Origin of the sequence: Nocardioides abyssi, assembly GCF_030412915.1 — a bacterium.
GTDB lineage: Bacteria > Actinomycetota > Actinomycetes > Propionibacteriales > Nocardioidaceae > Nocardioides > Nocardioides abyssi.
Window position 1 is genome coordinate 114,738 of the sequence record NZ_JAUHJR010000005.1, and the last position, 193,121, is coordinate 307,858.

Here is a 193,121-nt window from a genome sequence, read left to right on the forward strand (position 1 = left end):
CCGGTCGTCGCCCGCGCCCTGCTCGCCGGCGCCAGCGGCCAGATCCGCAACCAGGCCACGACCGGCGGGAACCTGCTGCAGCGCACCCGCTGCGTCTACTTCCAGGACGTCACCACCCCGTGCAACAAGCGCGAGCCGGGATCCGGCTGCAGCGCGGTCGGCGGCTACGGCCGCTACAACGCGATCCTCGGCGCCAGCGAGAGCTGCGTGACCACCCACCCCTCCGACCTGGCGGTGGCCCTGGCCGCCGTCGACGCGACCGTGGTCGTGCTCGGCCCGGACGGCGAGCGGCGGGTGCCGATGGGCGACTTCCACCGGCTGCCGGGCGACCGCCCGGAGCAGGACACGACGCTCGCGCACGGCGAGCTGGTCACGGCGGTCGAGCTGCCGGCGAGCGCGGCGGCGCGGCGGTCGACGTACCGCAAGGCGCGCGACCGGGCGTCGTACGCCTTCGCCCTCGTCTCGGTCGCCGCCGGCGTCGAGCTCGACGACGACGGGCGCGTCAGCGACGTGCGGATCGCGTGGGGCGGCGTCGCCCACAAGCCGTGGCGGGCGGAGGTGGCCGAGGCGGAGCTGCGCGGCCGGTTCGTCAGCGAGGAGTCGGTGCGGGCGGCGGCCGAGGCCGAGCTCGCAGCCGCGGTGACCGACGAGCAGACGGCGTACAAGGTGCCGATGGTCCGCAACCTGACCGCCCTCACCCTCACGAGCCTCGTGGAAGGAGCCGCCCGATGACCGCGAACGAGGTCACCCCCGACCCGCTCCGCTCGACCAGCTCGATCGGCACCAGCCTGCTGCGCCGCGACGGGGTCGAGAAGGTCACCGGCGACGCGACGTACGCCGTCGAGCACCCGGTCACCGGACCGGCCGGCGAGCCGCCGCTGCACGCCTGGCTGGTCACCTCGACCGTCGCTCGCGGCCGCGTGGTCGCCGTCGACCCGTCCGAGGCGCTCGCCCACCCCGGCGTCGTCTCGGTCATCGACCACACGAGCGCGCCGCGGCTGGCCGACACCAGCGACCGCGAACTGGCGATCCTGCAGGACGACGCGATCGACTTCCGCGGGCAGATCGTGGCGGTCGTGCTCGCCGAGACCTCCGAGGCCGCGCGCGAGGGGGCCACGCTGGTCGCGGTCGAGCAGGAGGCCACGGAGCACCGGTCGGCGTTCGACGAGGACGTCGAGACCTACGCACCGGAGTCGGTCAACGGCGGCTCGGAGACCGACACCCTCGACGGCGAGCCCGACGAGGCGCTGGCCCGCGCGCTGGTGACCGTCGACGCGACGTACTCCACCCCCCACGAGCACAACAACCCGATGGAGCCGCACGCCGCCACCGCGCTGTGGGACGGCGAGCGGCTGACCCTGCACGACTCCACCCAGGGCCCGCGCCCGGTGCGCGGGACGATCGGCCCGCTGCTGGGCCTCGAGGAGGAGCAGGTCCGGGTGCTGGCGCCGTACGTCGGCGGCGGCTTCGGCTCCAAGGGCCTCCCCCACGCGCCCGAGGCGGCGGTGGCGATGGCCGCGATGACGGTGCCGGGGCGGCCGGTGCGACTGGCGGTGACGCGGCAGCAGATGTTCGCGCTGACGGGCTACCGCACCCCCACCCGTTCCCGCGTCCGCTTCGGCGCCCACCCCGACGGCCGGCTCGAGGCGCTGCGCCACGACACGGTGAGCCAGAGCGCGCGGGTCAAGGAGTTCGCCGAGCAGGCGGCGGTGCCGGCACGAGTCATGTACGCCGCCCCGCACCGCGCCACCACCCACCGCCTCGCCGAGCTCGACGTGCCCGTCCCGTCGTGGATGCGCGCGCCGGGCGAGATGCCCGGCATGTTCGCCCACGAGGTCGCGATGGACGAGCTCGCGCTGCACACCGGCGTCGACCCGGTCGATCTGCGCGTGCGCAACGAGCCCGAGGTCGACCCCGACACGGGCAACCCCTGGGGCAACCGCCGCCTGGTGGAGTGCCTGCGCCGCGGGGCCGAGCGCTTCGGGTGGGCCGACCGGCCGGTCGAGCCGCGGGCCACCGTCGACGGCGAGTGGTGGGTCGGCACCGGCGTGGCCGCGTCGACGTACCCGATGCTCTGGATGCCCGGCAACGTCGCCCGCGTCCGCTCGCTCGAGGGCGGCCGCTACGGCGTGGCCATCGCCGCGACCGACATCGGCACGGGCGCGCGCACCGTGCTCACCCAGATCGCCGCCGACGCGCTGGGCTGCCCGGCCGAGGCGATCGAGATGGACATGGCCGACAGCGACCTGCCGTTCGGCTCGGTCGCCGGCGGCTCGTCGGGCACGACCTCCTGGGGCACCGCGATCGTCGCGGCGGCGCAGCAGTTCCGCGCCGACCACGGCGACTCCCCGGACCCGGGGGTGGAGACGACCGCGGCGTCGGGTCAGTACGCCGACATGGACGGTCACGCGCTGCACTCCTTCGGCGCGGTCTTCTGCGAGGCGCGGGTCCACCGGTACACCGGCGAGGTCCGGGTGCCGCGGATGCTCGGCGTCTACTCCGTCGGCCGCGTCGTCAACCCGCGGACCGCCCGCTCCCAGCTGCTCGGCGGCCTGGTCATGGGCCTGTCGGCGGCGCTGCACGAGGAGGGGTGGCGCGACCCGCGGACCGGGCACACCGTCACGCAGGACCTGGCGACGTACCACGTGGCGGCGCACGCCGACGTCCAGCAGCTCGACGCCGAGTGGCTCGACGACGTCGACGAGATCTCCACCCCGATGGGCTCGCGCGGCATCGGCGAGATCGGCATCGTCGGCACCGCGGCGGCGGTCGCCAACGCCACCTGGCACGCGACCGGCGTCCGGGTCCGTGGCCTGCCGCTGACCGCGGACCACTTCCTGGACTAGGCACGGCCTGGAGCAGGCAGCCTGGAGCAGGCACGGCTCGGAGGAGGACCAGCTCTCCTCCTCGAGGACAGCGCTCCGGCACCTCAGGTGGACGCGGAGGAGGGTCGTCGGGCGGCAGCGTTGCCGTCATGACGATCCTCCTCGCGGACCCGCGGGTCCGTGCCGTGCCGGTCATCGAGTCCGGCGAGCCGCTGGTCCGCCTCGGGGCCGACCTCTCCCCCGCCGGTGCCCTGGTCCGCCGGTCGCTGGCCGAGCGCCTGGTCCGCGCCGACGCCGCGCTGCCCGGCGGTCTCCGGCTGCGGGTGCTCGAGGGGCACCGCAGCGCTGCTGACCAGCAGACGATCATCACGTCGTACGCCGCGCAGCTGCGGGCCCTGCACCCCGACCTCGACGCGGCCGGCCTCGAACGGCTGACCAGCCGGTTCGTCGCGCCGCTGGACGTCGCCCCGCACGTCGCGGGGGCGGCGGTCGACCTGACCCTCGTCGACACGAGCACGGACCCGGCCGGGGTCGAGCTGGACCTCGGCACGCCGGTCGACGCGACGCCCGAGCAGAGCGGCGGCCGGTGCTTCACCGCCGCGCGCGACATCCCGGCGGCGGCCCGGGCCCGCCGCGACCTGCTCGCCGAGGTGCTGGGCGCCGAGGGGTTCGTGAACTACCCGACCGAGTGGTGGCACTGGAGCCACGGCGACCGCTACTGGGCGCTGGTGACCGGCGCGGGACACGCGCTGCACGGGCCGGTGCTCGAGGCGGTGGCGGCGTGAGCGCGACGTGCGCGAGCGTGCCGCTGGCGGGCGTCTCCTCCGGTCCGCTGCTGCAGGTCGACCTGGCCGCGGTCGGCGCGAACACCCGGCTCCTCGCCGACCGTGCCGCGGGCGACCTGATGGCGGTCGTCAAGGCCGACGGCTTCGGCCACGGCGCGGTCGACGTCGCTCGCACCGCGCTCGCGCACGGGGCGACCTGGCTCGGCGTCACGAGCCTCGCCGAGGCGCTGGCGCTGCGGGCGGCCGGGCTGCGGGCACCGGTGCTGAGCTGGCTCAACCCCGTCGACGCCGACTGGTCGGCCGCGGTGTCCTCCGGCGTCGACGTCGCCGTGCCCGGGCTCGAGCACCTCGCGGCCGTCGTCGCCGCGCCCGGGCGTGCCCGCGTGCACCTCCACGTCGACGCCGGCATGGCCCGCGACGGGGCGGCCCCCGCGACCTGGGCCGCCCTCTGCGCCGCGGCTCGCCGGTCCGAGCGGCAGGGCCGGGTCGAGGTGGTCGGCGTCATGGGCCACCTCGGCTGCGCCGACGACCCCGGCGACGCCTGCAACGAGCGCGGCCGCACCCGCTTCGCCTGGGCCCTGGAGACCGCGCGCGCCGCCGGCCTCCGCCCGCGGCACCGCCACCTCGCCGCGACCGCCGCCACCCTCACCGACCCGCGCTCCCACCACACGATGAGCCGCGTCGGCGCCGGCCTCGTCGGCATCGACCCGTCCGGCACCACCGCCCTGCGCGGCGCACTGACCCTCACCGCGCCGGCGGTCTCGGTGCGCCGCGTCCCCGCAGGCACGCCCGTCGGCTACGGCCACGACCACCGCACCGACCGTCCGACCCACCTGGCGCTCGTGCCGGTCGGGTACGCCGACGGGCTGCCCCGCGCCGCCTCCGGCCGTGCCGAGGTGCTCGTCGCCGGTCGCCGGCGCCCGCTGGTCGGCCGGGTCTCGATGGACCAGGTCGTCGTCGACCTCGGCGAACGGCCGGTCGACCTCGGCGCGACCGTCACCCTGCTCGGCCCCGGCGACGCCGGCGAGCCCACCGCCGCCGACTGGGCCGACTGGTCCGGCACCATCCCGCACGAGGTCGTCACCGGCCTCGGCGCGGCCACCCGCCTGCAGCGCCGCACCACCGGCGCGGCCCACCTGAGGAGCCTCGCGTGACCACCACCCCGCCCGCCACCCCGGTCCGCGTCGCCGTCATCGGCGGCGGACGCAGCTGCGAGCACGACGTGTCGCTGGCCTCGGCCGCCTCGGTCGCCGACGCGCTCGACCCGGCGGCGTACGACGTCGTGCGGCTGACCATCGCCCGCGACGGCTCCTGGTCCACCGACGACGGGCCCCGGCTCGACCTGGCCGGCGCCGTCGCGGTGCTGGCCGGCTGCGACGTGGTGCTCCCGGTCGTGCACGGCCCGCACGGCGAGGACGGTGAGCTGGCGGCGCTCTGCGAGCTGGCCGGCCGGCCCTACGTGGGGTCCGCGGTCGGCCCGGGCGCGGTCGCGATGGACAAGTGGGTCACCAAGCTGGTCGCCGAGGCGGTCGGCATCGCCACGGCCCCGGGCCGGCTCGTCACCGCCGCGACGGCCGGTGCGCTGGCCTGGACCGGCCCGGTCGTCGTCAAGCCGGTCGCGGCCGGTTCGAGCCTCGGCGTCAGCCTGGTCCGCTCGCCCGACGGGCTGGCGCCGGCGCTGGCCGAGGCGCTCGCGCTCGACGACCGGGTGCTCGTCGAGGAGGTCGTCGTCGGGCGCGAGGTCGACGTCGCGGTGCTGCGCCGGGCCGACGGCTCGGTCGTCGCGTCGCCGCCGCTGGAGATCGTGGTCGACGGGTTCTTCGACCACGCCGCGAAGTACGGCGGCAGTGCCGACTTCCAGGTCCCCGCAGCGCTCGACGAGGTCGACGCCAAGGCGCTCGAGGCGGCCGCGCTGGCGGCGTACGACGCCCTCGGCTGCGACGGCGTCGCCCGCGTCGACTTCTTCCTCACCGAGGCCGGGCTGGTGCTCAACGAGGTCAACACCGTGCCGGGGATGACCGAGCACTCGCAGGTGCCGCGGATGTTCGCGGCCGCCGGCCTGCCGTACGCCGCGTTGCTCGACGAGCTCGTGCGCGCCGCCCTCGCCGCGTGACCGGCCGCACCGCCGCCCGCATCGAGGGGATCGACCTCCTCCGCGGGCTGGCCGTGGGCCTGGTGGTCCTGCGGCACGCGTTCCCCGACGTCTTCCCCGGTGCGGGCGTGGTCGGCGTGGTGGTGTTCTTCGCGCTGTCCGGCCACCTGATCACCGGGCTGCTCGTCGACGAGGTGGGGCGGACGGGGCGCATCGACCTGCGCCGGTTCTACCTCCGCCGGGCGCGCCGGCTCGTGCCGCCGCTGCTCGTGCTCGTCGCCGGCGTGGTCCTCGTGACGCTCGCGCTCGACCCGATCGGCGACCGCGACCGGCTCGGCGACACCGTCCTGGTCGCGCTCACCTGGACCGCGGACCTCCCGCTGGGCGACCCCAGCGACGCGACCTTCCACCTGTGGACGCTGGCGCTGGAGGAGCAGTTCTACCTCGTCTGGCCCGCGCTGCTGCTGCTCGCGGTGCCGCGTCGTCGCACCGGCCTGCTCCTCGTGGCAGCCGCCGGCGCCTGCCTGCTCGCTTGCGTCGCCACCGTCGTGTGGCTGCGCGAGGACCCCGACCTCGCCTACGCGCTGCCGACCTCGTGGGCGGTCTGCTTCGTCGTCGGCGCGGCCTCGCGGCTCCACGCCGACCGGCTCCGGCTGCCGTCGTGGACGGTGCCGGCGGCCCTGGCGGGTCTCGGCGTCCTCGCCGTGGTTCCATTGCGCGGTCACGCGCTCACCTACCTGGCAGGAGGCCCGGCCATCGCGCTCCTCACGGCGGTCGTGCTGTCCTCGTGGCGGACCTGGTCGACCGTGGACTCCCCCGCCCTCCGGCCGCTCGTGCTGCTGGGGACGGTCTCCTACGCCGCGTACCTGTGGAACTACCCGCTCACCGTCTGGCTGCGCCCCCACACCGACCTCGCCGGCCCGCTCGCGGCGGTGCTGACCCTGCTGGCGGCCGCGCTGTCGTGGCGGTACGTCGAGGCGCCGCTCCAGCGACGCGACCGCGCCGCCCGCGCCCGCACGGCGGTGGCGGCATGACCACCGTCGGCACCCCGCCGCCGGCCTGGCAGCGCTGGGTGCCCGACGCCTCGGCCGCGGTCGCCGCCCTCGCCCTCGGTGTGCTCGAGGTCCGCAGCGTCCTGCCCGACGAGCACGCGGCGGCGTACGTCGTCGTCCTGGCCGTCGCCGCCGGAGTCGGCCTCTCCCGGGCGCTCCCGGCCGCGGCCCTCGGCGCGGCGTGGTTCGCCGGGGCCGTGCAGGTGACCGCCGGCGTGGGCGCGATGACGGTGGAGGTGCTCCTGGCGGTCGTGGCCTTCGGCTGCGCGCGCTGGGGCAGCGCGGTGACGGTGTGGCTCAGCGGCCTGTCGATGCCGCTCGGCGCGCTCATCGCGGTGCTGTGGCTCGACAGCAACCTGGTCTACCGCGCGCTCGACCTGATCGGGGTCCGGCTGCTGGCGCAGACGGCGTACCGCGGCGGGGACTGGCGGATCCCCGCCAGCCTGCTGATCTTCGCGCTGCTCGCGACGCCGTGGCTGCTCGGGCTCGCGCTGCGCTTCCTCGACCGCGCCCGGCGCTCGCGCGACTCCCAGGTCGTCGCCGAGGCCGAGCGGGACCAGGCCGAGGAGATCGCCCGGCTCCGCGAGGACCAGGCGCGGCTCGCCCGCGACGTGCACGACGTCGTCGGCCACTCGCTCGCGGTGATCCTGGCCCAGGCCGAGTCCGCGCAGTACCTCCCCGAGGCCGACACCGAGGCCCTCCGCCGGACCATGGCCAACATCGCCACCTCCGCCCGCACCTCGCTGCAGGACGTCCGCCAGGTGCTCAGCTCCCCCGACGGCCGGCCCGCGGCGAGCGGCCAGCACGGCGACCTCGACGCGCTCGTCGAGGGCGTCCGCGCCAGCGGCCACGAGGTCGTCTCCACCGAGGTCGGCGCGCCCCGACCGCTGCCGCCCGAGCTCGAGGTCGTCGCCTTCCGCGTGCTGCAGGAGATGCTCACCAACGCCATCCGCCACGGTCGCCGCGACGAGCCGGTGCTCGTCGAGCGGCACTGGGAGGGCGAGCTGCGGCTCGAGGTGCGCAACGTCGTCGGCGACCAGGCCGGCCCGGGTGCTCCCGACGGTGCACGCGACCTGGAGACGCGACCGCTGGCGTCCGTGGACCTCGCCGAGCTCCGGGCGCAGGCCACCGCCGGCCACGGGCTCGAGGGCATGCGTCGCCGCCTCGAGGCCGTCGGCGGCCGGCTCGACGTGCGGCGGCGCGAGGAGCCGGGCGGCGCCACCTTCACCGCGACCGCCTGGGTGCCGCTGAGGGCCGTGCGGTGACCGACGCCCCGGCAGGGCCGCCGACGGGCGAGGACATCCGCGTCCTCCTCGTCGACGACCAGGAGCTCTTCCGCGAGGGCGTGCGGGTCATCGTCGACGCCCAGGAGGGCATGCGCGTGGTCGGCGCCGCCGGCGACGGCCTCGAGGCCGTCCGGCTCGTCGACGAGCTCGAGCCCGACGTCGTGCTCATGGACATCCGGATGCCGGAGATGGACGGCGTCGAGGCCACCCGCCAGGTCTTCTCCCCCGCCCGGGTCGCCCGCCGCACCCGCCCCGTGCGGGTCGTCGTGCTGACCACGTTCAACCTCGATGACCGGGCGGCGACCGCGATCCGGCACGGTGCCAGCGGGTTCCTCCTCAAGGACACCACCCCGGTCATGCTCCGCGACGCGATCCGCACCGTGCACGCCGGCAACGCCGTCCTCGCCCCCACCGACCTCGCGACGCTCCTCGACGGCCAGTTCCGCGCGCGGGCGGCCGTCCCGGCGGCGTACTCCTCGCTGACGGAGAAGGAGCGCGAGGTCTTCGCGGCCGTCGCCCGCGGCCTGTCCAACACCGAGACGGCCGCACTCGTCCTCGCCGGCGAGTCGACGGTCAAGACCCACGTCGGCTCGATCCTGCGCAAGCTCGGCCTGCGCGACCGCGTGCAGATCGTCGTCTTCGCCCACGAGCACGGCCTCGTCGGCTGACCCCGGCCGGAGTCCTCGTCGACCGACTACCCGAAGTGGTCGCCGGGGCCGGCTGACCTGGGCCAACGTGTCTCCCGCGGCACTTCTGGTAGTCCGTCGACGGACGGGACCAACCGGCCACCCCGGCCCGCCGACCTGCGGAGACGTCGCCCGCGGGGTGCGTTGCTCCCGTCCGTCGACGGGTGCGCGCAGCTAGAAGCCGAGGCGCTGCGGGGCGGACTCGCGGCGGACGACGTCGCCCTTGGCCTGGGCGGAGGCCTTGAGCTCGGCCTGGAAGTCGACCATCCGCTGCTGGAGGGCGGGGTCGGTGGCGGCGAGGATCCGCACGGCGAGCAGGCCGGCGTTGCGGGCCCCGCCGACGGCGACGGTGGCGACGGGGACACCCGCGGGCATCTGCACGATGGAGAGCAGGGAGTCCATGCCGTCGAGGTACCGCAGCGGCACCGGCACGCCGATGACCGGCAGCGGGGTGACCGCGGCGAGCATGCCGGGCAGGTGGGCCGCTCCCCCGGCGCCGGCGATGATCACCGACAGGCCACGACCGGCGGCCTCCTTGCCGTAGGCGAGCATCTCCTCGGGCATCCGGTGGGCGGAGACGACGTCCGCTTCGTGGGCGATGCCGAACTCCGTGAGGGCCTCGGCGGCGGCCTGCATGGTGGGCCAGTCGGAGTCCGACCCCATGACGATCCCGACGCGGGGGGCCTCGGCTGCGGGGGTGGTCATGGTGCTCACTCGCTCTCGTTGCCGAGGTCGCCGCGGAACCAGGCGGCGGCGTGCCGCGCCCGCTCCAGGCAGTCCTCGAGGTCGTCTCCGTAGGCGTTGACGTGGCCGACCTTGCGGCCCGGTCGCAGCTCCTTGCCGTACAGGTGCACCCGCAGGTGCGGGTCGCGCGCCATCGCGTGCGGGAAGCCGTCGTACAACCGCCCCACCGAGGGGTTCGGCCCGCCGAGAATGTTGACCATCACCGTCCAGCGCGCGCGGGGCGCGGGCGAGCCGAGCGGGAGGTCCATGACCGCACGCAGGTGGTTCTCGAACTGGCTGGTGACCGCGCCGTCCTGGGTCCAGTGGCCGGTGTTGTGCGGGCGCATCGCGAGCTCGTTGACGAGCACCCGCCCGTCGGTGGTCTCGAAGAGCTCGACGGCCAGCACGCCGGTGACGCCGAGCTCGCCGGCGATCCGCAGCGCGACCTGCTGGGCCGACGCGGCCAGGTCGGGGTCGAGGTCGGGCGCCGGGGCGACGACCTCGTGGCAGATGCCGTCACGCTGGGTGCTGGCCACGACCGGGTACGCCGCCGCCTGACCGCTCGGCGAGCGCGCCACCAGCGCGGAGAGCTCCCGGCGGAAGTCGACCCGCTCCTCGGCGAGGATGCGCACGCCGGCCTCGCGGGCGGCCGCGAACGCCTCGGCGCAGGTGTCGCGCCAGTCGTCGCCGTCGACGAACCAGACGCCCTTGCCGTCGTACCCGCCGCGCGTGGTCTTCAGGACGCAGGGCAGCCCGAACGCCTCGACGTCGGCGGCCTCGGTGACGATCGCGTTGCGGGGGCACGGCACGCCGAGCTCGGCGAGCCGCTCGCGCATGACGCCCTTGTCCTGGGCATGGACGAGCGCGTCGGGGCCGGGCCGCACGGCGATCCCGTCGGCCTCGAGGGCGTGCAGGTGCTCGGTCGGCACGTGCTCGTGGTCGAAGGTGACGACCGAGCAGCCGGCGGTGACCTCGCGCAGCGTGGCGAGGTCACGGTGGTCACCGACGACCTGGTCGGGGATCACCTGGGCGGCCGAGACGCCCTCGGCCTCGGCGAGCAGCCGCAGCGGCAGGCCGAGCGCGATCGCGGGCTGGGCCATCATCCGGGCGAGCTGGCCACCGCCGACGACGGCCAACGTGGGAGCGAGCTCGGGCACGTCGGAACCCTAGAGCAGACCGGTCCGAGCCCCCGCGGGCGGTCGGGCCGGCGCCGGCCTGGCGGTCAGGCGGGCGGCTGGACCTCGAACCGCAGGCCCTTGCCGCGGATCGTCGTGATCAGGTGCGGGTGCCGGCTGTTGTCGCCGAGCTTGCGCCGCACCCAGCCGAGGTGGACGTCGATGGTCTTCGACGACGTCCAGAAGGTCGTGTGCCACACGTCGCGCATCAGCTCGTCGCGAGTCACGATCTCGCCGGCCCGGGAGATCAGGGCCATGACGAGGTCGAACTCCTTGCGGGACAGGACGATCTCCTCCTGACCACGCCACGCGCGGCGGCTGTCGGGATCGACACGGACGTCCTGCACCTCGAACACACCACCACCGTAGGCGGCGCCGCCGCCGGACCGGGGGGAAACGCCTGAACCGGCCAGTGACAACTTCCTGCCACCGGAGTCACCCGGACGGGTGAGACCGGTCTTAGTGTCTCCGGACGGCCAACGGCTCGACGATGCCGAACCCGCGCACGGGTCGGCCGGGCAGCCGACGGGTCTCGAACTGGTCCGACGGCAGCAGTTCGGCGGTCGTCGCGTCGATGATGATCCGGTTGCGCCGAGCGACGGCGGTCAGCCGCGCGGCCATGTTGACCGGCGGGCCGAAGACGTCGCCGAGGCGCATGACCACCGAGCCGGTGGCCAGCCCGACGCGGACGTCGGGCATCCGCTGGTCGCGGCCGATGACGTTGATGATCCCCTCGGCGGTGTCGTAGGCGCGGACGGGGTCGTCGTTGACGAAGAGCACCGAGTCGCCGATCGACTTGATGACCCGGCCGCGCTGGATGGCGACCACGTCGGCGCACCGCGACTCGAAGAGCTCGACGAGGTCGCCGATGCGCTCCTCCGTCAGCTGGTTGGACAACGCGGTGAACGACACGATGTCGGCGAAGCCCACCGACAGCGTCGTGGTGTGCAGGTCCTCCTCGTCGGCGCCGAGGGCCTCGATCCGGGCCACCGCCGCCGCGAGGTGCCGGCGCCACGCGTAGATGAGCAGCTCCTCGAAGGGCTGCCCGAAGTGCTCGAGGAACCGCCGCGCCGACCCCGCGCGGGTGCCGGTGGCGTCGGCGCCGAGCTCGAGCTCGTCGATGCGGTTGACCATCGCCGCGACCTCCCAGTCGGCGAGGCGCGCCATGTTCTGCCCCACCGCCCGGGTGATGTTGACGGCCAGGTCGAGGTCGAAGAGCCCGGCGCGGATGCCCTCGACGAGCGTCCCGAGCGCCCGCAGGTCCGAGGGCGTGTACGCCGCCTCGTCGCCGCTCTCGGGGAAGCCGAGCGCGCGCCACAGCCGCCGGGTCTCGTCGAGCCCGATGCCGGCCGCCACGGCGACCTCGTCAGCGCTGTAGACCGGGTCCTCGCCGAGGATGGTCCGGTGCAGCTCCTCCTCGGGCTCCGGTGTGCCGGGGGTCAGGTCAGGCACCTTCGTCCCGACGCTCCGAGCGCGGGTCGTGCAGGCGGTGCAGCATGTCGTTGAGCTGGCGCTGCACCTCCTCCACGCGCGGGATGTCGGGCAGCTTGACCTGCCCGTGGGTGCTGGCGTCGCTGATGACGAGGGTGCCGCAGCCGAGCATCCGGTCGGTGAGGTGCAGCTCGATCGCGACGTCGCTGATCCGCGAGAGCGGGATGTCGTGGCCGCGGCGGGTCAGCACGCCGGTGCGGGTGACGAGCCGGCGGTCGGTGAAGGTGTAGGTCGCGGTCGACCAGACCAGGAACGGCCACACGACGTACCGCACCAGCACGATCGCGGCGACGCCCCAGACGAACCACGTGACGTAGCGCTGGTCGGCGAGCACCTGGACGGCCACGGCGGCGGCGATCGTCAGGACCAGCACCAGCAGCGGCACCAGGAGCGCCTTGACGTGCGTGCGCGTGCTGACGACGACGGACTCCCCGTCGCTCAGCAGCTTCTGCGAGATGGCCACGGCCGGATCATGTCACCGATCAGGACGCGCCGTGCCCGTCCGCGGCCCGGACGTGGACGACGTCGCCGGCGCCCACGGCGACCTGGCGCTCCGGGCCGGCGACCACGAGGTGGCCCGAGGGGTCGATCGCGGTGGCCATGCCGGTCAGCACCGAGCCGTCGGGGAGGTCGACGCGCACCTCGCGCCCCACGGTGACGCAGGCGTCGGCGTACGACTCGGCCAGCCGCATGCCGGCCAGGTCGCCGCCGGCCTGCCACGCGTCGTACGACTCGCGCAGGGAGGCCAGCACGTCGACCAGGAGTGCGGTCCGGTCCGGCACCGCTCCCCCGTCGGCCTCGATGGCCAGCGACGTGGCGGTCGGGACGGGCAGCTCGTCGGCGCCGAGCCCCACGTTGATGCCGATCCCCACGACCGCACAGGGGCCCTGGTCGGTCTCGATCCGCTCGACGAGGATGCCGGCGACCTTGCGGTCGCCGATGAGCACGTCGTTGGGCCACTTCACGCCCGCACGGAAGCCGGCGGCCTTGAGCGCCTTGTCCACCGCGTAGCCCGCGAGCAGCGGGAGCCACGGCCAGCTGCGCGTCGGCGCCGTCGGGCGCAGCAGCACCGAGAAGGTCAGCGCCGAGCGCGGCGGTGTCTCCCAGGTCCGGTCGAGCCGGCCGCGCCCCGCGGTCTGGTGCTCGGTGACGACGACGAGGCCCTCCGGCGCACCGGCGCGGGCGCGCTCCACGACCAGGGCGTTGGTCGACGGCGCCTGCGCCACCACCTCGACCGAGACCCCCGGCACGAGGTCGGGGCTCAGGCCGGAGAGGACGGTCTCGTCAAGGGATGGGCGCTCGGCCGAGGTCGCGGTCACGGGCACTACATTGACCCACGCCCCAACCCAGACGCCAGCACCGACGCCGACGAGGAGACGTCCCGAACGTGAGCGCAGAGAGCACCGAACGTCCCGGACAGGGGACCGACGTCCCCGCGGACATCGACCTGCACACGACGGCCGGCAAGCTGGCCGACCTCGACCGCCGCCTGGAGGAGGCGGTGCACGCGGGCTCCGCCAAGGCCATCGAGAAGCAGCACGCCAAGGGCCGCCAGACCGCTCGCGAGCGCATCGAGATGCTCTTCGACGAGGGCTCGTTCGTCGAGCTCGACGAGCTGGCGCGGCACCGCAGCACGGCGTTCGGCCTGGAGAAGAACCGTCCCTACGGCGACGGCGTCATCACCGGCTACGGCACCATCGACGGCCGCCAGGTCTGCGTCTTCTCCCAGGACTTCACCGTCTTCGGCGGCTCGCTGGGCGAGGTCTACGGCGAGAAGATCACCAAGGTCATGGACCTCGCGATCAAGACCGGCTGCCCGATCATCGGCATCAACGAGGGCGCCGGCGCCCGCATCCAGGAGGGTGTGGTCTCGCTCGGCCTGTACGGCGAGATCTTCCGCCGCAACGTCCACGCCTCGGGCGTCATCCCGCAGATCTCGATGATCATGGGCAACTGCGCCGGCGGGCACGTCTACTCCCCCGCGGTCACCGACTTCACGATCATGGTCGACCAGACCTCGGCGATGTTCATCACCGGCCCCGACGTCATCAAGACCGTCACCGGCGAGGACGTCTCGATGGAGGACCTCGGCGGCGCGCGGACGCACAACACCAAGTCCGGCAACGCCCACTACATGGCCTCCGACGAGGAGGACGCGATCGAGTACGTCAAGGCGCTGCTCTCGTTCCTCCCGCAGAACAACCTCGACGAGCCCCCGGCGTACGACGAGGTCGCCGACCTCGAGGTCAACGACTCCGACCGGGCGCTCGACACGATCATCCCGGACTCGCCGAACCAGCCCTACGACATGCACGACGTCATCCGCGCCGTCGTGGACCCTGATGCTGACGGGGTGGGGGACTTCGTCGAGGTGATGGAGCTCTTCGCGCCGAACCTGATCATCGGCTACGGCCGGGTCGAGGGCCGCCCCGTCGGCGTCGTCGCCAACCAGCCGATGCAGTTCGCCGGCACCCTCGACATCGACGCCTCGGAGAAGGCCGCCCGCTTCGTGCGGACCTGCGACGCCTTCAACATCCCGGTGCTGACCTTCGTCGACGTCCCGGGCTTCCTCCCCGGCACCGACCAGGAGTGGAACGGCATCATCCGCCGCGGCGCGAAGCTGATCTACGCCTACGCCGAGGCCACCGTCCCGCTCGTCACCGTCATCACCCGCAAGGCCTACGGCGGCGCCTACGACGTCATGGGCTCCAAGCACCTCGGCGCCGACATCAACGTCGCCTGGCCGACCGCCCAGATCGCCGTCATGGGCGCGCAGGGCGCGGCCAACATCGTGCACCGCAAGACGCTCGCGCAGGTCGAGGCCGAGGGCGGCGACGTCGAGGCCAAGCGCGCCGAGCTGATCGACGAGTACGAGACCACGCTGGCCAACCCCTACATCGCCGCCGAGCGCGGGTACGTCGACGCGGTCATCCAGCCGCACGAGACCCGCTCCGAGGTCGTCCGGGCGCTGCGGCTGCTGCGCTCCAAGCGGGCGAGCCTGCCGCCGAAGAAGCACGGGAACATCCCGCTCTGATGGGCGCCGACGAGACCCCCGGCCAGCAGCCCGGCCAGCAGCCCGGGGAGACCGCTGCCGAGCAGGAGCCCGCCCGGCCCCTGCTGCGGGTGGTCAGCCCGCACGCCACGCCGGAGGAGGTCGCGGCCCTCGTGGCCGTCCTCTCCGCGATGGGCGGCGGTGAGGCACCGGCCCGTGCCCCGCGGCCGGAGTGGAGCGCCCCGCACCGCCTGGTGCGGCGCACGTTCCCGCACGGCCCGGGCGGCTGGCGGGCCAGCGCGCTGCCGCGCTGAGCCCGAGTTCCCCATTCGTCCACGGCGCCGGCGCACGTCGGCGAGAATCCTTGCGGGGAAGTTGAGGTTCGCGGTGCCACCCCTTGAGGTGGGGCTCGCAGACTCGGTGCAGAGACGACGACCGGGTCGGTGACCACCACGGCACCGCACCAATGATGGGACGACAGCGCGTGGACGCGAACAACATGGGGCAGCAGGACGGGACCTGGCTCGCAGCCGGCACCGCACCCGGGATCGACGACCCACGCTACGTGCGGATGCCCGACCCCTCGCTCGAGGCGTACGCCGACCAGTTCCTCGAGGCGGTCGACGAGCTGCCCACGATGCGCCCGACGGTCGGCTGCGTCATCCCGGCGTACAACGAGGCCGAGACGATCGCCGGCGTGCTGGACTCCCTCCTCCAGCAGACCCGGCTGCCCGACGTCATCCACCTCGTCGTCAACAACACCAGCGACGACTCGGTCGAGATCGCCAGCCACTACGCGGGACCGCACACGCGGATGACGCCGACCGGCGAGCAGACGACCGTCATCTACGTCCACGACATCGGCAAGAACCCGGACAAGAAGGTCGGCGCGCTCAACTACGGCTACTCCCTCGTCGAGCACATGGACTACCTGCTCGGCGTCGACGGCGACACCACCCCGGAGCCGGACGCGATCCAGCACCTGGTCGACGAGATCGCCAGCGACGACCGGATCGGCGGCATCTCCGCGGTCTACTCCATCGACGACTCCGCGCTCGACGGCTGGATGGCCAAGTTCCTCATCGCCGGCCAGCGCGCGCAGTTCTCGGCGTTCAACATGCAGAACCTGCTCAAGGGCCGCAACATGGCGGTCCTCGGCGGCCAGTTCTCGATCTTCTCCACCCAGGCGCTGCGCGACGTCATGCGCGACAGCCACCAGCGCACCCCCTGGATCAGCGACTCCGAGGTCGAGGACTCGCTGCTCTCGCTCCAGATCAAGTCCGCCGGCTACCTCACCAAGATCTCCGCCCGCGCCCGCGCCCACGTCGGCGGCATGACCACCCTCCGCTCGCTGGACGCCCAGCAGGTGAAGTGGAACTTCGGTGCCATCGACCTGATGTGGCCCGGCCAGCGCGGCGACACCAAGGGCCAGCCGTTCCACCCCAACCTCCGGCTGCGCTGGTTCGAGCACCTCTCGATGGTCATCAACATGACCACGCGCGTCATGTTCCTGGTGCTGCTGATCGGCTCGCTCACGATCGACGCGTTCGTCTTCCAGGCCTGGTGGCTCGTCCCGCCGCTGGCGGCGGTCTGGCTGAACTTCCGGGTGGCGCACTCGATGGAGTTCGCCAACAGACGCGACTACCTCTTCGTGCTGCTGATCTTCCCCGCCGAGCTCTACATGTTCATCCGGATGGGTCACTTCGTCCGGGCCTGGCTGAAGTTCTTCAGCAAGCAGCAGACCGACAACTGGGCCGCCCAGGCCAAGGCCGAGCGCGGCAAGGGCGTCGCGTGGATGTACCCGTTCCTCGCCCTCGGCGTCTTCTTCGTCGCCGCCTGGATCACCTGGCTCTACGTCCCGATCCAGACCACGTCGGACCTGCTCGAGGTCGGCTGGCCGATCCTCGGCGTCATCACCATCGCGCAGACCTTCTGGATGCTCATCAAGGCCTCCAAGCGCTACCGCGGCTTCAAGGCCTGAGCGCCGCCGTGAGCACCCCCTCGACCTCCACCCGCACCACTCCTCGGGAGACCACCACCATGCCCGCCACCCGCTCCCCGCGCCGGCTCCGCACGCTCACCGCGGCCCTCGCCCTCGTCCTCGCCGGCTCGCTGTCGAGCTGCTCGCTGGTCGACGGCCTCGGCGGCGACCCCGAGCCGGTCGAGGCGGAGAACCCGAGCGCCGCGGCCACCGAGGCGGCGTACGACTCGCAGTTCACCCGCGACGGCACCTTCCAGTCCCACGTCGACATCGACGGGATGGACTTCGTCTACACGCTGTGGCCGACCAAGTCGACGCCGCGGACCAACGAGTGGTACCCGAAGGGCAACAAGTTCTTCTCCTTCACCTTCCAGGTCTACGACCTCGACCGGGCGCTGCGCGACCCGTTCCGCACCAAGCGGAAGGCCTACCTCGGCAACATCAAGGTCACCTCGCGCACCATCACCTCCGACGGCAGCCCGACCCAGCGGCCCTACAAGCTGAACGCCGAGGCGTCCCGCGTCACCTTCGACCCCGAGGCCGTCACCCACCCCGTCCACGGCATGCTCATCACCTCGCCCAAGGGCTCCTTCGAGATCCGCAACCAGAAGATCGGCCCGATGTCCGACGACACCCGCGGCCTGGAGCTGACGTTCGTCGCCGAGGTCCACTTCGAGACCGCCCCCGGCTCCGGCAGGTTCGTCGCCAAGAAGGTCAAGCAGACCGTCCCCATCGCGATCTTCGAGTCCGAGACCCCCACCCAGGTCGCCGAGATCCCGATCAACGCCAACTGACCTCCCGCTGGTCGAGCAGCACCTCGCTGGTCGAGCAGCGAGCCCCGGCGAGCGTCGACGAGACCCCTGGCAGCCGATCCTCGGCCTGCGGGCCGTGGGTGGTCGCGGTGGAGGCAGCTATAGGGACGAGGTACGCCGTGGCTCGCGGCCGCTTCCCGGCTCACGCTGGCCGGTCTCGGCTGGTTGAGGAGGGCCGCCAGGCCCGTCTCGAAACCCGCCGAGAATCTCCTCGGATCGTTGTCCAAATAGTGGTCTGACCTGGGGAAACAGCCCCGCGACTGTCGGTGGTCACTTCTTGAGTAGACCCATGGCCAAGGACTCCCGACACAGTGCGCACCCGGCGTGCCGTGCGGTCGCGAAGTCCCGGAAGAGGGCGCGCTCGGCGTGCAGCTCACGCCTGTGGCAGATGTCCGACACCGAGGTTGCAGCCACTCTCCTCGAGGCCACCCGGCTGCGCACCCAGGTCGAGGCCCTCGAGCTCCGCCTCGCCGCCGAGGCCGACCGCCGACAGGTGGGTGACAAGGTCGGCGCGACCGACACCGCGTCGTGGTGGGGACACGAGACCCGCCAGGACCGGCCGGCCGCGAAGCGACGGATGCGGCTCGCGGAGTCGCTGGACCGCCACGCGCCTACGTCAGCGGCGCTGGCTGAGGGCGCGATCAGCGTCGACCACGCCCAAGTGATCACCGACTGCGTCGACAAGCTGCCCGACGACCTGCCTGACCCGACGATCCCGGAGCGAGCCGAGAAGCACCTCTTGAACGAGGCACTCGATCGCGACCCCAAGTCGCTCGCGATCCTGGCCAAGCACGTCCTGACCGTCGTCGCCCCTGAGATCGGCGAGGAGCGCAATGCCCGCGCGCTGGAGCGCGAGGAACGCGAAGCCCGCGCGAAGGCCTGGCTCACGATGTGTCCCGACGGCAAGGGCTCGGTGCGCGGCAAGTTCTCCATCCTGACCCTGCACGGCGAGATGCTCAAGAAGATGCTGCTCGCCTTCGCAGCACCCAAGCACCAAGCAGCCACCAAGACGGAGGACAGCGAGCCCGAGGTCGAGCGCCGCCCCTCGCCCGAGCGGATGGGCGACGCGTTCTGCGAGCTCCTCGAACGCCTCTCCGCCGACAAGCTCCCCCAGCTCGGCGGCCTCAACGCCTCCGTCGTCGTCCTCATCGACTACACCGACCTCCAGAGCGACACCGGCCGCGCCACCCTGGAGTCCGGCGAACCCAACTCCGCCTCCCTCGCCCGGCGGATGGCCTGCGAAGCCGCCCTCCTCCCCGCCGTCCTCGGCAGGAAGTCAGAGCTCCTCGACCTCGGCCGCACCGCCCGCCTGTTCTCCGGCGCCCAGCGCCGCGGGCTCGCGATCACGCAGCAGACCTGCACCGCTGTCGGGTGCGACTGGCCGGCCCACCTCTGCCACGCCCACCACGACGACAGCTGGCTCCGGGGCGGAAAGACCGACATGAGGAACGCACGTCTGCTCTGTCCCAGGCACCACGCCCGCATCCACGACCCCCGCTACGAGACCACGCACCATCCCGACGGCGGCGTCTCGTTCCACATGCGGACATAGGCCATCCGTGTTCTTGATCGAACGTTCGACCAAGAACGCGAACCACCCCCGCACCCGCGCAGGACGGCAACCACCGCCGGCCGGACGAGGATTGCAGCGCCCTGCGCACCTCACCGGGTCTCGTCGACGCTCGCCAGGGCTCGCTGCTCGACCAGCGGGTGCGATAGGTGGGTCAGGCGGTCTCGGCGAGGCGGTAGCCGACGCCGCGGACCGTGTCGATGAAGCGGGCGCTGGGGCCGTCGTCGCCGAGCTTGCGGCGGAGGTTGGCGATGTGGACCTCGACGGAGCGCTTGTCGGCTTCGTTGACGAAGTACGAGGTGACGTACTGCTGGCCGCGCATCGTCAGCACGAGGTCGGCCTTGCTGCGGACGCGGCGGCCGGTGCTGAGCAGCGAGGCGAGCAGGTCGAACTCCGTGCGGTTGAGGTCGACCGCACCCCCACCGACGGTGACGACGCGGCTCTCGTGGTTGAGGGCGAGGCCGTTGAACCGCACCCACGAACCGTCCGCGGACGGGCCGGCGGCCGACGGGGCGGCGTGGGCGCCACCTGGCTGCACGGGCGGCTGGTACGCCGGCTGCTGCGGCGCCTGCGGAGCGGGAGCCGGCGGAGCGTAGGGCTGCGCCGGCGGCGCCTGCGGGTACGCCGGCTGCTGGACGGGCTGCTGGGCCGGCGGCGGCTCGTAGGCGACCGGAGCCTGGTGCTGCGGCTCGTAGGGCTGCTGGTACGGCTGGGTCGGCGCAGGCGCCTGCGGCGCGGGCGGCTCGACCGGCTGCTGCACGGACGGCTGGTAGGTCGGCTGCGGCGGGGGCGACACCGGCTCGGGCTGCTGCGGCGGAGCGGGCTGGGCGGGCTCGTCGTTGCGGACGACCCGCAGCGGAGCGTTCTGGGTGAGGTCGCGGGCCGCGGCGGCGGCCCACGACTCCGGGGCCGGCTCGACGGGAGCAGCAGGGGCGGCGGGGGCGGCGTCGTCGGGAGCGGCGGCCTGCTCGCCCTCGGCCCAGCCGACGGGCTGCTCGGCACGCAGGCGGGGGCGGCGCAGCATCGAGTCGGCGCGCGCCCGCAGCTCGCGCGGGCGGAACGGCTTGACCAGGTAGTCGTCCGCCCCGGCCTCGAAGCCCTGCACGACGTCGATCTCGTCGGCGAGCGCGGTGATCATGATCAGGTAGGTGTTGCTGAACTCCCGGAGCCGCCGGGCGACGGCGAAGCCGTCCATGCCGGGCATGTTCACGTCGAGCGTGGTGATCAGCGGGTTGTGCGCGCGCACCGCCTCGACACCCGTCGGCCCGTCAGGGGCGACGACGGTCGTGAAGCCCGACTGGGTCAGCACGATGTCGATGAGGTCCCTGACGTCCGGGTCGTCCTCGATGATGACCGCGGTCCACGGATCCCCCTGCATGGACCGAACCCTAACAACGTCCGGCCCAGGTTCTGCGTCGTCGCCTGCGCGACGCGCGGTCAGGCACGACCGAGCAGCTCGAGGGCCCGCTGCGGCCAGAACTCCCCGGCCGGCGGACCGCCGTTGCACGGGCCGTCGCTCTCGCCGGGCGGCTTGATCCACAGGTAGGCGTCGAGCCCTGTGCCGTCGTCGACGTACCCCGGTCGCTGGCCCACCGACTGGCCCGACGGGTTGCACCACTCCTCGAGCGAGCCCACCCCGTTGCGGCCGCTGTCCACGACGTAGTGCGCACCGCCGACCAGGTCGCTGAGCCGCTCGGCCCACCGCACCTCGTCGACGTCGGTCTGGTAGTTCGAGACGTTGGTCGCGAAGCCGCGGACCTGCCCGACCCCGACCTCGCGCAGCAGCGCGGCCACCTTCTTGGCCGGGACCCAGCCCGAGTGCCCGCCGTCGACGTACGTCGTCACGCCGGCCTCCGCGAGGGCGTCGACGGCCCGCGACAGCAGGTCGACGCGCTCCGCCCGCCGGTCGCACTCGACCGCCGAGGCCAGGGCGTCCGGCTCGAGCACCACGACGGCCGCGTAGGTGGCGGCCGCGCCGGCGATCTCCTGCACCCACGGCACGTACGACGCGGCGTCGAGCCCGCCGCTGGAGTAGCCGCCCGTGCAGTCGCGGTCGGGGATGCCGTAGACCACCAGCACCGGCACGCGGCCGGCCTCGTCCGCAGCGGCCACGAGGGAGGCGACGTACCCGCCGACGGCGCCCGGCGGACGCTCCTCCGGCGTCAGCCAGATCCCCTGCGGGACCTCGGCCAGCTCCGCGAACGCCGCCGCCTCGTCGGTGCGGCCGTCGGCCTCGGCCTGCTGGGCGGCCTGCGCGGTGCGCGAGCGGGGGTCGACGTACTGCGGCTGCTCGGCGAACCGGTTGCGCTCCTGGGGCCCGAGCTCCCACGGGCCCAGGTGCTGGGCGCGCGCGACGAGGACGCCGGCGACCGCGAGGACCACCAGGACCGCCAGCGCGCCGAGCGCGACGGGAAGGACGCGGGAGCCGCGGGACGCGTCGTCAGGCACGCGGTCATTGTGCCGAGTGGTTGGTGCGCGATGCTGGGGCGGTGCCGACGTTCGTGCTCGCCTCCGCCTCCCCCGCCCGCCTCACGACCCTCCGCAACGCGGGTCTCGACCCGCAGGTCGTCGTCTCCGGCGTCGACGAGTCGCAGGTGGTCGGCGTGCCGCCGGCCGAGCTCGCGCTCCGCCTGGCCGAGCTCAAGCAAGACGCCGTGGTGGGCCGGCCCGAGGTGCCGGCCGACGCGCTGGTGCTGGGCTGCGACTCGGTGCTCGAGCTCGACGGCCAGGCGCTGGGCAAGCCGGCCGACGCCGAGGAGGCCGTGGCCCGGTGGCGGGCGATGCGGGGCCGCAGCGGCGTCCTGCGCACCGGTCACGCCCTGCACGACACCGCCAACGGCCGGACCGTCTCGGCGACGGCGTCGACCACCGTGCACTTCGCCGACGTGACCGACGAGGAGGTCGCGGCGTACGTCGCGACCGGCGAGCCGCTCCACGTCGCCGGCGCGTTCACGGTCGACGGCCTGGGCGGCTCGTTCGTGACCGGGATCGAGGGCGACCACCACAACGTGGTGGGCGTCAGCCTTCCGCTGCTCCGGTCCCTGGTGGCCGACCTCGGCCACTCGTGGACGGGTCTCTGGTCTCGCTGACCGGCCCGCCCGGCAGCGAGGTCCCGTCGGGGTCGGTGGTCTCGCCGAGGTGGTCGGGCTCCGGGGGCACCATCGGCTCGGCCGGGTCGTACATCTCGGTGAGGTGGATCGGCCGCCGGAAGATGAACCGGCGGAAGAGGTAGAAGCGCGAGATCAGGCCCAGCACCAGGCCGATGACGTTCGCCGAGACGTTGTCGGAGATCGGGTCGTCGAGCCCCAGCACCTCGCGGCTGATCGTCAGGCAGGCGATGGGGATCAGCATCGTCACCGCGTTGATCGCGATGAAGGCCGTGAGCCCGCCGTCGGCCTGCCGGGGCGGCCGGTCGCGGAAGGCCCAGGTGCGGCTCCCGCGGTAGCTGACGAACATGCCGATGGTGTTGGCGATGACGTAGGCCAGGATCGGCTGGTCGGGCAGCACCGCGTGCTCGCCGGTGTTGAAGCCGTGCACGAGCAGGTTGAAGATGACGAGCGCGACGACCGTGGCGAGACCGCCGACGGCGATGAACCGACCGGCCTCACCGAGGAAGCGCCGGTTCGACATGGGGCCAAGGCTAACGAACAGACCGCCCGGACCCCGCCTCGACGGGGTCCGGGCGCTGCGCGTGGCTATCCGGTGAAGAGGTTCGCGGCCTTGCGGAGCGTCTCGACGACGCCGTACGCCAGGGGCACGCCCACGAGCGCCCAGGCCGCTGCGATCCGTGCGGTCATGCGTGGCTCTCCTCTCGCTCGGGGCTGCCGGGTCGCGACGACGGCTCGTGGAACCGCTCCGCGACCGGGCGCACCAGCAGGTTGGCGACCAGGCCGACCGCGAGCAGCGCGACCATGGTGAACAGCGCGGGCCGGTAGTCGGCCGCGACCAGGTTGCCCGGCTCGCCACGGGCGTCGAGGAACCCGTTGACGATGAGCGGGCCCGCGACGCCGGCGGCCGACCACGCGGTCAGCAGCCGGCCGTGGATCGCGCCGACCTGGTAGGTGCCGAAGAGGTCGCGGAGGTACGCCGGGATCGTCGCGAAGCCGCCGCCGTAGAACGAGATGATCACGGCCGCGAACAGCACGAAGAGCACCGTCGAGCTCGGGCCGATCGTCGCCAGCAGGACGTAGCAGACCAGCCCGACGCCGAGGTAGACCATGTAGATCGGCTTGCGGCCGATCACGTCGGAGGTCGAGGACCACGCGAACCGGCCGCCCATGTTGGCGATGGAGAGCAGGCCGACGAAGCCACCAGCGGCAGCGGCGGCGACCGAGGACTCGCCGTTCTCGCGGAAGAAGTCCTGGATCATCGGTTGCGCCTGCTCGAGGATGCCGATGCCGGCGGTCACGTTGCAGAACAGCACGGTCCACAGCAGCCAGAACTGCGGCGTGCGGACGGCGTTGTTCGCCGACACGCTGGCCGTGGTCACCATCGACTTCGAGCGGACCGTCGAGGGGTCCCAGCCCTCGGGCTTCCACCCGTCCGGGGGCACCCGCACGGTGAACGCGCCGAACATCATGAAGACGAGGTAGACCGCGGCGAAGGTCAGGAACAGCATCATCACCGCGTCGCCGCTGGGCACCGACGAGGAGTCGCCCGAGTCGTAGCCGGAGTCGTAGAACGACATCAGCCGCCCCGAGAGCGGCGAGGCCACCAGGGCGCCACCGCCGAAGCCCATGATCGCCATGCCGGTGGCCAGGCCGGGCCGGTCGGGGAACCACTTGATCAGCGTCGAGACCGGCGAGATGTAACCGATGCCCAGGCCGATGCCGCCGATGCCGCCGTACCCGACGTAGACCAGCCAGAGCTGGTTGGTCGCGATGCCGAGCGCAGCGACCAGGAAGCCGGCCACCCAGAAGCACGCGGAGACGAACATCGCGGCGCGCGGGCCGTTGCGGTCCACCCAGGTGCCGAAGAGCGCCGCCGACAGGCCGAGCATGACGATCGCGACGGAGAAGATGACGCCGACGGCGGTCAGCGTGCTGTCGAAGTGCTCGACCAGCGCGCTCTTGTAGACGCTGGTCGCGTAGACCTGGCCGATGCACAGGTGCACCGCCAGGGCCGCGGGCGGCACCAGCCAGCGGCTGTAGCCGGGCCCGGCCACGGTGCGCTCACGCGCGAGGAACGACGGTACGGCCATGCACTCCACCTCCAGGGGGTCGGGGAGGCGGTACCCACATCGTGAGCGCGGTCACAGCCCTCAGGCGGTGGTCCCCGGCTCGAGCCTGCTCCCGGCCCCCAGCACGACGCCCTCGCCGACCACGCTGTGCCGCCCGACGATCGTGACCGCGTCAGGGTCGTCGTACGCCGCCGCGTCGGCCTCCCCGACGCGTGCGTCGGCCTGCACCTCGCACCGGGTGTCGACGATCGAGCGGTGCACGCTCGCCCCGCGGCGCACGACCGTGTCGGTGAAGACCACGCTGTCGACGACCCGCGCGCCCTCCTCGACGACCACGCCGGGGCCGAGCACGCTGCGGACGACCTCGCCGGCGACGTGGCAGCCGGGGCTGAGCATCGAGTCGGCGACGGTCGCGCCGTCGAGCACGCGGGCCGGCTGGCGCTGCGGCTGGCGGGTGAGGATCGTCCAGCCCGGCACGCCGAGCACGTCGCGGTCCTCGGTGAGCAGCTCGCGGTGGGCGGTGAGGTAGAGGTGCGGCTGCCCGAGGTCGCGCCAGTAGCCGGGCATCCGGTGGGCCACGACCTTGCCGCGCTCGACGAGCCGCGGCAGCAGGTGGTCGCCGAAGTCGCCCAGGCCGGTGTCACCCGGCTCGCTGTCGGCGGACAGCTCGCGGTGCAGCTCGCCGAGCACCTCAACCAGCGCCGCCGGGTCGTAGACGAAGACCTCGGTCGCGACGGTCCCGGTGGTCGGCTCCTCCGGCTTGTAGTCGACCCGCGTCACCCGGCCGTCGTCGTCGTGCTCGACGGTCGCGTGGTCGGAGGCGTCCTCGACCGGTACCTCGGTGGTCACCACGGTGCACTCCGCGCCGTGCTCGTGGTGGGTGACGATCGCGTCGCGGTAGTCGAAGCGGTAGACGTGGTCGGCGCTCATCACGAGCACCACCTCGGGGTCGAAGGACTGGATGTCGTCGCGGATGCGGAAGAGCAGGTCGGCGTTGCCCTTCGCGAAGCCGTCCTCGTCGAGGGTGCCGGTCCCCTCCTGCGGCATCAGCAGGCGCAGCCCGCCGACGTTGCGGTCGAGGTCCCATGGCCGCCCGTTGGCGACCTGCTCCTCCAGCGTCGAGCCCTGGAACTGCACCGAGAGCCACACGTCGGTGCAGCCGGAGTGGGTGAGGTTGGACAGCGGGAAGTCGAGCAGCTGGTAGACCCCGGCGAACGGCAGCGCGGGCTTGGCGCGCTCGCGCGTCAGCACGTCCATGCGCCCTCCGGAGCCTCCGGCCTGGACGATGGCGAGCACGCGGTGGGCGACCATGCCGGTCATCGTGACAGGCGGGTCCACATCGCGGCAGGGGCCTGGCCGGGGCCTCACTCGACGGGCAGGCCCAGCCCCCGGGCGATGAGCATCCGCTGGACCTCGGAGGTCCCCTCGCCGATCTCGAGCACCTTGGCGTCGCGGTAGAAGCGCGCGACGGGGTACTCCTCCATGAAGCCGTAGCCGCCGAAGACCTGCGTCGCGATCCGCGTGGCGGTCACGGCCGACTCGGTGGAGTAGAGCTTGGCGACGGCCGCGGCCTGCTTGAAGTCGCGGTACGGCGCGCCGGCGTCCTTCATGGCGGCCGCGCGGTAGGTGAGCATCCGGCTCGCGTGGAGCATCACCTCGAGGTCGGCGACCTGGAAGGCCACGCCCTGCTTGCGGCCGATCGGCCCGCCGAACGTCTGCCGCTCGCCCGCGTAGGCGACCGCCATGTCGAGGCACGCCTGGATGCAGCCCACCGACAGCGCGGAGATCGCGACCCGGCCGTCGTCGAGCGTGGCGAGGAACTGGGCGTAGCCGCGACCCCGGTCGCCGAGCAGGTGGTCGGCCGGCACCCGGGCGTCCTCGAACGACAGCGGGTGGGTGTCCGAGGCGTGCCAGCCGAGCTTGTCGTAGGCCTTCTCGGCGGTGAACCCGGGCGTGCCGGCCGGCACCATGATCGCGGAGATCTCCGGGCGGCCGTCCTCGCGCGTGCCGGTGCGGGCCGTGACGGTCACCAGCGAGGTGATCGAGGAGCCGGAGTTGGTGATGAACTGCTTCGAGCCGTTGACGACCCACTCGTCGCCCACCAGCTCCGCCTTCGTCCGCGTCGCGCCGGCGTCCGAGCCCGCGCCGGGCTCGGTCAGGCCGAAGCCGGCGAGCTGCTCGCCCGCGACCAGCGCCGGCAGCCACCGCTGCTTCTGCTCGTCGGTGCCGTAGGTCAGGATCGGGTTGATCCCGAGGCCGACGCCGGCCTGGAGGGTGATGCCCATCGACTGGTCGACGCGCCCGATCTCCTCGATCGCCACGCAGAGGCTCGTGAAGTCGCCGTCGTCCCCGGCGCCGCCGTACTCCTCCGGCGCGGTGAGGCCGAAGAGGCCCAGCGCGCCCATCTTGCCGACCACGTCGACCGGGAAGTGGTGGTCGCGGTCCCACTGCGCCGCGTGCGGCGCGATCTCGGCCTCCGCGAACTCGCGGACGCTGCGGCGGAACTCCTCGTGCTCGCGGGACAGCTCGAACGTCATGCCCGGCATGCTAGCCGCGGAGGTTAACGGTTGTTAACCACCTGGGGCGACGAGACAGTGCCGGGACGAGGGCGGGACCACCACGACCGGCCGGTCCCATCCCGTGGGCGAGACCACAGGCCGGTGCCCGTCGGAGGGCGGTAGCCTGCCCGCCGGGTCGCCCGACCCCGTCCCACCCGCGTCCTCACAGAGCCAGGAGTGCCCCACGGTGCCGGAGAGCAAGCCCCTCACGAAGGTCCTGATCGCCAACCGCGGCGAGATCGCGGTGCGGGTCATCCGCGCCTGCAAGGACGCGGGCATCGGCAGCGTCGCCGTATACGCCGAGCCCGACCGCGACGCCATGCACGTCCGGATCGCCGACGAGGCGCACTCCCTCGGCGGCGCGACGCCGGCGGACTCCTACCTCGACATCGCCAAGATCATCGCCGTCGCGGAGAAGTCGGGCGCCGACTCGGTCCACCCCGGCTACGGCTTCCTGGCCGAGAACGCCGAGTTCGCCCAGGCCGTCATCGACGCCGGGCTGACCTGGATCGGTCCCCCGCCGGCCGCCATCGAGGCGCTGGGCGACAAGGCCAAGGCCAAGCACATCGCCGACAAGGCGAACGCGCCGCTGGCCCCCGGCACCAAGGACCCGGTCAAGGACGCCGACGAGGTCGTGGCGTTCGCCGAGGAGCACGGCCTGCCGGTCGCCATCAAGGCGGTCTTCGGCGGTGGCGGCCGCGGCCTGAAGGTCGCCCGCACCATCGAGGAGATCCCCGACGCCTACGAGTCGGCCGTCCGCGAGGCCGTCACGGCTTTCGGCCGCGGCGAGTGCCTGGTGGAGAAGTTCCTCGACAAGCCGCGCCACGTCGAGACCCAGTGCCTGGCCGACCAGCACGGCAACGTCGTGGTGGTCTCCACTCGCGACTGCTCGCTGCAGCGCCGCAACCAGAAGCTCGTCGAGGAGGCCCCGGCGCCGTTCCTCTCCGAGGAGCAGCTCTCCGAGCTCTACGAGTCCTCCAAGCGGATCCTCAAGGAGGCCGGCTACTACGGCGCCGGCACGTGCGAGTTCCTCGTGGCCCAGGACGGCACCATCTCCTTCCTCGAGGTCAACACCCGCCTCCAGGTCGAGCACTGCGTCTCCGAGGAGGTCACCGGCATCGACCTGGTCCGCGAGATGTTCCGCATCGCGGCCGGCGAGGAGCTGGGGTACGACGACCCAGAGATCCGCGGCCACTCCATCGAGTTCCGCATCAACGCCGAGGACGGCGGCCGCAACTTCATGCCGGCCCCGGGCACCCTGTCGGCGTGGAGCCCGCCGAGCGGCCCGGGCGTGCGCCTCGACGGTGGCTACGAGAACGGCGAGACCATCCCCGGCTCGTTCGACTCCCTCATCGCGAAGCTGATCGTCACCGGCCGCGACCGGACCCAGGCGCTGGAGCGCTCGCGCCGCGCGCTGGACGAGTTCGTCGTCGACGGCATGCCGACGGTCATCCCGTTCCACCGCGCAGTCGTCTCCGACCCGGCGTACGTCGGCGCCTCGACCCCGTCGGGCGAGGGCTCCTTCGACGTCTACACGCAGTGGATCGAGACCGAGTTCGACAACCAGATCGAGCCCTACGCCGGCGACGTCGCCGAGGCCGATGAGGCCGAGGAGCGCCAGAGCGTCGTCGTCGAGGTCGGCGGCAAGCGGCTCGAGGTTGTCCTGCCCGCCGGGCTGGGCGGCATCGCCGCCGGCGCCGGTGCGGGCGGCGGCGCGAAGAAGCCCAAGCGCAAGAAGGGCGGCGGCTCGGGTGCCGCGGCCAGCGGCGACGCCGTCACCAGCCCGATGCAGGGCACGGTCGTCAAGGTCGTCGTCGAGGAGGGCCAGGAGGTCGCCGAGGGTGACACCGTCGTGGTCATCGAGGCGATGAAGATGGAGCAGCCGCTCAAGGCGCACAAGGCCGGCACCGTCACCGGCCTGCAGGCCGAGGTCGGCGCCACCGTCACCAACGGCGCCGTCATCTGCGAGTTGAAGGACTGACCGCCCGGTCCCCCGCGGGCCGGAGATCTTGCGCTTCGCGGGGGTGGTGACATCCCAAGTAAACCTGGGAACCTCACGCTTCGCGGCTGATGCATCGGCCGCGAAGCGTGAACATCCCAAGTGAACCTGGGATGTTCCCGACCGGCCCGGCAGGAAATCCTCCGGCCCGGCGAACCGATCCGGCCCGAGGAGCGTCAGAGCCGGCATGAGGATCAAGCACACAGCAGCACGACGGACCGCGACGGCACTCCTGGGTGGGGTGACGGCGACGGTGGTGGCCCTGACGACGGCGGTGCCCGCGGGCGCCGCTGTCGGGGTCATGACCGACCCGGCCGGGGACGCGAAGACGTCGTTCAAGAGCGGGGACGTCACCAAGGTCCGCGTCAAGCACGGCCCCAAGGCCCTGCGGCTCGCGGTCACCCACGCCGCCGAAAGCGGCCTGGCCGACGTCTACCGGTTCAACGTCGACACCGACCCGAAGGCCAAGGGCCCGGAGTGGGTGATCGGCACCGGCATCGAGGTCGAGCAGTGGCGCGTCTTCCGCGCCGACGGCTGGCGGGGCGTCGACGGCGGGCCGGTGTGCACCGGCGGCAACGACATCGACTGGGACGCCGAGCGGATGCGGCTGGTCGTGCCCCGCGGCTGCCTCGGGTCGCCCGAGCGGGTGCGGGTCAACCTGGTCACGTCCAACGACTACCCGGGCACGCCCGTCGACCACGCGCCCGGCAAGCGCACGTACGGCGCCTGGGTGACCACCGGCTGAGCATCGTCGGGTGCTGGCTAGCGTGGCGGGTGTGATCCACCCGCCCGCTGCCGACCCCGTCCTGCTGCGCGAGCCGCGGCACCGCGTGAGCCCGCGCGCGCGGCTGATGTGGCAGGTGACGGCGCTGGTCGAGGGTGCCGTGACCATCGGCGTGCTGCTGCTGGTGGCGCTGGCCGTCGACGCGGTCGAGGTGCGGTGGTGGATGATCGCGGTCGCGGTCGCCGCGGTGCTCGGCTGGGTCGCGGTCGTGCCGCAGTGGCGCTACGCCGTGCACCGCTGGGAGGTCACCGCGACGGCGGTCCGCACCCAGACCGGGTGGTGGGCGCGCGAGCAGCGGATCGCCCCGCTCTCGCGGATCCAGACCGTGGACCGCGCCGAGGGTGCCGTCGCCCGGCTCTTCGGGCTGGCCACGGTCACGGTCACCACCGCCTCGGCCGCGGGTGCCCTCGAGATCGACGGGCTGGACCGCCGCCTCGCCGACGACCTGGTCGCCGAGCTCACCGCGCGGGCCGACGCGGTCGAGGGCGACGCCACGTGACCCAGCCCCCCGACGGACGCCCGGAGCCCGGACCGGTCGTGGAGGGCCCCGGCGACTGGCAGCGGCTCGACCCCCGGATGCTCCTGGTCCACCCCGTCCAGGAGACGGTCCGGCTGTTGCCGGTGCTGCTCGGCGTGCTCGTGGCGGGTACGGCGTCGGGCGCGCGCGGCTGGCAGCTGCTCGGCCTGCTGGTGCCCGTCGTGCTCGGCCTGCTGCGCTACGTCACCACCAGCTACCGGGTGGGCGGCGGCCGGGTCGAGCTGCGCCGCGGGCTGCTGGAGCGGCACGTGCTCTCGACGCCGGTCGACCGGGTGCGCACCGTCGACCTCACCGCCTCGCCCGTGCACCGGCTGCTCGGGCTGACGACCGTCCGCGTCGGCACCGGCACCGCCTCGACCGACGAGGACGAGCGGCTCGACCTCGACGGGCTGCCCGCCGAGGTCGCCCGGCGGCTGCGCGAGGAGCTGCTCCGCGCGGCCCGGGCGGCCCGGCCGGCCGACCCGGAGCACGCCGGGGCCGACGACCCGTTCGCCACCGGCACGCCCGCACCGCCCGCTCCCCCGGTGGTCGCCTTCGACCCGGCCTGGGCCCGGTTCGCGCCGCTCACCTCGACCGGCCTGGTCGTCGTAGCGGGCCTCCTCGGCGGCACCGTGCAGCTGCTCGACGCGCTCGGCGGGTTGCGTCGCCTCGACGCCGGGTCGTGGGCCGACCGGGTCGCGGGCGTGCCGGTGCTGGTCGCCGGCGCCGGCCTGCTCCTCGCGCTGGCGGTGGCCTCGTCGGTGCTGGCGGTCAGCGGCTACCTGGTCGCCAACTGGGGGTTCACCCTCGGCCACGCCGACCGCGCCTGGCACCTGCGCCGCGGGCTGCTCACCACCCGCGAGACCAGCATCGACGACGCCCGCCTGGCCGGGGTCACCCTCGGCGAGCCCTTGGGCCTGCGGCTGGCCGGGGGCGGCCGGCTCGCGGCGATCGTCACCGGCCTCGGCGACGGCCAGGAGTCCTCGTCGGTGCTGGTGCCCCCGGCTCCCCGGGCCGTGGTCGGCTCGGCCGCGCGGGCCGTGCTCGGCGTCGCCGCGCCCGTCGACGTACCCCTCGTCCGGCACGGCCGCGCCGCCACCCGCCGCCGCTGGACCCGCGCGCTGCTGCCGGCGCTGCTGGTCACCGCCGCCTGCCTGCTGCTCGCCACCCGCTCGGCGTGGTGGCTCGGGCCCGCGGTGGTCGCGCCGCTGGCGGCCGCCGCGCTGGCGGCGGACCGGGCGCGGGCGCTGGGCCACGCGCTGACCGACGGGTACGTCGTCACCCGCTCCGGCAGCCTCTACCGCCGCCGCCACGTGCTCGCCGTCGGCGCGGTCATCGGCTGGAACGTCCGCTCCACGTGGTTCCAGCGGCGCGCCGGCCTGGTCACGCTCGTCGCCACCACCGCCGGCGGCCGCCAGTCGGTCGCGGTGCCCGACGTGCCCGAGGCCGCCGCGCTAGCGCTCGCCGCCCGGGCGACCCCTGCCCTGGTCGAGCCGTTCCTCGACCGCTCCCCCAACCGCTCTCCAGACCGCACACCCGGGCCGACCGGCACGGCAACCGCCGGGCGTCCCTAGCGCCGCACCTCGCAGCGCACCGCCCGTTCGGCGCGCAGGCAGCGGTCCCAGCCGGCCCCGCCGTCCACGCGGTCCCAGCCGGCCCCGCCGTCGAGCAGGTCGGCGAAGGCGCTGCCCTCGACCTCGTCCCCGGCCTCGATGCCGACGAGAGTGGAAACCAGCCCGTCGCAGGTGACTGGTGGCTCGTCGGCCGCGACGGCACCCGGGACGGCCGGGACCAGCAGGGCGAGGGCGGTGCCCAGGAACGTGGCCAGGACGGTGCCGAGGACGGCGGCGCGCGCGGGGGCCAGGGAGGTCTTGACGCCCGGTACGACGCGCGGGACCGGTCCGGTTCGCCCTACCGACCGGTACGTCTCGCGGGTGGCGCCCGTCACCGCGCGCAGCGCCGCGGACCCCTAGCCTGTCCGCCATGTTCTCCAAGGTGCTGGTGGCCAACCGCGGCGAGATCGCGGTCCGGGCGTTCCGGGCGGCGTACGAGGTCGGCGCGAGGACGGTGGCGGTCTTCCCCTACGAGGACCGCTGGTCCGAGCACCGGCTCAAGGCCGACGAGGCCTACGAGATCGGCGAGCGCGGCCACCCGGTCCGCGCCTACCTCGACCCCGAGGCGATCGTGGCGACGGCGCTCCGCGCCGGCGCGGACGCGGTCTACCCCGGCTACGGGTTCCTGTCGGAGAACCCCGCCCTCGCCGAGGCGTGCGCCGAGGCCGGCATCACCTTCGTCGGGCCCTCGTCGGAGGTCCTGGAGCTGACCGGCAACAAGGCCCGCGCCATCGCGGCGGCGAAGGCGGCCGGCGTGCCGACGCTGGCCAGCGTCGAGCCCTCCACCGACGTCGACGCCCTGGTGGCCTCGGCCGCGGACATGCCCTACCCGCTCTTCGTCAAGGCGGTCGCCGGCGGCGGCGGCCGCGGCATGCGCAAGGTCGACGAGGCGGGACCGGACGCCCAGCACCTGCGCGAGGCCGTCGAGACCTGCATGCGCGAGGCCGAGGCGGCCTTCGGCGACCCGACGGTCTTCATCGAGCAGGCCGTCGTCGACCCCCGCCACATCGAGGTGCAGGTCCTCGCCGACGGCGAGGGCAACGTCATCCACCTCTTCGAGCGCGACTGCTCGGTGCAGCGGCGACACCAGAAGGTCGTGGAGATCGCGCCGGCGCCCAACCTCGACCCGGAACTGCGCGACCGGATGTGCGCGGACGCGGTGCGCTTCGCCCGCGAGATCGGCTACCGCAACGCAGGCACGGTCGAGTTCCTGCTCGACCCGGCCGGCAACTACGTCTTCATCGAGATGAACCCGCGCATCCAGGTCGAGCACACCGTGACCGAGGAGGTCACTGACGTCGACCTGGTGCAGTCCCAGCTGCGGATCGCCTCCGGCGAGACGCTGGCCGACCTCGGCCTGAGCCAGGACGGCATCGTGCTGCGCGGGGCCGCGCTGCAGTGCCGGATCACCACCGAGGACCCCGCCAACGGGTTCCGTCCCGACACGGGCGTCATCACGACGTACCGCTCCCCCGGCGGCGGCGGCATCCGCCTCGACGGCGGCACGGTCTACACCGGCGCCGAGGTCTCCGCGCACTTCGACTCGATGCTCGCCAAGCTCACCTGCCGCGGGCGGACCTTCGACAAGGCCGTGGAGAAGGCGCGCCGCGCGGTCGCGGAGTTCCGCATCCGCGGCGTCTCGACGAACATCCCCTTCCTCCAGGCCGTGCTCGACGACCCGGACTTCGCCTCCGGCAACGTCACGACGTCGTTCATCGAGACCCACCCGCAGCTGCTGCGCGCCCGCGGCAGCGGCGACCGCGGCAGCAAGCTGCTCGGTTACCTCGCCGACGTCACGGTCAACCAGCCGCACGGCGAGGCGAAGGTCTCCGTCGACCCGGCCACCAAGCTGCCCGGCACCAACCTCGAGGTCCCTGCGCCCGACGGCACCCGCCAGCTGCTGCTGCAGGTCGGGCCCGAGGAGTTCGCGCGCCGGCTGCGCGAGCAGGACCGGGTCGCGGTGACCGACACGACCTTCCGCGACGCCCACCAGTCGCTGCTCGCCACCCGCGTGCGCACCCGCGACCTGCTCACGGTCGCCCCCCACGTGGCCCGCACGACGCCCGAGCTGTGGTCGCTGGAGGCGTGGGGCGGCGCGACGTACGACGTGGCGCTGCGCTTCCTCGGTGAGGACCCGTGGGAGCGGCTGGCCCAGCTGCGCCAGGCCGTGCCGAACATCTGCCTGCAGATGCTGCTGCGCGGGCGCAACACGGTCGGCTACACGCCGTACCCCACCGCCGTCACCGACGCCTTCGTCGAGGAGGCGGCCGCGACCGGCATCGACGTCTTCCGCATCTTCGACGCGCTCAACGACGTCGAGCAGATGCGCCCGGCGATCGAGGCGGTCCGCGCGACCGGGACCACCGTCGCCGAGGTGGCGCTGTGCTACACCGGCGACCTCTCCGACCCCGACGAGCAGCTCTACACGCTCGACTACTACCTGCGGCTCGCCGAGCGCATCGTCGACGCCGGCGCGCACGTGCTGGCGATCAAGGACATGGCCGGCCTGCTGCGGGCGCCAGCCGCGCGGACGCTGGTGACCGCCCTGCGCGAGCGGTTCGACCTGCCGGTGCACCTGCACACCCACGACACGACCGGCGGCCAGCTCGCGACGCTCGTCGCGGCGATCGAGGCCGGGGTCGACGCCGTCGACGCCGCGACCTCCTCGATGGCCGGCACCACCTCCCAGCCCCCGCTCTCCGCGCTCGTGGCCGCGACCGACCACTCCCCGCGCGAGACCGGCCTGTCGCTCGCGGCGGTCAACGCGCTCGAGCCCTACTGGGAGGCGACGCGGCGGGTCTACGCGCCGTTCGAGTCCGGACTGGCCGCGCCGACCGGGCGGGTCTACCGCCACGAGATCCCCGGTGGCCAGCTCTCCAACCTGCGCCAGCAGGCGATCGCGCTTGGCCTCGGCGAGAAGTTCGAGCAGGTCGAGGACATGTACGCCGCCGCGAACGACATCCTCGGCAACGTCCCCAAGGTCACCCCGTCGTCGAAGGTGATCGGCGACCTCGCGCTCTCGCTCGTCGGCCTCGGCGCCGACCCGGCGGAGTTCGCGGCCGACCCGCGCCGCTTCGACGTGCCGGACTCGGTCATCGGCTTCCTCAACGGCGAGCTCGGCGACCCGCCGGGCGGCTGGCCCGAGCCGTTCCGGACCAAGGCGCTCGAGGGCCGGTCGTGGCAGGCGCCCGACCAGGACCTCACCGACGACCAGCGCGCGGACCTCGCGGCGTCCGGCCCGCGCCGCCAGCGGGCGCTCAACGAGCTGCTCTTCCCCGGCCCGACCAAGGACTTCAACGAGCAGCGGGCGCGCTACGGCGACCTGTCGGTGGTGCCGACCGTGGAGTACCTCTACGGCCTGCGCACCGGCGTCGAGCACCAGGTCGACCTCGCCGAGGGCATCCGGCTGATCGTGGGCCTGCAGGCGATCGGCGAGCCGGACGAGCGCGGCTTCCGCACGGTCATGGCGACCATCAACGGCCAGCTGCGCCCGGTCTCGGTGCGCGACCGGTCGGTCTCCTCCGACGTCGCCACCGCCGAGAAGGCCGACACCTCCCGGGCCGGCCACGTCGCCGCGCCGTTCGGCGGGGTCGTCACCGTCGTCGTCGCCGAGGGCGACCAGGTCGCCGCGGGTGACACGGTCGCGACGATCGAGGCGATGAAGATGGAGGCCTCGATCACCGCGCCGGTCGCCGGTCGGGTCGAGCGGGTCGCGCTCGGCGGCACCCAGGCCGTCGAGGGTGGCGACCTGGTGCTCGTGCTGGCGGACTGACCGGTGCCGTCGGCGGGTCGGCGGGTGGCCGTGCACGAGGGCCACCCGGCCGTCGCCGGCGTCGTCACCGCGGTCGTCGGCTTCAGCAGCTCCTTCGTCGTCGTCCTCGCCGGTCTCGCCGCCGTCGGCGCGACCTCGGCCCAGGCGGCCTCGGGCCTGGTGGCGCTCTGCGTCGCCCAGGCGCTCGGCATGCTCTGGCTGGGCCTGCGCCACCGCTCGCCCCTGAGCCTGGCCTGGTCGACCCCCGGCGCGGCGCTGCTCGTGTCCACCGGTGCGGTCGAGGGCGGCTGGCCGGCCGCGGTCGGCGCCTTCGTCGTGACGGCGCTGCTCATCGGGCTGACCGGGCTGGTGCCGTGGCTCGGGGACCTCGTCGGGCGGATCCCCGCCTCGCTCGCCCGCGCCATGCTCGCCGGCGTCCTGCTGCCGCTGTGCCTGGCACCGGTCACCGGCCTCGCCGCTTCCCCTGCCCTCGTCGGCCCGGTCGTGCTGACGTGGGTCGTCGGGCTGCTGCTCTTCCCGCGCTGGGCGGTGCCGGCGTCGCTAGTGGTCGCGCTGGTCGTCGTGCTGGTCGAGGCGCGCTCCGACGTCGACGTGGACCGGCTCCTGCCCACGCTGGCCTGGACGACCCCGTCGTGGACGCTGCCCGCCCTGGTCTCCATCGCGCTGCCGCTGTACGTCGTCACGATGGCCTCCCAGAACGTCCCCGGCGTCGCCGTCATGGCCAGCCACGGGTACGCCGTCCCCTGGCGCGAGACCATGACCGTCACCGGCCTCGGGACCCTCCTCGCCGCGCCGCTCGGCGGCCACGCGGTCAACCTCGCCGCGATCACGGCCGCCATGGCCGCCGGCCCGATGGCCGGCGCCGACCGAGCCCGCCGCTGGATCGCCAGCACCTCGGCTGCGGTGACCTACCTGGTGCTGGCGGCCCTCGCCTCGGCGCTGACCGCCGTCGTCGTGGCCGCGCCCGGCGACGTCGTCCAGGCCGCCGCCGGCCTCGCGCTCGTCGGCACCCTCGCCTCCTCGCTCGCCGGTGCCCTCGCCGAGGAGGACGGCCGCGAGGCAGCCGCCGTCTGCTTCCTCGTCGCCGCCTCCGGCGTCACCGTCCTCGGCGTCGGCTCCGCCTTCTGGGCGTTGGTCGCCGGCCTCGCCCTGCGTCCGCTCCTCGCCGCCCGCCGCTGACCCGCTCGGGTGGTTGAGGAGGTTGCGCTGGCAACCGTCTCGAGACCCGCCGGGACTCCGACCGCTCGACGGGCAGGTTTCGAGACAGGCGCTGCGCGCCTTCCTCAACCCCCCGGAGCGACGCTGCGCGCCTTCCTCAACCCCCCGGAGCGACGCTGCGCGCCTTCCTCAACCAGCCGTGGGGGCGAAGGTCGGCGGCGGGAGCGGGTCGCGGAGCGACTCGTAGCCGTGGGCGACCTCGACGAGCGTCGCCTCGCTGCCGGCGGTCCCCCAGAACGACACGGCCACGGGCAGCCCGTCGACGACCTCGGTCGGCACGGTCAGCAGCGGGTAGCCCGCCATCGCCGGCACCCCCGAGCACGACCCGACCAGCTCCTCGGGTCCCGGCAGCCGGATCCGGTGCGCGCGGTCGTAGGACGGCGTGACCAGCACGTCGAGGTCGTGCTCGCGCAGCACCCGGTCGATGCCGCCCTCGCGGGTGGCGGCGACGCAGCGGGCGCGCGCGGCGGCGTACTCCTCGCTGTCGGTGCCGGGCACCTCCAGCGCCTGCTCGAGCAGCCCCTGCCCGAAGTGCTCGAGCTCGACCGCGGCGTGCTCGCGGTTGAAGGCCACGACGTCCTCGAGGGTGCGGGGGCCGTCGCCCGGGCGGCGGGAGAGGTACGCCGCCAGGCCGGTGCGCAGCTCGGCGAGGAGCACGAGCAGCTCGTCCTCCCAGATCGTGTCCGGCAGGTCGGGGAGGTCGGTGCCGTCCACGACGACCGCGCCGGCGGCCGAGAGGGCGGCGACCGCGCGCTCGGCGGCGGCGTCGGCGGCCTCGGAGAAGCCCCAGTAGGGTCCGCGCGGCACGCCCACCCGCTTGCCGGCCAGCCGCCCGTCGACGGCGTGCGCGGCGAGGTCGGCCCCGCCGCCGGCGAGCACCGTCAGCAGCGCGGCGGCGTCGCGGACGGTCGCCGCCATCGGGCCGGGGGTGTCCTGCGAGGCCGAGATCGGCACGACGCCGTCGGTCGGCACCAGGCCGACGGTCGGCTTGAGCCCCACGCAGCCGTTGTACGCCGCGGGGCAGGTGATCGACCCGTCGGTCTCGGTGCCGACGGCGTACGCCGCCAGGCCGGCCGCCACCGCGGCGCCGCTCCCGGAGCTCGACCCGCCCGCGGACCGGTCCAGCGCGTAGGGGTTGCGGGTCAGCCCGCCGTGGGCGCTCCAGCCGGAGGTCGAGGCCAGGTCGCGGATGTTGGCCCACTCCGAGAGGTTGGTCTTGCCGAGCACCACCATGCCGGCCTCGCGCAGCCGGCGCACGAGCGGCGCGTCGGCCGCGGGGTGGGGCTGACCGGCCAGCGCGAGCGAGCCAGCTGTCGTCGGGAGGTCGGCGGTGTCGACGTTGTCCTTGACCAGCACCGCGCGGCCGTGGAGCGGGCCGCGCACCCGCCCGGCCGCGGCCTCGGCGTCGAGCTCACGGGCCCGGTCGAGCGCGCCGGGGTGCAGGGTGCAGATCGAGCCGATCAGCGGGTCGACCGTGGCGATCCGGTCGAGCAGCCGCTCGACCTCGGAGGTGGACGTCTCGGGAGGCACGGGCGGCATCCTCCCCCGAGGCCTGCGCCCGTCCGCCCAGGGGCCCGTCCACTCGGGGCCTGCCCGCTCAGAGGCCCACCCGCTCAGGAGCCGCCGACGCCGAAGGTGAGGTAGGTCGAGCGCAGGGCGAGCGCCGAGCGGAACGCGTCGCCGCTGACCGTCGCGGACCCGCGCGAGCCGACGAGCCGCAGCGTGCGGACGCGGCCGCCCCACTGGCCGTTGCCGTCGCGGGAGACGACGACGATCCGCTGCAGGTCGCCGATGCCGGGCCAGGCGCGCTCGAGGCGGGTGTCGTCGAGCGTGACCGTCCAGCGGTGCACGGGGTTGCCGGCCCAGCCGTCGTACGGGTCCTTCTGGGCGGTGAGGTAGGGCACCGACCCGGCGGAGGTCCAGCCGCCGCTGCTGGACGCGAACTGGGTGAAGGCCGGCTCGCCGCCGGCCGTCAGCACCAGCCCCTCGGTGGCGTCGACGGCGGCGTTGGACGCCGGGTGCTCGGCCGCGACGCCGCCGTAGACCTGGCAGGAGGTGGTGTCACAGAGCTGGTAGGCGCTCGAGCGCGGGTGCGCCCGCTCGTACGCCGCGTAGGTGCGCGCCGCGATCGACTGCGCGCGCACCGCGGCGGGGCTCCAGCTCGCCGGGATCTCGAGCGGCACGACGCCCTTGAGGTAGCTCTCCAGGGTCAGGTCGTTGACGGTCTGCAGGCCGCCGGCCACCCGCGCCGCACGCAGCCGGCCCCGGTAGGGCCTCTCGCCGGCGGGGGTGACCAGCGTGACCGGCTTGCCGCCGGCGTAGAACTCCCCGGCGCCGGCCAGGTCGCGCCACTTGCGCCACTTGTCGGTGCGGAAGGAGACGCGCAGCGCCCCCGTCGGCGCCTCGCGGATCCGCCACTGCTTCGCGCCGTTGTCCGGCAGCCGCACCCGCCCGCCGCCGGCGAGGTCGGCGACGGTCAGGCCCGCGCGGGGCCGCACGACGACGTCGCCGTCGGTGTCGGCGGAGATCGCGACCGTGACGCGGCCCCGGGCCTTCCCCCACGACGTGCCGGGGTAGTAGAACTCCACGATCTGCCGCTCGCCCAGCCCCTGCCGCGCGGCACCCTCGGCGCCGTACTGCGACATCCCGTGCCCGTGTCCGTAGCCGCGGCCGGTGATCCTCACCGTCGCCGTGCGAGGCACCGCCCAGCTGTCGGCGGTCGGCGCAGCGGTGCGCGCGGTGGACCCAGTGGGCTCAGTAGTGGACTCGGGAGCCACGCCGGGACCGGCGGGCGCGCTCGACGGGACCAGCACGGCCGGGACGACGAGGGCGCAGACCGCGAGGGCCCGGGAGACACGCATGCCCCAATCGCACCACCTGTCACACGCTGCCGCAATTGGTCGCGGACAACTACAGACGTGTAGTTCTCCCAGGTCAGACGCGGTGCAGGCGCCGGGCGGCCTCGGCGATCGAGCCGGACATCGACGGGTAGACCGTGAACGCCTGCGCGAGCTGGTCGGCGGTGAGCGACTCGGCCACGGCCACGGAGACCGGGTGGATGAGCTCGCTGGCCCGCGGACCGACGACGACACCACCGACGACGATGCCGGTGCCGGGGCGGCACAGCAGCTTCACGAAGCCGTCGCGGACGCCCTGCATCTTCGCGCGGGGGTTGCCCGACATCGGCAGCGTGACGACCTCGGCCTGCATCTCGCCGGCGTCGACGGCCTGCTGGGACCAGCCGACGGTGGCGATCTCCGGGGAGGTGAAGACGTTGGAGGAGACCTTCTTCAGGTCGAGCGGGTGCACGGTGTCGCCGAGGAAGTGCCACATCGCGATCCGGCCCTGCATCGCGGCGACCGAGGCGAGCATGAGCACGCCGGTGCAGTCGCCGGCGGCGTACACGCCTCGCGCCGAGGTCCGCGAGACGCGGTCGACGTTGACGAAGCCACCGTCCTTGAGGATGACGCCGGCCTCCTCCAGGCCCATGTCGGCGGTGTTGGGCACCGAGCCGAGGGCGAGGATGCAGTGCGAGCCCTGGACGGTGCGGCCGTCGGTGAGGGTCACGGTGACGACGTCGCCGGAGCGGGTGACCGACTCCATCCGCGACTTCGACAGCACGGTCATGCCGCGGCGGCGCAGCACGTCCTCGAGCACGGTGGCGGCATCGGCGTCCTCGCCGGGCAGCACCCGGTCGCGCGAGGAGACCAACGTGACCGGGATGCCGAGGTTGAGGTAGGCGCTCGCGAACTCCGCGCCCGTGACGCCCGACCCGACCACGATCAGCTCGGTCGGCACCTCGGTGAGGTCGTAGACCTGCTCCCAGGTGAGGATCCGCTCGCCGTCGGGCTGGGCGGTCGGCAGCGTGCGCGGCGCGGCGCCGGTCGCGACCAGCACCGCGTCGGCCTCGAGGACCTGCTCGGTCCCGTCGGTCGCGGTCGCCACGACCCGGCCCGGACCGTCGAGCCGCGCACGCGCCTCGACGACCTGGACGCCGTCCTTCTCCAGCCGCCGCGCGATGTCGGTCGACTGGTCGGCCGCGAGCCGCTTCACCCGGGCGTTGACCCGGGCGAGGTCGACGCGGATCGTCTCCGCCGCGTCGCCCTCGGTGTCGGTGAAGATCACGCCGAGCTCGGCCGCACCCGCCAGCTCGTCCATGACCTCGGCAGTCGCGATGAGCGTCTTGCTGGGCACGCAGTCGGTGAGCACCGCCGAGCCGCCGACCCCGTCGGTGTCGACGATGGTCACCTCGGCGCCGAGCTGGGCGGCGACGTGGGCGGCTTCGTACCCGCCGGGGCCGCCCCCGACGATGACGACGCGATCGGTGGTCATGAGAAGTTGATCATGTGGCCGGCGATGCCGTGGACGGCTTCCTTGACGGCCTCGGAGAGCGTCGGGTGGGCGAAGACGTTGCGCGACACCTCGTCGGCGGTGAGGTCCCACTGCTGGGCCAGGGTCAGCACCGGCAGCTGCTCGGTGACGTCCGGGCCGATCATGTGGGCGCCGAGGATCTCGTTGTGCTCGGCGTCGGCGACGACCTTGACGAAGCCGACCGCGTCGCCGAGGCCCTGCGCCTTGCCGTTGGCCGAGAACGGGAAGGTGGCCGTCTTGACGTCGTACCCCTTGTCCTTGGCCTGCTGCTCGCTGTAGCCGAAGGAGCCGATCTGGGGCTGGCAGTACGTCGCCCGCGGGATCATGTCGAAGTCGATCTCCATCGTCTCGACCCCGGCGATCGTCTCCGCGGCGACGATGCCCATCGCCTCGGCGGCGTGGGCCAGCATCATCTTCCCGGTGACGTCGCCGATGGCGTAGACGTGGCCGACGTTGGTGCGGCCGCGGCCGTCGACGGCGATCGCGCCGCGCTCGGTGAGCTCGACGCCGGCAGCCTCGAGGCCGTAGCCCTCGGTGCGCGGCTGGAAGCCGATCGCCTGCAGCACCTTGTCGGCCTCGAGGACCTGCTGCTCGCCGTCCTTGGAGACGGTGACCTTGACCTGGTCGCCGGAGTCGTCGATGCCCTCGACCTTAGTCGAGAGCAGGACCTTCACGCCGAGCTTCTTGTAGTGCTTGAGCAGCTCCTTGGACACGTCGGCGTCCTCGGTGGGCACCATCCGGTCGAGGAACTCCACGATCGTCACGTCGACGCCGAAGTTCTTCATCACGTAGGCGAACTCGACGCCGATCGCGCCGGAGCCGGCGATGATGATCGACCCGGGCAGCTCGTCGGTGAGGATCTGCTCCTCGTAGGTCACGACGCGCTCGGAGAGCTCGGTGCCGGGGATCAGCCGGGTCTTCGCGCCGGCGGCGATGATCAGGTCGTCGCAGGTGTACGACGTGGTCTCGCCGTCCTTGGTCACGTCGAGCGAGGTGGGCCCGGTGAGGGTGCCCCAGCCGTCGACCTCGGTGATCTTGTTCTTCTTCATCAGGAAGTGGACGCCCTTGACGATGCCGGCCGAGACCTGGCGGCTGCGCTTGTGGGTGGGCCCGAACGACATGGTGGCGTCGCCCTCGATGCCGAACTTGTCCTTCTCGTGCGCCAGCACGTGGGCGAGCTCGGCGTTCTTCAGGAGCGCCTTGGAGGGGATGCAGCCCACGTTGAGACAGACACCGCCCCAGTACTTCTCCTCCACCACGGCGACCGACTTGCCGAGCTGGGCGGCGCGGATCGCCGCGACGTAGCCCCCGGGACCGGCGCCGAGGACGAGGACATCGAAGTGGTTCGTCACGACCCTCAGCCTACGTCTGTCGCGCACGTCACCCCGAACCGGTCGCCCCTCGGCCACTACCCTGCCGACGTGACGCTTTACGCCGCCTACGGGACCAACCTCGATCCCGCCCGCATGGGCGAGCGCTGCCCGCACTCGCCGATGCAGACGACGGGGTGGCTCAGCGGGTGGCGGCTGACGTTCGGCGGCGAGGAGCACGGCTGGGACGGCGCGCTCTCCACGATCGTCCAGGACCCCTTCGAGCAGGTCTTCGTCGCGGTCTACGACATCACCCGCGAGGACGAGAAGCACCTCGACGGCTGGGAGGCGGCCGACTCCGGGCTCTACCGCAAGACCAAGGTCCGGGTCTCGACGATGGACGGCGAGGTCGTCGTGTGGACCTACGTGCTCGACGCCTACGAGGGCGGCCTGCCCTCGGCGTCGTACCTCGGGGTGCTCGCCGACGCCGCCGAGGCGGCCGACGCCCCGGCCGACTACGTCGCGGCGCTGCGGCGGCGCCCCTGCCGCTCCACCGGGCTCTGACCGGCTGCGACCGGGCTCTGGCCCGGCTCTAACCGGGCCCTGAGCCGCACGGGCGACCGCCGACGGAAATCCGGTCCCCAGCCCGTCCTGACCTAGAGTTCGGCCGTGACCGACGCGCAGCCCACGACCGCCAGCACCGAGCCGTACGCCGACCCCCGGGCCGATCCCTACGGCCTCGCGGAGGAGGCGGCCGCCGCCCTCGCCGAGCTCACCGGCGTCGAGCGGCACGACCTCGCCCTCGTCCTCGGCTCGGGCTGGCTGCCCGCGGTCGACGCCCTCGGCGGCGCGACCGCCGAGATCGCCACGACCGACCTGCCCGGCTTCAGCGCCGCCGCGGTCGCCGGCCACTCCGGGAAGATCCGCTCGCTGAAGGTGGGCGACAAGAACGTCCTGGCGTTCCTCTCCCGCACCCACTACTACGAGGGCCGCGGCGTCGCCGCCGTCGTGCACGGCGTGCGCACCGCGGCGGCCGCCGGCTGCTCGACCGTCGTGCTCACCAACGGCTGCGGCGGCCTGAAGGAGACCTGGACCCCGGGCACCCCGGTCCTCATCTCCGACCACATCAACCTCACCGGCCGCTCCCCCATCGTCGGCGCGAACTTCGTCGACCTCACCGACCTCTACTCCAGCCGCCTGCGCGCGATGTGCCGCGAGGTCGACCCGACGCTCGACGAGGGCGTCTACGTGCAGTTCCCCGGCCCCCACTACGAGACCCCGGCCGAGATCGGCATGGCGCGGGCCATCGGCGGCCACCTGGTCGGCATGAGCACGACCCTGGAGGCGATCGCCGCCCGCGAGGCCGGCATGGAGGTGCTCGGCATCAGCCTGGTCACCAACCTCGCCGCCGGCATCACCGGCGAGCCGCTCAACCACGAGGAGGTCCTCGAGGCCGGCCGCGCAGCCGCGACCCGGATGGGCGACCTGCTCGGCTCGATCGTGCCGAGGATCTGACTCCCTGATGGAGTCCCCCGCCCCCGCCACCCGGCAGCTGCTCGTCGACGCCGCCCTGCGGGCGTTCGCCGAGCACGGGGTGCACAACGCCTCGCTGCTGGAGATCACGCGGCAGGCGGGGCAGCGCAACCGCGGGGCGGTGCACTACCACTTCGGCAGCCGCGAGGGCCTGGTCGCGGCCGTCCTCGAGGTGCACGCCGACGACATCGGCCGGCGGGAGGTCGAGCTGCTCCAGGCCGCCCGTGAGCGGCCCGACGACGACATCGCCTCGGTGGTCGAGGCGATCGTCCGGCCGGTCACCGAGGTCTCCGAGCTGGGCTGGCGCGGGCGGTGCTCGGTGGTGGTGCTCGGCGAGCTGGTCCAGCAGGACATCACCCCGCTCGGCCCCGAGGTCCAGGCCGCGATGGCCCGCACCGGCGGCTACGAGCTCTTCTCGCTGCTGCGCGACCGGCTCCGCCCGATGGCGATGGACCTGGAGCTGGAGAACGAGCGGCTCGCGCTGGTCACCGGCTGCATCCTGCGCGCCGTCGCCGACCGCGCCCGGGCCGCCGAGCTCCCGCCGACCGGTCGCGACCCGCTGCCGGCGGAGCGGTTCGTCCGCAACCTGGTCTCGATGGCCACCGCGATGCTCACCGCGCCGCTGCCGGCCGACGGGTAGCCCTCGGGACCCCGTGCCCCGGCGGGGGCCGGCACGCGAGAGACTCGTGCCCGTGCTCGACGCCGGCCCGACCTCCGCCCTGTCGACCGCCATGCGTGAGGGCTCCCGGGCCGAGCACGAGGACGCCGAGGGGTCGACCTTCATGTCCGAGCTGCTCGAGGGGCGCATCTCCGAGGAGGGGTACGCCACCTACCTCCGCCGCCTGCGCAGCGTGTACGCCGCCATGGAGACCGCCGTGCGCGCCCGCACCGACGACCCACTGGTCGCCGCCGTGCACGACCCGGCCCTCGAGCGGCTCGCCGCCATCGACGCCGACCTCGACCACTGGGCGCCCGGGGCACCCCACGACCTCGCGCCCGGCGAGTCGCCGGCTGCGGCGGCGTACGTCTCCCGCCTCGAGGGCGCGACCTGGGGCGGCGACCTGGTGGCCCACCACTACACGCGCTACCTCGGCGACCTCTCCGGCGGGCAGGCCATCGGCCGGGTGCTGGACCGGGCCTTCGACCTCGACGGGGCCGGCACGGCGTTCTACGCGTTCCCGGCGATCCCCAAGCCCAAGCCCTACAAGGACGCCTACCGCGCCCGCCTCGACGGGCTCGGTCTCGACGCCGCCAGGGTGGCCCGCGTGGTCGGGGAGGTGAAGGTAGCGTTCCGGCTGAACCAGGCCCTCTTCACCGAGCTCGGAGAACGCATCGATGCTTACCGCCGCGTGGTCCCGCAGGACTGACCTCCGCACCGACGGCGCGGGCCACCGCGCATGAAGGTCCTCGTCACCGGCGCCGCCGGCAGCATCGGCCGGGTCGTGTGCCTGGGCCTGGCCGACCGCGGTCACGACGTCGTCGGCCTGGACCGGCTGCCGCAGCCCTCGGGCGAGGACGGTCCCTGGTACACCCTCGACTGCGCCGACCCCGACGCCGTCGACGCGGTCTTCGTCGAGCAGTCGCTCGACGCGGTCGTCCACCTGGCCGGCCACCCCGGCGAGGCGAACCTGCCGGAGTCGCTGACCTCCCACGTCGTCACGACCGGTGCGCTGCTCGACGCGATGGTCGCCCACGACGTGCGGCGGATGGTCTACGCCTCCTCCAACCACGCCGTCGGCCGCACCCCGCGCCGCGACCTGGTCGGCGTCGACGCCCGCCCCCGCCCCGACACGTTCTACGGCGTGTCCAAGGTGGCGGCCGAGGCGCTGCTGAGCCTCTACGTCGACCGCTACGGCATCGACGCCGTCGCCTGCCGCATCGGGTCCTTCCTGCCCGAGCCCGAGACCGTCCGCAACCTGTCGACCTGGCTCTCCCACGACGACTGCGTCCGGATGGTCGAGGCCTCGCTCACCGCCGCCGCCCCCGGCTTCGCGGTGCTGTACGGCATCTCCGCCAACACCCGCGCCTGGTGGGACCTGGAGCCCGGCCGCGCACTGGGCTACGAGCCGCAGGACGACGCCGAGGCCTGGGCCGACCGCATCCAGCCCTCCCCCGAGGACGACTGGGACGCCGCCCACGTCGGCGGCCCCTACGCCACCGCCACCTTCGAGCGCCCCGCCCTCGACCGCTCCTGACCCAGCCGCCCCGGCTGGTTGAGGAAGGCGCGCAGCGACCGCCCCGGCTGGTTGAGGAAGGCGCGCAGCGCCCGCCCCGGCTGGTTGAGGAAGGCGCGCAGCGCCCGCCCCGGCTGGTTGAGGAAGGCGCGCAGCGCCTGTCTCGAAACCCGCCGACGCACCGAGCACGGACCCGGCTTGGACGGCAGGCGTTCGATGGGGTCATGACCACACCCGTGACGCAGCAGCGCACCCTCGGCACCGCCTCCTCCCTCACGGTCTCGGCCCTCGGGCTGGGCTGCATGGGGATGTCGGAGTTCTACGGCACCGCCGACGAGGCGACCGCGACCGAGACCATCCACCGCGCCCTCGACCTCGGCGTGACGTTCCTCGACACCGCCGACATGTACGGCCCGTTCACCAACGAGCAGCTGGTCGGCGCGGCCATCAAGGACCGCCGCGACGAGGTGCAGCTCGCGACGAAGTTCGGCAACGAGCGACGACCCGACGGCACCCGCGTGGGCGTCAACGGCCGGCCCGAGTACGTCCGGTCCGCCTGCGACGCCTCGCTCTCCCGCCTCGGCGTCGACCACATCGACCTCTACTACCAGCACCGCGTCGACAAGACGGTCCCGATCGAGGAGACCGTGGGCGCGATGGCCGAGCTGGTGCAGGCCGGCAAGGTGCGCCACCTCGGCCTGTCCGAGGCGTCCGCAGCGACGATCCGCCGGGCGCACGCGGTGCACCCGATCACGGCGCTGCAGACCGAGTACTCCCTGTTCACCCGCGACCTCGAGGACGAGATCCTCCCGACGATCCGCGAGCTCGGCATCGGCCTGGTGCCCTACTCCCCGCTCGGCCGCGGCATCCTCACCGGCGCCATCACCGACGAGTCGTCGCTGGCCGAGGACGACTCGCGCCGCTCGGCGTACTTCCCCCGCCTCAACGGCGAGGGCCTGCGCGCCAACCTGCAGCTGGTCGCCCGCATCCGCGAGATCGCCGAGGAGCTCGGCTGCACGCCCGGCCAGCTCGCGCTCGCGTGGGTGCTCGCGCAGGGCGACGACGTGGCGCCGATCCCCGGCACCAAGCGGGTGCGCTACCTGGAGGAGAACGTCGGCGCCCTGGACGTAGCGGTCGACGCCGACGTGCTGCGCCGGCTCGACGAGGCCGTCCCGCGCGACGCGGTCGTCGGCGACCGGTACGGCGACATGTCCAGCATCGACGCCTGACGCACCCGATCGCTGGTCGAGCAGCGAGCCCTGGCGAGCCTCGACGAGACCCCGTGAGCGACCCACGGCCCCCCAGGCTCTGCGTCCCTCACGGGGTCTCGTCACCGTCGGGCCTGGCGGCCCTCCTGCTCGACCGGCGGCAGGCGGCGGGATCGTAGGGTGGGCCGGTGACGAACACCGACGTTCCCGCCCTGCTCGACGCCGCCCGCGCCTGGATCGCCGAGGACCCCGACCCGCGCACCCGCGAGGAGCTCGAGCAGGTCGTCGCCCGGGTCGAGGCCGGGGACGACGGGGCGACCGCGGACCTGGCCGACCGGTTCGACGGGACGCTGGAGTTCGGCACGGCCGGCCTGCGCGGCGCGATCGGCGCCGGCCCGAACCGGATGAACCGGACCGTCGTCACCCGCGCGGCCGCCGGCCTGGTGGCGTACCTCAAGGACTCCGGCGCCACCGGCCCCGTCGTCATCGGGTACGACGCCCGGCACGACAGCGACGTCTACGCCCGCGACACCGCGGAGGTGGTGACCGGGGCCGGCCTGGTCGCGCACGTGCTGCCCCGGCCGTTGCCGACCCCGCTGCTGGCCTACGCGATCCGCGAGCTCGGCTGCTCGGCCGGCGTGATGGTCACCGCCAGCCACAACCCGCCGGAGGACAACGGCTACAAGGTCTACCTCGGCGACGGCAGCCAGATCGTGCCGCCCGCCGACGAGGAGATCGCGGCCCGGATCGCGGCCGTCGGCGCGCTCGCCGACGTGCCCCGGGGCACCGTCGGGGCGGTGCTCGACGAGGGCATCGTCGACCGCTACCTCGACACCGTCGCCGGCCTCGCGCCCGACGGCGCCCGCGACCTCGACATCGTCTACACCCCGCTCCACGGCGTCGGCGGCACGGCCGTCGCGCAGGTGCTGGAGTCGGCCGGCTTCTCCGAGCCGCGCGTCGTCGCCGAGCAGGAGCAGCCCGACCCCGACTTCCCGACCGTCGCGTTCCCCAACCCCGAGGAGCCCGGCGCGATGGACCTCGCGATGGCGCTGGCCGCGCAGCACGGCGCGGACCTCGTCGTCGCCAACGACCCCGACGCCGACCGCTGCGCCGCCGCCGTCCCCGGCCCCCACGGCTGGCGGATGCTGCGCGGTGACGAGGTCGGCGCGCTGCTCGCCCACGCGCTGCTGACCGCCGGCAAGCAGGGCACCTACGCCACCTCGATCGTCTCCTCCTCGCTGCTGGGCAAGATGGCCGCGGCGCACGGCCAGCCGTACGCCGAGACGCTGACCGGCTTCAAGTGGATCGGTCGGGTCGAGGGGCTCGCCTTCGGCTACGAGGAGGCGCTCGGCTACTGCGTCGACCCCGAGCACGTGAAGGACAAGGACGGCGTCTCCGCGCTGCTCCTCCTCTGCGAGCTCGCCGCCCGCGCGAAGGCCGAGGGCCGCGGTCTCACCGACCTGCTCGACGACATCGCGCTCGAGCACGGCCTGCACGCGACCGACCAGCTCTCGGTGCGGGTCACCGACCTCGGCGAGATCGCCGCCGCCATGGAGCGGCTCCGCTCGACCCCGCCGACCGAGCTGGGTGGGCTCGCCGTCGAGCGGGTCGACGACCTCGCCACCGGCTCAGCCGACCTGCCGCCGACCGAGGGGCTGCGCTACTCCCTCGCAGGCGGCGCGCGCGTCGTCGTACGTCCGAGCGGGACGGAGCCCAAGCTGAAGTGCTACCTCGAGGTCGTCGTCCCCGTCGACCCGGAGGACGGCGTCGACGCCGCCCGCATCCACGCCGTCGGCCGGCTCGACGCCCTCCGGTCCGGCATCAAGGCCGCCGCCGGCATCTGACCCGCCCGCCGGCCGGCCCTCCCGACCGGTCGAGGAGGTCGCGCTGGCAGCCGTCTCGAGACCCGCCGGCAAGCAGGCCGGCCTCAGACGACGAGCGTCACCACGAGCGCGACGACCCCGGCGGTGAGCAGGGCGATCTCGAGCCAAGCCGGGGTGCGTCGTACGTCGGCGGCGAGCGCCGCGACCTCGGGCGAGCCGCGCCGGAGGCCGCGCCGCTTGCGCTCCTCGTCGACCAGCTGGGTGATCCGGTTCTCGACGACGTCGGCGTACGGCGGGGTCTTCGGGGTCGCGAGCACGTCGCCGCGGCGCGGGTCGCGCGTCGGGGGCCGCGTCGAGGCGAGCGTCGTGCGCAGGCTGTGGCCGATGGCGGGCGAGACGTAGCGCCTGTCCCCCACCCGCACGGCCAGCACCTGCCGCACGGCCAGCTGGTCGATCGCCGCGAGCGGGATCGAGACGTCCTCGACCATGTTGTGCAGCACCAGGCGGTCGTCGGCGACCCGCACGCGCGGCTTGAGCAGCGCGGCCCACGCGAGCACCCCGACGAGGAACGCACCGGCGACGATCGGTGCGGGGAAGTCGTCGACGATGCCGAGGACGAGGGTGCCGACCGCTGCGACGAGCGCGAGGGCGCCGGCCGCCCGGCCGTTGGTGGGGTGGAACCGCTCGGTGACCTCGCCGGGTCCTGCCTCGACCACCGGTCGCTCCTCCTCGATCCGCTCCGCCCGCCGTCCCGGCAGGCCCTCCCCCGAGCCTATGCTGAGGCGGTGAACGAACCCTCCGTCGCCCAGGTCGCCCAGGCCATCGACCACACCCTGCTGAAGCCGGAGGCCACCCACGCCGACGTCGAGGCACTGGTGGCCGAGGCCGTCGAGCTCGGCACGTACTCGGTGTGCGTGTCGCCCTCGATGCTGCCCGTCGCCGTCCCCGCGGGCAGCGACCTCAAGGTCGCCGTCGTGTGCGGCTTCCCCAGCGGCAAGCACACCTCCGCGGTCAAGGCCGCCGAGGCCGCCGAGTCGGTCGCGCTCGGTGCCGACGAGATCGACATGGTCATCGACGTCGGCGCGGCCAAGGAGGGCCGGTTCGACGCCATCGAGGCCGACATCGCCGCCGTCCGCGCCGCAGCTCCCGCGCCGACCGTGCTCAAAGTGATCATCGAGTCCGCCGCGCTGACCGACGACGAGATCGTCGGGGCGTGCCGTGCGGCCGCCGCCGCGGGCGCCGACTTCGTCAAGACCTCCACCGGCTTCCACCCCTCCGGCGGTGCCGCCGAGGCGGCCGTCCGGCTGATGGCCGAGACCGTCCCCGACCTCCAGGTCAAGGCCTCCGGCGGCGTCCGGACGCTCGAGCAGGCCCGCACGATGATGGCCGCCGGCGCCACCCGCCTCGGCGTCTCCGGCAGCCGTGCCCTGCTCTCCTCCGCCGATCAGCCCGCCTCCGGCTCCGGCTACTGAGCGGCTGCTGACCGGCTGCTGACCGGCTGCTTGCGGGCGGCTGGCCGCTACTGACCGGGCCGGACGGGGTACCGGCCCGGCATGAGCGACGACAAGCGCACCAGCGTCCCCCTCGCCGAGCTGGCCGGCGGCAAGGTCCGCCTCGTCGGGCAGTGGGTGGTGGGGCTGCGCCGGACGACCGACACCACGGACCCGACCGAGCGCACGGGCGAGCCGTTCGCGGTCTCGCGCCGGTGCCGCCACCAGCTGGCCGACCTGAGCAAGGGTCACGTCGACGAGGACGGCTGCCTGGTCTGCCCGTGGCACCAGAGCAAGTACGACGTCCGCACCGGCGCCATGGTCGAGGGGCCGCGGGGCTTCCTCGGCTACCACGGCCCGGCGCGTGGCTACCGGCAGTTCGTGGCGGCGTACTCCAAGGTGCTCACGCTGCGGCGTGGCCGCGCCCGCGTCGTCGGGGACCGCGTCGAGGTCGACTGAGGACTCCGGCCCGGCGCACGGCAGGATGACCCGGTGCGCGCTCGGGTGATCGTCCTCGCCGGCCCCTCCGGGTCGGGCAAGTCCCGGCTCGCCGAACGGATCGGGCTCCCGGTGCTGCGGCTCGACGACTTCTACAAGTCCGGCGGAGACCCGACGCTCCCGCGCATCGAGCACGGCGCCAACGCCGGCCTGGTCGACTGGGACCACCCGGACTCCTGGCTGCCCGACGACGCCCTCGCCACGATGCGCACGCTGTGCGAGGAGGGCCGCGCGGACGTGCCGGTCTACGACATCGCGCAGGACGGCCGCTGCGGGTGGCAGACGCTCGACCTCCACGGGTCACGGTTCTTCGTGGCCGAGGGGATCTTCGCCCCCGACGTGGTCCGGCCGGCGCGCGAGGCCGGGCTGCTCGCCGCGGCGTACTGCATCCGCCGCTCCCACCTCCGCACCTTCTGGCTCCGCCTCCAGCGCGACCTGCGCGAGCACCGCAAGCCGCCGCTGGTGCTGGTCCGCCGCGGCGTCGCCCTGATGCGCGCCCAGCGCGAGGTCGTCGCCGACGCGGTCGCGAAGGGCTGCGTCCCGATGACCCCCGACGAGGCATGCGCCGACGTCGCCCGGCTCGCCGCCACCCCGTGACCCGGCCGTGACCCCGCCGTGGGGCGCCGCGATGCGCCAGCCCGACCGGCTCTCCTGCGGGGCCTCGGTGCTGGTCGCGGCCCACATGCTCGCCGACGAGGAGTACGCCGCCACCGCTCGCCGCTCCTTCGTGGCCGAGGTGCTCGCGCTGCACCGGCGGGTGACCGGCCCGCGCTCCCGGGACGGCCGCGCCCAGCTGCCGTGGCCGCGGGCGATCGGCACCCCGCCGTGGGCCGTCGCGCGCGAGCTGACGCTGGTCACCGGCGTGCGCCACCGCGTCCGACGTGCGCGCTGGTCCACGCTGCGCGACGCCCCCGCCCCGGCCGCGCTCTACGTCGGCAACCGGCTGCTGCCGCGCCACGTGGTGCTCGTGCTCGAGGCCGACGAGCGCCGGATGCGCCTCTACGACCCCTCGCACGGTGGCCTGGTGACCGTCACCCGCGACGCCTTCGAGGCCGGCCGGCTCCGCGTGGCCGGTTGGGACCGACCCTGGTTCGTCGTCGCCCCGGCCGGCCGCTGACGTCATCCGGACCGAGCGAGCGGGTGCTCCGTCCGCATGACGTCCCGGTCCTGGACCGGCCCCGCGGCGAGAGCCTGCTCGATCTGGCCGTAGAACGTGTCCGGCTCGAGCCGCAGCCCCAGCATCGGGACGCGCAGGACCCGCTCGCCGGTCAGGACGAGGTCGTTCTGCCTGACGGCGTCGCCCACGACGTGCTCGGCCCAGGCGTGCTGGATGCCGTCGACCTCGACGACCAGGCGGTGACCGGGCCAGTGCAGGTCGAGGACGTACCGGCCGTGGCGTCCCCGCCGGACGACCTGCCGGGCCGGCGCCGGCAGGCCGCGGCGCACCAGCTCCCGCACGATCGCTGCCTCGTCCAGCGTCCGCGCCCCCTCGAGCAGCTCGTGCACCACCTGCTGGACCAGCACGCGGCGGCGGTCCCGTCGCACCCGCAGCGCCTCGCTGCCCACCTCCTCCGCGGTCGCGAGGCCCTGCTGCACCGTCAGGGTCAGGAGGTAGGCCGCCTGCCGGTCGGTCCGCGCCCAGAGTGCCGCGCGGACCGCAGCCGTGGCCGGCCGCGCGCGGGGCACCCCGGTCGGCACGACGTCCCCGGCGTCCCAGCGCCGCGTCTGCCGGATGTCGTAGCGGCGGTCCCGCCGCACCCGTGCCCCGCGCGGCACCGACACCCGGACCCGGTCGACCTCGTACCGCTGCAGGCCGCCCGCCACCAAGGCCGATGCGCCGTCGAGGTACGCGCGCGGCCCACCCTGGAAGACCGCCGCCCAGTGGTGGCCGACGTCGCTGATCGCTGCGTTGTGCAGGCACACCGACTGGTCGCCGACCCGTTGCCACCGCCGCGCCCGCACCTGCCCGCGCACCTGCCACCGGGTGAGGCCGACCGCGTAGAGCTGGCGCCGCGACACCACCCCGCCCTGGGCGGTCGCGAGACGACGGGCGGCGACGAGGGCGGGGAGGTCGTGGTGCGGCTGCGCAGGCATGTGTCCACGCTCGCCGCCGCCGGCGTCCGTGACGGCTGCTCGACGACCCGGCTGTGGACGACCGCGCCGGTCCGGCACCCTGTGCACCGCTCGCGGCCCACGGGCAGGGCACCGCGGACGTCATCCGGAGGGTGGAAGCGGGTGCTCCGTCCGTATGACGTCCGCAGTCAGCCGGCCAGGATCAGCCGGCGAGCGCGGCGTACCCCGGCTTGATGACCGAGGAGATGATCTCGAGGCGCTGGTCGAAGGGCAGGAAGGCCGACTTCATCGCGTTGATGGTGAACCACTCGAGGTCGCGCACGCCGTAGCCGAACGCCTCGACCAGCGACCACATCTCCTCGGTCATCGAGGTGCCGCTCATCAGCCGGTTGTCGGTGTTGACGGTGACGCGGAACTTCAGGTCCTTCAGCAGGCCGATGGGGTGCTCGGCGATCGAGGAGGCCGCGCCGGTCTGGAGGTTGGACTTCGGGCACATCTCGAGCGGGATCCGCTTGTCACGGACGTACGCCGCCAGGCGACCGAGCTCGACGCGGCCGTCCTCGTCGACGGTGATGTCGTCGATGATCCGCACCCCGTGGCCGAGCCGGTCGGCGCCGCACCACTGGATGGCCTGCCAGATCGAGGGCGTGCCGAAGGCCTCGCCGGCGTGGATGGTGAAGTGGGAGTTCTCGCGCTGGAGGTACTCGAACGCGTCGAGGTGCCGGGTGGGCGGGTAGCCCGCCTCCGCACCCGCGATGTCGAAGCCGGCGACGCCGCGGTCGCGCCAGGCGACGGCGAGCTCGGCGATCTCCATCGAGCGGGCCTGGTGCCGCATGGCGGTCAACAGCTGGCGCACGACGATCCGGTCACCGGCGCCCGCGCAGCCCTCGTCGAAGCCGCGCTGCACCGCCGCGACCACCTCGTCGAGGCCGAGCCCGCCCTGGACGTGCTGCTCGGGGGCGTAGCGGACCTCGGCGTACACGACACCGTCCTCGACCAGGTCCTCGACGCACTCGCGGGCGACGCGGGTCAGCGCGTCGGCGGTCTGCATGACGCCGACGGTGTGGTCGAAGGTCTCGAGGTAGCGCTCCAGCGAGCCCGAGTCGGCCGACTCGGTGAACCAGCGGCCGAGCTCCTCGGCACCCCCGGCGACCGGGAGCCGGTGGCCGTTGCCGGCCGCGAGCTCGACGATCGTCTGCGGGCGCAGGCCGCCGTCGAGGTGGTCGTGCAGGAGGACCTTCGGTGCCTGGCGCACCTGCTCCTTCGTCAGCGGGGCGGAAGCACTATCTTGCATGCCGACATCCAAGCACCCCGCTGCTCGACCACGACATCGCTGCAAGGAGCACCCATGCGCACGTTCTCCACCTTCGAGGAGGTCGCTGCGGCGGCCGGCACCGACATCGGCTCGACCGACTGGGTGGAGATCGACCAGGCCCGGGTGGACCTGTTCGCCGAGGCCACCGGCGACCACCAGTGGATCCACGTCGACGTCGAGCGTTCGAAGACCGGCCCCTTCGGCGGGACCATCGCCCACGGCTACCTGACCCTGTCGCTGGTGCCGTGGCTCGGCAGCCAGGTCTTCACCCTCGACACCCCCGGCGCGAAGCTGAACTACGGCGTCAACAAGGTCCGCTTCCCCAACCCGCTCCTGGTCGGCAAGCGCGTCCGCGGCCACGTCGCCTTCGGCGAGGTCACCGACATCCCCGCCGGCAAGCAGGCCGTCATCAAGTACACCGTCGAGATCGAGGGCGAGACCAAGCCCGCCTGCGTCGCCGAGACCGTCGTCCTGCTCCTCGCCGACTGAGCTTCCCCGCAGTCACGGCGCAGCGCCTGCCGCTGGGGTCAGGACACAGCCGGCCGACGCGGACGCCGGGCGTCGCCGGGCAGCCCGAACACGGTGCGCACGCCGGGGCTGTGCGCGACGTGGTCCGGCGGACGGTCGACCAGCCCGGGCAGGCCGACGGAGGCGACGAGCTGGTCGTCGAGGGCGAGCACCTCGGCGTCGTGCAGCGGCCAGGGCTCGTGCCGGTTGGGGACGTGCAGCGTGCGGCCCCACCAGCGCACGTGCAGCCCCCAGCGCGCGGACAGGAAGTGGTCGAGGGCGGTCGCCTCGCGCGGCGCGCCGACCCGGACCGAGACGTGGCTGCGCACCGGCGGGCCCGGTCGCAGCAGGCGGGCGTTGTACGTGCGGACGTCGCCCTCCTCGGCGTACCGCATCCGCGCCCAGCGGTAGGGCAGGCCGAAGGCCGCGCGGGCGCCCAGGACGACCGCCGCGCGGTCAGCGTCGAGGCTGAGGAAGACGACGCCGCGGCGGCCGGTGGAGTCCACGGAGTAGAGCCGGACGTTGGTCTCGAGGAACGACCCGAGGTACGGCACACCCGGCCCGCGACCGACCCCGGCGCCGACCATCCGGAAGGGCACCAGCCCGACGTAGGTGCGCCCGTCGAGGGTGTCGGGCCGCACGCCGGCCGGCATCCGGTCGGCGACGACGGCCGGGTCGACCGCCCAGTGCAGGAAGGTCAGGTCGCGCCACTGCTGACCCATCATCACCGGGCCGGTGAGCTCCGGCGCCCGCGGCGAGACGTCCTCGACGACCGGCTGCTCCACCCGGCCAGCCTAGGCTGCGGCTCGTGACGCCCGACGACGTACGCCGCCTGGCGGCGACCGCGCACGAGCGGTGGACCGAGCTCGAGCTGGTGCACCGCTCGCCGCACGACCACGTCCGCGCCACGCTCCGCCACGGCGAGCTCGACGCGGTCCGCCTGCCCGAGGGCGAGCGGGTCCGCGAGCGCGGCGCACCCCCCTCGTCGTGGGACGTCCGCCCGCTCGAGCCGTACCCCACCAACTACCTGTGGTCGGCGATGCTCGACCCCCACGAGCTGACCGAGGGCGTGGAGATCACCGACGTGCGCCGCACCGAGCTGCTCGGGAGACCGGTCGTCGCGTTCTCCGCCCGGGCCGTCGACGGCTACGACCCCGTCTGCTCGTGCTGCCCGCTGGTCTTCTCCGAGGTCTCCGAGCGGCTCGAGCACGGTGACGACCGGGTCCCTCCGCCGCCCGGCGTCCTGCCCACGCACACCGACCTCGCCCTCGACCTCGAGGCGGGGGTCGTGGTCAGCAGCCACGACCGCGGCGGTCTGCGGGGCGGCCGGTTCACCAACGAGCTGCTGCGGGTCGTGCCCGGCGCCGAAACGGGGAACGGCGCCCGCACCGCGTAGGTTTCCGGGGTGCCCGATGCTCGCCCCCGCCGTACCTTCGCCGTCATCAGCCACCCCGACGCCGGCAAGTCCACGCTGACCGAGGCGCTCGCGCTGCATGCCCGCGCGATCAACGAGGCCGGCGCCGTGCACGGCAAGGGCGCCCGCCGCGCCACGGTCTCGGACTGGATGGCGATGGAGAAGGCCCGCGGCATCTCGATCACCTCGGCGGCGCTGCAGTTCGTCTACCGCGACCACGTCGTCAACCTCGTCGACACCCCGGGCCACAGCGACTTCTCCGAGGACACCTACCGCGTGCTGTCCGCGGTCGACTCCGCGGTGATGCTGGTCGACGCGGGCAAGGGGCTCGAGCCGCAGACGCTGAAGCTCTTCCGCGTCTGCGCGCTGCGCGGCATCCCGGTCATCACCGTCATCAACAAGTGGGACCGCCCCGGCCTCTCCGCGCTCGGCCTGATGGACCTCATCCAGGAGAAGATCGGGCTGCGTCCCACCCCCCTGACCTGGCCGGTCGGCGAGGCCGGCGACTTCCGCGGCGTGCTGGACCGCCGCACCGGCGACTTCGTGAAGTACACCCGCACCGCCGGCGGCGCGACCCGCGCGCCCGAGGTGCGGCTGGCCCCCGGCGAGGTCGACGAGGCCGACGCCCAGGTGTGGTCCGACGCGGTCGAGGAGCACGAGCTGCTCGGCCTCGACGAGGCCGACCACGACCAGGACGGGTTCCTCGCCGGGCGCACGACGCCGGTCATGTTCGCCTCTGCGCTGCAGAACTTCGGCGTCGCCCAGCTCCTCGACCTGCTGCTCGACCTCGCGCCCGCGCCGGGCGCCACCGAGGGCGTCGACGGGACGGTACGCCGCGTGGAGGACGACTTCAGCGCGTTCGTCTTCAAGGTGCAGTCGGGCATGAACTCCGCCCACCGCGACCGGCTCGCCTACGCCCGCGTCGTCTCCGGCACCTTCGAGCGCGGGATGGTCGTGACCCACGCGGCGACCGGCCGGCCGTTCGCGACCAAGTTCGCCCAGGCGGTCTTCGGCCGCGAGACCACCTCGGTGGAGACCGCCGAGCCCGGCGACATCATCGGCCTGGTCAACGCCAACGCCCTGCGCGTGGGCGACACGATCTACACCGGCGACCCGGTGGAGTACCCGCCCGTCCCGACCTTCGCCCCCGAGCACTTCGTGACCGCGAGCGCCGGCGACATCGGCCGCTACAAGCAGTTCCGCCGCGGCATCGAGCAGCTGGACCAGGAGGGCGTCGTCCAGGTGCTCCGCTCGGACCTCCGCGGCGACCAGAACCCCGTCCTCGCCGCCGTCGGGCCCATGCAGTTCGAGGTCGTCGAGGACCGGATGACCCACGAGTTCAACGCGCCGATCCGGTTCAGCCGGCTCGACTTCCAGCTCGCCCGCCGCACCGACGCCGCCGGCGCCGAGGCGCTGGCCGGGATGCGTGGCGTCGAGGTGCTCCAGCGCAGCGACGGCACCCACCTCGCGCTCTTCGTCGACCAGTGGCGCGCCAAGGTCACCGCCCGCGACAACCCCGACATCCTGCTCGAGGCGCTCCCGGCCGGCGGCGGCTGACCCACCCGAGGAATCCGCAGCGCGGTCTTGCGGTTGGGGCACGTGGACCATCCGCGACCCCGTGCAGGAGGCAGCACCCCGTGAGCCAGCTCTTCACCCCGATCACCCTCCGCGACGTCACCGTCCGCAACCGGGTGTGGGTGGCGCCGATGTGCCAGTACTCCGCGGTCGACGGGGTGCCGAACGACTGGCACCTGGTGCACCTCGGCTCGTTCGCGCGCGGCGGCGCCGGCCTGGTGATCAGCGAGGCCACGGCGGTCGTGCCCGAGGGGCGGATCTCCCCCGACGACACCGGGCTGTGGAACGACGAGCAGCAGGCCGCCTGGGCGCGGATCGTCGACTTCGTCAAGGGCCAGGGCGCCGCCGCCGGGATCCAGCTGGCCCACGCCGGCCGCAAGGCGTCGACGCACTCCGGCTTCGACGGTCGTCGGGGCGGCGTCCCGGACGCCGACGGCGGCTGGCGACCGGTCGGGCCGTCGGAGGCGGCGTACCCCGGTCTCCGCGACGACGTCGAGGAGCTCGACACCGCCGGCATCCGCCGGGTGGTGAGCGCGTTCGGCGACGCCGCCGAGCGCGCGGTCGCCGCCGGCTTCGACGTGCTCGAGGTGCACGCGGCCCACGGCTACCTGCTCCACGAGTTCCTCTCGCCGCTCTCCAACCACCGCACCGACGAGTACGGCGGCGACTTCGCCGGCCGCACCCGGCTGGTCCTGGAGGTGGTCCGCGAGGTCCGCGGCCGGGTCTCCGCCGGCGTACCGCTCCTCGTGCGGCTCTCCGCGACCGACTGGCTCGAGGGCGGCTGGACCGCCGACGAGACCGTCCGCCTCGCCGGGCTGCTGCGCGAGGAGGGCGTCGACCTCGTCGACACCTCCACCGGCGGCAACGCGCCCGCCGACATCCCGGTCGAGCCCGGCTACCAGGTGCCGTTCGCGCGCCGGGTGCGCACCGAGGCCGGCGTCCCCGCCGGGGCGGTCGGCCTGATCACCGAGCCGAAGCAGGCCGAGGACGTGCTCGCCGACGGCTCGGCCGACGTCGTGCTGCTCGCCCGCGAGCTGCTCCGCGACCCGCACTGGCCGCTGCGCGCCGCGCAGGAGCTCGGCGTCGAGGCCGGCCCCGAGGGGCTCGACCTCTGGCCCGCGCAGTACCGACGCGCGGCCCGCTGACCCGTGCTGATCCCCGGGCCCGGCCCGGGGGTCAGAGGTCGCGGTGGGTGTGGTCGGGCTCGCCGGAGGTGTCCTGGCGCAGGAGGTTGACCACCGCCGCGCCGAGCCCGCCCCACAGGACGACCATCGCCACCACCATCATCACGATCGCCTCGGTGCTCATCGGGCCTCCTCCTCGTCGTTCGCAGCGTGGCTCGTCGACCCGGCGGGCGTGAGGTCGACCGAGCGGTGCCAGGGCAGCCGGGCCAGCACGAGGCCGAGCACCAGCACGAGCCCGGCCGCACCCCAGCCGAAGACGCCGAGCATCCAGCCCGGGTAGCCGCCGTACGGCTTGTCGAGGGTGTCGAGGAAGTCGCGCGCGAGCACGAAGGCCAGCGCGAGCGGCGCCACGACCGCCACCAGCGCCATCCAGACCCGGCCGAGCCGGATCGACCCGTGCCGGTTGAGGTGGCCGGCGAGGCCGGGCAGGGCCCGGACGAACCAGGCCAGCACGACCATCGAGACGACGGCGACGAGCAGGATGCCGAACCGGTTGATGAAGTAGTCGACGATGTCGAGCACCGAGAGGCCGCTGGTGGTCGAGAAGAGCACCAGGCTGACGAGGGCGGCGGGCCCGCCGACGACGGCGACAGCGGTGAGCCGGGAGAGCTCGAGCTTGTCGCGGACCGCCGAGACGACGACCTCGAGCACGCTGACCAGCGAGGTGAGGCCGGCGATGACCAGCGAGCCGAAGAACAGCACCCCGATCAGCGCACCTCCCGGCGCCTCGCTGATGATCGCCGGGAACGCGACGAAGGCCAGGCCGATGCCGTCGGCGACCACCTCGTCGACCGCGACCCCGTTGGCCTGCGCCATGAAGCCGAGCGCCGCGAAGACGCCGATGCCGGCGAGCAGCTCGAAGCCGGAGTTGGCGAACCCGACGACGAAGCCCGACCCGGTCATGTCGGTGCGCCGACCGACGTAGGAGGCGTAGGTGATCATGATGCCGAAGCCGATCGACAGCGAGAAGAAGATCTGGCCGAAAGCCGCCGCCCACACCGACGCGTTGGTCAGTGCGCCCCAGTCGGGCGTGAAGAGCTGGTCGAGGCCGGCCGCGGCGCCGGGCAGGAACAGCGAGCGGACCACGAGCACCGCGAACGCGACGACGAGCAGCGGGATGAAGACCACCGAGCTCGCGCCGATGCCGTTCTGGACGCCGAGGCCCATGATCAGCAGCACCGCCGCCCACACGATGAGCAGCGGCACGAGCACGCCGACGACGACCTCGGTGGTGATGCCGGAGCCCTCGACCCGCAGGAACTCCTCGAAGAAGTAGCCCTCCGGGTCGTCGCCCCACGACTGCCCGACCGAGAAGAACGTGTAGCGCACCGCGTAGGCGATGACCGCGGCGTAGTAGATCGCGATCATGAAGCAGATCCCGACCTGCCACCACCCGAGCGCCTCGGTCGCCCGCGACTGCCGGGCGAACGACAGCGGCGCCGAGCCGCGGTGCCGGTGGCCGAGCGCGTAGTCGAGGAAGAGGAACGGGATGCCGGCGGTCAGCAGCGCCACGAGGTAGGGGACGACGAACGCGCCGCCGCCGTTCTCGTAGGCGACGTAGGGGAAGCGCCAGATGTTGCCCAGCCCGACGGCCGACCCGATCGCGGCGAGGATGAAGACCCGGCGCGACGAGAACGCTCCCCGTCGCTCCTGCTGGTCCGGCGGCGATGTCGTCACGTGGCTCCTCCTGGTCCGACCGGGTGCGGCTCGCACCGACTGGTGCGCACAGCCTGTGCCCCCGAACGCCCCGGCCGCAACGTCGGGCAGCGCCCGCGTGTCGGGGCTCAGCCGGCGGCGTGGGTGAGCAGCTGGTCGACCGGTGCGTGGTCGTCGGTCAGCACCTCGGCGTCGCTGACCCAGCCGTCGAGGTCGGCGTCGGCGCGAGCCGTCCACCCCAGGCCGCGGTCGCCCAGCGACCGGGTGACGGCGGCGAGGTCGAGCGGCCGGTCGGACGCGACGACCACCAGGTTGCCGCCGTCGACCCGGCGGAACGCACCGGGCCGCGCGACGAGCGCCACGTGGTCGAACACCTCGCGCAGGGTGGCCACCTGCGCGCGGGCGAAGGCGAGCGGTCCGCGGTCGATGAGGTTGGCGGCGTACACGCCCTCGTCGCGGAGCACGCGTCGTACTTCCCCCACCGCCTCGCGGGTGGTCAGGTGCCACGGGACGCTGACGCCGCCGAACGCGTCGCCGACGACGAGGTCGCGGCTGTCGTCGGTCAGCCGGTCGAGCCCGAGCCGGCCGTCCTCGACGCGGACCTCCAGCCGCGGCCCGGTCTCGAGCCCGAGCAGGTCGCGGTCGACCGCCACGACGCCCGGGTCGATCTCGGAGACCAGGCTCGCGGTGCCGGGGCGCACCTCGGCGAGGTAGCGCGGGAGGGTGAGCCCGCCCCCGCCGAGGTGGTACGCCGCCAGCGGTTCACCCGCGGGGAACGACGCGTCCACGACGGACGCGATCGCCTGGACGTACTCGAACTCCAGGTGGGTGGGGTCGGCGAGGTCGACGTAGGAGTGGCGCAGGCCGTCGAGGACCAGCACCCGCCCGGAGGCCCGCTCGGGGTCGGTCTGGACCCGGGCGCAGTGGTAGCGGGTCTCCACGTCGCACCCGCCCGGGGCGACCACGGCGCCGAGCGCGCCGAGCCCGGTCCCGCCGACCACCAGCGCGAGCACCGGAGCCGCACCGCGGGCGCCCTGCACCCGGACCCCGACCACCGCGGCGACCAGCACCAGCAGGGCCCCCAGCCCGACCAGGATGCCGCTGACCGGCACCGCCGAGACGAGCACGAAGCCGGTGAGCACCGTCCCGGCGATCGAGCCGGCCGTCGAGAGGCCCGAGAGCCGGCCGACCACCGCGCCGGTCTCGGCCAACGAGGTCAGCGCGAGCTTGGTCGCCATCGGCGTGACCGCCGACAGCAGCGCGCCGGGCACCCCGATCGTGACCGCGGCGGCGAGCAGCAGCACGGGCCCGCCCGCGGTCTCCGCCGCACCGCGGACGAGGAACGGTGTCGCCGCGACCACCACCCCGGAGACGCCGAGCAGCGGAGCGAGCGTGCGGCGCGGGTCGACGACGTCGGCCGCGCGGCCACCGCCCCACGAGCCCAGCGCGATGGCGGCGAGCGCGAGACCGATGACCAGCGTGTTGGTCTCGAGCGTCAGCCCGAGGTACGGCGCGAGCAGGCGCAGCGCGACCAGCTCGACGACGAGGACCGCGGCGGAGGCGCCGACGACGAGGGCGGCCAGCTCACGCGGACCGGGCCCCCGCCCTCTCCCCCGCCCTTGCTGCGCCGCCATCCGTCCCCCTCCGAGCCAGCAGCGGTCGGGCCGGCTCAGCCGATCCGGTCGATGACCAGCGGGTCGGGCGTGAAGTCCGTGCCCTCGGGCGCGACGTCGTACCCGCCCTCGAGCGAGGCGAGCGCCCGCTCGAAGCGGTGCTCGTCGTCGGTGAGCAGGGTGAAGAGCGGCTGGCCCTCGGTGACGGCGTCACCGGGGCGGGCGTGCCAGACGACGCCGGCGCCGGCCTGCACCGGGTCCTCCTTGCGGGCCCGGCCGGCGCCGAGGCGCCAGGCCGCGAGCCCGACCGACATCGCGTCGAGCCGGGTGAGCACGCCGGTGGACGGCGCGTTGACGACGTGCTGCTCGCGGGCGGTGGGGAGCTCGGCGTCGGGGTCGCCGTCCTGGGCGCGGATCATCGCCTTCCAGGCGTCCATCGCCGAGCCGTCGGCCAGCTTGTCGGCCGGGTCGACGTCGGTGATCCCGGCGCCGGCCAGCATCTCGCGGGCCAGGGCGAGGGTCAGCTCGACGACGTCGGCGGGCCCGCCGCCGGCGAGCACCTCGACGGACTCGGCGACCTCGATCGCGTTGCCGGCGGTGCGGCCGAGCGGGGTGGCCATGTCGGTCAGCAGCGCGGTGGTGCGGACGCCGGCGTCGGTGCCCAGCGCGACCATGGTCCCGGCGAGCTCGCGGGCGCGGTCGACGTCCTTCATGAACGCACCGGACCCGACCTTGACGTCGAGGACCAGCGCGCCGGTGCCCTCGGCGATCTTCTTGCTCATGATCGAGGAGGCGATCAGCGGGATCGCCTCCACGGTGCCGGTGACGTCGCGCAGCGCGTAGAGCTTCTTGTCCGCAGGGGCCAGGCCGTCGCCGGCCGCGCAGATGACCGCGCCGATCGACTCCAGCTGCTCCATCATCTCGTCGTTCGACAGGGCGGCGCGCCAGCCGGGGATGGCCTCGAGCTTGTCGAGCGTGCCGCCGGTGTGGCCGAGCCCGCGGCCGGAGAGCTGGGGCACGGCGACGCCGTGCGCGGCCACGAGGGGCGCGAGCGGGAGGGTGATCTTGTCGCCCACGCCGCCCGTCGAGTGCTTGTCGGCGGTCGGGCGGGAGAGCCCGGAGAAGTCCATCCGCTCCCCCGACGCGATCATCGCGGCGGTCCAGCGGGCGATCTCGCGCTGGTCCATGCCGTTGAGCAGGATCGCCATCGCCAGCGACGACATCTGCTCGTCGGCGACGTCGCCGCGGGTGTAGGCGGCGACCACCCAGTCGATCTGGGAGTCGGTCAGGGACTGGCGGTCCCGCTTGGCGGAGATGACCTCGACGGCGTCGTGCTCAGACATGGCGCGACCCTACGACCGGCGTGGCCGCGGTGGTGAAACCCCGGCCGCGGGAGCCGGCGTCCCGACCGGGCACGACCAGGGCACGACCAGGGCACGACCAGGGCACGACTAGTGGACGACCTCGTCGAGGTCCTCGGGCCCGAAGGCGTCGGGCAGCACGGCGTCCATGCCCTTGAGGCCGGAGACCGTCCACACCCGCAGCCGCCGGCCGCCGTGCTCGAAGAGCAGCTGGCGGCAGCGCCCGCACGGCATGATCACCGCGCCGTCGGCGTTCACGCACACGAAGTGGGTCAGCCGGCCGCCGCCGGTGACGACCAGCTGGGACACGAGGCCGCACTCGGCGCAGAGGGTGACGCCGTACCCCGCGTTCTCCACGTTGCAGCCGGTCACCACCCGTCCGTCGTCGACGAGCGCGGCGGCGCCCACGGGGTAGTGGGAGTACGGCGCGTAGGCCCGGCGCATCGCCTCGACGGCCGCCTCGCGCAGCCCCGTCCACAGCGCGACGTCCTCGCCCTCCGCGAGCTGGCCCTCGAGCTGGGCCTCGGACGCCTGGTCCTGGTCTGCCATCTGTCCTCCTTCGCCGGGGCACAGTGCACCACGGGGGTGGCAGCGTGCCCTACCGGGCCGCCGGCCACACGAGGGACCAGGTTCCAACTCGGTAACTGTTCGGGGACGACGATCCGATGCGCCCACGCGCGCCGGTCGCAGCGGTTACGGTGCCGCGTGGCGCTCCCCGACCTGTGGCGGAGCGATGAGCTTCGGAGGAACACGTTGAACAAGATGAGGAAGTCCGTGATCGGCGGCATCGCCGCCTTCGCGGCGTCGACCGTGCTGGTGGCCTGTGGTGACGCGCCGGACGACAACGAGGGCGGCAGCGGCAGCAGCGAGGCGAGCGACTTCCTCCCCTGCATCGTCTCCGACGCGGGTGGCTTCGACGACAAGTCGTTCAACCAGCTCTCGTTCGAGGGCGTCGAGAAGGCCGGCGAGGAGCTCGGTGTCGAGCCCAAGGCCGTCGAGTCCAACAGCGAGAACGACTACGGCCCCAACATGGAGAGCCTGGTCGCCGAGGGCTGCGACATCATCGTGTCGGTCGGCTTCGCGCTGTCCGCCTCGACCGTCGAGTCGGCCACCGCCAACCCCGAGCTGCACTACGCGCTCATCGACGACGCCGCCGACAACGACTTCAACGGCGAGAAGGACGCGGAGAACGTCAAGCCGCTCCTCTACGACACCGCCCAGGCGGCGTTCCTGGCCGGCTACGCGGCCGCTGACTACTCCAAGACCGGCGTCGTCGGCACCTTCGGCGGCCAGCCGTTCCCGACCGTCACCATCTTCATGGACGGCTTCCGCCAGGGCGTGGAGTACTACAACCAGGAGAAGGGCAAGGACGTCAAGGTCGTCGGCTGGGACGGCAAGAACGGCTCCTTCACCGGCGGCTTCGAGGCCAACGAGAAGGCGACCAACACCGCCAAGCAGCTCCTCGACCAGGACGTCGACGTGATCCTCCCGGTCGGCGGCCCGATCTACCAGGGCGCGCTCACCGCGATCGCCGACTCCGGCCGCGACGTCGCGATGGTCGGCGTCGACGCCGACCAGTTCGAGACCGACCCCGCCACGCAGGACGTCATCCTGACCTCGATCCAGAAGGGCATGGACATCTCGGCCTACGAGACCGTCATGGCCGCGAGCGAGGGCAACTTCGACGCCGAGTCCTACGTGGGCACCCTCGAGAACGACGGCGTGAGCCTCGCGCCGTTCCACAACTTCGAGGACAAGGTCTCCGACACGCTCGCCGACGAGCTCGAGCAGGTCAAGGCCGGCATCATCGACGGCTCCATCGAGGTCACCAGCTACCTCAACCAGTGACACCGCGCAGAGGGAGGTCGACCAGCACGGTCGGCCTCCCTCTGCCGTACCGTGCAGGACGCCGCTGCGCCGATCCGCGCGGCACCCTGCCGCCACCCATCCCTGTGCCGCTAGGACGGACCCATGCAACTCGAGCTGCGCGACGTGACGAAGCGCTTCGGCTCCCTGGTCGCCAACGACCGGATATCCCTGACCGTCGCCGGCGGTGAGATCCACTGCCTGCTCGGTGAGAACGGCGCCGGCAAGTCGACGCTGATGAACGTGCTCTACGGGCTCTACCGCGCCGACGAGGGCGAGATCGTCCTCGACGGCGAGCCGCTCCAGCTCGACGGGCCGGGCGACGCGATCGCCGCCGGCATCGGCATGGTGCACCAGCACTTCATGCTCGTCCCGGTCTTCACCGTCGCCGAGAACGTCATGCTCGGCAACGAGGAGACCGGCGTGGCGGGCTCCCTCGACATCGACGCCGCCCGCGCGCGGGTGCGCGAGATCTCCGACCGCTTCGGCTTCCACGTCGACCCCGACGCCGTCGTGGGCGACCTGCCCGTCGGCGTCCAGCAGCGCGTCGAGATCATCAAGGTCCTCTCCCGCGAGGCCAAGGTCCTGGTCTTCGACGAGCCGACCGCCGTGCTGACCCCGCAGGAGACCGACGAGCTGATGGAGATCATGCGGCAGCTGCGTGCCAGCGGCACCGCGGTCGTCTTCATCACCCACAAGCTGCGCGAGGTCCGCGAGGTCGCCGACCGGATCACCGTCATCCGCCGCGGCCGCGTCGTCGGCGAGGCCGACCCGACGGCCACCAACACCGAGCTCGCCGCCCTCATGGTCGGCCGCCCCGTCGAGCTGACCGTCCAGAAGGACGCGCCCACGCTCGGCGAGGAGGCGCTGGTCGTGCGCGACCTGACCGTCGCCGACAGCACGGGCATGGTCCACGTCAACGGCATCAGCTTCGAGGTCCGCGCCGGCGAGGTGCTCGCCGTCGCGGGCGTCCAGGGCAACGGCCAGACCGAGCTGACCGAGGCCCTGCTGGGCCTCCAGGAGCACGTCAAGGGCTCGATCCGGCTCGACGGTCGCGAGCTGGTGGGCCGCAAGGTCCGCCAGGTGCTCGACGCCGGCGTCGGCTTCGTGCCCGAGGACCGCCAGGTCGACGGCCTGGTCGGGACCTTCAGCATCGCCGAGAACCTCATGCTCGACCGCAGCTTCGGGGCCCCCTTCGTCCGCGCCGGCTCGGTGCAGGTCGGACGCCTGGAGGAGTTCGCCCGCGAGAAGCTGCAGGAGTACGACGTCCGCGCGCCCGGCATCCACACGCCGGCCGGCAACCTGTCCGGCGGCAACCAGCAGAAGGTGGTCGTCGCCCGCGAGCTCTCGCGCGACCTGCGCCTGCTCGTGGCCGCCCAGCCCACCCGTGGCGTGGACGTCGGCTCGATCGAGTTCATCCACCAGCAGATCATCGCCACCCGCGACTCCGGCGTCCCCGTGCTCGTCGTCTCGACGGAGCTCGACGAGGTCGTCGCGCTGGCCGACCGGATCATGGTCCTCTACCGGGGCCAGGTCGTCGGGATCGTGCCGGCCGACACCCCCCGTGAGGTGCTGGGCCTGATGATGACCGGAGAACGACCCGCAGGAGCCGTCGCATGACCCACCCCGAGGAGCCCTCCACCGGGGCGCACACCCAGGGGATCCCCGCCCCCTCGCCCGAGGCCACGACCGGCGTGACGACCACGCCCGGCAGTGACCCGGAGCGGCCCAGCGGCAACGGCCGGTGGTACGACGTCGCGCGGGCGATCACGACCGGCAACGCCCTGGTGGCGGTGCTGTCGATCTTCCTCGCCGTCGTCGTCGGCTCGATCCTGATCCTCGTCACCGACGACGCCGTCCGCGAGTCGGCCGGCTACCTCGGCTCGCGGCCCAGCGACTTCTTCCGCTCCTCGTGGGAGGCGATCTCCGGGGCCTACAGCGCGCTGTTCCGCGGCTCGGTCTACAACTCCCGCGGCGCCGACTTCGCCGCGCAGATCCGGCCGCTGACCGAGACCCTCAAGTTCGCCGCCCCGCTCATCGCGGCCGGCCTGGGTGTCGGCCTGGCGTTCCGCACCGGCCTGTTCAACATCGGTGGCCGCGGCCAGATGCTGCTCGCGGGTGCCGCCGCCGGCTGGATCGGCATCAACGCCGACGGCCCGGCGATCATCCAGCTGCCGCTGGCGATCATCGTCGGCATGGCGGTCGGCGCACTGTGGGCCGGCCTGGCCGGCCTGCTGAAGGCCCGCACCGGCGCCCACGAGGTGATCGTCACGATCATGCTCAACTACGTGGCGTTCTACCTGGTGTTCTACGCCCTCTCGCGGCAGAGCCTGCTCCAGGCGCCGGGGTCGATCAACCCCAAGTCGCTGCCGATGGACGACAGCGCCACGATGCCCAAGCTGCTCGGCGAGCGCTTCAACCTGCACCTCGGCTTCGTGCTCGCGCTGGTCGCGGTCGCGGTCGTGTGGTGGCTGCTGAGCCGCTCGGCCCTCGGCTTCCGGTTCCGCGCGGTGGGCGTCAACCCGCACGCCGCGCGCACGGCCGGCATCGACGTCGGCCGGACCTACGTCGTCGCGATGCTCATCGCCGGCGCCCTCGTCGGCCTCGCCGGCGTCAACCAGACCCTCGGCACGACCACCGCGGGCGTCACCACCGACCTCGACGCCGGCATCGGCTTCGACGCCATCACCGTGGCCCTGCTCGGCCGGTCCCACCCGCTGGGCATCCTCGGCGCGGGCCTGCTCTTCGGTGCCTTCAAGGCCGGCGGCTTCTCCATGCAGGCCTCCGAAGGCATCCCCGTGGACATCGTCCTGGTCATCCAGTCCCTCATCGTGCTGTTCATCGCCGCTCCCCCGCTGGTGCGTGCGATGTTCCGCCTGCCTGCCAAGGAGGCCGCGTGACCACGTCCGCCCCCACCACCGGGCCGGCGCCCGTCACCGACACGCCGCCGGTCATCGCGGTCGTCAGCAAGAAGGCGCCGGTCATCCTGGCCGTGGTGACGGTCGCCCTCGCGGCCGCCGTCGCGCTCGGCTCGCAGAGCGGTGACACCAGCTTCCGGCTGGCCACCCGCAACGACTTCGTCGAGATCCCCGACATCACCGTCCCGGCGGTCGGCACCGCCTGGGTCGCGGTCGTGCTCATGGCGCTGTGCGCCGCCGAGTCCGTGCGCCGCTACCTGGCCCACCGCGACACCCCGCTGTGGCTGGTCGCGGTCTTCAGCGTCATCGGCATGATCGGCTTCCTCGGCTGGGCCGCCGCCGGCGCCACCCTGCCGGTCGTCGGCCTGCTCGCCGGCGCGCTGGCGCTCGCCGTACCCCTCGTCTTCGGCGCCCTCGGCGGCGTCCTCGGTGAGCGCGTCGGCGTCGTCAACATCGCCATCGACGGGCAGCTGCTCGCCGGTGCGTTCGCGGCGGCGCTCGTCGGCTCCGTCGCGGGCTCGGCCTGGGTCGGCGTGCTGGGCGCGGCCGCCGCCGGTGCGCTCGTCGCACTGATCCTCGGCGTCTTCGCGATCAGCTACTTCGTCGACCAGGTCATCGTCGGTGTCGTGCTCAACGTGCTGATCGTCGGCCTGACGAGCTTCATGTTCAGCCAGGTGCTGGCCCCCAACGCCGCGGACCTCAACAGCCCGCCGCGCCTGGGCCCGGTCACGATCCCGGTGCTGGGCGACATCCCGGTCATCGGCCCGATCCTGTTCCGCCAGTCCGCGCTGGTCTACCTGCTCTACGTCGCGGTCGCCGTCGTGACCTGGGCGCTCTACCGCACCAAGTGGGGCCTGCGGGTCCGCGCGGTCGGCGAGCACCCCAAGGCCGCCGACACCGTCGGCATCGACGTCGTGCGCACCCGCTACCGCACCGTGCTCATCGCCGGCGCGATCGCCGGTGCGGGCGGTGCGTTCTACACGCTGGTCTCGGTCTCGCAGTTCAACCGCGAGATGACCGGCGGCGCGGGCTACATCGCGCTGGCGGCGGTCATCTTCGGCAAGTGGGACCCGATCCGCGCGACCCTGGCGGCGCTGCTGTTCGGCTTCGCCTCCAACCTGCAGGGCGTGCTCTCGGTCATCGGCTCGCCGGTGCCGAGCGAGTTCATGCTGATGCTGCCCTACGTCGTGACGGTCTTCGCCGTGGCCGGCCTGGTCGGCCAGTCGCGGGCGCCGGCCGCCTCGGGCGTGCCGTACCGCAAGGGCTAGCTAACCGCCCAGCTCCAGCACCACCTCGGCCGCGGCCGTCGCGGGCGCCCTCCTCAGGCGTCGGCGACGGCCGCTGCTGCTGCTCCGGCCAGCACGCGCGCGCCGATGCCGATCGCGCGCTCGTCGACGCGGAGGTCGCCCTGGTGCAGGTCGTAGGTGGGACCGCCCGGGGTGCGGGTGCCGAGGCGCATCATCGCGCCGGGCACCTGGTCGAGGTACCAGCCGAAGTCCTCGCCGCCGAGGCTCTGCGGGGCGACCACCTGGCCGCCGTCGCCGAGCACCTCGTGGACGGTGCGGGCCAGGATGCGGTTGGACACCGGCTCGTTGACCACCGGCGGGACGCCGCGCTGGTAGTCCACGACCGCGGTCACGCCGTACGGCGCCACGATCTCGTGCACGACCTCCCGCACGATCCGCTCGCAGTCGGCCCAGGCGACCGCGTCCAGGATGCGCACGGTGCCGGCGAGGGACCCGACGTCGGGGATGACGTTGGGCGCGGCGCCGGCGCGGACCATGCCCCACACGACCGAGACCCCGGCCCGGGGATCCATCCGGCGGCTCAGCACGGCGGGCAGCTCGGTGGTGACCTTCGCGAGCGCGAAGGTGAGGTCGCCGGTCAGGTGCGGGCGGCTGGTGTGGCCGCCCCTCCCCTCCAGCCGCACCTCGACCCGGTCGGCGGCGCTGGTCAGCGGCCCGAGTCGCAGCCCGACCTGGCCGACGTCCACCCCGGGGTCGCAGTGGAGCGCGAAGATCCGGTCGACGTCGTCGAGCACGCCCAGGCTCATCAGGTGCACCGCGCCTCCCGGCATGACCTCCTCGGCCGGCTGGAACAGGAGCCGCACGCGGCCGCCGAGCAGGCCTTCCTCGTGCACCCGGGCCAGCGCGAGCGCCGCGCCCACCACGGCGGTGGTGTGCACGTCGTGCCCGCAGGCGTGCGCCACGTCCGGCACGGTGCTGCGCCACGGGTCGGAGGTGACGTCGTGCACCGGCAGCGCGTCGAGGTCGGCCCGCAGCGCCGCCACGGGGCCGCCCTCACCGATCTCGGCGACGACCCCCGACCGCGGCATCCGCCGGACCCGCCACCCGACCTCCGCGACCCGGTCGGCCACCAGGTCGCACGTGCGCTCCTCGTGCCACGACAGCTCGGGGTGGGCGTGCAGGTCACGGCGCAGGTCGACGAGCTCCGCCTCGTGCTTCTCGGCGACCTCGCGGATCAGCTCGTGCACGCGGGGGTCCCTGGTCATCAGGCCACCCAGGTTAGTCCCCTCCCCCACCCGCCGACCCCGGCCGCCCACCCCCGGACGCACCACACCCGCCTCGTGCTGCGGGGAGTGCGCTGGAGCGCACGCTGGGCAGCACGAGGCGGGTGGTGGTGGGTCGGGTGGTGGGGTGAGGAGGGTGGCGCGGTGCGGGTCAGAGCCCGAAGCGCATGACCTTGCCCTTGGGCACGTCACCCGGCTCGCCGGACATGCCGGTCATCGCGTTGGTGGTCGCCCACAGCGAGCCGCCCTTGAGCTCGAGCGCGGCGGGCATCGCCGCCTTCCGGAACAGCTGCGGGGTGCTGGTGCCGGCGAGGACCTTCATGATCCGGCCGGTGAACAGCTCGGTGACGTAGACGTCGCCGTTCCGCGCGACCGCGACACCGGTGGTGCTGAGGAACCCGGTCGCGACCGGGGTGACCTCGCCGGTTGCGGGGTCGATGCGGTGCACGGCGCCGTTCGCGCCGAGGCTGCCGTCCTCCGGACCTCCCGGGAGGCTGGTGACGTACAGGTCTCCGTCGGGGCCGACCTCGATGTCGGTGGGCACGCCCTCGAGGGCCATGGTGCGGCCCACGACGCAGTCGGGGAGCTCGAGCGCCGCAGCGGCCTCGGCCGGGACGACGACCTCGACGGGCGGGAGCGGGGCGACGGGCGTGACCTCCCCTCCGGCGATCTTGAAGACCGCGTTCGCGCCGGCGTCGGCGACGTACACCGTGCTGCCGGAGACGGCGGTGGCGTAGGGGTGGGTCTCCGTGACGCCCTGGTACTCCTGGAGGAACGGCGGCACCTGGCAGTCCTCGGGCAGGTCCTGCAGCCCGTAGGTCGTGCCGCCGTCGGGGTTGGTGGCCCGCTCGGCGGCGCCGATGTCACCGATGGTGCGGGTCTTGCCCTTCCGGATCTGGCGGACGATGCCGCCCTCGTTCTCGCCCCACGACACGGCATAGGTGATGACGTTGTCGGTCACGTCGACGGCGCCGATCTCGCGGCCCTTCATCGCCTTCGCGACGACGACCGGCTTCTTGCCCTTCTTGACCTTCATCAGCTGGCCGGCGAAGTTCTGCGCGACGTAGGCCGTGCCGTTGGACTTCACGCCCAGGCTGAGCGGGCTGAGCAGGCCCGTGGCGACGACCTGGGCGCCGGGCGCCCGGTCAGCGGCGGGGGCGGGGGCGGCGTTCGCGCCGGCCGTGGGCACGGCCAGCGCGAGAGCGGCGACCGAGGCCGCGGCAAGGGTGGAGCGCTTCATCGGGTTCCTCCAAGCAGGGGTGGGTGTGACCCGATCCTGCGCGGCCCGATGTCCCGCCCGCATGAGTCAGATGTCCCATCTTGGGGGGACCCGTCCGGGTCAGCCCGGGGCTATGGGCCCGCCCGCCGTCCCGGCGTCGTACGCCGCCAGGATGCGGTCGGCGGCCACGGTCGCCGGCAGGTCCCCGGCGAGCACCGCGGCCCGGACCTCGTCGCGGACGGCCCGCACCGCGGGCGAGTGCCGCAGCCGCTGGTCGAGCTCGTCGCGGACCATCGCCCAGGTGAAGTCGAGCTGCTGCTCGGCGCGCTTGCGGGCCAGCCCGTCGGTGCCGAGGTGCTCCCGGTGGGCCAGCACGCGGTCCCACAGGTCGTCGACGCCGACGTCGGTCAGCCCCGAGCACGTGACGACCGGCGGCGCCCACTCCTCCATGCCGCGCACCATCCGCAGCGCCCCGGCCAGGTCGCGCGCGGCGACCCGCGCCTCGCCCTCGCGGTCGCCGTCGGCCTTGTTGACCGCGATGACGTCGGCGATCTCGAGGATGCCCTTCTTGATGCCCTGGAGCTGGTCGCCGGTGCGGGCGAGGGTGAGGAAGAGGAAGGTGTCGACCATCCCCGCGACGGTGACCTCCGACTGCCCCACGCCGACCGTCTCGACCAGCACCACGTCGTACGACGCCGCCTCGAGCACCGCCATGGCCTGCACGGTCGCGCGGGCGACGCCGCCGAGGGTGCCCGCGCTGGGCGAGGGCCGGATGAACGCCTGCGGATCGGAGGCGAGCCGGCCCATCCGGGTCTTGTCGCCGAGCACCGAACCGCCGGTGCGCACCGACGACGGGTCGACGGCCAGCACCCCGACCCGGTGGCCCGCTGCCGTCAGGCGGGTCCCGAGGGACTCGATGAACGTCGACTTCCCGACCCCGGGCACGCCGGAGATCCCGACCCGGACGACGTCGCGCCCCCCGGAGTCGTCCGCGAGCTCGGTGAGGAGCTCGCGGGCCAGCTCACGGTGCTGGGGCCGCGAGGACTCCACCAGCGTGATCGCCTGGGAGACCGCGGCCCGACGGCCGGACCGGATCCCCTCGACGAGCGTCGGGACGTCCGGCGGCATCAGTGACCGAGCTGCTCGCGCAACCGGGCCAGCAGGTCGAGCGCGGACTCGGCGATGACGGTGCCGGGCAGGAACACCGCGGCCGCCCCCATCTCGGTCAGCGTCGGCACGTCGTCGGGCGGGATCACGCCGCCGATCACGACCATGATGTCGGAACGGCCCTGCTCGGCGAGCGCGTCGCGCAGCGCCGGCAGGAGGGTGAGGTGGCCCGCGGCGAGCGAGCTGACACCGACGATGTGGACGTCGGCGTCGACCGCCTGCTGCGCGACCTCCTCGGGCGTGGAGAACAGCGGGCCCACGTCGACGTCGAAGCCCATGTCGGCGAAAGCGGACACGATGACCTTCTGGCCGCGGTCGTGACCGTCCTGGCCCATCTTCGCCACGAGGATGCGGGGCCGGCGGCCCTCGTTCTCCTCGAAGTCGGCGGTGGCGTCGAGGACCTGCTGGACCAGGGTGCCGTCGCCCTCGCCGGCGGTGTCGCGGTACACGCCGCTGATCGTACGGATGACGGCCTGGTGCCGGCCGTAGACCTTCTCCAGCGCCTCGGAGATCTCCCCGACGGTGGCCTTCGCGCGGGCCGCGTCGACGGCGAGCCCGAGCAGGTTCCCGTCGAGGCCCTGGCCGGCGCCCCGCTCGGCGCTGTTGGTGAGCGCCTCGAGCGCCCGGCGCACGGCGTCGTCGTCGCGCTCGGCGCGCAGCCGCTCGAGCTTGGCGACCTGCTGGCGGTAGACGTCGTCGTTGTCGACCTTGAGGACGTCGAGCTTGTCCTCGGCGGCCAGCCGGTAGGTGTTGACGCCGATGACCTTCTGCGCGCCGGAGTCGATCCGCGCCTGGGTGCGGGCGGCGGCCTCCTCGATGCGCATCTTCGGGATGCCCTGCTCGATGGCCTGGGCCATGCCGCCCGCCTGCTCGGCCTCCTGGATGTGGGCCCACGCGCGCTCGGCGATGTCGTGGGTCAGCCGCTCGACGTAGTAGGAGCCGGCCCAGGGGTCGATCGTCCCGGTCGTGCCGCTCTCCTGCTGCAGCAGCAGCTGGGTGTTGCGGGCGATGCGCGCGGAGAAGTCGGTCGGCAGCGCGATCGCCTCGTCCAGCGCGTTGGTGTGCAGCGACTGGGTGTGGCCCTGGGTCGCGGCCATCGCCTCGATCGCGGTGCGCTGGACGTTGTTGAAGACGTCCTGGGCGGTCAGCGACCAGCCGGAGGTCTGGCTGTGCGTGCGGAGGCTGAGCGACTTGGGGTTCTGCGGGTCGAACTGGCGCACCAGGCGCGACCACAGCGCGCGGGCGGCGCGCATCTTGGCGACCTCCATGTAGAAGTTCATGCCGATCGCCCAGAAGAAGCTCAGGCGCGGCGCGAACTGGTCGATGGTCAGCCCGCTGTCGAGGCCGGCGCGGATGTACTCCACGCCGTCGGCCAGCGTGTAGGCCAGCTCCAGGTCGGCGGTCGCCCCGGCCTCCTGCATGTGGTAGCCGGAGATCGAGATCGAGTTGAACCGCGGCATCCGCTGGCTGGTGAAGGCGAAGATGTCGGAGATGATCCGCATCGACGGCGCCGGCGGGTAGATGTAGGTGTTGCGGACCATGAACTCCTTGAGGATGTCGTTCTGGATCGTCCCCGCGAGCTGCTCCGGCTTCACCCCCTGCTCCTCGGCCGCCGCGATGTAGAGGGCCAGCACGGGCAGGACCGCGCCGTTCATGGTCATCGACACCGACATCTCGTCGAGCGGGATGCCGTCGAAGAGCGTGCGGGTGTCGTAGATCGAGTCGATCGCCACGCCGGCCATGCCGACGTCGCCGCGCACCCGCGGGTGGTCGGAGTCGTAGCCGCGGTGGGTCGCGAGGTCGAAGGCGACCGAGAGGCCCTTCTGGCCGGCCGCGAGGTTGCGGCGGTAGAACGCGTTGGACTCCTCGGCGGTGGAGAAGCCGGCGTACTGCCGGACCGTCCACGGCTGGGTGGTGTACATCGTCGGGTAGGGCCCGCGCAGGAACGGGCTGAGGCCCGGGAACGTGTCCAGCGCGTCGAGGCCCGCGATGTCGCCCTCGGTGTAGACGGGCTTGATCTCGATGCCCTCGGGCGAGGTCCACGGCTCACCGCCGCTCGCCGCGGCCGGGACACCCGCGCCGCCGCTGAGCGGCAGGCCGGCGAAGCTCTTCGGGACCGTCATGACAGGTGCTCCCTCGTGCGGGTGAGGAACGCGAGGGCGTCGACGCCCATCGCGCAGGAGTCGTCGACGCCGTCGCGCGGCTTGCCCGCGACGACGACGTGGCTGGCGCCGGCCTCGCGGAGGGCGGCGACGAGCGGGTCGGCCCACTCGTCGTACGCCGCGTCGGAGCCGGCCAGGCAGACGACCGGGCTGCGGTCGCCGGAGGTGTACGCCGCCACGACGTCGTCGACGCCCTGGGTCGGCCCGGCGACCTCGACGGCGATCCCGCCGGCGGCCAGCAGGTTGGAGGCGAACGTCGCGCGGGCGGTGTGCGCGGCGACCGTGCCCATCGTCGCGACGAACACCGGGCGGGACGTCGGGGCGTCGCGCAGCTCCTCGAAGGCGGCGCCGTAGCGACGGACCGCCTCGGCGGCCGGGTCCGCAGCCCGCTCGGGCAGCTGCTCGGCGAGGTTGGGGAACTCGGTGAGGCCGGTGATCGGTCGCTTGCGGGTCGCGACCTCGCGCTCGCGGCGGGCCACGGTCTCGGCGACGGCGTCGTCGAAGGACTCCCCCGACTCCAGCCGGCCCAGGACGTCCCAGCCGGCGACGGCCAGGTCGTCGGTCAGCTTCTCGACGGCGTACGAGCCACCGGCGGGGTCGGCGACCTTGGCGACGTGCGCCTCGTCGACGAGCAGGTGGGAGGTGTTGCGCGCGATCCGGCGGCCGAAGGCGTCCGGGCGGCCCAGCGTGCTGTCGAAAGGCAGCACCGTGACCGCGTCCGCGCCGCCGACGCCGGCCGCGAAGGAGGCGACGGTGGTGCGCAGCATGTTCACGTAGGGGTCGTACTTGCTCATCATCGGCCGGCTGGTCACCACGTGCTGGCGCTGCTCGGGCGGGGCGCCCTCGCTCAGCTCGACCACGCGCGCCCACAGCCGGCGGGCGGCCCGCAGCTTGGCGATGGTCGGGAACTGCTCGTCGGTCGCGGCGTACCGGAACTCCAGCAGCCGCGTCGCCTCGTCGACGCCGATGCCGGCACCGGTCAGCACGCGGAGCACCCGGGCGGCCACCCACATCGAGTAGCCGAGCTCCTGGGCGTCGGAGGCGCCGAGGTCGTGGGCGACGGTCGCGTCGACGACGACGCCGAGCACGCCGTTGTCGAGCGCGAGCCGGGCCACCGCGACGAGGTCCTCGTCCGAGGCGCGGCCGTCGACGCCGAGGTTGGTGCCGTCGGCCGGCGTCGTGCCGTCGAGGTGGGCGAGGAACGCCTCGGCCACCGCGACGGGGGCGGTCGGCGCGTCGAGGACGACCGGCGCCAGGTCGAGGAGCACGCCCTCGAGCAGCGCGGGCAGGTCGGTGTCGGCGTCCGCGGTCACCCACAGCGACGCGACGCCGCCGTCGAGGTCGACGAGCGCCTCCTCGTTGGCCTGCTTCGCCGGCACGCCGGTGGCACCCAGGTGCGCCCGCACGTCCCACGGGCCCACGCGCGTCGGACGGCCGGTGGTGCTCAGGCCCTCCAGCAGCGCCGGGGTGCCGAGCGGCGTGACCTCGATGCCGTCGAGCGTGGTGCGGGCCAGCTTCGTCCACACCGCGTCGTCGGGGTCGTCGTCCGTGAGCCGGCGGGACTTGCGCAGCACCGCGGCCGCGGCCTGCTCCCAGTCCTGCACGGTCCACCGGTCGCCGTCTCCGGCCAGGTCGAGCGTGCCCTGCTCCGGCTCCAGCTCGGTCGGCTCGTCGAGGCCGCCCTCCACCGCGCCTTCGGGTTGCGTCATGGGGCGAACGATAAGGACGTGGCGTGACGGTGGCCACCGAGTGTGACGTTTTCGACCTGGCTGGCGGCCCTCCGCGCGGCCGCCTGGCGGGGTGTCGGGGTCACCGGTTAACCGGTGACTCCTGCACATATCGGGGCAGATCTACCCCGATATGTGCAGGACTCCCCTGAGATGTGGGCGGCGGAGCGGGCAGCGGCTGTTCACGTGACGTGCACGCGCCCGCCGCCGCCGGGCCACCTGCGGCGGCGAGGGTGGCGACATGCGGATCACGCTGGTGACCGAGACCTGCCAGCCGGCGGGCGAGCCGACGCTGAAGGCGACGACGGACCGGCTCGTCGACCTGGGCCACGACGTGCGGCTGGTGGCGCCGGCGCCCGGCATGGCGGACTACCGCCGGTGCCGGGTCGACCGGGTGACGCCGCTGGACCGCCGTGGCGCCCAGGTGCGGGCTGCGATCGACGCGCACCGGCCGGACGTCGTCCACGTGACCGACCCCGGCCCGCTCGGCCGGCGGGCGCTCGTCCACGCCCGCCGCCACGGCATCCCGAGCCTCGTCGTGCAGCAGCAGGCCGTGCTCGCGGGCACGCTCGACCGGTGGCGCCTGCGCGTCGGCGCCCGGGCCGACCGCGTCGTCGTCACCGCCCGCTGGCACGCCGACCGGCTCGCCGAGGCAGGGGTCCCGGCGGAGACCTGGCAGCCCGGCGTCGACACCGCCGCCTTCACCCCCGCGCTGCGCGACCCGTGGCTGCACGACAGGTGGGCGCGGGCGCGCTCGGCCGAGGGTCCGCTGGTGGTGGTCGGGTACGTCGGCGCGCTCACCAAGCACGAGGGCGTACGCCGCCTGGCGACCCTGGCGCGGGTGCCCGGCACGCGCACGGTGCTGATCGGCGAGGGACCGCAGCGCGACTGGCTCGCGGACCGGCTGCCCGGCTCGGTGACCACGGGCCGGCTCGGCCCGGGCGACCTCGCCGTCGCGCTGGCGAGCCTCGACGTGCTGGTGCACCCCGGGGAGGAGCAGACCTGCTGCCACGCCCTCCGCGCAGCCGGCGCGAGCGGCGTGCCGGTGGTGGCGCCCCGGTCGGGAGGCGCCCGCGAGCTGGTCCGCCCGCTCGAGACCGGCCTGCTCGCACCGGCGGGCGACCCGCTCGGACTGGCGCGGGCCGCCGGTGTCGTGGCCGGCGACCGGCACCGCGCGATGATGGGCCGGCGTGCCCGCGAGCTGGCCATGGGGCGCTCCTGGCCCGACGCGGTCGACGAGCTCGTAGAGCGGCACCTCGCGCCGCTGGCCACGCGGCGTACCCCCTCGACAGCAGGGCGGTGACCATCCCCGGGACGACGTCCGAACGCCTGCCGAAGTTCCTGACCCGTCGGTAACAAGGCATATGTCACACGCCTGGCGTGACGAGCGACCGGGGCCGAGAGGTACCGTGACTTCTCGTGGCAACCCCGACCCTCGTCAAGGGGGCGCGCGCGACGCGCTCCACCGTGGCGCTCAAGATCGTCATGGCCGTCAGCGGCCTCGTCTTCATCGGCTACGTGCTCGCGCACATGTACGGCAACCTCAAGGCGTTCGCCGGGCATGACGCGTTCAACACCTACGCCGAGCACCTGCGCGAGTTCGGTGAGCCGCTGCTCCCCCACGAGGGCTTCCTCTGGGTGATGCGCGTCCTGCTCGTCGTCGCGTTGATCGCGCACGTCGCGGCGGCGTACGCGCTGTGGCGTCGTGCGGCGAACGCGCGCACCGTGAAGTACCAGGTCAAGAAGAACCAGCACTCCTCGCTGTCCTCGCGCACGATGCGCTGGGGCGGCCTGGCGCTGCTGCTGTTCATCGTCTGGCACCTGCTGAACTTCACCGTCCCGAAGGTGAACCCGGGCGGCGGCTCGACCGACGACCCGTACAACCTGATGGTCGACTCCTTCGACGTGTGGTGGATGACCGTCATCTACCTGCTGGCGATGCTCGCCCTCGGCTTCCACCTGCACCACGGGACGTTCAGCGCGATGCAGACCCTCGGCTTCACCAACACCGCCGCCTCCCGCGCCCGCGCCAAGCAGGCCGGCTGGGTGCTCGCGGTCGTGATCGCCGGTGGGTTCTCGCTGGTCCCCCTGTCCGTCCTCGCCGGCATCATCGAGAAGTAAGGAAGGCGCACCATGGCCTCCGCCCAGGGCACGACGCCCCTCAACCAGCCCGCCCAGCAGGTCTCCGACGACGCCCGCGGCTACTACACGCCCGGCGACCCGCTGGTCGACCCGGTCGCCCCGACCGGTCCGATCGACCAGCGCTGGACCCAGCGCGTCTTCGACAACCGCCTGGTCAACCCGGCCAACCGCCGCAAGCTCGACATCATCATCGTCGGCACCGGCCTGGCCGGCGGTGCCGCAGCCGCCACGCTCGGCGAGGCCGGCTACAACGTGAAGTCCTTCTGCTACCAGGACTCCCCGCGCCGGGCGCACTCGATCGCCGCCCAGGGCGGCATCAACGCGGCCAAGAACTACAAGGAGGACGGCGACTCGACGTTCCGCCTCTTCTACGACACCGTCAAGGGCGGCGACTACCGCTCGCGCGAGTCGAACGTCTACCGCCTGGCCGAGGTCAGCGCGAACATCATCGACCAGTGCGTCGCGCAGGGCGTCCCCTTCGCCCGTGAGTACGGCGGCCTGCTCGACAACCGCTCCTTCGGCGGCGTGCAGGTCTCCCGCACGTTCTACGCCCGCGGCCAGACGGGCCAGCAGCTGCTGCTCGGCGCCTACCAGGCCATGGAGCGCCAGGTCGCGGCCGGCACGGTCACGCAGTACACCCGCCACGAGATGCTCGAGGTCATCGTCGCCGACGGCAAGGCCCGCGGCATCGTCGCCCGCGACCTGGTGACCGGCGAGATCGAGACCCACCTCGCTGACGTGGTCGTGCTCGCCAACGGCGGCTACGGCAACGTCTTCTTCCTCTCCACCAACGCGATGGGCTCCAACGTCACGGCCGCGTGGCGCGCGCACCGCAAGGGCGCCTACATGGCCAACCCCTGCTACACGCAGATCCACCCGACCTGCATCCCGGTCTCGGGCGCGCACCAGTCGAAGCTGACGCTGATGTCGGAGTCGCTGCGCAACGACGGCCGGATCTGGGTGCCCAAGAAGGCCGAGGACTGCGACAAGGACCCGCGCGACATCCCCGAGGAGGACCGCGACTACTACCTGGAGCGGATCTACCCGGCGTTCGGCAACCTGGTCCCCCGCGACATCGCCTCCCGCCAGGCGAAGAACATGTGCGACGAGGGCCGCGGCGTCGGCCCCGCCGTCACCGAGGTCGGCGCCGACGGCACCGAGCAGCAGGTCCGCCGCGGCGTCTACCTCGACTTCGCCGACGCGATCGGCCGCATGGGTCGCCAGGCCGTCGAGACGAAGTACGGCAACCTGTTCGACATGTACGCCCGGATCACGGGCGAGGACCCCTACGAGACGCCGATGCGGATCTACCCGGCGGTCCACTACGTGATGGGCGGCCTGTGGGTCGACTACCACCTGCAGTCGACGATCCCCGGCCTCTTCGTCACCGGCGAGGCCAACTTCTCCGACCACGGCGCCAACCGCCTCGGCGCCTCGGCGCTGATGCAGGGCCTGGCCGACGGCTACTTCGTCCTCCCGAACACCATCCGCGACTACCTCGCCGACGGCCCGTTCGAGAAGATCGACGAGTCGCACCCGGCCGTGGTCGAGGCCCGCACCGACGTCGAGCAGCGGATCCAGAAGTTCCTCTCGATCAACGGCACCCGCAGCGCCGACTCCTTCCACAAGCAGCTCGGCAACATCATGTGGGAGTACTGCGGCATGGAGCGCTCCGAGGAGGGCCTGCGCAAGGCGATCGACATGATCCGGGACCTCAAGAAGGAGTTCTGGACCGACCTGCGGGTCCTGGGCACCAACGAGAGCATCAACCAGAGCCTCGAGCGGGCCGGCCGCGTCGCCGACTTCATCGAGCTCGGCGAGCTGATGTGCATCGACGCCCTCAACCGCCGCGAGTCCTGCGGCGGCCACTTCCGCGCCGAGTCCCAGACCGAGGACGGCGAGGCGCTGCGCCACGACGACGAGTTCGCGTACGTCGCGGCGTGGGAGTGGACCGGTGAGGACGGCCTCCCGGTCCTGCACAAGGAAGACCTGATCTACACGGCCATCGAGATGAAGCAGCGGAGCTACAAGTGAGACTCACCCTCAACATCTGGCGTCAGCGTGACGCGGCGTCGGCCGGGTCGATGCAGAAGTACGAGCTCGACGGCGTCTCGGAGGACATGAGCTTCCTCGAGATGCTCGACGTGCTCAACGAGCAGCTCAACGAGAAGGGCGAGGAGCCCGTCGCGTTCGACAGCGACTGTCGCGAGGGCATCTGCGGCAACTGCGGCCTGATGATCAACGGGCAGGCGCACGGCCCGGAGGTCACCACGACCTGCCAGCTGCACATGCGCTCGTTCAAGGACGGCGACGACATCACGATCGAGCCGTGGCGCTCGGACGTCTTCCCGGTCCTGCGCGACCTCATCGTCGACCGCAGCGCCTTTGACCGGATCATCCAGGCCGGTGGCTACATCTCCGCCAACACCGGCTCCGCCCCCGACGCCCACGCGGCGCCGGTGGAGAAGAAGAAGGCCGACCGCGCCTTCGACGTCGCCACCTGCATCGCCTGCGGCGCCTGCGTCGCGGCCTGCCCCAACGGCTCGGCCTCGCTGTTCATGGGTGCGAAGATCACCCACCTCGGCGAGCTCCCGCAGGGCCAGCCCGAGCGCTGGGACCGCGTCGTCAACATGGTCGGCCAGCACGACGCCGAGGGCTTCGGCGGCTGCACCAACATCGGCGAGTGCACCGCGGCCTGCCCCAAGGAGATCCCGCTCGACGTGATCTCCCAGCTCAACAAGGACCTGCGCACCGCGCTCAAGCACGGTCGCTGACCTCCGTCGTACGTCCTGCCAGAACGGCCCCTCGCTCGCGAGGGGCCGTTCGTGCGTTCCCGGGGTGTTCCCGGCCGTGCCCGGCGGGGCCGGGCGGGGTGCAGGGGTCACCGGTTAACCGGTGACCCCTGCACATATCGGGGCAGATCTCCCCCGAGATGTGCAGGACTCCCCCGATATGTCCGGCCCCGGGGACCCGTCAGCCGGCGCGCCGCTGGCCGTTGAGCGCGGCGCGGATGCGGGCCAGCAGGCGCTCAGGGTGCTGGAGGTCGGCCCAGGTCACCCGGATGCACCGCCACCCGGTCAGCTCGGTGACCAGCTCCTCGCGCCGCTTCTCGCGCAGGACGACGTCGGCAGCGGTCTCGCCGGCGGGCACCAGGTCGGTGTACTTCACGCGGCCGTCGACCTCGAGGAACACCCCGTGCTCCGGCCACGCGAAGTCCACGCGCGCGACCACCCGACCCGTCGCGTCGCGGACCTCGTGCTGCGGCACCGGCATGACGAGGCCCGCGTCCCAGCACTGGAACATCAGCCGACTCTCCGCGACGCTCTCGCAGCGGCCGTCCGCGAGTCTCAGCACCAGCTCGGTGCGCAGGCTCCCCGGCCACCGTCGCATCGACGTGGCCGACGGGGACACCACGCCCAGGCGGTCGCGCTCGACCGTCACCGTCGACCCGTAGCGGGCCCACAGCTCGGGCAGCGTGACGTGCCCGGCGTGGAGGAGGTGGTTGACCACGACCAGGGCCGGCTCGACGGGCGCGATCGTGGTGACCTCGAGCGCGGTCCTCGCCGCCGACATCACCTCGACCCCGTCGACCGGGGTGACGTCCTCGGGCAGCAGGAGGCCCGCGTGCTGCTGCACGCCGGCCTCCTTGCGGCCGGCACGAGCGTCCTTCCGCGTGCCGTGCACGACGTCCAGGTCCAGCCCCCACAGGGGCGCGCCGTACGCCGGCAGCGCCGAGACGTGCGACAGGACGAGCTCACTGGCGGCCCGCCGCTGGACGGCGTGGCAGCGCGCGGCGTACCTCTCGGCATCGGTCAGGCTGCGCCACAGCTGCCCGGCGGCGTACGAGCCGTAGCGCACCCGCACCAGGTCGCCGGCTCGGACGGCCCGGGAGATGGCGCGGTCGTCCCACCCGCGTGCCAGCAGCTCTCGGCGCAGGGTGAGCGGCGGGTAGGACCGCCAGTCGCGAAGCATCATGCAGGCGTCGTGCCCGGGGCAGCGGCCGGCGACACCACCGCTCCGCCGGCCTGTGGACAACGTGCGCCCCGGGCCGGTGATGGCCCCACATCTCAGGGGAGTCCTGCACATATCGGGGCAGATCTGCCCCGATATGTGCAGGGGTCACCGGTTAACCGGTGACTCCGACACCCGCCCCCGCAACGCCCGGACGCCCAGCCGGCCGAGGACGACGGCGATGGCGAGGTTGACGACGATCAGAACGGTGTGGGCGACCCAGTAGCCGGTGGGACGGTCCTCGCCGTCGGCGTGGGCGCTCCACAGGTTGCGGGTGAACATCGCGTAGGTCAGGACGTTCCAGGCAGCGACCCCGACGAGCAGCCAGCCGTGACGTCGTTCGAACCTCATCCGGACTTCTTCCTCCTCATGAGCGCGACCGCACCGAGGGCGGTCACGGACCCGACCGCGAACGGGGCGAACGCGGCCCTGGCACCGGAGTGCTGCGCGTGCAGCTCGGCCGGTGTCGGCGTCCGCGGACCCTGCACCGGGTCGGCCGGCTCCAGCACGCGCTGGGCGACCGCCGCGGGCGAGGTGTACGCGAACGCAGCCGAGTACAGCACGACCCGCGAGAAGTAGTTGATCCAGACCACCAGGATCAGCGCGATGCCGAACGCCTGGAACGCCGGCTGCTCCCTGGTAGAGGCCAGCAGCAGGCCGGAGAGCTGCTTGAGGACCTCGAAGCCGACCGCCCCGAGCAGGGCCGCCTGCACGAGCGGGCGGCGCGGCAGGTTGGGCTGGGCCAGCAGCGCGTAGAGCGCGTAGAACAGCAGCGCGTTGGCGGCCAGGCCGAGCGCGATGGTGAGCAGCTTGACCAGCCAGCCGAGCTCCTGGTCGAGCCCGAGCCAGCCGAGGATGTCCTCGGAGAAGCTGGCGACGAAGCCGGTCACCGCGACGGCCACCAGCAGCACGGCGCCGATGACGACGAGGGTCAGCGCGTCGCGGACCTTGCCGACGACGAAGCCGGGCTGCTCGCGCTGCGGGGTGGCGAAGACCGTCTGCAGGGCGGCCCGCATCGCCGAGAGCCACCCGAGGCCGGAGTAGAGGACACCGGCGAGACCGAGGACCGCCGCCCACCCGCGGAAGGTGCGGATCTGCTCGAGCGAGACCTGGCCCTCGTCGGGCCCGACGATGCCCGGCAGCACCGACTCGATCGCGTCGCGAAGGGTGCGGTTGGCGTCGGGGTAGACCTCGGAGATCAGGCCGACGGTGAACAACGACAGCGCCAGGATCGGGAAGAACGACAAGAACGCGAAGTACGTCACCGCGCCGGCCTGCTGGGAGGCCTGCACCGACCCGTAGTGCTCCTGCATCCGCACGAGGTGGTCCACGAACGGCCGCCGTCGGCGCACGTCCTGCACGCCCCCGGTCACCCGGTCCTGGATCGCTGACATGCCGCACAGGTACCCACGCGCCCCGATCGCCCCGATCGGCCGGCCGGCAGCGCGATCAGCCCGGTCAGCCCGGTCAGCCCGGTCAGCCCGGTCAGCCCCGGAGCGTGAACTCCCGGCTGGGCCGCCAGCCGGTGGCCTCGTCGTGCATGTAGAGGTGGAAGCCCTCGACGAGGAACTCGCACTCGAAGTCGGCCAGGTCGTCGAAGGCGCGGTCCAGCCGCTCGTCGTCGAGGTGGTGGGCGATCGTGACGTGCGGGTGGTAGGGGTACTCCAGGTCGACCGCGAGCGGCCCCCGGCGTACGCCGTCGGCCAGCTGCTCGCACGAGGAGATCCCCTCGGCGAGCGAGACGAACACCACCGGCGAGACCGGCCGGAACGTCCCGGTCCCCCGCAGGTGCACCAGGAACGTCGGGCGCGCGGCGGCGACCGCGTCCAGGTGCTCCTCGACGGCTGCCAGGTCACCCTCGGCCAGCTCGGTCGGCGGGACCAGCGTGATGTGCGTCGGGATCATCGTCGCGGTGGTGTCACCCAGCGCGGTCCGGTAGTCCTGGAGCTCGCTCGCCCAGGGCTCGGGGATCGCCACGGCAACCCCGATCGTCGGCATCCCCCGACCCTACTGGGCCGCTGCCACGAAGCCGACCCGCTGGTAGACGTCCCGGATCGTCGCCTCGGCCACCGCCCCGGCGGTCTCGGCGCCGCGCTGCAGCACCGACGTCAGGTGGGCCTGGTCGTCCAGCAGCTCGAGGGTCCGCTGGCGGAACGGCGTCACGAAGTCGACCACCACGTCGGCGAGGTCCTTCTTCAGGTCGCCGTAGCCCTTGCCGGCGTACTCCTGCTCGAGGTCGCCGACGGCGGTCCCGGTGAGCGCGGAGAAGATCGTCAGCAGGTTGCTGACGCCCGGCTTGGCCTCGACGTCGAAGCGGACCTCGGCGTCGGAGTCGGTGACCGCGGAGCGGATCTTCTTCGCGCTGGCCTTCGGGTCGTCGAGCATGTCGATGATGCCGGCCGGCGAGGAGGCCGACTTCGACATCTTGCGCGTCGGGTCCTGCAGGTCGGCGATCTTGGCGGTCGCCTTGAGGATGTAGGGCTCGGGCAGCCGGAAGGTCTTCTTGTAGCGGCTGTTGAAGCGCTGGGCCAGGTCGCGGGTCAGCTCGAGGTGCTGGCGCTGGTCCTCGCCGACCGGCACGTAGTGCGGGCGGTAGAGCAGGATGTCGGCCGCCTGGAGGATCGGGTAGGTGAACAGGCCGACGCTGGCCGCACCCTCGCCGCCCTTGGCCGACTTGTCCTTGAACTGGGTCATCCGGCGCGCCTCGCCGAAGCCGGTCAGGCACTGCAGCACCCAGCCGAGCTGGGCGTGGGCCGGGACCTGGGACTGCACGAAGATCGAGGAGCGCTCGGGGTCGATCCCCATCGCCAGCAGCTGGGCGGCGGCGCGCAGCGTGCGCTCGCGCAGCACCTTGGGGTCCTGCTCGACGGTGATCGCGTGCTGGTCGGCGATGAAGAAGAACGGCTGGTGGTCGCGCTGGAGGTCCACCCACTGCCGCAGCGCACCGAGGTAGTTGCCGAAGTGGAACGAGTCGGCCGTCGGCTGGATCCCCGACAGCACCCGCGGGCGGGCGCCGCCGGACGCCGCGGCGGGCGCGGCGGTCTCGGGCGAGGTGGTGGTGGACATGGGTCCATTCTCCCCGACCGGGCTGTCGACGCGTCCCTGGCCCCCGGAGGTGCACCCGGCGTGGGCTCGGTCGGGCTCGGTCGGGCTCGGTCGGGCCGGAGCTGGCCGGAGCGGGCCGGGACGAGTCCCGGCTAGGGGCGTACGCCGTCGCGCGCGGCCGCAGCGCTCGCCGCGGCCGTCTGGTCGCTGCGGTGCACCGTGGCCGACCACAGCAGGATGGCCACGCCGAGCACGGAGAGCGCGGCGCCGACCAGGGCGGGCGCGCGGTAGCCGAGGCCAGCGGCGATGACCAGCCCGCCGAGCCAGGCGCCGAGCGCGTTGGCGAGGTTCAGCGCGGCGTGGTTCATCGCGGCGCCGAGGGTGACGGCGTTGCCGGCGACGTCCATCAGCCGCACCTGGAGGTTGGTGACCAGCACCGACCCGATCGCGGTGATGAGGAAGACGACCGGCAGCAGCCACCAGCCGAACGGCGCGACCGTCCAGAAGAGCACCATCACCAGCGTTGACCCGATGCCCGACCAGATGAGCGAGCGGAAGACCGACCAGGCGGCCAGCTCGCCGCCGAGCCAGGTGCCGGCGACCATGCCGAGGCCGAAGGCCAGCAGGAAGAACGGGACCGTCCCGCTGCCCAGGCCGCTGACGTCGGTGACGGTCGTGGCGATGTAGGAGTAGACGGCGAACATGCCGCCGAAGCCGATCGCGCCCGCCGCCATCGTCATCCAGACCTGGCGGTTGGTGAAGAAGTCGCGGGCCTCCGCGCGGCCGGTCGCCTGCTTGTCGCCGGGCACCGACGGCACGAAGGCGAGGATGAGCAGCATCGTCAGCCCGGCGAGGGCGGCGGTGATGACGTACGCCGCCCGCCAGCCCAGGTGCTGGCCGACCCAGGTCGCGGCCGGCACGCCGACGACGTTGGCCACGCTCAGGCCGAGCATCACGCTGGCGACCGCGCGGCCGCGCTTCTCCGGCGTCGTCAGGTTCGACGCGACCAGGCTGGCCACGCCGAAGTACGCCCCGTGCGGCAGGCCGTCGAGGAAGCGGGCCAGGGTCAGCAGGCCGTAGCCGGTGGCCGCGGCGCTGAGCAGGTTGAACGCGGCGTACCCACCCATCAGCCCGACGAGCAGGCCGCGCCGCGGGAGCCGGGCGGCGAAGAACGACAGGATCGGCACGCCGACCACCACGCCGAGGGCGTAGGCGGAGATGACGTGGCCGGCGGTGGGCTCGGAGACGCCGATGCCCTCCGCGATCTGGGGCAGCAGCCCCATCGTCACGAACTCCGTGGTGCCGATCGCGAAGCCGCCGACCGCCAGCGCGAGCACGGCCAGCACGAACCGGCGTCCCCCGGCCGGGGTGCCGATGTCGGCGGCGTGCGCGGTCGCGGGCGCGGTGGAGGTCATGGGGCCTTCCGGTCGGGTGGGGGTGCCTCCATCCTCCAACCGGCGGCGGGCGCCGACCTATTCCGTGGACGGCCGTTGGAGGTCAGCAGATCGTGGTGATCTCGCCGACAGCGTCGTCGAGCCGGCGCTCGGCGTCGTCGACCGCCCGGTCGTCCACCCGGGTGCCGTCGGCGGCCCGCCGGGCCTGCACCAGCAGGGCGTCGACGGCGTCGCGGGCACGCTCGACCTGGGCGCCGGTCTCGCCGCTCAGACCGGCCTCGGCGGCGCGGAGCGCGTCGCGGACCCCCTCGAGCTCGCGGCGGGCGGCCTGCGGGTCGGCACCGATGTCGGCGACCGCGTCGCGAGCGGTCCGCTCCGCCTGGTCGGCGACTCGCTGGGCCGCCGCGCACCCGGCGTCGCGCGCGGCTCCGCGGACGGCGTCCTCGGCCTCCGAGCAGGCACCGAGCAGGCCGACGGCGGCCACGAGGGTCGAGGTCACGAGGAGGGTGCGCACGTCCCTGCCAACGACCCGGGGGCCGCCGCGGTTCCGGCACCGTCCGCGGTCCTCGTTCAGCCGGCGAGGTGCCCCCACGCGCCGGCCAGCCCCGACCACGGGCCGGTGGCGACGACCCGGCCCTCGACGAGCACCACGACCCGGTCGGCTCTGGCCAGCGCGGCCCGCTTGGAGGTCGCGCCCACCACGGTCGTGCCGCGGCGGCGCAGCGCCTCCCACAGCTCCAGCTCGGTCGCGGCGTCCAGGGCGCTGGAGACGTCGTCGGCGAGCAGCAGCTCGGCGTCGGTCGCGAGCGCCCGGGCCAGCGCGAGCCGCTGGACCTGCCCGCCGGAGAGACGTACGCCGCGGTGCCCCACGAGGGCGTGCGGCCCGCCGGCCTCCTCGAGGTCGCGGCCGAGCCGGGCGTCGGCGACGGCGTCCTCGAGCCCGCGCTCGCCGGCGTGGTCGAGCAGGACGTTGTCGGCGAAGGTGCCGGAGAGCACCCTCGGGACCTGGGCGACGTGCGCGACCTGGCCGGGGCGCAGGAAGACCTCGGCGTCGGAGACCTCCTCGCCGTTCCACCGGATCGAGCCGGTGTGGTCGACGAGCCCGGCCAGCGCCGCGAGCAGGCTGGACTTGCCCGAGCCGACCTGGCCGAGCAGGAGCACCAGCTCGCCGGACGTGACGTCGAGGTCCACACCCGAGACGCCGACCGTGCCGTCGTCGTGGACCGCCCCGAGGTCGCGCAGCTCGAGCCGGCGCAGCGGCACGCGCGGGGCGGGCGGCGGCTCGGGGGCGGCCCCGGCGACCAGGTCGACCCCCGGCGGCAGCGTCATCAGGTCGACACCGCCGGCGAGCCGGCTGGTGGCCCGCTGCCACGCCCGCGTGCCGGGCGCCTCGGTGATCACCGAGCCCGCGACCCGGCCGAACCAGTCGAAGCCGTTGACCGCCGAGGAGACCAGCAGCGCGGTGGCGAGGTCCCATCCCCCGGCGACGAGCACCGCCCAAGCCGCAACCACGCCGCACTGCACGACCACCACCGGGACGCCGTCGAGGGCGGCCTGGACGCGGTGCTCCCGCACGGCGGCGTCGACGCGGCCGGAGTCGACCCGGCCCAGGTGCCGGCGGACCATCGGGGTGGCGGCCGCGAGCTTGACGGTGCGCACGCAGTCGAGCACCGAGACCAGCGACCGGCCGAAGCCGGCCCGCGCCTTGGAGGCCGCCGCAGCCGAGCGCCCCGCGATCGGGCGGCCCACCGAGGAGGCGAGGGCCGAGGCCACCATGACCGCGAGGAGCACCCCGCCGGCGAGCAGGCTGCCGCCGGCCACGCTGGTGGCCACCACGATGATCAGGCCGTTGACGAAGTCGACCCAGCGGTCGGCGTAGCGCGCGTAGCGGTCGGCGTCCATCGTGCGGGCCACCACCTCGCCGGCCGGCGTCCGCGCGAGGCGGCGCTGGCGGGTCTGGCCGACCAGCACCGACATCCGGGTGCGCAGCAGGACCGCGATCCACCAGTGCGGGTAGCGCAGGAACGCCGAGGCCAGCGCCAGCGGGGCGATGAAGAGGCTGACCACCACGACGGCGGCCAGGGCCGTCGGCGTGCGCCCCTCCCCGAGGTCGGTGACCAGCCGGCCCCAGGCCCAGCCGGTGAGGGTGCCGAAGGCGCCGGTCAGCGACGCGAGCAGGAACAGCGCGGCGCCGGCGAGGCCCCAGCCGGGGTGGATGACCAGCATGTGCGCGACCCCGCGGGTCAGCGACGGCCCGTCGCCGACCGCCGGGCGCACCGGGGGCGGGCCGGTGCGTCGCCGGCCGCCCACCGCGGTCGCCATCGGGGTCGGCAGGTCGTCGCCAAGGTCGTCGCGCGGGTCCTCCGGCGCCGCGTCCGCCGGGTGTGCCGGGTGTGCCGGCGCCGCGTGGTCGGCCGGGTCGGTGCCCGCCGCAGCCGGCTCGGCGCCGCCGGAGGCGAGCAGGTCGCGGAATCGGCCGGGCGCGGCCGCGAGCGCGGCGTGGGAGCCGTGCTGCACGACGTGGCCCTGCTCGAGCACCGCGACCAGGTCGGCGCGCTCGACCGTGCCGAGGCGGTGCGCCACCAGCAGGCCCGTGCGGCGGGCGAGCAGCCGGTCGGCGGCCCGCACGACGAGCTCCTCGGTGACCGGGTCCATCCGGGCGGTGGCCTCGTCGAGGACCACCACCCGCACGTCGCGCACGAGCAGCCGGGCGAACGCCACCAGCTGCTCCTCCCCCGCCGACAGGGTCGTGCCGCCGGGCCCGAGCTGGGTGGCCAGCCCGTCGGGCAGCCCCGCCACCCACGTCTCGAGGCCGAGCTCGGTCACCGCGTGCTCGACGCGGCCCGCGGGGACGTCGGCGAAGAGGGTGATGTTGTCGGCGAGCGTGCCGGCGAGGATCTCGGTGCGCTGGGTGACCACGCCGACCGTGGCCCGCAGCTGCTGCAGGTCGAGGTCGAGCACGTCGACGCCGCCGATCAGCACGCTGCCGCGCTCCGGCTCGACAGCCCGCGAGACGAGGGCCGCCAGCGTCGACTTGCCCGACCCGGTGCGGCCCACCAGCGCGCACGTCTGCCCGGCGGGCACGAGCAGGTCGACGCCGGCGAGCGCGAACCTGCCCTCCTCGTAGGCGAAGTGCAGGTCGCGGAAGCGCAGGTCCAGCGGACCCTCGGGCACCGGCTCCCCGCCGACCGGCTCCGGCTCGGCCTCCAGCAGCTGGCGCAGGCGCACCAGCGCGCCGAGGCCGGCCTGCAGGTCCGGCAGGTGCTGGGCCAGGTTGTTGACCTGCCCGACGAAGGTCGAGGTGACGAGGAACAGCGTGACCAGCCGCGCCACCGACAGCCCGTCGGCCGAGACCAGCGCGACCCCCGCGACCACCACGGCCGCCAGCAGCCCGTGCAGCAGCAGGCCGGCCCGCCGGGCCAGGCGCGTCTCGGCCTCGAGGACCCGCCCCAGGCGACGGTGGACCTCGGCGGACAGGCCGGCGACGCGGCGTACGACGTGGGCCTGGCCGAGGCTGGTGCGCAGGTCGTCGCGGCCGGCGACGCCCTCCTCGAGCGCGGCGGCGTGGTCGGTCCAGGCGACCTCCTCCAGCACCTTGCGCCGCGAGATCTCCGGCAGCAGGGGCCGGACGACCGCGACCGTCACCGCGGTGACCACCGGCAGCAGGAACCAGGCCGGCCACCAGGTCAGGCCGGCCACGATCCACATCGGGACGGTCGCGAAGAGCGTGCGCATCGCGTCCCACACCTGGCGGCGGACCAGCACGCCGACCTCGTAGGTGTCGTCGTCGACCCGGTCGAGCACCTCCCCCACGGCCTGGTCGCCGAGGCGGGCCAGCGGCTGGGACAGCGCGGCGTCGAGCAGGTCCGCGCGCAGCCGGCCCTCGGCGCGGTCGACGACGCCGGACCACACGACACGCGCCGCGGAGTCGAGCACCGCGGCGCCCACGACGCACAGCGCGAGCAGGGCGACGAGGTCCTCGCTCGGGGCGGCCGCGAGGCGGCCGGCGACGACGGTCCCGAGCGCCTGGCCGACCGCGGCGACGAACAGAGCGACCAGCGCGGCCCCGGCCACCCGGGAGCGCAGCCGACGCCAGTCGACGACACGGGAGTCCGGCAGGGGCGCGCCGGCGCCCGCCCCGGGGTCGGGTGCGGAGGTGCCGCGCTCGGCGGCGGGCGGGCTGGACACGGTCATCTCCGACGACGCTACGGCGCGCCGCCGACACTCCTCATCTGCTTTTCGGTGGTGCCGACCCGCGGTGCCGGCCAGGGTCGGGCGGCGGGCCCCGGGACGCACCGCGGCCCGCCGCCCCGGGAGGGCGACGGGCCGCGGACGTGGCCGAGAGGCTCAGAGCGAGGCGAGCGCCTCGTTGAGCGTCTTCGACGGACGCATGACGGCCGAGGCCAACTCGTCGTCGGGGCGGTAGTAGCCACCGATGTCGGCCGGGGAGCCCTGCACGCCGTTGAGCTCGGCGACGATCGTCTCCTCCTCCGCGGCGAGCTTCTCCGCGAGGGGCTTGAAGGCCGCGGCGAGGTCGGCGTCCTCGGTCTGGTTCGCCAGCTCCTGGGCCCAGTAGAGCGCCAGGTAGAAGTGCGAGCCGCGGTTGTCGATGCCGCCGACGCGACGGGTCGGGGACTTGTCCTGCTCCAGGAACGTCCCGGTCGCGCGGTCGAGGGCGTCGGCGAGCACCTTCGCGCCCGGCGTGCCGGCCTGCTCGGCGTACAGCTCGAGCGAGGGCACCAGCGCGAAGAACTCGCCCAGGCTGTCCCAGCGCAGGTAGTTCTCCTTGACCAGCTGCTGCACGTGCTTGGGGGCCGAGCCGCCCGCGCCGGTCTCGAAGAGGCCGCCGCCGTTCATCAGCGGGACGACCGACAGCATCTTCGCCGAGGTCCCCAGCTCGAGGATCGGGAAGAGGTCGGTGTTGTAGTCGCGCAGCACGTTGCCGGTCACCGAGATGGTGTCCTCGCCGCGGCGGATCCGCTCCAGCGAGTACGCCGTCGCCTCGGCCGGCGCCATGATCTCGATGGTCAGGCCGTCGGTGTCGTGGTCCTTGAGGTACTCGTCCACCTTGGCGATGAGGTTCGCGTCGTGGGCGCGGGTCTCGTCGAGCCAGAAGACGGCCGGCGAGCCGGAGGCGCGGGCGCGGGTGACGGCCAGCTTGACCCAGTCGCGGATCGGCTCGTCCTTGGTCTGGCAGGCGCGCCAGATGTCGCCCGGCTGCACGTCGTGCTCGATGAGCACGTCGCCGGCGCTGTTGACGACGCGGACGGTGCCCGCGGCGGGGACCTCGAAGGTCTTGTCGTGGGAGCCGTACTCCTCGGCCGCCTTGGCCATCAGGCCGACGTTCGGCACCGAGCCCATGGTGGCCGGGTCGAAGGCGCCGTTGGCACGGCAGTCGTCGATGACGGTCTGGTAGACGCCGGCGTAGGACGAGTCCGGGATCACCGCGAGGGTGTCGGCCTCCTCGCCGTCGGGGCCCCACATGTGGCCCGAGGTGCGGATCATCGCCGGCATCGAGGCGTCGATGATGACGTCGCTCGGCACGTGCAGGTTGGTGATGCCCTTGTCGGAGTCGACCATCGCGAGCGCCGGGCCGTCGGCCAGGCCCTGCTGGACGGCGGCCTTGATGGCCTCGCCCTCGGGGAGGGAGTCGACGGCGTTGAGGAGCGCCCCGAGGCCGTCGTTCGGCGAGATGCCCGCGGCGCGCAGCTGCTCGCCGTACTGCTCGAAGAGCGTGGGGAGGAACGCCTGCACCACGTGGCCGAAGATGATCGGGTCGGAGACCTTCATCATCGTGGCCTTGAGGTGGGCGGAGAAGAGCACGCCCTCGGCCTTGGCGCGGGCGACCTGCTCGGTGAGGAAGCGGCGCAGCGCGGCGACGTCCATGTAGGTGCCGTCGACGACCTCGCCGGCGAGCACCGCGATGCCGTCCTTGAGGACGGTGGTGGTGCCGTCGACGCCGGCCAGCTCGATGCGCAGGGTGTCGTCGGACTCGATGACGACCGACTTCTCGTTGGAGCGGAAGTCGCGCTCGCCCATGGTCGCGACGTTGGTCTTGGAGTCGCTGCTCCACGCGCCCATGCGGTGGGGGTGGGCCTTGGCGTAGTTCTTCACCGACGCCGGCGCGCGGCGGTCGGAGTTGCCCTCGCGCAGGACCGGGTTGACCGCGGAGCCCTTGACCTTGTCGTACTTCGCGCGGGCGTCCTTCTCGGCGTCGGTCTGCGGGTTCTCCGGGTAGTCCGGGATGTCGTGGCCCTGCTCCTGCAGCTCCTTGACCGCGGCCTTCAGCTGCGGGATGGAGGCGGAGACGTTGGGCAGCTTGATGATGTTGGCCTCGGGCGTCGTGGCCAGCTCACCGAGCTCGGCGAGCGCGTCGTCGACCAGCCCGAACTGGGCCAGGATGCGACCCGACAGCGAGATGTCACGGGTCTCGACGTCCACGCCGGCCTTGGCGGCGTACGCCGAGACGATCGGCAGGAACGAGTACGTCGCGAGCAGCGGCGCCTCGTCCGTGTGCGTGTAGATGATCTTGGCCATGGAACGGCAGCTCCTGTAGCTGGACGGCTGGTGGTCGATCGCGGGCGATCAGGGTCGTGCATGTTTCTTGACGTCAAGATACCTGACGGCCGCGCCAACCCCCAGCCTCGCACCCGCACGCACGCGGTGCCATGCCTGGACCACGCCCGCCCCCGGGTTTGGCACGGGATCGGGGCGGGGACCACCGAGGCATGAGCACCCCGCACTCCGCCCTGCCCGCGACCGGGCAGCGCGTCGCCGCCGAGGCCATCGGCACCTTCCTCGTCGTCCTCGTCGCCGCCGGCACCCTCGTCCTCTCCGACGACGTCGTGGCGGCCGCCCTCGCCTACGGCCTCGCCCACGCGGTGGCGGTCGCCGCGCTCGGCCGGGTCTCGGCGCACCTCAACCCCGCCGCCACCGTCGGCTCCGCCGTCGCCGGCCGCACCGCCTGGCGCGACGCCGGCCTGCTCGTCGGCACCCAGGTCGTCGCGGCCGTGCTCGCCGGCCTCGCGCTCTTCGCGCTGCTGCACGGCTACGAGGGCTTCGAGGCCGAGGGCAACATGGGCCAGAACTCCTTCGGCGACGTCGGCAACGGGTACGCCGCGTGTGCGGCGCTGCTGCTCGAGGTGCTCGTGACCTTCCTCTTCGTGCTGGTGGTGCTCGCGGTCTTCGACGAGCGCGCCGAGGACCGCCACCTCGCGCCGCTGTGGACCGGCCTCGCGCTGGCCGCGCTGGCGCTGCTGGCCATCCGCTTCACCGGCGCCTCGCTCAACCCGGCCCGGTCCATCGGACCGGCCCTCTTCGCCGGCGGCGACGCGATCCTCCAGCTGTGGGTCTTCATCCTCGGCCCGCTGGTCGGCGGCCTGCTCGCGGGACTCGTCCACCCGCTGCTGCTCGGCCGGTCCGGCGCGCCCGTCCCCGGCTCCGGCCTGCGACTGCCCGCCCGCAAGCCTCGCTCCACCACCGAGGACGCCGCGACGACCACCCAGCAGTGGGACACCGAGCGGCCGATCATCCAGGACGGCTGGCAGTGGGACCCGGTCGCCCAGGAGTGGAAGCCGGCCGACCCGCAGTGGACCACCCCGCAGGCCGACCCCACCCAGCAGACGCCGTGGCCCGACGGCTCCGGCGGCGACCAGGGGACCCAGATCCGCTGACCCGCTGACCCGCCGTCGGCTGACCTGACCGGGTCAGTCCTGGCGGTCGACCGTGCGCCGCGCGACCACACCGGGGTCGAGCGGCGTCGTCGTCTCCAGCACGATCGAGTAGGCGTCGGCGTCGGTCACGGCGGTGACGTCCTCGACGACGCCGGGGACGTACGCCGTGCGCCAGGAGTCGCCGTACCGCGGCTCGGCCGGCATGGCCAGCCCCGCCTGGGCACCGTCGACGCCGGCCTCCCACTCCCCCGCCGTGCCGAACCACCACACGTTGCCGCGACGGTCCTGGGCGTAGTAGTCGTCGCCGACCACGGTCACCTCCACGCCCGCGACCTCCTCGGTGCCGGAGGGGTCGGCCTGCGTCGCGGGGTCGCCGAGGAACCACGGGTTGTCGAGGTCGCCGACGAAGTCGTCCGCGTCCGGCGACGGCGTCGGCACGACCAGCTCGTCGAGGCCGGTGGGCGGGCTCGTGGGCGAGGCGGTGCCGCACCCGCCGAGCAGCAGGGAGGCCGCCAGCGCCACTGCAGCGGTCGCCCCCGTCGTACGCACGGGGCCAGCCTAGGCGGGGCCCGCGCCGGACGCGGGTGGCCCACCTCACGTCCGCTGCTAGCGTCGGGAGCAGTCCGCCGACCTCGAAGGAGTCCTCGTGAGCTCTACCCCCCTGAAGGTGGCCGTCACCGGCGCCGCCGGCCAGATCGGCTACAGCCTGCTCTTCCGTCTCGCGAGCGGTGCGCTCGCGGCCGACCGCCCCATCGAGCTGCGGCTGCTGGAGATCACCCCGGCGCTCAAGGCCCTCGAAGGTGTCGTGATGGAGCTCGACGACTGTGCCTTCCCCGGCCTGGCGGGGGTGGAGATCGGTGACGACGCGGAGAAGGTCTTCGACGGCGTCAACCTCGCCCTGCTCGTCGGCGCCCGCCCGCGCGGCCCCGGCATGGAGCGCGGCGACCTGCTCGAGGCCAACGGCGCCATCTTCACCACGCAGGGCAAGGCGCTGAACAAGGTGGCCGCCGACGACGTGCGCATCGGTGTGACCGGCAACCCGGCCAACACCAACGCGCTGATCGCGATGAGCAACGCCCCCGACATCCCGCAGGAGCGGTTCTCGGCACTCACCCGCCTCGACCACAACCGCGCGATCTCGCAGCTGGCCGCCAAGACCGGCGCCCCGGTCACCGACATCACGAAGATGACGATCTGGGGCAACCACTCGGCGACGCAGTACCCCGACCTGTTCCACGCCGAGGTCGGCGGCCGCAACGCTGCCGAGGTCGTCGGCGACCAGGCCTGGATCGAGGAGACCTTCATCCCGACCGTCGCCAAGCGCGGCGCCGCGATCATCGACGCCCGCGGCTCCTCCTCGGCCGCGTCGGCCGCCTCGGCGACCATCGACGCCGCCCGCGACTGGCTCTCCGGCTCCGCCGAGGGCGACTGGGTCTCCATGGCCGTGCGCTCCGACGGCTCCTACGGCGTGCCGGAGGGGCTCATCTCCTCCTTCCCCGTCACCACCCGCGGCGGGGACTGGGAGATCGTCCAGGGCCTCGACATCGACGACTTCTCCCGCGGCCGGATCGACGCCTCCGCCGCCGAGCTCGCCGAGGAGCGCGACGCCGTCACCCAGCTCGGGCTGATCTGACGCGGGCTGCCGCTCGCGCCCGGGGCCGCTACAACCGTTCAATTGCGCGGGTGTAGCGGCCCTGCGGCACCTGGGGGCGCTGAAACCGCGCAATTGCGGCTCTCCTGCCCTTTCCGTGGGTCAGGTTCGGCCGGGGAGGGCGGGTGGTTGGCCGCCGAGTGTGAGCATGGCCAGGGCGATGAGGGCGTCGGGTGATTTGAAGCCGAAGGCTCGGCGGGTGATGAGTCGGATCTTGGTGTTGACCGATTCGATGCGGCCGTTGGACAGGCCGTGGCTGATGGCGGCGAGGATCGGTTCTCGGTGGGTCTGGACGCGTCGGGCGAGGGCGGTGAAGGACTCCAGCCCGCTGTCGCGGGAGCGTTGAGTCCACCGGGTCAGGGCGGTGGGTGCGTCGGTGGGGTCGAGTTGGAAGACCAGGCGGAGGCCTTCTTTGAGGAGGTAGGCCTCGTGGAGTCGGGGGTCGTGCTTGGCGATCCAGTCGAGCTTCGCGCGTTGGCGGGTGGTGAGGTTCTCGGGGTTCTTCCACAGCGCCCACCGGGCTCGTTTCAACGCTTGGGCGTGGCCGGTGGCCACGATGCGTTCCTGGCCGTGCGCGCGGCCGTCGCGACGGCTGCCGCCAGCGGCGCGGCGGGCGGTGTTCCAGGCGTCGCGGCGGACCGCGTCGAGGGCTTCGGTGGCCCAGCGGACCACGTGGAAGGGGTCGGCGCACTGCACCGCGTCGGGGCACCGTTCGGCGACGACGCCCTTGATCCAGTCTGCGCCGTCAGCGCTGACCTGGGCGATCTGGGCGGACCGGTGGGGGCCGAGGGCGTCGAAGAACGACCGCAACGTGGCCCGGTCGCGTCCTGGTGCGGCCCACACCAGCCGGCCGGTGTCGTGGTCGACGACCACGGTCAGGTACTTGTGGCCACGTTTGTAGGAGATTTCATCGATCCCGATCCGGGAGAGCCCGGCGAACGGGTCGCGGGCACCGGCAGTTTGCGCCCAGACCCGGGCCACGATGTTGCCCACGGTGCGCCAGCTGATCCTCATCAGCTGCGTCACTGCCGACTTCGAGCAGTGGGTGGCCAACCAGGCGACCTGCTGGTCGAAGTCGCGGGTGTGGCCGGCGTCGTGCCGCGCCCACGCGAACGCCCGCACCGTGTGCCCATGGACCCGACAGGCCACGCGTGGGGCGTCGGCTTCGATCCAGACCTGCCAGGTCCCGATGTCCAGCGACCGCCACCGGCGACGCCCTTGGCCGCGGTCGTAGAGCGGTGCTGGCTTCGCGCCCGTCCCGCACCGCCCGCACCGAGGTCGGGTCCGCTGGGAGACCCGGACATGAGCCACCACCACGCCTCGAGCAGCGTCGAACACGACGTCCTCGACCATCGCCTGCTGGATGCCCAACAACATCGCCCATACGCTCTTGCCCAGCACGCCGTTCTCCCGCCATCTGGTTCGTGTTCCTAGACAGCTCAGGAACCTAGGCAGAGAACGGCGTGCGCTCGTTCAGGCACGGCGAAGCACCCACAGATGCGTCACAAGAGCCGCAATTGCGCGGAAGTGTCGCGCCGGCCCGAGCCCGGCCGCGCCAAACCGACCCGACCCGACCCGACCCGACCCGATCCGAGCCGCGCCCGGCCCTAGACCGGCTGGTCCGGAATGGTGCCGGCGAGGAACAGGAAGACCGAGCCGACCAGCACCAGGACGAGCACGTCGACGAGGCGGTGGCGCACGGCGAGCATGCCGGCGTCGCGCTGCGGCAGGACGAGCCGGAGCAGCGCGGCCGAGAGGACGGCGCCGGCCACGACGCGGATGCCGAGCCGCCACTCCCCCGCCGCGACCACGCCGATGCCGACCGTGGTCGCGACGAGCACGAGCAGGTAGAACGCGCCGCCGATGGTCGAGGGGTAGCGCCGCTCCTCGAGCACCTCGATCTCCTCGGCCAGCCCGGCCGCGACCTCGTCCTCGGAGGGGACGTCGTCGGGCAGCGGCTCGGGCAGGAACTCGGGCTGGGGTTCGTGCTCGGGCCCGGGCTCGGGCCGGGGTGCGGCGGGGTCGCTCACGACGTTCAGGCCGGGCCCTTCGAGGCGGCGAGCGCGCGCTCGGCCATGGTGACCACGTTGACGAGCAGCATGGCGCGGGTCATCGGGCCGACGCCGCCGGGGTTGGGCGAGACCCAGCCGGCGGTCTCCCACACGTCGTCGGCGACGTCGCCGGCGATCTTGCCGTCGACGCGCGAGACGCCCACGTCGAGCACGGCAGCGCCGGGCTTGACCATGTCGCCGGTGATGATGCCCGGTACGCCGGCCGCGGCGACCACGACGTCGGCGTTGCGGGTGTGCGCCGCGAGGTCGCGGGTGCCGGTGTGGCACAGCGTGGCGGTCGCGTTCTCCGAGCGGCGGGTCAGCAGCAGGCCCATCGGGCGGCCGACGGTCAGCCCGCGGCCGACCACGACCACCTCGGCACCGCGCAGCTCGATGCCGTGGCGGCGGAGCAGCTCGATGCAGCCGAGCGGCGTGCAGGGCAGCGAGCCCTCCTCGCCGAGCACGAGCCGGCCGAGGTTGACCGGGTGCAGGCCGTCCACGTCCTTGTCGGGGTCGACACGCGAGAGCAGCGCGAACTCGTCGAGCCCGGTCGGCTGCTGCACGAGGAACCCCGTGCAGGCCGGGTCGGCGTTCAGCTCGTCGATCGCGGCCTCGACCTCGGCCTGGGTCGACGTCGCCGGGAGGTCGACGCGGATCGACTCGATGCCGATCTCGGCGCAGTCCTTGTGCTTGGCGCCGACATACCAGTGCGAGCCCGGGTCGTCGCCGACCAGCACCGTGCCCAGCCCGGGGACGACGCCCTGCTCGCGCAGCGCGGCGACCCGCTCGGTCAGCTCGGCCTTGATCGCCTTGAGGGTGGCGCTGCCGTCCAGCTTCTGTGCAGTCATCGTGCGGATCCTCTCATCCTGGACGGGTTGCGGTCGGCGCCCGCCTCACCGGGTCTCGACACGCTCCGTCGCGGCTTCGTTCCTCAGCCGCGGTCGCTGCTCGACCACCGTCGACCAGGTCCGCTGGCGCGTCCCTGATCAGTGAGCAAAGTGCCGGGTGCCGGTGAAGTACATCGTCACGCCGGCCGCCTTGGCTGCCTCGATGGTCAGCTCGTCGCGGACCGAGCCGCCGGGCTGCACGATCGCGGCGACGCCGGCGTCGATGAGGATCTGCGGGCCGTCCTCGAAGGGGAAGAACGCGTCCGAGGCCGCCACCGAGCCGACCGAGCGCTCCCCCGCCCGCGAGACCGCGAGCCGGCAGGAGTCGACCCGGTTGACCTGGCCCATGCCGACGCCGACCGAGGCGCCGTCCTTGGCCAGCAGGATCGCGTTGGACTTCGCCGAGCGGCAGGCGCGCCAGGCGAAGGCGAGGTCGGCCAGCACCTCGGCCGAGGCGGCCTCGCCGGTCGCGAGCGTCCAGGTCGACGGGTCGTCGCCCTCGGCGTCGACGTGGTCGACGTGCTGCATCAGCAGGCCGCCGCTGATCGGGCGGGTCTCCACGGCCGCGCCGGCGTCGACCGGGCAGACGAGGATCCGGATGTTCTTCTTGCCCTGCAGCACCTCGACGGCGCCCTCGTCGTACGCCGGCGCCACGATCACCTCGGTGAACACCTCGGCCACCTGCTGCGCCATCTCCACCGACACCGGCCGGTTGACGGCGATGACCCCGCCGAAGGCCGAGGTCGGGTCGCAGGCGTGCGCCTTGCGGTGCGCCTCGGCAACGTCCGCGCCGACGGCGATGCCGCACGGGTTCGCGTGCTTGATGATCGCGACCGCGGGCTCGGCGAAGTCGTTGGCGGCGCGGCGGGCGGCGTCGGTGTCGACGTAGTTGTTGTACGACATCTCCTTGCCGTGCAGCTGCTCGGCAGCCGCGAGGCCCCCGCCGCCGTGGCCGGAGGTGTAGAGCGCCGCGGGCTGGTGCGGGTTCTCGCCGTACCGCAGGACGGCCTTCTTCTCCCACGTTGCACCGGCCCACGCGGGGAAGCCGGTGCCCTCGGAGGAGTCGGTGAGCACGTTGCCCATCCAGGAGGCGACGGCCACGTCGTACGCCGCGGTGTGGGCGAACGCCTCCGCCGCGAGCGCCCGGCGCTGGCCGAGGGTGAACCCGCCCGCGCCGGCGGCGACCAGCACGTCGGCGTACCGCGCGGGGCTGGTGACGACGGCGACGGAGGGGTGGTTCTTGGCCGCGGCGCGGACCATCGAGGGACCGCCGATGTCGATCTGCTCGACGCACTCGTCGGGGCTCGCGCCCGAGGCGACGGTGTCGGTGAACGGGTAGAGGTTGCACACCACCAGGTCGAACGGCTCGACCTCGAGGTCGGCGAGCTGCTGCACGTGGGCCTCGAGGCGGCGGTCGGCGAGGATGCCGGCGTGCACGCGCGGGTGCAGGGTCTTGACCCGGCCGTCGAGGCACTCGGGGAAGCCGGTCAGCTCCTCGACGCGGGTGACCGGCAGACCGAGCTCCTCGATGCGACGGGCGGAGCCGCCGGTGGAGACGAGCATGACGCCGGCGTCGTGCAGCCCGCGGACCAGGTCGTCGAGGCCGGTCTTGTCGTAGACGGAGACGAGGGCCCGCTTGATCGGGACCTGGTCGAGGGCCCGGTCGAGGGCCTGGTCGAGGGCCGGCACGGGGGCGCTGGGCTGGGTCTCGGACACGTGTCACTCCTGCTCGGATCGGCGAGGAGGAGCACCCAGGCGGTCGATGCTCCCGACGTCACTCCCTGGTGGTCACCCACCTGCGCCAGTCGTGTGGGGCCAGCATAGAGGCGCTCAGCCCCCGAGGCGCACCCGCCGACCGTCGACGACGTACCCCTCGCGCGCCATCCGGCCGACCGTGTCGACGAGCATCACCCGCTCCGCGGCCTTGATCCGCTCGTGCAGCGCGTCGACGTCGTCGTCGTCCTCGACCGGCACGGCGACCTGGGCGACGATCGCGCCGGTGTCCACGCCGGCGTCGACGACGAAGAGGGTCGCGCCGGTGACCTTCACGCCGTACGCCAGGGCGTCGGCCGGCCCGTGCATGCCGGGGAACGACGGCGACAGCGCCGGGTGGGTGTTGACCGTGCGGCCGCCGAAGCGGGCCAGGAAGTCCTCGCCGACCAGCTTCATGAAGCCCGCCAGCACGACCAGGTCCGGCTCGAAGGCCCCCACCCGGTCGGCCAGCGCGCGGTCCCAGTGGTCGCGGCTGGTGAACTGGCCGACCTTCGTCACGAACGTCGGCACGCTGGCCCGGTCGGCCCGCGCCAGCCCCTCGATGTCGTCGCGGTCCGCGCCGACGGCGACCACGGACGCGCCGTACGCCGGGTCCGCGCACGCGTCCAGCAACGCCTGCAGGTTGGTCCCCGAGCCGGACACCAGGACGACGAGGCGGGCGGGTCTGCGGTCGGGCACGGCTCGGAGCCTAGACCGTCGCCGCGGTGCGTCCCGGGCGCGGCGGCTCATGTAACGCGCAGTTACCTGCTCCACCTGCACGCTGCGGCGTGCAGGTAGAGCAGCGAACGTCGCGTTACAAGGGCCCGGCGCGACTCAGTCGGCGGCGACGGCGGAGCGCCGCTGCCACCAGGTGGTGGCGAGGGCACCGACGAGGCCGCCGAGGCCGAAGGCGGTGATGGCGTGGAGGGCCACGTCGAGGGCGAAGGGGCTGACGTCGCGCATCCGGCCGGGGCCGACGGCGCCGCCGGCGAGGGCGGCGAGGAGGCCGAAGGCGATGCCGGCGAGCACTCCGGCGGCCAGCCCGCGGGCGACGGCCTCACCCCAGCCGTCGGCGGGCACGAGCCGGTGGTGGCGGGCGACGGCGAGGGCTGCGACGAGGGCCGGGAGCACAGCGAGGTACGCCGTCCAGGCCGGCGGCGGGCCGGCGTCGGGCAGCGCCGCGAGGAGCGGGAACATCGGCAGCGGGCCGAGCACGACGGCGGTCGGCGTGACCAGCGTGCCGGCGCCGACGGTGAAGCCGGGGCCGAGCAGGTAGGAGCCGGAGAAGGCGACCGCGTTGGGCACGACCAGCAGCGAGACCAGCACGAGCAGGGTGGCGGCGCCGGCGTCGGTGTGGAGCTGGGAGAGGACGTTGGCGGCCGTGCCGAGGTCGAGGACGAACGCGACGAGGAGCGCCACCCCGGCGACGGCGGCCCAGCCGAGCAGCACCAGCCGGCAGGCGGGGAGGGCGAGGCGGAGGACAGGCGGGACGGTGGCGGCCCAGATGGCCGCGCGGCCCGAGCCGACCGCGACGGCGGGCGCGCCGAGGAGCAGGCAGAGCGCCAGCGACCAGGCGACGACCCGCCCGGTGGCGACGCCGGAGCCGGTGTCGGTGGCGAGCACGCAGGTCACGACCGCCACGACGACGTACCCCGCGGCGAGCAGGCCGGCAGCGACCGGCACCGTCCAGTCGCGCTCGCCGTCGGCGATCCGGTCGGCGTCGGGGCCGTGGCCGGAGACCGAGTCGCCGACGCGGAGGCCGAGCCGCCAGACCGTCCATGCGCAGACCAGGGTGATGCCGAGCGGCACAGCGGTGACCGGCACGCCCTCGACGCGGACGCCCGACCCGTGGCCGAGCAGCCAGCCCCAGGCGCCGACGCGCAGGCCGTCGCCGGAGCTGCCGTGGGCGCCGGCGTCGGTGAGGAACCAGCCGACGACGCCCAGCGCCAGGCAGACCAGCAGCGGGCCGAGCGCGGCCGCCGCGCCACCGAGCGTCGCGACGAGCACGAGCGGCCGGCGGTGGTCCATGTCGTGCCCGGCCGAGGGCGCGGGACGGGCCGTCGGCCGGGGCAGCAGAGAGGTCATGGCTCCCCGATCATCACCCGCACGACCGGCCCGGTCGTGCCGCCACGCCGCGCGGGTACGGTGGCCGGTGCCATGCCGCCGCCCGCCGACCCCGCTGATCCCGTCGAGGCCTTCGACGAGCTCTACCAGCGCACCCGCGACCGGCTGCTGCTGCAGACCTGGGCGCTGACCGGCGACCTGACGGCGGCGCGGAGCGCGGTCCGGCACGCGTACGTCGTCGCGTGGCACCACTGGCGCAAGGTCTCGCGCCGCGACGACCCGGAGGCGTGGCTGCGCCCCCACGCGTGGGCCTACGCCCAGCGTCGCCACACCGCCCGGCTCGGGCACCGCGACAAGGACCTCGACCCGGACGTCAAGGCGACCCTGGACGCGCTCGCGGATCTGCCGGTCGGCCAGCGCCGGATGCTGCTGCTCTCCCTGCTCGCGCCGGGCCCCTCCGACGACATGGCCCGCGAGGTCGGCCTGCCGCGCGAGGAGGCGGAGCGCGAGCTGCACGCGGCCGCGGTCGGGTTCTCGGCGCTGCGCGACGTGCCCACCACCGACATCGCCGCCCAGCTCGACCCCCTCGCCGCGGCGGTCGCCGACGTGCGGTGGCCCCGCCCCTCGATCCTGCGCCGCTCCGGCTCCGGCCGCCGCCGCGCGCACACCCTCGCCGGCGTCCTGGCGACGGTGGGCGCCCTCGTCGTGAGCGGCGTCGTCGTCGGCGACGACGGCGTCCGCACCTCCCTCGACCGCGCGGTGACCGGCCCGCGCGCCAGCGCGCCCGCGGCGCCCGGCGGCGAGGAGGCGCAGCCCCCGCTGGTCGCCGACGCCCTGCTGACCGGCGAGCAGGTGCAGTCCCGCGTCCGCGGCACCGGCTGGTCCGAGCTGCGCACCGACGGCAACACCGAAGGCGACGGGATCGTCCTGCCCTGCCAGGCCGACCGGTACGCCGACCCCCGCGGCACCGGCGCCCTCCTGCGCGTCTTCGCGGCGGCCGACCGGGGCACGGGCCCGCGGCGCACCGCCTGGCAGCTCGCCGAGGTCTCGCGCAACGAGCGCGCCGCGCGACGTACCTTCCGCCGCACCGTGCAGTGGTACGCCGCGTGCTCGGAGCCCCGCGTGCAGCTGCTCTCCACCCGCACCGTCGGGGCGGTCGGCGACCAGGCGATGCTCTTCACCCTGCGGTCGTGGTCGCGGCCGGTCCGCACGACCGTCGTCGGGGTCGGCCGCACCGGCCTGCTGACGACGACGACCGTGCTGCGCGTCGGCAACGACGACCGGCCCGACATCTCCGGCGGCACCGACCTGCTCGCCGACGCGGTGCGCGAGATGTGTGCGATGCCCGACGGCGGCTCGTGCGTCGGGCGGCCGGACCCGCAGCTCGCGCGCGCGGTGCCGATCGGCGAGGTGCCGAGCCTGCTCTCCGAGATCGACCTGCCGCCGGTGCAGCGCGTGGCCGCCCCCTGGACGGGCAGCCCGACGGTGCGCGCCGACACCAACCCCGCGGCCACCCCCTGCGACCGCACCAGCTTCACCGGCGGCCAGGTCAGCAACAACGTCACCCGCACCTTCGTGGTCCTCGACGCCGGTCTGCCGGCGGAGTTCGGGCTGTCGGAGACCGCTGGCTCCCTGGGCCCGCGCAAGGCCCGCGCCTTCGTCGACGGCGTGCGCCGGCGGGTCGCCCGCTGCGCCGAGGACGACCTCACCACCGAGGTCCGCCGGCTGGAGACGAGCGACACGAAGAAGGAGGACCTCACGGTCTGGGTGGTCACCACCGAGGTCTCCGAGGACACCACCGTCCGCTACCTGATGGCCGTCCTGCGCTCGGGCACCTCCGTCGCGCAGGTCGGCTTCGTGCCGGCCGGGCGCCGCACGATGGCCGACGAGGCGTTCGTCGGGCTCGCCCGCCGGGCCCTCGAGCGGCTCCACGAGCACCCGGCGCCCTAGACCGCCGACCGCGGCTCCCGAACTTCTCCGTCCGACCGTGCAACCGTGACGTCTGCCGAGGCGTATCCCTCCTGACCGGCCACCGAGAGCCGGCCGGAGCAGCACAGCGAGACGGGAACGAGTCGATGGACGAACGCGAGTTCGACGACTTCTACACCGCGTCGTTCCAGAAGATCACCGGTCAGGTCTACGCCATGATCGGCAACCGGGACGAGGCGCAGGAGTGCGTCCAAGAGGCCTTCGTGCGGGCGTGGGCGCACCGCCGCAAGCTCGAGCGGGCCGAGCACCCCGAGGCGTGGGTCCGCACGACCGCCTACCGCCTCGCGGTGAGCCGCTGGCGGCGTACGACGCGGAGCCGGCGACCCGCCGACCGCGCGCTCGGCGCCCGCACCGAGGCCGCGCCGCCGAGCGAGGCGCACGTGGCCCTGGTGGCGGCGCTCAAGCAGCTGCCCGAGGCGCAGCGCCAGGCGCTCGTGCTCCACCACATCGCGGACCTCCCGGTCCAGGCGGTGGCGCGGGAGACCGGCGTGCCCGAGGGCACCGTCAAGGCCCGGCTCAGCCGCGGCCGCGCCGCGCTCGCGGCCCTGCTCTCCGACGACCCCGGCTACCAGGAGGGAGCGAGCCGTGCGTGACCCGATCGAGGACCTCCAGCACTTCCGAACCGATGGGACCACCGTGAACCCCCTCCCCGCCTCCGAGGTGCGCCGCCGCGGCGACCGGATGCGGCGCCGCAACACCGCCGTCGCGACCGTCGGCGGCGTGGCCGCCGCGCTCGTCGCGGTCGGCGTGCCGTTCGGCATCGCCCAGTCCGGCGGTGGCGACGGGCCCGACACCAGCCCGGCCCCGCCGTCGGTCTCCTGGCTCCAGGAGGCCCCGGAGGGCTTCCCGCTCGACGCGGGGTACGCCGCCTCGGCCACCGACGAGGTGGCCCCCGCGATCCCCGACGTCTGCGGGACGCCGTTCTGGACGACCGCCGGCACCACCGACGTGGCGGGTGCGACCCTCAGCGGCGGCGAGGCGTTCGACGCCCGGACGCTCATGGTCTACCCCGACGACGACGCCGCGGAGCGGGCGCTCGCCGGCATCCGGGCGGCCGTGGCCGACTGCCCCGAGCAGACCGAGCTCGACGAGAGCCCGGACACCACGCTCGTCCACGACGTGCTCGACCAGGACCTGCCCACCGAGGAGTCCTTCGTCTTCGTCCAGCGCGCCCGCTTCGACGACGGCCTGCTCTCCGACGCGACGATCACGGGCATCGGGCGCAGCGGCAACGCGCTGCTGGTCGACCAGTCCTACGCCTCCCCGGGCGACGACCGGTCCGTGGCGACGAACCTGCGACTGCAGCTCCAGCGCGCCGCCCGGCCGTTCTCCGAGCTGTGCGTCTTCTCCGCGACCCCGTGCTCCCCCGGCGACGGATCGCAGGAGGACCCGGCCGCGCAGGTCGTGCCCGACGGCTTCCCGCTGCTCGGCGGCTGGCCCGAGGAGTCCGAGGGCGGCGAGTTCGGCCCGGCCGGGCCGACCCGCACCGGGCTCGACGTGATGGAGCCCGAGGCGTGCGGGGCGACGGCGCCGGTGCCCGCGCACACCGACCTGGTCCGCGCGGCGTACAGCAACCCCGAGGACTACCGCCAGCGCCAGCTCCTCACCTTCGCGACGACCGAGGAGGCCGACGCGTACGTCGACGCGGTGCTCGCGATCTTCGACGACTGCTTCGAGGTGGAGACCGAGGACGGCACCACCCGGCTCACCCAGCGCATCGACGAGGTGTCGGGCACCGGTGACCGGGCCGGCGGGGCGGTCACCCGCTACGAGCGCGACGGCGACCCGGTGCCGGGGATGAGCACCCTGCTCGTCGTCCGGGTCGGCAGCGCGGTGCTCCTCGGCGAGGACCAGAGCGAGGGCAGCGGCGGCCTCGAGCCCGAGGTGGCCGTGCAGGAGTCGTTCCAGTCCATCCTCGCCGAGGCCGAGGGCGTGATCCGGGCGATGCGCGACCTCTGAGGCGCGGCCCGCACGCGGCGTACCACGCACGAACGGCCCCCGGCGGGATCGCCGGGGGCCGTTCGTCGCGTGCTACGAGCAGGTGCTCAGAGGGACTGGAGGATCTCCCGCATGAGCGCCGCGGTCTCGGACGGCGTCTTGCCGACCTTCACGCCGACGGCCTCGAGGGCCTCCTTCTTCGCCTGCGCGGTGCCGGAGGAGCCCGACACGATCGCGCCGGCGTGGCCCATCGTCTTGCCCTCGGGGGCGGTGAAGCCCGCGACGTAGCCGACGACCGGCTTGGTGACGTGGTCCTTGATGTACGCCGCCGCGCGCTCCTCGGCGTCGCCGCCGATCTCGCCGATCATCACGATCGCCTTGGTCTCCGGGTCGTTCTCGAAGGCCTCGAGGGCGTCGATGTGCGTGGTGCCGATGATCGGGTCACCACCGATGCCGATGGCGGTCGAGAAGCCGAAGTCCCTCAGCTCGTACATCATCTGGTAGGTCAGCGTGCCCGACTTCGACACCAGGCCGACCGGGCCCTTGCCCGCGATGGTGTGCGGGGTGATGCCGGCCAGCGACTCCTCCGGGGAGATGATCCCGGGGCAGTTCGGGCCGATCATCCGGGTCTTCTTGCCATCGAGGTAGGCGAAGACCTCGGCGGAGTCCTGGACCGGGACGCCCTCGGTGATGACCACCAGGAGCGGGATCTCGGCGTCGATGGCCTCGAGGCAGGCGTCCTTGGTGAAGGCCGGGGGCACGAAGGCAACCGAGACGTCGGCGCCAGTGGCCTCCATGGCCTCCTTGACGGTCCCGAAGACCGGCAGCTCGGTGCCGTTGAGCTCGACGGTGGTGCCGGCCTTGCGGGCGTTGACACCGCCCACGATGTTCGAGCCCGCCTGGAGCATCAGGTTGGTGTGCTTGGAGCCCATCCCGCCCGTGATGCCCTGGACGATGATCTTGGAGTCCTTGTTGAGGTAGATCGTCATGCTGTCAGGTCTCCTTGTCTCAGGCGTTCGCCAGCTCGGCGGCCTTGTCGGCCGCACCGTCCATCGTGTCCACCTGCGTCACCAACGGGTGGTTGAGCTCGTCGAGGATCCGACGGCCCTCCTCCACGTTGTTGCCGTCCAGGCGCACGACGAGCGGCTTGGTGGCGTTGTCGCCGAGGATCTCCAGGGCACCCTTGATGCCGTTGGCGACCTCGTCGCACGCGGTGATGCCGCCGAAGACGTTGACGAACACGCTCTTGACCTGCGGGTCGTTGAGGATCACGTCGAGGCCGTTGGCCATGACGGTGGCGTTGGCGCCGCCGCCGATGTCGAGGAAGTTCGCCGGCTTCACGCCGCCGTGCGCCTCACCGGCGTACGCGACGACGTCCAGGGTCGACATGACCAGGCCCGCGCCGTTGCCGATGATGCCGACGGCACCGTCGAGCTTGACGTAGTTCAGGCCGAGGTCCTTGGCCTTCGCCTCGAGCGGGTCGGCCTCCTCGCGGATCTCGAACGCCGCGTGGTCCTCGTGGCGGAACTCCGAGGCGTTGTCGTCGAGCGACACCTTGCCGTCGAGGGCCTCGAGCTTGTCGCCCTCGAGGCGGGCCAGCGGGTTGACCTCGACGAGGGTGGCGTCCTCCTCGACGTAGACCTTCCACAGTGCCTGGACCATCTCGATGGCCTGGTCGCGCAGCTCGGCGGGGAACTTGGCCTCGTCGACGATCGCGGCGGCCTTCTCCGGCGTGACGCCCTCGAGCGCGTTGATCGGGATCTGGCGAACGGCCTCGGGGTTGGTCTTGGCGACCTCCTCGATCTCCACGCCGCCCTCGACCGAGGCGATGCACAGGTGCGAGCGGTTGGAGCGGTCCAGCAGGAAGGAGAAGTAGTACTCCTCCACCGGCGGCGTGGCGGGGGTGACCAGCACACGGTTGACCGTCAGGCCCTTGATCTCCATGCCCAGGATGTTCGACGCGTGCTCGAAGGCCTCGTCGGCGGACTTGGCGAGCTTGACGCCACCCGCCTTGCCGCGGCCGCCGGCCTTGACCTGCGCCTTGATGACGGTGACGCCACCGATCTCCTCGGCTGCGGCCCTGGCGTCCTCAGCGGTCTCCACGACCTTCCCGAGGGTGGTCGCCACACCGTGCTTGGCGAAGAGCTCCTTCGCCTGGTACTCCATCAAGTCCACGAAATTCCACCAGTCCTATTCAGGGTGCGGGCCGCGTCCGGCGCGGGGCGCGCGGCGGCCCGGGGGTGTCCTCGCGGCACACTAGACCTGTCGCGGGGGCCGCGACGAGGGCAGAGGGCGCCGACGTGACGCAACGCACTAGCCGTCGGCAGGCGCCGCATCCGTGGTCCGGTGCCCCGTCCGGGGCCGGCTCAGCCGTCCCGCTCCGAGGGGTACGCCGTGTCGTCCGCCACCTGTCCGGTCGCCTCCCGGGCCGCCCCCGGGACCGCCTACTGCGCTGCCTGGCCGGCCAGCCGGTCGGCCACGCGCCGCACCACCTGGTCGGCGGCCTCGTCCGGGCCGGCGGTCACCACGACCACCTCGTCGTCCGGCTGTGCGGTCCCCGCGTCGGTCGGCGCGGTCGGGCCGCCCCCGGCCTCGGCTGCCAGCGCGGCGACGACCTGCCCGGCGTCGTACGCCGCGGGGGCGAGGAGCACGACGACCGCCACGTCCTCCTGGACCGCGGCGGCGACGACGACCCGCTCCTCGACGTCCTGACCTGCGTGGACGACCTCGTGGCCCGCGTCGCGCAGCGCCCGCGCGAGCCGTGTCAGGGACTGCTCGACCGGGGTCGTCGCGCCCGCGCCACCGCGGTCGTGCCCCGCGTCGTGCCCGATGTCAGAGGTGTCTCCCCGGGCGTCCGTCGAGGCGTCCGTCGAGGCGTCCGTCGGCGCGTCCGTCGGGGCTGCGGCACCGGGCAGGGCGGCGAGCAGGAGCCTGGTCACGGAGGTGGAGCCTAGGGCCCGCCGACACCGGTGCGGGGACGCCGCGAGCCGATGTCCGTCCCCCTACCGCGAGACCGCCGGGGTCGTCCACAGGTTGTCCAGCCCGATTTCGGAGGCCGTGACCGGTCCGTTACAGTCGCTTCTCGCCCGTCCCCACGTGGACGTGGCCGGAAGCGCACGCCTGCAACCGACAGCGACGGAGTCACCATTCATGGGTAACCACCGAGCGGACCGACGCGGCCCTCGCCGCCGTCCCTCGGAGACCCCGCGGGTGGCCACCGCCGGACGCCGTGCGGCCGGACGAGACACCTCTACCCGAGGCTCCGTCGAGGCAAACCCCGTCCTCACGACGACCGCCCCCGTCGACGGCGACGCGACCACCGTCTTCCGCGACCACGACGTCACCGTCGAGATGCCGCTGGTGCGCCAGGACCGGCCCGCGACCGCCGGCAAGCGCAAGGCCGTCAAGCAGTCCGGCACCCGCACCCCGCTGCTCAAGGCCCTGCCGTCGGCGCCGGTCCTGATCGGCGCCGCGGCGCTCGCCGTCTCCGTCGGCGGCGCGGTCACCAGCGCCGCCCCCGACCTGGTCGCCGACTCCGGCAAGGTGCACCAGGCCACGGCGATGAGCGGCGCGAGCGGCGTCTCCACCGCCGGCGTCATGGACCGCTCCGGCGGCGTCAGCCGCGACTCGCGTCGCGACGCCCTCGCCGACAGCGCCGACGCCGAGCTCGTCGCCGCCGCTGCCAAGCAGATGCGCCAGCGCAACACCGCGCTCGCCCAGTTCGCCAAGGACGCCGAGGCGCACGCGCAGGAGATCGCCAAGAACCAGTGGGTGCTCCCGATCGCGGGCTACCGGCTGACCGCCGAGTTCGGCGACTACGGCCTGTGGGCGACGTACCACACGGGTCTCGACTTCGCCGCGCCCACCGGCACGCCGCTGATGGCGGTGGCCAACGCGGTCGTCACGAGCGTCGGGTACGACGGCGCCTACGGCAACAAGACCGTGCTGACCCTCGAGGACGGCACCGAGCTCTGGTACTGCCACCAGAACAGCACCAACGTCTCCCCCGGCGACGTCGTCCGCGCCGGCCAGGTCATCGGGTCCGTCGGCTCCACCGGCAACGTCACCGGCCCGCACCTGCACCTCGAGGTCCGCCCCGGTGCCGGTGACCCGGTCGACCCCGACGCCGCGCTGCGCGTCCACGGCGTCTCCCCCTAGTCTCCTGACGCCGACTGCGTGCGGCTGACTGACCGTCCCGCTGTGGGCGGGCACGTCACCGGGTCTCGACACGCTCGTTGCGACCTCGTCCCTCGGTCGCAGGCGCTCGCTCGACCACCATCGAGCTGCAGGCCGTCGCTGCGCTCCGGCCTACAGCTTCTCCACCGGCGCGTAGCGCAGCAGCAGCCGCTTGACGCCCTCGCTGCCGAAGTCGATCGAGGCGACCGCCTTCTCCGCGACGCCCTCGAGCGCGACGACCGTGCCCATGCCGAACGAGTCGTGCAGGACGCGGTCGCCCGGTTCGAGCGACGGCACCTCGCGGGCCGGCTTGGACTTGGCCGCGGCGTCGGCGCGCAGCGCGGCGGAGGAGAAGTTGCGGCGGCCCGCGGCGGTCGGGCTCGCCAGGCGGGTGCTGCCGCTCCCGGACAGGTCGGGCCGGCCCCACGACGTCTGGGCCGCCTCGGTGCGCTTCCAGTCGACGAGGTCGACCGGCAGCTCGTCGAGGAACCGCGACCCGGGGTTGTGCGACGGCGCCCCCCACGCCGAGCGGACGACCGCGCGGGAGATGTAGAGACGTTCGCGGGCGCGGGTGAGGCCGACGTACGCCAGCCGCCGCTCCTCCTCGAGCTCCGGCTGGTCGCCGAGGGCGCGGGCGTGCGGAAAGACGCCGTCCTCGAGGCCGGTGAGGAAGACGACGGGGAACTCCAGGCCCTTGGCGGTGTGGAGGGTCATCAGGGTGACCACGCCGTCGTCGTCCTGCGGGATCGAGTCGGTGTCGGCGACGAGCGCGACCCGCTCGAGGAAATCGCGCAGGCCGGGTGCGACCTGGCCGGCGTCGACGTCGGCGGGGTCGGCCGAGGGACCCGCGACGGGGTCGTCGGAGAACTCGCGGGCGACGGCGACGAGCTCGGCGAGGTTCTCCAGGCGGGTCGCGTCCTGCGGGTCGTCGGACTCCTCGAGCTCCACGATGTAGCCCGAGCGGGCGAGCACCGACTCCAGCACGACGTCGGCCCGCTCCCCCGCGTCGACCATCGACTGCAGCTCCTCGACCATCGCGACGAAGCCGCGGATGTTCGTCGCCGAGCGCGTCGCCAGACCGGGGGCGTCGTCCGCGCGGCGCAGCGCCTCCCAGAACGTGATCCGGTCGCGGTCGGCCAGCGCGCTCACGCACTCGACCGCGCGGTCGCCGATGCCGCGCTTGGGGGTGTTGAGGATGCGGCGCAGCGAGACCTGGTCGTCGGGGTTGGCCAGCATCCGCAGGTAGGCCAGCGCGTCGCGGACCTCGCGCCGCTCGTAGAAGCGGACCCCGCCGACGACCTTGTAGGGCTGGCCGGTGCGGATGAACACCTCCTCGAAGACGCGCGACTGGGCGTTGGTGCGGTAGAAGACGGCCACGTCCGCGGGGCGGACGCCGTGCTCGTCGACCAGCTCGTCGATGGTGGAGGAGACGAACCGCGCCTCGTCGTGCTCGTCGTCGGCGACGTACCCGACGATCCGCGCGCCGTCGCCGGCGTCCGACCAGAGGCGCTTGGGCTTGCGGCCCTTGTTGTTGCCGATCACCGCGTTGGCGGCGTTCAGGATCGTCTGCGTCGAGCGGTAGTTCTGCTCCAGCAGGATCGAGGTGGCGTTGGGGAAGTCCTGCTCGAAGTCGAGGATGTTGCGGATGTTGGCGCCACGGAAGGCATAGATCGACTGGTCGGCGTCGCCGACGACCATCAGCTCCGCCGGCTCGACGCGCTGGGCGTCGTTCTCCGCGCCGGTCTCCTCCATCGGGTCGGCGCAGAGCTGGTGGATGAGGGCGTACTGGGCGTGGTTGGTGTCCTGGTACTCGTCGACCAGCACGTGCCGGAACCGCCGGCGGTAGGTCTCGCGGACCTCCGGGTAGGCCTGGAACAGGTTGACCGTCACCATGATCAGGTCGTCGAAGTCGAGCGCGTTCGCCTCGCGCAGGCGCCGCTGGTAGAGCTCGTAGACCGCGGCGTAGGTCTCCTCCAGCTTGTTCTTGGCGTCCTTCTTCACCTCGTCGACGTCGCGCAGCTCGTTCTTGTGGTTGCTCACCCAGTGCAGCAGCGCGCCCGGCTGGTAGCGCTTGGGGTCGAGGTCGAGGTCCTTGCAGACCAGCTGCATCAACCGCTTCTGGTCGGCCGCGTCGTAGATCGAGAAGCTGGACTTGAACCCGAGCTTGTCGACCTCCTTGCGCAGGATCCGCACGCAGGCGGAGTGGAACGTGCTCACCCACATGATCCGCGCGCGCTTGCCGACGAGCTCCTCGACGCGCTCCTTCATCTCGGCCGCGGCCTTGTTGGTGAAGGTGATCGCCAGGATCGAGCCCGGGTGGGCCTGCCGCTCCTGGATCAGCCAGGCGATCCGCCGGGTCAGCACCCGGGTCTTGCCCGACCCCGCCCCCGCCACCACCAGCAGCGGCGCGCCCGCGTGGACCACCGCGGCCCGCTGCGGCTCGTTGAGCCCGTCGAGCAGCTGCTCGCGGCTCGGCCCGCGCCGCGGCGTACGTGCTCGGTCGGCGGAGCCACCGCCGTCGCCACCGCCGCCCGCGGTCGCGTCGGAGGTCGCCTCGGGGCGGGTCGGCGGGTCGGCCAGCAGGTGCTCGAAGCCGGGAAGTGACGGGGTGCTCATGCTGGTTCCAGCCTACGTTCCGCCGGGGACGGTGGTGCGGGCGCGGTGCACCGGCACATGGTCGACCAGTCCGCCGCGGGCTTGTAACGCGACGTCCGCTGCTGTGTAGGCACGCTGCAGCGTGCCTACACCGTGGGGAACGTCGCGTTGCATGTCCGACGGGCCCACGCCAGGGCCGAGAACCATCGACAGGGACGCGTTGCGGACCGGCCGTCCACAGGCACGCCGCCAGCGGGGGTACGCCGCGGGCGGGGCCGAGCAGCGTGACGGCATGCACCCCCAGATCGCCGGACTGCTGCGGACCGCACCCCACCTCGTGACCCGCCGACAGGCCATCGCTCTCGGAATGACCGAGCGCGAGGTCGACCGCCTCGTGCGGACCGGCGCGTGGGTGGCGGTGCGGCGAGGCGTGTACGCCGACCGGGCGCACGTGGCGGGGTTGGTCGCCCGGTCGGCCCGGCAACGACTGCACGACGACGCCGTCGCGCTGACCACCCGCATCCAGCACGTGCGCAGCCACGACAGCGCGGCCGTGGTCTGGGGTCTCGCCGTCCCGTTGCCGGCGCGGCCGGTCGCCCACGTGACCGTGCCTGTCCCCGCCATTGCCCGGAGCCGCCCGCAGCGCTGCCGGTCGCGCCACGACGTGAAGCACCACCTCGCGCCGTACGGCATGGCCGACCGGCCCGCCGTCGTCGACGGCGCGCCCGTCCTGGGCCTGGCCCGCACGGCTGTCGACATGGCGCGGGAGCACGACCTGGCCACTGGGATCGCAGCGGTGGACGGCGCGCTCCGCGCAGGTGTCACCCGCTCCGACCTGGACGCCGTGCTCGAGCGGATGCACTGCTGGCCGCACGTCAACCGGGTCCGGCAGGCCATCGACCTCGGCGACGCCGGGGCGGAGTCACTGGGCGAGTCGCTGGCCCGGGTGCTCGTGCTGCAGCTCGGCCGGGGGCGGCCGCACACGCAGTTCGGCCTGTGCCGGGACGGGCGCACCGGCTTCGCCGACCTGCGGGTCGGGCGGCACCTCATCGAGTTCGACGGCCGTCTCAAGTACCACCGCGGTCTCGGCGGCGGCAGGTCCCCCGAGCAGGTCGTCTGGGACGAGAAGGTCCGCCAGGACTGGTTCTGCTCCTACCAGCTGGGCATGAGCCGCCTCGTCTGGTCGGACGTCATCGGCCCCGGGACCGTCGCGGCGCTCGACCGGCTGGAGCGCGAGGTGTCGGCGACCGAGGCACGGTTCGGCAGCGACATCGGCGACCTGACGCCGTACGTCGTCCGACGTCGTCGGCCCGCCGCATGAGGCGCGGCGCGGCTCTTGTAACGCGACGTTCCCTGCTGTGTAGGCACGCTGCAGCGTGCCTACACAGAGGCGAACAGTCCGTTGCAGCAGGGAACAGCGCGTTACACCGCGCGCAGGAGCACCGGCCGACGACAGCACCCGCGACAGCACGACCGGCGCGAGGGCGGCGCGCGGTCAGGCGTGCGCGGAGGCCCAGAAGACAGCGACGGCGATGTTGACGACGGTGAGGGCGAGGAGGACGGTCCACAGGCCCTGGGTGATGCGCTCCTTGCGGACGTTGGCCATGACCAGGCCGAGGATGACCAAGCCGATGACGAGCTTGACGGCCACCTTGACGTGGTCGAGATCGCCGAGGTCGCCGGCCTCGATGACGCCGACGAGGGCCAGGCCGGCGACGAAGGCGGTGCCGGAGCCGTCGCGCATGGCGGCGTTGACGGTCTTCTCGGGCAGGCGGGCCTGGGCGAGCAGGCCGCCGAGGAGGGCGGCGAAGCCCAGGATGTGCAGGAACAGCAGGATCAGCCGGACGGTCTCCATGCGCGGCAGGCTAGCGCCCGGTCCGCCGGGCTGTCGCCGACGGACCGGGCCGGGCCTCAGACCTTGAGACTGGGGTCACCCCGGTCGTAGCCCTCGGGCCGGTCGTCGTGGCCGAAGGTCAGCTCGAGCACGAAGAGCACCACGCCGAGGGCGAGCAGCGCGCCGCACCAGATCAGCGAGGCGGGATCGTCGTAGACGACGTACCCGAGCAGCACCACGTTGCCGACGATGCCGAGGGCGAGCAGCGGGGTGGAGGCGCGGTACGTCGCGTCGGACTCGTCGTGGCCGCGCAGCCGCAGCGCGGCGACGATCACCATCGCGTAGACGAACAGCAGCAGCACGACGGTGACGGCGGCGAGGCGGGTGACCAGGTCGACGCCGACACCGGTCTCGTTGAGCACGGCACCGGCGACGAGCAGGCCGGAGACGACGAGCGCGGAGAAGACCAGCCCGACCCAGGGGCTCTTGCGGCCGGAGTGCAGCTTGGCGAAGACACCGGGGACGACGTCCTCGTTGGCCATGCCGTAGAGGATCCGCGACTGGGTGACGACGGCGACCAGCGTGGTGTTGGTGATGGCGGTCATCGCGATCAGGGCGAAGATGATCGTGATGACGCCGGCGGGGAGCGGCAGCACACCCGACTCGACGACGTCGAGCAGCGGGGCGTCGGACTTCGCCAGCTCGGGGATCGGCAGCGAGAGCGCGGAGGCGACCGAGACCGCGACGTAGATGAGGCCGGCACCGACCATGCCGCCGATGAGCGCCTTGGGGAAGGTGCGGCGCGGCTCGGTGCACTCCTCGGCGATGTTGGCGGCGTTCTCGAAGCCGGTCATGGCGAAGAAGCCGAGCGCGACGCCGGAGACGATCGCCAGGATCGTGCCGTTGTCGTCGGAGGGTGAGAAGTCCGTCAGCACGCCGAAGTCGGCGTCGCCCTTCGCGACCACGATGATCCCGACGATGATCACGATCGCCAGGCCGACGATCTCGACGACCGTCATGACCAGGTTGGCGACGACCGACTCGGTGATGCCGATGAAGTTGACGATCGTGAGGCCGATGATGAACAGCAGGCCGATCAGCAGGGCCGGCGGGCCCTCCCACAGCTCGGCGAAGTAGCCGGAGAAGCCGGTCGCCAGGGAGCCGGCGGCAGCGAAGCTGGCCGAGAGCATCGCGATGGTGACCAGGAACGTCAGCGGCGGCGAGTGGAAGGCCTTGTTCACGTAGAGCGAGGCGCCGGCCGCCCGGGGGTACTTCGTCACCAGCTCGGCGTAGGCCAGGCCGGTGAGGGTGGCGACGGAGATGCCGATCGCGAAGGCGATCCAGAAGGCGCCGCCGACCGCGGCCGCGACCGCCCCGACCAGCACGTAGATGCCGGAGCCCAGCACGTCGCCGAGGACGTAGAAGAAGAGCAGCCGGCCCGTGATCGTCCGCTTGAGCTCGGTCTCCTCGAGCTCCTCCGAAGCAGCGGTGTCCGCGGTCATGAAGTCCCCCGTCGGGTAGTGGGTGCGCACCCCGTTACCCCTGCCCCCGCGCCGGGAAACCGCAGGTCAGAGCAGGCGGCGGTCCGAGGCCCAGCGGGTCAGCTCGTGCCGGGAGGAGAGCTGGAGCTTGCGCAGCACGCTCGACATGTGGGTCTCGACGGTCTTGATCGAGATGAACAGCTCCTTGGCCACCTCCTTGTAGGCGTAGCCGCGGGCGATCAGCCGCATCACCTCCCGCTCGCGCTCGGTCAGCCGGTCCAGGTCCTCGTCGACGGCGGCGACCTCGATGGAGCCGGAGAAGGCGTCGAGCACGAAGCCGGCCAGCCGCGGCGAGAAGACGGCGTCGCCCTCCGCGACCCGCCCGATCGCGGAGACCAGCTCGGGGCCGGTGATCGTCTTGGTGACGTAGCCGCGGGCACCGCCGCGGATCGTGCCGATGACGTCCTCGGCGGCGTCGCTGACCGAGAGCGCCAGGTAGCGGGTGCCCGGCGAGGAGCCGGCGGTCGTCGCTCGCCGCATCACCTCGACCCCGCCGCCGCCGGGGAGGTGGACGTCGAGCAGCACCACGTCGGGGCGGTACGCCGCCACGGCCGCGACCGCCTCGTCGACGTCGGCGGCCTCGCCGAGCACGCGGACCGCCTCGGCACCGGCCGCCCCGCCGACAGCCCCGAGCTCCGCGATCACCCCGCGGCGGAACATCGCGTGGTCGTCGACGACCACGACCGTGACCGGGGTCGTGGTGGGTGCCTGCTCACTCATCGCTCTCCTCCTGCCGGGGCAGGTGCAGCCGCACCTCGGTCCCCTCGCCGACGCCGGTGCGGACCTCGGCGGTCCCGCCGTGGCGCTCCATCCGGTCGATGATGCTGTGCCGGACGCCGTACCGGTCGGCCGGGGTCGCGGCCGGGTCGAACCCGCGACCGCGGTCGCGCACGAAGACGTCGACGGCGGCGGGCGTCACCTCGGCGTACACGTCGACCTGGCCGGTGCCCGCGTGCTTGGCGGCGTTGGTGAGCGCCTCGCGGGTCGCCTGGACGACCGCGCGCAGCGGCTCGCCGAAGTCGCAGTCGCCCACGGTCACGACCTCCACCGAGACGCCGTGGGCGTCCTCGACCTCGGCGGCGACCCCGCGCAGCGCGCTGGCGACGGTGCGCTCGTCGATGGACTCCCCGGCGTAGAGCCAGGCCCGCAGGTCGCGCTCCTGGGACCGCGCCAGCCGGGCGACGGTGGCCGCGTCGCCGGCGTTCTTCTGGATCAGCGCGAGCGTCTGGAGCACCGAGTCGTGCAGGTGGGCCGCGACGTCGGCGCGCTCCTGGGTGCGCACCCGCTCGGCGCGCTCGGCGGCCAGGTCGTTGACCAGCCGGAAGATCCACGGACCCGCGACCAGCCCGACGCCGATGACGCCGAGCCCGCCGGCGACCACCGCCCCGCGGGCCTCCTGGAGCGACCCGCTGTCGAAGCCGAAGATGAAGAACGCCGAGACGACGAGCAGCACGCCGAGGCCGACGCGGACGTACGCCGCCCAGCCGCCGCCGCCGAAGATCATCTGGACCGGGTCGAGCCGTCCGGTGTGGTCCAGCCAGCGCTCGCGCTGGACCTCGTCCGCCTGCCGCCACAGCAGCGCGAGTCCCGCCAGGCCGAGCGCGATCGGCCACAGCGTCGCGCCACGCCCCCAGGCAGCCTCGACCATCAGGACCGCGCCGACGCCGAGCGCGACGACCGCCACCGCGGGGCCGACGTCGCCGAGCCGCCGCACCCGGCCGGGGCGCCGGCCGCGACGGCGGGCGCTGGCGAGGCCGGGCGCCTCGTCCTCGACGTACGGCTGGGCGGGCAGCACCAGCCACAGCCCGCCGTAGAGCACCACGCCCAGGCCGCCGAACGCGGTGGCGACGACGAACGCCGTCCGCACCCACACCACCGACAGGGCCAGGTGCGCGGCGAGGCCGCCGGCGACACCGCCGACCACCGGCTCGGCGGTGTCGCGGTAGGCGCGGCGGACGTCGTCGCGGGGCCGGGTGCCCGTCGCGGTGGTCTCGGTGGTCATCTCCGTCCCATCGTCGCACCCGGTGCGGGCCCCCACCACGGGGTCGGACCCCGGCCCGACCCTGACCTGCGGACCGGGGTGGGGGCCCAGGGATCGAGGGAGTCCCCTCGGGCACGGACCAGGGGTTCCCCCGATGGTCCGGAGGCGCCTGGGCGGCCAGGCTGGTGCCATGACCACGACCCCGTCCGATGCACCTCCCCAGCCCGGTCCCGAGCCCGGTCCGCAGCCCGGACCCCAGGACGGCACCGGCCCGCGCACCACCCGGGAGGAGGTGCGCGACCTCGGCCGCCTGCGCCGCAGCACGACCGACCGCAAGGTGGCCGGCGTCGCGGGCGGGCTGGCCCGCCACCTCGACGTCGACCCGATCATCCTGCGCGTGGCGCTCGTCGTGCTGGTGTTCTTCGGCGGCGCGGGCCTGATCGTGTACGGCGCCGTCTGGCTGCTCGTGCCCCAGGACGACGCCGTCGAGGCGCCCTTCCACCTCGACGACCGCACCCGCACGGTCGCGCTGACCATCGTCGGCGTCGTCGCGCTGCTCTCCATGCTCGGCGACTCGTGGGGCGTCTTCGACTTCCCGTGGCCGCTGGCGGTCGTCGCGCTGCTCGCCCTGGTGCTCCTCGACCGCTCCGACCGGTCCAAGCGACGCGCGGCCACCACCGCCGCCACCGCCGCGACCGCTCCTCCGGGCACGCCCGGCACGTGGCCCGCCGCACCCGGCACCTGGCCGACCGCGCCTCCCGCGGCGCCGGCGCCCACCGCGGCGTACGGCCCGCAGCTGCCGTTCGCCGAGCAGCAGACCGCCCCGGTCGGCGCGTGGACCGCACCGCCCGTGCCGCCCGCGCCCCCGGCGCCGCGCAACCCGCGCCGCCGCGGACCGGTGCTGTTCTGGTTCACCCTCGCCCTGTGCGCGCTGGGCATCGGCGTGCTCGGCCTGCTCGACCAGGGCGGCGCGCCGATCCCGGACTCGGCGTACTCCGCGATCGTCGTGGCCGTCTGCGGCGTGATGCTCGTGCTCGGTGCCTTCTGGGGCCGTGCCGGCGGACTGATCGCGGTCGGTCTCGTGGCCGCCCTCGGCACGGCGACCACCGTGGTGACCGAGTCGGTCGACGGCGGCCGCAGCACCTACCTCCCCGCGAGCGCGGCCGGCGTGATGTCGAGCTACCAGTCCGGCACCGGCGAGCTGGTCCTGGACCTCACCGAGGTCACCGACCTCGCGGACCTCGACGGGCGCACCGTGCTGGTCGAGAACGGCATCGGCCGCATCGAGGTGCTGGTCCCCGCGGGCCTGGACGTCGAGACCGAGGCCAGCGTCGGCGTCGGCGACGTCCGCGTCTTCGGCACCGACCAGGGCGGCCTCGGCGTCGAGACCACCTACTTCTACGACGCCCCCGGCGTCGACAACCCCACCCTCACCATCGACGCCCACCTGGGCATCGGCCAGGTCGAGGTCCGCAACGAAGGAGCCGAGTGATGAAACGCAGCTGGGAGCAGGGCCGCCACCCCGTCGACATCGGCCACCTCGTCATGGGGATCGCGCTGCTCGGCCTCGTGGTCGTCTGGGCGGTCGTGGAGTCCGACGCGGTCCGGGGCGAGGACGTCCGGTGGCTGCTGCCGGTGCCGTGGGTGCTGGCCGGCGTCGTCGGCCTGCTCGTCACGACGCTCGCCCCGCTCCGCCGGGCCGCCCGGGGCACCCGCCACGACCTGCCCCGCTCCGGCGAGGACTCCTAGCCCGTCCGCTCCTGGACCGCGAGCCACGCGGCCCGAGCGGCGACCGCGACGTCGGGCTGGTCGGTGAACAGGCCGTCCACGCCGGCGTCGAGCAGGTCGCGGACCGCGGCGTACGGGTCCGCGACCAGCTCGGCGCGCAGCGTCCAGGCGTGGACGGCCAGCCCGGCGGCGTGTGCCTCCGCCACCAGGTCGGGGGTGACGAGGTCCAGGTGCACGCCGAGGACGGAGGCGTACGCCGCCACGCCGGCCACGTCGGGCCGCTCGCCCGCGTCGACGAGCTGCACCAGCGGCACGTCGGTCCGCCCGGCCAGCCCGCGGAGCACGTCGGCGTCGAACGACTGCAGCTGCGAGCGGCCGCCCGGCCCGTCGAGCCGGTGGCGGGCGAGCACCTCCAGCAGGGTCGCCTCGACCGGCAGCCCGATCGAGGCGAAGTACGCCGCGTCCTTGACCTCCGCGCACAGCCGGACGCGCCGGCCGGACCGCCGCGACTCGTGGTGGACCAGCGCGCAGATCTCGTCGAGGGTCGGCACGGCCCACAGGCCGTCGTACCGCGTGTTGTCCGGCCGCATCGCCGGGTGCCGCTCGACGGCGCGCAGCGTGCGCAGCTCGGCGAGCGTGAGGTCCTCGGTGAACCAGCCGGTGACCTCGCGGCCGTCCACGACCTTGGTGCGGCGGCGGTCGGCCAGCTCGGGGTGGTCGGCGACGTCGGTGGTGCGGGAGATCTCGTGCTCGTGGCGCGCGACGAGGACCCCGTCGCGGGTGGGGACGAGGTCCGGCTCGATGGCGTCGGCCCCCATCCGCACGGCGAGGCGGTAGGCGGCGAGGGTGTGCTCGGGGCGGTGGCCGGACGCGCCGCGGTGGCCGATGACCTGCGGGTCCGGCGCGTGCAGCTCGGGGTGCGAGGGGCGGTGCAGCTCGGTGACGGGTGCGATCACGCGACCAGCGTCCGCGCCGCGGGTGGCCGGGCGGCGGGGACGACGTGAACACCCGGTGTCAGGATCGCGACATGACCCTCCCGTCCCTCGGGACCCTGGTGTCCCTCCCCGCGACCGCCCACCCCGGCCTGCTCGCGCCGCCCGTCGTCGCCGCGCTCGCCGCGTGGCCGCACGCCGACCGGGTGGCGGTCACCGAGATCGACCCCGACCTCGCGGACACGGCCGCGCTGACCGAGGCGTTCGACCTCCCGCTCACCGCGTCGGCCAACTGCGTGCTCGTCTCCGGTCGCCGCGGCGGCGAGGAGAAGGTCGCGGCCTGCGTGGTCCGCGCCGACACCCGAGCCGACGTCAACAACCGGGTCAAGCGGTTGCTCGACGTGCGCAAGGCGTCGTTCCTGCCGATGGACCGCGCCGTCGAGGAGTCCGGCATGGAGCACGGCGGCATCACGCCCGTCGGCCTGCCGGACGGGTGGCGGCTGCTCGTCGACGCCCGCGTCGCGGACGTCGACGTGGCGGTCATCGGCTCGGGCGTGCGCCGCTCCAAGCTGCTGCTGCCCGGCCGCCTGGTCGCCGAGCTCCCCGGCGCCGAGCTGGTCGAGGACCTGGCGGGCTAGACCCGGAGCGCCCGGCCGCGCGCCCGATCGCGCCCGATCGCGCACGGCCGGCGGCGCGTCCCTTCCCCACCGCGCCCGACGGGCCCACCATGAGCGGATGGACCGGAGCGACCGGGGTCGCGACGAGACCCGTGAGGAGCGGCTCGACCGCAAGTGGGCCGACCTGCTCCAGGAGCTGCGGGTGATGCAGACCGGCACGCAGCTGCTGGCCGGGTTCCTGCTGACGCTGCCCTTCCAGGAGACCTTCTGGGAGCGGCTGGACCGCTACCAGCACGGCGTCTACCTCGCGCTGGTCGTGGTCGCGCTCGTGACCACGCTGCTGGTGACGACGCCGATCGCGGTGCACCGGCGCATCACCGGACAGCACGTCAAGGAGCGGCTGGTCACCAGCGGCCAGCGCACCATGCAGGGCGTGCTGGCCTGCATCGGGCTGATGGTCGGGCTGTTGTCGTTCTTCATCTTCGACGTGGTGGCCGGGCCGTGGGCCGGCGTGGCCGCCGCGGTCGTGCTGTCCGCGCTCGCCGCCGTGCTGCTCGCCGTCGTCCCGCGCCGGCTCGCCGACGGGGCCGGCCGGTGAGGTCGGCGAGCCGGAGGACGAGCATCGTGTTGGCCGCGGGCGTGGTGGCTGCCCTGGTGGTCGCCGGGCTGGCGGGCTGCTCGGCCGACGACGGGACGGCCGCCCGTGCGCCCGAGCCGTCCACCTCGATCCGCACGCTCAGCCCGCTGCCCGCCCCGCCCGAGGAGCCCCCGACCGGCCGGCTGCTCGCCGACATGCGGCAGTCCTCGCGCGACGCCGCGTTGGGCCGGATCCAGGTGTGGGTCGACAACGACACGGACCGGACGGTCACCCCGGCGCGGATCACCTACCGCGACCCGCGCCTGCGCGAGCCGCTCGTCGCCGAGCGGCTGCGCGCGGCCCCGGCGCAGGCCGAGCGCGGGTACCCGCTCGTCCTCCCCGACCGGCCCGCCTGCGCCGCCCGGGACGAGCAGGTCACCGGCACGGCCGTGGTGCAGCACGGCGGCCGGACCGAGCAGGTCGCGGTGGACGACCCGACCGACGTGGTGGGCCGGTTCGTCCGTGCCCGCTGCCTCGAGCTCGCCGTGGCGCAGGTGGCGCGGCTGCGGTGGTCCGCGGAGGTCGTCGCGCCCGGCGGCGTACCCGTCGAGGTCGGGGACACCGCCACCCTGACCCTCGTCGCGGTCCCCACCGGCGCACCCGGGCACGAGCTGGTCGTCGAGACCGTCGGCGCGACCCCGATCCTCTCCCCCGTCGACGGCTCCTCGGCGTGGACGCCGCGGCTGCGCGTCCGCAGCGACGGGCCGCGCCGCGAGGTCCGGCTGCCGCTGCGGCCGACGCGGTGCGACACCCACGCGTTCGTCGAGTCCGGCGGGGCGACCGCGCTGCGGCTGCGGGTCGTGCTGGACGGCGAGCCGGGCGAGCTCGTGCTGCGGATGGGCACCGCCGCGGCGGCCGCCGCGATCGACTTCGCGGTCGCCTCGTGTGGCCTGGGCGACACCTGAGCCTGGAGGGGCGGAAAAGGATTCGTCGCCCTCGACGCCTCGTCCTTAACGTTGTCCGGTGATCCACCTCCCGCTCGACGATCCCGGCACCGCCGACCACCGCTCGCCGGGACGGTTCCTGTGGTGGATGGCCCGCGGGCAGTGGCGCACGCTCGCCGCCGGCGCGTGCTTCGGCATCGTCTGGATGGGGAGCCAGGCCGTGATGCCCGCGATCATCGGCCGCGCCATCGACGAGGGCGTCGCCGACCGCGACGGCCGCACGCTGGGCTGGCTGGCCGGGCTGCTCCTGGCCGTCGGCCTGCTGCAGGCGGCGAGCGGGATCATGCGGCACCGGTACGCGGTCACCAACTGGTTGGTCGCGGCCTACCGCACCGTCCAGCTCGTCGGCCGCCAGGCCGTGCACCTCGGCGGCACGCTGCCGCGCAAGGTCTCCGGCGGCGAGGTCGTCGCCATCGGCACGACCGACCTCTCCCACCTCGGGCAGGTCATGGACGTCTCGGCCCGCTTCGCCGGCGCGGTCGTCTCGTTCGTGCTGGTCGCGGTGATCCTGCTGCAGACCTCGACCACGCTCGGCCTGGTCGTGCTGCTCGGCGTCCCCGGCCTGATGCTGCTCGTCGGCCCGCTGCTGGCGCCGCTGCAGACCCGCGCCCACCGGCAGCGCGAGCTGATGAGCCACCTGTCCAACACCGCGACCGACATCGTCACCGGCCTGCGCGTGCTGCGCGGGATCGGCGGCGAGCAGGTCTTCCACGACCGCTACCGCCGCGAGTCGCAGACCACCCGCCGCGCCGGCGTCCAGGTCGCCAAGCTGCAGTCGGTGCTCGACGCCCTCCAGGTCCTGCTGCCCGGCGTGTTCGTGGTCCTGGTCGTCTGGCTGGGCGCGCGGTACGCCGTCGCCGGCACCATCACGCCCGGCGAGCTCGTCGCGTTCTACGGCTACTCCGCGTTCCTCATGATCCCGCTGCGGACCGCCACGGAGTACGCCAACAAGTTCATCCGCGCCCGCGTCGCCGCCGCCCGCGTCGTGCGCGTGCTCGCGCTCACCCCCGACCACCTCGACCCCGCCGAGCCCCTGCCCTCCCCGCCGGTCGGCTCCGAGCTGGTCGACCTGCGCAGCGGCCTGCGCGTGCGCCCCGGCTCGCTGGTCGCGCTGGTGAGCGAGCAGCCGCACGAGACCGCCGCGCTCGCCGACCGGCTCGGCATGTGCGCCCCCGAGGTCGACGACCAGGTGCTCCTCGGCGGGGTCCCACTGTCCGGCCTCACCCGCGCGGAGGTACGCCGCCGGGTGGTCGTCTCCGACACCGGCTCCATGCTGTTCTCCGGCCGCCTCGGCGACCGGCTGGACGTCTCCGGCGACGGCCGCTCGGTCGACCGCGCGCTGCGCACCGCGTCCGCCGAGGACATCCTCGACGCCCTCCCCGCCGGGCTGGACACCGTCGTCGCCGAGCGCGGCCGCAGCTTCTCCGGCGGCCAGCGCCAGCGGCTCGTGCTCGCCCGGGCGCTCGTCGCCGAGCCCGAGGTGCTCGTGCTGGTCGAGCCGACCTCCGCCGTCGACGCCCACACCGAGGCACGCATCGCCGCCCGCCTGCGCGAGCACCGCGCGGGCCGGACGACGGTCGTCACGACGTCCAGCCCGCTGCTGCTCGACGCGGTCGACGAGGTCGCCCTCGTCCGGGACGGCGTGGTCGTCGCCGCCGGGCGGCACGCCGACCTCCTCGCCGGCCACGCGGCGTACCGCCGGGTCGTCACGCGCGAGACCGACCCCGAGCCCGTGGAGGCAGGCCGATGAGCGCCTCGACCGCCCTGCCCGTCGCCGACACCCGCACGGTCCGGCGCTACGCCGGCCGGCTGGTGCGCAGGCACCCCCGGATGGTCGGCGGCGCGCTGCTCCTGCACGTGCTGGCCGCCGTCGCCGCGCTGGCCGCGCCCCGCCTGCTCGGCGACCTCGTCGAGGCCGTCGAGCAGGGCACGACCACCGACCACGTCGACCGGATCATGCTGCTGCTGGCCGGGTTCGTCGTGCTGCAGGCGGTGCTGACCCGCTACGCCCGCTACGTCAGCCAGGTGCTGGCTGAGAAGGTCCTCGCCGACCTGCGCGAGGACTTCGTCGGCAACGCGCTCGCGCTGCCGCTCGGCACCGTCGAGGCGGCCGGCTCGGGCGACCTGCTCACCCGCACCAGCCGCGACGTCGACCAGCTCGGCTGGTCGGTGCGGATGGCCCTGCCGGAGTGGACGATCGCGGTCATCACCGCGGTGGTCACCTTCGCCGCGGCGGTCAGCGTGGGCTGGTGGGTCGTGCTGCCCTGCCTGCTCGGCGTGCCCCCGCTCGTGGTCGGCCTGCGGTGGTACCTCGCCCGCGCCAAGGACGGCTACCTGCGCGAGTCCGCGACGTACTCCCAGATCAACGCCACCCTCACCGAGACCGTCCACGGCGCCCGCACCGTCGAGGCGCTAGGGCTCGGCGACGAACGGGTCCGGGCCATCGACGCCGACGTCGCCGACTCGTTCGCCGCGGAGCGCTACACGCTGCGGCTGCGCACGGTGTTCTTCCCCAGCATGGAGATCAGCTACCTGCTGCCGACCGTAGGCACGCTGCTGCTCGGCGGCTGGCTCTACCTGCGCGGGGAGGTCTCGCTCGGCGACGTCACCACCGCGACCCTCTACGTCCAGATGCTCATCGACCCCGTCGACCGCATCGTCTCGATCCTGGACGAGCTGCAGATGGGCGCCGCATCGCTGGCCCGCCTGCTCGGCGTCGCCGACGTCCCCGACGACCGCACCCCCACCACGGCGGTGCCCGACGGCGAGGAGCTCGTCGCCGACGACGTGCGGTTCTCGTACGCCGCCGGGCGCGACGTCCTGCACGGGGTCGACCTGCGCGTCGGGGTCGGCGAGCGGATCGCCATGGTCGGCCCCTCCGGCGCCGGCAAGTCGACCCTCGGCCGGCTCCTCGCCGGCATCCACCCGCCCCGCACCGGCTCGGTCACCGTCGGCGGCGTCGGACTCACCGACCTGCCGCTCGACGACCTGCGCGGCCACGTCGCCCTGGTCACCCAGGAGCACCACGTCTTCGTCGGCACCCTCCGCGAGAACCTCGCCCTCGCCGCCAAGCCCGGCGCCGGTGAGGACGACGTGCGCACCGCCCTCGCCGCCGTCGACGCCCTCGAGTGGGTCGACGCCCTCCCCGACGGCCTCGACACGGTCGTCGGCTCCGGCGGCCGCTCGCTCACCGACGCGCAGGCCCAGCAGGTCGCCCTCGCCCGCCTCGTGCTGGCCGACCCGCACACCCTCGTGCTCGACGAGGCCACCTCGCTGATCGACCCCCGCGCGGCCCGCCACCTCGAGCGCTCCCTCGCCGCCGTCCTCGAGGGCCGCACGGTCATCGCGATCGCCCACCGCCTCTTCTCCGCCCACGACGCCGACCGCGTCGCCGTGGTCGAGGACGGCCGCATCGCCGAGCTCGGCTCCCACGACGAGCTCGTCGCCGCCGGCGGCTCCTACGCCGCCCTCTGGGAGTCGTGGCACGGCCGTTCCTGAGCGGCCGTCGCTGGTCGAGCAGGGAGGCGCCCCAGCGCCGACCGTTGACGAGAGCCGGCGAGGGACGCAGGGCCGCAAGCGCGCTCACCGGGTCTCGAGACGGTTGCTGCGCAACCTCCTCAACCAGCGGTGGCGCCTCCCGCTGGTCGAGCAGGGAGGCGCGCCAGCGCCGACCGTCGACGAGACCCCGTGAGCGACGCAGGGCCGCAACCACCCTGATCAGCCCTCGACGACGTCCCCGGGCCGCCGCCGCGCCGGAGGCCGAGCCGCAGGACGGGTACGCCGCGCGGGTCGGGGCCGGAGGCGGACGCCGGGCGGGCAGGCCCGGTCGTGGTTGGGTCTGGCGGGCCGGAGCGAGGCACGAGCGCAGGCCTGGTAGACCGGGCCTGCCCGTCTGGCGGGAGCCGCAGGCCCCGACCCAACACCCGGCGTACCCGCATCCCGCGGACCGGCCGCAGAGCGACGCGGGAGCCAACAACCAGCCCGCCGCAGGCGGAACCGTGAGCCGACAGGCAGCCTCTCGGCTCACGAGGTCTCGTCGACGCTCGCCAGGGCTCGCTGCTCGACCAGCGGTGGGCGGGTTTCGAGACAGGCGCTGCGCGCCTTCCTCAACCAGCCGGATCAACCAGACGGATCAACCAGCCGGATCAACCAGCCGATGCTCCTCAGACGCCGTGGATGCGGATGCCGGAGTGGGTCTTGTACTTGCGGTTGATGGAGATCAGGACCGCGGTGAGGGGCTCGAGCTGGCGGGCGAGGCGGAGCTTGCCGGAGTCGATGCCGGGGCGGCCGGTGACGGAGGCGGCGAGCTCCATGACCTGCTCCTTGGCCTCGGTCTTGTCGCCGACGACCAGGATGTCCTCGCCGTCGAGGAAGTCGTCCTCGCCCCACAGCGTCACGGCCGAGACGTGGTGGAAGGCGCCGACGACGGTCGCCTCGGGCTGGAGCCGCTGGGCGGACTCCGCCGCGGAGCCCTCGCCGTCGTCGATGACCAGCCCGTGCGCGCCGCGCTTGTCGAAGGCGAGCGGGTTGACGCAGGAGATGACGACCTTGCCGGCCAGCGGCAGCGAGGCGACCAGCTCGTCGTGGCCGTCGTACGGCACGGCGAGCAGCACCAGGTCGGCGTCCCCGCAGGCGTCGGCGTTCGTCGCGCCGGTGACGGTGCCGGCGCCCTCGACGCCGGCGAGGCGCTCGGTGACCTCGGCGGCGGTGGCCTCGGCCTTCTCCGCGGCGCGCGAGCCCAGCACGACCGTGTGGCCGCCACGGGCGAACCGGTAGCCCAGGCCCTTGCCCTGCGGGCCGGTGCCCCCGATCACGGCGATGCGGTACGACGTCACGCTGGTGCTCCCTCTGCTCACGGATGGTGCGGACCACGATCGTCCCACCGGGCCGCGCGTGACCCGGGCGGGGGCCCGCCCGTTGGTACCCTGCCGGGCGACGTGACGGGGGCAGGCTGATGGCGCGAGCGCTGCGCGGGGACATCCAGGGGCTGCGGGCACTCGCGGTCCTGGTCGTCGTCGCGAGCCACGCCGGGGTGGCGTGGCTGCCGGGCGGGTACGTCGGCGTCGACGTCTTCTTCGTCATCTCCGGCTACCTCATCGCCGGCCTGCTCTTCCGCGAGGTCGAGCGCGAGGGCGGGTTCTCGCTGGTCGGGTTCTGGTCGCGCCGGGCCCGCCGGATCCTGCCGGCCGCCACCGTCGTGACGGCCGTGACCGTGCTGACGTCGCTGGCGTGGTTCAGCCTGATCGACGCCCGCCAGGTGGTGGAGGACGCGGTGTGGGCGGCGTTCTTCGCCGCCAACATCCACTTCGCGCGCCAGGACGTCGACTACTTCGCCTCCGACCTGGGCGTCTCGCCGCTGCAGCATTACTGGTCGCTGGCAGTCGAGGAGCAGTTCTACGTCGTCTGGCCGCTGCTTCTTCTGCTCGTGCTGGCGGTCGTGCGGCTGGTCCGCCGCGGACGCGGTCGACCCGGCGCGACGGGCGACGGATCGCTCCCCCGCGCGGCGGTGCTGGCCGCGCTGCTGCTCGTCACCGCAGCGTCGTTCGCCTGGTCGGTGGTGCACACCGCGGAGCAGCCGGGGGCGGCGTACTTCTCGACCCTCACGCGCGCCTGGGAGCTGGGCCTCGGCGCCCTGGTCGCGCTCGTGCCCGCGTCGGCGCTGCGGCGGCTCGGCCGGGGGTCGGCGACCGCGCTGGCGGTGGTCGGTCTCGGCATGGTGGCGGCGGCCTGCGTGGTGCTGGACGAGGCCACGCCCTTCCCGGGGTACGCCGCGACGCTGCCCGTCGTCGGCACCGCGCTCGCCCTGCTGGCCGGCGCGGGGGCGGCCCGGCCGCTGACCGACGCCGTGCTCGCGTGGCGCCCGGTGCGCGTGGTCGGCGACTGGTCGTTCTCGCTCTACCTGTGGCACTGGCCCGCGCTCGTGCTGCCCGCCGGCCTGCTCGGCCGCTCGCTCGAGGCGTGGGAGACGGCCGCCGCCGTGGCGGTGACGTTCGTGCTGTCCGCGGTCACCTACACCTACGTCGAGCTGCCGTTCCGCCAGGGCCGGCCGGCGCTCGCGCTGGGCGTGCGCCGCGCGCTGGTCCTCTACCCCGCCAGCCTCGCCCTGGTCGCGGCGAGCTGCGCGACCGCGTGGTGGTGGACCGGCGAGCGGGCCGACGGCGGCGACAACCCGGCGATCACCGCCGACGGCCTCACCGCCGACCCGGCGGACCCCGAGGGCACGGTCGCGCTGGTCCGCGCCTCGGTCGACGCCGCCCGCGAGCGCCGTGCGGTGCCGAGCGACCTCAACCCCGACCTGCTCGACCTGCGCGAGTCGATCGCCGACGTCGGCGCCTGCGACTACGGCACCGGCGTGCGACGGCTCTGCCCCCGCGGTGACGTCGACGGCGAGCGGTCGGTCGTGGTGATCGGCGACTCCCACGCCCGCGCGTGGATCCCCGCCTTCGACCGGATCGCCGAGGACGGCGGCTGGACGGCGTACTACCTCGTCATGTCGCAGTGCACCGCCGCCCACGTCGTGCCCGCCCCGGTCGACGAGGACCGGCCGTTCACCGAGTGCACCGACTTCCACGACTGGGTCGGCCGGCAGGTCGCCGACCTCCGGCCGGACCTGGTCGTCGTCACGTCCTCCCCGCCGGTCAACGGCGTCTACGACGGCGGCTCGCGCTACGAGGCGCTCGACCGGGTCACCCCGGTGCTGGCCGAGGGGTACGACGACCTGTTCGCCGACCTCGGCCGGGCCGCGGGCCGGGTGGTGCTCCTGCGCGACGTGCCCAAGTCGTCGTACGACCCCGGCACCTGCCTGACCACCGGCTCACCGAGCCTGGCCGACTGCACCTTCCAGCCCGTCGAGCGCTCGCGCCGGCTCGGCGACGTGGCGGTGACGTCGGCCCGGCTGGCGGGCGCCGAGGTCGTCGACCCGACGCCGTGGCTGTGCTACCAGGACCTCTGCCCAGTGGTCGTCGGGGGCACGCTGACCTACCGCGACACCGACCACCTGACGACGGAGTACGCCGCGTCGCTGGCCGGCGCGCTCGGCCGGGCGCTGCACATGCTCGACCACCCGTGAGCAGCCCCACCTTGTGACGATGACAGCGCCGGTGTCAGGGTGAGCGGCATGAAGCTCTCCATGCCGCTGATGTACGACGGGAACCCGCGCCAGGCCGCCGACCAGGTCGCCTCCCTCGAGAAGGCCGGCCTCGACACCGTGTGGGTGGCCGAGGCCTACGGCTTCGACTCGCCGACGCTGATGGGCTACCTGGCCGCGAAGACCGAGACCTTGGAGATCGGCGCCGCGATCCTCAACGTCTACTCCCGCACGCCCGGGGCGCTGCTGCAGACCGCCGCCGGCCTCGACAACGTCTCCGGCGGCCGCGCCGTCATCGGCCTCGGCGCGTCCGGCCCGCAGGTCATCGAGGGCTTCCACGGCCTGCCCTACGACAAGCCGCTCGGCCGCACCCGCGAGGTCATCAAGATCCTGCGCCAGGGCCTGCGCCGCGAGCCGCTCCAGCACGACGGCAAGGTCTTCACCCTCCCGCTGCCGGCCGACCAGGGCCTCGGCCTCGGCAAGCCGCTGAAGCTGCTCACCCGCCCCGAGCGCCCGGCCGTCCCGCTGTGGGTCGCCTCGCTCGGCGACGCCAACGTCGCGATGACCGCCGAGGTCGCCGACGGCTGGATCCCCCACCTCTTCCTGCCCGAGAAGGCGAACGACGTCTGGGGCGCCGCCCTCGCGAAGGGCACCGCCAAGCGCTCCGCCGACCTCGCCCCGCTCGAGGTCACCGCCGGCGGCATGGTCGCCATCGGCGAGGGCGAGGACACCAAGGCGCTGCTCGACTTCGCCCGCCCGATCTACGCCCTCTACGTCGGCGGCATGGGTGCTCGCGGCAAGAACTTCTACAACGACCTGGCCTGCCAGTACGGCTACGAGGCCGAGGCCAAGCAGATCCAGGACCTCTACCTCGACGGCAAGAAGAAGGAGGCCGAGGCCCTCGTCCCGCTCGAGTGGCTCGAGGCCGGCAACTTCGTCGGACCGGAGTCCTACGTCAAGGAGCGGATCGCCGCCTTCGCCGAGGCCGGCGTCACCAACCTCCAGGTCACCCCGGTCAGCCCCGACCCCGCCGGCACGATCTCCCAGCTCAAGGAGTGGGTCTCCTGACCCTCGCCTGATCTCCAGGCCTCCGGGCGACCGTGAGGTTCATCGGTTGGCCGATGAACCTCACGGTGGGACGCTGAAGCTTCATCGGCCCACCGACAGTTCCATCGGCTGGCCGATGAAACTTCGCGCTGCCCGCCGCAGGTCAGTCCCGGGCGAGCGAGCGGGCGATGACGGCGTTGGCGGCCCGCTGGAAGCCGGTGACCACGGCCTCGAGGGTGAGCCGGCGCAGCCGCGAGACGGTCTGCTCGAGGCGCTCGGCGTCCTCGGGGGTCTGCGCCTCGCGGCGGTAGGGCCGCAGCACCTGCTCGCGCAGGATGGTGGTCAGCTCTTCGGCGAGGGCGTCCATGTGGCGGGTGATCGCCGCGCTGGCGGCCTCCATGCTGCCGGCGGGGATGTCGACGTCGAGCAGCTCGACGCCGACGGAGAGGTTCGGCAGGGCGACGTACCGCGTCCCGTCCTGCTCCACCGACCCCAGCGTGACCAGCAGCTCGAGGTCGCGGTCGGAGAGCCGGCGGCCGACGACCTCCTCGAGCTGCGCGCGGGTCAGCTGCTCCCGCGGCTGGGAGGACCACGACGTGAGCATCGCGCGCTGGAGCGCGAGGTCCTCGACGCCGGCGTCGTCGGGCAGGCCGGCCAGCACCCGCTCGACCGCCTGCAGGGTGAAGCCGTGGTCCTGGAGCGCGCGGACCAGCTCGAGCCGCGCCCGGTGCTCGTCGCCGTAGTAGGCCACCCGCCCGCGGCGCTCCGGCGGCGGCAGCAGGCCGAGGCTCGCGTAGTAGCGGGTGGTGCGGACCGTCAGGCCGACGGCCGCGGCGAGCTCGTCGACGGTCAGGGACGCGGACGCGGACGCGGGCTGGGACACGATCGGCACCCTACCTTGCTCGATGACAGTCTTGCTGTCACAGTTGCGCTGACATCGCGGCGTACGCGTCGCTGGCTGTCACCACGCACTGCTCCCACCCACCGCTTCCCACCACCGTCGGAGGAACCACATGCCCGAGCGCCCGTCGATCTACGAGCAGGAGCACGAGGACTTCCGCGCCACCGTGCGCTCGTTCCTCGAGAGGGAGGTCGTCCCCCACCACGACCAGTGGGAGAAGGACGGCCAGGTCAGCCGCGAGGTCTGGCTCAAGGCCGGCGAGGCGGGGCTGCTCTGCTTCGACGTCGAGGAGGAGTACGGCGGTCCGGAGATCAAGGACTTCCGCTACAACATGGTCGTCGCGGAGGAGATCTCCCGGGTCGGCGCGAGCGGGCTGGGCTTCCCCGTCCACACCGACATCATCGTCCCCTACATCAGCCAGCTCGGCACCGACGAGCAGAAGCGCCGCTGGCTCCCGGGCCTGGTGAGCGGCGAGCTGATCTCCTCGATCGCGATGACCGAGCCGGGCGCCGGCTCGGACCTGCAGGGCATCAAGACCACGGCCGTCGACAAGGGCGACCACTACGTGCTGAACGGGTCGAAGACCTTCATCAGCAACGGCATCATGAGCGACGTCGTCATCGTCGTGGCCCGCACCAACCCCGACGCCGGCCACCAGGGCATCAGCCTGCTCGTCGTCGAGCGCGGCATGGAGGGCTTCGAGCGCGGCCGCAACCTCGACAAGATGGGCCTCAAGGCACAGGACACCGCCGAGCTGTTCTTCGACAACGTCGTGGTGCCCAAGGAGAACCTCCTCGGCGAGGAGGGCTCCGGCTTCATCTCGCTCATGGTCAACCTGCCCCAGGAGCGCGTGTCGATCGCCGCGATCGCGATCGCGGCGATCGAGCACATCCTCGACCTGTGCCTGGACTACGCCGCGCAGCGCGAGGCGTTCGGCAAGCCGATCGGCAAGTTCCAGCACAACCGGTTCCTGCTGGCCGAGATGGCCACCGAGGCCCACATCGCCCGGCTCTTCGTCAACGACTGCGTCATGAAGCTCAACGAGGGCAAGGTCGACACCGCGCTCGCGTCGATGGCGAAGTACTGGACCACCGAGCTGCAGAAGAAGTTCGCCGACCAGGGCGTCCAGCTGCACGGCGGCTACGGCTACATGAACGAGTACCCCATCTCCAAGGCCTACGTCGACAGCCGCATCCAGACGATCTACGGCGGCACGACGGAGATCCAGAAGGAGATCATCGGGCGGAGCCTGGGCATCTGAGCCCCAGGTCACGTCGCTCGACACGCCCCAGCACCCGCCGCCCGGCCGCCAGGCCGGGCGGCGGTAGCGTGCCGCGGTGAGCAGCGACGCGGTGACGGTGGTCCGGTACGACACGCCGGGGCTCGTCCGCACCCTCGACGTCACCGCCAAGGCGCTGCTCGTCCTGCTCCTCGGCCTGGCCCTGGCCCACCCCGAGGCGAGCGGCCTGGAGGGCAAGGGAGCCGCCGCCCGGGCCGTCGGCTACCCGCTGCTCGCCTTCGCGATCCCGGCGGTGTGGTGGTGGAACTGGCGCGAGCGGGCGTCGTTCCCCTGGCTCGCGGACCTGCTCGTCACCCTCACCTGCTTCAGCGACACCCTCGGCAACCGGATGGACCTCTACGACCGGATCGTGTGGTTCGACGACTGGATGCACTTCCTCAACCTCGGCCTGCTCACCGTCGCCCTCCTGCTGCTGACCATGCACCGCAGCGCGAGCCTCGGCGCGGTCCTCGAGCGGGCCCTCGCCTTCGCCGGCACCGCCGCCATCGCCTGGGAGCTCGCGGAGTACGCCGCGTTCCTCTCGCGTCACTCCGAGCGCCAGCACGCGTACGCCGACACCCTGGGCGACCTGTTCCTCGGCGTGCTGGGCGCGCTCGTCGCCGCCGTGGTGGTCCACCGCGCCTGGGCGGCCGGCCACCTGCGCTCGACGGCGCCGCAGCTCGAGCACCGGCCGCCCGCCGGCGTACGCGGCGCCTGACCGCACCGCCCGTCACCCCCACAACCCCCTGCGCCACCCCGCGCGACACCCCCGCAGGAGGCCGGCCGCCCCGGACGGGCCCCAGATGGGCGATGACTCCGCGGGTAAGACGCGGTCCGCTCGACAGGGACACCACCTGTCGAGGGAGACCGTCATGCACCTGCAGATCGCCGGGAGGCTCACCGGCCGCGTCACGAAGTGGCTGGTGCTGCTCGCGTGGATCGCCGCCTTCGCGGTCCTCGGCAGCCTCTCGGCCAAGCTCGCGGACGTCCAGGACAACGAGGCGTCGTCGTGGCTGCCCGCGAGCGCGGAGTCCACGCTGGTCTCCGAGGAGCTGGCCGACACCGTCGACCCGAACGACATCCCGACGCTGGTGGTCTACCAGCGCGACGGCGGGCTCACCGACGCCGATCTCGCCGCCGTCGCCGCGCAGGCGGAGCAGATGGCGTCGGTCGAGGGCGTCACGGGCGAGGTCGTCGACCCGGCGACCGCGGCCGCGGCCGGGCTCGGCGGGATGTCGGAGGACGGGGAGGTCGCGGTCACGACCGTGGTGCTCAACTTCGGCGCCGACGGGTGGAACGCGATCCCCGACGCCGCCGAGGAGCTGCGCGGCATCGCGACGATCGACGGCGTCACCGTGCACCTCGCGGGCTACGGCGGACAGGCCGCCGACTCCGCCGAGGCGTTCGAGGGGATCGACACCGACCTGGTCCTGATCACCTTCGCGGTCGTCATCGTCATCCTGCTGCTGACCTACCGCAGCCCGGTGCTGTGGATCCTGCCGATCCTGAGCGCGGCGGTGGCCTACACGGTCTCCGGCGGCGTGGTCTACCTCCTCGCCAAGCACGCGGGGCTCACCGTCAACGGGCAGAGCCAGGCGATCCTCGGCATCCTGGTGATCGGCGCCGGCACCGACTACGCGCTCCTGCTCGTCGCCCGCTACCGCGAGGAGCTGCGGCGACACGACGACCGGCACGAGGCGATGGCGTACGCCCTCCACCGCGCCGCGCCGGCCATCCTGGCCAGCGCCGCCACCGTCGTCGTCGGGATGCTGTGCCTGGTCTTCGCCGAGCTCAACTCCACGGCCGGCCTCGGCCCGGTGCTGGCCATCGGCGTCGGGATCACCTTCCTCGTGATGGTGACCCTGCTGCCCGCACTGCTGGTCGTCACGGGCCGCTGGGTCTTCTGGCCCAAGCGCCCCACCCTCGGGTCGCACGAGCCGGGCACGACGGGCCTGTGGGCCCGGGTCGGCCGGGCGATCGCGCCGCGCCCGCGCCGGGTCTGGGTGGTGACCGCCACGCTGCTCGCGATCGCGTGCCTGGGCGTGCTGCGCCTCGACGCCTCGGGGCTGTCGACCGAGGACACCTACACGAAGGAGTTCGACTCGATCAAGGGCCAGAAGGTGCTGGTGGAGCACGGGCTCGTCGACAGCTCGAACACCGCCCAGGTCGTCGCGGACGCCGACGAGGTCGACGCGGTCGTCGCTGCCCTGGGGCGGGTCGACGGGCTCGGTCGGCCGGCCGACCCGCGCCCGGTCGGCGAGGACCGTGCGTTCGTGGAGGCCACGATCGACGAGGACATCTCCTCGGCCGCCGCGTTCGACGTGGTCGAGGCGACCCGGGCCGCGGTCCACGGCGTCGACGGGGCCGAGGCGATGGTGGGCGGCGGCTCGGCGTTCTACCTGGACACCAAGGTCGCCAGCAACCGCGACAACCGGGTGATCATCCCGATCGTCCTGGTCGTCGTCTTCCTCATCCTCGTCGGGCTGCTGCGCGCCTTCGTCGCGCCGCTGATCCTGATGGCGACCGTGGTCCTGTCGTTCGGCGCGGCCCTCGGGATCTCCACGATGCTCTTCGTCCACGTCTTCGGGTTCGCCGGCGCCGACCCCGGGTTCCCGCTCTTCGCCTTCGTCTTCCTCGTGGCGCTCGGCATCGACTACAACATCTTCCTGATGACCCGGGTCCGCGAGGAGTCCGCGGTCCACGGCACCTGGCGCGGCTCGCTCGTCGCCCTCGGCTCCACCGGCGGGGTGATCACCTCCGCCGGCCTCGTCCTCGCCGCGACGTTCCTCGTGCTGGCGACCATCCCGTTCGTCTTCCTCGCCGAGCTCGGCGTCGCCGTCGCGCTCGGCGTCCTCCTCGACACCATGGTCGTCCGGTCCGTGCTGGTCACCGCCGTCAACCTGGACCTGGGCGGCCGGATCTGGTGGCCGAGCAGCCTCGACCGCGGCGCGCACCAGGTGGTCACCGCGCCGACGGACCCGGCGGCCCCGGTCGACTCGGCGCCCGCGCCGGTCTGAGGCCTGGGCGGCGGACCGCGGCGAGGGTGCCCGCGACTAGCCTGGACGCGATGGACGTCGAGACCGCGGACCCCCGCCCCACCCCCCAGCAGGTACGCCGCGCGCTCGCCCGCGCCGAGCGGGGCGCCGCGCTCGACCCCGCCGAGGCCACCGCGCTGCTGGCCGCCACCGGCCCGGAGCTCGACCGCCTGTGCGCGGCCGCCGCGAAGGTGCGCGACGCGGGCCTGGTGGCCGCCGGCCGGCCCGGCGTGGTGACGTACTCCCCCAAGGTCTTCATCCCGGTCACCCGGCTGTGCCGCGACCGCTGCCACTACTGCACGTTCGTCGAGACCCCCGGGCAGGCCGCGCGCGAGGGCAGGGCGCCGTACCTCTCCCCCGACGAGGTGCTCGACATCGCCCGCCAGGGCGCGGAGCTGGGCTGCCTCGAGGCGCTGTTCACCCTCGGCGACCGGCCCGAGGACCGCTGGCCCGAGGCGCGAGCCTGGCTCGACGAGCAGGGCTACGACTCGACGCTGGCCTACGTCCGCGCGCTCGCCGTGCAGGTGCTCGAGGAGACGGGCCTGCTGCCCCACCTCAACCCCGGCGTCATGTCGTGGGAGGAGATGAACCGGCTCAAGCCGGTCGCCCCGTCGATGGGGATGATGCTGGAGACCACCTCGACCCGCCTGCACGAGACCAGGGGCCTGGCCCACTTCGGCTCGCCGGACAAGGACCCCGCCGTCCGGCTGCGGGTGCTCGAGGACGCCGGCCGGCTCTCGATCCCCTTCACCACCGGCCTGCTCGTCGGCATCGGCGAGACCCTCGAGGAGCGCGCCGACACGATCTTCGCGCTGCGTGCGACCTCCCGTGCCTACGGCGCGGTCCAGGAGGTCATCGTCCAGAACTTCCGGGCCAAGCCCGACACCGCGATGCGGCACATCGACGACCTGGACCTCGACGAGTACCGCGCCGCCATCGCCGTCACCCGCATCGTCCTGGGCCCCAAGGCGCGCGTGCAGGCCCCGCCGAACTTGGTCGACCTGGCCGAGTGCCGGGCCCTGCTCGACGCCGGCGTCGACGACTGGGGCGGCGTCTCGCCGCTGACCCCGGACCACGTCAACCCCGAGCGCCCCTGGCCCTCGCTGGAGCGGCTGCGCGCGGTCACGGCCGAGTGCGGCTTCGAGCTCGCGGCGCGGCTGACGATCCACCCCGAGCACGTCCGCGCCGCGCTCGGCTCCGGCGCCCCCTGGCTCGACCCGCGGGTCGCCGGGCACGTCGCCGCGCTCGCCACCGAGGACGGCCTCGCGCGCCCCGGCGTACGTCCGGTGGGGCGGCCGTGGCAGGAGCCCGACGGCGGCTTCGAGTCCGCCGGCCGCACCGACCTGCACGCCGCGGTCGACACCGAGGGCCGCAGCGAGGACCGTCGCTCGGACTTCTCCGAGGTGTACGGCGACTGGGACTCGGTCCGCGACGCCGCCGCGACCACCGGGCTGGTCGACGGCGCCCCGGCTGTGCTGCACAGCGAGGGCCGCGACGCGCTGGCCGCCGCCGAGGCGGACCCGGGCGGGCTCTCCGACGAGCACGCCCTGACGCTGATGACCGCCGAGGGCCCGCTGCTCGAGCAGGTCTGCCGGCTCGCGGACGACCTGCGCCGCGAGGTCGTCGGCGACGACGTGACCTACGTGGTCAACCGCAACATCAACTTCACCAACGTCTGCTACGTCGGCTGCCGGTTCTGCGCCTTCGCCCAGCGCCGCACCGACGCCGACGCGTTCTCGCTCTCCCTCGACCAGGTCGCCGACCGGGCCCAGGAGGCCTGGGAGCTCGGCGCGACCGAGGTCTGCATGCAGGGCGGCATCGACCCCGAGCTGCCGGCGACGGCGTACTTCGACCTCGTCACCGCGGTCAAGCAGCGCGTCCCCGAGATGCACGTCCACGCCTTCAGCCCGATGGAGGTCGTCAACGGCACCGCCCGCACCGGCCTGTCGATCGAGGACTTCCTCATCAAGGCCCGCGAGGCCGGCCTCGGGTCGCTGCCCGGCACGGCCGCGGAGATCCTCGACGACGAGGTCCGCTGGGTGCTCACCAAGGGCAAGCTGCCCGCGCGCACGTGGATCGAGGTCGTCTCGACCGCGCACCGCGTCGGGATCCCGACCACCTCGACGATGATGTACGGCCACGTCGACAACCCCCGCCACTGGGTCGGCCACCTGCGGGTGCTCGCCGGCATCCAGGACCGCGCGCGCGAGGCCGGCGTCGGCGGGTTCACCGAGTTCGTGCCCCTGCCGTTCGTGCACACCTCCGCGCCGATCTACCTCGCAGGCGTCGCCCGGCCCGGGCCGACCCTGCGCGACAACCTCGCCGTCCACGCGATGGCGCGGATCCTGCTGCACGGGCGCATCGACAACATCCAGACCTCGTGGGTCAAGCTCGGCGTCGAGGGCACCCGCGCGATGCTCCGCGCCGGCGCGAACGACGTCGGCGGCACCTTGATGGAGGAGACCATCTCGCGCATGGCCGGCTCCGAGCACGGGTCGGCCAAGACGGTCGCCGAGCTCGAGGAGATCGGCGCCGGGATCGGCCGCCCGGTGGTCGAGCGGACGACGACGTACGCGCCCCGGTCCAGCCCCGCCCCCGACCGGGGTTTGGGCATCGGCGACGGCCGGTAAACTCCCCGCGGCGGGCCGCCGGAGCCCGGGCGAGGGCAGGCATGGGATACCCGAAGGTCGACGACGAGTACGACGGTCGCTACCGCATCGTGCGTCGGATCGGCCACGGCGGCATGGGCGTGGTCTACGAGGCCGTGGACAAGGTCCTCAACCGCTCCGTCGCGCTGAAGATCGTCCTGCCCTCCCTGCCGGACCGCGAGGACTTCCACGCCCGCTTCGCCCGTGAGGCCTCGGTGCTCGCGCGCATCCGCTCGCGCAACATCGTGGGCATCCACGAGTACGGCGAGACCGACGACACCGTCTACTTCGTCACCGAGCTCTTCCCCGACGGTGACCTGCGCACCTGGCTGCAGGCGCACGGTCCGCTGGACCGCCGGGCCGCGCTGTCGCTGGTGGCCCAGACCTGCGAGGCGCTCGCCGACGCCCACGCCGCCGGGGTCATCCACCGCGATGTCAAGCCCGGCAACGTGCTGCTCTGGAACCGGCCCGAGGGGCTCATCCCCTACCTCGCCGACTTCGGCATCGCCCTCGACGGCAACGCCACGGACCAGGAGGGCCTGACCCGGGCCGGCACGCTGGTCGGCAGCCCGGCGTACATGGCCCCCGAGCGGCACTTCGGCCACCCCGCCGACGAGCGCGGCGACGTCTACTCCATGGGCTGCCTGCTGTGGGCGGTGCTCACCGGCGACGCGCCGTACGCCGGCACCGACTTCCAGATGATCAACAGCCACGTGAACTCGCCGACCCCGCAGCTCGGGACCGGCCACCCGGTCGACGACCGGATCGACGCGCTGCTGGTCCGCACCCTGCACAAGGACCCCGAGCAGCGGGTCCGCTCGGCCGACGAGCTGCGCCAGGAGCTGCTGGCGATCATCCGCGACATCGACTCCGGCCGGCTGCCCGTCCCCGGGCCCGCCACCGGCGCCGACGACCCGGTGGAGGCCACGGCCCCGCCGTCCCCCTCGGCCGCCCCCGCGGCGGAGCCCGAGGACGACCGCACGGTGGTCAAGCCCGCCCTGGGTGCTGCCAGCCCCGCCGGCGCTGCTGCCGGGACGGTCGGCGGTGCCGCCGCGGCCGGCGCGGCCGCCGCAGCCGCGACCCAGGACGACCACGAGCAGCCGCAGCCGGACAGCACGGTCGTGCGCGACCTGCTCACTCCTGCTGCCGTCGCCGAACCGTTCGTCCCCGGCCCCGACGACGCGCCCGCCGCCGCCGCGGACGGCGGCGCCGGTGGTGCGGCCGGGTCCGCCGGGACGGCCTCCGGCCACGACGGACGTCGCCGCCGCGGCGGCCTCGCGGTGCTCGCGGCCGCCGGCCTCGTCGCGGCGGTGGCCGTGACGGCGTTCGCGGTCGACGCCTCCACCGGTGACGACGACGAGCCGACCGCCGGCTCCCCCACGACGCCGGCGACCAGCGCGACCACCGAGCCCGCCTCCACCAGCCCCAGCCCGACCGCGATCGACCTGCCCGCGCCCGAGGCCCCGTCCGTCCGGGCCAGCAGCGGCTACCGCTCCGTGGCCTTCCGCGTGCGCGAGGCCGCCGAGCCGGGCGGCGACACCGTGCTCACGACCGAGTACGACCGGGGCGAGGGCTGGCAGACCCTCAACGACCCGCGCTTCACCGTCGACACCGGCCAGGGCGGCGAGCGGGTCTGCGTGCGCGTGCGCACGGTCGCCGAGTCCGCCTCCGGCACCGCCACCAGCGAGGTCCAGCGCGACTGCGCCACCTCCCAGGCCCGGGTCGTGCGGCTCGTCCGGACCCCCGGGGCGTGCAGCCGGGAGTACCAGGGCTTCACCTACCCCTGCACCTGGTACGGCGTCGAGGTCGCCGGCTTCGCCTCCGGCAGCCGCCCCGTCCCGCGGCTGACCTCCCGTGGCGTCGGCGAGTGGTGCGACGGCGACGTCGCCTGCGTCCCGATCCCCGTCGGTGAGGACGGCCGCGGCCGGATCCCCCGCCTGACGAAGATCGCCCGCGACGAGGGCATCGTGACGCTCGTCGTCGACGGCGTCCGCACCCGCGCTCGCGTCACCCACCGCTGACCGTCCTCGGCACCACGGCCGGTACGGCCACCTGAGGGCCGGACCGACGCCGGCGACCGTGGACCGCGCCCGCGGGCCGCGCCCGGACGTGACACGCCCCCGACCGGCGTACCGGTCGGGGGCGTGTGTTCAGCACGGCGTCGACACCCAGGTGCCCACGCGGGTGGTGCGGGAATCGCGTGACGCGCGTCTCGCACCGCCCGCGGGCCGGGCCCGCCTCAGGAGCCCGGCGGCGGGGGCGGCGGGGGCTCGGTGGGCGGCGGGGGCGTCGGGTCGGTCGGCGTCGGGTTTCCCCCGCCGCCGCCACCGCCACCGCCACCGCCACCGCTGGACGGCGGGGCGACGGTGATCAGCTTGCGCGAGACCGAGGCACCCCAGATGTTCCCGGCGCCGCCCGCGACGCGGACGCGCCAGAAGCTCTTGCCGATCCGCTTGGCGGGGGCCGAGATCGAGTACCGGCCGTTGCCGGCGGTGGAGCCGCGGGAGATCGTGCGCCACTTGCCGCCGCTGTACTTCTGCAGCTGGATCGCTGCTCGGCGGGCCGGCAGCGCGCGGCCCCGCATCGTCAGGGTCGAGCCGGCGCGCACGGTGCGCTTCGCGAGGGTGCCGGTCACGTTCGCCCGGACCAGGACCTTGAGCTTGGCCGACGACTTCTCGTGCTTGGTCGAGCCGGGGAAGGTGACGCGGTAGGTCGTGTTCTTCGACGGCAGGATCGAGGTCCGCAGGACGCCGGAGGACACCTTCTTGGTGACGACCTTCCGGAACTTCTTGTCCCCCGCGCGCTTGGCCGCGATGGTGACCTTGCCGGGGACGCCGTCACCGTCGATGACCTCGCGGACCCGGCCGACGAGGTTGAACTTCTCGCCGTAGGTCACGCGCACGGTCTTCTGGGTCGAGGACCCGCGGGTGAGCGCGGCCTTGGTCTTGATGGCCTCGAACTCGTAGTTCTTCAGCGGGCCGCCGGAGCGCACGAGCAGGCGGTCGACCTGGAAGGTGTTGCCGTCGCAGCCGAAGAGGAACCCGATGCGCGCCCCCTCGCCGTCGCCGCCCCGCAGGGTCGCGAAGGACTGCAGGTCGATCGGGAAGGAGGTGGCGTCCTCGACGCCGGCGGCGGTGTAGTGACGCCACGCGTAGGTCAGCGCGGACCCGTCGATCGTGCGCCAGTCCGGCTTCTCGTCGGGGTTGAGGTCGGTGATCAGGTCGGAGGTGCCGATCCAGTAGCCGTCGTCGTCCGGCGGGTCGTAGCGGACGTGGGCGATGCCCTGGCTCTGTGCGGCGGTCGTGCGGAGCCGGATCGAGAACGTGCTCAGCAGCGTGGGTCGACCGGCGTACGCCGTGGCGCCGACCGCGGTCCCCTCGCCGCGCGGCGTCCAGGCGATGCTCGCCTTGCCGGAGTTCGGCTTGTTGCGCACGACGCGGAACGTCGGCGCCCCGCCTGGGCCGGCGCCCGGGTCGACGCAGTCGCGGACCGCGAGCCGCAGGCCCGCGGCCTGGAAGTGGTCGCCGTCCACGCGCGTCGCGCCCACGGCGACGCCGGGCAACGCGGTGAGGGCGAGGGTGACGGCGCCGACGGCGCCGATGACGGTTCTGCGCATCTACTACCTCGGAGGGTGGGGGGAGCGATCCCAGGTGGAGGGGTGGCCGGTCCGGCCGCCCGAGACGGGTCTACCCGGCCTCGGACCTGCGGAAACGCATGGTCTGGACCCGGCGAGGGTAAGGGCTCGTCGCTCCCTCCATCCACTCCCCCGACAAGAAGGAGCAATCCTCCATGCTGTTCATCCTCTGGGTCCTCGCCGTCATCCTCGTGGTGGCCGGGATCTTCAACCTCATCAAGGGCCAGCTGTTGTGGGGCATCGTCCTCATCGTGGTCGGCCTCGCCGTGGGTCCGGGCGGCTACAGCATCTTCAAGTAGCCCTCGACAGCGCTTCGGCCGCGACGCGGAGGTCGGCGACCAGGTCGTCGTACGCCGCGTCGCGGTCGTCCGCGCGCAGCACCGCGGACGGGTGGGTGGTGGTGAGCACCCAGCCCGGCGGGTCCTCGGTCCCGAGCCGCTCCGGCCACTCGACGAGCCGGCCCCTTGCCTCACCGACCTTGAACGACGAGCCGTAGACCGCCTTGCCGGCCGTCCCGCCGAGGAGCACCGCTCCGGCCGGACGCACGAGCGCCAGCTCGGCCCGCAGCCACGGCGCGCAGGCCGCCACGTGCGCCGTCTTCGGCGACTGGTGGATGCGGCGCTTGCCGCGCGTCTCCGACCAGCGGAAGTGCTTGACGACGTTGGTGCGGTAGACCTCCGCCGGGTCGATCCCCACGTCCTCGAGCGCGCGGTCCAGGACTCGGCCCGCCGGTCCCACGAACGGCTCCCCCTCGACGTCCTCCCGGTCGCCGGGCTGCTCCCCGAGCACCAGCAGCCGCGCCCCGGCCGGACCGGACCCCATCACGGCCTGGGTCGCGTCGGAGTGCAGCTCGCACCCGCGGCAGTCCTGCACCGCCTCCACCAGAGCCTCGTGCGTGGGCCGCTCGGGCACCCACTGCTCGGCCCCGGGCCGGTCGACGTCGTCTCGTGCCACGTCCGGGCGGTACCCCGCCCCGCACTGATCGAGCACTGGTCGAGCACTGATCGATCGGCGGCGGGTGGGTACCGGCGGCGTCCACCGCCGACTGGGCGGGACCGACGAAGGAGGAGGACTGGTGGCCGAGAGCATCGTCGAGGACGAGCTGTGGGAGGACTTCCACCGGGTGGTCAACATGACCTCCCGCGAGCTGCGCGACTGGCTGGCTGTGCAGGGCGCCGACGAGGACACCGAGGCGCTCCCCGACCAGGCCGGCCCCGAGCTGGGCCACCGGGTGCTGGCGATCCTCGGCAAGCGCCGCGCCGACCTGACGCCGGACGACGTCGACGTCATGGACCGGGTCGTGGAGACGATCGTCGCCGAGCGCGGGCCCGACCCCGAGCCGACCGCGGGCGAGGACTCCTGGCGGCGCGGCCTGATGAACCTCGGGCACGACCCCCTCAAGCCCTAGCCCGAGGAACGGTGGAACGCGTTCTAGTTCGGCCCTAGGCTGCCGGATGTGCGCTTCGCGATCAGCACCGCCTTCCTGCCCGTCTCCGAGCTGGCCGCCATCGCGCGCGCGGCCGACGAGCTGGGCTACGACGCCCTGGCCGTCCCCGACCACGTGGTCGACCTGGAGACGCTGCGGACGCCGTACCCCTACACGCCCGACGGCTCGCGCCGGTGGGGCTTCGACGCGGAGTGGCCGGACCCGTGGGTGCTCATCGGATCGCTGGCGGCGGTGACCGAACGGCTGCGGTTCTTCACCTCGGTCTACGTGCCGGCGATGCGGAGCCCGTTCCAGGTGGCCAAGTCCGTCGGCACCGCCGCGGTGCTGTCGGGCAACCGGGTCGCTCTCGGGGTGGGGATCGGCTGGTGCGAGGAGGAGTTCGAGCTGCTCGAGCAGGGGTTCCGCACCCGCGGCCGTCGCACCGACGAGGGGCTCGCGCTGGTGAAGGAGCTGTGGCAGCCCGGCTGGACGGAGTTCGCGGGCGAGCACTACTCAGCACCGCGGCTGGTGATGGAGCCGACGCCCACCGCGCCGGTGCCGGTCTACGTCGGCGGGCTCTCGGAGGTCGCGTTCAGGCGGGCGGCGCGGCACGACGGCTGGGTGGGCGACATGTACCGCACCGACGAGGCCATCGGCTGGGCCACCCGCCTGCGTGAGGTCCGCGAGGAGGCGCGCGCGGCCGGCGACTTCCGGGTCATCGTGGCGCTGACCGACGCGCTGGTGCCCGAGCAGTTCGCCCGGGCGGAGGAGGGCGGCGTCACCGACTGCATGACGATGCCGTGGGCCTACTACACCGGCCTGGACGCCACGCTGGAGCAGAAGCTCGACGGGATGGCCCGCTTCGCCGAGGACGTGGTGCGCCCGATGGCCCGGTGACGTCCCCCGAGGGCGTCACCGGGCCGGCGTGGTGCGGGGCTGTGCTGGTCGTGCGGGTCAGCGGACGGTGATCACGTACCGCTTTGAGGCCGACGCCTTCACGCCCGAGGTGCCGCCGAACGCCGCGACGAGGACGTGCTTGCCCTTCTTCATCCTCGGCAGCGCGACCCGGGCCCTGCCGGACGCGTCGACCTTGCCGGCGCCGATGCGGCGGCCGTTGTCGGTGATGACGACCTTGCCACCGGCGACCGGGCTGTCGGCGCCGACGGTGACCGTGGCCGACCCCTTCCGCCGGGAGCTGAGCGAGAACTTCGCGGTGACGTGCGAGGCCATCTTGACCGTCGCGTCGCCGCCGGCGAAGAGGCCGACGTACGGCGTGACGTACTGCTTGTCGCTGCCGTGGCCACCGACGGTGAACGCCATCTGGAAGTGGTCGCCGGACTGCGCGATCGGGCAGGGCGCGGTGCCCTCCCGGCGGCTCTGGCACTCGGGCTGCTGGGTCGCCGGGCCCTTGAGCTCGCGGGTCGCCTTGACCGGGAACTGCAGCTCGAGCACGTCGCCCTGGCGCAGGGTGAACGGCGTGAAGTCGGCGTTGCCGACCACGATGCCGCCGTTGACGCCCTGGTCGAAGGCGAGCTCGCCGGTGCCGAGGTCCTGGTCCTCGCCGGCCTTCGTCAGGTCCCAGCGGACGTCCTCGTCGACGAACTCGACGCCGCGCGGGACCATGATCTCCGGCAGCACGGCGACCTTGCCGCTGCACGGGATGCTGACCAGGCCGATGTAGCCGCGGAGGTAGAACTTCTCCCCCACCTTCGGGACCTTCCCGGACGGCGACCTCCAGCTGACGTTGGCGCTGACACCGGTCGACGGCCCGCCGGTGATGCAGTCGATGACGGTGTCCTCGTCGTGCTTGCCGTCCTGCCACTCACCGCCCGCCGCGGCCGTGGCGACGCCGCCGAGGCCGGCGAGGGTGGTGGTGAGGACGAGCGCGGCGCCGGCCAGCAGGCCGGTGCGCCGCGTGCGGGTCGTGCCCGTCGTACGACGTCCGGTCGTGGCGGTGTGCACGGCGCTGTGGGAGGTGGCGTGGGGGGCGGTGCGCGGGGTGGTGCGCTCGGTGGTCCGCGGGGTGGTGCGGGTGACGATGCTGCTCAGGGGGGTCATGGCTCTGCGCTCTCGTGAGGGGTGCTTGGTGAGCACGACCCTCGCCGTCCCGGCGTCCCGGCCGACAGGGACAGCAGCACCGACCTCGTCCCGACCTCGCAGGGCGGTCACCGGGACACCCGTCCCGGGGGGGGCACCCGGGCAGGCCGGTCCGTGCTGACGAGAGGGGCACACGGTGTGCCCCTCTGGTCAGCAGAGCGAGGAGGCCCTCAGGCCCCGGTCACTCCCACTCGATCGTGCCCGGCGGCTTGGAGGTGATGTCGACCGTGACCCGGTTGACCTCGCGCACCTCGTTGGTGATCCGGGTGGAGATCTTCTCCATGACCTCGTAGGGCAGGCGGGCCCAGTCGGCGGTCATCGCGTCCTCGGAGGTGACCGGGCGCAGGACCACCGGGTGGCCGTAGGTGCGGCCGTCGCCCTGGACGCCGACGGAGCGGACGTCGGCGAGGAGCACGACCGGCATCTGCCACACGTCGCGGTCGAGGCCGGCGCGGGTCATCTCCTCACGGGCGATCGCGTCGGCCTGGCGCAGGATGTCGAGGCGGTCGCGGGTGACCTCGCCGATGATCCGGATGCCGAGGCCCGGGCCGGGGAACGGCTGGCGGTGGACGATCTCGGCGGGCAGGCCGAGCTGCTCGCCGACCTGGCGGACCTCGTCCTTGAACAGGGTGCGCAGCGGCTCGACCAGCTCGAGGTCCATGTCGTCGGGCAGGCCGCCGACGTTGTGGTGGGACTTGATGTTGGAGGTCCCGGCGCCGCCCCCGGACTCGACCACGTCGGGGTAGAGCGTGCCCTGCACGAGGAACGCGACCTTGTCGCCCTCGGTCGCGGCGCTCTGCTCGACGAACCCGGCGAGGATCTCGCCACGGGCGGCCTCGAAGACGCGGATGAACTCGCGGCCGATCGTCTTGCGCTTCTCCTCCGGGTCGGAGATGCCGGCCAGCGCGGTGAGGAACCGCTCCTCGGCGTCGACGACCTTGAGGTCCACCCCCGTGGCCGCCACGAAGTCACGCTCGACCTGCTCGGTCTCGCCCTGGCGCATGAGGCCGTGGTCGACGTACACGCAGGTGAGTCGGTCCCCGATCGCCCGCTGCACGATGGCCGCCGCGACCGCGGAGTCGACGCCGCCGGAGAGGCCGCAGATCGCGCGGCCGTGCTCGCCGACCTGTGCGCGGATCGCCTCGACCTGCTCCTCGACGATGTTGACCATCGTCCAGGTCGGCCGGCAGCCGGCGATGTCGTGCAGGAAGTGCTCGAGCACCTGCTGGCCGTGCTCGGAGTGCAGCACCTCGGGGTGCCACTGCACCCCGGCGAGGCCGCGGTCGACGTCCTCGAACGCCGCCACCGGGGTCACCGCGGTCGACGCCAGCACCGAGAAGCCCTCGGGGGCGGCCGTGACCGAGTCGCCGTGGGACATCCACACGCGGTGGGCGGCAGGTACGTCGGAGAGCAGCGTGCCCGGCTCGGTGACCGTGACGTCGGTGCGGCCGTACTCGCGGGCCCCGGTGTGGGACACCTCGCCGCCCAGGCCCTTGGCCATCAGCTGGAAGCCGTAGCACATGCCGAAGACCGGCGTGCCGGCCGTGAACAGCGTCGTGTCGATCGACGGCGCGCCCTCGGCGTACACCGACGACGGGCCTCCCGACAGGATGATCGCCTTGGGCTGCCGCGCCAGCATGTCGGCCACCGGCATCGTGTGGGGCACGATCTCGGAGTAGACCCGGGCCTCGCGCACCCGCCGGGCGATCAGCTGGGCGTACTGCGCACCGAAGTCGACCACCAGGACCAGGTCGTGCTCTCCCACCGCCGTCATGGGCGCAGCCTATCGACGGGCCCGGTCTCGACGCGCGTCGCTCCCCTCGCAGCCCACTCGTGGGTTTCGAGACGCGTCGCTCTCCCTCGCAGGCTCGGGTGAGCCGACGCTCCTCAACCTCCCGGCCTGGGTCTTCCGCCTCGCGAGCTCGGCGGAAGGGCCGCGAAAAAGCACCAGGGCCCGGCCGGGGAGGGAGGGTGGCCGGGCCCTGATCGTCCACGCATCTGTTGGACAGTGCTTGGACCACGACCCGACTCTTGGGAGGGAGCATGACTGCCGGGTCTGACCACCTCAACGACCGCCCCCGGAGCGGGTTACGCCGCGGGAGGAACGAAAAACGGCCCGGTCTGGACCGGGCCGTTCCTCGCAGCATCCATCCAGGTCAGAGCGGCTGCGGCCACTCCGACCGGTCGGTCACGACACGCCGACGATCGGCAGCCGCAGGGCGCCGGGGGCGCTGTCGGGGACGACGGGCGCCTGCGGGGCGACCGGGTCGACCCGGCGGTAGTCCGAGCCGAGGGCCGGGCGCCGGTCCTGCTCGCCCTTGTTCGGCCACAGCGCCATCGCGCGCTCGGCCTGCGCGGTGATGGTCAGCGACGGGTTCACCCCGAGGTTGGCGGTGACCGCGGAGCCGTCGGCGACGTGCAGGCCGGGGTGGCCGTAGACGCGCTGGTAGGGGTCGATGACACCGGTCTCGGCGGACTCGCCGATCGCGCAGCCGCCGATGAAGTGGGCGGTCAGCGGCATGTTGAACTGCTCGCCGATGTTGCCGCCGGGCGTGCCGCCGATGATCCTGGCCATCATCCGCACGGCGGCGTTGGCCGCGGGGATCCAGGTCGGGTTGGGCACGCCGTGGCCCTGGCGCGAGGTCAGGAAGCGCTTGTTCGTGCCGGGGATCTTCTGGGTGTACGTCGTGATCGAGTTGTCCAGGCTCTGCATCACCAGCGCGATGACGGTCCGCTCCGACCAGTGCCGCAGGTCGTAGAGGTCCTTGATGTTGGTGCGCTGCTTCCACGACTCCTTCAGCCACGTCCGCCAGCGCGGGACCGTGCCGTCGCCGTCGGTCAGCACCGTCTGCAGCAGGGACATGAAGTTGCTGCCCTTGCCGTAGCGGACCGGCTCGATGTGGGTGTCCTCGTCGGGGTGGAAGGAGGAGGTGATCGCGATGCCCTGGCTGTAGTCGATCTTCGTGTCGGGCGCGATCGCGCCCAGGATCGACTCGGAGTTGGTGCGCGAGAGGTAGCCGATGCGGTCGGAGACGCGGGGCAGGTGCCCCTCGTCCTTCATCCGGTGCAGGAGCCGCTGGGTGCCGAGCGCCGAGGCCGCGAGCACGACCTGGTCGGCGGTGAGCACCCGGGTGACGGTGCGGCGCGAGACCTTGGCCTTGGTGTAGCGGACGTGGACGTCGTACCCGCCGTCCTCGCGCGGCGCGATGCGGGTGACCGTGGTCAGCGGCAGCACCTTCGCCCCGGCCTGCTCGGCGAGGTAGAGGTAGTTCTTGACCAGGGTGTTCTTGGCGTTGTGCCGGCAGCCGCTCATGCAGGCGCCGCAGCCGATGCAGGTGGTGCGCTCGGGCCCGGCGCCGCCGAAGTACGGGTCCGCGACCTGCTCGCCCTGCCTCTGCTCGGGGCCGCCGAAGAAGACGCCGACCGGGGTCGGGTGGAACGTGTCGGCCACGCCCATCTCGGTCGCGACCTTCTCCATGACGTCGTCGGCCGGGGTGCGCAGCGGGTTCTCGACGACGCCGAGCATCCGCTTGGCCTGGTCGTAGAACGGCGCGAGCTCGGACTTCCAGTCGGTGATGTGGCTCCACTGCGGGTCGTTGAAGAACGCCGGCAGCGGCTCGTAGAGCGTGTTCGCGTAGACCAGCGAACCGCCGCCCACGCCGGCGCCGGAGACGATGAGGCAGTCGCGGAGCGCGTCGATGCGCTGGATGCCGTAGCAGCCGACCTCGGGGCGGAAGAGGTAGCGCTTGACGTCCCACGAGGTCTCGGCGAAGTCCTCGTCGCGGAACCGGGCGCCCGCCTCGATCACGCCGACCTTGTAGCCCTTCTCGGTCAGGCGCAGCGCGGAGACCGAGCCGCCGAAGCCCGAGCCGATGACGAGCACGTCGAAGTCGTGCCCCGCGTCGTTGCCGGCGGTGCCACGGGGCGTGCCGGGAGCGCCGGCGGGAGTAGCGGTGTCAGCGGTCATCAGGCACGTCCCAGCTTCTTCATCAGGCGGAGGTTGGCGGTCATGACCTTGGCGAAGGTCTCGTCGGAGAGCCCGAGCACCGGCGCGATGCGCATGACGCGCTGGGTCGCGACCGACTGGGTCTCGGTGTAGCGGAGGATGCCCTCGGCACCCTGGCGGCGGCCCACCCCGGACTGGCGCATGCCGCCCATCGGGGCGTCGAGGCTGGCGAACGTGGCGCCGAAGGCCTCGTTGATGTTGACGGTGCCGGCCTTGACGTGGCGGGCGATCGCGCGGGCGCGCGGGCCGTCCTGGCTGTAGATCGAGGCGTTGAGGCCGTACTCCCCCTCGTTGGCGCGGGCGATCGCGTCGGCCTCGTCGTGGAAGCGGTAGAGCGAGACGACCGGACCGAAGGTCTCGTCCTGGAAGCACGCCATGTCGGGCGTGACGCCCTCGAGGATCGTGGGCTCGAAGACGTACGGGCCGAGGTCGGGCCGGGCCTTGCCGCCGGTGAGCACGCGGGCGCCCTTGGCGACCGCCTCCTCGACGTGGTGGACGACCGCGTCGAGCTGCGCCTGGGAGACCAGGGAGCCCATGTCGTTCTCCCACGACAGCGTCGCCCCGAGCGTCATCGCCTGGGCGCGCGCGACGAACCGCTCGACGAACCGGTCGTAGACCTGGTCGGCGACGAAGATGCGCTCGATCGACACGCACAGCTGCCCGGCGTTGGAGAACGTCGCGCGGACGGCGCCCTCGGCGGCCTTCTCCAGGTCGGCGTCGCGCAGGACCAGCATCGGGTTCTTGCCACCGAGCTCGAGCGAGCAGCCGATGAGCCGCTCGGCGCACCCGTGGGCGACGACGCGACCCGTGGCGGTCGAGCCGGTGAAGCAGACGTAGTCCGCGCGCTCGATGATCCCGCCGCCGACGCGGGCGCCGGGGCCGGCCACGACCTGCCAGACGTCCGGCGGGAAGCCGGCCTCCTCCAGCAGCTGCGCGCCGAGCAGCGCCGAGAGCATCGTCTGGGCGTCGGGCTTGGCGACGACCGCGTTGCCGGCCATCAGCGCCGGCAGCCCGTCGGCGAGCGCCATCGTGAACGGGTAGTTCCAGGGCGAGATGATGCCGACGACGCCCTTGGGGACGCGGTTGACGTCGACCCGGGTCAGCACCGGCATCACGCCGGGGTGGCGGCGGGTGTCGAGGTGGCGGTGGGCGGTGCGCGCGTAGTAGCGCGCGGTCATCGCCACGTGCAGGGTCTCGTCGAAGGCGTGCTTCCGCGCCTTGCCGGACTCCAGCACGATCAGGTCGGTGATCTCGTCCTGCCGGTCGAGCACCAGGTCGTGGAAGCGCAGCAGCATCGCGGCGCGCTGGTCCAGGCTGGTCCGCGACCAGGCCAGCTGGGCCCGACGGGCACGCGCGAACGCGTCGGCGACGTCGGCGTCGCTGCTCTGCGGGACGTGGGCCAGCGGGGCGCCGTCGAGCGGGGAGAAGACCGCGTTGGCCTCCCCCGACGTCGCGTGCACGCGGCGGGTCAGCGAGGCGACGTAGTCCGGCTCCAGCGCGTACGTCGCGCCGGGCTCGTGCTCGGGGTCACGCGGACCCTCCACGAGCGGGCCGCCGGACGGGGACGGTGAGGAGGCGCTCATGTACCGAGAGTATGTGACCGCAGTCTCCTGGACTACCGAACGGTAGCGATTGTGGGACTGTACACATCGCCAACCACTGTCAACCGACAGTCAAGCGGCTGCCGGCCCGGCTGTCGAGAAGGCCCGTCGACCCGCCGTCCCCAGCGGTGGTCACATGGCCGGCGCGGTCGGGTAGATCGCCTTCAGCTCGGTGTACTGCGCCAGGCCCTCCGGACCGAACTCCCGCCCGATCCCGGACGCCTTGAAGCCGCCGAACGGCGCGGCGAAGTCCATCGTGTAGGTGTTGACGCCGTAGGTGCCGGCCCGCACGCGGCGGGCCACGTCGAGGCCCGCCTCGGGGTCGCCGGTCCAGACCGTGCCGGCCAGGCCGTAGTCGGAGTCGTTGGCGATGCGGACCGCGTCGTCGACGTCGTCGTACGCGATGACCGACAGGACCGGCCCGAAGATCTCCTCCTGCGCGATCCGCATCCGGTTGTCGACGTCGGCGAAGACGGTCGGCCGGACGTACCAACCGCGGTCGAGCCCGTCGGGCATGCCGTTGCCGCCGACGACGAGGCGGGCACCCTCCTCCTGGCCGAGCGCGATGTACTTCTCGACCCGCTCCTGCTGGCGCTGGGCGACCATCGGGCCGATCTCGGTGGCGGGGTCGGCGGGGTCGCCCACGACCATCCCGGAGACGGTCTCGGCGAGCGCCTCGACGACCGCGTCGTAGTTGGCGCGCGAGGCGAGGATGCGGGTCTGGGCCACGCAGGCCTGGCCGGAGTTCATCAGCGCGACGAACTTCAGCCCCTCCATCGTGGCCGCGAGGTCGGCGTCGTCGAGGACGATTGCGGCGGACTTGCCGCCGAGCTCGAGGCTGACCCGCTTGAGCTGCTCGCCGCAGACCGCGGCGATCTTGCGACCGGCCGCGGTCGAGCCGGTGAAGGCGACCTTGTCGATGCCGGGGTGGGCAACGAGGTGCTCGCCGACCTCGCGGCCGGCGGCCACGATGTTGACGACGCCGGCGGGCACGCCGGCCTCCTCGAGCAGCTCGGCCATCAGGTAGGTGTCCAGCGGCGTCTCCGGCGCGGGCTTCACCACGACCGTGTTGCCGGCCAGCAGCGCCGGGACGACCTTGGAGATGGTCGTGAACTGCGGGACGTTCCACGGCGGGATCGCCGCCACCACGCCGACCGGCTCGCGCCGGACGATCACCTCGGGGCCGAGCACGCCCGGCCGGGTCTCCTCCCACGGGAACGCGCGGGCGATCCCGAGGAACGCCTCGATCTGCATCCACGGCGCCGGCGACTGGGCCAGGTTGGAGAACGACGTCGGCGCGCCCATCTCGGTGGTGATCAGGTCGGCCATCTCGGCCAGCCTCGCGGCGTACAGCCCCGAGAAGGCCTGGACGACCTCGATCCGCTCCTCCGGTGACATCCGCGGCCACGGGCCCTCGTCGAAGGCCCGCCGTGCCGCCGCGACGGCAGCGTCGACGTCGGCGGCCGAGCCCTCCGGGACCGTCGCGACCACCTGCTCGGAGTGCGGCGAGACGACCTGCAGGGTCGCCGAGGTCGCCGGCGCGGCCCACCGGCCGTCGATGTAGAAGGCGTCGCGGTCGAGGGTCATGGGGTGCTCCTGGGGGTCTGGTGCTGGAGTACGACGGGTGGTGGCGGAGGTCGGCCGGGCGTCAGGGCGCGGTGGCGAACCAGTCGGCGAAGCCGCTGGGGTCGTGGCGGCCGATCGCGAAGTGCTCGAAGAGGCCCCAGCCCTCGGCGGTCGTCCCGCCCTCGTGCAGGACCGCGCGGCCGACGTGGTCGACGCAGCCGAACATGAACCGGCCCTGCACGGCCTCGTCGGCCATGTCGTAGGTCAGCCGCTCGACGTGCTTCTCGCCCTTCCACATGCCGTGGGTCCAGTCCGGGTCGCCGCCGTAGCCGCCGCCGACGTGCAGCGGCGCCGCCAGCAGCGAGGACACCTCGAGCCGGACCTCCTCGCCGCGACCGCTGGTGCAGGTGATCGTCGCGCCGGTCGGCTTCCGGGAGCCCGAGGCGTAGTGCACCTGCACGCGCGGCCAGCCGAGCTGCTCGACCCGCCCGTCGGCGTGGACGCGGTGGCAGTCGTTGAGGGTCCGGTAGCCAGACGGGTCCTCCTGCAGGATCAGCACGACGGCGTACTCCTCGAAGCGCATGGGGACGTAGGTCCACCACATGCCGTCGAACGGCGGGTCCGCCGGCGCGCCGGCGGGCTCGGCCTCGCCCACCGGGCGGATGCCCCAGGAGCGGTCGCGGGTGCCGACCCAGCGGTCCGGGGTGACCTCGATCCGCTCGCCGTCGACGTCGACGTGGCCAGTCCAGGTGCCGACCTGGGCGAACCGCTGCGCGTCGAGCGTGACCCGGGCGCCTGAGCGCAGCACGTGCGGCAGCTCCCGCAGGACCGGGAAGGAGCCCTCCCACGTCAGGTCGGCGGCGATCCCCTCGGTCTCCTCGATCGTGAGGTGGATGCGCTGCAGCGGCTCCTCGACCTCGAGCCGGTAGCCGCCGACGTGCTGGTTGAGGCGGTCGTCGTCGCACAGGTCGGAGAGGTGCAGCGCGGTCTGCTTGCCGTCGCGGGCGAGCAGCAGGAACGCGTCCTTGGTGCCGAGGTTGGGGTAGTAGCCCAGGCCGGTGATGAGGAACAGGTCGCCGGTGCGGTCGTGGGCGTTGAAGTAGCAGCGGTCGTAGAAGTTGCGGTCGCTGCTGGCGGGCCAGGTGACCGGGAGCGGCGCCTGGTGCAGCGGGTACTCGTCGAGCGGTCCGACCATCAGGCCCCCACCTCCACGAGCAGCCGGTCGAGCAGCGGCTTGTGGTGCATGAGCGCGTCGGGGTCCTCGGGGCGCTCGATCTCGCCGAAGTGGATCTGCCGGGCGCCGGTGCGCAGGAAGACGATGCACCACTGGACGGCGTTGTAGACGTGGTACCAGTGCAGGTCGCCGACCTCGACGCCGGTGAGCTGGCGGTACGTCGCCACGACGTCCTCCTCGCGGAGGAAGTGTGGCATCCCCGGCAGCTCCAGCGCGCCGGTGATCGACTCGAAGACCATGTGCGCGAAGACCATCCACGACAGGTCCAGCTCGCGCGGCCCGACGGTGGCCATCTCCCAGTCGAGCACCGCGACCGGTGCGAAGTCCTGGAACAGCACGTTGCCGATCCGCGAGTCGCCCCAGCACAGCACCGCGTCGCCCTGCTGATCGGGCAGGTGCGCCTCGAGCCAGGCGAGCCCGCGCTCGGTCACCGCGGAGCGGCCGATGTCGGGGACCGCGAAGTCGTACCACGCCCGGGTCGCCGCGAGGTTCCGCTCCAGCGGCGTGGCCCCCGCGTGGCCGTGGTGGGCCGGGTCGAGGAAGGCGAACGTCGCGCTCGCCTCGGGGATCGCGTGCAGCCGGGCCAGCACGCCGACGGTCGCGTCCTGCAGCGAGCGCTGCTGCTCCGGCGAGGCGTCGTGCAGCCAGTTGTCGCCGAAGTTGTAGGGCAGCACGTCCTGCGGCACCACGCCCTCGACGCGGTCCATGAGGAAGAACGGCGTCCCGAGCACCTCGCCGGTCGGCTCCATCCACCGCACCACCGGCACGGGTACGTCCGTCAGCTCGCCGACCAGCCGCATCGCGTCGTACTGGTCGCCCAGCGCGTAGTCGGGGAACACCGGGAAGTCCTCGGCCGCCGGCGCCACCCGCGCCACGAACCGGCCGACCCGCTGCTCGCCGCCCTCGGTCCACGTCACGTCCAGGGGCAGCGTCTCCGACGACATGCCGTTGGCGTCGGCCCCCGCGTGCACGACGACGGCCGGCGCCGCCCCCTCCGGCAGCTGGGTCGCCAGCCACGTCGAGAGCCGGTCGGCCAGCGTGCTGGGGTCCCGGCTGCTGCGCTGCAGCTTCATGTCCGATGGCGGCGGTGCCTGGGTCACGGGCGCTCCTCGTGGTCGGCCACGCGACGCGAGTGTGACGTGGCTCTCAGCGCCGCCAGCATCGGTGGAACGCGTTCTAGTTGTCAATGACACGTGTCAACCATGGGCCCCGCTGGTCGCCCGCTGGTTGAGCCGGGAGGCGCGCCAGCGCCGACCGTGTCGAAACCCCGTGAGGGGCGCAGTGCGGTGGTGACAGTCACCGGGTTTCGAGACGGTTGCCAGCGCAACCTCCTCAACCAGCAGGCGGTCGAGACCCGGCGAGAGGCGCAGGGCGGCGGGGACAGTCACCGGGTTTCGAGACGGTTGCCAGCGCAACCTCCTCAACCAGCAGGCGGTCGAGACCCGGCGAGAGGCGCAGGGCGGCGGGAGTCAGACGATGTCGGGGGCGCGGACGCGAGCCTCGTCGGCCTCCTGGTCGGTGAGCTGGAGCTGGCTCTGCCGCTCGGCCTCGACGCGGCGGAGGTAGTGGTCGACCTCGTCGGCGGTGCGGGCGTCGTCCCAGCCGAGCTCGGCGGCCATGAGCGCGGCGACGCCGGGGGCGGCGCGGGTGCCGCGGTCGAAGGTCTCGATGGAGATGCGGGTCCGCCGGGTGATCACGTCGTCGAGGTGGCGGGCGCCCTCGTGGGTGACGGCGTACACGACCTCGGCGGCCAGGTGCTCGTCCGCACCCTCGAGCGGCTCGCCGAGCTCCGGCCGGGCGGCGACCAGGGCGAGGAGGTCGTCGACGAGCGCGCCGTACCGCCCCAGCAGCGCGTCGATGCGCGCGACGTGCAGGCCGGAGCGGCGGGCGAGCAGCACCCGCTGGTTGGTCCGCGCCTCCCAGCCGTCCGCGCCGAGCAGCGGGACCCGGTCGGTGATCGACGGGCGGACGGTGAGGTTGCCGGTGATCCGCAGCGAGTGGGCCGCGGCGTCGACGGCGTCGCGCGCCATGACGCGGTACGTCGTCAGCTTCCCGCCGGCGATCATCACCAGCCCGGGGACGGGCGTGACCACGGTGTGCTCGCGCGAGATCTTCGACGTGGGCTCCGACTCGCCGCTCAGGAGCGGCCGCAGGCCGGCGTACACGCCCTCCACGTCGTCGTGGTCGAGCGGCTCGCGGAGGATCGCGTTGACCCGGTCGAGGACGTACTCGATGTCCGCGCGGCTCGCCGCCGGGTGGGCCTTGTCGAGGTCCCAGGCCGTGTCGGTGGTGCCGATGACCCAGTGCCGGCCCCACGGGATGACGAAGAGCACCGACGTCTCGGTGCGGACGATGAAGCCGGCCTCCGAGCGGATGCGGTCGCGGGGCACGACGAGGTGGATGCCCTTGGAGGCCTGGACGTGCAGCGCGCCGCGGCCGCCGACCATCTCCTGGACCTCGTCGGTCCAGACCCCGGCCGCGTTGACGACGACCTTGGCACGGACCTCGAGCTCGCGGCCGGTCTCCAGGTCGGTGGCGCGCACGCCGACGACCCGCTCGCCCTCGCGGAGGAACCCGGTCACCCGGGTGCGGGTGGCGACGGCCGCGCCGTGGGCGGCGGCGGTGCGGGCGATGGTGAGCACCAGCCGGGCGTCGTCGACCTGGCAGTCGTGGTAGCGGATCGCGCCGGTGACGGTCTCCGCGCGGAAGTCCGGCGCCAGCTGCGCGACCTGCCGGCGGGTGAGGTGGCGGTGCCGCGGGAGGCCCGAGCCGCCGGGCGCGAGGGCGGCCAGGCCGTCGTACAGCGCGAGCCCGGCGCCGACGTAGGGCCGTTCCCAGCCGCGGTGGGTCAGCGGGTAGAGGAACGGCACCGGCCGGACCAGGTGCGGCGCGAGCCGGGTGAGCAGCAGCCCCCGCTCGTGCAGCGCCTCGCGGACCAGGCCGAAGTCAAGCATCTCCAGGTAGCGCAGCCCACCGTGCACGAGCTTGGAGGAGCGGCTGCTGGTGCCGCTGGCCAGGTCGCGCTGCTCGACCAGCGCGGTCGACAGGCCGCGGGTGACGGCGTCCAGCGCGACCCCGGCCCCGACGACACCGCCCCCGACCACGAGCACGTCGAGCTCGTGGTCGGGGGCGGCCAGCCGGTCGAGGGCCGCCTCGCGGGCGGCCGGGCCCAGCGCGCTCGGGTCGGTCGGGACGGGCGCGCCGGACGGGCTCATGGCTCCAGTGTGGCCGACGGCTCGTGACTCACCTGGTCCCAGGTGAACCGGTACGTCGCGCCGCCCTCGGGCACCTCGAGCACCAGGTTGTCGCCGCCGGCCGCTCCCCCGGCGCCGTAGTTCTCGTCCCACGAGCCGTCGACGGCGACCTTCCACTCGTAGGTCCCGGCGGGCAGCTCGAAGGTGGCGTGCCACCGACCGTCGGTCGGGTCGAAGGCGAGCCGGCTCTCCTCGCAGGCCGGGTCCCAGTCGGCGGCACAGCCGATCTCGTCCTGCAGGCTGCCGGCGACCGCCACGCTCTCGCGGGCCGGCGTCGGTGCGGCGGTCGTGACGGTGACGGGACCGCCGACGACCCGCGGCGTGCCGGGCTCGAGCAGCACGGCGCGGTAGCGGACCCGCGTGCCGAGCGGCAGGCCGGAGACGTCGTCGCGGACCGTGTACGCCGGCGAGCTGGTGTCGGTGCCGATGACCGTCCACGCCCCGTCACCGACCCGCCGCTCGAACCGCACCGACTGGCCGGGCCGCTCCGGGTCGACCGTCGCGGTGACCGTGACAGGGTCGACGTTGCTGACCGTCCCGTCGGTGCCGGAGGTCGTGACGTCGACCGTCGGCGGGGCCACCCGGGTGGTGCGGACCCCGCTCACCCGGCTGTGGCCGCGGTTGTCGAGGACGGCGGCGCGGTAGGTCACCTTCGTCCCGGTCGCGAGGTCGCGGGTGTCGTGGAAGACCCGGTAGGGCGCGGAGTCGTCGGTGCCGATGTCGCGCCAGCGGCCGTTGCCGACCTTCGCCTGGAACGACACCTCGTAGAACGAGTCGCCGCCGACCTTGGCCGTCACCTCGGTGCGGCTGCGGGCGACCTTCGTCGGCGTGGGCCTCGCCAGGCGCACGGACGGCGCCTTGCGCGAGGCCGGGATGCGGTCGACGGAGGCGTAGACGACCGCGCCGAGCGGCGGCGCGGTCACGCGGAGGTCGCCGTCGCGGGCGCTGCGGAGGCTCGCCGGGCCCGCGCCGTGGACCTTGCGGAAGCGGCCGGCGTCGACCCACGTCGGCACCCGGACGGACCGGCGCTGCTCGGCGGTGTTGAGGACGACGACGTACTCCCGCTGCTGGCGCCGCTCGATGCGGGAGAACGCCACGACGTCCTCGCCCGCGACGCGGACCTGCTGGGCGCCGCGGCGCAGGGCGGGGTGCTGCTCGACGAGCCGGTCGAGGCCCGCGACCGCGCCGTAGAGCGGGTGGTCGGTGTCGAGGCTGTCGGTCGCCGGGGTCTCGTCGGTGCCGAGCTGGTCGTCGTCGACGTACTCCGGCACCTGGCTGGCGAACATGCTCTGGCGCGCGAGCTGGTCGCCGCCGGTGCCGGTGAAGCCCTGCTCGTCGCCGTAGTAGACGACCGGGTTGCCGCGCGAGAGGTACATCAGCTCGTGCCCGAGCACGTCCCGGCGCAGCAGCTCCTCGGGCGTCCGCTCCGCGTCGTCGGCGGCGAGGAAGTGGCCGAAGCGGCCCATGTCGTGGTTGCCGAGAAAGGTCGGCAGGGAGTGCACGTTGCTGTCGGCGTCGGTGTACCAGTCGTCGTCGCGGAAGAACCGCGCGAGCGCCCGGCCGCTCCCCTCCTTGGACACGAAGTCCCGCGCGGCCCACTGGAAGGGGAAGTCGAGGATCGCCTGCATCCCGTCGTGCGTCGTGTAGTGCGAGGTGAAGGCCTTCGCGGCGGCGTCGCTGCCGTCGAGCGCGACCTCGCCGAACATGAAGAAGTCGGGGTTGCCGTGGCTGCGGGCGAAGTCGAGCAGGCCCGGCCCGAACTCCTGCCAGAACGCGTCGTCGACGTGCTTCATCGTGTCGATGCGGAAGCCGTCGATGCCGAAGTCCTCGACCCAGGTGCGGTAGATGTCGATCATCCCGTCGACGACCCGCGGGTGCTCGGTGAAGAGGTCGTCGAGGCCGAAGAAGTCGCCGTACTGGCTGTCCTCGCCGGTGAAGGTCGTGTTGCCGCGGTTGTGGTAGAGCGTGGGGTCGTTGAGCCAGGCCGGGACCTTGAGGTCCTCCTCGCCCGGCTCGAGCACCGGCGTGTAGGGGAACGACGTGGCCGGGTCCAGCTCGGGGAACGGCCCCCCGCCGGTGTGGTCGCGGTCGTCGAACGGCGTGCCGTCGGCCGTGCGGTAGGGCTCGACGTCCTTGGGGACGTACGCCGTCCGCGCACCCTCCTCGTAGCCGATGACGTCGGCGGTGTGGTTGGTGATGATGTCGAAGAAGACCTTGATGCCGCGGTCGTGCGCGGCCTCGACGAGCTCGGTGAGGTCGGCATTGGTGCCCAGGTGGGGGTCGATCCGGGTGAAGTCGGTGATCCAGTAGCCGTGGTAGCCGGCCGAGGGGCCGTCCTCGAGCTGGACCGCCTTGTTCTTGAAGACCGGGGTCAGCCAGATCGCGTCGGTGCCGAGGCCCTCGATGTAGTCCAGCTGCGCGCGCAGGCCGTCGAGGTCGCCGCCGTTGAAGTAACCCTTCGCGGTGGGGTCGAAGCCGTGCTCGTCCTTGTCCCCCTCGATGCCGCCGGTGTCGTTGGCGGGGTCGCCGTTGGCGAACCGGTCGGCCATGACGAAGTAGAAGCTGTCGTCGGTGACCCCGGCCCGCAGCGCGTGCTGGGCGATGTCGCGGTCGCGACGGTCGCCCTCGGCCGCAGGAGCGGGGGCCGCGGAGACCGGCGCGGTCGGCCACAGCAGCGCGAGCGCGGCACCGGCGGCGACGAGGGTGGATGGGACGGTACGACGCACGACAGCCTCCCGAGTGATGGCGCTCACACGATGTGGTGAGAGCCAGGACCCTAGAGCGGGCCGCCGACAGCCGACAACCACCAGGTGGGGGAAGGTCCTCGGAGCCTCAGCCGCGGACCCGGCCGCCCAACGACGGCAGGTGGTCGGCGTGCATCGAGTGCCGCGCCCGGGTCGCCTTCACGAGCGCCGGGTCGAGCTCGCCGACCGCCAGCCCCTCCTCCTCGCCGAGCCGCTCGAGGGGCCGCCCCTCGGGGTCGTGGACCGCTGAGCCACCGATGAACGAGCTGCCGCCGCAGCGCCCGGTGAGTCCGGAGAAGACGACGTAGAAGGAGTTCTCCACCGCCCGCGCCGCGTAGTAGAGGTCGCGACGGTGCTCCCCGCCCGGGAAGTACGCCGCGGAGCTGAGGTAGCCCAGCGCGCCGTCGACCGCCGCGGCGCGGGCGTGCTCGGGGAAGCAGCCGTCGTAGCAGATGCTCAGGCCCAGCTCGACGCCGTCGACGGTGATCGAGCAGCCGTGGTCGCCGGCCGCGAACCAGGGTCGCTCCGAGGGGTCGACGTGCTGCTTGTCGTAGGGGACGGTCACCTCGCCGGTGGGCCGGACCACGACCGAGGACAACGTACGGCGGTCCGCCCGCTGCAGGGCGGTGCCCACGACGACCACCAGGTCGGCCGCCCGCGCCACCTCGCGCAGCGGGTCGAGCTCGGGCCCGGCGACCCGCTCGGCCGTCGGGAGCGGGCCGTCGAACGCGGAGGCGTCGTACCCCGTCAGGAACGCCTCGGGCAGCACCAGCACCCGCACACCCCGGTCGCCGGCGTCGGAGGCGAGCCGGGCCGCGGTGGCGACGTTGGCGGGGAGGTCGCCGGCGACCGCTGCGGCCTGACCGGCGGCCACCAGCAGCGGGCCCGGCCGGGTCATGCCCGGGCCGCCGCGACCGCCTCGGCCAGCCCGCGGGCGGCGAGCCGGTCGGCGCGCTCGTTGCCCTCGTCGCCGTTGTGGCCCTTGACCCAGTGCCACTCGACGTCGTGCTCGGCGCAGGCGGCGACGAGCCGGCGCCAGAGGTCGGCGTTCTTGACCGGTTCCTTGGCCTTGGTCAGCCAGCCGTTGCGCTGCCAGCCGATCACCCAGGAGGTGATGCCGTTCCGAACGTAGGTGCTGTCGGTGTAGAGGTGCACCACCGAGCGGCGCTTGAGGGCCTCGAGCGCCTCGATGGGCGCCGTGAGCTCCATCCGGTTGTTGGTGGTGGGCTCGGCGAGGCCGCCGCACAGCTCGAGCTCGTGCACCCCCTGCCGCAGCAGGGCGCCCCAGCCGCCGGGGCCGGGGTTGGGGATGCAGGCCCCGTCGGTGTGGATGGTGACGGCCGGCTCGCTCACGGGCCGAGGGTAGTCGGCGTGCCGCCGTCAGACGACGACGACCTCGACCCGCTGGAACTCCTTGACCTCGGTGTAGCCGGTGGTGGCCATGGACCGCTTGAGCGCGCCGATGAGGTTCATCGTGCCGTCGGCGACACGGGAGGGGCCGAAGAGGATCTCCTCGGTCGTGCCGACGGTGTCGAGGTGGACGCGCTGGCCGCGCGGCAGGTCGGCGTGGTGGGCCTCGGTGCCCCAGTGGAAGCCGCGGCCCGGGGCGTCGCTCGCCCGCGCGAAGGGCGAGCCGACCATGACCGCGTCGGCGCCGCACGCGATCGCCTTGGCCAGGTCACCGGACTGGCCGATGGACCCGTCGGCGATGACGTGGACGTAGCGGCCGCCGGACTCGTCGAGGTAGTCGCGACGGGCCGCGGCGACGTCGGCGACCGCGGAGGCCATCGGCACCGCGACGCCGAGCACGGTCCGCGTGGTGTGGGCCGCGCCGCCGCCGAAGCCGACCAGCACACCGGCCGCGCCGGTGCGCATCAGGTGCAGCGCGGCCTGGTGGGTCGCGCAGCCGCCGACGATGACCGGGACGTCGAGCTCGTAGATGAACTCCTTGAGGTTCAGCGGCTCGGCCTGGGAGGAGACGTGCTCGGCCGAGACGGTCGTGCCGCGGATGACGAACATGTCGACGCCCGCGTCGACCACCGTCTTGGCGAACTCCTTGGTCCGCTGCGGCGACAGCGAGCCCGCGACGGTCACGCCGGCCTCACGCACCTGGCGCAGCCGCTCGGTGATGAGCTCCGCCTTGACCGGCTCGGTGTAGATCTCCTGCAGCCGACGGGTCGCGTCGTGCCCCTCGAGGCCGGCGACCTCCTCGAGCAGCGGCTCGGGGTCGTCGTACCGCGTCCAGATGCCCTCGAGGTTGAGCACCCCCAGGCCGCCGTGGTGGCCGAAGGCGATCGCCGTCTGCGGAGACATCACCGAGTCCATCGGCGCCGCGAGGACGGGGATGTCGAAGCGGTAGGCGTCGATCTGCCAGTCGGTGCTGACCTCCTCGGGGTCGCGCGTGCGCCGCGAGGGCACGATCGCCACGTCGTCGAAGGAGTAGGCACGCCGCGCGCGCTTGGCCCGGCCGATCTCGATCTCGGTCACCGGTGAAGCCTACCGAGGACGTCCGACGCCCCGGGCAACCGTTCGGCCGGGCCAGGCGGTAGAGGTGGTCATGGACACCATGACCGGCGACCGGCCGGCCACCACCTCGGGAGCACGCGTGGGCGCACACCCAGACGGGACGGCGGACTTCGACGGGTTCGTCGCCGCCCGCTCGACCGACCTGCTGCGCACGGCGTACCTGCTGACCCGCGACGCGTCGCTGGCCGAGGACCTGCTCCAGACGGCGCTGACCAAGGCGTGGTTCGCCTGGTCGCGCATCGAGGGGAACCCCGAGGCCTACGTCCGCAAGATCCTCGTCAACACCTTCGCCTCCTGGTGGCGCCGCCGATGGAACGGCGAGCAGCCCTGGGCCGAGCCGCCGGAGCCGCCGCCGGCCCCGGGCGGGCAGGCGGGGTCCGACCAGCGCCACGACCTCTGGGACGCCATGGGTCGCCTGCCCCGCCGGCAGCGCGCCGTCGTGGTGCTGCGCTTCGTCGAGGACCTCTCCGAGGCGGAGACCGCCCGGCTGCTCGGCATCAGCACCGGCACCGTCAAGAGCCAGACCAGCAAGGCCCTGGCGAAGCTGCGGATCGACCCCGCGCTCGCCTCCCCGACCGCGAGCACCACGGAGGACCCGGCGTGAACACCCTCGACGACCTGCGCGAGACCCTCCAGCGGCACGGCGACGCCGTCGCCGACCACGAGCGCCACGCCCGGCCCGCCGCCGTGCGGGCCCGGGTGCGGATCGCCCGCCGACGACGTACGACGACGCTCGCGGCCGCGGCCGCCTTCGTGCTGGTCGCCGGGGTCGGCACGGTCACGGCCGTCGTCGCGCCGGACCGGACCGAGGGCCCCGGGCCGGCGACCGAGGTCGTCGGCGTCACCGTCGCGGACTCGATCAGCGTGGCCGGCTTCCCCTACGCCTTGAGCACCACCGAGGTGCTCGACGACGGCGACCGGGTGCGCCTGCCGGAGACCACGGCGACCCGCGCGGTCTCCCTCGTCGCCACCGGTCTGGGCTCGGGCGCCGCCACGCTCTACGAGGCGGGCGAGGCCGTCGGCCGGGTCCGGGGCGCCGAGGCCGTCGACGTGCCGGTGCCCGTCTCGACCCTCGGGACCACCCTGCGCGTCGAGGTCGACGGCGCGCCGGCCGGCGCCCGGGTCGGGGTCGCGGTCTACGAGGGCACAGGCGCGCTCGCCGAGGGGGTCGACAACGGCCGGGCGGTGTTCCGCTCCACCATCGGGGCGGCCTCGTTGCTGGCCGCGGACTTCGCCGACGGCGGCGAGACCGAGGCATCGGTGACCTTCCGGGGCCGGCTGGGCGCGGTTCGCGTCGCGCGGTACTGCACGAGCGAGGAGCCCGGGCTCTGGGTCCACATCGACGTCGACGGCGACGGACCGATCTCGGGGCAGTGCAGCGCCGAGGACTCCGTGGACGCCGGCCCCTCCTGGTACTCCCTGGACGACCCGGGGCCGGTCGGTGACCACACGGTCCGCGCCTACCTCACTCGCGGCGAGAACGGACCGGAGGTCCGGCCGTCCGGGGCGGAGGTCGGCGTCGCGGTCTACCGGCAGTCGGCGCCGACCGTCGCGATGGCCGGGCTGGACGTCGAGACCGTCATCGAGCACGCCGGGCGCACCTGGCGGCTGGACCCCCTCGTGCCCGGCACGGGCGACACCTTCCGCGGCGAGCACGACTGGAGCACCGTGGTCGACACGGCCGACGGAGACGCCCTGGCCGTGCTCGTCGGCGAGGGCGGCCTGGTCCGGGCGACCTGGCAGGGCCGGCTCTCGCGCGGCGGCTCGGCGTCCTTCGGCAGCCAGGTGGGCCCGGCGGTCCTGGTCGGCGGCGTGCTGCTCGAGGGCGACGAGTACGACGTCCGGGTGCTCGCGCGCGGAACGGGTGCGCGGGCGGCCCTGCTGGTCTACCGGCCGTTGTAGTTGGGCGCCTCGGCGGTCATCTGGACGTCGTGCGGGTGGCTCTCCTTGAGCGAGGCCGAGGTGATCCGCACGAACTTGCCCCGCTCCTGCAGCTCGGGCACCGTCCGCGCGCCGATGTAGAACATCGACTGCGCGAGGCCGCCGATCAGCTGGTGCGCCACCGCGGCGAGCGGGCCGCGGTAGGCGACCTGGCCCTCGACGCCCTCCGGCACGATGAGGTCGTCGCTGACGACCTCGGCCTGGAAGTAGCGGTCCTTGGAGTAGGACTTCTTGCCGCGGCTGCTCATCGCGCCGAGCGAGCCCATGCCGCGGTAGGCCTTGTACTGCTTGCCGTTGACGAAGATCAGCTCGCCCGGGGACTCGTCGCAGCCGGCGAGCAGCGACCCGATCATCACGCTGTCGGCGCCCGCGACGAGCGCCTTGGCGATGTCGCCGGACTGCTGCAGGCCGCCGTCGGCGATGACCGGCACGCCGGCCGGCTTGCACGCGAGGGAGGCCTCGTAGACCGCGGTGATCTGCGGTACGCCGGCGCCGGTCACGACCCGCGTCGTGCAGATCGAGCCGGGGCCGAAGCCGACCTTGACCGCGTCCGCGCCGGCGTCGACGAACGCCTGCGCGCCGTCGCGGGTCGCGACGTTGCCACCGATGACCTGCACGTGCTTGGTCGCCGGGTCGGTCTTGAGCCGGCGGACCATGTCGAGCAGCAGGCGGACGTGCCCGTGCGCGGTGTCCGCGACCAGGACGTCGACGCCGGCGTCGATGAGGGTGGTGGCGCGCTCCCAGGCGTCGCCGAAGTAGCCGATCGCCGCGCCGACCATCAGCCGGCCCGAGGCGTCGTTGGAGGCGTGCGGGAACTGCTCGGACTTCACGAAGTCCTTGACCGTGATCAGCCCGACCAGGCGGCCCTGGTCGTCGACCAGCGGCAGCCGCTCCTTCTTGTGGCGGCGCAGCAGCACCGTCGCGTCCTCGCGGGAGATGCCGGCGGGGCCGGTCACCAGGTCCTCGGTGGTCATCACCTCGTCGACCTTGGTGGTGGCCCACTCCGCGACCGGGGTGAACCGCAGGTCGCGGTTGGTGATGATGCCCAGCAGGCGGTTCTCGCCGTCGACCACGGGGAACCCGGAGACGCGGTACTCCCCCGCCAGCCGGTCCAGCTCCTCCAGCGTCGCGCCCGGGCCGATCGTCACCGGGTTGGAGATGATCCCCGTCTGGGTCCGCTTGACCAGGTCCACCTGGTAGGCCTGGTCCTCGATCGACAGGTTGCGGTGCAGCACGCCGAGGCCGCCCTGCCGCGCCATCGCGATCGCCATCCGCGACTCGGTCACGGTGTCCATCGCCGCGCTCACCAGCGGCACCTTCAGGCTGATCTCGCGGGTCAACCGGCTCGTCGTGTCGATGTCCGACGGCGCCAGGTCGGAGTACCCCGGCAGCAGCAGGACGTCGTCGTAGGTGAGACCGAGGGCGGCGAACTTGTCCGGGAGCTCCACCCCACCAGCCTACTGGCGCCCGCCCCCTCTCCTTCTTCCGGTGGTCGAGGCGGGTGGGCTGCGGGTCGGTGCCGGGGGTGGGCGTCGGGGTCACCGGTTAACCGGTGACCCCTGCACATATCGGGGCAGATTTGCCCCGATATGTGCAGGGGTCGCGTCCGTCGTGGGGCTGGTGGGGCAGCCGAGGCTGGTGGGCCAGCAGGCTGCCCTCGCGGCTCGCGGCGTCTCGACACGCTCGACCCCGGGCGCCGTGCGGCTCAACCAGCGGAGGCGCATGCCGGCTCGACCGGACGGGTGGGGTGGCAGGGTCAGGCGGGCAGGGGCCGCAGGTCGCGGACGGGGACGCGGACGGTGAGGACGTCGCCGGCGAGGCGGATCCGGCCGCGCATGCCGGCGGCGAGCACCATCGGCAGGACGGCCTGGTTGTCCGAGCGGGTGGTCAGCACGATCTCCTGCGCGCCCCGGGAGTGGGCCAGGCGCGCGGCGTCGACGAGCAGCCGGGTGCCGACACCCCGCCGCTGCCAGGCGGGGTCGACCCGGAGGACGACCGGGCGGGCGTCGGGCTGGTCGGGCAGGGCGTCCTGCACCGTGGCCAGGCCGACCACGACGCCGTCGACGACCGCCGAGATCGAGTCCCCGTCGACGACGTGGCCGGGAGTGGCGCCGCTCCCGAGCCGTCGGCCCGGGGAGACCGCGATCGCGGACTCGGCGCGCGTGCGCTGCAGCACGTCGCTCACGAGGTCGGCCAACGCCGACCCGCGGGCGTGCTCGGTCGCGGTGAAGGCTGCGGTGCGGCGTACCTGCACCTGCACGTCGCCGACCGTCAGCTCCATGACGTCCTGGGGCGGGCCCGCGGGGTCGACGGGGTCGGCCTCGGCGTCGAAGAGGACGGCGACGACCTCGGGGAAGGACATCGGGTTGGCGAGGATGCTGCGGGCGGCCTGCACGTAGCGGGTGGGCTGGTCCCCGAGCGCCGCCTCGGTGCACGCCTGGACGACGACGTTGCGACCGCCGGCGCGCTCGACGAGGTGGGCGGTGCCCGAGGCCGACCACCCGGCGGGCGTGCTGAGCACCAGCTCGTCGGTGACGGCCTCGATCCCGGGGAAGATCTGCAGGCCGAGGATGTTCACCCCGGCCCGCCCGCAGTGCTGCGCGAGCACCGCCAGCGATCCGGGTCGGTCGGGAAGGGTCGTCCGCACTCGCCACAACATGCCCGCAGCCTGGCCCGGCGAGGTTGCTCGTCGGGGTCCGTCGTGTTTCGCCGGTGCTACGGATGTCGGGCCGGCCTCGTCTGGGAACCTGGGCGCATGCTCGAGCGCTGGCACGCCCTGTCCCGGCGGGTCGACGCGGTGGTCGACGCGCGGTGGACGGTGGCGGTGGCGGCGGCGCTCGCGTTCCTGCTCCGGCTGCCCGGGCTGACCCGGCCGCTGCGCGCCGACGAGGCGGGCTTCACGCTGGTGGCGCGGGGGTGGGACCCCCGGCCGGACAGCGTGTACGGCGACCTCTTCGTGGACCGCCACCCGCTCGTCGTGGCCGTCTTCGGCCTCAGCGACCGGGTAGGCGGCGAGCACGCGATCCGGGTGGTCGGCGCGCTCGCCTGCGCGCTGGCCGTGCTCGGCGCGGCCGCGGTCGCGCGGCGGGTGGGCAGCGAGCGGGGCGCCCGGTGGACGGCGGTCGCGGTGGCGGCCCTGCTCACCAACACCGTCATCGACGCGGTCGCGGTGAAGGGCGAGATCCTCGCGCTGCCGTTCCTCCTGGGGTCGATCCTGCTCGCGCTGGACGCCCTCGCCCGGCGGTCGGCCCCGCTCGCCGCCGGCGCCGGGCTGCTGGGGGCGACCGCGCTGGGGATGAAGCAGAACCTCGTCGGCGCGCTCGTCTTCGGCGCCGTCCTGCTCGTGGCGGCGCGGGTCGCGGGCCGCACCGACGGCCGCACCACGCTGCGGCTCGGGGCGGCCGCGCTCGCCGGCGCCGCCGTGCCGGTGCTCGCCACCGTCGTGTGGGCGCGGATCGCAGGGGTCGACCTGGGCGAGGTCTGGTACGCGACGTACGGCTTCCGCCTCGACGCCAACGACGTGCTGAGCGAGGGCTCCTCGGACGCGCCGGCGGCCCGGGCGGTGACCCTGGCGTTCGCGGCGCTGGCGGCGGGGATGGTGGCCGTCGTCGGCGGCTTCCTCGTGCACGTGCGGCGCGAGTGGCAGGCCGACCCGGTGCTGACCGCGGCCGTCCTCGCGGTCGTGCTGGCCGACGGCGCCGCGCTGGTGATGGGCGGCAGCTACTGGCGCGACTACCTCTTCGGGCTGGTGCCGGCGACCGCGCTGTGCGCCGCCCTCGTGGCCCGCCACCGCACCGGCCGCGGGCGGGCGATGCGGGCGGTCATCGGGCTCAGCGCGGTGTCGTCGTTCGTCTGCCTGCTCGGCTGGATCGGGTGGAACGCGCTGGACTTCCAGGAGTTCAGCGAGGTCGACACCGGCGCCGCGATCGCGGCGGCGGCGGAGCCCGGCGACACCATGGTCGTCCTCGGCGGCCGCGCCGACCTGCAGCTGCGCAGCGGCCTGCCGACGCCGTACCCCCACCTGTGGAGCCTGCCGATGCGCACCCTCGACCGCGGCTACGACGACCTCCGCGCGCTCCTCGAGGGGCCGGACGCCCCCACGTGGTTCGTCCAGTGGGTGCCGTGGCGGGCCTGGGGCGCCCCCGGCGCCGAGGAGCTGTACGCCGCCGTGCGAGCCCGCTACGAGCGGCACGGCACCGGCTGCTCGGACCGGCCGGTCTACCTGCTCAAGGGGCTCGACCGGCCGCCGCTCGAGCCGGTCTGCTGACCCACCCTTCCGCCTCGTGCTGCCCAGCGTGCGCCCTGGCGCTCGCCCCGCAGCACGACGCCGCGTCCGCGCCGCGTCCAGGTCCGGGTGCTGAGCAGCAAGCTCCGGGAACGCCGGACGGCGCCGGCCCCCTGCTGGGGACCGGCGCCGCCGGGTGGTGCTGGGGTGCTTGCGAGGAGCGGGTCTCAGTGACCGTGGCCGTGCCCGTGGCCGGCGGCCGCGGACTCGTCCTCCTCCTCGGGCTTGTCCACGATGAGCGTCTCGGTCGTCAGCAGCATCGCCGCGATCGAGGTGGCGTTGACCAGCGCGGAGCGGGTGACCTTGACCGGGTCGAGGACGCCCTGGGCGACCAGGTCGCCGTACTCGCCGGTCGCGGCGTTGTAGCCGTTGCCGACGCCGAGCTCGCGGACCTTGGTGGTCACGACGTAGCCGTTCTCGCCACCGTTCTCGGCGATCCAGCGCAGCGGCTCGTCGGCGGCCTTGCGCACGACGCGCACGCCGACGGCCTCGTCACCGGTGAGGCCGAGGTCGCCCTCGAGGACGGAGACCGCGTGGATGATCGCGGAGCCACCGCCGGGGACGATGCCCTCCTCGATCGCGGCGCGCGTCGCGGAGACGGCGTCCTCGATGCGGTGCTTCTTCTCCTTCAGCTCCACCTCGGTGGCGGCGCCGACCTTGATCACGCACACGCCGCCGGCGAGCTTCGCGAGGCGCTCCTGGAGCTTCTCGCGGTCCCAGTCGGAGTCGGTGGACTCGATCTCGGCCTTGATCTGGTTGACGCGGCCCTCGACCTCGGCGGTGTCACCGGCGCCGTCGACGATCGTGGTGTTGTCCTTGGTGACCACGACGCGGCGGGCCTTGCCGAGGACCTCGAGGCCGACCTGGTCGAGCTTGAGGCCGACCTCGGGGGCGACGACCTGACCACCGGTCAGGGTCGCGATGTCCTGCATCATCGCCTTGCGGCGGTCGCCGAAGGCCGGGCTCTTGACCGCGACGGCGTTGAACGTGCCGCGGATCTTGTTGACGACCAGGGTCGAGAGCGCCTCGCCCTCGACGTCCTCGGCGAGGATGAACAGCGGCTTGCCGGCCTGGATGACCTTCTCCAGCAGCGGGAGCAGCTCGGAGACCGAGGAGATCTTCCCCTGGTGCAGCAGGATGTAGGGGTCGTCGAGGACGGCCTCCATCCGCTCGGGGTCGGTCACGAAGTACTGGCTGATGTAGCCCTTGTCGAACTGCATGCCCTCGGTGAAGTCGAGCTCGGTGCCCATGGTGTTGGACTCCTCGACGGTGATGACACCGTCCTTGCCGACCTTGTCGAAGGCCTGCGCGAGCAGGTCGCCGATGTGGCTGTCGCGCGAGGAGATCGTGGCCACCGAGGCCATGTCCTCGCGGGTCTCGACCTCGCGGGCGGCGTCGCGCAGCGCGTTGCCGACGGCCTCCGCGGCGGCGTCCATGCCGCGCTTGAGGCCCATCGGGTTCGCGCCGGCCGCGACGGCCTTGAGACCCTCGTGGACCATCGCCTGGGCCAGGACGGTCGCAGTGGTGGTGCCGTCACCGGCGACGTCGTTGGTCTTGGTGGCGACCTCCTTGCACAGCTGGGCGCCGAGGTTCTCGAACGGGTCGTCCAGCTCGATCTCGCGAGCGACGGTCACGCCGTCGTTGGTGATCGTCGGGGCGCCCCACTTCTTGTCGAGGACGACGTAGCGGCCCTTGGGGCCGAGCGTCACCTTGACGGCGTTGGCGAGCGCGTCGACGCCGCGCTCGAGCGCGCGACGGGCGGACTCGTCGAACTCCAGGATCTTGGGCATGACTCTCCTAGCAGGTGGTGCGGGAAAGAGGACCGGGTCGTGTGCCGTCGGACGCGCCGAAGCGCGTCGTCAGGCACACGACCCGGGGAAGATCAGGAAACGATCGCGAGCACGTCGCGGGCGGAGAGGATGAGGAACTCCTCGCCGGAGTACTTGACCTCCGTGCCGCCGTACTTGCTGTAGATGACCTTGTCGCCCACGGAGATGTCCATGGGGACGCGCTCGTCACCGTCGTCGTTGAAGCGGCCGGGGCCCACGGCCACGACCTCGCCCTCCTGGGGCTTCTCCTTGGCGGTGTCCGGGATGACCAGGCCGGAAGCCGTGGTCTGCTCGGCGTCGAGCGGCTTGACGACGATGCGGTCCTCGAGGGGCTTGATGTTGACCGACACGATGTCGACCTCCACTTTCAAACTCAGGTGTCTCAGGTGGGTGGTGCACGTCTGGTGCCTGCGGTCCCGCCGCACGCCGTCGCGGGGGTCGTGCGTGGTGCGCAAGCGCTGGCACACTCACAGGGAGAGTGCCAGGACAGAAACTAGCACTCGCCGCGAGCGAGTGCCAGGCACCCCGTCCTGCGAGGATCCGGACGTGGACCTCGACGCCTTCCGCTGGCTGCTGACCGACGCCGGGCAGCGCCTGCTCGACCGGGCCGGGGGGCTGGTCGACGTCGACCCGCTCGCCGCCCAGACCGCGCTGCGGCGCGAGGCCGACGCCGAGCACGCGGCGGCCGCGCTGACCCAGGCCCGGCTGCGGGTGCGGGCCGAGGCGAAGTTCGGCGACCTGGCCGCGCGGATGTACTTCACCCCCGACGGCCTCGAGCAGGCCACCCGGCTCGCCGTCGCGACGCATCGCGCCGCTCGCCTCCAGGCGTACGCCGCCCGCACGCTCGTCGACCTCGGCTGCGGCGTGGGCGGGGACCTGATCGCCGCGGCCCGGGCCGGCCTGACCTGCGCCGGCGTCGACCTCGACCCGGTGCGGGTCGCCGTCGCGGAGGCCAACCTCGCGGCCCTCGACCTGCCCGGCGCGGTCCTGGTCGCGGACGCGACGACCGTCGACCCCTCCCCCTTCGACGTGGCGTTCGCCGACCCGGCCCGCCGCGGTGTCCGTGGACGCACCTTCGACGTCGACGACTGGACCCCGCCCTGGTCGTTCGTCGAGCGCCTGCTGCGGCGCGACTCCTGCGTCAAGGTCGCCCCCGGCATCCCGCACGAGATCGTCCCGGCCGGGGTCGAGGCCGAGTGGGTCAGCGACCGCGGGGAGGTCAAGGAGGCCGCGCTGTGGTCCGGCGGGCTCGCGACCACGGCCCGGCGCGCGACGGTCATCGGCGAGGGCGGCCTGGCGACCGTCACCGACGAGGACGCACCGCCGCTGGGCGAGGGGGTCGACGTGCGCCCCGTGGGCCGCTACCTCTACGAGCCCGACGGCGCGGTCGTCCGGGCGGGGCTGGTCACCGCGGTGGCCGCCCAGGTGCAGGGCGGGCTCGTCGACGAGCACATCGCCTACGTCACCGGCGACGCGGCGTACCGCTCGCCGCTGGCCCGGGGCTACGAGGTGGTCGAGGAGCTGCCCTACCGCGAGAAGGCGCTGCGGGCCGCGCTGCGCGAGCGCGGCATCGGCACGCTGACGATCAAGAAGCGCGGCGTCGACGTCGTGCCCGAGCAGCTGCGCAAGCGGCTCGCGCTCAGCGGGGACGCCGAGGCCACGCTCGTGCTGACCCGAGTCGCCGGCGCCGGGACCGCGCTGCTGGTCCGGCCGCTGGCCTGACGGGGCGGGACGGCCGGACAGGGCCGCGGCTCAGACGGTCGTCAGGCCGTCGGTCTGCCCGCCGTCGGTGGCGCTGCGGGGCGCCGCGGAGCCGGCGAGGTGCGCGCGAGCGAGCGGGTGGCCGCGCAGCGGCACGGCCAGCAGCTCCCACACCTCGGCGACCAGCCCGGGCCCGACGCCGCGGGCGTCGAGCACGCGGGTCAGCCACTCGCGGACCTCGACCATGATCGTCTCGTCGCCGGTGACGAGGGAGGCGGCCAGGCAGCCGAGCACGTGGTCGACGTGGTCCTCGAGCTCGGCCCACCAGCGCGGCCGGCGGGCCGCGGGGTGGCGGGCGGCGAGGGCACGCAGGACGTACGGCGTGATCTCGTGCCGGAAGTCGGTCAGCCAGGCGGCCTCGAGGTCGGCCGGCGACGGCGGCTCGGGCGTGCGGGTGGGCAGCCGGCGGGGCAGCTGCTCGAGCAGGGTGAGGACGTCGCGGACCGAGTCGGCGTACGCCGTCGCGCCGACCGCCGTGGCCCGCTGCGGGTCGCCGCCGAAGGCCGCGCCGCCGGCGACCACCGGGATGCCGGTCGCACGCAGGTGCCCCAGCAGCGGCTTGAGCCGCGCCAGGGAGGACGTGCGGCCGGCGCTGACGAGCAGCGCGCGCGGCCTGCGGGTGAGCACCTGGCGCAGCAGGTCGTCGGCGGCGGCGCCCCCGCCGGCGAACGCCGTGCGGTAGCCCGCCGCGCCGAGCCCCTCGGCGAGCACGAGCGCCGGCAGCTCCTCGCGCTCGACGGTCGCGACCACGACGAGCGGACGGTCCGAGGGCGGCGGCGGGGCGAACGAGCAGAGCCAGTGGACGAGCCCCTCGTTGATCGAGGTGGCGGTCCGCTGCCGCTCGGCGGTCCACTCGCCCGCGAGCCACAGCCCGGCCGCGCGCTCGTGGGCCGGCACGAGCACCTCGTCGATGATCTCGAGGTGGGTACGGCCCTGCTGGTGCAGCTGCTTGACCGCCTGGAGCGCCCCGGCGCGGTCGCCGCGCGAGAGCGCTGCCCAGTACTGCTCCCGAGGTGCGTCCACGCGCCCCAGATCCCCCGAACCCGGGGGCCGCATGCTTGGAGCGATCCAACACCGGCCCCGGGCGAGGTCGCCCGGGGCCGGTGGGTGGAGCAGGTGGAGCAGGAGGGGCGTCAGGCGCCGAGCGCCTGCTTCTCCGCGCCGATCGTGGTGTCGTCGCCGTGGCCGGTGTGGACCACGGTCTCGTCCGGCAGCGCGAAGAGCTTCGCGCGGATCGACGCCTCGAGGGTCGGCCGGTCGCTGAACGAGCGCCCGGTGGCACCCGGGCCGCCGTTGAACAGCGTGTCGCCGGTGAAGACGCACCCGAGCTCCGGCGCCGAGAAGCAGACCGCGCCCGGCGCGTGGCCCGGGGTGTGCAGCGCGGTCAGCGTGATGCCGGCGACCGTGGTCTCGACGCCGTCGGCGAGGTCGAGGTCCCAGAGCCGGTCGGTGTGGGTGAGCTCCCACAGCGGCCGCTCGTCGGGGTGCAGCAGGATCGGCGCGCCGGACCCGCCGTTGACCCGCTCGCGCAGCTCCGGTGCGACGCGGCAGTGGTCGTCGTGGGCGTGCGTCAGCAGGATCGCCTTGACGGTGCGGTCGCCGACGACGTCCATGATCGCGCCGACCGAGTGCGGGGCGTCGATGACGACGCACTCGGTGTCGTCGCCCACGACCCAGATGTTGTTGTCGACGTCGAAGGTCTCGCCGTCGAGGCTGAAGGTGCCGCTGACGACCGCGTGGTCGACCCGCACGACGGTGCCGTCGGTGGCCTCGGTGCCCTCGGTGCCCTCGGCCATCAGAGGACCACCACCGAGCGCAGCACGTTGCCGTGGTGCATCTTCTCGAACGCCGCCTCCACGTCGTCGATGCCGATCTCCTCGGTCACGAACGCGTCGAGGTCGAGCCGGCCCTGCTGGTAGAGGTCGACGAGCATCGGGAAGTCGCGGGTCGGCAGGCAGTCGCCGTACCAGCTGGACTTCAGCGCGCCGCCGCGGCCGAAGACGTCGATGAGCGGCAGCTGCGGCACCTTCATGTCCGGGGTCGGCACGCCGACCAGGACGACGGTGCCGGCCAGGTCGCGGGCGTAGAACGCCTGCTCCCAGGTCTCCGGGCGGCCCACGGCCTCGATGACGACGTCGGCGCCCTCCGCGCCGTCGTACACCTCGCCGCAGATCTCCTTGACCCGCGCGACGACGTCCTCGGTCGAGGAGTCGATCGTGTGGGTGGCGCCGAGCTTCTTCGCGGCCTCGAGCTTCTGGGCGTCGATGTCGACGGCGATGATCGGGCTCGCCCCGGCCAGCGCGGAGCCGGCGATCGCGGCGACGCCGACACCACCGCAGCCGATGACGGCGACGGACTTGCCGCGCGTGACCGCACCGGTGTTGATGGCCGCACCGATGCCGGCCATCACGCCGCAACCGAGCAGGCCGACGGCGGCCGGACGGGCCGCGGGGTCGACCTTCGTGCACTGCCCGGCGGCGACCAGCGTCTTCTCCGCGAACGCGCCGATGCCCAGCGCCGGGGACAGCTCGGTGCCGTCCTCGAGGGTCATCTTCTGCTTCGCGTTGTGGGTGTTGAAGCAGTACTGCAGCTCGCCGCGCTTGCACGCCCGGCACTCGCCGCACACCGCGCGCCAGTTGAGGACGACGAAGTCGCCCGGCGCCACGTCCGTCACGCCCTCGCCGACGGCCTCGACGACGCCGGAGGCCTCGTGGCCGAGCAGGAAGGGGAACTCGTCGTTGATCCCGCCCTGCCGGTAGTGCAGGTCGGTGTGGCAGACCCCGCAGGCCTGGATCTTCACGACCGCCTCGCCCGGACCCGGGTCGGGCACGTTGATCGTGACCACCTCGACGGGCGCTCCCTCGGCTCGTGCGACGACCGCCTTGACCTGCTGCATCTGTTGCTCCTGCTCCTTCGTGGGGTTGGTCCGTGGCCACCCTAGGACCGCGGTTGCAACCATCGGTCGGCGCTTCGCGTCCTGAGGTCAGGAGACGAAGGACGGAGGGCGCATGCCACCCACCAGGCAGCTGCTCACGGCGACCGACGCCGACACTGGGCCCATGACCGATCGCGAGGCGGAGCGCGACGCCGCGTTCACCGCGTGGCTCGCGGCGCGGCAGCCGGCGCTGCTGCGCACGGCGTACCTCCTCACCGGGGACCGCCACTCCGCCGAGGACCTCCTGCAGACGTCCCTGGCCAAGCTCTACCTGTCCTGGGACAAGGTGCGCGACCGCGGCGCCCTCGACGCCTACGCCCGGCGGATCCTCGTCAACGAGCACACCTCGCTGTGGCGACGCGGCTGGAAGCGGCGCGAGCACGCCGCCGCCGTGGTGCCCGAGCCGGAGCCGCTGCTGGAGTCGTACGACGACGGCACCGCCGCCCAGGTCTGGGACCTCGTCCAGGGCCTCCCGCGCCGGGCGCGCGCCGTCGTCGTCCTGCGCTACTACGAGCAGCTGACCGAGGCCGAGACCGCCGACGTGCTCGGCATCTCGGTCGGCACCGTGAAGTCCCAGTGCAGCCGCGCGCTCACCGCCCTGCGCGAGCGCACCCCGTCCCACCTGGACCCGAGCCTGGACCCGAGCCTGGACCCGACCTCCCGGGAGGAGGAGCGATGACCGACCACACCCCCGACGCCACCCGGCAGCGCCTCGAGCAGGGGCTGCGCTCGCGCGCCGACCTCCTCACCGAGGCACCCCTGACCCTCGCCGACGTGCGGACCACCGCCCGCAGCATCCGCCGCCGGCGACGCGCGGCCGCCGCCGGCGTCGCGGCCGCCGTGCTCGCCGTCGTCGCCGTGCCGGTCGGGCTCGGCCTGGCCGGCACCACCGACCGGGAGGTGCAGCCGGCACCCGCGCCGTCCCCGACGGCCCCCGCCCCGGGCTATCTCGAGGACGGCACCGTCCACCACCTCGACGGCACCGACGTCGCTCTGGGCGGCGTGCAGGGCGTGCGGGCGTGGGCGCCGCTCGGCCCGGGGTACGTCGCCGACGCGACGCGCCAGGGCGGTCGGGTCGTGTCGTTCCACGACGCCGACGGGTCGCTCGAGACGACGTGGCCGGCCCCGACGACCCGCTCGTTCGTGGTGGACGGGGACGGGCGGCACGCCGCGTGGGTGCTCCCGTCCGGCGAGCCGGTGCTGCTCGACGGCACGACCGGCGAGCTGGCCCGCCTGGCGCCGGTCGCGGGGGCGCGCTCGCCGGAGGCGGTCGGCGTGCTCGGCACGTGCCCCGACGACTGCGGCGTGGTGGTGGCCGACCGCGGCGGACGCGGTCCGGGGGCGACGTACCTCGTGCCCGTCGACGGGACGGCCCGACCCTTCCTGCCCGAGGTCCCGCAGGTGGTCGCCCTCTCCCCCGACGACTCGCTGGCCGCGGGCCTGGTCGGCCCGGCGCCCGACGACATCCACAGCTGCGGCGGGGTGTGGTCCACCGGGAGCGGGCAGACCGCCTGGGAGGACTGCAGCGACAACCTCTACCTCTTCTCCCCCGGCAGCCGGTACGTCGCCACGACCTTCGCCGAGGGCCTCGGGCCGAACTCGCTGCGGATCAAGGACGCCGCCACCGGCGTGCTGCTCCACGAGATGAGCCTGGTCGACTGGATGCCCGGGCACGTCTGGGTCGACGACGAGCACGTGCTGGTCAACGTCCAGCGCGGGACCGACTGGTCGCTCGTGCGGATCGGCGTCGACGGGACCGAGGAGGTGCTCGCCGGGCCGGCACCGGGGGTGGACGAGGAGGAGTGGGGCATGGCGGTCTCGCCGTACCTGCTGCCGACCGGACCCTGAGGCGCCCCTGACCTTCCCCTGGTGTGCACCGGGAAGCCCACAAACGGGAGGCGCGACGTCGGCGCGGACCACTACGTTGTCAGCCGTGTTCAGCGCGCTCGGCAGACTTGCCTCCCGTCGTCCCTGGTTCGTGATCGCCGCCTGGGTGGTGCTCGCCGTCGCCGTCGTCTCCCTGGCGCCGACGCTCGAGACCACGCAGGAGGAGTCGGAGTTCCTGCCCGACCACTACGAATCGATCAAGGCCGTGGAGCTGCAGGAGGAGAAGTTCCCCGGCGCCACCACGCCCGCGGCGCTGCTGCTCTTCGAGCGCGATGGCGGCGGGAAGCTCACCGCCGAGGACCAGGCGGCCGCCGGCGCGATCGCCGAGGAGCTCGGGCCCCGCCTCGGCGAGGAGACCTTCGTCCCGCAGGTCGTGGTCGTCGGCCCGGACGGCGAGCCCAACGTCTCCGAGGACGGCGAGCTGCTGCTCGGCGTCATCGGCCTGGCCGAGGACTCGACCGGCTTCGACCCCACGGCGTTCGAGGACGCCGAGGAGATGCGCGCCGACCTCGCGGAGCTCGCCGACGGCACCGGCCTGGAGGTCACCACGACCGGGTCGGTCCCGCAGGGCCTGGACTCCCAGGAGTCGGGCGAGCGGGCGCTGGCGATCGTCGGCATCGCGACCGTCGTGCTCATCGTCGCGCTGCTCGCGATCATCTTCCGCAGCGTCATCATCTGCCTGATGCCGATCGTCGTCGTCACGATCGTCTCCATGGTGGCCACCGGCCTGATCGGCTGGGCCAACGAGGCCTTCGACCTCAAGGCCGACTCCTCGATCGAGACGATCCTGGTCGTCGTCCTCTACGGCATCGGCACCGACTACATCCTGTTCTTCCTCTTCCGCTACCGCGAGCGGCTGCGGCAGGGGGCGGACACCCGCGCGGCCGTCGTCCACGCCCTGGAGCGGGCCGGCGAGGCGATCGCGTCGGCCGGCGGCGCGGTGATCGTGGCGTTCCTCGCCCTGCTGCTCAGCTCGCTGGGTGTCTTCAAGGCCATCGGCCCGGCGCTCGCCATCGCGGTCGCGGTCACCCTGGTCGCCGCGCTCACCCTCGTCCCGGCCGTCGTCACCGTGCTCGGCCGCGCGCTCTTCTGGCCCTCGAAGAAGTGGCGCGAGGAGCCCGAGGCCGCCCGCTTCGCCCGGGCCGGCACGAGCCTGGGCCGCCGCCCCGGCACCTTCGCGGCCGGCTCCGGCGCGGCGCTGGCCGTCCTCGCGGTCTTCGCGCTGGGCTTCAACCCGTCCTTCGACTTCAACTCCAGCCTCCCCGACGACGTCGAGTCGACCCAGGCGCTGGAGACCTTCCAGGACCACTTCGCCGCCGGCGCGAGCGAGCCGGTGCCGGTGCTGCTGGCCGCCTCCGACGGGGCGCTCGACGAGGCTGCGCTCGAGCAGTTCCGCACCGGCCTCGAGGACGCGGAGGGCGTCGCGCAGGTCTACCCGGGCACGCCGTCCGAGGACGGCACGGCCGCCCAGTTCATGATGGTGCTCGACAACGACCCGGTCTCCGACGAGGCGCTCCAGGACGTCAAGGGCCCCATCCGCGACCGGGCGCACGAGGTCGCCCCCGAGGGCACCGAGGCGTTCGTCGGCGGCACGCCGGGCATCTTCGCCGACCTGCAGGACGCGATGGTCCGCGACTACAAGGTCGTCTTCCCCGTCGCCGCGCTCGTGATCATGCTGATCCTCGCGCTGCTGCTGCGCAGCCTGGTCGCGCCGCTCTACCTCATGGCCGCGGTCGGCCTGAGCTTCGCGGCGACCCTGGGTGCGACGGTGATCGTCTTCCAGCACATCGGCGGGGAGAGCGGCCTGATCTTCATGCTGCCGATCTACATCTACCTCTTCGTCACCGCGCTCGGCACCGACTACAACATCCTGATGATCGCCCGCCTCCGCGAGGAGGCCCGGGAGGGCAAGGACCCGCGGGCGGCCGCCGCCGAGGCGCTCAAGCACGCCGGCCCGACCATCGCCGCGGCCGGTGTCATCCTCGCCGGCACGTTCGCCTCGCTGATGCTCAGCGGCAACAGCCTGATGATGTCGATGGGCTTCGCCCTCTCGTTCGGCATCATCATCGCGGCGTTCGTCATGGCGATGTTCTTCACCCCCGCTCTCACCGCGCTCATCGGCCACGCCGCCTGGTGGCCCGGGCACGGTGACGAGAGGAAGTCCGGCTCCGGCCACCGTCCCTACGGGGGCCACGACGCCGGTTCCGGCGCCGGCTCCGGCGGGGCGACCGACCCCGGCGCGGAGGTCTCCGCCGGGGCGTGACCCGGCCGCGGTGCGGCTGCTCGCGGCGGGATCCCCAAACCTGGGGGTTTCCGCCGCGAGCCGTCGCGCGGCGGCGTACCGCGTGCCTACGGTCGGGGTCCGGACGACTCGGGAGGCACTGGTGCAGGCTCGGTCCGCGCGGTTCCTGGTGGCCCTCGGCGGCCTCACGCTCCTGGGCGCCGGTCTGGTGAGCCCACCACCCGCCGTCGCGGCGGACCCGGTGACGGTGGTGCCGTCGCTGCGGGAGACCGTGCCGGTCGCGCACGGGGGTGACGCGCTCGACGACCCGGCGGTCTGGGTGCACCCCGACGACCCCGCCCGCTCGCTGGTCCTCGGCAACGACAAGCTCGGCGGCCTCGAGACCTACGACCTCGCCGGCAACCTCGTGCAGCGGTTGACCGGGGGCGCCTCGTTCTGGGGCAACGTCGACGTGCGCCAAGGCGTGTCGGTCGCCGGCACGGTGCGCGACGTCGTCGCGGTCTCCCACGGCGGGCTCCAGCTCTACGACGTCGACCCCGCGACCCGGCAGCTGCGCCGCACCACCGAGGGCACGGGCATCCCCGACACCGGGGAGGGCGTCTGCCTCCACGCCGACGCCGCCTCGCAGCAGGTCCACGTCGTCGTCATCACCATCCAGGGCCGGCTGCGGCAGTACCGCCTCGGCGACGCCGACGCCGACGGCCTCCTCGAGGGGACGCTGGTGCGCGACGTCGAGGTCGGCGCGGAGGCCGAGGGCTGCGTGGCCGACGACGACACCGGCGCGCTCTACGTGAGCGAGGAGGAGCGCGGGCTCTGGCGCTACTCCGCCGACCCCGCCACGGCCGGCGCGCGGACCCTCGTCGACACCGTCGACTCCACGGGCGGCCACCTCGCCGCGGACGTGGAGGGGGTGACGCTGGTCGACGTCGCCGGCGGGACGGGGTACGTCGTGGCGTCGGCGCAGAACACCGACGACGGCGACAACAGCTTCTTCGTCGTCTACGACCGGCTCACCAACGCCTACGTGACCACGTTCCGGGTCGGCGCGGGGCCGGGGTCGGGCGACTGCGACCGCACCGACGGCATCACCGCGACGACGGTGCCGCTCGGGCCGGACTTCCCGCAGGGCCTCTTCGTGTGCCAGGACCACGACAACGCGGCGCCGGGCGCCGTGGGCAACCAGAACTTCAAGTACGTCCCGCTCCAGACCGTCGTGCCGCTGCCCGGCACGCCGCCGCCTCCCCCACCGCCGCCGCCGCCGAGCCCGGTGTCGACCGTGGCCGCGGCCGTCACCAACGCCAACGCAACCGCCTGGACCACCCGCGTCCCGGCCGCCGCCCGGCCGGGCGACGCCCTCCTGCTGTTCTTCTCGCGCAGCGCCGGGCCGGGCACGCTCCGGGGCCCCGGCTCGGGCTGGACCCGGGTCCGCACCCTCGTCGACGGCACCCTGGAGACGACCCTGTGGCGGCGGGTCGCGACGGCCGCCGACGCCGGGTCGGCGGTCCAGGTGTCCTACCCGAGCGGCTACCGCAAGGGCGCGCTCACCGTCGCGGCGTACCGCGGGACCCGGACGACCACGCCGCTCTCCGACTCGGCCGCGGCCCCCGAGCCCGGCACCTCCGCCACGCACCTCACCCCGGTGGTGACCGCACCCCCCGGCGGGTGGCGCGTGTCGTACTGGGCCGACAAGTCCGCCACCGTCACCTCGTGGACCGCACCGACCGGCGAGGTCCGTCGCTCCACCTCCGCCGGCACCGGCAGCGGTCGGATCAGCACCCTGCTCACCGACCCCGCCGCCGCGGTCGACGCCGGCCCCACCGGCGGGCTGTCCGCTCAGGCCGACGCCGCCACCGACAAGGCCACCTCCTGGACGGTCGTCCTGGCCCCCGGCGGCTGACCGGCCGCGCGCCCGCCGGGTGCTCGCGCCCCATGTAACGCGACGTTCGCTGCTGTGTAGGCACGCTGCAGCGTGCCTACACCGTGGCGACCGTGCCGACGGAGCAGCGAACAGCGCGTTACATGCCCGCCCGTCACGTGCCGGCTAGGCCAGCACCTCGGTGACGGGGAGCGAGGAGTCGGCGGGCAGGTCGAGGCTGGAGGGGGTGCGGCCGCGGGCGACCATCTCGGCGCCGAGCGCGGCGACCATGGCGCCGTTGTCGGTGCACAGGCCGGGGCGGGGCACGCGGACGCGGATGCCGAGCTTGGCGGCACGCTCCTCGGCGAGGTGGCGCAGCCGGGAGTTGGCGGCGACGCCACCGCCGATGAGCAGGTCCTCGATGCCCTCCGACGAGGCGGCGTCGAGCGCCTTGCGCACCAGCACGTCGCAGACGGCCTCCTGGAAGGACGCGGCGACGTCGGCGACGGGGACGGGTTCGCCGGAGCGCTCGCGCGCCTCGACCCACCGGGCCACGGCGGTCTTGAGGCCGGAGAAGGAGAAGTCGAAGCGGTGCCGCTCGAGGTCGCGCCGCGAGGTGAGGCCGCGGGGGAAGTCGACGTACACCGACGACCCCTCGCGGGCGGCCCGGTCGATGTGGGGGCCGCCGGGGAAGGGCAGCCCGAGCAGCCGCGCCACCTTGTCGAAGGCCTCGCCGGCGGCGTCGTCGATGGTCGCGCCCATCGGGTCGACCCCGCCGTCGGCGCCGGTCACGTCGGTGACGCGCAGCAGGCTGGAGTGGCCGCCGCTGACGAGCATCGCGACGCACGGCTCCGGCAGCGCGCCGTGCTCGAGCTGGTCGACGGCGACGTGGGCGGCGAGGTGGTTCACGCCGTACAACGGCTTGTCCAGGCCGACCGCGAGCGCCTTGGCCGCGGCCACGCCGACGAGCAGCGCGCCGGCGAGGCCGGGGCCGCTCGTCACCGCGATCGCGTCGACGTCGGAGGGCCGGATGCCGGCGGTCTCGCAGGCCCGCTCGATCGTCGGCACCATCGCCTCGAGGTGGGCGCGGCTGGCGACCTCCGGCACGACCCCGCCGAAGCGCGCGTGCTCGTCGACGCTGCTGGCCACCGCGTCGGCGAGCAGCTCGTGGCCGCGGACGATGCCGACGCCGGTCTCGTCGCAGGAGGTCTCGATGCCGAGCACGAGGGGGGCGTCCGTCACGGGTCCATTGTGCGCCGTGCAGGATGACCGGCGTGCGCGAGGTGTCGGGGGCGGGGCTGGAGCACCTGGCGGCGGGCAGCCCGGTGCCGTTCGTGCGGCACGCCGTGGGCCCGGCGACGTACGACGTCGCGTGGGCGCTCGGCGCGGCCGTGGTCGCCCACAGCGCCCGCCACACCGTGGCGCTCGGCCCCGCGGACGACCTCGCGGACCTGCTGGCCGGGCTCGTCGGCCGGTTCGTCCCGGAGCGGCTGACCGTCGAGGAGGCCGCCCACGGGGCGCTGCCCGCGGCGTGGGCGCACCAGGTCCGCGGCCACTGGCACTGGATGCGCAGCACGGTCTCCGCTCCCCCGCCGGCGGTGCCGCTCGAGGAGGTCGCCGACCACGGGGCGATCGACGCGGTGCTCGACGTCGCGCAGCCCGACACCTTCGGTCGCCCCGGCAGCCCCGGGATCGAGGGCTGGCTCGGCGTGCGCGAGGAGGGCCGGCTGGTCGGGGTGGGCGCGGTGCGCCGCGACCCCGACGGCAGCGGGCACCTGCGGGCTGTCTCGGTGCTGCCGGGAGCGACCGGCCGCGGCCTCGGCCTGGCGCTGTCGCAGGGGCTGACCCGCCGGGCGATGGACCGGGCGCCGCACGTCGCGACGCTGGGCGTCTACACCGACAACGGGCCGGCGCTGCGGATCTACGAGCGGCTGGGCTACCGGGTGGAGCACACGCTGCTGTCCGGCCCGGTCAGCAGCCCTTCCTGAGCCCGCGCCGCAGCACCACCGCGGTCGCGCCGTCGCGGTAGTAGCGCCGCCGCCGGTCGACCTCGACGAACCCCCGCGCCGCGTAGAACGCCAGCGCCCCCGCGTTGTCCTCGCGCACCTCGAGCAGCAGCCGCTCCGCGCCGCCCTCCTTCGACCGGGCCACCACCTCGTCGAGCAGCGCGGTCGCGTGACCACCGCGGCGGGCGGCCGGGGTGACGGCGATCCGCTGGAGCTCGGCGACGTCCGCGACGATGCTCGCCACCGCATGACCGACCACCGGGCTGCCGGGCCCGGCGGCCTCGGCGACGAGGTAGACCACTGTCGGCACCTCGCCGGCCAGCCCGACCTCGACCAGCCCGCGCGACCAGGCGTCGGCGCCGAGGCACTCGTCCTCGAGCGCGGCGACCGCGTCGAGGTCGTCGGGTCCCGCCGCGCGGACGCTCACGAGACGGGCCTCACGAGACCGGCTTGGGCTTGCCGGGCATCTCGGCGTCGGGCCGCCGCAGGTACAACGGCTCGGGGTCGAGCAGCTCCGCCCGCTCCTCGGTCACCACCCGCGCCAGCCAGCCGGCGCTCGGGCGGACCGGGCCGCGGGCGTCGGGGAACGCCTCGGGGTAGAGCACCGCGCCCTCGCCGACGACCGGCCCGTCGGTCGCCACGACGGCCGGGCGCTCGACGACCGGCCCGTCCAACCGCGTCCCGTCGGCGTCGTACGCCGCCAGGTAGACCTCCTTGCGGCGCGCGTCGGTCGCCACGTGGAAGCCGGTGCCGATCCCGCCGGCCGCGGCCTCGGCGGCGAGCACGTCCAGCGAGCACACGCCGTAGACCGGGACGTCCAGCACGAAGGCCAGCGTCCGCGCGGTGACCAGCCCGACCCGCAGCCCCGTGAACGGGCCGGGGCCGACACCGGCGGCGATCGCGGTGAGGTCCTGGCGGACCGCGCCGACCTGCTCCATCGCGGCGGCGACGAGCGGGGCGAGCTGCTCGCCGTGCTTCATCGCGCGCTCGGAGACGAGCTCGGCGACGACGTCGGACCCGTCGTGGAGCGCGACGGTGACGAACGGGGTGGCGGTGTCGAGGGCGAGCAGCAGCGTCATCCGAGACCTCGGAAGGAGAGGGCGTGCCACCGGGGGCCCACCGGGGTGATCTCGACCCGCCGCGGGTCGAGGGCGTCGCCGAGCGCGTCGGCGCCGTCGGGCACCTCGTCGGCCTCGGCCCGCACGATGCGGACCTCGAGCCGGGAGTCGGTGAGCCCCTCGGCCAGGCCCTCGCCCCACTCGACGACGGTCACCGCGGTGTCCAGGTCGGTGTCGAGGTCGAGGTCGTCGAGCTCCTCCATGCCGCCGAGGCGGTAGGCGTCGACGTGGACGAGCGCGGGCCCGTCGACCAGCGAGGGGTGGACGCGTGCGATGACGAAGGTCGGCGAGGTGATCTGGCCGCGCACGCCGAGGCCGGCGCCGATGCCCTGGGTGAGGGTGGTCTTGCCGGCGCCGAGCTCGCCGCTGAGCACGATGAGGTCCCCCGGCGCGAGCTGGCCGGCCAGCGAGCGGCCCAGCGCGTGCATCGCGTCGGGGGTGGGTGCCTGGAAGACGGCGGTGCGCAGCGGGCGGCGCATCTCGACGAGCGGCGAGCGGCGGTCGATCTCGCGGAAGCCTTGGCGGTCCCAGAAGCGGATCGTGCGCGGCAGCTCCTCGCGGGCGACGACCGTCACGTCGTCGTACCCCTCGGCGTGGTCGACCACCGCGTCGATGAGCCGGCCGGCGATGCCGTGCCCCTGGGCGGTGGGCACGACGCCGAACCGGCGCAGGTAGACGGTGCTGCCGACCGGGTCGAGCACGAGCGCCCCGACGGGATCGCCGTCGAGGCAGGCGAGCAGCCCGCCGTGCGGGGTCAGCAGCGCGGCGATCGACTCCTTGGTCTCGCTGAGCGCGTCGGCGGGCGGGTCCAGCGGCGGCCGGGCGGCGAAGGCCTCCCGCACCACCTGCAGCACCTGCGCGGCCGCCTCCGGCCCCACGCGCACGACCTGGACGTCGCTCACCCCGCCAGCTCCTTCGTTCCTGCGGCCGCGAGCAGCCGGTCGATCTCCGCGTCGACCTGCTCGTGCCGCTCCAGCACCACCATGTGCCCCGCTCCGTCGACCTCGACCAGCCGCGACCCGCGGATGCGCGAGTGCAGCTTCCGGCTGTGCCCGATCGAGGTCAGGCGGTCGGCGGTGCCGCAGACGATCGTCGTCGGCACCCGGCCGAGCACCTCGACGGCGTCGAACTTGTCCAGGCCCCCGAAGGCGGGGAAGAACTCCGCGACCACCTCGTACGGCGTCGCCGAGAGCATGCCGTCGACGAACTCGACGTACGCCGCGGGCACGTCGTCGCCGAACGCGAACAGGTCGGTGGCGACCATGGCCACGGCCTTGCCGAGCCGCCGCAGCCGATCGACGCTGGTGGGGCGCCGGGCCAGCGTCGCGATGGTGCGCTGGGCCAGCGGCAGGCCGATCTTGGCGGGGACGACGGGCAGCAGCAGCCGGCCCACGTCGAGGCCGCCGGCGGTCGTGCTGACCAGGCCGACGCCGACGACGCGGTCCCCGAACAGCTCGGGGTGCTGCTCGACGAGCGCGACGACGGTCATCCCGCCCATCGAGTGGCCGACCACGACGACGGGACCGTCGGGGACGACCTCGTCGAGGATCCGCTTGAGGTCGAGGCCGAGCTGGTCGATCGTCGCGTGCTCGAGGTCGGAGCGGCCCGACCGCCCGTGGGAGCGCTGGTCGTAGAGCACGGTGCGGACGCCCGCGCGACGCAGGTGCAGCCGCTGGAAGTGCCAGCAGTCGAGGGTCAGCGCGTAGCCGTGGACCAGCACGACGGTGACGTCGCCGGCAGCGCCGGCCGCGCCGGTCTCCGGCTCGTCGACCTCCACGTGCAGCGGCACCCCGTCGTCGGCGACCACCGTGAGCGGCGCGGAGCGCAGCGAGCCGAGCGGGACGTCGGGGTGGTCCTCGGGGCCCGGGCCCGGGCGACGCGAGAGCGCCCGGCGGTGGCGGGTCACGCCGACCGCGGCGCCGATGGTGGCCAGGCCGGCGGCGCCGGCCGCGCCGATCGCTGCGGTGCCGAGCGTGCGGCGCGGGCTCATGCGGGCGCCTCGCTGTCGACGTGGGTGCGGGTGACGCGGGTGCCGCCGAAGCGGGTGACGATCTCGTAGCTGATCGTCCCCGCGGCCTCCGCCCAGTCCTGCGCGGTCGGCGCCCCGTCGCGGCCGGTGCCGAAGAGGACGACGTCGGTGCCGGGCTCGGGCCGGTCGCCGTCGAGGTCCACCACCAGCTGGTCCATGCAGACGCGGCCGCGGACGGGTCGCTGCCGCCCGGCGATCCCCACCGAGGCGACGTTGCTCGCGTGGCGCGGCACGCCGTCGGCGTACCCCACCGGCACCAGGCCGAGGGTGGTCGCGCGGTCCGCGACCCAGGTGTGGCCGTAGGAGACACCCGCACCGGCCGCGACGTCCTTGACCATCGCCAGCGTCGCGCGGGCGGTCATCGCGGGCACGAGGCCGAGGTCGGGGGTGTGGCCGGGCGCGGGGTCGAGGCCGTACGACGCGATGCCGCAGCGCACGAGGTCGAACCGCGCGCTCGGCCGCAGGATCGCCGCCGCGCTGTTGGCGAGGTGGCGCACCTCGGGCTGCAGGCCGGCGGCCTCGGCGACCGCGAGCGCGTCGCGGAAGACCTGCTCCTGGCTGTCGTTGGCCGGGTCGTCGGGCTCGTCGGACGACGCCGGGTGGGTCCAGATGCCGGTGACCCACCAGTGCCCGGCGACCTCCCCGGCGCGCGCCGCCTCGACGAGCGCGGGCCAGTCGTCCCACGTCGAGCCGCCGCGGGAGAGGCCGGTGTCGATCTTGAGCTGCAGCCGGGCCGGCGTGCCGGTGCGGGTGACGGCGGCCTCGACCTCGGCCAGCTCGGCGAGGGAGTACGCCGTGACGTCGACGTCGGCGGTGATCGCGGCGTCGTGGTCCTCGCCCGGGACGGTCAGCCAGCACAGCACGCGGCCGGTGTCGCCGGCCGCCCGCAGGGCGAGCGCCTCGTCGATCGTCGCCACGCCCAGCCAGGCCGAGCCCGCCTCGCGGGCCGCCCGGGCGACCTCGACCATGCCGTGGCCGTAGCCATCGGCCTTCACCACCGTCATCATCGCGACGCCACAGTGCTCAGCGAGCCGCCGCACGTTGTGCCGGATCGCCGCGAGGTCGACGACCGCCTCGGCGCGCGGGACCGGCAGGGGGCTCATGGCCGACCATTCTCCCACTCGGCCCGGCCGCGCCCGCGTCAGGGCTGCGGCAGGTCCCGGACCACCGCGGGCAGTGCGCGCGCCACCTCGGTCGCCACCAGCGGGCCTCCCCCGGACGCGAGCGTGGCCGCCGCGCCGTGCAGCCACGACCCGACGCTCGCCGCGTCGAACGGCTCCAGCCCCGCCGCCAGCAGCGCCCCGACCACGCCGCCGAGCACGTCGCCCGCCCCCGCCGTCGCCAGCCACGGCGTCCCGGTCGTCGTCACGCGCACCCGCCCGTCGGGCCGCGCGGTCACGGTGTGCCGGCCCTTGAGCACCACGACCGCGGCGTACTCCTCGGCCGTGTGGCGGGCCCACCCCAGCGGGTCGCCCTCGATCTCCGCACGCTCGCGGCCCAGCATCGCGGCCAGCTCGCCGGCGTGCGGGGTCAGCACGAGGTCGGCCGGGCCCCTCCGCACGTGCTTCAGCGCGTCGGCGTCGACGACCGTCGGCACCTCGTCGGCCAGCGCCTGCGCGAGCGCCTCGTCGGCGCGCTCGCCGCCGCCGGAGCCCACCACCCACGCCTGGACGCGGCCGGCGCCGACCACCTCGGGGTGCGCCTGGCGCACCCGGTCCGCGACCGGGTCGTCGCCGACGTACCGCACCATCCCGGCGAGCCCGCACGCGGCGCCGGCGACGCTGAGCAGGCCGGCGCCCGGGTACTCCGCCGAGCCGGCGCGCACCCCCACGACGCCGCGCGTGTACTTGTGGTCCTGCGGCCGCGGGCGCGGCACCAGCCGAGCGACGTCCTCGGCCTGCAGCGCCTCGACCTCCGCGGGCGGCAGGTCCAGGCCGATGTCGACCAGGTGCACCACCCCACAGGCCTCGGCCGCCGGGTCGACCAGGTGGGCGGCCTTGTGCGTGCCGAAGGTGACCGTCAGGTCCGCCCTGACGTGCGGCCCGTCGACGCGGCCGGTGTCGACGTCGACCCCGGACGGCACGTCGACCGCCACCACGGGCACCCCCTCGACCTGCGCGAGTGCCCGCTCGGCCTCCGGCTTCAGCCCCGGGCGGCCGCCGATGCCGACGATCCCGTCGACCACCACGTCCGGGCGCCTGCTCGGCTCGTCGACGGTGCGCCCGCCGGCTCGTCGCAGCGCCTCGAGGCCGCCCTCGTGCACGCGCTCGCTCAGCAGCACCGCCTCCACGCCGCACCCGCGCCGGGCGAGCAGGGCGCCGGCGTACAGCGCATCTCCCCCGTTGTCCCCCGACCCGACCAGCAGCAGCACGCGCGCGCCGTACGCCCGGCCCAGCAGCTCCACCACCGCCTGCGTCAGCCCGTGGGCCGCCCGCTGCATCAGCGTCCCCTCGGGCACCCTCGCCAGGAGCTCCCGCTCCGCCGCTCGCACCTGCTCGACCGTGTGGGCGTACCGCATGGGCGCGACGCTATCCGCCTCGTGCTGCTGAGCGTGCGCCCCGACGCTCGCTGGGCAGCACGAGCCCGGTCCCATGGACATCCGGATCCGCCTCGTGCTGCTGAGCGTGCGCCCCAACGCTCGCTGAGCAGCACGAGGCCCGAGCCGGGTCCCTGTGGAGAGGCTGCGCGGCGGTCGCCGATCCGCGGCAGGCTCGTCCCGTGGCGCACGAGACCTGGCGGACGGTGAGCGCCCGGCAGGCCGGTGCGGTCAGCCGGGCGCAGCTCGCCGCGCTGGGGATCGACCGGTTCGCGATCCGGAACCAGGTCGCCGCCGAGCGCTGGGTCCTGCGCTCCGCGACCGTGGTGAGTACGACGACGGGCGAGCCGACCCGGCTGCAGACGATGTGGACCGGGGTGCTCCACGCCGGCCGGCGGAGCCTGCTCGGAGACCTGACCGCAGCCGAGCTGTCCGGCCTGCGCAACTGGCACCGCGACACGATCACGGTCCTCGTGCCGGACGACCTCGACCTGGACGACGACGTGCCGGGTGTCCACTTCGCTCGCACGCGACGGCCGCTGCCCACCATGCAGGAGCCGAGCTGCGCGCTGCCGCGGATGCGCATCGAACCGGCGGTGCTCCACTTCGCGGCGTACCAGCCGTCGCCGCGCACCGCCCAGGGCGTCGTGGCGGCCGCCGTCCAGCAGCGGCTGACGACCGCGGCCGCTCTGCTCACGTGGGTGGACCGCATGCGGCCGCTCTACAAGGCGCCCCTGCTACGGGCTGCCTTGACGGACATCGCCCGTGGCTCGCAGTCGTCGTCCGAGATCGACCTGGTGCGGCTGTGTCGCGACCACGGGCTGCGCCGGCCCGATCGGCAGGTCCGCCGCCGGGACGCGGAGGGTCGGCTCCGGTTCACCGACTGCGAGTGGTTGCTGCCCGACGGCACCGTGCTCGTGCTCGAGGTGGACGGCGCGTTCCACATGGAGGTCGAGCACTGGGAGGACGACCTCGCTCGTCAGCGGCGCTTGACGACCGACCGCCGGCGGATCGTGCGCTGCACCGCGCGCGAGCTGCGTGACGAGCCCGAGCGGCTGGCAGCGGACCTGCGCCGCCTCGGCGTCCCCCGGGCCGCCTGACGCCGTCGCTGGCCTCGTGCTGCTGAGCGTGCGCTCTGGCGCACGCTCAGCAGCACGAGGCGGGGACCGGGCCTCTCAGGACTCCAGCACGACGCCGGCCGAGGCGACGCCGGCGTCGGGGGGGAG

164 protein-coding genes and 1 riboswitch (1 of these 165 only partly in view) are annotated in these 193,121 nt (G+C 73.8%); of the genes, 77 read left to right on the plus strand and 87 right to left on the minus strand.

Going from position 1 to position 193,121, the window contains the following annotated elements; all coding sequences use genetic code 11:
• The 8 genes from QWY29_RS13125 to QWY29_RS13160 all read left to right on the plus strand — a co-directional run.
• Positions 1-732, plus strand: the 3' portion of a protein-coding gene (locus QWY29_RS13125; RefSeq protein WP_300961470.1) for an FAD binding domain-containing protein. The gene continues 264 nt to the left of window position 1, outside the view; 732 of the gene's 996 nt are visible here — the last part of the coding sequence; its start codon lies off the left edge, out of view; it ends in the stop codon at positions 730-732.
• Positions 729-2,846, plus strand: coding sequence for a xanthine dehydrogenase family protein molybdopterin-binding subunit (locus tag QWY29_RS13130; protein WP_300961471.1), 2,118 nt, complete (start codon positions 729-731; stop codon positions 2,844-2,846). The genes QWY29_RS13125 and QWY29_RS13130 overlap by 4 nt, the downstream gene beginning before the upstream one ends.
• Before the next feature lie 128 nt (positions 2,847-2,974).
• Complete coding sequence (locus QWY29_RS13135) at positions 2,975-3,610, plus strand: M15 family metallopeptidase (protein ID WP_300961472.1); 636 nt, start codon at positions 2,975-2,977, stop codon at positions 3,608-3,610.
• On the plus strand, positions 3,607-4,764 hold the full coding sequence (alr, locus tag QWY29_RS13140; protein WP_300961473.1) for an alanine racemase: 1,158 nt from the start codon (positions 3,607-3,609) through the stop codon (positions 4,762-4,764). Before QWY29_RS13135 ends, alr (QWY29_RS13140) begins: the two co-directional genes overlap by 4 nt.
• Positions 4,761-5,723: a D-alanine--D-alanine ligase family protein gene (locus tag QWY29_RS13145; protein WP_300961474.1), complete on the plus strand. Its 963-nt coding sequence runs from the start codon at positions 4,761-4,763 to the stop codon at positions 5,721-5,723. Before alr (QWY29_RS13140) ends, QWY29_RS13145 begins: the two co-directional genes overlap by 4 nt.
• Positions 5,720-6,736 carry an acyltransferase family protein gene (locus QWY29_RS13150; RefSeq protein ID WP_300961475.1) on the plus strand — a complete coding sequence of 339 codons (1,017 nt, stop codon included), beginning with the start codon at positions 5,720-5,722 and terminating at the stop codon, positions 6,734-6,736. The genes QWY29_RS13145 and QWY29_RS13150 overlap by 4 nt, the downstream gene beginning before the upstream one ends.
• Complete coding sequence (locus tag QWY29_RS13155; RefSeq protein WP_300961476.1) at positions 6,733-8,019, plus strand: sensor histidine kinase; 1,287 nt, start codon at positions 6,733-6,735, stop codon at positions 8,017-8,019. The genes QWY29_RS13150 and QWY29_RS13155 overlap by 4 nt, the downstream gene beginning before the upstream one ends.
• Positions 8,016-8,708: a response regulator gene (locus QWY29_RS13160; RefSeq protein WP_300961477.1), complete on the plus strand. Its 693-nt coding sequence runs from the start codon at positions 8,016-8,018 to the stop codon at positions 8,706-8,708. Before QWY29_RS13155 ends, QWY29_RS13160 begins: the two co-directional genes overlap by 4 nt.
• Positions 8,709-8,900: 192 nt before the next feature.
• On the opposite strand, the gene purE is transcribed toward QWY29_RS13160, so the two are convergent.
• The 6 genes from purE to QWY29_RS13190 all read right to left on the minus strand — a co-directional run bounded on the left by purE (position 8,901) and on the right by QWY29_RS13190 (position 13,434).
• Entirely contained in the window at positions 8,901-9,431 is a 531-nt protein-coding gene (gene purE / locus QWY29_RS13165) for a 5-(carboxyamino)imidazole ribonucleotide mutase (RefSeq protein WP_300961631.1), read from the minus strand.
• 5 nt (positions 9,432-9,436) lie between these two features.
• Positions 9,437-10,606, minus strand: a complete 1,170-nt coding sequence (locus QWY29_RS13170) for a 5-(carboxyamino)imidazole ribonucleotide synthase (protein ID WP_300961478.1) — start codon at positions 10,604-10,606, stop codon at positions 9,437-9,439.
• Between the two features lie 65 nt (positions 10,607-10,671).
• Complete coding sequence (locus tag QWY29_RS13175; RefSeq protein WP_300961479.1) at positions 10,672-10,980, minus strand: winged helix-turn-helix domain-containing protein; 309 nt, start codon at positions 10,978-10,980, stop codon at positions 10,672-10,674.
• A gap of 103 nt (positions 10,981-11,083) precedes the next feature.
• Positions 11,084-12,076, minus strand: a complete 993-nt coding sequence (locus QWY29_RS13180) for an adenylate/guanylate cyclase domain-containing protein (protein ID WP_300961480.1) — start codon at positions 12,074-12,076, stop codon at positions 11,084-11,086.
• A complete protein-coding gene (locus QWY29_RS13185) occupies positions 12,069-12,578 on the minus strand; it encodes a PH domain-containing protein (RefSeq protein WP_300961481.1) in 510 nt (169 codons plus the stop codon). Before QWY29_RS13185 ends, QWY29_RS13180 begins: the two co-directional genes overlap by 8 nt.
• Before the next feature lie 19 nt (positions 12,579-12,597).
• Positions 12,598-13,434: a biotin--[acetyl-CoA-carboxylase] ligase gene (locus QWY29_RS13190; protein WP_300961482.1), complete on the minus strand. Its 837-nt coding sequence runs from the start codon at positions 13,432-13,434 to the stop codon at positions 12,598-12,600.
• 68 nt (positions 13,435-13,502) lie between these two features.
• On the opposite strand from QWY29_RS13190, the gene QWY29_RS13195 reads away from it, so the two are divergent.
• The 5 genes from QWY29_RS13195 (at position 13,503) to QWY29_RS13215 (ending at position 19,452) form a co-directional block, all read left to right on the plus strand.
• Entirely contained in the window at positions 13,503-15,149 is a 1,647-nt protein-coding gene (locus tag QWY29_RS13195; RefSeq protein ID WP_300961483.1) for an acyl-CoA carboxylase subunit beta, read from the plus strand.
• Positions 15,149-15,421, plus strand: a complete 273-nt coding sequence (locus QWY29_RS13200) for an acyl-CoA carboxylase subunit epsilon (RefSeq protein ID WP_300961484.1) — start codon at positions 15,149-15,151, stop codon at positions 15,419-15,421. The genes QWY29_RS13195 and QWY29_RS13200 overlap by 1 nt, the downstream gene beginning before the upstream one ends.
• 170 nt (positions 15,422-15,591) lie before the next feature.
• On the plus strand, positions 15,592-17,088 hold the full coding sequence (locus QWY29_RS13205) for a glycosyltransferase family 2 protein (protein WP_300961485.1): 1,497 nt from the start codon (positions 15,592-15,594) through the stop codon (positions 17,086-17,088).
• A gap of 8 nt (positions 17,089-17,096) precedes the next feature.
• Positions 17,097-17,882: a hypothetical protein gene (locus QWY29_RS13210; RefSeq protein ID WP_300961486.1), complete on the plus strand. Its 786-nt coding sequence runs from the start codon at positions 17,097-17,099 to the stop codon at positions 17,880-17,882.
• Positions 17,883-18,288: 406 nt separating this feature from the next.
• Entirely contained in the window at positions 18,289-19,452 is a 1,164-nt protein-coding gene (locus QWY29_RS13215) for an HNH endonuclease signature motif containing protein (RefSeq protein ID WP_300961487.1), read from the plus strand.
• A 172-nt stretch (positions 19,453-19,624) separates the two neighbouring features.
• Here the strand turns inward: QWY29_RS13215 and QWY29_RS13220 are convergent, their stop codons facing one another.
• Positions 19,625-20,848, minus strand: coding sequence for a winged helix-turn-helix transcriptional regulator (locus QWY29_RS13220; RefSeq protein WP_300961488.1), 1,224 nt, complete (start codon positions 20,846-20,848; stop codon positions 19,625-19,627).
• Positions 20,849-20,907: 59 nt separating this feature from the next.
• On the minus strand, positions 20,908-21,918 hold the full coding sequence (locus QWY29_RS13225; RefSeq protein ID WP_300961489.1) for a glycoside hydrolase family 6 protein: 1,011 nt from the start codon (positions 21,916-21,918) through the stop codon (positions 20,908-20,910).
• A gap of 41 nt (positions 21,919-21,959) precedes the next feature.
• Between QWY29_RS13225 and QWY29_RS13230 the strand changes: the two genes are divergently transcribed.
• On the plus strand, positions 21,960-22,559 hold the full coding sequence (locus tag QWY29_RS13230) for a Maf family protein (RefSeq protein WP_300961490.1): 600 nt from the start codon (positions 21,960-21,962) through the stop codon (positions 22,557-22,559).
• Here QWY29_RS13230 and QWY29_RS13235 read toward each other — a convergent pair.
• From QWY29_RS13235 to QWY29_RS13250, 5 genes are all read right to left on the minus strand, one after another.
• Positions 22,489-23,100: a GtrA family protein gene (locus QWY29_RS13235; RefSeq protein WP_300961491.1), complete on the minus strand. Its 612-nt coding sequence runs from the start codon at positions 23,098-23,100 to the stop codon at positions 22,489-22,491. The two genes, QWY29_RS13230 and QWY29_RS13235, sit on opposite strands and share 71 nt — an antisense overlap.
• A 65-nt stretch (positions 23,101-23,165) precedes the next feature.
• Positions 23,166-23,267 carry an MFS transporter small subunit gene (locus QWY29_RS21265; protein WP_439117431.1) on the minus strand — a complete coding sequence of 34 codons (102 nt, stop codon included), beginning with the start codon at positions 23,265-23,267 and terminating at the stop codon, positions 23,166-23,168.
• Complete coding sequence (locus tag QWY29_RS13240) at positions 23,264-24,670, minus strand: OFA family MFS transporter (protein ID WP_300961492.1); 1,407 nt, start codon at positions 24,668-24,670, stop codon at positions 23,264-23,266. The genes QWY29_RS21265 and QWY29_RS13240 overlap by 4 nt, the downstream gene beginning before the upstream one ends.
• Before the next feature lie 60 nt (positions 24,671-24,730).
• On the minus strand, positions 24,731-25,960 hold the full coding sequence (locus QWY29_RS13245) for a glucose-1-phosphate adenylyltransferase family protein (RefSeq protein ID WP_300961493.1): 1,230 nt from the start codon (positions 25,958-25,960) through the stop codon (positions 24,731-24,733).
• A 53-nt stretch (positions 25,961-26,013) separates the two neighbouring features.
• Positions 26,014-27,186 carry an acyl-CoA dehydrogenase family protein gene (locus tag QWY29_RS13250; RefSeq protein WP_300961494.1) on the minus strand — a complete coding sequence of 391 codons (1,173 nt, stop codon included), beginning with the start codon at positions 27,184-27,186 and terminating at the stop codon, positions 26,014-26,016.
• A 208-nt stretch (positions 27,187-27,394) separates the two neighbouring features.
• Between QWY29_RS13250 and QWY29_RS13255 the strand changes: the two genes are divergently transcribed.
• From QWY29_RS13255 to QWY29_RS13270, 4 genes are all read left to right on the plus strand, one after another.
• Positions 27,395-29,188, plus strand: a complete 1,794-nt coding sequence (locus QWY29_RS13255) for an acetyl/propionyl/methylcrotonyl-CoA carboxylase subunit alpha (RefSeq protein WP_300961495.1) — start codon at positions 27,395-27,397, stop codon at positions 29,186-29,188.
• A gap of 205 nt (positions 29,189-29,393) precedes the next feature.
• Complete coding sequence (locus tag QWY29_RS13260) at positions 29,394-29,951, plus strand: hypothetical protein (protein ID WP_300961496.1); 558 nt, start codon at positions 29,394-29,396, stop codon at positions 29,949-29,951.
• Between the two features lie 31 nt (positions 29,952-29,982).
• On the plus strand, positions 29,983-30,489 hold the full coding sequence (locus QWY29_RS13265; protein WP_300961497.1) for a PH domain-containing protein: 507 nt from the start codon (positions 29,983-29,985) through the stop codon (positions 30,487-30,489).
• Positions 30,486-32,081 (plus strand): PH domain-containing protein, encoded by a 1,596-nt coding sequence (locus tag QWY29_RS13270; RefSeq protein ID WP_300961498.1) that lies wholly within the window; start codon positions 30,486-30,488, stop codon positions 32,079-32,081. The genes QWY29_RS13265 and QWY29_RS13270 overlap by 4 nt, the downstream gene beginning before the upstream one ends.
• Here the strand turns inward: QWY29_RS13270 and QWY29_RS13275 are convergent.
• Entirely contained in the window at positions 32,078-32,455 is a 378-nt protein-coding gene (locus tag QWY29_RS13275) for a hypothetical protein (protein WP_300961499.1), read from the minus strand. The two genes, QWY29_RS13270 and QWY29_RS13275, sit on opposite strands and share 4 nt — an antisense overlap.
• A gap of 35 nt (positions 32,456-32,490) precedes the next feature.
• On the opposite strand from QWY29_RS13275, the gene QWY29_RS13280 reads away from it, so the two are divergent.
• Together QWY29_RS13280 and QWY29_RS13285 are read left to right on the plus strand one after the other, a co-directional pair.
• Positions 32,491-35,892 (plus strand): pyruvate carboxylase, encoded by a 3,402-nt coding sequence (locus QWY29_RS13280; RefSeq protein ID WP_300961500.1) that lies wholly within the window; start codon positions 32,491-32,493, stop codon positions 35,890-35,892.
• Positions 35,893-35,916: 24 nt separating this feature from the next.
• The gene (locus tag QWY29_RS13285; RefSeq protein ID WP_300961501.1) at positions 35,917-37,071 is read left to right on the plus strand and encodes a benzoate/H(+) symporter BenE family transporter; all 1,155 of its coding nucleotides are present in this window, start codon (positions 35,917-35,919) and stop codon (positions 37,069-37,071) included.
• A 168-nt stretch (positions 37,072-37,239) separates the two neighbouring features.
• Here QWY29_RS13285 and QWY29_RS13290 read toward each other — a convergent pair whose 3' ends face one another.
• The 4 genes from QWY29_RS13290 to lpdA all read right to left on the minus strand — a co-directional run bounded on the left by QWY29_RS13290 (position 37,240) and on the right by lpdA (position 42,833).
• Complete coding sequence (locus tag QWY29_RS13290) at positions 37,240-38,640, minus strand: amidase family protein (RefSeq protein ID WP_300961502.1); 1,401 nt, start codon at positions 38,638-38,640, stop codon at positions 37,240-37,242.
• 83 nt (positions 38,641-38,723) lie between these two features.
• Entirely contained in the window at positions 38,724-39,971 is a 1,248-nt protein-coding gene (locus QWY29_RS13295) for a SpoIID/LytB domain-containing protein (RefSeq protein WP_300961503.1), read from the minus strand.
• A gap of 73 nt (positions 39,972-40,044) precedes the next feature.
• A complete protein-coding gene (locus tag QWY29_RS13300) occupies positions 40,045-41,442 on the minus strand; it encodes an NAD(P)H-quinone dehydrogenase (protein WP_300961504.1) in 1,398 nt (465 codons plus the stop codon).
• Positions 41,439-42,833 (minus strand): dihydrolipoyl dehydrogenase, encoded by a 1,395-nt coding sequence (lpdA, locus tag QWY29_RS13305; protein WP_300961505.1) that lies wholly within the window; start codon positions 42,831-42,833, stop codon positions 41,439-41,441. Before lpdA ends, QWY29_RS13300 begins: the two co-directional genes overlap by 4 nt.
• A gap of 69 nt (positions 42,834-42,902) precedes the next feature.
• Here lpdA and QWY29_RS13310 point away from each other — a divergent pair, with 69 nt between their 5' ends.
• From QWY29_RS13310 to QWY29_RS13340, 7 genes are all read left to right on the plus strand, one after another.
• The gene (locus QWY29_RS13310; protein ID WP_300961506.1) at positions 42,903-43,355 is read left to right on the plus strand and encodes a gamma-glutamylcyclotransferase; all 453 of its coding nucleotides are present in this window, start codon (positions 42,903-42,905) and stop codon (positions 43,353-43,355) included.
• Positions 43,356-43,460: 105 nt separating this feature from the next.
• A complete protein-coding gene (locus QWY29_RS13315; RefSeq protein WP_300961507.1) occupies positions 43,461-44,306 on the plus strand; it encodes a purine-nucleoside phosphorylase in 846 nt (281 codons plus the stop codon).
• 7 nt (positions 44,307-44,313) lie between these two features.
• Positions 44,314-44,964 carry a TetR/AcrR family transcriptional regulator gene (locus tag QWY29_RS13320; RefSeq protein ID WP_300961508.1) on the plus strand — a complete coding sequence of 217 codons (651 nt, stop codon included), beginning with the start codon at positions 44,314-44,316 and terminating at the stop codon, positions 44,962-44,964.
• 52 nt (positions 44,965-45,016) lie between these two features.
• On the plus strand, positions 45,017-45,691 hold the full coding sequence (locus QWY29_RS13325; protein WP_300961509.1) for a biliverdin-producing heme oxygenase: 675 nt from the start codon (positions 45,017-45,019) through the stop codon (positions 45,689-45,691).
• Positions 45,692-45,721: 30 nt separating this feature from the next.
• Positions 45,722-46,519: an NAD-dependent epimerase/dehydratase family protein gene (locus QWY29_RS13330; RefSeq protein WP_300961510.1), complete on the plus strand. Its 798-nt coding sequence runs from the start codon at positions 45,722-45,724 to the stop codon at positions 46,517-46,519.
• A gap of 203 nt (positions 46,520-46,722) precedes the next feature.
• The gene (locus tag QWY29_RS13335; RefSeq protein WP_300961511.1) at positions 46,723-47,727 is read left to right on the plus strand and encodes an aldo/keto reductase; all 1,005 of its coding nucleotides are present in this window, start codon (positions 46,723-46,725) and stop codon (positions 47,725-47,727) included.
• A gap of 167 nt (positions 47,728-47,894) precedes the next feature.
• Complete coding sequence (locus QWY29_RS13340) at positions 47,895-49,550, plus strand: phospho-sugar mutase (RefSeq protein ID WP_300961512.1); 1,656 nt, start codon at positions 47,895-47,897, stop codon at positions 49,548-49,550.
• Between the two features lie 83 nt (positions 49,551-49,633).
• Here QWY29_RS13340 and QWY29_RS13345 read toward each other — a convergent pair whose 3' ends face one another.
• Positions 49,634-50,245, minus strand: a complete 612-nt coding sequence (locus QWY29_RS13345; protein WP_300961513.1) for a hypothetical protein — start codon at positions 50,243-50,245, stop codon at positions 49,634-49,636.
• 69 nt (positions 50,246-50,314) lie between these two features.
• Here QWY29_RS13345 and deoC point away from each other — a divergent pair, with 69 nt between their 5' ends.
• From deoC to QWY29_RS13365, 4 genes are all read left to right on the plus strand, one after another.
• Positions 50,315-51,001 carry a deoxyribose-phosphate aldolase gene (deoC, locus tag QWY29_RS13350; RefSeq protein ID WP_300961514.1) on the plus strand — a complete coding sequence of 229 codons (687 nt, stop codon included), beginning with the start codon at positions 50,315-50,317 and terminating at the stop codon, positions 50,999-51,001.
• Positions 51,002-51,082: 81 nt separating this feature from the next.
• Positions 51,083-51,478, plus strand: coding sequence for a Rieske (2Fe-2S) protein (locus QWY29_RS13355; RefSeq protein ID WP_300961515.1), 396 nt, complete (start codon positions 51,083-51,085; stop codon positions 51,476-51,478).
• A 33-nt stretch (positions 51,479-51,511) separates the two neighbouring features.
• Positions 51,512-52,114 carry an ATP-binding protein gene (locus tag QWY29_RS13360; protein WP_300961516.1) on the plus strand — a complete coding sequence of 201 codons (603 nt, stop codon included), beginning with the start codon at positions 51,512-51,514 and terminating at the stop codon, positions 52,112-52,114.
• Positions 52,115-52,121: 7 nt separating this feature from the next.
• Complete coding sequence (locus tag QWY29_RS13365) at positions 52,122-52,634, plus strand: cysteine peptidase family C39 domain-containing protein (protein WP_300961517.1); 513 nt, start codon at positions 52,122-52,124, stop codon at positions 52,632-52,634.
• Between the two features lie 2 nt (positions 52,635-52,636).
• Here QWY29_RS13365 and QWY29_RS13370 read toward each other — a convergent pair whose 3' ends face one another.
• A complete protein-coding gene (locus QWY29_RS13370) occupies positions 52,637-53,611 on the minus strand; it encodes a DUF559 domain-containing protein (protein WP_300961518.1) in 975 nt (324 codons plus the stop codon).
• Positions 53,612-53,792: 181 nt separating this feature from the next.
• Positions 53,793-54,884, minus strand: coding sequence for an adenosine deaminase (locus tag QWY29_RS13375; protein WP_300961519.1), 1,092 nt, complete (start codon positions 54,882-54,884; stop codon positions 53,793-53,795).
• Between the two features lie 54 nt (positions 54,885-54,938).
• On the opposite strand from QWY29_RS13375, the gene QWY29_RS13380 reads away from it, so the two are divergent.
• Entirely contained in the window at positions 54,939-55,394 is a 456-nt protein-coding gene (locus QWY29_RS13380; RefSeq protein ID WP_300961520.1) for a MaoC family dehydratase, read from the plus strand.
• 38 nt (positions 55,395-55,432) lie between these two features.
• Here the strand turns inward: QWY29_RS13380 and QWY29_RS13385 are convergent, their stop codons facing one another.
• Positions 55,433-56,197, minus strand: coding sequence for a YqjF family protein (locus QWY29_RS13385; protein ID WP_300961521.1), 765 nt, complete (start codon positions 56,195-56,197; stop codon positions 55,433-55,435).
• 23 nt (positions 56,198-56,220) lie between these two features.
• Between QWY29_RS13385 and QWY29_RS13390 the strand changes: the two genes are divergently transcribed.
• The 3 genes from QWY29_RS13390 (at position 56,221) to QWY29_RS13400 (ending at position 59,546) form a co-directional block, all read left to right on the plus strand.
• On the plus strand, positions 56,221-56,808 hold the full coding sequence (locus tag QWY29_RS13390) for a hypothetical protein (RefSeq protein WP_300961522.1): 588 nt from the start codon (positions 56,221-56,223) through the stop codon (positions 56,806-56,808).
• Between the two features lie 9 nt (positions 56,809-56,817).
• Positions 56,818-58,383, plus strand: a complete 1,566-nt coding sequence (locus QWY29_RS13395) for a peptide chain release factor 3 (RefSeq protein ID WP_300961523.1) — start codon at positions 56,818-56,820, stop codon at positions 58,381-58,383.
• 80 nt (positions 58,384-58,463) lie between these two features.
• Complete coding sequence (locus QWY29_RS13400) at positions 58,464-59,546, plus strand: NADH:flavin oxidoreductase/NADH oxidase (RefSeq protein ID WP_300961524.1); 1,083 nt, start codon at positions 58,464-58,466, stop codon at positions 59,544-59,546.
• Between the two features lie 31 nt (positions 59,547-59,577).
• On the opposite strand, the gene QWY29_RS13405 is transcribed toward QWY29_RS13400, so the two are convergent.
• The 5 genes from QWY29_RS13405 to QWY29_RS13425 form a co-directional block, all read right to left on the minus strand.
• Positions 59,578-59,709 (minus strand): methionine/alanine import family NSS transporter small subunit, encoded by a 132-nt coding sequence (locus QWY29_RS13405; protein WP_300961525.1) that lies wholly within the window; start codon positions 59,707-59,709, stop codon positions 59,578-59,580.
• On the minus strand, positions 59,706-61,262 hold the full coding sequence (locus tag QWY29_RS13410) for a sodium-dependent transporter (RefSeq protein ID WP_300961526.1): 1,557 nt from the start codon (positions 61,260-61,262) through the stop codon (positions 59,706-59,708). The genes QWY29_RS13405 and QWY29_RS13410 overlap by 4 nt, the downstream gene beginning before the upstream one ends.
• A 107-nt stretch (positions 61,263-61,369) precedes the next feature.
• On the minus strand, positions 61,370-62,875 hold the full coding sequence (locus QWY29_RS13415; protein ID WP_300961527.1) for a fused MFS/spermidine synthase: 1,506 nt from the start codon (positions 62,873-62,875) through the stop codon (positions 61,370-61,372).
• A 35-nt stretch (positions 62,876-62,910) separates the two neighbouring features.
• Positions 62,911-64,197, minus strand: a complete 1,287-nt coding sequence (locus tag QWY29_RS13420; protein ID WP_300961528.1) for a thymidine phosphorylase — start codon at positions 64,195-64,197, stop codon at positions 62,911-62,913.
• A 108-nt stretch (positions 64,198-64,305) separates the two neighbouring features.
• Positions 64,306-64,764 carry a cytidine deaminase gene (locus tag QWY29_RS13425; protein ID WP_300961529.1) on the minus strand — a complete coding sequence of 153 codons (459 nt, stop codon included), beginning with the start codon at positions 64,762-64,764 and terminating at the stop codon, positions 64,306-64,308.
• Between the two features lie 213 nt (positions 64,765-64,977).
• On the opposite strand from QWY29_RS13425, the gene QWY29_RS13430 reads away from it, so the two are divergent.
• The 4 genes from QWY29_RS13430 to QWY29_RS13445 all read left to right on the plus strand — a co-directional run bounded on the left by QWY29_RS13430 (position 64,978) and on the right by QWY29_RS13445 (position 70,267).
• Complete coding sequence (locus QWY29_RS13430; RefSeq protein WP_300961530.1) at positions 64,978-66,063, plus strand: BMP family lipoprotein; 1,086 nt, start codon at positions 64,978-64,980, stop codon at positions 66,061-66,063.
• A 123-nt stretch (positions 66,064-66,186) separates the two neighbouring features.
• Positions 66,187-67,701: an ABC transporter ATP-binding protein gene (locus QWY29_RS13435; RefSeq protein ID WP_300961531.1), complete on the plus strand. Its 1,515-nt coding sequence runs from the start codon at positions 66,187-66,189 to the stop codon at positions 67,699-67,701.
• Entirely contained in the window at positions 67,698-68,981 is a 1,284-nt protein-coding gene (locus QWY29_RS13440) for an ABC transporter permease (protein ID WP_300961532.1), read from the plus strand. The genes QWY29_RS13435 and QWY29_RS13440 overlap by 4 nt, the downstream gene beginning before the upstream one ends.
• Positions 68,978-70,267, plus strand: coding sequence for an ABC transporter permease (locus QWY29_RS13445; protein WP_300961533.1), 1,290 nt, complete (start codon positions 68,978-68,980; stop codon positions 70,265-70,267). The genes QWY29_RS13440 and QWY29_RS13445 overlap by 4 nt, the downstream gene beginning before the upstream one ends.
• Before the next feature lie 53 nt (positions 70,268-70,320).
• Here QWY29_RS13445 and QWY29_RS13450 read toward each other — a convergent pair whose 3' ends face one another.
• The 5 genes from QWY29_RS13450 to QWY29_RS13470 all read right to left on the minus strand — a co-directional run bounded on the left by QWY29_RS13450 (position 70,321) and on the right by QWY29_RS13470 (position 77,786).
• Positions 70,321-71,511, minus strand: coding sequence for an amidohydrolase (locus tag QWY29_RS13450; RefSeq protein ID WP_300961534.1), 1,191 nt, complete (start codon positions 71,509-71,511; stop codon positions 70,321-70,323).
• A 169-nt stretch (positions 71,512-71,680) separates the two neighbouring features.
• The gene (locus tag QWY29_RS13455; RefSeq protein WP_300961535.1) at positions 71,681-72,769 is read right to left on the minus strand and encodes a ScyD/ScyE family protein; all 1,089 of its coding nucleotides are present in this window, start codon (positions 72,767-72,769) and stop codon (positions 71,681-71,683) included.
• A gap of 99 nt (positions 72,770-72,868) precedes the next feature.
• Entirely contained in the window at positions 72,869-73,876 is a 1,008-nt protein-coding gene (meaB, locus tag QWY29_RS13460) for a methylmalonyl Co-A mutase-associated GTPase MeaB (protein ID WP_300961536.1), read from the minus strand.
• Positions 73,876-76,038 carry a methylmalonyl-CoA mutase gene (gene scpA, locus QWY29_RS13465; protein WP_300961537.1) on the minus strand — a complete coding sequence of 721 codons (2,163 nt, stop codon included), beginning with the start codon at positions 76,036-76,038 and terminating at the stop codon, positions 73,876-73,878. The genes meaB and scpA overlap by 1 nt, the downstream gene beginning before the upstream one ends.
• Entirely contained in the window at positions 76,035-77,786 is a 1,752-nt protein-coding gene (locus QWY29_RS13470) for a methylmalonyl-CoA mutase family protein (protein WP_300961538.1), read from the minus strand. The genes scpA and QWY29_RS13470 overlap by 4 nt, the downstream gene beginning before the upstream one ends.
• A 259-nt stretch (positions 77,787-78,045) precedes the next feature.
• On the opposite strand from QWY29_RS13470, the gene QWY29_RS13475 reads away from it, so the two are divergent.
• From QWY29_RS13475 to QWY29_RS13490, 4 genes are all read left to right on the plus strand, one after another.
• The gene (locus QWY29_RS13475) at positions 78,046-79,107 is read left to right on the plus strand and encodes a glycosyltransferase (protein ID WP_300961539.1); all 1,062 of its coding nucleotides are present in this window, start codon (positions 78,046-78,048) and stop codon (positions 79,105-79,107) included.
• Positions 79,108-79,223: 116 nt separating this feature from the next.
• Positions 79,224-79,925 (plus strand): succinate dehydrogenase cytochrome b subunit, encoded by a 702-nt coding sequence (locus tag QWY29_RS13480; RefSeq protein ID WP_300961540.1) that lies wholly within the window; start codon positions 79,224-79,226, stop codon positions 79,923-79,925.
• 12 nt (positions 79,926-79,937) lie between these two features.
• Complete coding sequence (locus QWY29_RS13485) at positions 79,938-81,980, plus strand: fumarate reductase/succinate dehydrogenase flavoprotein subunit (RefSeq protein ID WP_300961541.1); 2,043 nt, start codon at positions 79,938-79,940, stop codon at positions 81,978-81,980.
• Complete coding sequence (locus QWY29_RS13490; RefSeq protein WP_300961542.1) at positions 81,977-82,720, plus strand: succinate dehydrogenase/fumarate reductase iron-sulfur subunit; 744 nt, start codon at positions 81,977-81,979, stop codon at positions 82,718-82,720. Before QWY29_RS13485 ends, QWY29_RS13490 begins: the two co-directional genes overlap by 4 nt.
• A gap of 199 nt (positions 82,721-82,919) precedes the next feature.
• Here QWY29_RS13490 and QWY29_RS13495 read toward each other — a convergent pair whose 3' ends face one another.
• The 9 genes from QWY29_RS13495 to QWY29_RS13535 form a co-directional block, all read right to left on the minus strand.
• Positions 82,920-83,921, minus strand: coding sequence for a type IV toxin-antitoxin system AbiEi family antitoxin domain-containing protein (locus QWY29_RS13495; protein ID WP_300961543.1), 1,002 nt, complete (start codon positions 83,919-83,921; stop codon positions 82,920-82,922).
• A gap of 144 nt (positions 83,922-84,065) precedes the next feature.
• The gene (locus tag QWY29_RS13500) at positions 84,066-84,308 is read right to left on the minus strand and encodes an SCO4848 family membrane protein (RefSeq protein ID WP_300961544.1); all 243 of its coding nucleotides are present in this window, start codon (positions 84,306-84,308) and stop codon (positions 84,066-84,068) included.
• Positions 84,305-85,351 (minus strand): YihY/virulence factor BrkB family protein, encoded by a 1,047-nt coding sequence (locus QWY29_RS13505; RefSeq protein WP_300961545.1) that lies wholly within the window; start codon positions 85,349-85,351, stop codon positions 84,305-84,307. The genes QWY29_RS13500 and QWY29_RS13505 overlap by 4 nt, the downstream gene beginning before the upstream one ends.
• 91 nt (positions 85,352-85,442) lie before the next feature.
• Positions 85,443-85,955 carry a 2'-5' RNA ligase family protein gene (locus QWY29_RS13510; RefSeq protein WP_300961546.1) on the minus strand — a complete coding sequence of 171 codons (513 nt, stop codon included), beginning with the start codon at positions 85,953-85,955 and terminating at the stop codon, positions 85,443-85,445.
• Between the two features lie 9 nt (positions 85,956-85,964).
• Complete coding sequence (gene trpS / locus QWY29_RS13515) at positions 85,965-87,023, minus strand: tryptophan--tRNA ligase (RefSeq protein WP_300961547.1); 1,059 nt, start codon at positions 87,021-87,023, stop codon at positions 85,965-85,967.
• 131 nt (positions 87,024-87,154) lie between these two features.
• A complete protein-coding gene (locus tag QWY29_RS13520) occupies positions 87,155-88,417 on the minus strand; it encodes an MFS transporter (protein ID WP_300961548.1) in 1,263 nt (420 codons plus the stop codon).
• A gap of 82 nt (positions 88,418-88,499) precedes the next feature.
• The gene (locus QWY29_RS13525) at positions 88,500-88,910 is read right to left on the minus strand and encodes a hypothetical protein (protein WP_300961549.1); all 411 of its coding nucleotides are present in this window, start codon (positions 88,908-88,910) and stop codon (positions 88,500-88,502) included.
• 56 nt (positions 88,911-88,966) lie between these two features.
• Complete coding sequence (locus QWY29_RS13530) at positions 88,967-92,590, minus strand: ABC transporter ATP-binding protein (RefSeq protein ID WP_300961550.1); 3,624 nt, start codon at positions 92,588-92,590, stop codon at positions 88,967-88,969.
• Between the two features lie 153 nt (positions 92,591-92,743).
• Positions 92,744-94,933: an NADP-dependent isocitrate dehydrogenase gene (locus QWY29_RS13535; RefSeq protein ID WP_300961551.1), complete on the minus strand. Its 2,190-nt coding sequence runs from the start codon at positions 94,931-94,933 to the stop codon at positions 92,744-92,746.
• 191 nt (positions 94,934-95,124) lie between these two features.
• Here QWY29_RS13535 and QWY29_RS13540 point away from each other — a divergent pair, with 191 nt between their 5' ends.
• Positions 95,125-96,069, plus strand: a complete 945-nt coding sequence (locus QWY29_RS13540; RefSeq protein ID WP_300961552.1) for an MIP/aquaporin family protein — start codon at positions 95,125-95,127, stop codon at positions 96,067-96,069.
• Positions 96,070-96,102: 33 nt separating this feature from the next.
• Here QWY29_RS13540 and QWY29_RS13545 read toward each other — a convergent pair whose 3' ends face one another.
• Entirely contained in the window at positions 96,103-96,618 is a 516-nt protein-coding gene (locus QWY29_RS13545) for a hypothetical protein (protein WP_300961553.1), read from the minus strand.
• 97 nt (positions 96,619-96,715) lie between these two features.
• Between QWY29_RS13545 and QWY29_RS13550 the strand changes: the two genes are divergently transcribed.
• Complete coding sequence (locus QWY29_RS13550; RefSeq protein ID WP_300961554.1) at positions 96,716-97,702, plus strand: malate dehydrogenase; 987 nt, start codon at positions 96,716-96,718, stop codon at positions 97,700-97,702.
• 120 nt (positions 97,703-97,822) lie between these two features.
• Here the strand turns inward: QWY29_RS13550 and QWY29_RS13555 are convergent, their stop codons facing one another.
• The 6 genes from QWY29_RS13555 to QWY29_RS13580 all read right to left on the minus strand — a co-directional run bounded on the left by QWY29_RS13555 (position 97,823) and on the right by QWY29_RS13580 (position 104,495).
• Complete coding sequence (locus tag QWY29_RS13555) at positions 97,823-99,121, minus strand: ISL3 family transposase (protein WP_300961555.1); 1,299 nt, start codon at positions 99,119-99,121, stop codon at positions 97,823-97,825.
• 206 nt (positions 99,122-99,327) lie between these two features.
• Positions 99,328-99,750 carry a DUF3017 domain-containing protein gene (locus tag QWY29_RS13560; RefSeq protein ID WP_300961556.1) on the minus strand — a complete coding sequence of 141 codons (423 nt, stop codon included), beginning with the start codon at positions 99,748-99,750 and terminating at the stop codon, positions 99,328-99,330.
• A gap of 5 nt (positions 99,751-99,755) precedes the next feature.
• Positions 99,756-100,619: a bifunctional methylenetetrahydrofolate dehydrogenase/methenyltetrahydrofolate cyclohydrolase gene (locus tag QWY29_RS13565; RefSeq protein WP_300961557.1), complete on the minus strand. Its 864-nt coding sequence runs from the start codon at positions 100,617-100,619 to the stop codon at positions 99,756-99,758.
• Between the two features lie 138 nt (positions 100,620-100,757).
• Entirely contained in the window at positions 100,758-102,347 is a 1,590-nt protein-coding gene (gene purH, locus QWY29_RS13570) for a bifunctional phosphoribosylaminoimidazolecarboxamide formyltransferase/IMP cyclohydrolase (protein WP_300961632.1), read from the minus strand.
• A 53-nt stretch (positions 102,348-102,400) separates the two neighbouring features.
• A riboswitch (ZMP/ZTP riboswitch) is annotated at positions 102,401-102,477 on the minus strand.
• Between the two features lie 11 nt (positions 102,478-102,488).
• On the minus strand, positions 102,489-103,109 hold the full coding sequence (gene purN, locus QWY29_RS13575) for a phosphoribosylglycinamide formyltransferase (RefSeq protein WP_300961558.1): 621 nt from the start codon (positions 103,107-103,109) through the stop codon (positions 102,489-102,491).
• A 135-nt stretch (positions 103,110-103,244) separates the two neighbouring features.
• Positions 103,245-104,495 carry a cell division protein PerM gene (locus tag QWY29_RS13580; RefSeq protein ID WP_300961559.1) on the minus strand — a complete coding sequence of 417 codons (1,251 nt, stop codon included), beginning with the start codon at positions 104,493-104,495 and terminating at the stop codon, positions 103,245-103,247.
• A gap of 72 nt (positions 104,496-104,567) precedes the next feature.
• Here QWY29_RS13580 and QWY29_RS13585 point away from each other — a divergent pair, with 72 nt between their 5' ends.
• The 3 genes from QWY29_RS13585 to QWY29_RS13595 all read left to right on the plus strand — a co-directional run bounded on the left by QWY29_RS13585 (position 104,568) and on the right by QWY29_RS13595 (position 108,422).
• Positions 104,568-106,424 (plus strand): SigE family RNA polymerase sigma factor, encoded by a 1,857-nt coding sequence (locus QWY29_RS13585; protein WP_300961560.1) that lies wholly within the window; start codon positions 104,568-104,570, stop codon positions 106,422-106,424.
• A 125-nt stretch (positions 106,425-106,549) separates the two neighbouring features.
• Positions 106,550-107,056 carry an RNA polymerase sigma factor gene (locus QWY29_RS13590; RefSeq protein ID WP_300961561.1) on the plus strand — a complete coding sequence of 169 codons (507 nt, stop codon included), beginning with the start codon at positions 106,550-106,552 and terminating at the stop codon, positions 107,054-107,056.
• On the plus strand, positions 107,049-108,422 hold the full coding sequence (locus tag QWY29_RS13595) for a hypothetical protein (RefSeq protein WP_300961562.1): 1,374 nt from the start codon (positions 107,049-107,051) through the stop codon (positions 108,420-108,422). The genes QWY29_RS13590 and QWY29_RS13595 overlap by 8 nt, the downstream gene beginning before the upstream one ends.
• An 86-nt stretch (positions 108,423-108,508) precedes the next feature.
• On the opposite strand, the gene sucD is transcribed toward QWY29_RS13595, so the two are convergent.
• The 3 genes from sucD to QWY29_RS13610 form a co-directional block, all read right to left on the minus strand.
• Positions 108,509-109,390: a succinate--CoA ligase subunit alpha gene (sucD, locus tag QWY29_RS13600; RefSeq protein ID WP_300961563.1), complete on the minus strand. Its 882-nt coding sequence runs from the start codon at positions 109,388-109,390 to the stop codon at positions 108,509-108,511.
• 19 nt (positions 109,391-109,409) lie between these two features.
• On the minus strand, positions 109,410-110,576 hold the full coding sequence (gene sucC / locus QWY29_RS13605; protein ID WP_300961564.1) for an ADP-forming succinate--CoA ligase subunit beta: 1,167 nt from the start codon (positions 110,574-110,576) through the stop codon (positions 109,410-109,412).
• A gap of 269 nt (positions 110,577-110,845) precedes the next feature.
• A complete protein-coding gene (locus QWY29_RS13610) occupies positions 110,846-111,340 on the minus strand; it encodes a hypothetical protein (RefSeq protein WP_300961565.1) in 495 nt (164 codons plus the stop codon).
• Between the two features lie 271 nt (positions 111,341-111,611).
• Here QWY29_RS13610 and QWY29_RS13615 point away from each other — a divergent pair, with 271 nt between their 5' ends.
• Positions 111,612-112,559, plus strand: a complete 948-nt coding sequence (locus QWY29_RS13615) for a M23 family metallopeptidase (protein WP_300961566.1) — start codon at positions 111,612-111,614, stop codon at positions 112,557-112,559.
• 150 nt (positions 112,560-112,709) lie between these two features.
• Here QWY29_RS13615 and pcrA read toward each other — a convergent pair whose 3' ends face one another.
• Positions 112,710-115,193, minus strand: a complete 2,484-nt coding sequence (gene pcrA, locus QWY29_RS13620; RefSeq protein ID WP_300961567.1) for a DNA helicase PcrA — start codon at positions 115,191-115,193, stop codon at positions 112,710-112,712.
• Positions 115,194-115,464: 271 nt separating this feature from the next.
• Between pcrA and QWY29_RS13625 the strand changes: the two genes are divergently transcribed.
• Positions 115,465-116,493: a type IV toxin-antitoxin system AbiEi family antitoxin domain-containing protein gene (locus tag QWY29_RS13625; RefSeq protein ID WP_300961568.1), complete on the plus strand. Its 1,029-nt coding sequence runs from the start codon at positions 115,465-115,467 to the stop codon at positions 116,491-116,493.
• Positions 116,494-116,667: 174 nt separating this feature from the next.
• Here the strand turns inward: QWY29_RS13625 and QWY29_RS13630 are convergent, their stop codons facing one another.
• Genes QWY29_RS13630 through QWY29_RS13645 form a run of 4 tightly spaced genes read right to left on the minus strand, consistent with a single transcriptional unit; the run spans position 116,668 to position 120,549 of the window.
• Complete coding sequence (locus QWY29_RS13630; protein WP_300961569.1) at positions 116,668-117,027, minus strand: hypothetical protein; 360 nt, start codon at positions 117,025-117,027, stop codon at positions 116,668-116,670.
• 56 nt (positions 117,028-117,083) lie between these two features.
• The gene (locus QWY29_RS13635; RefSeq protein ID WP_300961570.1) at positions 117,084-118,538 is read right to left on the minus strand and encodes an APC family permease; all 1,455 of its coding nucleotides are present in this window, start codon (positions 118,536-118,538) and stop codon (positions 117,084-117,086) included.
• A 36-nt stretch (positions 118,539-118,574) separates the two neighbouring features.
• Complete coding sequence (locus tag QWY29_RS13640; RefSeq protein WP_300961571.1) at positions 118,575-119,267, minus strand: LuxR C-terminal-related transcriptional regulator; 693 nt, start codon at positions 119,265-119,267, stop codon at positions 118,575-118,577.
• The gene (locus QWY29_RS13645; protein ID WP_300961572.1) at positions 119,260-120,549 is read right to left on the minus strand and encodes an ATP-binding protein; all 1,290 of its coding nucleotides are present in this window, start codon (positions 120,547-120,549) and stop codon (positions 119,260-119,262) included. The genes QWY29_RS13640 and QWY29_RS13645 overlap by 8 nt, the downstream gene beginning before the upstream one ends.
• 169 nt (positions 120,550-120,718) lie before the next feature.
• Here QWY29_RS13645 and QWY29_RS13650 point away from each other — a divergent pair, with 169 nt between their 5' ends.
• Together QWY29_RS13650 and QWY29_RS13655 are read left to right on the plus strand one after the other, a co-directional pair.
• Positions 120,719-122,020, plus strand: coding sequence for a PspC domain-containing protein (locus tag QWY29_RS13650; RefSeq protein ID WP_300961573.1), 1,302 nt, complete (start codon positions 120,719-120,721; stop codon positions 122,018-122,020).
• Complete coding sequence (locus tag QWY29_RS13655) at positions 122,020-122,277, plus strand: hypothetical protein (RefSeq protein WP_300961574.1); 258 nt, start codon at positions 122,020-122,022, stop codon at positions 122,275-122,277. The genes QWY29_RS13650 and QWY29_RS13655 overlap by 1 nt, the downstream gene beginning before the upstream one ends.
• On the opposite strand, the gene QWY29_RS13660 is transcribed toward QWY29_RS13655, so the two are convergent.
• Positions 122,274-123,212 (minus strand): glycerophosphodiester phosphodiesterase family protein, encoded by a 939-nt coding sequence (locus QWY29_RS13660; RefSeq protein WP_300961575.1) that lies wholly within the window; start codon positions 123,210-123,212, stop codon positions 122,274-122,276. The two genes, QWY29_RS13655 and QWY29_RS13660, sit on opposite strands and share 4 nt — an antisense overlap.
• 71 nt (positions 123,213-123,283) lie before the next feature.
• On the opposite strand from QWY29_RS13660, the gene QWY29_RS13665 reads away from it, so the two are divergent.
• The 5 genes from QWY29_RS13665 (at position 123,284) to QWY29_RS13685 (ending at position 128,884) form a co-directional block, all read left to right on the plus strand.
• Entirely contained in the window at positions 123,284-123,826 is a 543-nt protein-coding gene (locus QWY29_RS13665) for a YbaK/EbsC family protein (protein ID WP_300961576.1), read from the plus strand.
• Between the two features lie 97 nt (positions 123,827-123,923).
• Positions 123,924-124,403 carry a DUF6328 family protein gene (locus QWY29_RS13670; protein ID WP_300961577.1) on the plus strand — a complete coding sequence of 160 codons (480 nt, stop codon included), beginning with the start codon at positions 123,924-123,926 and terminating at the stop codon, positions 124,401-124,403.
• A 26-nt stretch (positions 124,404-124,429) separates the two neighbouring features.
• Positions 124,430-125,347 (plus strand): hypothetical protein, encoded by a 918-nt coding sequence (locus QWY29_RS13675; protein WP_300961578.1) that lies wholly within the window; start codon positions 124,430-124,432, stop codon positions 125,345-125,347.
• A 58-nt stretch (positions 125,348-125,405) separates the two neighbouring features.
• Positions 125,406-127,136 (plus strand): ABC transporter transmembrane domain-containing protein, encoded by a 1,731-nt coding sequence (locus tag QWY29_RS13680; RefSeq protein ID WP_300961579.1) that lies wholly within the window; start codon positions 125,406-125,408, stop codon positions 127,134-127,136.
• Positions 127,133-128,884, plus strand: a complete 1,752-nt coding sequence (locus QWY29_RS13685; RefSeq protein WP_300961580.1) for an ABC transporter ATP-binding protein — start codon at positions 127,133-127,135, stop codon at positions 128,882-128,884. Before QWY29_RS13680 ends, QWY29_RS13685 begins: the two co-directional genes overlap by 4 nt.
• Before the next feature lie 665 nt (positions 128,885-129,549).
• Here QWY29_RS13685 and npdG read toward each other — a convergent pair.
• Positions 129,550-130,221, minus strand: coding sequence for an NADPH-dependent F420 reductase (npdG, locus tag QWY29_RS13690; RefSeq protein ID WP_300961581.1), 672 nt, complete (start codon positions 130,219-130,221; stop codon positions 129,550-129,552).
• 119 nt (positions 130,222-130,340) lie between these two features.
• On the opposite strand from npdG, the gene QWY29_RS13695 reads away from it, so the two are divergent.
• Both QWY29_RS13695 and QWY29_RS13700 read left to right on the plus strand, forming a co-directional pair.
• On the plus strand, positions 130,341-132,455 hold the full coding sequence (locus QWY29_RS13695; RefSeq protein WP_300961582.1) for an acyltransferase family protein: 2,115 nt from the start codon (positions 130,341-130,343) through the stop codon (positions 132,453-132,455).
• 48 nt (positions 132,456-132,503) lie between these two features.
• Positions 132,504-133,541 carry an LLM class F420-dependent oxidoreductase gene (locus tag QWY29_RS13700; protein ID WP_300961583.1) on the plus strand — a complete coding sequence of 346 codons (1,038 nt, stop codon included), beginning with the start codon at positions 132,504-132,506 and terminating at the stop codon, positions 133,539-133,541.
• A gap of 142 nt (positions 133,542-133,683) precedes the next feature.
• On the opposite strand, the gene QWY29_RS13705 is transcribed toward QWY29_RS13700, so the two are convergent.
• Positions 133,684-134,403, minus strand: a complete 720-nt coding sequence (locus QWY29_RS13705) for a MerR family transcriptional regulator (RefSeq protein WP_300961584.1) — start codon at positions 134,401-134,403, stop codon at positions 133,684-133,686.
• 130 nt (positions 134,404-134,533) lie between these two features.
• On the opposite strand from QWY29_RS13705, the gene QWY29_RS13710 reads away from it, so the two are divergent.
• The 5 genes from QWY29_RS13710 to QWY29_RS13730 all read left to right on the plus strand — a co-directional run bounded on the left by QWY29_RS13710 (position 134,534) and on the right by QWY29_RS13730 (position 143,404).
• Positions 134,534-135,682, plus strand: a complete 1,149-nt coding sequence (locus tag QWY29_RS13710; RefSeq protein WP_300961585.1) for an acyl-CoA dehydrogenase family protein — start codon at positions 134,534-134,536, stop codon at positions 135,680-135,682.
• A 76-nt stretch (positions 135,683-135,758) separates the two neighbouring features.
• Positions 135,759-136,418, plus strand: coding sequence for a DUF2238 domain-containing protein (locus QWY29_RS13715; protein ID WP_300961586.1), 660 nt, complete (start codon positions 135,759-135,761; stop codon positions 136,416-136,418).
• A gap of 154 nt (positions 136,419-136,572) precedes the next feature.
• Entirely contained in the window at positions 136,573-138,717 is a 2,145-nt protein-coding gene (locus QWY29_RS13720) for an MMPL family transporter (RefSeq protein WP_300961587.1), read from the plus strand.
• Positions 138,718-138,767: 50 nt separating this feature from the next.
• Positions 138,768-141,365: a bifunctional FO biosynthesis protein CofGH gene (locus QWY29_RS13725; RefSeq protein WP_300961588.1), complete on the plus strand. Its 2,598-nt coding sequence runs from the start codon at positions 138,768-138,770 to the stop codon at positions 141,363-141,365.
• A 41-nt stretch (positions 141,366-141,406) separates the two neighbouring features.
• On the plus strand, positions 141,407-143,404 hold the full coding sequence (locus QWY29_RS13730; RefSeq protein ID WP_300961589.1) for a serine/threonine-protein kinase: 1,998 nt from the start codon (positions 141,407-141,409) through the stop codon (positions 143,402-143,404).
• 218 nt (positions 143,405-143,622) lie between these two features.
• Here QWY29_RS13730 and QWY29_RS13735 read toward each other — a convergent pair whose 3' ends face one another.
• Positions 143,623-144,999: a hypothetical protein gene (locus QWY29_RS13735; RefSeq protein ID WP_300961590.1), complete on the minus strand. Its 1,377-nt coding sequence runs from the start codon at positions 144,997-144,999 to the stop codon at positions 143,623-143,625.
• Between the two features lie 173 nt (positions 145,000-145,172).
• Between QWY29_RS13735 and QWY29_RS13740 the strand changes: the two genes are divergently transcribed.
• Positions 145,173-145,316: a GPGG-motif small membrane protein gene (locus tag QWY29_RS13740; RefSeq protein ID WP_300961591.1), complete on the plus strand. Its 144-nt coding sequence runs from the start codon at positions 145,173-145,175 to the stop codon at positions 145,314-145,316.
• On the opposite strand, the gene QWY29_RS13745 is transcribed toward QWY29_RS13740, so the two are convergent.
• Complete coding sequence (locus tag QWY29_RS13745) at positions 145,309-145,971, minus strand: UdgX family uracil-DNA binding protein (RefSeq protein WP_300961592.1); 663 nt, start codon at positions 145,969-145,971, stop codon at positions 145,309-145,311. The genes QWY29_RS13740 and QWY29_RS13745 overlap by 8 nt on opposite strands.
• Before the next feature lie 121 nt (positions 145,972-146,092).
• On the opposite strand from QWY29_RS13745, the gene QWY29_RS13750 reads away from it, so the two are divergent.
• Both QWY29_RS13750 and QWY29_RS13755 read left to right on the plus strand, forming a co-directional pair.
• Positions 146,093-146,425, plus strand: a complete 333-nt coding sequence (locus tag QWY29_RS13750) for a DUF3140 domain-containing protein (protein ID WP_300961593.1) — start codon at positions 146,093-146,095, stop codon at positions 146,423-146,425.
• 48 nt (positions 146,426-146,473) lie between these two features.
• Positions 146,474-147,340, plus strand: a complete 867-nt coding sequence (locus QWY29_RS13755; protein WP_300961594.1) for a TIGR03619 family F420-dependent LLM class oxidoreductase — start codon at positions 146,474-146,476, stop codon at positions 147,338-147,340.
• Between the two features lie 57 nt (positions 147,341-147,397).
• On the opposite strand, the gene QWY29_RS13760 is transcribed toward QWY29_RS13755, so the two are convergent.
• From QWY29_RS13760 to QWY29_RS13815, 12 genes are all read right to left on the minus strand, one after another.
• On the minus strand, positions 147,398-148,501 hold the full coding sequence (locus tag QWY29_RS13760) for an Ig-like domain-containing protein (RefSeq protein WP_300961595.1): 1,104 nt from the start codon (positions 148,499-148,501) through the stop codon (positions 147,398-147,400).
• A 220-nt stretch (positions 148,502-148,721) separates the two neighbouring features.
• On the minus strand, positions 148,722-150,314 hold the full coding sequence (gene guaA, locus QWY29_RS13765; protein ID WP_300961596.1) for a glutamine-hydrolyzing GMP synthase: 1,593 nt from the start codon (positions 150,312-150,314) through the stop codon (positions 148,722-148,724).
• A 414-nt stretch (positions 150,315-150,728) separates the two neighbouring features.
• A complete protein-coding gene (locus QWY29_RS13770; protein ID WP_300961597.1) occupies positions 150,729-152,507 on the minus strand; it encodes a GMC oxidoreductase in 1,779 nt (592 codons plus the stop codon).
• Positions 152,507-154,129 (minus strand): succinic semialdehyde dehydrogenase, encoded by a 1,623-nt coding sequence (locus QWY29_RS13775; RefSeq protein ID WP_300961598.1) that lies wholly within the window; start codon positions 154,127-154,129, stop codon positions 152,507-152,509. The genes QWY29_RS13770 and QWY29_RS13775 overlap by 1 nt, the downstream gene beginning before the upstream one ends.
• Positions 154,130-154,279: 150 nt before the next feature.
• On the minus strand, positions 154,280-155,734 hold the full coding sequence (locus tag QWY29_RS13780) for an aldehyde dehydrogenase (protein ID WP_300961599.1): 1,455 nt from the start codon (positions 155,732-155,734) through the stop codon (positions 154,280-154,282).
• 61 nt (positions 155,735-155,795) lie between these two features.
• Positions 155,796-156,908 (minus strand): Rv3169 family protein, encoded by a 1,113-nt coding sequence (locus tag QWY29_RS13785; RefSeq protein WP_300961600.1) that lies wholly within the window; start codon positions 156,906-156,908, stop codon positions 155,796-155,798.
• Entirely contained in the window at positions 156,908-158,047 is a 1,140-nt protein-coding gene (locus QWY29_RS13790) for a phosphotransferase family protein (RefSeq protein WP_300961601.1), read from the minus strand. Before QWY29_RS13790 ends, QWY29_RS13785 begins: the two co-directional genes overlap by 1 nt.
• A gap of 369 nt (positions 158,048-158,416) precedes the next feature.
• Complete coding sequence (locus QWY29_RS13795; RefSeq protein ID WP_300961602.1) at positions 158,417-160,162, minus strand: glycerol-3-phosphate dehydrogenase/oxidase; 1,746 nt, start codon at positions 160,160-160,162, stop codon at positions 158,417-158,419.
• Positions 160,159-162,927 (minus strand): alpha-amylase family glycosyl hydrolase, encoded by a 2,769-nt coding sequence (locus tag QWY29_RS13800; RefSeq protein ID WP_300961603.1) that lies wholly within the window; start codon positions 162,925-162,927, stop codon positions 160,159-160,161. Before QWY29_RS13800 ends, QWY29_RS13795 begins: the two co-directional genes overlap by 4 nt.
• 106 nt (positions 162,928-163,033) lie before the next feature.
• The gene (locus tag QWY29_RS13805) at positions 163,034-163,843 is read right to left on the minus strand and encodes a carbon-nitrogen hydrolase family protein (protein ID WP_300961604.1); all 810 of its coding nucleotides are present in this window, start codon (positions 163,841-163,843) and stop codon (positions 163,034-163,036) included.
• Positions 163,840-164,298: a ribonuclease HI gene (gene rnhA, locus QWY29_RS13810; protein WP_300961605.1), complete on the minus strand. Its 459-nt coding sequence runs from the start codon at positions 164,296-164,298 to the stop codon at positions 163,840-163,842. Before rnhA ends, QWY29_RS13805 begins: the two co-directional genes overlap by 4 nt.
• 27 nt (positions 164,299-164,325) lie before the next feature.
• On the minus strand, positions 164,326-165,432 hold the full coding sequence (locus QWY29_RS13815; protein WP_300961606.1) for a GuaB3 family IMP dehydrogenase-related protein: 1,107 nt from the start codon (positions 165,430-165,432) through the stop codon (positions 164,326-164,328).
• A gap of 70 nt (positions 165,433-165,502) precedes the next feature.
• Between QWY29_RS13815 and QWY29_RS13820 the strand changes: the two genes are divergently transcribed.
• Both QWY29_RS13820 and QWY29_RS13825 read left to right on the plus strand, forming a co-directional pair.
• Positions 165,503-166,075, plus strand: coding sequence for a SigE family RNA polymerase sigma factor (locus QWY29_RS13820; protein WP_300961607.1), 573 nt, complete (start codon positions 165,503-165,505; stop codon positions 166,073-166,075).
• On the plus strand, positions 166,072-167,373 hold the full coding sequence (locus tag QWY29_RS13825; protein WP_300961608.1) for a hypothetical protein: 1,302 nt from the start codon (positions 166,072-166,074) through the stop codon (positions 167,371-167,373). The genes QWY29_RS13820 and QWY29_RS13825 overlap by 4 nt, the downstream gene beginning before the upstream one ends.
• Here QWY29_RS13825 and guaB read toward each other — a convergent pair.
• Together guaB and QWY29_RS13835 are read right to left on the minus strand one after the other, a co-directional pair.
• Entirely contained in the window at positions 167,358-168,860 is a 1,503-nt protein-coding gene (gene guaB, locus QWY29_RS13830; RefSeq protein WP_300961609.1) for an IMP dehydrogenase, read from the minus strand. The two genes, QWY29_RS13825 and guaB, sit on opposite strands and share 16 nt — an antisense overlap.
• Positions 168,861-169,168: 308 nt before the next feature.
• Positions 169,169-170,071 (minus strand): GNAT family N-acetyltransferase, encoded by a 903-nt coding sequence (locus QWY29_RS13835; protein WP_300961610.1) that lies wholly within the window; start codon positions 170,069-170,071, stop codon positions 169,169-169,171.
• Positions 170,072-170,167: 96 nt separating this feature from the next.
• On the opposite strand from QWY29_RS13835, the gene QWY29_RS13840 reads away from it, so the two are divergent.
• On the plus strand, positions 170,168-171,679 hold the full coding sequence (locus QWY29_RS13840) for a hypothetical protein (RefSeq protein ID WP_300961611.1): 1,512 nt from the start codon (positions 170,168-170,170) through the stop codon (positions 171,677-171,679).
• Positions 171,680-171,864: 185 nt separating this feature from the next.
• Here the strand turns inward: QWY29_RS13840 and groL are convergent, their stop codons facing one another.
• Positions 171,865-173,487, minus strand: coding sequence for a chaperonin GroEL (groL, locus tag QWY29_RS13845; RefSeq protein ID WP_300961612.1), 1,623 nt, complete (start codon positions 173,485-173,487; stop codon positions 171,865-171,867).
• A gap of 92 nt (positions 173,488-173,579) precedes the next feature.
• Positions 173,580-173,876 (minus strand): co-chaperone GroES, encoded by a 297-nt coding sequence (groES, locus tag QWY29_RS13850; RefSeq protein ID WP_166195350.1) that lies wholly within the window; start codon positions 173,874-173,876, stop codon positions 173,580-173,582.
• Between the two features lie 196 nt (positions 173,877-174,072).
• Here groES and QWY29_RS13855 point away from each other — a divergent pair, with 196 nt between their 5' ends.
• A complete protein-coding gene (locus QWY29_RS13855) occupies positions 174,073-175,248 on the plus strand; it encodes a class I SAM-dependent methyltransferase (protein ID WP_300961613.1) in 1,176 nt (391 codons plus the stop codon).
• A gap of 30 nt (positions 175,249-175,278) precedes the next feature.
• Here the strand turns inward: QWY29_RS13855 and QWY29_RS13860 are convergent, their stop codons facing one another.
• From QWY29_RS13860 to QWY29_RS13870, 3 genes are all read right to left on the minus strand, one after another.
• Positions 175,279-176,310: a cobalamin B12-binding domain-containing protein gene (locus tag QWY29_RS13860; protein WP_300961614.1), complete on the minus strand. Its 1,032-nt coding sequence runs from the start codon at positions 176,308-176,310 to the stop codon at positions 175,279-175,281.
• Positions 176,311-176,420: 110 nt separating this feature from the next.
• A complete protein-coding gene (locus QWY29_RS13865; RefSeq protein ID WP_300961615.1) occupies positions 176,421-177,083 on the minus strand; it encodes an MBL fold metallo-hydrolase in 663 nt (220 codons plus the stop codon).
• Positions 177,083-178,183, minus strand: a complete 1,101-nt coding sequence (locus tag QWY29_RS13870) for an S-(hydroxymethyl)mycothiol dehydrogenase (RefSeq protein ID WP_300961616.1) — start codon at positions 178,181-178,183, stop codon at positions 177,083-177,085. Before QWY29_RS13870 ends, QWY29_RS13865 begins: the two co-directional genes overlap by 1 nt.
• A 163-nt stretch (positions 178,184-178,346) precedes the next feature.
• On the opposite strand from QWY29_RS13870, the gene QWY29_RS13875 reads away from it, so the two are divergent.
• The 4 genes from QWY29_RS13875 (at position 178,347) to QWY29_RS13890 (ending at position 184,248) form a co-directional block, all read left to right on the plus strand.
• Entirely contained in the window at positions 178,347-178,901 is a 555-nt protein-coding gene (locus QWY29_RS13875) for a SigE family RNA polymerase sigma factor (protein ID WP_300961617.1), read from the plus strand.
• Positions 178,898-180,070: a hypothetical protein gene (locus QWY29_RS13880; RefSeq protein WP_300961618.1), complete on the plus strand. Its 1,173-nt coding sequence runs from the start codon at positions 178,898-178,900 to the stop codon at positions 180,068-180,070. The genes QWY29_RS13875 and QWY29_RS13880 overlap by 4 nt, the downstream gene beginning before the upstream one ends.
• Before the next feature lie 85 nt (positions 180,071-180,155).
• Positions 180,156-182,372, plus strand: a complete 2,217-nt coding sequence (locus tag QWY29_RS13885; RefSeq protein WP_300961619.1) for an MMPL family transporter — start codon at positions 180,156-180,158, stop codon at positions 182,370-182,372.
• A 121-nt stretch (positions 182,373-182,493) separates the two neighbouring features.
• Positions 182,494-184,248 carry a phytase gene (locus QWY29_RS13890; RefSeq protein WP_300961620.1) on the plus strand — a complete coding sequence of 585 codons (1,755 nt, stop codon included), beginning with the start codon at positions 182,494-182,496 and terminating at the stop codon, positions 184,246-184,248.
• A 144-nt stretch (positions 184,249-184,392) separates the two neighbouring features.
• Here QWY29_RS13890 and tsaD read toward each other — a convergent pair whose 3' ends face one another.
• Complete coding sequence (gene tsaD / locus QWY29_RS13895) at positions 184,393-185,448, minus strand: tRNA (adenosine(37)-N6)-threonylcarbamoyltransferase complex transferase subunit TsaD (protein WP_300961621.1); 1,056 nt, start codon at positions 185,446-185,448, stop codon at positions 184,393-184,395.
• 32 nt (positions 185,449-185,480) lie between these two features.
• Here tsaD and QWY29_RS13900 point away from each other — a divergent pair, with 32 nt between their 5' ends.
• Complete coding sequence (locus tag QWY29_RS13900; protein WP_300961622.1) at positions 185,481-186,194, plus strand: GNAT family N-acetyltransferase; 714 nt, start codon at positions 185,481-185,483, stop codon at positions 186,192-186,194.
• On the opposite strand, the gene QWY29_RS13905 is transcribed toward QWY29_RS13900, so the two are convergent.
• The 6 genes from QWY29_RS13905 to QWY29_RS13930 are packed head-to-tail and all read right to left on the minus strand — an operon-like array spanning position 186,178 to position 191,877.
• Positions 186,178-186,639, minus strand: coding sequence for a GNAT family N-acetyltransferase (locus tag QWY29_RS13905; RefSeq protein ID WP_300961623.1), 462 nt, complete (start codon positions 186,637-186,639; stop codon positions 186,178-186,180). The genes QWY29_RS13900 and QWY29_RS13905 overlap by 17 nt on opposite strands.
• Before the next feature lie 10 nt (positions 186,640-186,649).
• Positions 186,650-187,291 carry a tRNA (adenosine(37)-N6)-threonylcarbamoyltransferase complex dimerization subunit type 1 TsaB gene (gene tsaB / locus QWY29_RS13910; protein WP_300961624.1) on the minus strand — a complete coding sequence of 214 codons (642 nt, stop codon included), beginning with the start codon at positions 187,289-187,291 and terminating at the stop codon, positions 186,650-186,652.
• Positions 187,288-188,232, minus strand: coding sequence for a tRNA (adenosine(37)-N6)-threonylcarbamoyltransferase complex ATPase subunit type 1 TsaE (tsaE, locus tag QWY29_RS13915; RefSeq protein ID WP_300961625.1), 945 nt, complete (start codon positions 188,230-188,232; stop codon positions 187,288-187,290). The genes tsaB and tsaE overlap by 4 nt, the downstream gene beginning before the upstream one ends.
• Positions 188,229-189,320 (minus strand): alpha/beta fold hydrolase, encoded by a 1,092-nt coding sequence (locus QWY29_RS13920; protein WP_300961626.1) that lies wholly within the window; start codon positions 189,318-189,320, stop codon positions 188,229-188,231. The genes tsaE and QWY29_RS13920 overlap by 4 nt, the downstream gene beginning before the upstream one ends.
• The gene (gene alr / locus QWY29_RS13925; protein ID WP_300961627.1) at positions 189,317-190,462 is read right to left on the minus strand and encodes an alanine racemase; all 1,146 of its coding nucleotides are present in this window, start codon (positions 190,460-190,462) and stop codon (positions 189,317-189,319) included. Before alr (QWY29_RS13925) ends, QWY29_RS13920 begins: the two co-directional genes overlap by 4 nt.
• Positions 190,463-190,500: 38 nt before the next feature.
• A complete protein-coding gene (locus QWY29_RS13930) occupies positions 190,501-191,877 on the minus strand; it encodes an NAD(P)H-hydrate dehydratase (protein WP_300961628.1) in 1,377 nt (458 codons plus the stop codon).
• A 200-nt stretch (positions 191,878-192,077) separates the two neighbouring features.
• Between QWY29_RS13930 and QWY29_RS13935 the strand changes: the two genes are divergently transcribed.
• On the plus strand, positions 192,078-192,995 hold the full coding sequence (locus QWY29_RS13935; RefSeq protein ID WP_300961629.1) for a putative endonuclease domain-containing protein: 918 nt from the start codon (positions 192,078-192,080) through the stop codon (positions 192,993-192,995).
• Positions 192,996-193,121: the final 126 nt, after the last annotated feature.

Bases quoted from the DNA above. Each gene is read 5' to 3' on its own strand.
- QWY29_RS13130 (WP_300961471.1), top strand. From the start codon at position 729: ATGACCGCGAACGAGGTCACCCCCGACCCGCTCCGCTCGACCAGCTCG.
- QWY29_RS13135 (WP_300961472.1), top strand. From the start codon at position 2,975: ATGACGATCCTCCTCGCGGACCCGCGGGTCCGTGCCGTGCCGGTCATC.
- QWY29_RS13155 (WP_300961476.1), top strand. From the start codon at position 6,733: ATGACCACCGTCGGCACCCCGCCGCCGGCCTGGCAGCGCTGGGTGCCC.
- purE (WP_300961631.1), bottom strand. From the start codon at position 9,431: ATGACCACCCCCGCAGCCGAGGCCCCCCGCGTCGGGATCGTCATGGGG.
- QWY29_RS13200 (WP_300961484.1), top strand. From the start codon at position 15,149: ATGGGCGCCGACGAGACCCCCGGCCAGCAGCCCGGCCAGCAGCCCGGG.
- QWY29_RS13215 (WP_300961487.1), top strand. From the start codon at position 18,289: ATGTCCGACACCGAGGTTGCAGCCACTCTCCTCGAGGCCACCCGGCTG.
- QWY29_RS13220 (WP_300961488.1), bottom strand. From the start codon at position 20,848: ATGCAGGGGGATCCGTGGACCGCGGTCATCATCGAGGACGACCCGGAC.
- QWY29_RS13235 (WP_300961491.1), bottom strand. From the start codon at position 23,100: ATGTCGAACCGGCGCTTCCTCGGTGAGGCCGGTCGGTTCATCGCCGTC.
- QWY29_RS21265 (WP_439117431.1), bottom strand. From the start codon at position 23,267: ATGACCGCACGGATCGCAGCGGCCTGGGCGCTCGTGGGCGTGCCCCTG.
- QWY29_RS13240 (WP_300961492.1), bottom strand. From the start codon at position 24,670: ATGGCCGTACCGTCGTTCCTCGCGCGTGAGCGCACCGTGGCCGGGCCC.
- QWY29_RS13245 (WP_300961493.1), bottom strand. From the start codon at position 25,960: ATGGTCGCCCACCGCGTGCTCGCCATCGTCCAGGCCGGAGGCTCCGGA.
- QWY29_RS13250 (WP_300961494.1), bottom strand. From the start codon at position 27,186: ATGACGTTCGAGCTGTCCCGCGAGCACGAGGAGTTCCGCCGCAGCGTC.
- QWY29_RS13260 (WP_300961496.1), top strand. From the start codon at position 29,394: ATGAGGATCAAGCACACAGCAGCACGACGGACCGCGACGGCACTCCTG.
- QWY29_RS13280 (WP_300961500.1), top strand. From the start codon at position 32,491: ATGTTCTCCAAGGTGCTGGTGGCCAACCGCGGCGAGATCGCGGTCCGG.
- QWY29_RS13295 (WP_300961503.1), bottom strand. From the start codon at position 39,971: ATGCGTGTCTCCCGGGCCCTCGCGGTCTGCGCCCTCGTCGTCCCGGCC.
- QWY29_RS13300 (WP_300961504.1), bottom strand. From the start codon at position 41,442: ATGACCACCGATCGCGTCGTCATCGTCGGGGGCGGCCCCGGCGGGTAC.
- QWY29_RS13320 (WP_300961508.1), top strand. From the start codon at position 44,314: ATGGAGTCCCCCGCCCCCGCCACCCGGCAGCTGCTCGTCGACGCCGCC.
- QWY29_RS13330 (WP_300961510.1), top strand. From the start codon at position 45,722: ATGAAGGTCCTCGTCACCGGCGCCGCCGGCAGCATCGGCCGGGTCGTG.
- QWY29_RS13335 (WP_300961511.1), top strand. From the start codon at position 46,723: ATGACCACACCCGTGACGCAGCAGCGCACCCTCGGCACCGCCTCCTCC.
- QWY29_RS13355 (WP_300961515.1), top strand. From the start codon at position 51,083: ATGAGCGACGACAAGCGCACCAGCGTCCCCCTCGCCGAGCTGGCCGGC.
- QWY29_RS13370 (WP_300961518.1), bottom strand. From the start codon at position 53,611: ATGCCTGCGCAGCCGCACCACGACCTCCCCGCCCTCGTCGCCGCCCGT.
- QWY29_RS13375 (WP_300961519.1), bottom strand. From the start codon at position 54,884: ATGCAAGATAGTGCTTCCGCCCCGCTGACGAAGGAGCAGGTGCGCCAG.
- QWY29_RS13380 (WP_300961520.1), top strand. From the start codon at position 54,939: ATGCGCACGTTCTCCACCTTCGAGGAGGTCGCTGCGGCGGCCGGCACC.
- QWY29_RS13405 (WP_300961525.1), bottom strand. From the start codon at position 59,709: ATGAGCACCGAGGCGATCGTGATGATGGTGGTGGCGATGGTCGTCCTG.
- QWY29_RS13415 (WP_300961527.1), bottom strand. From the start codon at position 62,875: ATGGCGGCGCAGCAAGGGCGGGGGAGAGGGCGGGGGCCCGGTCCGCGT.
- QWY29_RS13420 (WP_300961528.1), bottom strand. From the start codon at position 64,197: ATGTCTGAGCACGACGCCGTCGAGGTCATCTCCGCCAAGCGGGACCGC.
- QWY29_RS13425 (WP_300961529.1), bottom strand. From the start codon at position 64,764: ATGGCAGACCAGGACCAGGCGTCCGAGGCCCAGCTCGAGGGCCAGCTC.
- QWY29_RS13430 (WP_300961530.1), top strand. From the start codon at position 64,978: ATGAGGAAGTCCGTGATCGGCGGCATCGCCGCCTTCGCGGCGTCGACC.
- QWY29_RS13435 (WP_300961531.1), top strand. From the start codon at position 66,187: ATGCAACTCGAGCTGCGCGACGTGACGAAGCGCTTCGGCTCCCTGGTC.
- QWY29_RS13440 (WP_300961532.1), top strand. From the start codon at position 67,698: ATGACCCACCCCGAGGAGCCCTCCACCGGGGCGCACACCCAGGGGATC.
- QWY29_RS13450 (WP_300961534.1), bottom strand. From the start codon at position 71,511: ATGACCAGGGACCCCCGCGTGCACGAGCTGATCCGCGAGGTCGCCGAG.
- QWY29_RS13455 (WP_300961535.1), bottom strand. From the start codon at position 72,769: ATGAAGCGCTCCACCCTTGCCGCGGCCTCGGTCGCCGCTCTCGCGCTG.
- meaB (WP_300961536.1), bottom strand. From the start codon at position 73,876: ATGCCGCCGGACGTCCCGACGCTCGTCGAGGGGATCCGGTCCGGCCGT.
- scpA (WP_300961537.1), bottom strand. From the start codon at position 76,038: ATGACGGTCCCGAAGAGCTTCGCCGGCCTGCCGCTCAGCGGCGGCGCG.
- QWY29_RS13470 (WP_300961538.1), bottom strand. From the start codon at position 77,786: ATGACGCAACCCGAAGGCGCGGTGGAGGGCGGCCTCGACGAGCCGACC.
- QWY29_RS13475 (WP_300961539.1), top strand. From the start codon at position 78,046: ATGCGGATCACGCTGGTGACCGAGACCTGCCAGCCGGCGGGCGAGCCG.
- QWY29_RS13485 (WP_300961541.1), top strand. From the start codon at position 79,938: ATGGCCTCCGCCCAGGGCACGACGCCCCTCAACCAGCCCGCCCAGCAG.
- QWY29_RS13495 (WP_300961543.1), bottom strand. From the start codon at position 83,921: ATGATGCTTCGCGACTGGCGGTCCTACCCGCCGCTCACCCTGCGCCGA.
- QWY29_RS13500 (WP_300961544.1), bottom strand. From the start codon at position 84,308: ATGAGGTTCGAACGACGTCACGGCTGGCTGCTCGTCGGGGTCGCTGCC.
- QWY29_RS13505 (WP_300961545.1), bottom strand. From the start codon at position 85,351: ATGTCAGCGATCCAGGACCGGGTGACCGGGGGCGTGCAGGACGTGCGC.
- QWY29_RS13510 (WP_300961546.1), bottom strand. From the start codon at position 85,955: ATGCCGACGATCGGGGTTGCCGTGGCGATCCCCGAGCCCTGGGCGAGC.
- trpS (WP_300961547.1), bottom strand. From the start codon at position 87,023: ATGTCCACCACCACCTCGCCCGAGACCGCCGCGCCCGCCGCGGCGTCC.
- QWY29_RS13520 (WP_300961548.1), bottom strand. From the start codon at position 88,417: ATGACCTCCACCGCGCCCGCGACCGCGCACGCCGCCGACATCGGCACC.
- QWY29_RS13530 (WP_300961550.1), bottom strand. From the start codon at position 92,590: ATGACCGTGTCCAGCCCGCCCGCCGCCGAGCGCGGCACCTCCGCACCC.
- QWY29_RS13535 (WP_300961551.1), bottom strand. From the start codon at position 94,933: ATGGCCAAGATCATCTACACGCACACGGACGAGGCGCCGCTGCTCGCG.
- QWY29_RS13540 (WP_300961552.1), top strand. From the start codon at position 95,125: ATGAGCACCCCGCACTCCGCCCTGCCCGCGACCGGGCAGCGCGTCGCC.
- QWY29_RS13565 (WP_300961557.1), bottom strand. From the start codon at position 100,619: ATGACTGCACAGAAGCTGGACGGCAGCGCCACCCTCAAGGCGATCAAG.
- QWY29_RS13580 (WP_300961559.1), bottom strand. From the start codon at position 104,495: ATGACCTCTCTGCTGCCCCGGCCGACGGCCCGTCCCGCGCCCTCGGCC.
- QWY29_RS13585 (WP_300961560.1), top strand. From the start codon at position 104,568: ATGCCGCCGCCCGCCGACCCCGCTGATCCCGTCGAGGCCTTCGACGAG.
- QWY29_RS13590 (WP_300961561.1), top strand. From the start codon at position 106,550: ATGGACGAACGCGAGTTCGACGACTTCTACACCGCGTCGTTCCAGAAG.
- sucD (WP_300961563.1), bottom strand. From the start codon at position 109,390: ATGACGATCTACCTCAACAAGGACTCCAAGATCATCGTCCAGGGCATC.
- pcrA (WP_300961567.1), bottom strand. From the start codon at position 115,193: ATGAGCACCCCGTCACTTCCCGGCTTCGAGCACCTGCTGGCCGACCCG.
- QWY29_RS13625 (WP_300961568.1), top strand. From the start codon at position 115,465: ATGCACCCCCAGATCGCCGGACTGCTGCGGACCGCACCCCACCTCGTG.
- QWY29_RS13630 (WP_300961569.1), bottom strand. From the start codon at position 117,027: ATGGAGACCGTCCGGCTGATCCTGCTGTTCCTGCACATCCTGGGCTTC.
- QWY29_RS13640 (WP_300961571.1), bottom strand. From the start codon at position 119,267: ATGAGTGAGCAGGCACCCACCACGACCCCGGTCACGGTCGTGGTCGTC.
- QWY29_RS13645 (WP_300961572.1), bottom strand. From the start codon at position 120,549: ATGACCACCGAGACCACCGCGACGGGCACCCGGCCCCGCGACGACGTC.
- QWY29_RS13650 (WP_300961573.1), top strand. From the start codon at position 120,719: ATGACCACGACCCCGTCCGATGCACCTCCCCAGCCCGGTCCCGAGCCC.
- QWY29_RS13655 (WP_300961574.1), top strand. From the start codon at position 122,020: ATGAAACGCAGCTGGGAGCAGGGCCGCCACCCCGTCGACATCGGCCAC.
- QWY29_RS13665 (WP_300961576.1), top strand. From the start codon at position 123,284: ATGACCCTCCCGTCCCTCGGGACCCTGGTGTCCCTCCCCGCGACCGCC.
- QWY29_RS13670 (WP_300961577.1), top strand. From the start codon at position 123,924: ATGGACCGGAGCGACCGGGGTCGCGACGAGACCCGTGAGGAGCGGCTC.
- QWY29_RS13685 (WP_300961580.1), top strand. From the start codon at position 127,133: ATGAGCGCCTCGACCGCCCTGCCCGTCGCCGACACCCGCACGGTCCGG.
- QWY29_RS13695 (WP_300961582.1), top strand. From the start codon at position 130,341: ATGGCGCGAGCGCTGCGCGGGGACATCCAGGGGCTGCGGGCACTCGCG.
- QWY29_RS13700 (WP_300961583.1), top strand. From the start codon at position 132,504: ATGAAGCTCTCCATGCCGCTGATGTACGACGGGAACCCGCGCCAGGCC.
- QWY29_RS13710 (WP_300961585.1), top strand. From the start codon at position 134,534: ATGCCCGAGCGCCCGTCGATCTACGAGCAGGAGCACGAGGACTTCCGC.
- QWY29_RS13720 (WP_300961587.1), top strand. From the start codon at position 136,573: ATGCACCTGCAGATCGCCGGGAGGCTCACCGGCCGCGTCACGAAGTGG.
- QWY29_RS13725 (WP_300961588.1), top strand. From the start codon at position 138,768: ATGGACGTCGAGACCGCGGACCCCCGCCCCACCCCCCAGCAGGTACGC.
- QWY29_RS13730 (WP_300961589.1), top strand. From the start codon at position 141,407: ATGGGATACCCGAAGGTCGACGACGAGTACGACGGTCGCTACCGCATC.
- QWY29_RS13735 (WP_300961590.1), bottom strand. From the start codon at position 144,999: ATGCGCAGAACCGTCATCGGCGCCGTCGGCGCCGTCACCCTCGCCCTC.
- QWY29_RS13740 (WP_300961591.1), top strand. From the start codon at position 145,173: ATGCTGTTCATCCTCTGGGTCCTCGCCGTCATCCTCGTGGTGGCCGGG.
- QWY29_RS13760 (WP_300961595.1), bottom strand. From the start codon at position 148,501: ATGACCCCCCTGAGCAGCATCGTCACCCGCACCACCCCGCGGACCACC.
- guaA (WP_300961596.1), bottom strand. From the start codon at position 150,314: ATGACGGCGGTGGGAGAGCACGACCTGGTCCTGGTGGTCGACTTCGGT.
- QWY29_RS13770 (WP_300961597.1), bottom strand. From the start codon at position 152,507: ATGACCGCTGACACCGCTACTCCCGCCGGCGCTCCCGGCACGCCCCGT.
- QWY29_RS13775 (WP_300961598.1), bottom strand. From the start codon at position 154,129: ATGAGCGCCTCCTCACCGTCCCCGTCCGGCGGCCCGCTCGTGGAGGGT.
- QWY29_RS13780 (WP_300961599.1), bottom strand. From the start codon at position 155,734: ATGACCCTCGACCGCGACGCCTTCTACATCGACGGCCGGTGGGCCGCG.
- QWY29_RS13785 (WP_300961600.1), bottom strand. From the start codon at position 156,908: ATGGTCGGACCGCTCGACGAGTACCCGCTGCACCAGGCGCCGCTCCCG.
- QWY29_RS13795 (WP_300961602.1), bottom strand. From the start codon at position 160,162: ATGAGCCCGTCCGGCGCGCCCGTCCCGACCGACCCGAGCGCGCTGGGC.
- QWY29_RS13805 (WP_300961604.1), bottom strand. From the start codon at position 163,843: ATGACCCGGCCGGGCCCGCTGCTGGTGGCCGCCGGTCAGGCCGCAGCG.
- QWY29_RS13820 (WP_300961607.1), top strand. From the start codon at position 165,503: ATGGACACCATGACCGGCGACCGGCCGGCCACCACCTCGGGAGCACGC.
- QWY29_RS13835 (WP_300961610.1), bottom strand. From the start codon at position 170,071: ATGTTGTGGCGAGTGCGGACGACCCTTCCCGACCGACCCGGATCGCTG.
- QWY29_RS13840 (WP_300961611.1), top strand. From the start codon at position 170,168: ATGCTCGAGCGCTGGCACGCCCTGTCCCGGCGGGTCGACGCGGTGGTC.
- groL (WP_300961612.1), bottom strand. From the start codon at position 173,487: ATGCCCAAGATCCTGGAGTTCGACGAGTCCGCCCGTCGCGCGCTCGAG.
- QWY29_RS13865 (WP_300961615.1), bottom strand. From the start codon at position 177,083: ATGGCCGAGGGCACCGAGGGCACCGAGGCCACCGACGGCACCGTCGTG.
- QWY29_RS13870 (WP_300961616.1), bottom strand. From the start codon at position 178,183: ATGCAGCAGGTCAAGGCGGTCGTCGCACGAGCCGAGGGAGCGCCCGTC.
- QWY29_RS13875 (WP_300961617.1), top strand. From the start codon at position 178,347: ATGACCGATCGCGAGGCGGAGCGCGACGCCGCGTTCACCGCGTGGCTC.
- QWY29_RS13880 (WP_300961618.1), top strand. From the start codon at position 178,898: ATGACCGACCACACCCCCGACGCCACCCGGCAGCGCCTCGAGCAGGGG.
- tsaB (WP_300961624.1), bottom strand. From the start codon at position 187,291: ATGACGCTGCTGCTCGCCCTCGACACCGCCACCCCGTTCGTCACCGTC.
- QWY29_RS13920 (WP_300961626.1), bottom strand. From the start codon at position 189,320: ATGAGCCCGCGCCGCACGCTCGGCACCGCAGCGATCGGCGCGGCCGGC.
- alr (WP_300961627.1), bottom strand. From the start codon at position 190,462: ATGAGCCCCCTGCCGGTCCCGCGCGCCGAGGCGGTCGTCGACCTCGCG.
- QWY29_RS13930 (WP_300961628.1), bottom strand. From the start codon at position 191,877: ATGCGGTACGCCCACACGGTCGAGCAGGTGCGAGCGGCGGAGCGGGAG.